The sequence below is a fragment of the Streptosporangium album genome (assembly GCF_014203795.1).
In the GTDB taxonomy this organism is placed as follows: domain Bacteria; phylum Actinomycetota; class Actinomycetes; order Streptosporangiales; family Streptosporangiaceae; genus Streptosporangium; species Streptosporangium album.
This window is the reverse complement of sequence record NZ_JACHJU010000007.1, coordinates 1-181,166: the sequence shown is the minus strand read 5'-3', so window position 1 is coordinate 181,166 and position 181,166 is coordinate 1. Positions and strand designations below refer to the sequence as shown.

At 69.0% G+C, this 181,166-nt stretch carries 176 protein-coding genes, 2 tRNA genes and 9 pseudogenes; 117 read left to right on the top strand and 70 right to left on the bottom strand.

The annotated features are described in order from the left end of the window. Positions 1–50: 50 nt before the first annotated feature. On the bottom strand, positions 51–1,868 hold the full coding sequence (locus FHR32_RS41610) for a bifunctional metallophosphatase/5'-nucleotidase (RefSeq protein ID WP_246466190.1): 1,818 nt from the start codon (positions 1,866–1,868) through the stop codon (positions 51–53). Positions 1,869–1,999: 131 nt separating this feature from the next. Here FHR32_RS41610 and mshD point away from each other — a divergent pair, with 131 nt between their 5' ends. Beyond that, on the top strand, positions 2,000–3,004 hold the full coding sequence (mshD, locus tag FHR32_RS41605) for a mycothiol synthase (RefSeq protein WP_184755304.1): 1,005 nt from the start codon (positions 2,000–2,002) through the stop codon (positions 3,002–3,004). A 91-nt stretch (positions 3,005–3,095) separates the two neighbouring features. Here the strand turns inward: mshD and FHR32_RS41600 are convergent, their stop codons facing one another. The 3 genes from FHR32_RS41600 to dcd all read right to left on the bottom strand — a co-directional run bounded on the left by FHR32_RS41600 (position 3,096) and on the right by dcd (position 5,684). Then, positions 3,096–4,100 (bottom strand): inorganic phosphate transporter, encoded by a 1,005-nt coding sequence (locus FHR32_RS41600; protein WP_184755303.1) that lies wholly within the window; start codon positions 4,098–4,100, stop codon positions 3,096–3,098. After that, a complete protein-coding gene (locus FHR32_RS41595) occupies positions 4,101–4,718 on the bottom strand; it encodes a DUF47 domain-containing protein (RefSeq protein ID WP_012887642.1) in 618 nt (205 codons plus the stop codon). It lies immediately after the preceding gene. Positions 4,719–5,108: 390 nt separating this feature from the next. After that, positions 5,109–5,684, bottom strand: a complete 576-nt coding sequence (gene dcd / locus FHR32_RS41590) for a dCTP deaminase (protein WP_184755302.1) — start codon at positions 5,682–5,684, stop codon at positions 5,109–5,111. A gap of 107 nt (positions 5,685–5,791) precedes the next feature. On the opposite strand from dcd, the gene FHR32_RS41585 reads away from it, so the two are divergent. Beyond that, positions 5,792–5,865, top strand: a tRNA-Gly gene (locus FHR32_RS41585). Positions 5,866–6,214: 349 nt separating this feature from the next. Here the strand turns inward: FHR32_RS41585 and FHR32_RS41580 are convergent. Further along, positions 6,215–7,072, bottom strand: a pseudogene (locus tag FHR32_RS41580) (IS701 family transposase); the annotation flags it as partial. 45 nt (positions 7,073–7,117) lie between these two features. Continuing rightward, positions 7,118–8,769, bottom strand: a pseudogene (locus tag FHR32_RS41575) (ISAzo13 family transposase). On the opposite strand from FHR32_RS41575, the gene FHR32_RS41570 reads away from it, so the two are divergent. Continuing rightward, on the top strand, positions 8,768–10,864 hold the full coding sequence (locus FHR32_RS41570) for a recombinase family protein (RefSeq protein ID WP_184755301.1): 2,097 nt from the start codon (positions 8,768–8,770) through the stop codon (positions 10,862–10,864). The pseudogene FHR32_RS41575 and the gene FHR32_RS41570 overlap by 2 nt on opposite strands. A gap of 80 nt (positions 10,865–10,944) precedes the next feature. On the opposite strand, the pseudogene FHR32_RS45615 reads toward FHR32_RS41570, so the two are convergent. After that, positions 10,945–11,424, bottom strand: a pseudogene (locus FHR32_RS45615) (ISAs1 family transposase); the annotation flags it as partial. Continuing rightward, a complete protein-coding gene (locus FHR32_RS41565) occupies positions 11,421–12,017 on the bottom strand; it encodes a transposase family protein (protein ID WP_184754538.1) in 597 nt (198 codons plus the stop codon). The gene FHR32_RS41565 and the pseudogene FHR32_RS45615, both read right to left, overlap by 4 nt. 150 nt (positions 12,018–12,167) lie before the next feature. Between FHR32_RS41565 and FHR32_RS41560 the strand changes: the two genes are divergently transcribed. The 3 genes from FHR32_RS41560 to FHR32_RS41550 all read left to right on the top strand — a co-directional run bounded on the left by FHR32_RS41560 (position 12,168) and on the right by FHR32_RS41550 (position 13,585). After that, the gene (locus FHR32_RS41560; protein ID WP_184755300.1) at positions 12,168–12,515 is read left to right on the top strand and encodes a hypothetical protein; all 348 of its coding nucleotides are present in this window, start codon (positions 12,168–12,170) and stop codon (positions 12,513–12,515) included. Between the two features lie 402 nt (positions 12,516–12,917). Continuing rightward, complete coding sequence (locus FHR32_RS41555) at positions 12,918–13,163, top strand: hypothetical protein (protein WP_184755299.1); 246 nt, start codon at positions 12,918–12,920, stop codon at positions 13,161–13,163. Next, positions 13,160–13,585 carry a type II toxin-antitoxin system VapC family toxin gene (locus FHR32_RS41550; protein ID WP_184755298.1) on the top strand — a complete coding sequence of 142 codons (426 nt, stop codon included), beginning with the start codon at positions 13,160–13,162 and terminating at the stop codon, positions 13,583–13,585. Before FHR32_RS41555 ends, FHR32_RS41550 begins: the two co-directional genes overlap by 4 nt. Positions 13,586–13,843: 258 nt before the next feature. On the opposite strand, the gene FHR32_RS41545 is transcribed toward FHR32_RS41550, so the two are convergent. Both FHR32_RS41545 and FHR32_RS41540 read right to left on the bottom strand, forming a co-directional pair. Further along, positions 13,844–14,092: a hypothetical protein gene (locus FHR32_RS41545; RefSeq protein WP_184755297.1), complete on the bottom strand. Its 249-nt coding sequence runs from the start codon at positions 14,090–14,092 to the stop codon at positions 13,844–13,846. A gap of 57 nt (positions 14,093–14,149) precedes the next feature. Then, positions 14,150–14,740 (bottom strand): HARBI1 family protein, encoded by a 591-nt coding sequence (locus FHR32_RS41540; RefSeq protein WP_312882942.1) that lies wholly within the window; start codon positions 14,738–14,740, stop codon positions 14,150–14,152. Between FHR32_RS41540 and FHR32_RS45610 the strand changes: the two genes are divergently transcribed. The 7 genes and pseudogenes from FHR32_RS45610 to FHR32_RS41505 all read left to right on the top strand — a co-directional run bounded on the left by FHR32_RS45610 (position 14,666) and on the right by FHR32_RS41505 (position 19,378). Next, on the top strand, positions 14,666–15,184 hold the full coding sequence (locus tag FHR32_RS45610) for a transposase family protein (protein WP_312882943.1): 519 nt from the start codon (positions 14,666–14,668) through the stop codon (positions 15,182–15,184). The genes FHR32_RS41540 and FHR32_RS45610 overlap by 75 nt on opposite strands. A 26-nt stretch (positions 15,185–15,210) precedes the next feature. Beyond that, on the top strand, positions 15,211–15,498 hold the full coding sequence (locus tag FHR32_RS41530; RefSeq protein WP_184757325.1) for a transposase: 288 nt from the start codon (positions 15,211–15,213) through the stop codon (positions 15,496–15,498). After that, positions 15,465–16,376 carry an IS3 family transposase gene (locus tag FHR32_RS41525; RefSeq protein WP_184760087.1) on the top strand — a complete coding sequence of 304 codons (912 nt, stop codon included), beginning with the start codon at positions 15,465–15,467 and terminating at the stop codon, positions 16,374–16,376. The genes FHR32_RS41530 and FHR32_RS41525 overlap by 34 nt, the downstream gene beginning before the upstream one ends. Before the next feature lie 44 nt (positions 16,377–16,420). Further along, positions 16,421–17,692, top strand: a pseudogene (locus FHR32_RS41520) (IS1634 family transposase); the annotation flags it as partial. A gap of 344 nt (positions 17,693–18,036) precedes the next feature. Further along, complete coding sequence (locus FHR32_RS41515; protein WP_184760086.1) at positions 18,037–18,249, top strand: hypothetical protein; 213 nt, start codon at positions 18,037–18,039, stop codon at positions 18,247–18,249. Further along, positions 18,228–18,566, top strand: coding sequence for a hypothetical protein (locus tag FHR32_RS41510; protein ID WP_184760085.1), 339 nt, complete (start codon positions 18,228–18,230; stop codon positions 18,564–18,566). Before FHR32_RS41515 ends, FHR32_RS41510 begins: the two co-directional genes overlap by 22 nt. Positions 18,567–18,688: 122 nt before the next feature. Continuing rightward, entirely contained in the window at positions 18,689–19,378 is a 690-nt protein-coding gene (locus FHR32_RS41505) for a TetR/AcrR family transcriptional regulator (protein WP_184760084.1), read from the top strand. A 183-nt stretch (positions 19,379–19,561) separates the two neighbouring features. On the opposite strand, the gene FHR32_RS41500 is transcribed toward FHR32_RS41505, so the two are convergent. Continuing rightward, positions 19,562–21,676, bottom strand: coding sequence for a (Fe-S)-binding protein (locus FHR32_RS41500; protein WP_184760083.1), 2,115 nt, complete (start codon positions 21,674–21,676; stop codon positions 19,562–19,564). 301 nt (positions 21,677–21,977) lie between these two features. Between FHR32_RS41500 and FHR32_RS46490 the strand changes: the two genes are divergently transcribed. The 18 genes from FHR32_RS46490 (at position 21,978) to FHR32_RS41410 (ending at position 39,396) form a co-directional block, all read left to right on the top strand. After that, the gene (locus FHR32_RS46490; protein WP_184760082.1) at positions 21,978–23,027 is read left to right on the top strand and encodes an acyl-CoA dehydrogenase family protein; all 1,050 of its coding nucleotides are present in this window, start codon (positions 21,978–21,980) and stop codon (positions 23,025–23,027) included. A 3-nt stretch (positions 23,028–23,030) separates the two neighbouring features. Then, on the top strand, positions 23,031–24,158 hold the full coding sequence (locus tag FHR32_RS41490; protein ID WP_184760081.1) for an acyl-CoA dehydrogenase family protein: 1,128 nt from the start codon (positions 23,031–23,033) through the stop codon (positions 24,156–24,158). 216 nt (positions 24,159–24,374) lie between these two features. After that, positions 24,375–25,616, top strand: a complete 1,242-nt coding sequence (locus FHR32_RS41485; RefSeq protein WP_184760080.1) for an ABC transporter substrate-binding protein — start codon at positions 24,375–24,377, stop codon at positions 25,614–25,616. A gap of 7 nt (positions 25,617–25,623) precedes the next feature. After that, positions 25,624–26,490 (top strand): branched-chain amino acid ABC transporter permease, encoded by an 867-nt coding sequence (locus FHR32_RS41480; RefSeq protein ID WP_184760079.1) that lies wholly within the window; start codon positions 25,624–25,626, stop codon positions 26,488–26,490. Positions 26,491–26,492: 2 nt separating this feature from the next. Continuing rightward, positions 26,493–28,382, top strand: a complete 1,890-nt coding sequence (locus FHR32_RS41475) for a branched-chain amino acid ABC transporter ATP-binding protein/permease (RefSeq protein WP_184760078.1) — start codon at positions 26,493–26,495, stop codon at positions 28,380–28,382. Next, positions 28,382–29,131, top strand: a complete 750-nt coding sequence (locus tag FHR32_RS41470; RefSeq protein ID WP_184760077.1) for an ABC transporter ATP-binding protein — start codon at positions 28,382–28,384, stop codon at positions 29,129–29,131. The genes FHR32_RS41475 and FHR32_RS41470 overlap by 1 nt, the downstream gene beginning before the upstream one ends. Positions 29,132–29,144: 13 nt before the next feature. Next, entirely contained in the window at positions 29,145–29,891 is a 747-nt protein-coding gene (locus FHR32_RS41465; protein ID WP_184760076.1) for an SDR family NAD(P)-dependent oxidoreductase, read from the top strand. Positions 29,892–29,893: 2 nt separating this feature from the next. After that, positions 29,894–30,298, top strand: coding sequence for a CoA transferase (locus FHR32_RS41460; RefSeq protein WP_184760075.1), 405 nt, complete (start codon positions 29,894–29,896; stop codon positions 30,296–30,298). Further along, complete coding sequence (locus tag FHR32_RS41455) at positions 30,295–32,403, top strand: acetate--CoA ligase family protein (RefSeq protein ID WP_184760074.1); 2,109 nt, start codon at positions 30,295–30,297, stop codon at positions 32,401–32,403. Before FHR32_RS41460 ends, FHR32_RS41455 begins: the two co-directional genes overlap by 4 nt. After that, positions 32,396–32,842: an FAS1-like dehydratase domain-containing protein gene (locus FHR32_RS41450; RefSeq protein ID WP_184760073.1), complete on the top strand. Its 447-nt coding sequence runs from the start codon at positions 32,396–32,398 to the stop codon at positions 32,840–32,842. The genes FHR32_RS41455 and FHR32_RS41450 overlap by 8 nt, the downstream gene beginning before the upstream one ends. Next, the gene (locus FHR32_RS41445; RefSeq protein ID WP_184760072.1) at positions 32,839–33,321 is read left to right on the top strand and encodes a MaoC/PaaZ C-terminal domain-containing protein; all 483 of its coding nucleotides are present in this window, start codon (positions 32,839–32,841) and stop codon (positions 33,319–33,321) included. Before FHR32_RS41450 ends, FHR32_RS41445 begins: the two co-directional genes overlap by 4 nt. Continuing rightward, a complete protein-coding gene (locus FHR32_RS41440; protein ID WP_184760071.1) occupies positions 33,318–33,704 on the top strand; it encodes a Zn-ribbon domain-containing OB-fold protein in 387 nt (128 codons plus the stop codon). The genes FHR32_RS41445 and FHR32_RS41440 overlap by 4 nt, the downstream gene beginning before the upstream one ends. Continuing rightward, a complete protein-coding gene (locus tag FHR32_RS41435; protein WP_184760070.1) occupies positions 33,701–34,867 on the top strand; it encodes an acetyl-CoA acetyltransferase in 1,167 nt (388 codons plus the stop codon). The genes FHR32_RS41440 and FHR32_RS41435 overlap by 4 nt, the downstream gene beginning before the upstream one ends. Next, the gene (locus tag FHR32_RS41430; RefSeq protein ID WP_184760069.1) at positions 34,864–35,634 is read left to right on the top strand and encodes an enoyl-CoA hydratase/isomerase family protein; all 771 of its coding nucleotides are present in this window, start codon (positions 34,864–34,866) and stop codon (positions 35,632–35,634) included. The genes FHR32_RS41435 and FHR32_RS41430 overlap by 4 nt, the downstream gene beginning before the upstream one ends. After that, complete coding sequence (locus FHR32_RS41425; protein ID WP_184760068.1) at positions 35,631–36,434, top strand: enoyl-CoA hydratase/isomerase family protein; 804 nt, start codon at positions 35,631–35,633, stop codon at positions 36,432–36,434. The genes FHR32_RS41430 and FHR32_RS41425 overlap by 4 nt, the downstream gene beginning before the upstream one ends. Positions 36,435–36,437: 3 nt before the next feature. After that, a complete protein-coding gene (locus FHR32_RS41420; protein WP_184760067.1) occupies positions 36,438–37,214 on the top strand; it encodes an electron transfer flavoprotein subunit beta/FixA family protein in 777 nt (258 codons plus the stop codon). A gap of 13 nt (positions 37,215–37,227) precedes the next feature. Beyond that, a complete protein-coding gene (locus FHR32_RS41415) occupies positions 37,228–38,187 on the top strand; it encodes an electron transfer flavoprotein subunit alpha/FixB family protein (protein ID WP_184760066.1) in 960 nt (319 codons plus the stop codon). Next, a complete protein-coding gene (locus FHR32_RS41410) occupies positions 38,188–39,396 on the top strand; it encodes an MFS transporter (RefSeq protein WP_184760065.1) in 1,209 nt (402 codons plus the stop codon). It abuts the gene before it with no gap. Here the strand turns inward: FHR32_RS41410 and FHR32_RS41405 are convergent. The 3 genes from FHR32_RS41405 to FHR32_RS41395 form a co-directional block, all read right to left on the bottom strand. Continuing rightward, positions 39,280–39,705 carry an MBL fold metallo-hydrolase gene (locus tag FHR32_RS41405; RefSeq protein WP_184760064.1) on the bottom strand — a complete coding sequence of 142 codons (426 nt, stop codon included), beginning with the start codon at positions 39,703–39,705 and terminating at the stop codon, positions 39,280–39,282. The genes FHR32_RS41410 and FHR32_RS41405 overlap by 117 nt on opposite strands. A 161-nt stretch (positions 39,706–39,866) precedes the next feature. Beyond that, complete coding sequence (locus FHR32_RS41400; RefSeq protein ID WP_184760098.1) at positions 39,867–40,379, bottom strand: DoxX family protein; 513 nt, start codon at positions 40,377–40,379, stop codon at positions 39,867–39,869. A 17-nt stretch (positions 40,380–40,396) separates the two neighbouring features. Continuing rightward, positions 40,397–41,617 carry an amidohydrolase family protein gene (locus FHR32_RS41395; protein WP_184760063.1) on the bottom strand — a complete coding sequence of 407 codons (1,221 nt, stop codon included), beginning with the start codon at positions 41,615–41,617 and terminating at the stop codon, positions 40,397–40,399. A 283-nt stretch (positions 41,618–41,900) separates the two neighbouring features. Between FHR32_RS41395 and FHR32_RS41390 the strand changes: the two genes are divergently transcribed. From FHR32_RS41390 to FHR32_RS41310, 17 genes and pseudogenes are all read left to right on the top strand, one after another. Continuing rightward, positions 41,901–43,082: an amidohydrolase family protein gene (locus FHR32_RS41390; RefSeq protein WP_184760062.1), complete on the top strand. Its 1,182-nt coding sequence runs from the start codon at positions 41,901–41,903 to the stop codon at positions 43,080–43,082. Continuing rightward, positions 43,079–43,936, top strand: a complete 858-nt coding sequence (locus tag FHR32_RS41385; protein ID WP_184760061.1) for an acyl-CoA thioesterase — start codon at positions 43,079–43,081, stop codon at positions 43,934–43,936. Before FHR32_RS41390 ends, FHR32_RS41385 begins: the two co-directional genes overlap by 4 nt. A gap of 8 nt (positions 43,937–43,944) precedes the next feature. After that, positions 43,945–45,114 carry an acyl-CoA dehydrogenase family protein gene (locus tag FHR32_RS41380; protein ID WP_184760060.1) on the top strand — a complete coding sequence of 390 codons (1,170 nt, stop codon included), beginning with the start codon at positions 43,945–43,947 and terminating at the stop codon, positions 45,112–45,114. A gap of 9 nt (positions 45,115–45,123) precedes the next feature. After that, a complete protein-coding gene (locus tag FHR32_RS41375) occupies positions 45,124–46,227 on the top strand; it encodes an acyl-CoA dehydrogenase family protein (protein ID WP_184760059.1) in 1,104 nt (367 codons plus the stop codon). Positions 46,228–46,412: 185 nt separating this feature from the next. Next, positions 46,413–47,570 carry an ABC transporter substrate-binding protein gene (locus FHR32_RS41370; protein ID WP_184760058.1) on the top strand — a complete coding sequence of 386 codons (1,158 nt, stop codon included), beginning with the start codon at positions 46,413–46,415 and terminating at the stop codon, positions 47,568–47,570. Between the two features lies 1 nt (position 47,571). Beyond that, entirely contained in the window at positions 47,572–48,441 is an 870-nt protein-coding gene (locus FHR32_RS41365) for a branched-chain amino acid ABC transporter permease (RefSeq protein WP_184760057.1), read from the top strand. A gap of 62 nt (positions 48,442–48,503) precedes the next feature. Further along, positions 48,504–49,553, top strand: coding sequence for a branched-chain amino acid ABC transporter permease (locus FHR32_RS41360; protein ID WP_184760056.1), 1,050 nt, complete (start codon positions 48,504–48,506; stop codon positions 49,551–49,553). Further along, on the top strand, positions 49,550–50,320 hold the full coding sequence (locus FHR32_RS41355; RefSeq protein ID WP_184760055.1) for an ABC transporter ATP-binding protein: 771 nt from the start codon (positions 49,550–49,552) through the stop codon (positions 50,318–50,320). Before FHR32_RS41360 ends, FHR32_RS41355 begins: the two co-directional genes overlap by 4 nt. Continuing rightward, positions 50,307–51,029, top strand: a complete 723-nt coding sequence (locus FHR32_RS41350) for an ABC transporter ATP-binding protein (RefSeq protein WP_184760054.1) — start codon at positions 50,307–50,309, stop codon at positions 51,027–51,029. The genes FHR32_RS41355 and FHR32_RS41350 overlap by 14 nt, the downstream gene beginning before the upstream one ends. A gap of 22 nt (positions 51,030–51,051) precedes the next feature. Beyond that, the gene (locus FHR32_RS41345) at positions 51,052–52,701 is read left to right on the top strand and encodes an AMP-binding protein (RefSeq protein ID WP_184760053.1); all 1,650 of its coding nucleotides are present in this window, start codon (positions 51,052–51,054) and stop codon (positions 52,699–52,701) included. A gap of 60 nt (positions 52,702–52,761) precedes the next feature. Then, positions 52,762–53,961 carry a CaiB/BaiF CoA transferase family protein gene (locus tag FHR32_RS41340; RefSeq protein ID WP_221466918.1) on the top strand — a complete coding sequence of 400 codons (1,200 nt, stop codon included), beginning with the start codon at positions 52,762–52,764 and terminating at the stop codon, positions 53,959–53,961. Next, positions 53,958–54,752 carry an SDR family oxidoreductase gene (locus tag FHR32_RS41335; protein WP_184760051.1) on the top strand — a complete coding sequence of 265 codons (795 nt, stop codon included), beginning with the start codon at positions 53,958–53,960 and terminating at the stop codon, positions 54,750–54,752. Before FHR32_RS41340 ends, FHR32_RS41335 begins: the two co-directional genes overlap by 4 nt. A gap of 54 nt (positions 54,753–54,806) precedes the next feature. After that, complete coding sequence (locus FHR32_RS45595) at positions 54,807–55,481, top strand: TetR/AcrR family transcriptional regulator (RefSeq protein WP_184760050.1); 675 nt, start codon at positions 54,807–54,809, stop codon at positions 55,479–55,481. A gap of 32 nt (positions 55,482–55,513) precedes the next feature. Continuing rightward, positions 55,514–55,777, top strand: a pseudogene (locus FHR32_RS47610) (alcohol dehydrogenase catalytic domain-containing protein); the annotation flags it as partial. A 23-nt stretch (positions 55,778–55,800) separates the two neighbouring features. Beyond that, complete coding sequence (locus FHR32_RS41320) at positions 55,801–56,601, top strand: zinc-binding dehydrogenase (protein WP_312882941.1); 801 nt, start codon at positions 55,801–55,803, stop codon at positions 56,599–56,601. Next, positions 56,598–57,533 (top strand): SMP-30/gluconolactonase/LRE family protein, encoded by a 936-nt coding sequence (locus tag FHR32_RS41315; protein WP_221466917.1) that lies wholly within the window; start codon positions 56,598–56,600, stop codon positions 57,531–57,533. Before FHR32_RS41320 ends, FHR32_RS41315 begins: the two co-directional genes overlap by 4 nt. 20 nt (positions 57,534–57,553) lie before the next feature. After that, on the top strand, positions 57,554–58,711 hold the full coding sequence (locus FHR32_RS41310) for an epoxide hydrolase family protein (RefSeq protein ID WP_184760047.1): 1,158 nt from the start codon (positions 57,554–57,556) through the stop codon (positions 58,709–58,711). 59 nt (positions 58,712–58,770) lie between these two features. On the opposite strand, the gene FHR32_RS41305 is transcribed toward FHR32_RS41310, so the two are convergent. After that, complete coding sequence (locus FHR32_RS41305) at positions 58,771–59,184, bottom strand: Rieske (2Fe-2S) protein (RefSeq protein WP_184760046.1); 414 nt, start codon at positions 59,182–59,184, stop codon at positions 58,771–58,773. Continuing rightward, the gene (locus FHR32_RS41300) at positions 59,181–60,092 is read right to left on the bottom strand and encodes a VOC family protein (protein ID WP_184760045.1); all 912 of its coding nucleotides are present in this window, start codon (positions 60,090–60,092) and stop codon (positions 59,181–59,183) included. The genes FHR32_RS41305 and FHR32_RS41300 overlap by 4 nt, the downstream gene beginning before the upstream one ends. A gap of 203 nt (positions 60,093–60,295) precedes the next feature. Here FHR32_RS41300 and FHR32_RS43730 point away from each other — a divergent pair, with 203 nt between their 5' ends. Genes FHR32_RS43730 through FHR32_RS41285 form a run of 3 tightly spaced genes read left to right on the top strand, consistent with a single transcriptional unit; the run spans position 60,296 to position 62,924 of the window. Then, a complete protein-coding gene (locus FHR32_RS43730) occupies positions 60,296–60,487 on the top strand; it encodes a hypothetical protein (protein ID WP_221466916.1) in 192 nt (63 codons plus the stop codon). A gap of 17 nt (positions 60,488–60,504) precedes the next feature. After that, entirely contained in the window at positions 60,505–62,013 is a 1,509-nt protein-coding gene (locus tag FHR32_RS41290) for a class I adenylate-forming enzyme family protein (protein WP_184760043.1), read from the top strand. Next, complete coding sequence (locus tag FHR32_RS41285; protein WP_184760042.1) at positions 62,010–62,924, top strand: enoyl-CoA hydratase; 915 nt, start codon at positions 62,010–62,012, stop codon at positions 62,922–62,924. Before FHR32_RS41290 ends, FHR32_RS41285 begins: the two co-directional genes overlap by 4 nt. 142 nt (positions 62,925–63,066) lie before the next feature. On the opposite strand, the gene FHR32_RS41280 is transcribed toward FHR32_RS41285, so the two are convergent. Beyond that, positions 63,067–63,585 (bottom strand): Zn-ribbon domain-containing OB-fold protein, encoded by a 519-nt coding sequence (locus FHR32_RS41280; protein WP_184760041.1) that lies wholly within the window; start codon positions 63,583–63,585, stop codon positions 63,067–63,069. A 5-nt stretch (positions 63,586–63,590) separates the two neighbouring features. Further along, complete coding sequence (locus tag FHR32_RS41275) at positions 63,591–64,820, bottom strand: thiolase C-terminal domain-containing protein (RefSeq protein WP_184760040.1); 1,230 nt, start codon at positions 64,818–64,820, stop codon at positions 63,591–63,593. An 85-nt stretch (positions 64,821–64,905) separates the two neighbouring features. Between FHR32_RS41275 and FHR32_RS41270 the strand changes: the two genes are divergently transcribed. Both FHR32_RS41270 and FHR32_RS41265 read left to right on the top strand, forming a co-directional pair. Then, entirely contained in the window at positions 64,906–66,465 is a 1,560-nt protein-coding gene (locus FHR32_RS41270; RefSeq protein WP_184760039.1) for an Ldh family oxidoreductase, read from the top strand. Between the two features lie 119 nt (positions 66,466–66,584). Then, a complete protein-coding gene (locus FHR32_RS41265) occupies positions 66,585–66,914 on the top strand; it encodes a DUF6907 domain-containing protein (protein WP_376773460.1) in 330 nt (109 codons plus the stop codon). A 78-nt stretch (positions 66,915–66,992) separates the two neighbouring features. On the opposite strand, the gene FHR32_RS47055 is transcribed toward FHR32_RS41265, so the two are convergent. Continuing rightward, on the bottom strand, positions 66,993–68,051 hold the full coding sequence (locus FHR32_RS47055; RefSeq protein WP_221466915.1) for an enoyl-CoA hydratase/isomerase family protein: 1,059 nt from the start codon (positions 68,049–68,051) through the stop codon (positions 66,993–66,995). A gap of 203 nt (positions 68,052–68,254) precedes the next feature. On the opposite strand from FHR32_RS47055, the gene FHR32_RS41255 reads away from it, so the two are divergent. The 7 genes from FHR32_RS41255 to FHR32_RS41225 all read left to right on the top strand — a co-directional run bounded on the left by FHR32_RS41255 (position 68,255) and on the right by FHR32_RS41225 (position 76,289). Then, positions 68,255–69,502: a CoA transferase gene (locus FHR32_RS41255; RefSeq protein WP_184760037.1), complete on the top strand. Its 1,248-nt coding sequence runs from the start codon at positions 68,255–68,257 to the stop codon at positions 69,500–69,502. Continuing rightward, entirely contained in the window at positions 69,499–70,977 is a 1,479-nt protein-coding gene (locus FHR32_RS41250) for an amidohydrolase family protein (RefSeq protein ID WP_184760036.1), read from the top strand. The genes FHR32_RS41255 and FHR32_RS41250 overlap by 4 nt, the downstream gene beginning before the upstream one ends. Positions 70,978–71,184: 207 nt before the next feature. Beyond that, complete coding sequence (locus tag FHR32_RS41245; RefSeq protein WP_184760035.1) at positions 71,185–72,219, top strand: acyl-CoA dehydrogenase family protein; 1,035 nt, start codon at positions 71,185–71,187, stop codon at positions 72,217–72,219. A gap of 2 nt (positions 72,220–72,221) precedes the next feature. Continuing rightward, entirely contained in the window at positions 72,222–73,394 is a 1,173-nt protein-coding gene (locus tag FHR32_RS41240) for an acyl-CoA dehydrogenase family protein (protein ID WP_184760034.1), read from the top strand. Then, a complete protein-coding gene (locus FHR32_RS41235; protein WP_184760033.1) occupies positions 73,394–74,533 on the top strand; it encodes a serine hydrolase domain-containing protein in 1,140 nt (379 codons plus the stop codon). Before FHR32_RS41240 ends, FHR32_RS41235 begins: the two co-directional genes overlap by 1 nt. A gap of 18 nt (positions 74,534–74,551) precedes the next feature. Further along, positions 74,552–75,673: an LLM class flavin-dependent oxidoreductase gene (locus tag FHR32_RS41230; RefSeq protein ID WP_184760032.1), complete on the top strand. Its 1,122-nt coding sequence runs from the start codon at positions 74,552–74,554 to the stop codon at positions 75,671–75,673. Position 75,674: 1 nt separating this feature from the next. Beyond that, entirely contained in the window at positions 75,675–76,289 is a 615-nt protein-coding gene (locus FHR32_RS41225) for an NADPH-dependent FMN reductase (protein WP_184760031.1), read from the top strand. A 304-nt stretch (positions 76,290–76,593) separates the two neighbouring features. Here the strand turns inward: FHR32_RS41225 and FHR32_RS43725 are convergent, their stop codons facing one another. The 7 genes from FHR32_RS43725 to FHR32_RS41195 all read right to left on the bottom strand — a co-directional run bounded on the left by FHR32_RS43725 (position 76,594) and on the right by FHR32_RS41195 (position 84,529). Then, the gene (locus FHR32_RS43725) at positions 76,594–76,854 is read right to left on the bottom strand and encodes a hypothetical protein (protein ID WP_221466914.1); all 261 of its coding nucleotides are present in this window, start codon (positions 76,852–76,854) and stop codon (positions 76,594–76,596) included. Between the two features lie 206 nt (positions 76,855–77,060). Further along, the gene (locus FHR32_RS43720) at positions 77,061–77,309 is read right to left on the bottom strand and encodes a hypothetical protein (RefSeq protein WP_221466913.1); all 249 of its coding nucleotides are present in this window, start codon (positions 77,307–77,309) and stop codon (positions 77,061–77,063) included. Positions 77,310–77,502: 193 nt separating this feature from the next. Continuing rightward, the gene (locus FHR32_RS41215) at positions 77,503–80,505 is read right to left on the bottom strand and encodes a family 20 glycosylhydrolase (protein ID WP_184760030.1); all 3,003 of its coding nucleotides are present in this window, start codon (positions 80,503–80,505) and stop codon (positions 77,503–77,505) included. Between the two features lie 573 nt (positions 80,506–81,078). After that, on the bottom strand, positions 81,079–81,774 hold the full coding sequence (locus FHR32_RS41210) for an aromatic-ring-hydroxylating dioxygenase subunit beta (RefSeq protein ID WP_184760029.1): 696 nt from the start codon (positions 81,772–81,774) through the stop codon (positions 81,079–81,081). Further along, positions 81,704–82,603 carry an IS701 family transposase gene (locus FHR32_RS41205; protein WP_184760028.1) on the bottom strand — a complete coding sequence of 300 codons (900 nt, stop codon included), beginning with the start codon at positions 82,601–82,603 and terminating at the stop codon, positions 81,704–81,706. Before FHR32_RS41205 ends, FHR32_RS41210 begins: the two co-directional genes overlap by 71 nt. Positions 82,604–82,739: 136 nt before the next feature. Next, the gene (locus FHR32_RS41200; protein WP_184760027.1) at positions 82,740–83,429 is read right to left on the bottom strand and encodes an ABC transporter ATP-binding protein; all 690 of its coding nucleotides are present in this window, start codon (positions 83,427–83,429) and stop codon (positions 82,740–82,742) included. After that, positions 83,426–84,529 (bottom strand): FtsX-like permease family protein, encoded by a 1,104-nt coding sequence (locus FHR32_RS41195; protein ID WP_184760026.1) that lies wholly within the window; start codon positions 84,527–84,529, stop codon positions 83,426–83,428. Before FHR32_RS41195 ends, FHR32_RS41200 begins: the two co-directional genes overlap by 4 nt. Positions 84,530–84,702: 173 nt before the next feature. On the opposite strand from FHR32_RS41195, the gene FHR32_RS41190 reads away from it, so the two are divergent. Both FHR32_RS41190 and FHR32_RS41185 read left to right on the top strand, forming a co-directional pair. Next, positions 84,703–85,911 (top strand): sensor histidine kinase, encoded by a 1,209-nt coding sequence (locus FHR32_RS41190; protein WP_184760025.1) that lies wholly within the window; start codon positions 84,703–84,705, stop codon positions 85,909–85,911. After that, positions 85,908–86,540, top strand: coding sequence for a response regulator (locus FHR32_RS41185; protein ID WP_184760024.1), 633 nt, complete (start codon positions 85,908–85,910; stop codon positions 86,538–86,540). Before FHR32_RS41190 ends, FHR32_RS41185 begins: the two co-directional genes overlap by 4 nt. Before the next feature lie 53 nt (positions 86,541–86,593). Here FHR32_RS41185 and FHR32_RS41180 read toward each other — a convergent pair whose 3' ends face one another. From FHR32_RS41180 to FHR32_RS41160, 4 genes are all read right to left on the bottom strand, one after another. Beyond that, positions 86,594–87,361 carry an MmgE/PrpD family protein gene (locus tag FHR32_RS41180; protein ID WP_281391227.1) on the bottom strand — a complete coding sequence of 256 codons (768 nt, stop codon included), beginning with the start codon at positions 87,359–87,361 and terminating at the stop codon, positions 86,594–86,596. A 99-nt stretch (positions 87,362–87,460) separates the two neighbouring features. Continuing rightward, the gene (locus FHR32_RS47605; RefSeq protein WP_221466912.1) at positions 87,461–88,477 is read right to left on the bottom strand and encodes a cyclase family protein; all 1,017 of its coding nucleotides are present in this window, start codon (positions 88,475–88,477) and stop codon (positions 87,461–87,463) included. A 116-nt stretch (positions 88,478–88,593) separates the two neighbouring features. After that, positions 88,594–89,928 carry a sensor histidine kinase gene (locus FHR32_RS41165; protein WP_184760023.1) on the bottom strand — a complete coding sequence of 445 codons (1,335 nt, stop codon included), beginning with the start codon at positions 89,926–89,928 and terminating at the stop codon, positions 88,594–88,596. 29 nt (positions 89,929–89,957) lie between these two features. Next, positions 89,958–90,275 carry a response regulator transcription factor gene (locus FHR32_RS41160; RefSeq protein ID WP_184760022.1) on the bottom strand — a complete coding sequence of 106 codons (318 nt, stop codon included), beginning with the start codon at positions 90,273–90,275 and terminating at the stop codon, positions 89,958–89,960. 149 nt (positions 90,276–90,424) lie between these two features. Here FHR32_RS41160 and FHR32_RS41155 point away from each other — a divergent pair, with 149 nt between their 5' ends. From FHR32_RS41155 to FHR32_RS41145, 3 genes are all read left to right on the top strand, one after another. Then, positions 90,425–90,790, top strand: coding sequence for a hypothetical protein (locus FHR32_RS41155; protein WP_184760021.1), 366 nt, complete (start codon positions 90,425–90,427; stop codon positions 90,788–90,790). Between the two features lie 211 nt (positions 90,791–91,001). After that, the gene (locus tag FHR32_RS41150) at positions 91,002–91,535 is read left to right on the top strand and encodes a hypothetical protein (RefSeq protein ID WP_184760020.1); all 534 of its coding nucleotides are present in this window, start codon (positions 91,002–91,004) and stop codon (positions 91,533–91,535) included. A gap of 44 nt (positions 91,536–91,579) precedes the next feature. Then, positions 91,580–92,596, top strand: coding sequence for a hypothetical protein (locus tag FHR32_RS41145; protein WP_184758946.1), 1,017 nt, complete (start codon positions 91,580–91,582; stop codon positions 92,594–92,596). Positions 92,597–93,072: 476 nt separating this feature from the next. Here the strand turns inward: FHR32_RS41145 and FHR32_RS41140 are convergent, their stop codons facing one another. Next, complete coding sequence (locus tag FHR32_RS41140) at positions 93,073–93,531, bottom strand: hypothetical protein (protein ID WP_184760019.1); 459 nt, start codon at positions 93,529–93,531, stop codon at positions 93,073–93,075. A 570-nt stretch (positions 93,532–94,101) separates the two neighbouring features. Between FHR32_RS41140 and FHR32_RS41135 the strand changes: the two genes are divergently transcribed. Together FHR32_RS41135 and FHR32_RS41130 are read left to right on the top strand one after the other, a co-directional pair. Further along, a complete protein-coding gene (locus FHR32_RS41135) occupies positions 94,102–94,407 on the top strand; it encodes a hypothetical protein (RefSeq protein ID WP_184760018.1) in 306 nt (101 codons plus the stop codon). Positions 94,408–94,884: 477 nt separating this feature from the next. Further along, complete coding sequence (locus tag FHR32_RS41130; RefSeq protein WP_184760017.1) at positions 94,885–95,736, top strand: alpha/beta fold hydrolase; 852 nt, start codon at positions 94,885–94,887, stop codon at positions 95,734–95,736. 270 nt (positions 95,737–96,006) lie between these two features. Here the strand turns inward: FHR32_RS41130 and FHR32_RS41125 are convergent, their stop codons facing one another. Beyond that, a complete protein-coding gene (locus FHR32_RS41125; protein ID WP_184760100.1) occupies positions 96,007–96,324 on the bottom strand; it encodes a hypothetical protein in 318 nt (105 codons plus the stop codon). 154 nt (positions 96,325–96,478) lie between these two features. Between FHR32_RS41125 and FHR32_RS41120 the strand changes: the two genes are divergently transcribed. The 3 genes from FHR32_RS41120 (at position 96,479) to FHR32_RS41110 (ending at position 98,810) form a co-directional block, all read left to right on the top strand. After that, complete coding sequence (locus tag FHR32_RS41120) at positions 96,479–97,132, top strand: class I SAM-dependent methyltransferase (protein ID WP_184760016.1); 654 nt, start codon at positions 96,479–96,481, stop codon at positions 97,130–97,132. 64 nt (positions 97,133–97,196) lie between these two features. Beyond that, on the top strand, positions 97,197–98,078 hold the full coding sequence (locus FHR32_RS41115; protein WP_246468616.1) for a Ppx/GppA family phosphatase: 882 nt from the start codon (positions 97,197–97,199) through the stop codon (positions 98,076–98,078). 291 nt (positions 98,079–98,369) lie between these two features. Next, on the top strand, positions 98,370–98,810 hold the full coding sequence (locus tag FHR32_RS41110) for an ATP-binding protein (RefSeq protein WP_184760014.1): 441 nt from the start codon (positions 98,370–98,372) through the stop codon (positions 98,808–98,810). Between the two features lie 32 nt (positions 98,811–98,842). Here the strand turns inward: FHR32_RS41110 and FHR32_RS41105 are convergent, their stop codons facing one another. Next, positions 98,843–99,820, bottom strand: a complete 978-nt coding sequence (locus FHR32_RS41105) for a LuxR C-terminal-related transcriptional regulator (protein ID WP_184760013.1) — start codon at positions 99,818–99,820, stop codon at positions 98,843–98,845. A gap of 166 nt (positions 99,821–99,986) precedes the next feature. Here FHR32_RS41105 and FHR32_RS41100 point away from each other — a divergent pair, with 166 nt between their 5' ends. The 3 genes from FHR32_RS41100 to FHR32_RS41090 all read left to right on the top strand — a co-directional run bounded on the left by FHR32_RS41100 (position 99,987) and on the right by FHR32_RS41090 (position 103,424). Next, on the top strand, positions 99,987–101,552 hold the full coding sequence (locus FHR32_RS41100; RefSeq protein ID WP_184760012.1) for a peptide ABC transporter substrate-binding protein: 1,566 nt from the start codon (positions 99,987–99,989) through the stop codon (positions 101,550–101,552). Between the two features lie 65 nt (positions 101,553–101,617). Further along, a complete protein-coding gene (locus FHR32_RS41095) occupies positions 101,618–102,541 on the top strand; it encodes an ABC transporter permease (protein ID WP_184760011.1) in 924 nt (307 codons plus the stop codon). After that, entirely contained in the window at positions 102,534–103,424 is an 891-nt protein-coding gene (locus tag FHR32_RS41090) for an ABC transporter permease (RefSeq protein WP_184760010.1), read from the top strand. Before FHR32_RS41095 ends, FHR32_RS41090 begins: the two co-directional genes overlap by 8 nt. A gap of 90 nt (positions 103,425–103,514) precedes the next feature. Here FHR32_RS41090 and FHR32_RS41085 read toward each other — a convergent pair whose 3' ends face one another. From FHR32_RS41085 to FHR32_RS41065, 5 genes are all read right to left on the bottom strand, one after another. Then, entirely contained in the window at positions 103,515–105,302 is a 1,788-nt protein-coding gene (locus tag FHR32_RS41085) for a DUF2264 domain-containing protein (protein WP_312882940.1), read from the bottom strand. A 66-nt stretch (positions 105,303–105,368) separates the two neighbouring features. After that, positions 105,369–107,429, bottom strand: a complete 2,061-nt coding sequence (locus tag FHR32_RS41080; protein ID WP_184760009.1) for a beta-galactosidase — start codon at positions 107,427–107,429, stop codon at positions 105,369–105,371. A gap of 37 nt (positions 107,430–107,466) precedes the next feature. Further along, positions 107,467–108,315, bottom strand: a complete 849-nt coding sequence (locus FHR32_RS46475) for a carbohydrate ABC transporter permease (protein ID WP_184760008.1) — start codon at positions 108,313–108,315, stop codon at positions 107,467–107,469. Continuing rightward, on the bottom strand, positions 108,312–109,160 hold the full coding sequence (locus tag FHR32_RS41070) for a carbohydrate ABC transporter permease (RefSeq protein ID WP_184760007.1): 849 nt from the start codon (positions 109,158–109,160) through the stop codon (positions 108,312–108,314). Before FHR32_RS41070 ends, FHR32_RS46475 begins: the two co-directional genes overlap by 4 nt. Positions 109,161–109,298: 138 nt before the next feature. Further along, positions 109,299–110,516, bottom strand: a complete 1,218-nt coding sequence (locus FHR32_RS41065; protein WP_184760006.1) for a sugar ABC transporter substrate-binding protein — start codon at positions 110,514–110,516, stop codon at positions 109,299–109,301. Positions 110,517–110,716: 200 nt separating this feature from the next. On the opposite strand from FHR32_RS41065, the gene FHR32_RS41060 reads away from it, so the two are divergent. Next, entirely contained in the window at positions 110,717–111,904 is a 1,188-nt protein-coding gene (locus tag FHR32_RS41060; protein ID WP_184760005.1) for an ROK family transcriptional regulator, read from the top strand. 167 nt (positions 111,905–112,071) lie between these two features. Here the strand turns inward: FHR32_RS41060 and FHR32_RS41055 are convergent, their stop codons facing one another. The 3 genes from FHR32_RS41055 to FHR32_RS41045 form a co-directional block, all read right to left on the bottom strand. After that, positions 112,072–112,497, bottom strand: a complete 426-nt coding sequence (locus FHR32_RS41055) for a type II toxin-antitoxin system VapC family toxin (RefSeq protein WP_184760004.1) — start codon at positions 112,495–112,497, stop codon at positions 112,072–112,074. After that, positions 112,494–112,814: a type II toxin-antitoxin system Phd/YefM family antitoxin gene (locus FHR32_RS41050; protein WP_221466911.1), complete on the bottom strand. Its 321-nt coding sequence runs from the start codon at positions 112,812–112,814 to the stop codon at positions 112,494–112,496. Before FHR32_RS41050 ends, FHR32_RS41055 begins: the two co-directional genes overlap by 4 nt. Positions 112,815–113,081: 267 nt before the next feature. After that, the gene (locus FHR32_RS41045) at positions 113,082–114,290 is read right to left on the bottom strand and encodes an MFS transporter (RefSeq protein ID WP_246468615.1); all 1,209 of its coding nucleotides are present in this window, start codon (positions 114,288–114,290) and stop codon (positions 113,082–113,084) included. A gap of 77 nt (positions 114,291–114,367) precedes the next feature. On the opposite strand from FHR32_RS41045, the gene FHR32_RS41040 reads away from it, so the two are divergent. Then, the gene (locus FHR32_RS41040; protein ID WP_184760002.1) at positions 114,368–115,372 is read left to right on the top strand and encodes an ArsR/SmtB family transcription factor; all 1,005 of its coding nucleotides are present in this window, start codon (positions 114,368–114,370) and stop codon (positions 115,370–115,372) included. A gap of 135 nt (positions 115,373–115,507) precedes the next feature. Here the strand turns inward: FHR32_RS41040 and FHR32_RS41035 are convergent, their stop codons facing one another. Genes FHR32_RS41035 through FHR32_RS41025 form a run of 3 tightly spaced genes read right to left on the bottom strand, consistent with a single transcriptional unit; the run spans position 115,508 to position 119,821 of the window. Then, entirely contained in the window at positions 115,508–116,773 is a 1,266-nt protein-coding gene (locus tag FHR32_RS41035; RefSeq protein WP_184760001.1) for a M20/M25/M40 family metallo-hydrolase, read from the bottom strand. A gap of 27 nt (positions 116,774–116,800) precedes the next feature. Beyond that, positions 116,801–118,702, bottom strand: a complete 1,902-nt coding sequence (locus FHR32_RS41030; RefSeq protein WP_184760000.1) for a dipeptidyl-peptidase 5 — start codon at positions 118,700–118,702, stop codon at positions 116,801–116,803. Between the two features lie 3 nt (positions 118,703–118,705). Next, complete coding sequence (locus FHR32_RS41025; RefSeq protein ID WP_312882939.1) at positions 118,706–119,821, bottom strand: C39 family peptidase; 1,116 nt, start codon at positions 119,819–119,821, stop codon at positions 118,706–118,708. 59 nt (positions 119,822–119,880) lie between these two features. Between FHR32_RS41025 and FHR32_RS41020 the strand changes: the two genes are divergently transcribed. Beyond that, positions 119,881–120,048 (top strand): hypothetical protein, encoded by a 168-nt coding sequence (locus FHR32_RS41020; protein WP_184759999.1) that lies wholly within the window; start codon positions 119,881–119,883, stop codon positions 120,046–120,048. 66 nt (positions 120,049–120,114) lie between these two features. On the opposite strand, the gene FHR32_RS41015 is transcribed toward FHR32_RS41020, so the two are convergent. Both FHR32_RS41015 and FHR32_RS41010 read right to left on the bottom strand, forming a co-directional pair. Then, positions 120,115–121,530, bottom strand: a complete 1,416-nt coding sequence (locus FHR32_RS41015) for a WD40 repeat domain-containing serine/threonine protein kinase (protein ID WP_184759998.1) — start codon at positions 121,528–121,530, stop codon at positions 120,115–120,117. Positions 121,531–121,702: 172 nt separating this feature from the next. After that, entirely contained in the window at positions 121,703–122,641 is a 939-nt protein-coding gene (locus FHR32_RS41010; protein WP_184759997.1) for an ABC transporter ATP-binding protein, read from the bottom strand. A gap of 74 nt (positions 122,642–122,715) precedes the next feature. Between FHR32_RS41010 and FHR32_RS41005 the strand changes: the two genes are divergently transcribed. From FHR32_RS41005 to FHR32_RS40995, 3 genes and pseudogenes are all read left to right on the top strand, one after another. Beyond that, positions 122,716–123,369 (top strand): TetR/AcrR family transcriptional regulator, encoded by a 654-nt coding sequence (locus FHR32_RS41005; protein ID WP_184759996.1) that lies wholly within the window; start codon positions 122,716–122,718, stop codon positions 123,367–123,369. Next, positions 123,357–123,653 carry a DUF6204 family protein gene (locus tag FHR32_RS41000; RefSeq protein WP_184759995.1) on the top strand — a complete coding sequence of 99 codons (297 nt, stop codon included), beginning with the start codon at positions 123,357–123,359 and terminating at the stop codon, positions 123,651–123,653. The genes FHR32_RS41005 and FHR32_RS41000 overlap by 13 nt, the downstream gene beginning before the upstream one ends. 10 nt (positions 123,654–123,663) lie before the next feature. After that, positions 123,664–123,822, top strand: a pseudogene (locus FHR32_RS40995) (DUF4158 domain-containing protein); the annotation flags it as partial. A gap of 170 nt (positions 123,823–123,992) precedes the next feature. Here FHR32_RS40995 and FHR32_RS40990 read toward each other — a convergent pair. Beyond that, positions 123,993–125,486, bottom strand: coding sequence for an MFS transporter (locus FHR32_RS40990; protein ID WP_184759994.1), 1,494 nt, complete (start codon positions 125,484–125,486; stop codon positions 123,993–123,995). Positions 125,487–125,641: 155 nt separating this feature from the next. Here FHR32_RS40990 and FHR32_RS40985 point away from each other — a divergent pair, with 155 nt between their 5' ends. Next, positions 125,642–125,989, top strand: coding sequence for a hypothetical protein (locus tag FHR32_RS40985; RefSeq protein WP_184760099.1), 348 nt, complete (start codon positions 125,642–125,644; stop codon positions 125,987–125,989). A 122-nt stretch (positions 125,990–126,111) separates the two neighbouring features. Here FHR32_RS40985 and FHR32_RS40980 read toward each other — a convergent pair whose 3' ends face one another. The 3 genes from FHR32_RS40980 to FHR32_RS40970 are packed head-to-tail and all read right to left on the bottom strand — an operon-like array spanning position 126,112 to position 128,058. After that, the gene (locus tag FHR32_RS40980) at positions 126,112–127,356 is read right to left on the bottom strand and encodes an RNA polymerase sigma factor (RefSeq protein WP_184759993.1); all 1,245 of its coding nucleotides are present in this window, start codon (positions 127,354–127,356) and stop codon (positions 126,112–126,114) included. Further along, complete coding sequence (locus tag FHR32_RS40975) at positions 127,353–127,691, bottom strand: YciI family protein (RefSeq protein WP_184759992.1); 339 nt, start codon at positions 127,689–127,691, stop codon at positions 127,353–127,355. The genes FHR32_RS40980 and FHR32_RS40975 overlap by 4 nt, the downstream gene beginning before the upstream one ends. Positions 127,692–127,698: 7 nt before the next feature. Continuing rightward, positions 127,699–128,058, bottom strand: a complete 360-nt coding sequence (locus FHR32_RS40970; protein WP_246468645.1) for a YciI family protein — start codon at positions 128,056–128,058, stop codon at positions 127,699–127,701. Positions 128,059–128,208: 150 nt separating this feature from the next. Here FHR32_RS40970 and FHR32_RS40965 point away from each other — a divergent pair, with 150 nt between their 5' ends. The 3 genes from FHR32_RS40965 to FHR32_RS40960 all read left to right on the top strand — a co-directional run bounded on the left by FHR32_RS40965 (position 128,209) and on the right by FHR32_RS40960 (position 131,426). After that, entirely contained in the window at positions 128,209–128,613 is a 405-nt protein-coding gene (locus FHR32_RS40965) for a hypothetical protein (protein WP_184759990.1), read from the top strand. Positions 128,614–128,738: 125 nt separating this feature from the next. Then, positions 128,739–129,026 carry a DUF4158 domain-containing protein gene (locus FHR32_RS43710; RefSeq protein WP_221466909.1) on the top strand — a complete coding sequence of 96 codons (288 nt, stop codon included), beginning with the start codon at positions 128,739–128,741 and terminating at the stop codon, positions 129,024–129,026. Between the two features lie 9 nt (positions 129,027–129,035). Further along, positions 129,036–131,426 carry a Tn3 family transposase gene (locus tag FHR32_RS40960; RefSeq protein WP_221466908.1) on the top strand — a complete coding sequence of 797 codons (2,391 nt, stop codon included), beginning with the start codon at positions 129,036–129,038 and terminating at the stop codon, positions 131,424–131,426. 97 nt (positions 131,427–131,523) lie between these two features. Here the strand turns inward: FHR32_RS40960 and FHR32_RS40955 are convergent, their stop codons facing one another. The 3 genes from FHR32_RS40955 to FHR32_RS40945 are packed head-to-tail and all read right to left on the bottom strand — an operon-like array spanning position 131,524 to position 133,741. Then, the gene (locus tag FHR32_RS40955) at positions 131,524–132,759 is read right to left on the bottom strand and encodes an RNA polymerase sigma factor (protein WP_184759989.1); all 1,236 of its coding nucleotides are present in this window, start codon (positions 132,757–132,759) and stop codon (positions 131,524–131,526) included. Beyond that, positions 132,756–133,079 (bottom strand): YciI family protein, encoded by a 324-nt coding sequence (locus FHR32_RS40950; protein ID WP_184759988.1) that lies wholly within the window; start codon positions 133,077–133,079, stop codon positions 132,756–132,758. The genes FHR32_RS40955 and FHR32_RS40950 overlap by 4 nt, the downstream gene beginning before the upstream one ends. 53 nt (positions 133,080–133,132) lie before the next feature. Next, positions 133,133–133,741 carry a dihydrofolate reductase family protein gene (locus FHR32_RS40945; protein WP_184759987.1) on the bottom strand — a complete coding sequence of 203 codons (609 nt, stop codon included), beginning with the start codon at positions 133,739–133,741 and terminating at the stop codon, positions 133,133–133,135. Positions 133,742–134,266: 525 nt separating this feature from the next. Between FHR32_RS40945 and FHR32_RS40940 the strand changes: the two genes are divergently transcribed. The 3 genes from FHR32_RS40940 to FHR32_RS40930 are packed head-to-tail and all read left to right on the top strand — an operon-like array spanning position 134,267 to position 135,740. Next, positions 134,267–134,614 (top strand): ArsR/SmtB family transcription factor, encoded by a 348-nt coding sequence (locus FHR32_RS40940; protein ID WP_184759986.1) that lies wholly within the window; start codon positions 134,267–134,269, stop codon positions 134,612–134,614. Next, on the top strand, positions 134,614–135,120 hold the full coding sequence (locus FHR32_RS40935; protein WP_184759985.1) for an SRPBCC family protein: 507 nt from the start codon (positions 134,614–134,616) through the stop codon (positions 135,118–135,120). The genes FHR32_RS40940 and FHR32_RS40935 overlap by 1 nt, the downstream gene beginning before the upstream one ends. Then, complete coding sequence (locus tag FHR32_RS40930; RefSeq protein ID WP_184759984.1) at positions 135,120–135,740, top strand: dihydrofolate reductase family protein; 621 nt, start codon at positions 135,120–135,122, stop codon at positions 135,738–135,740. Before FHR32_RS40935 ends, FHR32_RS40930 begins: the two co-directional genes overlap by 1 nt. Before the next feature lie 121 nt (positions 135,741–135,861). On the opposite strand, the gene FHR32_RS43705 is transcribed toward FHR32_RS40930, so the two are convergent. After that, positions 135,862–136,458: a hypothetical protein gene (locus FHR32_RS43705; RefSeq protein WP_246468614.1), complete on the bottom strand. Its 597-nt coding sequence runs from the start codon at positions 136,456–136,458 to the stop codon at positions 135,862–135,864. A gap of 378 nt (positions 136,459–136,836) precedes the next feature. Here FHR32_RS43705 and FHR32_RS40920 point away from each other — a divergent pair, with 378 nt between their 5' ends. The 3 genes from FHR32_RS40920 to FHR32_RS40910 are packed head-to-tail and all read left to right on the top strand — an operon-like array spanning position 136,837 to position 138,197. Further along, positions 136,837–137,520 carry a recombinase family protein gene (locus tag FHR32_RS40920; RefSeq protein ID WP_184759983.1) on the top strand — a complete coding sequence of 228 codons (684 nt, stop codon included), beginning with the start codon at positions 136,837–136,839 and terminating at the stop codon, positions 137,518–137,520. 45 nt (positions 137,521–137,565) lie between these two features. After that, a complete protein-coding gene (locus FHR32_RS40915) occupies positions 137,566–137,811 on the top strand; it encodes a PadR family transcriptional regulator (RefSeq protein ID WP_184759982.1) in 246 nt (81 codons plus the stop codon). Then, positions 137,808–138,197, top strand: a complete 390-nt coding sequence (locus tag FHR32_RS40910; protein ID WP_184759981.1) for a hypothetical protein — start codon at positions 137,808–137,810, stop codon at positions 138,195–138,197. The genes FHR32_RS40915 and FHR32_RS40910 overlap by 4 nt, the downstream gene beginning before the upstream one ends. Positions 138,198–138,303: 106 nt before the next feature. Here FHR32_RS40910 and FHR32_RS40905 read toward each other — a convergent pair whose 3' ends face one another. Beyond that, positions 138,304–138,537 (bottom strand): DUF397 domain-containing protein, encoded by a 234-nt coding sequence (locus FHR32_RS40905; protein WP_184759980.1) that lies wholly within the window; start codon positions 138,535–138,537, stop codon positions 138,304–138,306. A gap of 73 nt (positions 138,538–138,610) precedes the next feature. Continuing rightward, positions 138,611–138,757, bottom strand: a pseudogene (locus tag FHR32_RS47600) (Scr1 family TA system antitoxin-like transcriptional regulator); the annotation flags it as partial. Positions 138,758–138,864: 107 nt separating this feature from the next. Between FHR32_RS47600 and FHR32_RS40900 the strand changes: the two are divergent. Continuing rightward, on the top strand, positions 138,865–139,167 hold the full coding sequence (locus FHR32_RS40900) for an ATP-binding protein (protein WP_184759979.1): 303 nt from the start codon (positions 138,865–138,867) through the stop codon (positions 139,165–139,167). Positions 139,168–139,174: 7 nt separating this feature from the next. Here FHR32_RS40900 and FHR32_RS46470 read toward each other — a convergent pair whose 3' ends face one another. Next, the gene (locus FHR32_RS46470) at positions 139,175–139,306 is read right to left on the bottom strand and encodes a hypothetical protein (RefSeq protein WP_281391221.1); all 132 of its coding nucleotides are present in this window, start codon (positions 139,304–139,306) and stop codon (positions 139,175–139,177) included. A gap of 32 nt (positions 139,307–139,338) precedes the next feature. On the opposite strand from FHR32_RS46470, the gene FHR32_RS40895 reads away from it, so the two are divergent. After that, positions 139,339–139,944 carry a class I SAM-dependent methyltransferase gene (locus FHR32_RS40895; protein WP_184759978.1) on the top strand — a complete coding sequence of 202 codons (606 nt, stop codon included), beginning with the start codon at positions 139,339–139,341 and terminating at the stop codon, positions 139,942–139,944. On the opposite strand, the gene FHR32_RS40890 is transcribed toward FHR32_RS40895, so the two are convergent. After that, on the bottom strand, positions 139,911–140,435 hold the full coding sequence (locus FHR32_RS40890; protein ID WP_184759977.1) for a DedA family protein: 525 nt from the start codon (positions 140,433–140,435) through the stop codon (positions 139,911–139,913). The two genes, FHR32_RS40895 and FHR32_RS40890, sit on opposite strands and share 34 nt — an antisense overlap. Between FHR32_RS40890 and FHR32_RS40885 the strand changes: the two genes are divergently transcribed. The 4 genes from FHR32_RS40885 to FHR32_RS40870 are packed head-to-tail and all read left to right on the top strand — an operon-like array spanning position 140,434 to position 145,039. Then, entirely contained in the window at positions 140,434–140,610 is a 177-nt protein-coding gene (locus FHR32_RS40885; protein ID WP_221466907.1) for an ATP-binding protein, read from the top strand. The genes FHR32_RS40890 and FHR32_RS40885 overlap by 2 nt on opposite strands. A 49-nt stretch (positions 140,611–140,659) precedes the next feature. After that, positions 140,660–142,036 carry an SWIM zinc finger family protein gene (locus tag FHR32_RS40880; RefSeq protein ID WP_184759976.1) on the top strand — a complete coding sequence of 459 codons (1,377 nt, stop codon included), beginning with the start codon at positions 140,660–140,662 and terminating at the stop codon, positions 142,034–142,036. Continuing rightward, on the top strand, positions 142,033–144,465 hold the full coding sequence (locus FHR32_RS40875; RefSeq protein ID WP_184759975.1) for a DUF6493 family protein: 2,433 nt from the start codon (positions 142,033–142,035) through the stop codon (positions 144,463–144,465). The genes FHR32_RS40880 and FHR32_RS40875 overlap by 4 nt, the downstream gene beginning before the upstream one ends. Continuing rightward, the gene (locus FHR32_RS40870) at positions 144,428–145,039 is read left to right on the top strand and encodes a hypothetical protein (RefSeq protein ID WP_184759974.1); all 612 of its coding nucleotides are present in this window, start codon (positions 144,428–144,430) and stop codon (positions 145,037–145,039) included. Before FHR32_RS40875 ends, FHR32_RS40870 begins: the two co-directional genes overlap by 38 nt. 160 nt (positions 145,040–145,199) lie before the next feature. On the opposite strand, the gene FHR32_RS47595 is transcribed toward FHR32_RS40870, so the two are convergent. After that, a complete protein-coding gene (locus FHR32_RS47595; protein ID WP_184759973.1) occupies positions 145,200–145,655 on the bottom strand; it encodes an LLM class flavin-dependent oxidoreductase in 456 nt (151 codons plus the stop codon). A gap of 242 nt (positions 145,656–145,897) precedes the next feature. Here FHR32_RS47595 and FHR32_RS40860 point away from each other — a divergent pair, with 242 nt between their 5' ends. Both FHR32_RS40860 and FHR32_RS40855 read left to right on the top strand, forming a co-directional pair. After that, positions 145,898–146,446 (top strand): hypothetical protein, encoded by a 549-nt coding sequence (locus FHR32_RS40860; RefSeq protein ID WP_184753076.1) that lies wholly within the window; start codon positions 145,898–145,900, stop codon positions 146,444–146,446. 188 nt (positions 146,447–146,634) lie between these two features. After that, positions 146,635–147,414 (top strand): transposase family protein, encoded by a 780-nt coding sequence (locus tag FHR32_RS40855; RefSeq protein ID WP_184753144.1) that lies wholly within the window; start codon positions 146,635–146,637, stop codon positions 147,412–147,414. Between the two features lie 467 nt (positions 147,415–147,881). On the opposite strand, the gene FHR32_RS40850 is transcribed toward FHR32_RS40855, so the two are convergent. Beyond that, the gene (locus FHR32_RS40850) at positions 147,882–148,289 is read right to left on the bottom strand and encodes a VOC family protein (protein WP_184759972.1); all 408 of its coding nucleotides are present in this window, start codon (positions 148,287–148,289) and stop codon (positions 147,882–147,884) included. A gap of 113 nt (positions 148,290–148,402) precedes the next feature. Here FHR32_RS40850 and FHR32_RS40845 point away from each other — a divergent pair, with 113 nt between their 5' ends. After that, the gene (locus FHR32_RS40845) at positions 148,403–149,380 is read left to right on the top strand and encodes a helix-turn-helix transcriptional regulator (RefSeq protein WP_184759971.1); all 978 of its coding nucleotides are present in this window, start codon (positions 148,403–148,405) and stop codon (positions 149,378–149,380) included. Between the two features lie 132 nt (positions 149,381–149,512). Here FHR32_RS40845 and FHR32_RS40840 read toward each other — a convergent pair whose 3' ends face one another. The 3 genes from FHR32_RS40840 to FHR32_RS40830 all read right to left on the bottom strand — a co-directional run bounded on the left by FHR32_RS40840 (position 149,513) and on the right by FHR32_RS40830 (position 152,125). Beyond that, positions 149,513–150,139: a DUF4232 domain-containing protein gene (locus tag FHR32_RS40840; protein WP_184759970.1), complete on the bottom strand. Its 627-nt coding sequence runs from the start codon at positions 150,137–150,139 to the stop codon at positions 149,513–149,515. Positions 150,140–150,244: 105 nt separating this feature from the next. Next, positions 150,245–151,372, bottom strand: coding sequence for a DUF5925 domain-containing protein (locus FHR32_RS40835; protein WP_184759969.1), 1,128 nt, complete (start codon positions 151,370–151,372; stop codon positions 150,245–150,247). A 63-nt stretch (positions 151,373–151,435) separates the two neighbouring features. After that, positions 151,436–152,125, bottom strand: coding sequence for a GntR family transcriptional regulator (locus FHR32_RS40830; RefSeq protein WP_184759968.1), 690 nt, complete (start codon positions 152,123–152,125; stop codon positions 151,436–151,438). A gap of 181 nt (positions 152,126–152,306) precedes the next feature. Here FHR32_RS40830 and FHR32_RS40825 point away from each other — a divergent pair, with 181 nt between their 5' ends. Continuing rightward, complete coding sequence (locus FHR32_RS40825) at positions 152,307–153,509, top strand: amidohydrolase (protein ID WP_184759967.1); 1,203 nt, start codon at positions 152,307–152,309, stop codon at positions 153,507–153,509. Between the two features lie 29 nt (positions 153,510–153,538). Here the strand turns inward: FHR32_RS40825 and FHR32_RS40820 are convergent, their stop codons facing one another. Beyond that, the gene (locus tag FHR32_RS40820) at positions 153,539–154,195 is read right to left on the bottom strand and encodes a response regulator (protein WP_184759966.1); all 657 of its coding nucleotides are present in this window, start codon (positions 154,193–154,195) and stop codon (positions 153,539–153,541) included. Beyond that, entirely contained in the window at positions 154,192–155,421 is a 1,230-nt protein-coding gene (locus FHR32_RS40815; RefSeq protein ID WP_184759965.1) for a sensor histidine kinase, read from the bottom strand. The genes FHR32_RS40820 and FHR32_RS40815 overlap by 4 nt, the downstream gene beginning before the upstream one ends. Positions 155,422–155,554: 133 nt before the next feature. On the opposite strand from FHR32_RS40815, the gene FHR32_RS40810 reads away from it, so the two are divergent. Continuing rightward, the gene (locus tag FHR32_RS40810; protein ID WP_312882937.1) at positions 155,555–156,517 is read left to right on the top strand and encodes an alpha/beta hydrolase; all 963 of its coding nucleotides are present in this window, start codon (positions 155,555–155,557) and stop codon (positions 156,515–156,517) included. Then, positions 156,507–157,571: pseudogene (locus FHR32_RS46465) on the top strand (acyltransferase family protein); the annotation flags it as partial. The gene FHR32_RS40810 and the pseudogene FHR32_RS46465, both read left to right, overlap by 11 nt. 108 nt (positions 157,572–157,679) lie before the next feature. Here the strand turns inward: FHR32_RS46465 and FHR32_RS46460 are convergent. After that, positions 157,680–159,161: a serine/threonine-protein kinase gene (locus FHR32_RS46460; RefSeq protein WP_281391220.1), complete on the bottom strand. Its 1,482-nt coding sequence runs from the start codon at positions 159,159–159,161 to the stop codon at positions 157,680–157,682. Positions 159,162–159,533: 372 nt separating this feature from the next. On the opposite strand from FHR32_RS46460, the gene FHR32_RS47050 reads away from it, so the two are divergent. The 16 genes from FHR32_RS47050 to FHR32_RS40725 all read left to right on the top strand — a co-directional run bounded on the left by FHR32_RS47050 (position 159,534) and on the right by FHR32_RS40725 (position 177,722). Next, the gene (locus tag FHR32_RS47050) at positions 159,534–160,304 is read left to right on the top strand and encodes a peptidoglycan recognition protein family protein (protein ID WP_184759962.1); all 771 of its coding nucleotides are present in this window, start codon (positions 159,534–159,536) and stop codon (positions 160,302–160,304) included. Positions 160,305–160,377: 73 nt separating this feature from the next. Continuing rightward, positions 160,378–162,228: a methylmalonyl-CoA mutase family protein gene (locus FHR32_RS40795; protein ID WP_184759961.1), complete on the top strand. Its 1,851-nt coding sequence runs from the start codon at positions 160,378–160,380 to the stop codon at positions 162,226–162,228. After that, positions 162,225–164,402, top strand: coding sequence for a methylmalonyl-CoA mutase (gene scpA / locus FHR32_RS40790; RefSeq protein ID WP_184759960.1), 2,178 nt, complete (start codon positions 162,225–162,227; stop codon positions 164,400–164,402). Before FHR32_RS40795 ends, scpA begins: the two co-directional genes overlap by 4 nt. After that, on the top strand, positions 164,386–165,354 hold the full coding sequence (gene meaB / locus FHR32_RS40785) for a methylmalonyl Co-A mutase-associated GTPase MeaB (RefSeq protein ID WP_184759959.1): 969 nt from the start codon (positions 164,386–164,388) through the stop codon (positions 165,352–165,354). The genes scpA and meaB overlap by 17 nt, the downstream gene beginning before the upstream one ends. 455 nt (positions 165,355–165,809) lie before the next feature. Next, the gene (locus FHR32_RS40780; RefSeq protein ID WP_184760091.1) at positions 165,810–167,192 is read left to right on the top strand and encodes a cytochrome P450; all 1,383 of its coding nucleotides are present in this window, start codon (positions 165,810–165,812) and stop codon (positions 167,190–167,192) included. Positions 167,193–167,305: 113 nt separating this feature from the next. Continuing rightward, on the top strand, positions 167,306–168,073 hold the full coding sequence (locus FHR32_RS40775; RefSeq protein ID WP_246468613.1) for a terpene synthase family protein: 768 nt from the start codon (positions 167,306–167,308) through the stop codon (positions 168,071–168,073). Next, a complete protein-coding gene (locus FHR32_RS40770; RefSeq protein WP_312882936.1) occupies positions 168,070–169,695 on the top strand; it encodes a prenyltransferase/squalene oxidase repeat-containing protein in 1,626 nt (541 codons plus the stop codon). The genes FHR32_RS40775 and FHR32_RS40770 overlap by 4 nt, the downstream gene beginning before the upstream one ends. A 203-nt stretch (positions 169,696–169,898) precedes the next feature. Further along, positions 169,899–172,403 (top strand): sensor histidine kinase, encoded by a 2,505-nt coding sequence (locus FHR32_RS40765; RefSeq protein WP_312882935.1) that lies wholly within the window; start codon positions 169,899–169,901, stop codon positions 172,401–172,403. A gap of 105 nt (positions 172,404–172,508) precedes the next feature. Continuing rightward, positions 172,509–172,937, top strand: coding sequence for a roadblock/LC7 domain-containing protein (locus FHR32_RS40760; protein WP_184759956.1), 429 nt, complete (start codon positions 172,509–172,511; stop codon positions 172,935–172,937). Further along, positions 172,934–173,320: a DUF742 domain-containing protein gene (locus FHR32_RS40755; protein ID WP_184759955.1), complete on the top strand. Its 387-nt coding sequence runs from the start codon at positions 172,934–172,936 to the stop codon at positions 173,318–173,320. The genes FHR32_RS40760 and FHR32_RS40755 overlap by 4 nt, the downstream gene beginning before the upstream one ends. Beyond that, entirely contained in the window at positions 173,301–173,903 is a 603-nt protein-coding gene (locus tag FHR32_RS40750) for a GTP-binding protein (protein WP_184759954.1), read from the top strand. The genes FHR32_RS40755 and FHR32_RS40750 overlap by 20 nt, the downstream gene beginning before the upstream one ends. Before the next feature lie 177 nt (positions 173,904–174,080). Then, positions 174,081–176,099, top strand: coding sequence for a CehA/McbA family metallohydrolase (locus FHR32_RS40745; RefSeq protein ID WP_184759953.1), 2,019 nt, complete (start codon positions 174,081–174,083; stop codon positions 176,097–176,099). A gap of 126 nt (positions 176,100–176,225) precedes the next feature. Then, the gene (locus FHR32_RS40740) at positions 176,226–176,795 is read left to right on the top strand and encodes a maleylpyruvate isomerase N-terminal domain-containing protein (protein WP_312882934.1); all 570 of its coding nucleotides are present in this window, start codon (positions 176,226–176,228) and stop codon (positions 176,793–176,795) included. Positions 176,796–176,830: 35 nt separating this feature from the next. Continuing rightward, positions 176,831–177,259, top strand: a complete 429-nt coding sequence (locus tag FHR32_RS40735; RefSeq protein ID WP_312882933.1) for a protease inhibitor I42 family protein — start codon at positions 176,831–176,833, stop codon at positions 177,257–177,259. Next, a tRNA-Ser gene (locus FHR32_RS40730) sits at positions 177,259–177,322 on the top strand. Before FHR32_RS40735 ends, FHR32_RS40730 begins: the two co-directional genes overlap by 1 nt. Before the next feature lie 154 nt (positions 177,323–177,476). After that, complete coding sequence (locus FHR32_RS40725) at positions 177,477–177,722, top strand: 2-C-methyl-D-erythritol 2,4-cyclodiphosphate synthase (RefSeq protein WP_184759950.1); 246 nt, start codon at positions 177,477–177,479, stop codon at positions 177,720–177,722. 84 nt (positions 177,723–177,806) lie between these two features. Here FHR32_RS40725 and FHR32_RS40720 read toward each other — a convergent pair whose 3' ends face one another. The 4 genes and pseudogenes from FHR32_RS40720 to FHR32_RS40705 form a co-directional block, all read right to left on the bottom strand. After that, a complete protein-coding gene (locus FHR32_RS40720; RefSeq protein WP_246468612.1) occupies positions 177,807–178,160 on the bottom strand; it encodes a tyrosine-type recombinase/integrase in 354 nt (117 codons plus the stop codon). A 96-nt stretch (positions 178,161–178,256) separates the two neighbouring features. Then, positions 178,257–179,753 (bottom strand): phosphotransferase, encoded by a 1,497-nt coding sequence (locus FHR32_RS47045; protein WP_312882932.1) that lies wholly within the window; start codon positions 179,751–179,753, stop codon positions 178,257–178,259. A gap of 25 nt (positions 179,754–179,778) precedes the next feature. After that, positions 179,779–180,717, bottom strand: a complete 939-nt coding sequence (locus tag FHR32_RS40710; protein ID WP_184759949.1) for a threonine ammonia-lyase — start codon at positions 180,715–180,717, stop codon at positions 179,779–179,781. Continuing rightward, positions 180,714–181,166, bottom strand: a pseudogene (locus FHR32_RS40705) (hypothetical protein); the annotation flags it as partial. The gene FHR32_RS40710 and the pseudogene FHR32_RS40705, both read right to left, overlap by 4 nt.

The following is a 181,166-nucleotide window of genomic DNA, read 5'->3' as shown; positions in this document are numbered from 1 at the left end:
CCCACCGGACGAGTCCGGTGGGCCTTTCCCGTGGCCCCAGAGAGGTGGGGCTACGGGGTGACGGTGATGTGGGTGGGGGCCGGGGGCGTGATCGACGGGTTCGCGGCGAAGTAGGCGGCGAAGGCGTCGATGTCGAGCGGGCCGCTCCACAGGTCCGTGCCGTCCTTGAACCCCAGGAAGGCGTCACCGCCGCCGACGAGGAAGTTGTTGGCGGCGACCCGGATGGTCTGGGTGTCCGTGACGTCGGCACCGTCGATCTTCAGGTTGGAGACCTTCGAACCCCACGCCGCACCTGTGCTGTAGGTGTAGGTCAGGTTCGACGACGGCTGGAGGATCTTGGTGAAGGCCTGGTTGTTGGGCCCGCCGGTGAACTGCTGCTCCAGAACGGTCTTGAGCTGCGCGCCGGTGAGCGTGACGACCTGCACGAGGTTGTTGAACGGCTGCACCGTGAAGGCCTCGCCGTAGGTCACCACGCCGTCGCCCTCCTTGGCGGGCGAACCCGGGTAGGTGAGGGGGGCGCGCACGCCGCCCGGGTTCATCAGGGCGACCTGGGCGTTTCCGCCGGTCCTGGTGGCGGCGAGCTGGCCGTCGGCGATGAGGTTGCCCAGAGGGGACTCACCGGAGGCGGACGCGGCGTTGGTGATCTCGGCGGTGATCCTGCCGATCGGCTTGTCGGCCACCGAAGCGACATCCTTCTGCCGCTCCACGACGAAGTCCGAGATCTCCTTGTCGGGGGTGACCGTCCGGGTCACGATCTGGTTGTCGGCCACGACCGAGGAGCGCACGACGTCGCGGGTCCTGACGTCCACCTGGAAGTCGACCTTGGTGATCACCCGGCCGAACGAGCCGCCCTGGCTGTACAGGCGCGTGCCGCCCTTGGGGTCGGACACCTTGCACAGGTAGGCCTGGTGGGAGTGGCCGCTGAGGATCATGTCGATCTCGGCGTCCACCTGGGTGGCGATCCGGTTGCCCGCGCCCGGCTGGGTGGCGCAGGCGTCGGGCGACTGGCCCGCGGTGACCTGGTCGCCCTCGTGCACCAGCACGACCTGGGCCTTGACACCGACCAGCTTGAGCAGCTTGGAGGCGACGTTGGCGGCCTTGACCTCGTCGATGAACTCCAGGTCCTTGATGCCCTCGGCGGTGACGATGTTGGGGGTGGTCTGGGTGACCAGGCCGATGAAGCCGATCGGCACGCCGTTCATCCAGCGGATGGCGACCGGGGGCAGCGCGGGGATGCCATAGTTCTTCAGCAGGCCGCGCAACGCGGCCGTGTTCTGGCCGCCGAGCGCGGCGAGCGTCTCCTTCTCCGCCTGCGCGGAGGCCGCGCCCGGCCGCTTGAAGATCACGTTGGCGCCGAGGTAGCTGTAGTCCGCGCCCTTCCACTCACCTGCGGGCGAGCAGCCGTCCACCGGGTGGCAGCCGCCGTGCATGATGCGCCTGAGCTCGGAGTAGCCCTCGTCGAACTCATGGTTGCCCACGGCGGAGGCGGTGATGCCGATCTTGCCGAGGAACTCGACGGACGGCTCGTCGTGGTAGGCCGCGGAGAGCAGGGGGCTGGCGCCGATCAGGTCGCCCTGGGCGACCTTGAGCGTGTTCTTGTCGGAGAGCTGCTTGAGGTGCGTGGCGATGTAGGCGGCTCCACCGGCGTCCACCGTGGCACCGTTCTCGTCGACCATGCGGCCGGACGAGCCGGTCGGCGGCTCCAGGTTGCCGTGGAAGTCGTTCAGGGAGAGAAGACGGACCGGAACGGTCTTGGCGACAGGTTCGGCGGGCTTGCCGCCGGCCTCGGCCGGGACCGTCGCGAGCGCGAGACCGACGCCGGCGAGGGCACCGGCAAGGACCAGCCTCTGGAGGGAACGAGACATCATGGAACACGACATTAGGGCGACAATCTATGCAGGGAATGTCCGAGAGGTAACGATTCACCTGACGAGAAGATGGCGCTTTTTGCCAGCACCCGACGATCCGGTGACGTCCGGGTCCGCCTAGAGTCCAGAACATGAACGCGCACGTGGAACACCGAGGACGACTGGACGAGCGGGAGGTGGCCGCCGTTCTCGCGGTGGTCGAGGCCGCCACGGAGGCCGACGGCGTCAGGCCGCTCAACGAACACGTGATGCTGCACCTGCGCTACGGCGGCGACGACCGGGCGGGAGCCGTGCTCCTGTACGTCGGAGACGACCTGGCCGGCTACGCCCACGTGGATCCGACCGATCCGGTCGAAGGACCCAGCGGGGAGTTGGTGGTCCACCCCGCGTTCCGCGGGCAGGGCCACGGACGGCACCTGCTGCAGGCCGTACTGGAGCAGACAGGGGGGCGGCTGCGCCTGTGGGCGCACGGCGGGCACCCGGGAGCCGAGGCCCTCGCCTTGTCGACGGGGTTCACCAAGATCAGGTCACTCTGGCAGATGCGCCGCTCGCTGTTCGCGGCGATCCCCGCCTTCGAACTGCCCGAGGGCGTACGGCTGCGCGCCTTCGTGCCCGGGTCCTCCGACGAGGAGGCCTGGGTGGCGCTCAACGCCAAGGCCTTCGCCCACCACCCCGAGCAGGGCGCGTGGACGCTGGACGACCTGAAACGACGCGAGCAGGAGCCGTGGTTCGACCCGGCGGGTTTCTTCCTGGCGGAGCGGCCGGGCGGGAGCGGAGACGGCGGCGGCGACACGGAGGCGGAGAGCGGCGGTGACGGCACGGCGGGCGGCGGCACGGCGGATGGGGACGGCACGGCGGGCGGCGGGCGGCTGGTCGGCTTCCACTGGACCAAGGTGCACGGCGACGGCGGCCATGGGCACGAGCCGATCGGCGAGGTCTACGTGGTCGGCGTGGATCCCGCCGAGCAGGGTGGCGGGCTGGGCAGATCGCTGACCCTGGCGGGCCTGTCCCATCTCAGGTCACGGGGCCTGGCCCAGGTCATGCTGTACGTGGACGAGAGCAACCCCGCGGCGATCCATCTCTACGAGAAGCTGGGTTTCACCCGGTGGGACGTCGACGTCATGTACCGGAGATAACACCGGAGGCGACCCCCTACGGCGGAGCGGTCGTGCGCCGGAACGGGAGAACGCCGGCCGGGAACCCCCGGCCGGCGTTCGGTGATGATGGCTACTCGACCATCCAGTGGAGCGCGTAGTAGGTCAGCGCGGCGACCAGCGCGGCGGCCGGGATCGTCAGAATCCAGCCGGTCACGATGTTGCCCGCGACGCCCCAGCGCACCGCGGACAGCCGTTTGGTCGCCCCCACGCCCATGATCGCACTGGTGATCGTGTGCGTCGTGGAGATGGGTGCGCCGAAACCGATGGCGGCGGTGTAGAGGACGGTGGCGGCGGCCGCCTCGGCTGCGAATCCCTGCGGAGGGGTGAGCGCGATGATCCGGCGGCCGAGCGTCCGCATGATCCGCCAGCCACCCGCGTAGGTGCCCAGGGAGATGGCCGTCGCGGCGGACAGGATGACCCACTGGGGGATCGGGTCGCCGTCGTTCTGGTATCCCCCGACCACGAGTGCCAGGAAGATCACACCCATGGTCTTCTGCGCGTCCTGCAGGCCGTGGCCGAGAGCCATGGCAGCGGCCGAGATGGTCTGCGCGTGGCGGAAGCCCCGATTGGTCTTCGCCGGCTGGGAGTGACGGAAGCCCCACAGGATGGCGATCATGATGATCGCGGCCAGGAGGAAGCCGAGCACCGGGGAGAGGATCATCGGAATGACGACCTTGTCCACCACCCCGTCCCAGTGGACGTTGCTGGACGAGGCGAGCGCCGAGCCGACCAGACCACCGATCAGGGCGTGGCTGCTGGAGGACGGCAGGCCGAAGTACCAGGTGATGAGGTTCCAGGTGATCGCGCCGACCAGGGCGGCCCCCACGATCACCAGACCGTGGCTGCCCTGTGGGGCGTCGATGATGCCCTTACCGACGGTCGCCGCCACCTGAGTGCCCAGATGGGCACCCAGGAAGTTCATCGCCGCGGCCATGAACAAGGCGGCCCTCGGCGTCAGCGCACGCGTCGAGACCGAGGTGGCGATCGCGTTGGCTGCGTCGTGGAAGCCGTTGGTGTAGTCGAACGCCAACGCCACGACCACCACGCCGATGACGAGTGCGAGCGTGAGGTCCACTCAGCTTTCCTTGACCGCGATCGACTCGATCGTGTTGGCCACGTGCTCGAAGGCGTCGGCGGCCATCTCAAGCTGATCGATGACCTCCTTCATCTTGAGGACGGTCAACGCGTCGTACTCCCCGCCGAAGAGCTTGGCGAGAAGGCGCCGGTAAACCTGGTCAGCCTGGTTCTCCAGCCGGTTGATCTCGATCCAGTACTCGTTCAGGTTTCTCATCGAGCGCAGCCGGGGCATGGCCTCGGCGGTCAGTTCGGCGGCGCGCTCCAGGACCTCGACCTGACGGACGACCTCCTTGGGGAGGTGGTCGATCTGGTACAGGACGATGAGGTCGGCAGCGGCCTCCATGTAGTCCATCACGTCGTCGAGGTTCGACGCGAGGCGGTAGATGTCCTCCCGGTCGAAAGGGGTGATGAAGCTTTCGTTCAGCCGGTTCATGATCGCATGGGTGCGTTCGTCACCGGCGTGCTCGCAGGCGCGCATCTTCTCGGCCAGGGCTTCCCTGTCCGATCCGTCGCTGATGATCTCTACCAACAGACGGGACGCTGTGACGAGGTTGTTCGCCGAGTCGGCGAACAAGTCGTAGTAGCTGTCCTCACTAGGCGTGAGACGCAGGCGCACGTCGTTCTCCAGATGTGCGGGGATAGTCCGCAGAGAAGGGTACGGGTTACCAGCGGAAATACGAACTTCGCCCGCTAGACGCCTACTCTTCCAGCTGTCGCTACCCGACGTATACCTGGCGACACCCGGCTTGAGGCAGCGTTGGCGGCATCTTTCCGATGACCGTTTTGCTGGTTTTGGGCCATGTTATGCGGAAACTGAGCATAGACGTGGTTCTTCCCCGGAGGGATGACCGGCCTGCCATCCTCTGCACCGCCGCCCCGTCACGGCCGGTTTCGCGGGGCTCCGGAGCGCCGGGAACCTCATGCGGCCCGGGAACGCCGCAGGCGCAGTGATTTCGGTCACGGCAGTCCCATGAGCCGCCGTCGTGATCGTCCGCCTCCGCACCTCTCAGACGCGGGTCCGGTGGAAGTTCAGATAGGAACGGCTCGGCGTCGGCCCCCGCTGCCCCTGGTACCGCGAGCCGTACTTCTGCGAGCCGTAGGGGTGTTCGGCGGGCGAACTGAGCCGGAACATGCACAACTGGCCGATCTTCATCCCAGGCCAGAGCTTGATGGGCAGCGTCGCGACGTTGGAGAGCTCAAGGGTCACGTGCCCGTTGAAGCCGGGGTCGATGAAACCCGCGGTGGAGTGGGTGAGCAGGCCGAGCCTCCCCAGCGAGCTCTTCCCCTCCAGCCGCGAGGCGATGTCGTCCGGAAGGCTGATGACCTCGTAGGTGCTGGCCAGCACGAACTCACCGGGATGCAGGATGAACGGCTCGTCTCCATCGGGCTCGACCATCCGCGTGAGGTCGGGCTGCTCGACCGCCGGGTCGATGTGCGGATACCGGTGGTTCTCGAAGACCCTGAAGTAACGGTCCAGACGCACGTCGACACTGGACGGCTGGATCATCTCCGGCTGGAAAGGGTCAAGCTTGACCCTGCCGGACTCGATCTCGGCGGCGATGTCACGATCGGAAAGCAGCACGTGAGGCAACCTACCAACGCCGCGTCCCGGGCAGACCAAGAAACCCTGCCGGCGGACTGCGAGAGTTGCCCGAAGTTCCGCTACAGTAGTGGGCGCGGCAGACCGCTGCGGGTGTAGTTCAATGGCAGAACATCAGCTTCCCAAGCTGACAGCGCGGGTTCGATTCCCGTCACCCGCTCCACGATTTCTCAGACAAGCACATCTGGCAACAGTCTGAACGCCGACACATGCCGAGGCCGGATCAGCGTGAAGTCACGGCGGTCGATCGTGGCAATCTGCGTGACGCCTAGACGCTCCGCGATGGCAACCACGGACACATCAGCCGGGTCGAGACGAGTACTACATCCGTAGATTTTGAGGGAGTGGATCTCCTCGTCGGCGGTAGTGGTTGACCAGGGCACGGGTCTGATGGGCCTGCCGGAAGAAAGACCAGGCCAGGACATGGCCGATGGCATTGGCTGCGGGGATGAGGATCCGGGCCAGGACGCGGCGGATCTCGGCGACAGAGGGCCGGATCAGCCGGATCGGCATCAGCTCGGACGCTCCCGGAGACGATGGCCTTTTCCCTGCTCAGACCCGGCGCCGATGACAGGGAACGCCTGCTCGGGGCAGGACCGGTGGTCATCGAGGTGGGCATGGCTGACGGCGAGGAAGGCCAAGGCGAGCATGACGGTGCTGACGTGCCGGTGCCAGCCATCCCATTTACGGACCTGATACTGGGTCAGACCGAGCAAGTCCTTGCCGGTCTCGTTGTTCTCTTCGATCTTCCACCGCGCTCCGGCGACGCCGATGAGTTCGGTGACGGGGGTGCCGGTGGGGGCATGGGCCAGGAAGAACTCGACCTCGGCCGGGTCGCTGATGCTGCGACGGATCACGATCGTGTGGGCGTGGCCGTCAGCGGGCCGCTGCTCGGCCAACGTCGCGGACACGGCCGTCCAGTCGTAGGCGCGCACCCCCTTGGTGCCGTTGCCGCACGAGCGGCGCTCCCACCGGCCCGGGTTCGCCTGGGCCAGGAGCCGGTCCAGTACATGACCGACCGGTTCGGTGCCGCCTCGCAGCTTCAGGACGGGCAGGTCGACGGGAACGGCCATCACGTAGGCGATCTGCCGGGTATGGCAGAACGCGCGCAAGCCCGGGTCGCGGCCGTAACCGGAGTCGGCGGCGAAGTAGCGGAACGGGGTGCCGGCGGCCATCTCCTCGGTGAGCATGTCGATCACCTGCTGCGGTTTGGTGGCGAAGACGACCTGCTCGGGGACGCCTGCCACCGCACGCCGGGCACCGTCACCGGCCCAGCTTCGGGGAAGGTACAGCCGCCGGTTGACGAAGGCGTGTCCGGCTGAGGAGGCGTAGGTGAGCATCGGCATCACCTGGCAGTTCTCGATCTGGCCGGGGGCTTGTTCGTGAATAACTGTCAGAGTTGATCTGCGGGGCAGTCATCGGCGGACGTAATACGATCTTGCAGTTGCTCGAGCGTACGTGCGGGCGATCCGGGGATCGGCGTGACGGAGATTTTGTGCAGGTCGAGGATCCGGTGGCCATCTTGGAACTGGTTGGACAGGTTGGTGCGGGTGACGCCCAGCAGGCGGGCTAGGAGGGTGCTGGTCGCGGCCTTGCGGCGACGGAGTAAAGCGGTCAGGAGCCGGTGGAAGTGATCTAGGCTGCTGGTCTGCGGATGGAGGTAGCGGCGCGGGCGGTGGAAACGGCGTTGAAAGGCCGCCTCTGCCAGCGCGTCCCAGTAGGGCTCCGAGATCTGCACCAGGCGGGCGAAGTCCGAGCGCGGCATGCCGGTCAGGGCCGGATCGGTGAGCATCCAGGTCACGTCCGGATCGATCGGTTGGTTGGTCTCGGCTTCTTCGGAAAGTCTGGGAGGGGTGGGGGCCAGGGTGTAGTTCCAGTCGCCGTGGAATGCATCGGGTGTGATCGGCAGGGCATGGAACTCGGCGGGCGTGACGGCGGTGCCCAGTGGGTAGTTGCCGGTGTCCAGTTCGGCGCTGACTCTCAGTCCGGCCTCTGTTGTCGTCGCGGCGATCGTCTCGATGACGACCTGGTAGCTGGTCAGCGGGCGGCCACGCCAGTTGGCGGTGATGTGGCAGAACATCCGGTGCTCGATCTTGTTCCACTTCGAAGTGCCGGGAGGAAAGTGGCAGACCGTGATCTCAAGGCCGCTCTCGCGGGCGAAGTCGTGTAGTTGCTTCTTCCATGTCCAGTAGCGGGGGTTGTTGGAGCCACCGGCGTCCGCGGTGATCAACAGCCGGGTGGCGTGCGGGTGGTCGAGACAACCGCGGCGTCGCCACCAGCGGCGGACGGACTCCACCGCGAACTCGGCGGTGTCGTGATCGGTTCCGACGTTGACCCAGCCGCTGTTGGTGGCGAGGTCGTAGATTCCGTAGGGGATGGCCACTGGCTGGTCGCTGGTGACGAGGGTGTGGCTGTCCACCTTGATCGGGTTCTTTCCCGGTTGCCAGGTACGTCCAGGCCGGTCGCGGTTGCCGAGCCACTCTTTGGCTTTGGTGTCGATGCTGATCACCGGCTGGTCGTCGTCGAGGAAGGCGGCGGCGGTGGCGTTGAGATGGGCAAACTGGGCGTCGCGATCCGGATGCCGGGTGCCTTCGGTGGTCTTGGCCGTGCCCTGCAGGCTGTAGCCCAGGCCGTGCAGCAGGTGGCCGACGGTTGTGGCACCGATCGGATGCTTCTGCGCGGAAAGGGCATGGGCCAGGCTGCGCAGCGACAGCGTGGTCCAGCGCAGTGGGGAGACGGGGTCGCCGCGAGTGTGCGGCTCGATCAGTGACTCAAGGGCCGGTAGCAGGCCGGGGTCGGTGACTGTCAGCGGTTTGCGCCCGGCGCCCGAGGCCCGGATGCGGCGGGTCGGCGCGGGGTGCGTCTCCAGCTCGATGATGCCACGCGCGATGGTGGCGGTACTGATGCCGGAGGCTGCGGCCACCAGGGCAATCCCGCCATGGCCGAGCACGGCGGCCTCGCTGGCCAGGTAGAGGCGACGGCACCGCTCGTCAAGGTGCGGCAGGATCTGCTCGAACTTGGCCCGCAGCTCGGCTGCGGGTACATCTTCCTTCGAAGAGGCGGTCATGCTCCAGCGTCTCACCGTCGACCCGGTCCCGCAGATCAACTCTGACAGTTATTCACGAACAAGCCCCCTGGTAGATCGGGCGGTCGCACTCGGGTGGGCGGCCTGCCGGGTGATGGTGATCGACGACGATCTGGGCAAGTCCGGGACAAGCGCGGTGGATCGTGTGGGGTTTCAGCAGCTGGTAGCCGAGATTAGCTTGGGCCATGTCGGGCTGGTGCTGGGCATCGATATGTCGCGCCTGGCGCGATCAGGGAGAGACTGGTATCAGCTGCTGGAATTGTGCGCGTTGTCGGGTGCGTTGCTGGCCGATACCGACGGGGTGTACGACCCGGCGGACTACAACGATCGGCTGCTGCTGGGGCTGAAAGGGACGATGTCGGAGGCTGAACTTCACCTGATCAAACAGCGGATGCAGGCCGGGCGGGTCAACAAGGCCCGCCGTGGGGAGTTGGCCATCGCGCTGCCGCTGGGGTATTGGCGCCGCCCGTCTGGTGAGGTGGTCTTGGACCCCGACGAGCAGGTGCAGGCCGTCGTACGGTTGATCTTCGCTATGTTCGACCGGATCGGCACGATTCAAGGCGTGACCCGCTACCTCGTCGAGCACGGCATCGAGATCGGCATGCGGGCACGCTCAGGGCTGGACAAGGGCGAGGTCGTCTGGCGTCGTCCGGCCCGCGCCACGCTGACCTGCCTGCTCAACAGCCCGATCTACGCTGGAATCTACGTCTACGGCCGCCGCCGGGTCGACTCTTTCCGGCAGGTCCCCGGCCGGCCCAAGAGCGGCCGGACCGTCCAAAAGCCGGATCAGTGGCTGGCGATGATCGAAGGAGCGCTGCCGGCCTACATCAGCGTCGAGCACTACCACCGTAATCTGGAACGGCTGGCGGCCAACCGGCCTCAGCCCGCGGCTCCAGGCCCAGCCCGTGAGGGTCCTGCTCTGTTGGCCGGGCTGGTGCGCTGTGGCCGGTGCCGGCGGCGGATGACGGTGGCCTACCACGTCAACCGCGTCGGCGGCGGCTCGACGCCGCGGGCGAACTACGACTGCGCCGGCGCGCGAGCCGAGTGGGGCGGCCCGCTGTGCCAGCATCTGCGCGGCAGATGCCTGGACGACTTCGTCGCCGGTGAGGTCCTGGCCGCGCTGGCCCCGGCCGCCCTCCAGGTCTCGTTGCGGGCCGCCGAGCAGATCGTCGCCAACCGGGCCGCGCTGGAGCGGATCTGGCGTCAACGCCTGGAACGCGCCGAGATCAACGTGCAGCGCGCTCGGCGCTGCTACCGCCTGGCCGAACCCGAAAAACGCCTGGTAGTGCGCCAGCTGGAGAAGGAGTGGGAGCAGGCGCTGGCGGCCCGGCAGCAACTGAGCGAGGACTACCACCGGTTCGCCCAGAGCACTCCGGCCGTTCTCACCCCGGCCGAACAGGCCACCATCACCGCTCTGGCCGCCGATCTGCCGGCGCTGTGGCGAGCTGCGACGACCACCGACGCCGACCGCAAGGAGATCATTCGCGCGGTCGTCGAGGAGGTCACCGTCGAGGTGCGCGGCCGCAGCGAACTGGTCGATGTCACCCTCACCTGGGCCGGTGGGCGCACCACCCAGGCCGTTATCCGTCGCCCGATCCGCCGGTTCGACGATCTGAGCTACTACCCTCAACTCGCCGCTCGTGTCCGTGAACTGGCCGATTGCGGCCTGCACCCCGCCACCATCGCCGAAACGCTCAACGCCGAGGGGTTTCACCCGGCCAAGGATCACGGCCGGATTGGCCACATCACTGTGATGGAGATTCTCCGGCGCAGCGGCCACCCGATCGCCTACCGCCGCGAGCCCCGGCCCGTCCACCCCGACGACGCCCCGCGCGAGTATGAATGGTGGTTGCCCGACCTGGCCGCCGAGCTGAGCATGGCCCACAGCACGCTGCGCCGTTGGATCACCCTCGGCCACATCACCGGCCGTCAGGAGACCCGGCCGCCCCACCGCTGGATCGTCCACGCCGACCCCGCCACCCTCGCACAACTACGTGACCGGTTCGACCGAGCCTGCGGCCGGACCACCCGCGTCCACCCACGATTCGCCGACAACCCGAAGTTCCACCTTCCGTAGGCGCAGACTGCTTGACATATCTCCACTCCCCAGTGCGCGCGTTCGTAATGGTTGAGCTGGGCGGGCCCGGCCAGCGTGGTGGGCATGCCGGTGATGCCGTACACGATCTCCTTGCTGGTCCAGACGCCGTCCAGGTCGCCGACGTCGCGGCGGAGCCGGAAGGCTTGGCGGAGCCGGAAGGCTTGGCGGGCACCGGGGAACAGGGCGTCGTCTGCTTCGGCGGTGCGGATGGTACGGCGTTCGGTGCGGTTGTGCCCATGGTCGTCGTCAGTGGCGGTGGTCGCGGTCCAGTCGGTGTCCGGGCCGGTCAACAGGGCTTGGGCGGCGGCGCGGGCCAGCGGCTGATTGCCCTTCAAAATGAGGATGTAGTGGGCGTCCAGATGCTGGGTGATCAGGCGGGCGGTGGCCTTGGTGGTGTGCAGCGCGTCCAGGGTCAGCACCATCCCGGCCGCGTCCAGCCGGGCCAGCAGGGCACGGGCGGCGGGTCCCTCCCCACGTTTGTCGGCGACCTGGCATTGGCCCAGGATTACGCCGTGCTCGTGGCTGATCGCCCCGATCAGGAAGACCCGCCCGCCCTGCTCGGTCCGGGCGCCGCGACAGGCCTTGCCATCGAGGGCGGCGCCGGGCAGTAGCCCGGCCGGGGCGGGATGGGTGTCCTGTCGCTGGGCTGCGCGCCGCTGCTCGCGCTCGACCGGCCCGGGGTGTCGGGAATCGGCGGCACCGGCGCCACTTGACGGACCACCTCGGCCACATAACCGCTGATCGCCGTGTCCAGCGCGTCGGCGTCCAGGTCGGCGAGGACCCGACGGAAGGTCCGCTCGCTGGGCACGATGAACAGGCCGGTGAACGGATCGTGGTAGGCGCCCAGCCGCTCCAGCACTGCTTGCGAGGTCCTGGCGGCCCACTGCCGGATCGCCGCGACGCTGTCGCCGCCGACCACGAGCGTTGCGCACGCCGTCAACGTCAAGATGACCACCAGCGGATGCCGCAGCCCGCAGGCTGAGCGCCGCTCAGGTACGGCCGCCAACCGGCGCATCAACGCTGATTCCACCACGACCGGATCAGCCGTCAGTTCGGATTCCCACAATGCCAGGTCGGTGAGCTGGTCAAGAGTAGCGGCGGGAGGAGAGCTGGTCAGGGAAGATGGGGACACGAGCGCGACTCCTGCGGTGATCTTCGGATTTGAGACCTGAAAGATCAGCAGAAGTCGCGCTCTTTCGTCTTCCACCTGGCCAAACGCTCAACGTCGCCATACCGCATCAGAACCCGGGAACGCCGGGGCCCTGGTCTCCATACGGGTGTCGTGGACTTCACGGTGGCCGTTGCGGACCGTGATCCAATAGCAGATCTTGAGGGTTACGAGGATGTGGCGGAGATCAGTTTTGAGTCCTTGACCGGCCGGTTCTCGCTGGTGGAGTGGGGAGATGAGGCGACCTATCATCTCCCGCCGCTGCCTGCCGGTCCCGGAACGTACCGCCTGAGATACCACGGACGAGGGATGGATGAGGCGTACGAGGCGGACACCTCGGACGTAGCGGTCGATCACTATCTCCTGCAGATCTGGCCTGCGCCACCGCACGACTCCGCCGTGCTCAAAGCCACGAGCTCAACCCTTCGGAACTGGTTGAGCTGGGCTTCAGGTCAGTCGTGAGTGCGATGATCCGCCCTTCGCTGGGGCCAAGATCAACTGATCTGACGCGCGAGCGAGAGCAGGCTCAGAAAAGATCAAGGCCCGAGTGGCGAGTCTCTTCCTGTGGGTCTTGAAGCATGGAGCGGGTGACGGGAATCGAACCCGCGCTATCAGCTTGGGAATCATCTACTGACTTGGTGCTCTGAGCTGGGAAAACGGGGGTGCAGGCCAAGGCGGGTCGGTTGACCGTGAGTCCCCGTGAGTGACCGTGGTTCCCCGCCTGTTCTAGCACGCATCTGGCGCGAAGTCTCGACGTCGAGAGATCTCCTGGCGATTCGGAGGACAGCGGGTCGGCCCGTACCAGGCCGTTGGGTGTAGCGGTGTCGCTGTCGCAAGCGGAACCGCTTGCGTAGACTCGTGGTCATGAGCGCCGGACATGCGCATGAGGAGCTTCATCACCTGGTGGACCGGCTTTCGCCGGACCAGGCGCGTCGTCTCCTGCGCTTGGTGAAGACAGATCCAGAACTGGCTGAGACGGCGGACGAAGAACTGTCTGAGCCGGTTCGACGTCGTCGTCTGTCGATCGCTGGAATTGGCGCATCCGGCGAAGGCGATCTGTCGGAACGGGTCGAAGATCTGCTGGCGGAGCGGTTCAATCGGTCAGTATGACCGCCACGCTCCTGGACACCGGCCCCCTGATAGCTGTCGTCGATCGAGATGACAAGCACCATGCCTCATGTGTGCGGCTCCTGGAGGAGCTGGAGGGACCACTCCTCCTGCCCTCGACGGTCTTGATTGAAGCTGGTTGGACGATCAACAGGCACATGGGGCCTGCCGTACATGCACAGTTTCTTGATCTCGTGACCGAAGAGTTCGAGTTGGTCGATCTGCTTGCTGCCGATGTACGGCGCATGGCTGAACTCGTCCGGCTTTACAAGGACGCTCGTCTCGACCCGGCTGATGTGTCCGTGGTTGCCATCGCGGAGCGTCTAGGCGTCACGCAGATTGCCACGATCGACCGCCGTGACTTCACGCTGATCCGGCCTCGGCATGTGTCGGCGTTCAGACTGTTGCCAGATGTGCTTGTCTGAGAAATCGTGGAGCGGGTGACGGGAATCGAACCCGCGCTGTCAGCTTGGGAAGTCTCTGGCGAGGCTGGGTGTTGAGCTGGGGGAACGCTGACCTGCGGGGGAGCGCTTCGAATACCCGTCATTCCCCGTGAGTCCCCCTTGATCGCCTTCCTGACGGGCACGCAACGGGCACGACGCCAGTACGCCTACCCGAACTGCATCAGCAGTTCCGGGCATGGCCGCTCTGATCAGTCGCACATGGACCAACGCGCCTACGCTCTAGGCAGGGGCCTGTGAAACGTGAAGCCCCCGGACGACCGCGTCGAGCGCGTCCTTCGCCGACTCGGACGTGGTGACCCTGAGCACCAATCCGTGATCCGCCACCCACATCATGTCTGTGCGATCCCCGGAGACCACTGGATCGGTGGCCTTCTTGGGCTCGACGGGATGCCGCATGACATTCAGGGCAAGGATGTCCAGAGCATCGCTCATCTTGTGCTGTGGGCGGTAGACGGACACCTGCACCATTCGACCACCGTCGCCTCGCCAGCGAAGCGCCGTTCCGCTCAGGTCAGTGAGTCATTGTCAGCAACCGGCGTTCACGCTGGGTGACAGCTGCTTGTGAGCTTGCTCCCGGTGGAAGAGGACGAGCGCCGCGGCGACGATACCGCCGATCTTCCAAGGGCACTTGCTGACGTTCCGCAGTGCCTTGAACCGCATCTTGAGCTGGGCGTTCGCTCGTTCGGCGAGGGCTCGGAGCGCACCGTGGACCTTGTTGTACTGGATCTGATCGTCGGTGAGTGTGCCACCCCGAGACCTCTTGTACGGCAGGCGAAACCCCATACCCGCATCGACGTAGCCGAGGTCGGCCAACGTGATCAGCCCGTCCTCGGCGGCCTTGGCCAGCGGGTCGAGGAGGCCGTGCAGGCGGGCACAGGTGAGATCGTGTTCACGACCGGGCCGTACCTCAGAAGTCCACAGCGGGTCGCCGCCGGGGCTGGACAGGACCTGAATGTTGCCGCCGTGCTGCTTGTGTTTTCCACTCCACCACAGGTCGGCGCCGTTCGGGCCCAGGGCGCGGCAGCGGTCGGTTTCGATCAGATCGAAACCGACCGCTGCCGCGCCCTGGGCCCGAACGGCGCCGACCTGTGGTGGAGTGGAAAACACAAGCAGCACGGCGGCAACATTCAGGTCCTGTCCAGCCCCGGCGGCGACCCGCTGTGGACTTCTGAGGTACGGCCCGGTCGTGAAACACGATCTCACCTGTGCCCGCCTGCACGGCCTCCTCGACCCGCTGGCCAAGGCCGCCGAGGACGGGCTGATCACGTTGGCCGACCTCGGCTACGTCGATGCGGGTATGGGGTTTCGCCTGCCGTACAAGAGGTCTCGGGTGGCACACTCACCGACGATCAGATCCAGTACAACAAGGTCCACGGTGCGCTCCGAGCCCTCGCCGAACGAGCGAACGCCCAGCTCAAGATGCGGTTCAAGGCACTGCGGAACGTCAGCAAGTGCCCTTGGAAGATCGGCGGTATCGTCGCCGCGGCGCTCGTCCTCTTCCACCGGGAGCAAGCTCACAAGCAGCTGTCACCCAGCGTGAACGCCGGTTGCGGACAATGACTCACTGATCTGGAAGGAACGGGTACGTGGCAGGAAAGAACTACGCCCAGGAGTTTAAGGACGAAGTCGTCAAAGCTGTCTTGGACGATCAGGTGACGATCGGACAGGCCGCGAAGGATTTCGGGGTTTCACGGGAGACCGTACGGAACTGGGTGAGCAAGGAAAAGCGTCGCCGGTCGGGGAACACCGAGCAGGCGCGGGACGCCGCGGAGCGAGCGCGGATCCGTGAGATGGAACGCCGGATCGCCGAGCTCGAACAAGAAAACGCCTTCCTAAAAAAATGTGCCGCCTTCTTCGCGAAAGAGCAGCGGTAAGCGAGCGGTACACGCTCGTCCGTGCGGAGGAGGCCGACTTTCCCGTGGCCATGATGTGCCGTCTTCTCCATGTGTCGACCTCGGGATACTACGAATGGAAGGATCGCCCGCCGTCGGTCACCGAACAACGCCGACACGAGCTCGCGGAAAGAATTCAGGAAATCTTCGACGAATCGGGCCGTACCTACGGCTACCGGCGGGTGCACGCCGAGCTGCTGCGCTCGGGCCAGGTGGTCGACGACGAGCTGGTACGCCGGCTCATGCGGCAGATGGGGCTGGTTCCGGTGCAGGTCAAGCGGCGTCGGGGGCTCACCGTGGCCGACGCGCAGGCCGATCCGATCGCTGACCTGGTCGGGCGGGACTTCACCGCGTCGGCGCCCGGCGCCAAAATGGTCGGCGACATCACACAGATCGACACCGGCGAGGGGCCGCTGTTCTTGGCCACGGTCGTCGATTGTTTCTCCAAGTCGGTTATCGGGTGGTCGATCGATATGCGCTATCCGGCGAGTTTGGTGTGCGCGGCGATCGAGATGGCCGCGCAGCGCATTCCCCTTCCGGTGGATGCGATATTCCATTCTGATAGGGGAAGCCAGTACACCTCGGCTGAGTTCGGACAGGTACTCGAAAGGCGCGGGATTCGGAGATCGGTGGGGAGAACCGGGATATGTTTCGACAACGCGATGGCTGAATCGTTCTTTGGAAAGCTGAAGACCGAGCTGGTGCACCATCGGTCGTTCGCCACCCGCGCGGAAGCGCGTCGTGCCGTCATTCGGTACATCGAGGGCTTCTACAACTCCAGGAGGCTGCACTCCGCGTTGGGATACAGACCTCCCGTCGAAGTGCTCGATGAATGGCTGACGAATAGCACGGCGGCGTGATATGATTCATTTACTCCGGTGTCCGGAAAATGCGGGGCTCGTCAACCAGCGACGACGCCTGCTACCGGGCCATGGACTGGCTACACGACGTCCGCGAACGACTGGAGGCCGAGATCTACAACCAGGTCGCCAACCAGCTCAATCTGGAGGTGGACCTGCTGTTCTTCGACACCACCAGCACCTACTTCGAACTCGACGAGGCCGACGAGCCGATCGCTCGCGACGAGCACGGACTGCCGGTCTCCCCACCCGCATCCGCATCCGCATCCGCATCCGACGGCGACGGCGACGGCGAGCAGGACAGGGCCGGATTTCGCACCTACGGCAAGTCCAAGGACTCCCGCGACGACCTGCCGCAGATCGTCATCGGCATGGCCGTCACCCGCTCCGGCATCCCGGTCCGGGTATGGTCCTGGCCGGGCAACGCCTCCGATTCAGCGTTGATCCGGCAGGTCAAGGACGACATGCGGGACTGGACCCTGTCCAAGATCGTGTGGGTGGCCGACCGCGGGTTCGCCTCCGCGGCCAACCGCCGCTACCTGCGCAGGGGCGATCATCACTACATCATCGGCGAGAAGCTGCGCTCCGACAGCCCCGAGATCACCACCGCGCTGTCGCGGCAGGGCCGCTACGCCGACATCACCGCGAACATGCGCATCAAAGAGGTCAAGGTCAGCGAGCACGAACGGTTCGTGATCTGCCACAACCCCGAGGCGGCCGCCCGCGACGCCCACGTCCGCGAGCAACTCATCACCCAACTGCGCGAGCTGATCGACGGCTCCGACACGCTGAGCGTGATCAAACGGGCCGAGCTACGCGGGAAGATCAGCGCCAGGCCCGCGCTGAACCGCTATCTGCGCACCACCCCCGGCGGGCGCTTACGGATCAACGCCCGCGCGATCAACGCTGAGGCCAACCTGGACGGCAAATACCTGCTGCGCTGCTCGGACCCGCATCTACCGGCCGCCGACATCGCCGTCGGCTACAAGCAGCTTTTGCAGGTCGAGCGCGGCTGGCGCGACATGAAGTCGATCATCGATCTGCGGCCCGTCTACCACCGCCGCGAGGAACGTATCCGCGCCCATGTCATCTTGTGCTGGCTGGCCCTGCTGCTGGTCCGCATCATCGAAAACACCGTCGGCGACACCTGGGTGAGCATTCGCCGTCACCTCAACCGTCTGCAGATCGGTACCTTCCATGGCCCCGCGGGCCGCTTCCGTCAGCGCACCGAGCCCACCAAGGTCCACCGCGACCTGCTGACCAAACTCGGTATCGCTGCGCCCCAGCAGATCATCGAGCTCGCTGCTCTCTCCTGATCCTTCCTAAGCTCGGACCTGTGCGCGGACTAGAGAAACGCCCATCCGGTGTGTCTCCACGCGTTTCCCCAGGTCAAGCACCGGTTTCGAGCTCTAGCCGCTCCGAATTACGCGGAACGCAGGCACGACGGCTACCGCGAGATGGTCAGGGAGTTCGTAGCCGGCGCACCAGAAGAGCTCGGTGGTAGCGGTCAACTCGACTTCCGGTATTGCCTTGTCGTGACCGATGAGCCAGGGTCGGTGCCACTGCGCTCAACTCGAACTTCGCGCTGCAAGGCGACATCGTCCTGCCCTCCCCAGCCGACCTCGGTGCGCCCGAGCAGAAGAAGCACCTACTGTCTGGGATGGCGACAGGCGAACTGATCGAAGCGATCGCCATGACCGAGCCCGATGCGTCGCTCTCGGACGGGAGGGACAGGCGGCGCTACGGCCGCCAGATGCCACGGCGGCGGCCGGTCGAATGGAGCACCGACCGCATGCTGGACCGCAAAGGGCTCCCGGAGGAACCCAAGCCGGGCTGCGTGTCCGACGTACCGTGGCCGATCTCACCCGGGTGACGGCTCAGCTGGCTGCGGCGGCGGAATGGCTAGCCGTCCGCATCGGCGAGGTGAACAGGCCGGAGGTCCTCGACGATCTCGCCGCTCGGACCCAGCCGCCAAAGGCGACCAACGAGCGGGAGTACGCACACCGCCGCGCATGGGGACACCGCCGCATCCTGTACTACCCCTGCGTAGAGGAGATGCTTGCCGTCGCCCCAGCCGCGACCGCTTACAAGATCAGGCCGGGCTTTCACAAGGCGCAGCAAGCAGAGCGGGCAAAGATCACGATCCTGGAGAGTTCCGGGTCATCGATCCACGTGAGTGTCATAGACTGAATCCCATTCAGACCTTCCGGTGTAAGTAGATCGGTTCGACCTGGATCGGAGAGCATATGGTGAAGGCCGGTACGAAGCCCAGAAAGCAAGGGGCGCCGCCCCGAGCGGCTGAAGAGACCGAGGTGACCATCGATCTGGATGATGCGCGGTTGCAGACGGAGGCCGCCCGCAGGCTCGCGGACGCGGCCCGCGAGCTTTTCGTCAAAAAGGGCTTCTCTGCGACGAGTGTGAGTGACATCACCGAGCGCGCGGGCATGAGCGTGGGTTCTCTCTATTATCACTACGGCAGTAAGACCAACGTTTACATCGCGATTTGGCTGAAGTATCAGCGCAGCCAGGAGGCGCGCGCCCGGGAAACGGTCGTGGCCGTGCGGGCCGCTGGGGTCACTAACGGACTTCGGCTGTTCCTCGCCGGGACCCGGGCCTATCTGCTCGGCGCCTGGGAGCACCGTGACGTGGTACGAATCGTCGCGGACGGGGACACGCCCCCGGGGTTCGGGCTGCGAATGCGCCGCATCACCCAGGATTGGCTCCGGCAGAATTCCACCCTGTTGCGGGAGAGCGCGAATACGCTCGGACAGGATGACGCACTGGGCGTCCGCGCGATTGTCGCGATCGTCACCGAGGCCATAGGCGGGATCTGCCGTGAAGTAGCCGCCTGTGCCACCCGCGAGGAGGCCGAGGAATTGGTGGCCCGGGCTATCGACGTCTTCGCTCGGCTTGCGAATTCGCCTTCGGACAATCAATACCGGCCCGATAGCCGGGAGGCTCTCGGGGGCGGCGCGCCGTTTCGCGACGACGGCGGTTGGTGAACGTGAAGTAGGCGTCGGCCCCCGTACGGCCATTTCAAAGCCCCGGAGGTGTTCCAGATTACGAGATAATGTTCTGAATTCTGGTGACCGTCGAATCATGACAGCACGCTCAGGCATCCGGGTTTGAAATAGTCTCGTCGCCCGGCCAGAGGGCCGGGCCGATGATTCGCGAACACTTACACGTCAGCCGACGACCGGCTCGCCCTTGACGGACTTGATCAGGAGCTGCGCCACGTCGACGACCTCCAGCGTCTCCTTGGCCTCGCCGCTGGCCTTCTTCTCGTTGATGGCGTCGCCCAGCATGACGAGGCAGAACGGGCACGCGGTGGAGACGGTGTCCGGATCGGTGGTCAGCGCCTCGTCCACCCGTTCGGTGTTGATGCGCTTGCCGATCCGCTCCTCCATCCACATGCGCGCGCCTCCGGCGCCGCAGCAGAAGCCGCGGTCCTTGTGGCGGTGCATCTCCTGCGCCTGGACGCCGGGCACCTTCGCCATGATGTCGCGGGGCTGCGCGTACACCTTGTTGTGGCGGCCGAGGAAGCAGGGGTCGTGGTAGGTGATCTTCTCCTCGATCGGCGTGATCGGGGTGAGCCTGCCCTCCTCGACGAGGTGCGCCAGGAGCTGGGTGTGGTGGACGACCTCGTAGGCGCCGCCGAGCTGCGGGTACTCGTTGGCGAGCGTGTTGAAGCAGTGCGGGCAGGTCGCGACGATCTTCTTGACCCCGGCCTCGTTCAGCGTCTCGATGTTCTGCTGGGCGAGCATGTTGAACAGGAACTCCATGCCCAGACGGCGGGCCGGGTCACCCGTGCACGCCTCCATCGGGCCGAGCACGCCGAACTTCACGCCGGCGATGTGCAGCAGTTCGGCGACCGCCTTGGTGGTCTTCTTGGCCCGGTCCTCCAGGGCGCCGGCGCAGCCGACCCAGAAGAGGTACTCGACGTCCTCGGACATCTTCTCGTCGATGATCGGGACCTCGAAGTCGAGCTCCTCGATCCACTCGGCCCGCTTCATCTCGGACATGCCCCACGGGTTGCCCTTGTTCTCGAGGTTCTTGAGCATGACGCCCGCCTCGGACGGGAACGAGGACTCGATCATGACCTGGTAACGGCGCATGTCGAGGATGTGGTCGATGTGCTCGATGTCGACCGGGCACTGCTCGACGCAGGCGCCGCAGTTGGTGCAGGACCACAGCACATCCGGGTGGATGACGCCGTCCTCACCGACCAGCGGCTTCTCCAGCAGGGCGAGTACGTCCTGCGGGTGCGAGTCCTTCTGCTCCTCGCCCGCCAGGAGGTACGGAGCGACCTGGAAGGCGTAGTCACGCTGGTCGATGATCAGCATCTTCGGCGACAGCGGCTTGCCGGTGTTCCAGGCCGGGCACTGCGACTGGCAGCGACCGCACTCGGTGCAGGTGTAGAAGTCGAGGAAGCCCTTCCAAGAGGTGTCGGTGATCTTGCCCCGGCCGAAGACGTCGACCTCGGGGTCGGCCTCCTCGAAATCCAGCACCTTGCCGCCGCTGCGCATTTCCTGCGCCGCGCCCAGGCCGTCGGGACGGCGGGAGAACAGCACGTTCAGCGGGGCGGTGAAGATGTGCAGGTGCTTGGAGTTCACCACGATGATGAGGAACACCAGCATGACGCCGATGTGCAGCAGGAGGCCGATCTCCTCCAGCAGCTCGCTGGTCGGCAGGATCTTCGCGGTCAGCTCCGAGGCGAACGCGCCGGACGCGTACGGGAAGTTCCCCGTGTTCACGGCCGCGCCACGGAAGAGGAACATCGTCCAGATCACGTTGAAGATCATGAAGAGGACGAGCCAGGCGCCGCCCAGATGCGAGCCGGAGAACCGGGAATCGCGCCCCATCTTCTTCGGCGAGTTCTTGATCCGGATCGCGGAGAAGGCGATCAGTCCCACGAGCGCCGCGACCGCGATGAAGTCCTGCAGGAAGCCGAGGATCGCCCACGTCCCGATCAGCGGGATGTGGAAGTCGGGAGTGCCGGTGACGGCCCCCTGGATGAGCGCGCCGTACGCCTCGAGATAGACCGTCGCCAGGATGAAGAACGCCCACATCACGAAGAAGTGCGCGGTGCCCGACGGCGTCCATTTGAGCAGCTTCTTCTGCCCGAAGACCTCGACCAGCTGGGCCTTGATCTCCGCGCCGGCGTTCTCCTTGGCGTACTCGATCCGTTCGGGGGCGGGCTGGCCGCTTGTGGCGAGCTTGTAGAGGAACGCCACGCGGCGGCCCGCGAAGGCGAGCGCGACGCCCGTCATGACGAGCCCGATGATCGCAACCCAGAGCACGGGTCCTCCTCAGTCCGGCGCCATGGCCGGTGAAGCTCGATCTGAATGTCATTCATCGTCCCGAAGGGGCGGTGGCCGAGTGGGCGCAGGTTCGTCCCCGGCAGCCCCATAGAGCATTGCAGAAGCTAAACATGCTGCTAGAGGGATGGTCAACAGGGTGCGGTCGCGGATCGTCCTGTTGCGTCAATGTAACGCCTCTGTGTCCATTGACGCATTTCTCGCTGCCATGCTAGACATCATTCTGAATCAGATTCAGTCCTGTTCTGGCCTTTGGTTCGACAGAGGCGTGGGAGGTGCTGTTGTGCTCGCTCTACTCAGTGACGAGCAGCAAATGCTCAAAGAGGTGGCTGTCCAGATCGCCGGTTCCGCCGGTCCGGCGAACCCGAGTGATCTGCACACCCGGGACCGGGCCGCCGCCTGGCAGTCGCTGGCCCAGTCGGGCCTGCTGGCGCTGCGGACGCGAGACGACGAAGGGCGCCCGGTCGGTTCCGGAGTCGAGGTCGCGGTGGTCGCCGAGGCGCTGGGCGCGGGTCTGGTTCCGGTGCCCTATCTCGGCTCGGCCATTCTCGCCACGGAGCTACTCGCCCTGGCCGGCGCGCACGACGAGGCCGAGGCCCTGGCGCAGGGGGTGTCCCGGACAGGCGTCCTGCTCGACCGCGACCTGTCCGCCCTGGCCAGGGTGCCGGGCGACGGACCGACGTACGGCTGGGACGTCGACGGGGCGGCGGCCGCACTGGCGCTGACCGACTCGCCCGACGGACCCCAGGTGGTACGGGTGTCGCTGGAGACCGGGTTCGTTCCGGTGGCCGGCGCCGACCTCACCCGCACGCTGGTCCGCTCCGACGGTCCGATCGGCGCGGCCCATCTGACCCCGGTGGGACGGCCGTTGTCGCCCGAGGATCTCCAGCGGTGGGAGGCGCTCACGCTCACCGCGATCAGCGCCGACGCGGTCGGCGTCATGCGCGCCGCCGTGGCACGGGCGGTCGCCTATGCCAAGGAGCGCGTGCAGTATGGCGTGCTCATCGGCTCCTTCCAGGCGGTCCAGCACATGTGCGCGGAGGCGTACGTGAGCGCGGAGTCGGCGGCGAGCGCCACGAACTACGCGGCGTGGGCGGTCGACGAACTCGACCCGACGGAGGCGCTGATGGCCGCCCGTACGGCGAAGGCGCAGTGCGCGGCCGTCGCGCGTGACGTGACCGAGACGGTCATGCAGGTGTTCGGCGGCATCGGGCAGACCTACGAGCACATCGCCCACGTGCACACGCGCCGCGCGTTGACGGATCGCCAGGTCTTCGGTGACGAGGGCACCCAGCTGCTGCGCATCGCTGATGTCCGACTGACGGGAGAGTGACCCATGGACTACCGAGACACCCCTGAGGAAGCGGAGTTCCGCGCGGTCCTGCGCCAGTGGCTGAGCGCCACCATCCCGGCCGGTTGGGACAAGATCGACGATGAGGAGGAGGCGGTCGAGCTCCGCAAGGAGTGGCACCGCACCCTCTACCGGGCCGGGTACGTCGGGATGAGCTGGCCGGTGGAGTACGGCGGACGCGGGCTGAGCCCGGTCTACGACGCGATCCTCAACGAGGAGTCGGGCAACATGAACGCCCCCTCCCTGCCCTCGGTCGGCTACATCGGCCGGGCCATCTTCACCTATGCCTCGGAGGAGCAGAAGAGGCGCTTCCTGCCGCCGCTGCTCTCCGGCGAGGTGAGCTGGTGCCAGGGCTTCAGCGAGCCGGAAGCGGGGTCGGACCTCGCTTCGTTGCGCACCACGGCGCGGCTCGAAGGGGACCACTACGTGGTGAACGGGCAGAAGATGTGGACCAGCGGCGGCCAGTACGCCGACTGGTGCCTGTTGCTGGCCCGGACCGACCCCGACGTCCCCAAGCACAAGGGCATCTCGGCCTTCCTGGTCGCGCTGAACGAGCCCGGGGTCACCGTACGGCCCATCGTGATCGCCAGTGGCGAGGCGGAGACCGCCGAGGTCTTCTGGGATGACGTGCGGATCCCGGAGGAACAGCGGCTCGGTGCGCCCGGCGAGGGCTGGCGGATCGCGATGACCACCGTCGCCTACGAGCGCGGCCCGGCGGACATCGGCTTCATCGCCGCCTACCGGCGTACGCTGCGCAAGGTCGAGCGGCTCGCGACCGAGCGCGGGCTGCTCGAACAGCCCGAGACGCGCAAGGCACTGGCCCGCGCGTACGTACGCGGGGAGGTGCTCCGTCTCAACTGCATGGAGCAGTTGTCGCTCCGCGTCTCCGGGCGGGCGCCGGGCTCCGAGGGTTCGGTCGCCAAGCTGCTCTGGGCCGAGGCGGAGCAGTCCCTGCAGCACCTGGCCATGGACATCCTCGGCGCCGACGAGCTGACCGGTGTCGCCGACGGCTGGCTCAGCTCCTACTTCACGTCCCGCCCGGTAAGCGTCTACGGCGGGTCGGCGCAGATTCAGAAGAACATCATCGCGCGGATGCTCGACATGCCGCGCTGATCTGGGGATACATAGCCTCACCCGGTCCTGGACGGTCCGGGTGACGGTGCCCCACGCCCCGGCGATGTCGGCGCGCCCATCCTGTGATCTTCAGGGGATTTCGCCCGCGCGAGATCACCCTGTCCACATCCCCCAGACATACGTGCCCTTTTCGCGGACACGCGTGTCCCACCTCCTGAACAGCATTCAGTCGCATCGTTCGACTGAGGAGGCGCTATGAGATCACGCCACATCCGTCTCTCCATGGTTTCGATCAGCGCGCTGCTCGCGCTCTCCCTGGCCGCGTGCGGCGCCTCCGGGAGCGACAGCGCGGGTGGCGACGCCGCGGACAAGCCATTCATCGTCTACTTCACCGGGGACTACTCCGGGGCGGTCTCGACCAACAATGCGAGCCTGGACGCGGGCATCAAGATCGCCGCGGAGGAGTTCAACGCCTCCGGAGGCATCAACGGCCGGAAGATCATCGTTGAGACGGCCAACGATCAGAACGACCCGACCAAGGCGGTCAGCCTGCTCCAGCAGCGTCTGTCTTCGGGGTCCAAGCCGGACCTGGTGTACCCCGGCAGTTCGAGCGCGGTCTCCCTGTCGCTGCTGCCCATCCTGACCCGGCAGAAGATCCTGTCCGTCGGTGGCACGGTGAGCACCCTGCTGAACGACCCGGCCAAGTATCCGTACCACTTCGGTGTCTCCTCGCCGGGCAAGGACTACGCGCCCGCGTTGATCTCGGCCGCGCAGGCCAAGGGCTACAAGAAGATCGCCATGCTGTACTCCAACGACGCCACCGGCCAGAGTTCGGCCGAGATCTACAAGGCGGCCGTCGAGGGCGCGGGGATGGAGTTCGTCGAGGCACGCTACGAGGCGACCGCGCTGGACATGACCTCGCAGCTCAACCAGCTGCGCGCGCAGAACCCGGACGCCCTGGTCCTCAACGGGTACGGCGCCGCCGCGCTCTACGTGATGCGCAGCCGCGCCCAGATCGGCTGGGACATCCCCTCCTACTGCGACCAGCTCGCGTCAAGCTTCCCGTACCTGAAGAACCTGGGCGCGGAGCAGCTGAAGAACGTCAACGTGGTCGTCTCCACGGTGACCCTGTCGACGAGTGAGCGTCACTCGGGGCTGGCCGGCTTCATCGAGAAGATCAAGGCGAGCCCCGCGGCCGCCGGGATGTCCAGCACCGGCTGGGGTCTCTACTCCACGGGGCACGACGCGCTCGCTCTCGTCGCGTACGCGGCGCAGCAGGCCAAGTCCACCGACTCCGAGAGGATCAAGGCGTCGCTGGAGGACCTACCGCAGCCGACCGGAGCGCCCCTGTGGTACGCCGCCGGACCCACCGGGCAGTACGTAAAATTCAGCTTCTCACCGTCGGACCACTTCCCGACGGCGGGCGCCGAGACATTCCAGTACGTCTCGCCCGGCGTCTACAACGGTGACGGCTTCTACACGCCCGGCAAGGCGTGAGGCCGCGATGACGACAGTATGGGCGGGGCTGGCGACCGGTGCGATCTACTCACTGATCGCGATCGGGTACAACGTGGTGTTGCTCGCCTCCGGGACGTTCAACTTCGCGCACGCGCAGCTGCTGATGGTCGGCACCTTCCTCGCCTACACCGGGGCGGTCACCTTCGAGCTCCCGGTCGTGCCGACCGTGCTTCTCGCCACCGCCGGGGTGGCGGCCATCGCGCTCCTGGAGGAGCGGGTCGCGATCCGGCCGCTGCTGGGCCGTACGGACAGCCACGGCACGCTGATCACCACGGTCGGCGCCGCGACCATCCTGGACGGCCTGGCCGCGGCGATCTGGGGCCGGCAGCCGCTGACCGTGCCGTCGGTCCTTCCCGACCACCCGCTGACCCTGCTCGGCGGCACGGTACGGCCGATCGACCTGGCGCTGATCGGTTTCACGCTGGTGGTGGGCGTCGGGGTGCACCTGTGGTCTCGGCACACCCTGACCGGCCTCGCCTCCCTGGCCTCCGCGGAGGACCGGCAGGCGGCCTCGGCGCGCGGCATCAACGTGCGACTCCTCGGCGTCGGCGCCTTCGCCCTCGCCGGGGCGATCGCCGGAGCGTTCGGACTGCTGGTCGGGGCGCGCACGTACGCGGCCTTCGACCTGGGGCACTCCCTCGCCCTCTTCGGCTTCGTGGCGATCGCGATCGGCGGCTCGGGCAGCCAGCTCGGCGGGCTGATCGGCGGCTTCGCCACCGGACTCGTCTACGCGTTCGCCGCCCGGTACATCGGTGCGGCGTACCCGCAGCTCGTGGTCTTCGGGGTGTTCCTCCTGATCCTGTTCCTGCGACCGCGCGGCCTCTTCGGCGCCGCGCTCGAACGGCGGGTGTAGCCATGAACGCACTCATCCACCGGTCCCGCCCGCTAGGCGCCGTGCTCCTCATGGTCCTGCTCCTGATCGCCCCCACCGCGGGCCTGATCAACGGGTACTGGGCGCGTACGGTGATGCTGATCGCGATCCTGAGCCTGCTGGTCAGCGGCCTGAACGTCGTCCTCGGCTACGCCGGGGAGCTGGCCATGGGGCAGGTCGCGCTCTACGCGGTGGGCGCCTACGTCGCCGGCTATCTGGGAGTCCGGTTCGGCGTGACGAACGTGCTGGTCGCGCTCGCGGCGGCAACCGTCGCCGCGATCGTGGTCGGGCTGGTGACCGGCATACCCGGGCTCCGCCTGGGCGGCTGGTCGTTGGCGATGGTGACCTTCTTCCTGGTCACGCTGGTGCCGAACCTGGTTGACGTCTTCGCCGACTTCACCGGGGGCACGCTCGGCATGGGCACGGCCGTACCGACCCTGTTCGGCATGGAGATCGTCGGTGACCGGCTTTACTGGTTGATTCTCGTGGTCGTCGTGGGCTGGTTCGCGATCGCCCGCAACCTGCTGCTCTCCCGGCACGGGAACATGTTCCTGGTCCTGCGGCAGAGCCCGATCCTCGCCTCGGTGCTGGGCGTCTCGGTGTACCGGTTGAAACTGCTCGTGTACGTCGTCGGTGCGATTCCGGCGGCCCTGGCGGGCGCGCTCTTCTCGATGCTCGACGGGTTCATCGCACCCGACACCTTCACCTTCGCACTGGCGCTCAGCGTGCTCGCGGCCTCGGTCGTGGGCGGCGCGACGTCCGTGTACGGCGCCGTCGCGGGCGCGGCGGTGATGCAGATCGGGCAGCAGACCTTCACCCAGTTCCAGACCTGGCAGCTGGTCATCTACGGCGCGTTCCTGCTGGTGGCCGGGATCGCCTTCAACCGCGGGCTCGCCGGTCTCGCCCAGGACGGCCTGGCCGCCGCGCGCCGTCGGGGCTGGCTCCCCGCACCGGCCACGGCCCCCGCTCCGGCCAAACCCGCCGGCGGTGACACGGGCGGCCACGCGGACGCGCAGCTCGACCGGTTGCACGGCGTGCCGCTGCGCACCGAGGGGCTGAGCAAGTCCTTCGGCGGCAACAGGGCGCTGGACGACATCTCCATTGAGGCCCGCCCGGGCGAGGTGACCGCGCTGATCGGCCCCAACGGCTCGGGCAAGACCACCCTCCTCAACCTGATCTGCGGTCTCTACAAGCCGTCGGGCGGGCGGCTGCTGCTCGGCGACGAGCAGATCGGCGGGCAGCCGCCGTACCGGATCGCCAGGCACGGGGTGGCGCGCACCTTCCAGACTCCGCTGATCCCCAAGCACATGACCACGCTCGCCTTCGTCGCGACCGGCAGGTACGTGACCCACCGCGTCGGAATCCTCTCGGCCGTGCTGCGGCTGCCGAAGTTCCGCAGCGGGTACGCGGCGGACAACGCGGAGGCGCGGGCGCTGTTGCGGCTGGTGGGCATCGCGGACGTCGCCGACCAGCAGGTCGACTCCCTCGCGCTGGGCACCCGGCGACTGGTCGAGGTGGCCCGCTCGCTCGCCTCCGGGGCGCGGGTCTTCCTCTTCGACGAGGTCGGCTCCGGGCTGGACGAGAGCGACCTGGCGGTACTCGAACGGGCGATCGGGATGATCCGCGAAGCCGGCGGCACCGTGATCCTCGTCGAGCACAACTTCCCCCTGGTGCTCAAGCTGGCCGACCGGATCCACGTCCTTAGCCAGGGCAAGCTGCTCGCCTCCGGCACTCCGGAGGAGATCCAGGCCGACCGCAGGGTGCTCGCCGAATACACCGGCGCGGCCGACGGCGGGGCCGGACCCGAGGAATCCGATTCGGTAACGGACCTGCAGGCGGCCGAGGGACCGGCCGTGTCGAAGGGAGTCCAGTGATGTTGTCCGTCGTCGGAGTCACCGGTGGGTACGGCGATCTGCGCGTGCTCTGGGACGTGGACGTGGCAGTGCGCTCCGGGCGGATCACCGTCGTGCTCGGGCGCAACGGCGCCGGGAAGACCTCGCTGCTCTCCGCCATCGCGGGACTGCTCCCGACCGTGAGCCAGGGCTGGATCGAGCTGGACGGGCAGGGCCTCAGCGGCGCACCCGCCCACCGCCGGGTGCGCGCGGGCCTCGCCCTGGTACAGGAGAACAAGCGGGTCTTCCACGCCCGCACCGTCGAGGAGAACCTGCTCCTCGGTGGATACACGCTCGGCGGATACGGGCTACGCCGCGGAGCCCGCCGGGAGGCGCTGGAGAAGGCCTACGAGCGCTTCCCCGTACTCCTGAAGAGACGTCGCGCGCTGGCGGGCAGCCTCTCCGGCGGCCAGCAGCAGATGCTCGCCATCGGCCAGGCGCTGATGCCCGGCCCCAGGCTGCTGATGCTCGACGAGCCCTCCGCCGGCCTGGCGCCCGCCATCGTCAACGAGGTCCTCGCGATGGTGGCGGCGCTTCGGGAGGAAGGGCTGTCGATTCTCCTGGTCGAGCAGCGGATCGAGCACGCGCTGGAGATCGCCGACGACGTCGCGGTCATGGAGAACGGGCGCATCATCACCACCGGTCCCAAATCCGCCTTCGACGACGGCGCGGTCATCCGCGAGGTGTATCTGGGCCGGTCGGGCGAACAACTGACCACTGGTAACCACTGAGAGGAATGGGCGTATGCGTTTGAAGGACAAGGTCGCCGTGGTGACCGGCGCCGCGCAGGGCATCGGCCGCTCGATCGCCGAGCTGTACGCGCGTGAGGGCGCCCGGGTCGCGGTGGTCGACGTGCGGGGGGACGCCGCGGAGAAGGTGGCCGCGGGCATCCGCGAGGCGGGCGGCGACGCACTCGCCGTGACCTGCGACGTGTCGAGTCGGTCGGCGGTGAACCACGCGGCCGGGGCCGTCAAGGCGGCATACGGGCCGATCGACATCCTGGTGAACAACGCCGGCGTCACCCGCCCGGCGATGTTGCACAAGATGACCGATGAGGAGTGGGAGCTGGTCCTCGCGGTCCACCTCTATGGCTCGTTCTACTGGCTGCAGGCCGTGGTCCACGACATGATCGAGCGGGAGCAGGGGCGGATCATCTTCTCCTCCTCCTCGACGGCGCAGAACGGCTCCATCGGGCAGATCAACTACGCCGCCGCGAAGTCGGGAATGCTCGGCATGGTCCGCACCGCCGCACGCGAGCTCGGCCGCTACAACGTCCTCGTCAACGCGGTGGCCCCTGCGGCAGCGACCGAGATGACGCTCAAGGTGCGCACCGATCCGCGCTTCGCCGACGGCATCAAGCGCCTGCCGCTACGCCGCTACGCCGACCCCGACGAGATCGCGCCGACCTTCGTGTACCTCGCCTCCGACGCGGCCAGCTATGTCACCGGTCAGGTGATCTCGGTGGACGGCGGCGGGATGATGGTGCGTTGACGGTGACGGCGAGCCTGAGGCGGCGCCCGCTCGACGGAGTACGGGTGGTCACCTTCGCGCAGCTGTACCAGGGCCCGTACGCGACGATGCTGCTCGCCGTCCGGCTGTCCCGGGCGCTGGCCACCCGTACGTACACGCAGTGGCAGGAGACATTCGACCGGATCGGGGTGCCCGCCGGCCCGGTCCACCGGCTGGACGAGGTCCCGCACGACCCGCACGTGCTGGCACGCCAGGCGATCCGGTCCCTGGACGGCCGCCCACGGCGGCGGTACGTGCGCCAGCCACTGCGGCTGAGCGGGTACTCCGCGCATGACCCCGCCCCGGCTCCCCGCCTGGGGGAACACACCGCTTCGCTCCTTCGCGAGCTGGACACATCACCGCATCCCGAGGAGGTAACCGAGCCATGACCGCGACCACAAGACGACCAGCACTCGACCGGCTGCTCTCGCCACGCTCGATCGCGATGGTGGGCGCATCGAACAGCCCGACCCGCATCGGAGGTACCGTCTTCGCCAATCTGCTCCGCGCCTTCCCCGGAGACGTTTACCCCATCAATCCCAAGGACGAGGTGGTCCAGAACCGCCCGGCGTTCCGTACCGTCAGCGAGCTGCCGGAGGCCGTCGACATGGCGGTGATCGCGGTGCCCGCTCCGGCCGTGGTCGGCGTGGTCGCCGAGTGCGCCGCCCGGGGCATCGGTGGTGCGACGGTCATCACCTCGGGCTTCGCCGAGGCCGGTCCTGAAGGACGCGCCCTTCAGGACCGGCTCACCGAGGTGTCGCGCGAGACCGGCATCCGCGTTGTCGGCCCGAACTGCATCGGCTACATGAACGCGCACGAGGGGGTGATGGCGAACTTCATGATGACCGTGGACCAGCCGTTGCCGCAGCCGGGACCGGTGGCGCTCGTCTCGCAGAGCGGCGGCTTCGGTTCGTACATCACCAACAAGGCGGTCCTGGCCGGGCTGCGGCTGGGCTGGTTCGTCTCGACCGGCAACGAGGCCGACGTGAACGTGGCGAACGTGCTGCGCCACCTTGTGGAGCGACCCGAGGTGGGGGTGCTCCTCTCGTTCGTCGAAACTCTGCGCGACCCCGAGGTCTTCGTCGAGACCGCCTGCCGCGCCGCCGAACTGGACAAGCCGCTGGTGCTGCTCAAGGCCGGCCGTTCCGAGGAGGCGGCGCGGGCGGCGATGAGCCACACCGCCTCGATCGTGGGCTCGGCCCAGGTCCTGGACGCGGTCTGCCGGCAATACGGCGTCTTCGTCGCCTCCACCATGGAGGAGCTGCTCGACTTCGGCACCATCTTCCAGGACGGTCGACGCGCCCGCGGTAACCGGGTGATCGTGATGACCTCGTCGGGAGGCGCCGGGGTGCTGCTCGCCGACGAGGCGGGGCAGGCAGGGCTGTCAGTGCCGGAACTGCCCAAGGAGGAGCAGACGGCGCTGGCCGCCGACATGCCCCTGCCCTTCTACGGCAGTACGGTCAACCCGGTGGACACCACCGCGCAGACCACCGCGATGCCCGACGCCTACCGCAAGGTGCTCAACAGGGTCGCCGCCAGCCCGTCCGCCGACATGGTGGCCGCGGTCACCTGGGCGGGGCCCGGGCCGGGCAACGACGCGATCGTCGAGATGTACCAGAACACCGACAAGCCGGTGGCGATCCTCTCCACGGCCTGGAGCGAGCAGTTCCAGCAGGCCGGCGTGCCCACCTATACCGACCCACGCCGGGCGATGGCCGCACTGGCCGCGCTCGCCAGGCAGTCGGCCCGCCGCCCGCTACCGCCCGACCCGGCTCGGTTCACCGCCGACGCCGACCGGGTGCGACGGGTACGCGAGCTGATCGCCGGGACGGGCGGGGAGACGACGCTGCTGGAGTCGACCGGCAAGAGCATCCTGGCGATGTACGGCGTCCCGGTGACCCGCGAGGAACTGGTGACCGACGTGGACGGCGCGGTCGAGGCGGCCGAGCGCGTCGGCGGACCGGTGGCGATCAAGGTGATGTCGTACCAGCTTCCACACAAGTCCGACGTGGGAGCGATCAGGCTCGGATTACGCGGCCCCGACGCGGTCCGCGCCGGATACCGGGAGATGCTCGCCGAGGTCGCCCGCCGGGCGCCGGACGCGGTCGTCGAGGGTGTGCTCGTCCAACAGATGGCGCCCGCCCGGCTTGAGCTGACCTGTGGATTGCAGCGTGACCCGGTCTTCGGGCCCATGGTCGCGCTCGGGCTCGGCGGGGTCCTGGTGGAGGTGCTGAGCGAGGCCGTGCTGCTCCGCCCGCCGTTCGACGCGGACACCGCGCGGGCGGCGCTGGGCGAGCTGCTCGGCGGACGCCTGGTGACCGGGCGGCGCGGCCTGTCCGAGGCGGAGCAGCAGGCGGCGGCCCAGGTCATGGCCGGCCTCGGCGTCCTCGCACTGGAGCTGGACGAGGTGACCGAGGTCGACGTCAACCCGCTGCGCGTCGCCGACGGCGTGGTGCTCGCGGCCGACGCGCTGATCGTGGTGGACCATGGCTGACCGCCGCGACCTCATCGGCCACGCGTACACGCCGTACACCTTCCCGGTGGAGCACGGCAAGGTGCGCGAGTTCGCCCTCGCCGTCAAGGACGACGACCCGGTGTACCGCGACGTCGGCGTGGCGCGATCCGTCGGATACCGGCACCTGCCGATGCCACCGACCTTCTCCGCGGTGACCTCCCACTGGGCTGTCCGGGACGAGGACGTGCTCCGGCTGGACCTGCGGAGGGTGCTGGCGGGCGGCGCGGAATGGGAGTACCTGGGCGACGTCGTCGCCGGTGACGTGCTGACCGTACGGGCGCACATCGCCGACGTGCAGGAGAAGACCGGGAGCCGCGGCCCGATGACGCTGCTGATCACCGAGTACGACTTCGTCAACCAACACGAGGAGACCGTGATGCGGGTCCGCAGCACGGTGATCGAAATGGGGGAGCAGTGACCGAATCGGACACCGTGCCGTTCGGCCTGGTGGTGGACGCCCCGGACCACCGGGTCGGTCCGCTGACGCGCACCGACTTCGTCCGGTACGCCGGAGCCGGAGGGGACTTCAACCCGATCCACCACGACGAGACATTCGCTCGCGCCGCCGGATATCCGTCGGTGTTCGGGCACGGGCTGCTCACCGCCGGGATCCTCGGCGGCTACGCCGCCTCCTGGCTCGGCCGCCGGAACCTGCGCCGGTTCACGGTCCGGTACATGGGACAGGTCTGGCCTGGCGACACGCTGGTGCTCAGCGGTGAAGTGCTCCGCACCAGGACCGGCCCGGACGGTGTCACCGAGGTCGAGGTGGGGCTCGCGGTGCACAGCGAAGCCGAAGCGGGCGAGCCGAGGCTCGTGCTCCGCGGTGGCGCGACCGCCGTCTACCCCTCCTCGGACGAAGCCGTTCACCCCTCCCAGCCGGAAGGGGGACGGTCATGACCGGATTCGCGCCGCATCGCGAGTACACCGACCGGCTCGGCACCGGGAGCGTGCCGTACCAGACCTGCGACGGATGCCTGTCCGCCGTGTTTCCTCCCCGGGTGATCTGCCCGAGGTGCGGGGCCACCGAGCTGCGCTGGAGTGAGAGCGCCGGGCTCGGCACGGTCTACTCGATCAGCGTCATCTCCCCGCGCGACGCCCTGCCGTACCCCGTCGTGCTGGTCGACCTGGACGAGGGGTTCCGGATGATGAGCACGGTGGTGGAGATCCCCGCCGAGGACGTGCGGATCGGGGCGCGAGTGCGCGCCCGTGTCGACCAGGACGGGCCGTCCGGGCCCCGGGTCGTGTTCGCGGCCGAGGGCCGATCGGAAGGAGAGTCATGAGCTTGCCTGATCTGCGGGGCGCCACCGCGATCGTGGGAGTCGCCGAGTCAGACCTGGGTGAGGTGGGACCTGACAGATACGCCATCGAACTGGCGGCTCAGGCCGCAGGCGCCGCGCTCGCCGAGGCGGGCCTGAATACCCGGGACGTGGACGGGCTGTTCTGCGCCATCGCCGGGCGGGGGATGGCACCGCTCGACGTGGCCGAATACCTGGGCGTCCGGCCCCGGTACACCGACGGCACGATGGTCGGCGGCAGCTCGTTCATCTCGCATCTGCACCATGCCGCGCTGGCCATCACGACCGGAGCGTGCGACGTCGCACTGATCGTCTACGGCAGCACCGCCCGCTCGGACAGCGGGCGCGGCCGGCTCCCCTCCGGCCCACCGGAACTGCCCTCCTACGAGGCCGCGTACCGGCCGCGCATGCCGATCACCGGGTACGCGCTGGCCGCCGCCCGGCACATGCACCAGTACGGCACCACCCGCACCCACCTGGCCGAGGTGGCGGTCGCCGCCCGGCGATGGGCGGCGCTCAACCCCAAGGCGTTCGTCCGTGACCCGCTGACCATCGACGAGGTCCTGGCCAGCCGGATCGTCTCCAGCCCGCTGTCGTCACTGGACTGCTGCCTGGTCACCGACGGCGGCGGGGCGGTCGTGGTGACCAGCGCCGAGCGGGCCCGGGACCTGCCCCGCCCGCCGGTGTACCTGCTCGGCGCGGGAGAGGCGCACTGGCATCGCACCATCTCCCAGATGCCCGACCTGACCGTCACCGCCGCGACCGAGTCCTCGACCCGCGCGTACGCGATGGCGGGGGTCGGGCCGCGGGACGTCGACGGCGTGCAGCTCTACGACGCGTTCACCATCAACACCATCCTGTTCCTCGAAGACCTGGGCTTCTGCGCCAAGGGAGAGGGCGGCGACTTCGTCTCCGGCGGGCGGATCGCGCCGGGCGGCGCGCTGCCGGTCAACACCAACGGCGGCGGGCTGTCCTACTGCCACCCGGGGATGTATGGCATCTTCCCCCTCATCGAAGCGACACGTCAGATCCGGGGCGAGGCGGGCGAGCGGCAGCAACCCGGCGTTTCGATCGCCCTCACGCACGGCAATGGCGGTCAGCTGTCCAGCCAGGTGACCGCAATTCTCGGAGGGCAGGAGACCTTGTGAGCACTGTCCTTACCCATCGCGATGGCTCCGTGCTGACCGTGACGCTCAACCGTCCCGAGTCGCTCAACGCGCTGGACGCCGAGACCCTGTACGCGCTTGCGGATGCCTGGCACGAGGCGGCAGACCCGGAGATCCGGGCGGTCGTCGTCACCGGAAGCGGCCGGGGTTTCTGCGCGGGCGCCGACCTGCGCTCGCCAAGGGACTCCTCCCGGCCGGGCAGCAGCGGGCTGCGGCACACCTATCACCCGCATGTGCTGGCGATGGCCGCGCTGGAGAAGCCCGTGATCGCCGCCGTGAACGGGCCCGCCGCCGGGGCGGGGTTGTCCCTGGCCGCCGCCGCCGACGTGCGGATCGCCGCCGAAACGGCCAAGTTCGTCCCGGCCTTCACGGCGGTCGGCCTGGTGCCCGACGCCGGTGGAGCGTATTTCCTGCCGCGCCTGCTCGGATACGCCCGCGCGTACGAATGGCTGGCCACCGGCCGGCCGGTGGGCGCCGAAGAGGCCCTCGGGTGGGGGCTCGTCTCCGAGGTGGTCCCCAACGACGAGCTGCTTCCCCGCGCCACCCGGCTCGCCCACCAGATGGCCGGTATGCCGGGGGTCGCGGTGGGACTCACCAAGCGGCTGCTCGACTACGGCCTGACTCGCGGGCTGGCCGAACTACTGGACGAAGAAGCCCGCGCGCAGGCGATCGCCCTCGCCGATCCCGCGCGGCAGCGGGCCCGCGCCGAGATGGTCAGCCGCCTTTCCGCTACCAAGGAGGACCGATGAGCGACTACAAGACGTTGCTGGTGACCGTGGACGATGGGCTCGCCACCATCGCGTTGAACCGGCCCGAGCGGTTGAACGCGATCGGAGGTGGACTGGAGCAGGAGCTGGCCAGGGCGCTGGCGGACGTCGCCGGGGACCCGGCGGTGCGGGCCGTGCTGGTACGGGGCGAAGGGCGGGCGTTCTGCGTCGGCGGCGACGTCAAGGAGATGGCCGGACGCGCCGAGGACGAGGTCGGGCCGAGCCCAGGCCAGCAGGTCTACCAACTCCTGCACGGCCGCCGCATCCTTGACGCCATCCTGTCGGTGCCGCAGCCGATCGTCGCGGCCGTGCACGGGTACGCGATGGGGCTGGGCGCGACGATCGCGCTGTTCTGCGACGTCGTGATCGCCGCCGAGGACGCGCAATTCGCCGACACCCATGTCGCGGTCGGGCTCGTCGCCGGCGACGGAGGAGCCGTGGCGTGGCCGCTGGCGATGCCGCTCGGCGCGGCCAGGTACTACCTGATGACCGGGGACCGGCTCGACGGGGTCGAGGCGGCCCGGCTGGGCCTCGCCCTGCGCGCCGTGCCGGCCGGTGAGCTGCTCGACGAGGCGACGGCGATCGCACGCCGGTTGGCCGCCGCCGCACCCCTGGCGGTCCAGGGGACCAAGGCGACGGTCAACAAGATCGTGCGGGAGCGGATGAATCTGCTGCTCGACCTGGGGCTGGTCCTGGAGGGCGGCACCTTCGTCAGCGACGACCACAAGGAGGCGGCCGCCGCGTTCGTGGAGAAGCGCGCGCCCGTCTTCCGGGGGCGGTGACCCATGAAGATCGTGGTCTGTGTGAAGTACGTCCCCGACATGAGCTCCCAGCCCAGGTTCACCGCTGAACACAGGGTCGACCGTGCGGGCGGTCAGCTCTCCGAACTGGATGAGTACGCCGTCGAGCAGGCGCTCCGCGTCGTGGACGCCGTGCCGGGCACGCATGTCACCCACCTGACCGTCGGGCCGCCCGCCGCGGCGGAGGCGCTGCGCAAGGCGCTCGCGATGGGAGGGGACGCGGCGGTGCACGTCAGCGACGAGGCGATCGCCGGTTCCGACGCGCCCGCCACCGCGCTGATCCTCGCCGCCGCGTTGCGCCGCCTTGAGCCGGATCTCGTGCTGTGCGCGATGGCGTCCACCGACAGTGGCACCTCGCTGGTGCCGGCGATGCTCGCCGAGCACCTGGAGCTGCCCCAGCTCACATTCGCAGGCGAGGTGACCTTCGAACCGACCGGGGGAACCGTACGCGTCCGACGTGACACCGCTCAGGAGGTGCGGCACCTGGAGGCGGCGCTGCCCGCCGTGGTGTCGGTGACCGACCGCATCGGCGAGCCGCGATACCCGTCGTTCAAGGGGATCATGGCGGCGAAGAAGAAGTCGCTGGAGACCTGGACCCTCGCGGACCTCGGGGTACCCGCCGATCAGGTGGGCGCCGCGGCCCGGACGGTGGTCGACGAGATCACGGCCCGCCCCGCCCGTGCCGCCGGGACGATCGTGCCCGACGACGGCGAGGGCGGACGGCTGCTCGCCGATTTCCTGTCCACGCAGAAGTTCATCTGAGGAAGGGATAGCTGTGTCAGGGGTTCTGGTGCTCGTCGGGCACATCGCGGGACAGGTCAGCAGGTCCAGTCTGGAACTGCTCACCCTGGCCCGCAGGCTCGGCAATCCGATCGCCGTCTGCGCCGGTACGGCGGATGACGAGGTCGTCAAGACACTCGGCCGGTACGGCGCCGAGCGGGTCCACCTGATCGAGTCGGACGAACTGGAGGAGTACCCGGTGGCCTGGGTGCGGGCCGTCGCCGACCTCGCCGCCGACGTGCAGCCGCAGGCCGTGCTGACGGAGTCCACCCCCGACGGACGAGAGATCGCGGCACGCCTGGCAGTACGGCTGGGCGGCGGCGTGCTCACCGACGCCGTGGACGTCCAGGCTGGTCCGCTCGGCCCGGTCGTCACCCAGTGGGCCTTCGCGGCGGGCTACACGGTCACCTCCAGGGTGGTACGCGGCATCCCGATCATCGCCGTCAAGTCCAACGCCGTCGTGCCCGCGGAGGCGCCGGTCACGCCGTCGATCACCCGGAGCGGCCTCCAACTCGACGAGGCGGCCCGGCGGACCCGGGTCCTGTCGCGTACGGTCCGGGAGAGCACCGGCCGGCCGCAGCTGACCGAGGCCGACATCGTGGTGTCCGGTGGCCGCGGCCTGGGCGGAGCCGAGCAGTTCGAACTCATCGAGAACCTCGCCGACGCCCTGGGCGGCGCAGTCGGCGCCTCCCGGGCGGCGGTCGACTCGGGCTGGTACGCGCATGCGCATCAGGTGGGACAGACTGGTGTCACCGTCTCACCGCAGCTCTACATCGCCGTCGGCATCTCCGGCGCGATCCAGCACCGCGCCGGAATGCAGACCAGCAAGACGATCGTGGCGGTGAACAAGGATCCAGACGCGCCCATCTTCGAGCTGGCCGACTACGGCGTCGTCGGCGACCTGTTCCAGGTGATGCCCCAGCTGGTGGACGAGATCGCACGGCGGCGGGCCTAGATGACCGGCTTTCGGGGGCTATCACGCGAAGTCAAGATCCTGACCGCCGTCGCGTTCACCGTCGCGGTCGGCTTTGGCATCCAGTCGCCGGCCATCCCGGTCTTCGCCAGTCAATTCGGGGTGGGCAGCACGGCGGTCGGCGCGCTGGTGTCGGCCTTCGCGTTCATGCGCCTGGCCACCGGGCTGCCCGGCGGGCTGCTGGTCAACCGGTTCGGCGAACGCACGGTACTCACCACCGGGATGGCGATGCTCGCGGTGACCAGTGTGCTCGCCGGGCTGTCCTGGAACTTCCCGCTGCTGCTCATCTTCCGGGGCATCTGCGGGATCGGCTCGGCGATGTACACGGTCTCGGCGATGAGCCTGCTGCTGCGGGTGACGCCGGCGTCGCGCCTGGGCCGGGCCACCGGGCTTTTCCAGGGCGGCTACTACCTCGGTACGGTGGCCGGTCCGGCCCTGGGCGGCGGACTGCTCGGCATTTCGCCTCGGCTGCCGTTCTTCGTGTACGGCATAGCGGTCGCGATCGCCGGGGGCATCGCGACGTTTACGCTGGCACGGGCCGCGCGGGCCAGGGATTCCGGACAGACGACCGGCGCCCGGTGGCAACGGATATCGGTCGCTCACGCACTGGGGTACCAGTCCTATCGGGCCGCGCTGACCACGAACTTCGGGCTCGGATGGGCGGTGTTCGGGGTACGTGTCTCGGTGCTGCCGCTCTTTCTCCTCCACGTGCTGCAGGCCGACCCAGGCTGGATCGGAGTGGGCTTGGCGGTCGGTGCGGTACTACAGGCGGTCACCCTGCCGCTCGCCGGCAGGGTAGCCGACGTGTGGGGGCGCCGGGTGTCGCTGATCGCGGGGGAAGGCCTGATCTTCGGCAGCCTCATCATGGTCACGGCCTGGCAGGCATTGCCGGGGTACCTGGCAACCTTCGCGCTGATGGGCTTCGGTACCGCCTTCTGCACCACCGGCGGCGCGGCCGCCGTCGGCGACGTCACCCAGGGCCGTGGCGGCACCGCGGTGGCCACCTATCAGATGGCCGCCGATCTCGGCATGGTCGTCGGTCCGCTGGTGGCTGGGCAGATCGCTTCGGCCTACTCATACCAGACCGCCTTCGTCGCTACGGCTGTCGTGGTGCTGGTCGGGCTGGTGATGGCGGTGGCGATTCCCCGGCTGCTGGGCCCGAACATGAGAGCCGAACCGGCCGAGGGGTGACGCTATTGACCCGGACCGGATGGACCGAGTTCTACCGCTGTCGTGGGCTTGTCCCGGCATCCTGTTGGCCAGGCCGTAGTGGTCGGGGTGGATGTGGGTGACGAGGACGGCCCGCACGTCGCCTATTGGGTGGCCGGCCTGATCGAGGCCGTGGAGAAGCGCGTTCCATGCCTCGTCGGTGTCCCACCCCGCGTCGATGAGGGCAATCCCGTCAGTGAGCTCCAGCGCGTACACCGGGGGTCGGCCAGAACGCTCCCGGCATTGCGGACTCCACGGACCGGGTGGGGGAGCAGTGGAAGCCGCAGTCATTATGAGTGTTGATCGACTGCTCGCACCGAAGTCGTCGCCCGGTCGTGTGCTGGTGCCGGAGGCGCCCGGCCACGCGGGCCAGGTGGCTGCGCAACACGACCTGACGGTGACTGGTCCGTGATCTCGCATGGTCTGCGAGATCACGGACCAGGGTGTCGTTTTCAGCGGGGCGCCTCGGTGGCTTCGTGGGGCACCGGCGGGCGATAGAACCCGGCGAGCATGGCGCTGCCGCCGGCGAGCCCTCCGGCGACCGATATGAGCAGCCCCCACCCGCCGCCCAGCCGCAGCCCTATCGCGTGGTCGAGCGACCACTGCCCGGGCCCGATGGTCGCTATGCCCACTGCGGTCGCCGCGAGGATCAGGTTGTATTCCCAGCCGTTGTTCGCGCTGAAGAAGCCGTTGGCGCGATGAACCGTCCATGCCGCGACCAGCATGAGTCCGACGAAGCCGGCTGCGGCCAGCGGTGTGAGCAGGCCCACCGCAAGCAGCAGGCCCGCGCCGATCTCGGCGCCGGCTGCGGACACCGCGTGCAGTCGGCCCGGTCGCATGCCGAGGCCCTCGAACCAGCGCGCCGTCCCGGCGATCCGGCCGCCGCGGAAGAACTTGTAGTAGCCGTGGGCCGCGAGTGTCAGGCCGGCGATGACACGCACGAGCAAGGTACCGAGGGCGATCATGTCCACGGCCGGGTCACCTACCGGGTCACCGACGGAGGGGCCGCGGGAGTGAAGCGGAATACGCGCTCGGCGTTACCGCGCAGGATCTTGTACTGGACCTCAGGAGCGAGGCCGGCGAGTCGCTCGCGGGCCAGCTTCATGCAATCGGGCCAGGTTGAGTCGGAGTGCGGGTAGTCCGTCTCGATCATGACGTTGTCCTCGCCGATCACGTCCAGGTTCCTGAGTCCGTGGATGTCATCGATGAAGCAGCCGAAGACGTGGTCGAGGTAGGTCTGGCGAATATCGAAGGTCGCCAGGTCCAGAGACCCGGACTCATGCGCGCCCTCCAGGGACCCGCCGAACGACTCGCCGCGCAGGACCCAGCCGCGCTGGTTCTCGATGACCTGCTCGGCGCGCTCCAGGAAGTACGGGATCCAGCCGATGCTTCCCTCGGAGAGGGCGATCTTGAGGCCCGGGAAGCGACTGAACACGCCGCTGAACAGCCACTCCAGCATGGCGCCCGACGTTCGTGTCGCTCCCCAGGCCATGTTGGCCATGAAGGGCGAGATCGGGCTGATCTTCGGCATCGTCGAGGACGAACCGACATGCATACAGACGACGAGCTCCGCCTCCTGCGCTGCGGCGAACAGCGGATCCCAGTATCGCTGGGGGTCGTGGATCGTCGGCAGGCCGAGCGGGGCGGGGTTCTCCGAAAAGGCCACGGCACGGGCACCTTTGGCGGCGGTCCGCTCCACCTCCTTGGCGGCCGCTCGCGGGTCCCACAATGGGACGATGACGAGGGGGATGTAACGGCCGGGAGCCGAGCCGCACCACTCGTCGATCATGAAGTCGTTGTACGCCTGGACGCAGAGGAGAGCGAGTTCCTTGTCCTGTGCCTCCCAGAACAGCTGTCCGCAGAAGCGCGGGACAGAGGGGAAGCACATCGAGGCGAGGATGCCGGATCGGTTCATGTCTTCGAGACGGGCGACGGAGTCATAGCAGCCGGCCCGCATCTCCGAGTAGGGAATCGGGTTGGGGGTGAACTCTTCCTTCCTGCGTCCCGCCGACGCCGCGAGACCGGTTGACGGTACCCGGCGGTTTTCGTAGACCCACGCCTCACCCTCGTTGTCTTTGATGAGCCGAGGCGCGACGTCCTTGTACTTGGCGGGAACTCTGTCCGTCCACACGTGCCCCGGTTCGATGACGTGATCGTCAACGGAGATCAGCCAATCGAGGTTCAGTGTCTGCGGGCTTGTCATGATCACACCAGCCTCTCGCGTGGTCTTCATGGGGCTAGACAGCCTGGCGCATCGCTTCGGCGTTCTATGCCTCATCGATGCCGACACTAGGCCGGGGACAGGGGAAAGGCAAGGTTCTATCAACCGGTCGGCTGGTAGTTATTGAAGGTCATAATCAAACGATCGACTGGTAGACAAGCCGTTGAAGGCGTGCCTACCATGACGGCGTTGAACGGAGCTGGATACCGCGTCCGTCGACGTCTGGTGGTCCACTCTGACCCTTGTGCCAAGGAGGTGGCCGTAGATGCAGCAGCTCGGGTACGGCATGTGGGATGCCGACAACCACTTGTACGAGTCCAGGGACGCGTTCACCCGGCATCTGCCGGATCACCGCAAGCGTGATCTGTTCTGGGTGACCGACGAGCGTGGCCACGAGCACATCATCGTGAACGGGAAGCTGTGGGACTACATCCCCAACCCGACCTTCGACCCGATCTCGCTCGCGGGATCCCTGACCGACATGTTCTCCGGGGAGAAATCCAAGGCCCAGGTACACATGGACGGCTTCAAGGTCGTGGAGCCGCTCTCGCTGCGGCCGGAGTACCAGAACCGCGACAAGAGAATCGAACGGCTCGACCAGCAGGGAATCGAGGCGTGCATCCTCTTCCCGACCGCCGTGTCGGGCCTGGAGGAGTGGACCCGCGACGACGTGAAGCTGACCTTCGACCTGCTCTGGGCCTTCAACCGGTGGCTGGAGGAGGAGTGGGGCTTCGCCTACCGCGGCAGGATGCACGCGACCCCGGTGATCTCGCTGGCCGACCCGGACGAAGCCGTCAGGATGCTGGATTGGGTGCTTGAGCGCGGCGCACGAGCCATCGACCTGCGGTCGGCTCCTGTCCCGACAGCGAAGGGTTACCGCTCACCGGGCGACCCCATCTTCGATGCGTTCTGGGCGCGGGCCGCGGAGTCGGGCATTCTGGTCTGCGTGCACGCCGGCGAGAGCGGGTACTACCGCTACTCCGGCGACTACACCGGCCGGTACGAGTTCAAACCGTTCCGCACGACCGCGTTCGAGCATATCTATCACCATGGCCGGCCGATCATGGACTTCTTCGCCGCGATGGTGTGTCACGGTGCGATCACCCGGCATCCGAGCCTGCGGTTGGTGTCGGTGGAGAACGGCTCCGACTGGGTGGCCTGGCTGGTCAACCTGTTCAAGCTCTACTACCAGCGTTACCCGGGCTCCTTCCCCGAGGACCCGGTGACGGCGTTCGAGCGGTGCGTCTGGATCAGCCCCTTCTGGGAGGAGGATCTCACCAGCCTGACCGAGTACGTGCCGGTGGAACGGCTCCTGGCCGGCTCGGACTACCCGCACGCCGAGGGGTTGTCGGAGCCGACGGACTTCATCAAGGGCCTCACGGCCTTCAGTGAAGGGGACGCCCGCGCCATCATGCGGGACAACCTCAAGTCCATTTTGGCCGGATGATGGCTGTCGCCGCCGACCTGGTGAGCGCGCTCGACCTCAAGGAGGTCGCGGAGAACCGCTACCGCGGGGACAGCGTCGACAGCCCGGAACGGGATGTGGTCTTCGGCGGGCAGCTCATCGCACAACTCGCGATCGCCGCCGCCAAGGCCGGGGGCGGCAAGGTCGTGAGGTCCGTCCACGCGCTGTTCGCCAGGACGGCCGTCAAGAGCAAGCCTCTCGAATTCGAAGTAGATCTCCTGCACTCGGGGCGGTCCGTGTCGAGCGCCACGACGACGGTCCGCCAGGGTGATCGCCTTTGCGCTCGCGCGCTGGTGCTGCTCGCCGCGCATGACCGCGATCTCATCCGGCACAGTGTGGCGATGCCCCGCGTGGATCCCCCCGAGACCCTGGAATCCGTGATCGACCCCTTCAGCGGACGCGACATCCGCATCGCCGGAGGCGCCGACATCATGGATCCCGACACGGTCGGTCCCGCTGAGCTGTCGGTCTGGACCCGGCTGCCTGGTGCGCCCGACGACCTGGCGATCGGGCAGGGCATTCTCGCGCACGCCAGTGCGAGCTTCCTCATCGGTACGGCCATGCGGCTGCATCGCGGTTTCGGACAGGCCGCGGCCCACGACCGGTTCTCCACGGGGATCCTCGGCCACGGCATCACCTTCCATGAGGAGTTCCGCGCAGGCGAGTGGATCCTGCTCGTGCAGGAGAGTCCTTACGCGGGGAACGGCTGCTCGTACGGCCGCGGGCAGGCGTTCACGCGGGACGGCCGACTCATCGCGTCGTTCAGCGAGGACAGCATGATCCGTCACTTCCCTGGGGGCCAGTCCATGGATGGGAAGAAGGCCACCATTCTCTAAGGAGCCAAATGGACTTCACCTTCACCTCCGCCGAGGAAGCGTGGCGCGAGGAGGTCAGAGACTTCTTAGATAAAGAACTGCCTCCGGACAAGGGCTTCAATCACGAGTTCACCGAGGATGAGGAGCTGTGGGAGTTCGCCCTGCAGTTCACCAGGAAGGTCGGGGAGAAGGGCTGGATCGGGCTCACCTGGCCGAAGGAGTACGGCGGGCTCGGCAGATCACTCACCGAACGGCTGATCATGGCCGAGGAGTTCGCGTTGCGCGACGCCCCGATGGTCAACATGATCGGGTACGGCCTGGCCGCGGGCACGCTGCTCGTCGGCGGTACGGAGGAGCAGAAGAAGAGGTTCCTTCCTGAGATCGCGCGTTTCGACAGGTTCTGGGCAGAGGGACTGTCCGAGCCCGGGGCGGGATCGGACCTCGCCTCGCTCACCACGCGGGCGGTCCACAGGGGAAGTGATTGGGTGGTCAACGGCCAGAAGACCTACACCACCTGGGGCCACCGTGCCGATGTGATGTATCTGGCCGCACGCACCGACCCGGACGCGCCGCGACATCAGGCGATCAGCATCTTCTGCGTGGACTTGAAGTCGCCTGGGGTCTCCTTCTCACGGCTGGACAACCTCGGCGGTGGCCGGCAGAACCACACGTACTTCGACAACGTGCGGATCCCCGGCGACATGCTCCTGGGAGAGGTGGGCAAGGGCTGGTCGTACATCATGAACGCCTTCTACCAGGCGGCCGCGATCTCAGCGCGGTACTGCGAGCTGCAGCGCATGCTGGACCTGGTGGTGGACCGCTGCCGGACCGCGACCCGCGGTGGCCGGCCTGCGCTCAAGGACCCCATCGTGCGATCGAAGCTCGCAGAGCTGGCGCTGATGGTCGACACCGAGCGGCTACTCGCCTACGAGGCGCTCGGCGATGCGCGCAATCACCGACAGCCCGCCTACGCCGGAGCCCTCGGCATCGTGGTCCACAAGGAGCACCAGCCGCGGTTCGCGCAGCTGATCAACCAGATCGTCGGGCCGCTCTGCCAGTTGACGACGGGTACGCGGTGGGCGCCGATCAACGGTGACCCCGAGGCGTGGTACCGGGCTTCGTATGCCAACCACGCGGGTGGAACCTCGCAAGTGAAGCGCATGGTGTTGGCAACCAGGGGCCTCGGCCTCCCCCGATAGGAGTGTGGAATGGACGTCGCGCTTGACGAGCGTCACATCGCGCTGGGGAAGGTCGCCCGCGCGCTGTTCGAGACCCGGTGTCCGCTGGACATCGTGCGCCAGTTGGAGGTGCATGAGCTGGGGTACCTGCCCGAGCTGTGGCGCGAGATGGCGAATCTGGACTGGCTCGGCATGAGCTACCCGGAGTCGGCAGGCGGCGCCGGCGCGGGGATCACCGACCTGGCCGTGCTGTACATCGAGATGGGCCGGGCGCTCATCCCCAGCCCTCATTTGTCGTCCGCGGTGATCTGCGGACACATCCTGGTCGCGGACGCCTCTCGTGGTGACCTGGTGGCGGAGATGATCGCAGGAGAGGCGATCCTGGCTCCCGCACTCGTTGAGGAGTCCGGCGAGTTCGGGCCGCACGCGATCACGTTGCCGGCGACACCGTCGGGCGCCGGCTACCGCCTTTCCGGTACGAAGCTGCTGGTCCCGTACGCCCACGTGGCCCGACATCTGCTGGTCTCCGCTCGCACACCCGACGGTGTCACGCTATTCCTGGTCGATCCGGCCGCTGCGGTCCTGGAGCAGCTGCCGAACATCGCCGGATATCCGCTGTTCGCCGTGACCTTCGACGGCGTCGAGGTCGGGCCGGATGCGATCGTCGGCACCGTGGGACGTGGGCACGATCTGCTCGGTCCCGCACTGGATCGGGCCACCGTGCTCCGCTGCGCCGAGATCGCGGGCGCGGGGGAGGCGCTGCTGGACATGACGGTGACCTATGCCAAGCAGCGTGAGCAGTTCGGTCAGCCCATCGGCCGCTTCCAGGCCGTCCAGTACCTCTGCAGCGACATCGCCATCGACTCCCATCTGACGACCCTGTTGTCACGGCGGGCAGCATGGACGCTCGACCAGGGTCACCCCGGGCGGGCCGAGGTGGCGGCGGCGAAGGCGTACGCGAGCCGGGCCGCGCAGCATATCGTGCACTGCGCCCACGAGATCTATGCGGGGATGGCCTTCATGCTGGAGGCCGATGTCCAGCTGTTCACCCGTCGCGCCAAGCACTGGGAGTTCGATCTCGGAGACGCCGACTACCACGACGACGTCCTAGCCGGGCTGCTTGAGACCGGCTAGCTAGCGCGTGTGCCCCCACGGTCCACTGGAACGTCCACGCGGGCTGGGGCTGCCTTACCTGGACAGCGGACTTCAAGGGCGCGGCGCCCCATCATCTTCCAGCGCGAGCACTTCGCGCGGACGCTACGAGATTTCACCACTGACCCGGGGATCACCATCGTCCGTCCTGAGGGAGAGCAAATCTCATGAGACTCCATCTGATTCCGCTGGTCGCTGGACTGGTCGCCGCCACGGCTGCGTGCGGGGGCGGTAGCCGTGCGGCATCCACCGGCGACACCATCAAGATCGCCGCGCTGGTCAACCAGACCGGCCCTCTGGCCCAGAAGGGCGTCACGAACAACCTGCAGATGGCTGTCGACGAGATCAACGCGGCCGGCGGGGCGAGCGGGCGCAAGGTCGAGCTGAAGTTCTACGATCTCGGCGGAATCACGCCGCAGCAGGGAAGGGCGGCGGCGCAGAAGGCCCTTGCGGACACGCCGAACGCGCTCATCGGACCAACGGTGTCGGCGCAGACCAACGCCTTCCTCGATCTGCTCCCGGCGGTGAAGGTGCCGCTGATCAACGCATCGGCCCAGCGCGAGAGCGACCCCGGACAGCCCAAGGGCAATGAGTGGACCTTCCGTATCTACCACCGCACGGACCGGATGGCCGAGGCCATCTCCCGCGCGACCGCGGAGACGCTGAAGGCCAAGAACGTGGTCGTGACCCATTCCACGGACGACACCTCCACACACGTGAAGGACTTCGTCGTCAAGGACCTTGAGGCGAAGGGGGTCACCGTTCGCGACGTGGTCTCCTACGCTCCTGATGCCACCGATCTCACAAACTCGGCACTGGCGACCCGCGGCGCGGACGCAGTGGTGGCTCTGGGCTATCCGCAGCCGCTGGCCCTGCTGGTGAAGCAGATGCGGGCCAACGGGATCATGGTTCCGATAGTGTTCGACCAGGGGGCCGAAGCAATCGTTCGAGGACGCCTGGTCTCCGGCCAGGACCTCACCAACACCAGCGTCCTGATGGCGTGCGCTCCGACCGTGACACAGAACGTCGACCCGGTCGCCAAGGCCTTCGTCGACAAGTTCACCGCCACGTACCCCGGGTCGTCCATCAACGGCTACTACTACGACGCGGTGAAGCTCATCGCCGAGGGTGTCAAGAACGCCGGCAGCCTCGATCCGGACAAGCTCCGAGCGGGGCTGGGCGCGATCAAGGGGTACAAGGGTGTGTGCGGCGAGGCGTCCGCCGACCCCGACCAGAACTACATCCACGAATACAAGATCGTTAAGCTGGACGGCGGCGAGGAGACCTTCGGCGGCGTCATCTCCGGTCTCACAGGCGCGTACTGAGATGGAACGCTTCCTCGCCCTCCTCCTGGCCGGGTTGTCCAGCGGCGCCGTCTACGCGCTCGTGGCCTCCGGCATCGTTCTGGTCCACAAGGCGTCGGGGGCCGTCAACTTCGCACAGGGTGATCTGCTCACCCTCGGCGCCTATGTGTATCTCGTGCTCACGGCGTACGTCGCGCCGTTGGTGGCCGTGATCCTCGCGATCGTCGTCCTGTTCCTGGTCGGTGGGGCGATCGAACGCATTGTGTTCGTGCCATTGCGGAACAAGCCCCGGCTCACTGTGGCGGTCGCGACCTTCGGAATCGCGCTCGCGATCGAGGCCGGTCTCACCGTGTGGCGGGGCTCCGACCCGCAGTCGGTGCCGTCGGCGTTCGGGAGTGGGTCCGTGAGCGTCTTCGGCGCGCTCTTGCCCGTGCTGTCGCTGTGGACGATCGCCATCACCGCACTGGTCTTCGGCGTGCTCTATGCCATCTTCCAGTACACCCAGATCGGCCGGATGGTACGGGCCTTGGCGGCGGACCGGGAGGTCGCGGTCATGTACGGGGTGTCGGCCACCGTGCTGAACTTCCTCACATTCGGACTCTCCGGAGCACTGGCCGCACTCGGCGGCGTGCTGCTGGCGCCCGCCCTCGCGCTGAGCCCGTTCCTCGGGTTCAGCATCGTGCTGTACGTGTTCGCCGCCGTCACCATCGGCGGGTTCGACAGCATGGGCGGTGTCGCCGTCGCGGCAGTCGTGCTCGGCGTGGCCCAGCAGCTGCTGACCGGCTACGTATCGAGTTCGCTGACCAACGCCTATCCCTATCTGATCATGCTCGTGCTCCTGCTGATCCGCCCGACCGGGCTGGCGCGGCCGACCATGGCCGAACGGTACTGAAGCCGGATGGCGCATGATCGAACGCAAGCCGCACAACGCCCCAGAAAGGAGGCGGATCGGTGATGGCCACGACCAAGGCCGGCCGGCCCGTGATCAGTGACGAGCCGGGCCGGGGCCGGCGCAAGACGCCCTGGCTGCCGTGGACGGGAAGCGGCACGGGACACGGGCTCGCTCCCGGCATCGTTCTTTATCTGCTGCTCGGCATCCTCATCGCATACGGCGGCGACGGATATGTCGTGAGCATCGCATCACTCGGTGCGATCAACGTCGTGCTCGCTGTCGGCTTCGCCATCGTGTACTCCCAGTGTGGCCAGTTCAGCTTCGCCACATTCGGTTTCTACGCGGTCGGCGGCTTCACCTACGCGTGGTTCGCCGGCCGAATGCCCGCCGAACTCGCGATGGTGGCAGCGGTGGCGGTGACCGCCCTGCTCGGCTACGTCGTGCGTCTTGCGACGGTACGGCTCAACCGTCTCTACTTCGCGATCGCGTCCCTGGCGATCGGAGCGCTCCTGACGATCGTCCTGGTGAACTGGCCGGCACTGTCCGGGGGTGCGTCCGGCATCGGCCCGGTGCCTGTGCTCACCTTCGGACTGGTCGACGAGACCGACTACGCCGGGGTCTTCCTGGTGGCCTGGGTTCTGTCGGCGGTGGCGGTGACGGTTGGCGGACTGCTGTATCGCTCGGCCTGGGCACGCGATCTGCTCATGGTGCGTGACCTGCGGCAGATCGCACAGAACGACGGCATCGCAGTACGCCGGCTGGAGCTGGAGTCCTATACCGTCCACGCGGCCTTCACCGGGCTGGCGGGTGTCCTGCTCGCCGACACCAACAAGTTCATCTCCGTCGCGTCGTTCGACGTCTCGGTCGCGCTTCAGGTGCTGATCATGGTCGTCCTCGGTGGAGCGGGCCGCGTCATCGGCCCCGTGATCGGTGCGGCCGTGATCACCCTTCTCCCTGAGCTCCTGCGCGGGGCCAGCACGTGGTCGGGTGTGGTGTACGGCCTGCTGATGCTTGTCGTCCTGGTGGCATTGCCCGAGGGAGTCCTCGGGCTGTGGGATCGGCTCAAGGCGTGGCTGCGACCACGCTTCGGTGGTGGGGAGGTGGCTCGATGAGTGGTCTCCAGGTGCGCGACCTCAGTGTCCACTTCGGCGGGGTCTACGCGCTGAAGGGCGTCGCGTTGAACGTTCCTTCCGGGGTGTGCGTGGGTCTGACCGGTCCGAACGGATCCGGCAAGTCCACCCTGGTGAACGCGGTGACCGGGGTCGTCGATGCGAGGGGGGATGTGCGTGTCGACGACCGGCCGCTGCCGTTGTCCCGGCCTGGCCGCGCAGCCCGTCTCGGGCTCCGCCGTACCTACCAGACACCCCGCGTGCACGATGAGCTCACCGGGCTGGAAAACGCCTGCGCCGGCCATCACGTCATGACAGGGCGTATGGTTACCGGCGCTCTCCTGAGCAGATTCAGGTCGGCGAGGGCCGAGCGGGATCGGCGGCGGGACGCGATGGCCGCCCTGGGCCGGGTCGGTGGCGATTCCGCGGCGCCCGTGCGCGGGTCGGCGATGCCGTACGGACAGCGAAGGCTCGTAGAGCTGGCCCGTGTGCTTGTCGGCGAGCCTCGGGTGTTGCTGCTGGACGAGCCGAGCGCAGGGCTGAACGACGTCGAGACGGAGGCTCTGTGCCGCCTTATCCGCGAACTCACCGACACGGGTGTCGCGGTGTTGCTGATCGAACACCGGATCGGGCTGCTCAACGAGGTCTGTGACCAGCTGGTGGTTCTGGAGGAGGGCGTCACGATTCATCAGGGTGCTCCCCGTGATGTCTGGCGTCATGATCGTGTACGCGCGGCTTACATCGGAGACCTGAGCGATGCTGGAGCTTGAGAAACTTTCGGTGTCCTACGGCCCGGTCCGGGCCGTCAACGAGCTGAGCCTGAGAGTGCCGTCGGCGGGTGCCGTCGCGATCCTGGGCCCGAACGGTGCGGGAAAGACCTCGACGCTGCGGGCGATTTCGGGGCTCGTCCCGCATGGAGGCGCGGTGCTGCTCAACGGCCGGAAACTCTCCGGCCGGTCGCCCAGGGAGATCGCCCGCACCGGGGTCATCCAGGTGCCCGAGGGGCGGCGGGTCTTCGGCAGCCTCAGCGTCGAGGAGAACCTGCACGTCGGCATGGTGGCCGGACGGGGCCGCGAGCGGCGATTCTCCATCTCCGATGTCTATGACCTGCTTCCGGCGCTCGCCAGGATGCGGGGCCGAGCCGCCTGGGCGCTGTCAGGCGGCGAACAGCAGATGCTGGCGGTCGGGCGAGCCCTGGTGGCGTCCCCAGAGGTCCTGTTGCTCGATGAGCCGTCGCTGGGCCTCGCGCCGGCCGTCGCCGATCGCATCTATGACACATTTCGACAGCTCAAGGGTTCGGTGGGGCTCGTGATCGTGGAGCAGATGGCCGCACGAGCCCTCGCCGTCGTCGACGAGGTCTTCGTCCTGCGTGAAGGGGAGACCGCCGGAGCGGGCGCGGCGACGGAGTTCGCCGACCCGGTCAGGCTGGCCCGCCTGATGATCGGTGTCCACGAGGACGACGCTCACCCGGCGTCGTGAGGATCTGCTCTGGGAGGCTTCGATGGGATCGTTCGAATTCGCGCCGGCGCCGGAACAAGGGAAGCTCACGTCCTTCTACGACCGGAACGGGTATCAGTCACCGGCGCTGATCGCCCCGTTGATGCGGCGGAACAAGCGCGAGTTCGGTGCCTTGCCCGCAGTATTCGACGGTGAGGTCACCTTGACGTGGCGGGAACTGATCGATGCCGCGGCTCGCTTCGCGGGGTTCCTGTCGTCACGAGGCGTCGGGCCCGGTGACGTCGTGACCTGGCAGGTCCCGAACTGGTGGGAATCGCTCGTGGTCGCGTATGGGATATGGGCGGCGGGGGCGATCAGCAGCCCCGTCGTGCCTATCTATCGGGAGCACGAGTTACGGGCAGTGCTCGCCGCGGTGCGCCCGGCTTGTGTAGTGGCGCCGGAGGAGTTTCGGGGGCGTCGGCACACCGAGATGATAGAGGAGGCCTGCCGAGCGTCCGGGTGGCAGCCGGCTGTGCGGGTGGTACTCCGCGGCAGGGCCACCGGCTGGACGCCGTTCGGTGATGCGATGGCGGGCAGAGGCCACCTTGCGGACGGACGGGATCCGGACGAGCCCGCCCTGGTGGGGTTCACCTCGGGAACCACCTCGGGGGCCAAGGGGGTCGTGCACAGCGTGCGTAGTTTCATCGCCTCGCCGCTGCGGTCGTCGCGCATGATGCCGACCGGCTGGACCGATCGCTCGTACATGCCCGCCCCGGTGGCACACGCCACCGGCATGCTGTCGGCGATCGCTGTTCCTTTGTTCACCGGGTCCTCCATCGTGCTGCGCGATCGCTGGGACGCCGAGCAGGCCATCGATGACATCGCCAGGTACGCGGTGACGTCGTCGGCGGGCGCCGCGGTGTTCATCCAGGAGCTCCTCGACGCGCTCGACGGCCGGGGAATGGACCGGCTCGCGTTGCCAGGCGGCTACCCCTGTGGCGGCTCCTCGATCCCTACCTCGCTCGCTGAGGCGGCGGAGGCTCGAGGGTTGATTCCCGCCCGATCGTTCGGGATGACGGAGTGCCCCGGGGTTACGGGAAGCAGTCCGCGGCTGGATCCTCCGGAGATCAGGCTGGCGACGGATGGCTGGGTCGCCGCCGGATGTGAGGTACGCGTCGTCGGAATGTCAGGAGAGGACGTCGCCGTCGGCGAGGCGGGGGAGTTCTGGATCCGGGGTCCGCAGATGGCGCTCGGATACATCGACCCAGAACATACCCGCGAGGGATTCGACGAGGCGGGCTGGTTCCGGACGGGAGACCTGGGCCGTCTCCAACGCCATGACGTAGGGGACGGCGAGGTCCGCTACTCCGCCACAGTGACGGGACGGGTGAAGGAGATCATCAACCGAGGTGGCGAGAAGATCTCCGCCAGGGAGATCGAGGACGTGCTCGTGCGGCACCCGGCGGTGGCGGAGGCGGCGGTGGTCTCGGCGCCACATGACCGGCTGGGCGAACAGCCGGCGGCGTTCGTGCTTTTCCGGCCGGAGATCGAGGTCGGCTTCGAGGATCTGGCGGCCTTTCTGAAGTCCACGGGGCTTGCACCGCAAAAGATCCCGCAAGTCTGGCGGCACGTGCACGAGATGCCCAGAACCGCGTCAGGAAAAGTCATGAAGCACGTTCTGCAGTCGCAGTTTGCCAAACCACCGGTTGGTTGAGAAAGTTGGCAGCGACACCTCGCTGACCAGGGCTCTACCTTGATGTGCAAGGGAGTGGAGATGTTCAACGGGCTTCGCGTGCTGGAAGTGGCGACCTGGACACTCGTTCCGGCGGCAGCTGCCGTGCTCGCGGACTTCGGCGCCGACGTGATCAAGATCGAGCATCCGGTCCGCGGTGACCCCCAGCGTGGGTTGGCCACCGGCGGAGTGGCGCCGAGCCTCAACGGAGTCAGCGTCACGATGGAACAGACCAACCGCGGAAAACGCAGTGTCGGCCTGGATATATCCACTCCCGAAGGCCTCGCCCTGCTCTACCGGCTGGCCGAACAGTCTGATGTCTTCATGACGAGCTTTCTGCCTGACAACCGGGCCAAACTCGGCATCGACGTGGGTCACATCCGAGAGGTGAACCCCGACATCATCTACGTACGAGCGGACGCCGTGGGGCGTAGCGGGCCGGATGCCGGAAAGCCGGGATACGACATGAGCGCCTTCTGGGCGCGTGGCGGCATCGCCCACGCTCTCACCGACCCGGCATGGGATCACCCGGTACGGCAGCGGCCCGGCTTCGGCGACAAGACCGGTGCCATGAACATCGCCTTCGGTGTGGCCGCGGCGCTGTACCGCCGGGAGCGCACGGGCACTCCTACCGTGGTCGACGTGTCCCTCCTCGGCACCGCCCTGTGGGTGAACTCCAGCGATGTCGTGTATTCCAAGGCGATCGGCGGGGACTTCAGCCGCAAAGAGATCAAAGTCACCAATCCCATCGGGCATTACTACCGAACCGCCGACGGCCGCTGGATCGCCCTCCTCATGCTGGAGTCCGACCGGTGGTGGGCACCGTTGTGCCGGCACATCGGGCGGGAGGACCTGCTGTCCGATTCCCGATTCGGGGACGCGGCCGGCCGTACGGCCCACGCGGCCGAATGCGTGCGGGAGCTCGCTGTCACCTTCGCCTCGGCCACGCTGGCGGAATGGCGGGAACGACTCGCGCCGCTGAAGGGGCCGTGGGAGGCGATGCTCACGCTGCCCGAGGTGCTGGAAGATCCGCAGGTGGTGGCGAACGGCTACATCGCCGACGTCAAGCATCCGTCCGGGCAGGACGTGACGCTCGTGCGTGCGCCGGTCCAGTTCGACGGTGAGCTGCCGGATCTGCGGAGCGCTCCCGAGGCGGCGGCGCACACGGAGGAGGTGCTGATCGAGCTGGGCTACTCCTGGGAGGAGATCGGTCAGTACAAGGAGTGCGGGGCGATCGCGTGAGCGCGACGAGCCTGCTGACCGGCAAGACCGTCCTCGTCTCGGGCGTGGGGCCGGGCCTCGGGAGACAAATCGCGGGTGCGGCATGCGCGGCGGGCGCATCGGTGATGCTCGGCGCCCGATCACGCGATTACCTGGAGGAGGCGACCGCGGAGTTGCGCACGGCCTCCGGTAAAGCCTCTTTCCGGGTTTGCGACGTGACCTCCGACGAGCAGTGCCATGCCGTCGTCCAGGCGGTCGAAGAGGAGTTCGGCGGGCTCGACTGTGTGGTAAACAATGCCTTTGCCGTGGCTCCGCACGGGCTAACCCTTGAAAATGAGGATCTCGACGAGTGGCGTCAGTCGTTCGAGGTAAACTTTTTCGGGGCACTCGGGCTGACCAAGGCGGCCATTCCCGCGCTCCGGCGCAGCGGCGGCGGGACGGTGGTCTTCATCGGCTCGCAAATCGTCCGCCGGGTTTTCGCCGGTCGCGGTCCCTACGCCAGTTCAAAGGCGGCGTTGCTCACGGCCTCGCGCGTTCTGGCGAAGGAGGTGGGACCCTATGGAATACGAGTCAACACGGTCGTCCCCGGGCGGATGTGGGGGCCGTCTCTGCGGAAATATCTGGATCGCCTGGCGGTGGAACGGGGCACGTCTGCTGAGACGGAGCGCCAACGCATGGTAGCCGATGTCGCGTTGCCCAGCCTGGTCACTGATGAGCAGTGTGCGGGCACGGTCGTCTTCCTCGCCTCCGATCTGTCCGCGGGGATTACCGGCCAGACCATCGATGTGAACGCGGGTGAGACGTTGAACTGACGGTCCCCACGTGAAATCCAAAACGTCAACAATGCAAGGAAAGCTGGTTATCAAGTGACGCAACGGCGAACGTCTGGTGTCGCCACCAAGCCGCGTGCCAACGGCGAGGAGCGCTGGGAAGAGATTGTCACGGCAGCCGCCAAGATATTTTCTCAGAAAGGGTACGCTGCGACCAGTCTTCAGGATATCGCGTCGGCTGTCGGTATCCTGAAGGGAAGCATGTACCACTACATCAAGAACAAAGAGGATCTGCTCTTTGAATTGGTGCGGCGTGCTCTCGATGTGCAGATGCCGGTCCTGGTCGAGGAGGCCAGTGCCGGGGCGAGAAGTGCCCCCGAGCGCCTGCGCAGCTTCATTCGGCGTTGGATGGGATTCAGCAGAGCTCAGAGGCTCTGGTCCAGAGTCGCGGAGAACGAGTTCTCCCAGCTCAGCGGAAAGCGCTACAAGGAGGTCGTCGCCGAACGCGACAAATTCAGTGACTTCGTGAAGGGGATCATCGAACAGGGGATCAGGGAGGGCGCCTTCGACCCCGCGACGAACCCGAGTGTGGTCACCAGTTCGTTGTTCGAACTGATGAACTCGACTCCCAAGTGGTTCAAGCCATCTGGTGACCTCTCCTACGGGGAGCTTGCCGAATGGTACGCGACATTCGTGATCCGGGGAATCGGCGGACCCGATTTCCGGGACCGTAACGGCGCGTCCCTCGCCGAACCGAACGCGGAATTATAGGTAAAAACCTCACCGTCTCGAGGGGAATTCTCATGACAACCGCGAGATTTGTCGTGCAGACCGCGCCCGAGCGATATGAACTCCGGGAGGCTCCGCTTCCGCGCATAGGAGAGGACGACGCGCTCCTGGAGGTGGAGGCGTGCGGCGTCTGCGGCACCGATGTCGAGGTGTTCGGGGGCGAGTCCGGGGCCGGCCTGCCACTCGTCCCCGGTCATGAGCCCCTCGGTCGCGTCATGGCCATCGGGCGGGCGGCCAAGGCGCGGTGGGGGGTGTCGGAGGGCGACCGCGTCGCGGTTCACTCCACGCTGACCTGTGGCCGGTGCCGGGCCTGCCGCTCCGGGCTTCGGGGGTGCTCGGCTCCGGAGTTCGCCGACAGCACGATCTACGGCTTCGCAGTCCCGACGTGGCCCCGGGCCTGTGGGGTGGCTTCTCCACCCACCTCTACCTCGCGCCCGAGGCGATTGTCGTTCCGATGTCCTCCACGGTGAGCGTGGCTGCCGCATCCCTCTTCAACGTCATGGCGAACGGCGTGGACTGGGCCCTTGACCTGGGTGGCGCTCGCTACGGAATGTCCGTCGCCATCCTCGGCCCCGGACCGCGGGGCCTCGCATCGGTCATCGCCGCGGGCGCTGCCGGCGCGGGCCCGATCGCCGTAACAGGACTCGCCTCCGACCGCGAGCGTCTCGACCTGGCGTTGCGACTCGGTGCGGACCATGCGCTGGACGTGTCGGACAGGCCGGTGACCGAGGCGGTCGTGGAAGCGCTGGGTCAGCCCCCGGACATCGTGATCGACTGCACCCCGGGGTCGCTGTCCTCGGTCACCGACGCGATACGCCTGGCTGCCAGGAAGGGCACGGTCGTCCTGGCCGGTCTGAAGGGCTCGAAGGGATTGGCGCCGGTTCCCGTCGACCTGATCTGCGCCAAGCAGTTGACCATCAGGGGTGCGGTGTCCCGGAGCCTGCGGTCCATGGAGCAGGCCATCGCCTTGATCGAGTCGGGACGCTGGCCGTTCGAGGACTTCGCCAGCCACTCCTATCCGTTGGCGGACGCCGACCGCGCGGTGCGCGCGCTCATGAGCGCCGACAAGCCGGTGCACGCACGTATCGAGCCCACAGCATGACCGCCTGCCATCCGCGTGTCGCCACCCGATCCGTCGAGATCACGGTACGGGAACTGTCCGGTGTCAGCGTGCTCGCGGAAGGGCTTGAGTTTCCGGAGGGCCCGATCGTTCTGGACGACGGAAGCGTGCTGGTGACCGAGATAGCCGGCGGGCGCCTGACCCGGGTCCGGCAGGACGGGGCCAAAGAAGTCGTGGCCAGCCCGGGCGGCGGTCCCAACGGGGCTGCCATCGGCCCTGACGGCTGGGTCTACCTGTGCAACAACGGTGGTCGCTGGCCCGACGTCTACCAGGGCGGCCGGGTCGAACGCGTCAATCTCACCACCGGAAAGACCGAAGTTCTCTACACCCAGTGTGATGGCCACCCGTTGTCGGGGCCCAACGACATTGTGTTCGACTCCGCCGGAGGCTTCTGGTTCACCGACACCGGGAAGTTCAAGGGCCGACTACGGGATCTCGGATCTGTGTACTACGTCTCGGCAGACGGTCAGATCAACGAGGTGATCCATCCTGCCGAGTCTCCGAACGGGATCGGGCTGGCCCCCGGTGGAGGGCGTCTGTACTACGCCGAGACCGTGACCGCGCGACTGCTCGCCCGCACTGTGACCGGCCCGGGACGCCTCGACGACGTGCCGCCCCGGGACCCGTCCAACGTGATCTTCGGGCTGCCGGGGATGGCGGGCTTCGACTCGCTCGCTGTCGACGGAGCGGGCAACATCTGCGTTGCCACCCTGGTTCAGGGGTGCATCACCGTGGTCTCCCCTGACGGGTCGGTTGTGACCCAGTTCCGGATGCCTTCGGGGCTGGAGGACCGCCTGGTGACCAACCTCTGCTTCGGTGGTCCGGACGACTCGACCGCGTACATCACGCTCGCCGAGACCGGCAGGCTCATCTCCTGTCCCTGGCCGGAGCGCGGCCTGGCGCTCAACTTCTGACCCCTGCCTCGGGAGTGATCATGGAAGTACGCCCGTTCAGGATCGACGTCGCTCACGATGTCCTCGACGACCTGCGGTGGCGGCTCGAGCGGGCGCGACCGGCCGCGGAGTTGCCCGGCGCCGGATGGGACTACGGAACCAACGGCGAGTACCTCGCGGAGTTGGTCACCTACTGGCGGACACGCTTCGACTGGCGGAAGGTCGAACGGCGGCTGAACGAGTTGCCCAACGTCCGGGTGGAGGTGGACGGGCTCGACGTCCACCTGGTTGTCCAGCGTGGCGAGGGGCCGGACCCGCTGCCGATCGTGCTCGTGCACGGCTGGCCGAGCGGCTACCTGGAGATGACCCGGCTGATCCCGCTCCTGGCCGACCCGGGGGCGCATGGCGCCGACCAGGCGGACGCCTTCCATGTGGTCGTGCCCTCCCTGCCGGGGTTCGGCTTCTCCGACGCCCCCCGCTCGCGCGGGTACGGCTACGCTCGCATGGCCGCGACGGTCCGGCGGGTGGTCACCGAGGGTCTCGGATATCGCCGGTACGGTCTGCATGGGACGGGGCTCGGTGCGTACGTGAACGGCAGGATCGCGCTGGCCGACCCCGAGGCCGTGGTCGGGTTGCATACCCACGACCCGGCGCTGACTCTGCCCTTGTCCGCCGGTTCACCGCGTACCGAGGCAGAGGAGGCGTTTCTCGCGTACGCGCGGGAGTGGAACGCGGAGGAGGGAGCCTACGGGGCGCTGCACCGCACCAAGCCGCAGAGTCTGGCGCACGCGCTGAACGACTCGCCCGTCGGCTTGCTGTCCTGGCTCGTGGAGAAGTACCGATCCTGGAGCGACTGCGACGAGGATGTCGAGCGTCGTTACAGCAAAGACGACCTGTTGACGAGCGCCACTCTGTACTGGGTCACGGGCAGCATCGGCTCGTCGATACGCGTGTATTACGAGCGGGTGCGGGCCGATCCGCCTATCCCGCCGGGGACCCGGCTGCGGGTGCCCACGGGGGTGGCCATGCCGCGCGCGATTCCCGGCAATCCTCCGCGCAGAGCGACCCGCGAGATGATCGGGCGAACCCATGACATCCACCATTGGGTGGATTTGTCATCTGGCGGGCATTTCGCGTCATGGGAGGAGCCCGAGTTGGTGGCGGCGAGCATTCGCGATTTCTTCCGGCCGTTACGGTGACGGCATCGGGACCACGTCGCATGGTGCGGGCGGCGCTCGTGGAATAGAGGCGTCGAACGTCAGGCGGGTTCGTCGTGTACCAGGACGCGGTCTCCGACCACACGGACGGCGAAGGTGCGCAAAGGCGGGCAGCGCAGCCTGCTCGACGGACGCGGAAGGGACACGCCGGTACGAAGGTCGAAGCGACACCAGTGCGAGGGACAGGTAATGGTGGAACGCTTCACGATCGCGTTGGTCAGGGGGGCGCCAAGGTGCGGGCAGCGGGCGTCCACGGCGAAAACCTCTCCTCGGCGGTTCACCACGACCAGCACTCCGGTGCGTACCTCGACGATGGCCGGGGTTCCGTTCGCCGTCAGGGCCGGGAGGTCACCGATGTCCGCGAGGAGGTCGCCGGAGGGGGCGGCTGCCGGCAGGGCCCGGCTTCGCCGGCCGGGTCGGATCCCCAGACGACTCAGGAGTCTGCCGATGATCATGGGCGTGGTCGGTCTGTCTCGCCCGGCGTCTGCCCCTGGGTGAGGCGGAGTACCGCCCCGAAGCAGTCGTCGGGATGGAGGACGACATCGTCGCCCTGGCGTTCGGCGATGCGTACGCCGTTGGCCGCGAGGTGCTGCTCGGCGGCCGCGAGATCGCGGACCTTGAAGGTCACGGAGTGCATGATCTCTCCGTTCTCGGCGAGGTCTCGGCCGGCCAGGCTGTCGTCGGAGTGCGGCCGGGCCAGTTCGATGATCGAGTCCTCGCCCACGGCGACGTAGACGCTGCGCGTTCCGGCAGGGGTGCGGTCGCTGTGTCCGACCACGTCACCGTCGAGTGTGCCGGCGTAGAACGAGGTCGCACGGTGCAGATCCCGTACGACCACGGTCATGTGGGAGACCCGTTCGATGCCGAGGGGATGTTCGTCACGCCAGTACGCAGGGGAGTATGCCGGGTCCAACCGAGGGTCCCTGAGGGCGCCGTTCAGCGATGCCATGTCCACGAACTCGATGAGGGAGTGGCTGTCTCTGGGGTGGGTGTAGAGCGATCCGGGGAAATCGCCTGTCTCCATGTCGGTGCCGCCGGGTCCCGTCACGCGGATGCCGGCGGAGCGGAGCCGTTCGTACAGGCTGGGCAGATCGGTGACGTACCAGGCGAGCGAGTGAAGACGCTGACCGAAGCGGGAGTAGAAACGCCCGACCGGAGTCCGCTCGGCTCCCGGCACCCGGCTCGACATCATGGGCTCCACGCAGAAGTCCGCGATGACGAGAAGTGACGCGTCCCGCTTCTCGACGGGCAGGTGCCCTCTGTAGAACCGCCTTCCTCCGAAGATCTGGTCATACCAGATGTCGGCACGGTCGAGGTCGGCGACGACATGGATCGCGTGGAAGAACTTGCCGATCTTGAACAATTGCCTGCTCCCGCTCTGGCGGATTCGGTTGCCCGAACCTACTGTATCTAACAGTCGGTTGGTTGTTGAGAGGAGAGGAGGATGCGGTGAATCCGAAGATCGGAGCACGCTTCAGGAGCGTTGTCTGCGACACCGAGGTCATCGTTGTCCGCCCCATCGCCGAAGACGTCGATCTCAGGTGTGGGGGCCATCCAATGATCGGAATGGACGATGCCCCATCGCTCGGCGCGGCTCTGGATCCGGAGTTCGCGGGTGGGACCGCGCTCGGCAAACGGTACGTCGACCTGACATGCGGGCTTGAGCTGCTCTGCACGAAACCGGGCAAGGGCACACTTTCCGTCTCCACGGAACCGCTGACCGTGAAGGACGCCAAGCCCCTGCCCTCGTCTGACTGAGCGATGAAGGTTGAGCGATGAACCTTGCGCTGATCCTCCAGATGGCCGCCGACGGTCTCCACGGCCGAGCGGCGGTCGGACCGAAGCACAATGCGCTCTCGTACACGCAGCTGTACGAAAAGGCCCAGCGGGTGAGCGCCTGGCTCGCAGCACGCGGAGCGAGGCGGGCCGACCTGGTGGGAGTGAACTCCGAGGCCGTTCCCCTCCTGCTGTTCGGCGCGGCGCTCGCCGGAGTGCCGTTCGTTCCCCTCAACTATCGGCTGGCCGATGACAGGCTGCGGGCGCTCGCCGGCCGTACCATCCCGGCCGTGGCGGTCACCGACACGTCAGCTGTCGACAGGCTGAGCGGCATCCCGGGGGTCGAGGTCGTCCCACGTGCGGAGTTCCTGGCGGTGGCGGGCGACGAGAGCGTGTCGGCGACCCGCGACTGGGGCGGTGATCCTGACGACGTCGCGGTGCTGCTCTTCACCAGCGGCACCACCGGCGAACCCAAGGCCGCGGTGCTGCGGCATCGGCATCTCGTGTCCTACGTGGTCTCCACCGTGGAGTTCATGGGGGCGGACTCGGACGAGGCGACTCTGGTCAGCGTCCCGCCCTACCACATCGCGGGCATCACGGCCTTGCTGAGCTCGGTGTACGCGGGACGGCGAGTCGTGCAACTGCCCGCGTTCGACGCGCGGGAGTGGGTTCGCGTGGCTCGTGCCGAGCAGGTCACCCACGCCATGGTCGTCCCCACCATGCTGGGACGGATCTTGGATGAGCTGGGACGGGACACCCTTCCCGCCCTGCGTTCGCTGTCCTACGGCGGAGGGCGGATGCCCGCGCCGGTGATCGAACGTGCGATGGAACTGCTGCCGCACGTGGACTTCGTCAACGCGTACGGGCTGACCGAGACGAGCTCCACCATCGCCATGCTCGGACCGGATGACCACCGAACGGCCTGGGCGAGCGAGGACCCCGCCGTACGGCGGCGTCTGGGTTCCGTGGGGCGGCCCGTCCCATCGGTGGAGCTGGAGATCTGTGACGCCGCCGGGAAGCCGCTCCCAGCGGGCGCCCGCGGGGAGATCTGGGTGCGCGGCCCACAGGTCGCGGGTGAGTATCTCGACCGGCGGGCGGTGCGTGACCACGGCTGGTTTCCGACCAAGGATGAGGGCTGCCTTGACGAGGCCGGCTACCTGTTCGTAGAAGGACGGCTGGACGACGTGATCGTCCGTGGTGGCGAGAACATGTCGCCGGGCGAGATCGAGGACACACTGCGCGCACATCCGGCGGTCCTGGACGCGGCCGTGGTGGGGCTGCCGGACACCGAATGGGGCGAACGCGTCGTGGCGGCTGTCGTCTTGCGCGCGGGAACGGGCGCCACCGAGGAGGAACTCCGACTGTGGGTGCGTGAGCGGCTGCGCTCGTCCCGCACTCCTGAGCACGTGACATTCCGTACGGCCCTGCCGTACACGGACACAGGCAAGCTGCTCCGGCGTGAGCTGCGCGCGGAGTTGGTGCACGAGCAGGAAACGAGGTTCGCGTGACAGAGCACAGGTTCGTCAAGTACGAAGAGCTGGACGGCGGAACGATAGTCCGGATCATGCTCAACCGGCCGGACACCCGGAACGCGCAGAGTCGCGGGCTGCTGGTCGAGCTGAACGACGCGTTCCTGCGGGCCGAGGCGGATGACAACGTGCGCGTCGTCATCCTCGGCGGCGTGGGTCCGCTGTTCTCGTCGGGACACGACATCGGTTCGGCGGAGGCACGCGCGGAGTACGAGGTCGGCGGTCCCCAGCAGCATCCGAGCACGAAGGTCAACGGCGGCACGCGAGATGGGGTCGAGAGGGTGATGCTGCAGGAGTGGCATCACTTCTTCGAGAACACCCGGAGATGGCGGAACCTGCGCAAGATCACCATTGCGCAGGTTCAGGGTACGGTCTTCGCCGCCGGGCTGATGCTGATGTGGTCCTGCGACCTGATCGTCGCCGCCGACAACGTCCGCTTCGCCGATGTGGTGGGTACCCGGCTCGGCATGTGCGGAGTGGAGTACTTCGCCCATCCTTGGGAGTTCGGGCCGCGGAAAGCCAAGGAGCTCATGCTGACCGGTGACTCGATCGACGTGCACGAGGCACATCAGCTCGGCATGGTGAGCAAGGTCTTCCCCGTCGACGAGCTCGACGACAGTGCGCTGGCTTTCGCTCGGCGCATCGCCAAGCTGCCGACGATGACCGCCTTACTGATCAAGGAATCGGTCAACCAGACGGTCGACACCATGGGCTTCTACAACGCGCTGAACTCCTGCTTCGCCCTGCACGAGCTGAATCACGCGCATTGGCTCGTCATGACGCAAGGGGAGAGCCTCCTGGCGACGCCCGAGTTCGGCGTCCCGGACTGGCGCTCGGCGCCACCCGTGAAGCCTCTCGTCAAAGACGCCGCGGAGGCGGCCACACCCTGACGGCGCCACCGGCCCCTTGCTTCGCCGCCCCGGGCTAGGGGCCGTCCGGAGATCGGCGACATGTCGCCGCGACGTCGGAGGCCGAGGCGAGCTGATCAGGAACAGCCACTGGCTGTTCCTGATCAGCGATCCCAGGGACCGGTCAGTCGGCTCGCCACGGGGAGTGCTCCGGTGGTTCGCCCGTGAGCCGGAACTGCGGCAGCGCCATGTCATCGTCGAGATCGACGAAACAGACCTCCACGCGCATGCCGATGGCGACGTTCTTCTCGTCCTCGGGCTGGGTGACGTCGTCCGCCCGGACCAGGTTGGCGATCTTCCGCACCGAGACGAGCTCTCCCTCCGCTCCGTCGCGCCACGGCACCGCGCGTTGCTCGTCGAGTTCGACGAGCACGAGCGGGTACGGCACAGCGTCACGGAAAGCGGGGTGGACAGCCTGGGCCACGATCGCGTAGCTGTAGATCACACCTTTTCCGCTGACCTGCTCCCATTCCCATGCGAGGGCCGAGCAGTACGGACAAGCCGCCCCGATCGTCCCCCGCAGCAATCCGCAGCCCCGACAGCGCTGGACGACGAGCTTGTGCTGCCTGGCGGCCTCGAAGTAGCCGTGGTGCTCGGAGTCGGTCGGCCCCACCATCAGGTCGAGCCCCCTGTAAATCGCCACCGTCCCTACCTCCTGAGGATGAGCGCGCTCGAGACCGCGGGAGTGCCCCAGCCCATGTTCATCGCGATTTCCACGTCCTTCACCTGGCGGCATCCCCCTTCGGCGTAGTCGTGGGTGTGAACGCCTTCACGCCAGCCCGGGCAGAAGTCGTCGGCCTGATGCCGGAGCTGTCGGACGTTCTCGATCACCAGGTTCATGCCGTGGGTGTAGCCCTCACAGAGCTGGCCGCCACTCGTGTTGTTCGGCCGTGCTCCGCTGAGCTCGATGATGCCGCTGGAAACGTATTCGCCCCCTTCGCCCTCCTTACAGAAGCCGTACCCCTCGAACAGGAGCACGGGGGTGAAGGTGAACGCGTCGTAGCAGCCGGTCAGCTGGATGTCCGAGGGCTCGACTCCAGCGTTGCGGAAGGCGACCCGGCCGGCGTAGTAGCCGGCCTGGCGGGTGATCGGGTCGCACTGGTAGTGCGCCAGGGGGTCCTGGAACGGCTTGTTGACCCGTCCGGCAACCGACATCACGTGAACCGGGCGCTGCCGAAGGTTCCTGGCCCGGTCCGCCGAGGTGACGATGACGCACGTCGCGTTGTCGGTCTCGATGCAGCAGTCCAGCAGGTGACAGGCGGGCTTGACGACCCAGCGTGAGTTCATCACGTCGTCGACCGTGACCCGCTTCCTGTAGTACGCCCGCGGATTGTTGGAAGCGTGCTTGCTGTGCACCGCCTTCACGTTGGCCAGTTGCTCGCTCGTCGTGCCGTAGGTGTACATGTGCCGGGCGAAGGTGAACTGGAAACGCTGGGCAGGGCTGCTGACCCCGTAAGGGGCGCTGTCGAGGTCGCTTCCGTTCACCTTGGCGGGGGGCGGATTGCCGGACGCGGGAGCCCCTCCCATTCGCAGCGCGGAGTATCCGTTCATCGAGCGGAAGACGGCGACCGTGTGGCACATCCCGGCTTCTATCGCGCCGATCGCGAGACCGATGATGGTCTCTGTGCTGGAACCCCCGCCATAGGTATCGGTGTAGAAGTTCAGTCGGATTCCGAGGTCGGTGGCGAGCGTCTGAGAAAGCGTCGAATCACCGACCTGGTAGCAGAGCATTCCGTCGACGTCCTCGGCGCCCAGCCCGGCGTCGGTCATCGCGTTGCGTATGGCCTCCACCCCCATGCTGCGAGTGCTGCGCCCGGACCCACGGGTGTAGGCGGTCTCGCCCACCCCGACTATGCAGTACTTGTCCCGCAGAGACACCTCATCTCCCTCCCTGCACGCTTTCCTTCCGCGCCCCTTTATCTAACAGTCGGTTGGTTGACTACGCCAGTCTTGGAATGCGATCGTGAAGAAGCTCGTGGAAGGAGCCGAGATGAGACTCGCCAGTGTTCGGTATCGCGGCCACGACACACTCGCCATCGCGGTCGACGGCACATCGGACCAGGTCGCTGTGGTGCCCGCGGATTCAGGGCTGCCCACATCGATGACCGCGCTCGCCGCGCTCGGGGCGGGCGGGCTCGCACGGCTCGCCGCGCAGCTGCCGGACCTGCCGAAGGCCGAGACCGCGGATCTGCAGATGCTGGCTCCGGTGCCGGCGCCGGGAAAGATCGTGGCGATCGGACTCAACTATGCCGACCACGCGGCGGAAGGTGGCCACGCGATCCCCGAGTCGCCGACCGTGTTCGCCAAGTTCCCGACCGCGGTGCTGCCGCACGGCGGCGCCATCACATGGGACCGCGCGGTGACGACAGAGGTCGACTACGAGGCCGAGCTGGCCGTGGTGATCGGTACGGCGACCCGGCACGTCAGCGAGGAGCGAGCGCTGGACCACGTCTTCGGATACACCTGCATGAACGATGTCTCGGCCCGGGACCTCCAGCGGAAGGACGGCCAATGGGTGCGAGCCAAGTCGCTGGACACGTTCTGCCCTGCGGGGCCCTGGTTGGTGACCGCCGACGAACGCGGCGTCGAAACCCATGGCCTCATGCGACTGAGGTCCTATGTCGAACGGATCGAGGCCGGCGGGACGGCAGCCGATCCGACGATCGTCATTTGTCGGGAGTCTGCGACGACGGCGCTGATGGACGGCGGCAACGCACTCGGTGCGGTCGCCGACACCGCGGCGATGGAGCTCGCCATCGGCAAGGCAGCCGACTCCGGGGTGGGTCTCGTCGTCGTGCGCAATATCAACCACTATGGCGCAGCCGCCTACTACTCGATGATGGCCGCCGAAAAGGGCATGATCGGGCTTTCCATGACCAATGTGCTCGCATTGATGGCGCCCACCGGGGGAGCCCAGCCCCTCATCGGGAACAACCCGCTTTCGCTCGCCTTCCCGGGCACGTCGGACCCGATCGTCTGGGACTCCGCCATGAGCAAATCGACATGGGGGCGGGCGCTGCTGGCCGCGCAGCGAGACGAACCTCTGCCCTCGGACGCGTTCCTGGACCAGGAAGGCCGGCCGACTACCGACCCGAAGGCGGTGTTCGCGGGCGGTTCCTTGCTTCCGATCGCGGGATACAAGGGCTACGGCCTGGCGCTGTGTGTGGCACTGCTTACCGGTGTGCTCGGCGGCTGGCGTTTCGACGCCCAGATTTCCGGACGGCAGCCGCACGAGCCGGGGGACAACTCCGCGCTCATGGGCGCGATCAGGGTGAGCGACTTCCTGGACGGCGACACCTTCGCCCGGCAGGTCGTTGAGATCGCGCGTACCCTACGCACGGCTCCGAAACAGCCCGGCGTGGACCGTATCTGGCTGCCGGGTGAGAAGGAGGCCGAGCTCGCCCGTGACCGGCGCATGAACGGGGTCCCCGTGCAGGCCGCCGCACGTGACGACATCGCCGCGCTGGCTGATCGCCTGGGTGTCACGATCGACGATCGACTCAGAAGGAGTCTTCAGCAATGACAACACGGCACGCCGCCCAGCCGCAGGGCTCCTGCATCTCCGGCCGCTTTGCGGCGCGGCCCCTTCGATCATGCCCGGCGGCTGATCGCGGATCTGTCATATGAGGAGGTGAGCGTCATATGTCGCTGGCGTGGGAGGACTCAGACAAGGCGGTCGTTCGATGCCCTCACTGGTGCATGCTGGATCATTCTACGGACAACGCGATCCTGCTCCACGAGGGCGAGACGCACACGCTACGGGTCTCCCGTCGATACGAGCCGAGAATGCCCGAGTCGGTCGACGTCCGCGTGGTGCAGTACCTGGCGGAGGAGGCCTGCCCGGTATGGCATCCGTTCGTCGAGATCGCCCATCACGTCGGCGGGCGATACCGCATCATCAACCTGACCCCGCAGGAAGCTCGCCGCCTCGCTGCGACACTCCTCGCCTGCGCGGATCAAGCAGAGGCTTGAAGCTTCCGTCGCCTCAGGGCTTCATGCGTCATCGCGATGACCGCTGCGTGTTCGCGCGGATCGCCGCGCTCCCAACGCTCATTCGCGCGGTAGCAACCCGTCGATCAGTCCCCAGGCCATGGCGGTTGCCGCATCGATGGCCTTGCCGGACAGCGCCAGGTCGAGGGTGCGCCAGCGACCTATGCGCCGGGGGAGGCTGACGGTGCCGCCCGCTCCCGGTATCAGGCCCATGCTCACTTCGGGCAGACGGAAGGTGGTCCCAGGGTCGGCGATCACGGCTCCGGCGAAGGCGGGAAGCTCGATCCCGGCACCGACGCAGCTGCCGTGAACCCGCACCTCGATCCGGGCGGCGAGCTCGTGGACGAGCCTGCCGGCACCGGCGCGGGTGCGCACCAGATGAGCCGTGACAAGGTCGGGGGTGGTGCCGAACTCGTCGAGGTCGCCGCCGGAGCAGAAGGACGGCCCGGCACCGTTGAGCACCACCATGGTTATGGTGTCGTCGAACACGGCGAGACGGAGGGCTTCGACCAGAGCATCGCGGACGTCTCTGCCGTAGGCGTTGCGTCGCTCAGGACGGTTGAGCGTGATCAGCAGGCGGTCTTCTTCCCGCTTGACCGTGATGGGATCGTCAGCTGCAGGAGGAACGGGTCGCTGACGGCGGGCGCTGAGCCAGCGGTGGAACTCGGGCCCGCCGAGCAAGGCAGAGTAGGCGAAGGACTCCAGGTCCAGCGCGGCACTCACCGGCAGCGCTTCCCCCGTCCTGAGCACGCTGCCCAAGACCACGGAGGCGTGCGGATTGCGTACCACGGCCGCATACAGGAGACCCAGCCGCGTCTGCGGATCGGGAACGGTGACACAATCGCGCCTGGCCTGAGTGTCCGGACCTGTGAGGGTCAGATCCAGCACGCTCACCAACTCCCCGGTCTGCGGTGGCAGCGGCCCGTCGACGACTCCGACCAACAGTCGATCGCAGCTTCGCGCACGTTTCACAGCCCGGTCCAGTGTCACCGGGTCGACAGCGTCATCCAGTTGTACAGCCACGAACGGATCGCGCACTGCTCCAGCCTGATCGAGCAACGGGCCGTGGGCGGAACCGTCCGCCACGTCGGCGATGGACAGATGCGGCACGTCACTCACGGGCACCCACCGTCCGGACGACGTGTCATCACGTCACCTCCCGGGATCGACGAGCACCGGGCCCGGTTCGCTTGGCGTACCGGGCGATCGTCCGCCTGTGCGCGCGACGTTCGGGCTACAGGAATGATCATTGCTGCGAGTGTATCGTCGGAGCGTGTCATCGCATGTCCCTCATGTCGGGCATTGTCTGAGTCGGCGCCGTGATGGCCGATGATTCCATCAGGGACTGGGCCCGCAGCGGCGCTGTCACCCTGACCGGCCGCGCAGATGGCCCTCCTTTGGTACCGCCGGGCCGCGCCGCCACCACAGCTCGGGAACTGTCGGAGCGGTTCGCCGAACTCACCTCGGTCCGGCTGGACGGCGCCAGACTGCTCTCGGAACGTGCGGCCTACACGGGCCACCGGCGACGCGGAGCGGTGTCCGCAGGCGGTTCCTGCCGCCTACTGCCGACCGCCGACGGCTGGGCCGCGGTCTCCTGCGCCCGCCCCGATGATCCCGCGCTGCTCGGTGCCCTGACCCGCACCGAGGTCGGGGACGACCCTTGGCCCGCAGTCACCCGCTGGTTGCGGGAACACACGGGCGCCGAGTTCGCCGAGTATGCCGGACTGCTGGGTATCGCCGGTGGACCGGTGCGGCAGCACCGCAATCCCTGCCCCTTGCCGAAGCCCATGGCCCCACGTCCGCCGGCAGGCCTGCTGGTCGTCGACTTCAGCGCTCTGTGGGCCGGTCCGCTGTGCGCGCACCTGCTCAGCCTGGCGGGCGCAAGGGTCGTCAAGGTCGAAACACCGGAGCGGCCGGACGGTGCCCGCCGTGGGAACGCGGAGTTCTACCGGCTGCTGCACGCGGGCCACCGTTCGGTCGTCCTCGACCCCGGCGATCCTCGTGGACGGCACGCGCTGGCCCGTTTGGTCGACGCGGCCGACATCGTCATCGAGGCTTCCCGTCCGCGTGCGCTGGCCGGCTTCGGGCTCGACGCCGATGCCGCCGTGGCCGCCGGCGCCACCTGGGTCTCGATCACCGCGTACGGGCGGGCGAGGGACCGGGTCGGCTTCGGTGACGACATCGCCGCCGCAAGCGGCCTGGTCGCCTGGGACACCGACGGTACCCCGCTGTTCTGCGGCGATGCGATCGCCGACCCACTCACCGGGCTGACAGCGGCGGTCCTCGCCGCGACTGCCCCTGCCGATGGCTCAGGGATGCTCTGGGACGTTTCGATGTCCGATGTCGTCGCCTCGGCGCTGGAGCCCGGTGTCGGGCCGGCGGCCGGCACGCCGGGGACGCGCTCCCTGGCGGCCCGCCGAAGAAATGGCGCGTGGAGCGTGGAGACCCCCGCCGGCCTGGTTCCCGTCGCCTCTCCCCGGCAACGCGAAGTCTCCGACTCCGGACGAGTGGCCAGGAGCGGGGAGCATACGGCGGAGGTCTTGCGAGAGCTGGGGATCGCGGTGCCGTGACCGGGCTGCTGCTGCGCGATGTGGAGCTCGACGGCCGTATCCGTGCCGATGTGCGTGTGGTCGGGAACCGGATCACCGAGGTCGGTGCCGCCCTCGTCCGCCGTCCCGGAGAGCAGGAGCACGCATGCCGCGGCGGAGCGCTGCTTCCCGGGCTCTGCGATCACCACGTCCACCTGCACGCCCTCGCCGCGACGGGCCGCTCCGTCAACTGCGGGCCGCCCGAGGTGACCGACCGCGACGGCCTCGCCGAGGCACTCGCCGCCGCCACTCCCGACGAGCACGGGTGGATCCGCGGTGTCGGATACATCGAGACCGTTGCCGGAGACCTCGACGCCGCCGCTCTTGACCGCATGCACCCACACCGCCCGGTCCGGGTCCAGCATCGCAGCGGCGCCCTCTGGATGCTCAACACCGCCGCCGTAGCCGCGGCCGGCATCGGCTCCGGCGACCACCCTGGCGTCGAGCGCGATCTCAGCGGCACCCCCACCGGGCGCCTGTGGCGGGCGGACAACTGGCTGCGAGCCCGGCTGCCGCCGGCTGAGCCGCCGGATCTCGCCCCCGTCGGCGCCGCTCTCGCCCAGCACGGCATCACCACTGTCACCGACGCCACTCCCGATCTCAGCGCCGACACCATCGCGGCGATCGCCACGGCCATGCGCAGCGGAGCGCTCCCCCAGCGCGTACACCTGCTGGGGGCGCCTCTGGGTGGCTTCCCTGATGACTCACAGGTCCGATCGAGGGGCGAGAAGGTCATGAACAGGGGGGACCGGGCACACAACCCTGCCAGGTCTGATGGCGGCTCACGACTGACCGTCGGACCGTACAAGATCGTCCTCGCCGACTCGGGGCTCCCGTCGCCCGATGAGCTCGCCGGCAGGATCCGTGCCGTGCACGCGACCGGACGCGCGATCGCCGCACACTGTGTGAGCCGGGAGGCGCTGGTCATCCTGCTCGCAGCGCTCGACGAGGCCGGGGTCCTCCCCGGCGACCGCATCGAACATGCCGCTCTCGTTCCGGCCGAGCTCATCCCGGTGCTCGCACACCACCGCATCCGTGTGGTCAGCCAGCCTGGGTTCATTGCGCATCGCGGCGACGACTACCTCCGCGATCTCCCTCCACACGATCGCGCCGACGTCTACCGCTGTGCCGGCCTCACCCGGGCCGGGATTCCACTCGCCCTGTCCAGCGACGCCCCCTACGGCCCCCTCGACCCATGGGCGATCATCGCCGCCGCCGTGCAGCGCCGTACCCCGGCGGGGCGAGTGGTGGGTCCGGGCGAGCGCCTCACCGCGGCCCATGCCCTCGATGCCTATCTCGCACCGCCCGACGATCCCGGCGGTCCGGCCAGGAGGATCGGGCCCGGCGCCGTCGCCGACCTCGTGGTGCTGCACGTATCGCTTGAGCAGGCTCTGGCATATCCGGCGCCCGGCCTCGTCCGATTCACGATCATCAACGGAAAGATCGCGGAGTGGTGAACTCCGCGACGGTGTCCTGTCCGTCGGCGACAGCGACGAGCAGGACGATTCCGGCGGCGTGAACCACTAGGCAGACTACCAACCGACTGGTAGATTCCATGGCAGATTCCACTTGAGGTGCCATGTAGTTCGCGATCACCTGAGGTGCACGATCACCGCGCGACGCGACCTCAAGTTGATCCTGCTCGCAGCCTAGAAGGAGGATTCGTGGCCGAGGTCAGACGCAACGATTACTCCCTGAGTGACGATCAACGTGCGGTCCGGGACAGCTTCACCGAGTTCTTCGTCCGCGAATGCCCGAGCTCCCGCGTGCGGGACGCTGAGCCGCACGGCTTTGACGAGAAGCTGTGGCGATCCATGGCCCAGACCGGAGCTGTCACCATGGGGCTCCCCATGGAACTGGGTGGCGGCGACGCCGACCTGGTCGATCTCGTTCTCGTCGCCGAGCAGTACGGACGCCACCTCGCGCCCGTCCCGCTGATCGAGGCCACCGTGGCGCTCCGGCTGCTGGGCAGGAGCGCCCCCGAGCAGGCGGGCGCCTGGATCGAGGGCGCAGCGGCCGGCGGTCTATTCCCCACCCTGGCTCTGCGGCCGATGGCGACGGACAGACAGCTGATCCCCGCCGGCTCCGTCGCCGCAGCGGTGCTGGGTCTGAACGGCGACGACCTGGTGCTGGCGGCCACCGAGAAGCCGCTGCCCCAGGTCCGTAACCAGGGCAGCGCACCGCTGGCATGGTGGGAAGCGTCGCCGGGCACCGTACTCGCCACCGGACCACGCGCCCGCGAGCTGTACGGCCAGGCCGTACGCGAATGGAAGCTGCTCACTGCGGCCGCGCTCGTGGGCATCGGCGACGGCGCCCTGCAGCTTGGACTCGCCTTCGTGAAGGACCGCAAGGCCTTCGATACCCCGATCGGGGCATTCCAGGCGATATCGCACGCACTAGCCGACACCTACACGGCGGTGATCGGCGCGCGCCATCTGACGTGGAAGGCGGCCTGGTTCACGGAGAACGAGCCGGGCCGAAGACGCGAGCTCATTCCGATGGCGTTCGCCTACGCCGCGCAGACGGCCATGAAAGCCGCCACGGTCGGAACGCACGTCCAAGGAGGCTTCGGCTTCACCGTGGAATCGGACCTGCAGCTCTATTTCCGCCGGGCGAAGGGCTGGAGCGTACTCGCCGGGGACCCACGGGCGGAGCTCTCCGCGATCGGCCGGCTGTTGGCAGACCAGGTGAGGAGCTGACGATGGACTTCAGCGTGCTGGATCTTTCTGAGGATGTACGGGATTTCCTCAGAGAGGTCGAACAGTTCCTCGACGAGCACCTGACCCCCGCGGTCATCGACGAGGAGTGGGAGACCGGCGCCGGCCACAACAGATCCTTCCACCGCGCGCTCGGCGCGAAGGGCTGGATCTTCCCCGGCTGGCCGGTTGCGGACGGTGGCGCGGGGCTGGATCCTGTGCGCTGCCGCCTCCTTGAAAGCGAGCTCCGACGGCGCCACGCGCCCAGCATCACCAAAGGGACGACGTCGCTGTCCATCGCGGCCGTGCGGGCGTACGCCGACGACGAGCTGAGGGCCGATATCGTGCCGCGCGTCGCGCGGGGGGAGGTCTGCATCTGTCTCGGCTACACGGAGCCGGACGCCGGATCCGACCTCGCGGGCGTAAGGACCAAGGCGACCCGCGACGGTGTCCGCTGGATCATCAGCGGCTCCAAGATGTTCACCACCGGAGCACAGAACTGCCAGTACAGCTTTCTCGTGGCGCGTACCGATCCCGACGCCCCCAAGCACCACGGCCTGACGGTGTTCCTGGTGCCGTTGGACTCGCCGGGCGTCGAGGTCCGCCCGATCCACACGCTCGGCGGAGAGCGGACCAATGTCGTCTACTACGGCGACGTCCGGGTTTCCGACCACTACCGGATCGGCCCGGTCAACGGGGGCTGGTCGGTGCTGTCCGGCCCGTTGAGCGCCGAGCACGGAATCGGTCGTGATGACGATCACGGGCTGGCCGAGATCAATCCCGCGGGCGTCACCTACTACGAGACGCTTGAGCGGCTGCTGGAGCACACCCTTCGCTGGGCCGCCTCCAACCAGGTAATCGATGATCCGGTTGTACGGGTCCGGCTCGCCCAGGTGGCGCTCGACATCGAAGCCGCCCGCAACACTCCTTCTCCCATGGGACGGGTACTGGCGTCCGAGCTGCTCATCCGGGACTCGGCCGACATGATCGACCTCGTCGGGCCGGAGGCCCTCATCACCCGTGGTGAGGACGGCGCTCTGGAGGATGGGATCATCGAGTGGGCGCACCGCTTCGCCCAGGGCACCGCGATCTACGCGGGGACGACGGAGATCCATCGCAACATCATCGCCGAGCGGATCCTTGGCCTGCCTCGCCACGCGCGGTTCCGGAGCGGTTGATGGCAACAGAGCCTGTCGTGAGAGCCGAGCCCGGGTACGGCGCCGTCGCTGATGCGTTCCTCACGAACTTCACCGAACACGGCGAAGTCGGGGCCGCGTTCTGCCTCTACCGGGACGGCCGTCCGGTCGTCGACGCCTGGGGCGGAATCGCCGATCCCGTCTCAGGACGGACATGGCAGGAGAACACGCTGGCACTGATGTTCTCGGCCACCAAGGGGCCGACCGCGCTCGCCGTACATCTCCTTGCTGAGCGAGGCGTGCTCGATCTGGACACGCCGGTAGCCAAGTATTGGCCGGAGTTCGGTGCCGCCGGCAAGGAACACATCCCGGTGCGCTGGGTGATGTCGCACCGGGCCGGGATCGCGGCCGTGGACGCCGACCTCACCTTGCACGAGGTGTTCGCCTGGGACCCCGTGATCGAGGCGATCGCCGCGCAGGCACCCCAATGGGAGCCGGGCACGGCCGTCGGATATCACGCCCGCACCTTCGGCTGGATCCTCGGAGAGGTCGTGCGCCGGATCACCGGCCAACGATTCGGCGGCTTCTTCGCACGTGAGATCGCCGCCCCTCTCGGGCTCGACTTCTGGATCGGCCTCCCCGAAGAAGAGGAGGAACGGGTCGCCGTCGTGCTGCCCGACCAGATGCCGGGGAGGGACTTCTTCACAGGGGAATCCCTCATGGTTCGCGTGATGTCGGGCCCATCCGGGCTGTTCGCCTACAACGACATGTGGAACCGGCGGGATCTGCACGCCGCTGAGATGCCCTCATCGAACGGGATAGGTGATGCACGGTCGTTGGCACGTGTCTACGCCGCCACGATCGGCGACGTCGACGGCATGCGCCTGCTGCGTCCCGAGACGGTGGAACGAGCGGCAGCCCTTGAGGCGGAGGAGACGGACCTCGTCATCGGGGTGCCCACCCGAGTCGGGACCGGGCTGCACCTTGGGGCAGGGCTCGGCCCTGGCGTCGGGCCGCGGTCGTTCGGCCATCCCGGAGCGGGCGGATCCACAGCGTGGGCGGACCCCGAGGCCGGGATCGCCTTCGCTTACGTCGCCAACAAGATGCGGATGAACCCTGCAGGGGAGGGCGATCCCCGGACGGTTGGCCTCACTCGTGCCGTGTACGCGGCGATCGGATGACAGGAAAGAGGTAGTCGAATGCGTGTCGGCATCGGGATGCACTTCTCCAACTCCGGCGACTGGGACCGTTTCGAGGCACGTGAGCGCGGTGAGAACGTCCCCGGCCTGCCGGAGATCCCCGACTCGAAGATCCTGCAGGACGATCTGCGGATCGCCGAACTCACCGAGGAACTCGGCTACGACGCTCTTTGGTCGGTCGAGCACCACGTCACGCCCTACCAGATGGCGCCCAATCCGCTGCAATTCCTCACCTACATGGCCGGCCGTACCTCCCGCATCGACCTCGGCACCATGGTCACCGTGTTGCCCTGGCACCAGCCGGTCCGGCTGGCCGAGCAGATCGCGTTCCTGCAGGAGGTGATGGGGGAGGAGCGCTCGTTGCGGCTCGGCGTCGGGCGCGGGATCGGCCGTCGGGAGTACCAGGCGTACGGGGTCGACATGGAGGAATCGCGGCCGCGCTTCCAAGAGGCACTCGACATCGTACGGCTCGCGCTGACGAAGGATCGGTTCTCCTACGATGGCCAGATCTTCAAGATCCCGGAGACCGAGCTTCGCCCACACCCGCAGAACGGGCAGCGCATCGTCGACAACATGTGTTGTGCCTGGGGGAGTCCGCAGTCCGTGGCGGTCGCGGCCGCGAACGGGCTCAAGGCTCTCGTCATCCCGAACAAGCCGGTAGACGAGTATGCGACGGAGCTCACCGAGTACGCCAAGATCCGAGCAGAGAACGGTTTCGCGCCCACCCGGCCGACGCTTGTGCTCTGGGCGTATTGCGACGAGAACCAGCAGCGGGCCAGCGAAGTCGCCGACCGCTACATGCGGCGGTACGTGGACTCGGCGTACCGGCACTACGAGTTCTTCGGCACCCATTTCGACAAGCTGGCGAGCTACTCCCATTACGCCGAGCGAGCCGCCCGCGTGCGGGGGTCCCAGACCACGGAGGAGGCCAACTATCTGGTGAGCGATCATATCTGGGGAACACCGGACCAGTGCGTGGCGAAGGTCCGTGACATGGTCGGCCGTACCAACTGCGACGAAATCATCCTGCACGTGTCCTACGGCGGGATGCCACTCGACGACGCCGAGCGCAGTATGCGGCTCATCGCCAAGGAAGTCCTCCCTACGCTCAAGGAGCTGTGACATGGGCAGCGACGGCCGCCCGTTTGTGGTCGGCCTCGGAGGCACCACCCGTCCGGGATCGTCAACGGAGTGGGCGGTGCGCCGGGCGCTGGCACAGGCAGCCGCGTACGGGGCGCGAACTGCGCTCTTCGCCGCACGCGATCTTGAGTTGCCGCTCTACGCGCCAGAGCGCCAGGAGCGGACAGCCGCCGCGCTGGCCCTCGTCGACGCACTCCGTCGGGCCGATGGGATCATCATCGGCTCGCCGGGATATCACGGAGGCGTTTCTGGGATGGTGAAGAACGCCCTCGATTACGTCGAAGACCTCCGCAACGACGAGCGACCCTACTTCGACGGACGTGCTGTCGGCTGCATCGTCTGCGCGAACGGCTGGCAGGGCACGACGACCACGCTAGTGGCGCTCAGATCCATCGTGCACGCCTTGCGTGGGTGGCTCACCCCGCTCGGCGTCGCGATCAACTCAGGCGATCGGGTGTTCGCCGCAGACGGCGAGGTCACGGACACTGACGTGGCGCGCAAACTGGATCTCGTCGGCCTCCAAGTGGCCGAATTCGCATGGCAGCGAAGCCGAGCCGCGCACCCGGTGGCCCAGGGTAGCTCCTCGCTTGATCTTTAACCTGCATCGCCTCCCAGGCCACCCAGGTTAAAGATCAAGCGAGCGGTCTTTGGGAACTGGATTCTCGGATTTTGTGTCGCGCTTTCACGCGGCTCGCGGCAATCAGGCACGAGCCGCGTGATCGGCGGCGCGGATCGAGGCAAGGCGATGATCGTGCTCAACCCTGTACCGCTTCAAAACCCATCACATGCGGCTTGAGCTGGGAGTCCTCCGGAGCGGCTACGCGGCTCGGTGATACTCGTTGATCAGCCCGCCGAGTACCTTACGACGCTTGATCCGCCCCTCCAGCGGAACGGCGGTCCGCTCATCGTGATCGGTTGGCATCCCGGTCCCGAAGGAGGAAGCGGAACAAGTCGGCCCGCTCCCCCAGATCCATGAGCAGGTTACGGGCCTGCTGAACCGCCCACGCTCCGGTCGGATTCGCGGTCACCCCCAGGATGCGCACGCGCCTGGTCGCCACCTCCATCACGAACAGGATGTACAGGCGTTTCAAGGAGATCGTGTCGACGTGAAAGAAGTCGCAGGCCAGCAGCTCTTTCGCCTGGTACGCAGGAACGTTCGCCACGAGGTGTCGATGTTTCGGGAAGCCGGACCTGGCTGGCCGGCTCGCAGGATTCGCCGCACTGTCGCTTCACTGACCTGGTAGCCGAGCCGGACGAGTTCGCCCTATACCTGTCGATATCCCCATGCCGGGTTCTCCCGCGCCAGACGTACCACCAGATCCCGGATCTCCTTGCTCGTCCGAGGACGACCGGGCCGGTTCGGATACGTTCACCGGCGTCGGACCAAGCGACGGTGCCACGCCAGCAGCGTGTCCGGCGTAACCAGCCGATGAGCACGCAGGGCGGGCGACAAGAACCGCGCTAGCGCGGCCAGCACCGCCCGATCGGCCCAGTCCGGCTTCGGCCGAGCGACCTGACGCAGCAGCACCGCCACCTCATGACGGAGCATCATGATCTCGACATTCTTGATCGCTTCGCTCCGGCCCAGCAGCGCCAGCCAGCCGAACAACCGCATCATGAGCAAGTAGAGGAGACGGAGAGACATAAGAACCGATCTTGCCCGCACTGCCACCTCAGGTCGACCTGCAGGTCAAGCACCCGGCGACGACTTTTGAAGCGGTACAGGCCCTCCCATCTCACGAATGCGGGAGGGCCGCCGTGACCAGCGTTCACCTACCGGGCTTAACGCCTTTGCCGGTCATTTCGTCCGTCTACAGCCCGGCGCACTGCCCCGACTTCGGGCCGGACACGGTATTGGGCTGGCCGGCGTTGCTCGGCGCAGGGGAGTTCCCCGCGCACGACAGTGGCCCGCCAATGTGGTTACCAGCGACAATCGTCGCCGCCGTGTTGTTCTGCAGGACGAGCGGGCCACTAACCGTCGAGCCGTCGATCGTCACCTGACCCGTCATGCCGGTGACCGTCACCGGGCCCTTGATCGTCGCCGGCGCGCAGTTCCCCTTGTGGTTGCCGAGCCAGACCCGCGCCCCACCGGTCAGGGTGGCCGGCCCGGACACTGTGGTACCGCACAGCAGAACGTCGACGGCCCCGGACGTCGTCAGCGGGCCGCGCACTTCGGACCCGGACGCGTAAAGCCCGGCACCTGTACGCACGGTCACGGGTCCGGTGATCGTCGCGTCATCGAGGCACGTGACACCCGAGGAGACGGTCAATGGGCCAGAGTGGGGCCCGATGATCGTCTTCGTGCAGGACGGGACGCCGGTCGCTGTGAACGGCACGACCCAGGTCTGGTCCTGATAACTGTAGGTGACGGTTCCGTGGTACACCTGGTCCGCCGGATAGGTGTGGCTCCCGCTGACCGACATCAGGCTTCTACCCTGCCGTTGGCTTGCCACGTAATCGCGCCCCGCGATGCCGGCCGGCTCCGTCGGGGATCCGTCGCCCCAATCGATCACGGCCGCGACATTACCGGGCGGAATCGAGCCGGCGGTCATACGCGCCAGGGGCGCATTGCTCAGGGTCTTGTCCACGCCGAAACGGGCGACCGTCCCCATCGCCGCCGTGCTCCAGGTGACCTGGGATATGGTGCCGTAGTTCACGTTCGCGAACGCCCACCGGGGTCCGGCTACGCTGAGCCGCTGCCGATACGCGTCGTAGTCCTGGGTGAGCGCTTTGGGGGACCAGGCCTTTTCGAGGATTCCGGCTAGCCGCGGGAAGACCATGTACTCGTTCGTGGCCAGCCCACGCATCTGCTCGCCCCAGATGGGCGCCTCGATACCGAGGACGTCCTCCGCCTTCGGCCCGCCGTAGGCGGGTTGAGCCCAGACCGACCGGTACTTTTCGTACACCCATTCCGGGTCCCACGAGTAGGACTGGAGAAGTTCCGTCCGCGGCGTCCTGCCGGGGGACCCGTCATACCCGAAGTCGAGATAGGCGTTGTATTCCGGGGTCACGATGACGTCCCGGCCTTGGTTGAACCACTCAGGCTTGATGAGAGCGGGCCCACCGCCGGTGTAGTCGGACCAGTAATGGTTGATGGAGGTGGAATTCGGTGCGTATCCTTCCAGCGCTGGGTTCCAGCCCATCATCCGCTTGCCGTTGTCGTTGACGATGATCTCCATCTGCCGGATCCACCACTTGTAGTCCTCGTGGGGCATCCCGATGGCCTCGTCCCCGCCGATGTGGATGACGGGTGCGGGAGAGATCGCGGCAAGCTGCGCGATCGCGTCTCTCCAGAACGCGAGGGCCCGCGCACTGGCCGGGTCATTCGGATTGGTGCAAAACCGGTCGGTCTGGGTCTGGCCTTGGCAACCCATGACCGCGCGGCCGCCCAGGGCTGTGACTGCCGCCGTGGCATGGGCCGGGCCCTCCAGTTCGGGGACGATCTCGATGAACCGATCGGCCGCGTACTTGACCAAGTCCTTGAAGTCCTCTTGCGTGTAGAAACCCGCCAGGCAGCCCGCCCCGTTGCACCCGGTGCCGTCCAGTGCCGGGTAGCCCTTGATCTCAAGGCGCCAGGACTGGCTGTCGCTCAGGTGCAGGTGCAGTCGGTCGCCCTTCAACGCTGCCAGTTGGTCGATCATGGACCTTACTTCGGCCACCGTCAGGAAGTTACGGGCAGGGTCGAGTTGGAGACCTCGATGCGCATAACGTGGGTAGTCCACGACCGTTATGGGCTGTGCCGTCCATGGCCCCACGCCGATAGAAGGCGAGTGGCTCGCCGCCGGCAACAACTGCCGAAGGGTCTGAAAGCCGTTGAACAGGCCGTGCGCGTTCGGGGCCACGACGTTTACGCCCGCACTTGACACCGTGAGGGAGTAGCCTTCGGCCGCGGCGACCTCGTTGCCCTGTGGAAGGCCGGGTACTGGCGCGAGGGTGAGGGCGATATCGGCGGCGGTGGCAGAACCTGTCGCCACGGGGAGTTCGTACCCGGTAGCCGGCCGCAGGTAGCCCGCAAGAACCTCAGCCGTGGCAGCGAGGCCACTGTCGGAGACCACGATCCGGGATTTAGCCGTGAGCTCCCACGGCTGACCGGTGCCGGGCGTCTGCTGCACCGGCACGGGAATGATTTGACCCACGACTGGCGCCGGCTTGGGGCCGGACCATACCTCGAACTCGTTGATCGTGTATCCGGTCTTGGAATTCGTGGCCAGGGCCTGCATCCGGACGCAGGAGATCGGGTCCTTGCGATCGATCACCTGGGAATCCTTGTCGCTCGGATTCACCACGTGGGCGACCGTCGACCACGTCTGACAGCCGGCGTCCGTGGCGACCTGTAGGTCGTACTCCGTCGGCTTGGCCGGCGACGTCCAGAGGCTGAACACCTCGTAGACCGGGGCGGGCTTGGCCAGCTTGACCTGGAACCAGTCCTGGGTCGGGTCATAGCCATCCCCGACCGACGCATAGTTCGAGGTCCAACCGTTGTGGACGAAGACGTCGATGGCGTTGGCGGGCACGTACGTCGCATCGGGCCAGGTCATACGTTGAGACTTGGCGGAGGCGACCACACCCGGCAGGAGGGCGAGATTGACGCTCTCGGCCGTGGTGCTCATCGAAACCGGGAGGGGGAAAATCTGGGGTGATGCTGGCGAGGTCGACACCGTGCCGGCCAGTGCGGCGTTCGCCATGACACCGGTGAGGGATGTGGCGAGGAGCGCACCGATTGTCAAAGCAGAGACCGCGCGGGCCCGAGGCCGTCGACTTGCGCCACGGTCCCTTCTCTGCTCGCGCTTCGCCGATAGGAACGAGATCTTCACGTCACTCCTTAAATCGGGGTACCGCATACCTCCAGCACGGGCCGCGTTCGGGCATTTATTGGACATGTCCGGCGAACCCGCTCGACGCTGCAGCGTCCGTGCAGCTTCCTGATGTGGTGGTAGGGGAGTTCACGCGGCCAGGAGACCGACCGTCCCGGCGATCTTCTTGCTCATCTCGATTACCGCCTTGCTATTGGGGGTGGCTGGTCTATACCGGTCTATACCGGTTGGCGGCCTTGGGCGGCGGATAGATCCCTTATGTAGGGGTCTCAGGCTGTCAGGGTAAGCAAAAGTTAAAGTTTTGGTCTATACCGCCATGTATCGGATTCGCAACAACGGTGGCTGTTGCCACAGCCGGTCTATACCGGGGCGGGCGACGTCGACGGCATCTCGGGAGTGAGTCGGAACTCGATGGGCGGGGGCCGTCGACCGGGAGATCAGACGCGGCAAACCCGATGGACACCATCGGTTCAGGTCGGTCCGGACAAGGAGAACGGCCGCCTTGCCGACCATCGCCGGTTCCCTGAGTGGCCGCCTGCTGCGATGGCCGCGCGAGATCGCGCCACGAAGCGATCACTCAGTCGCTCGTTCACTTGCTGTAGTGGGCCCGCCTGAGGACACTCCTTGGAAGCCGGCACGTTCGCCCGAGCCGGCGACGTCGAGTCCTTGCCGCAGCAGCCGCGGCGGCAATCTCTGTCCCGTTGATAGTGGGACAGGCATTCGCCGACACGCCCACGACGTCCGCCGATCCCTCAGCTTCCCGGCACGGGGCCGCATGATCCCGCCACCGGCGAGGTCGTCGGCGACACCATCACCGAGTAGACACAACAGGTGCTGCGCAACCTCAGCGCCTTGCTCGCCGCCCGCGGCCTCGACTTCTCCGACGTCGTCAAGGTGACGGCGCATCTTCAGTCGCGTCTGGTAGAGGAGGAAGTTCGACTCGACGGTGAGCCCGGCCGCGTCGTCCTCGACGATCCGGACGTTGGTGATCAGGTGCCGCGTCCGCGACGGCGGGTCCTCAGCCCAGGCGGTCCCGGTCCTCAGCTTCAGCACCCGGCCGGTGAGCATGTCCTTGTCGTCGTCGAAGAAGGCCATCTCCCCCGGCTTGGTGAATTCCTTGTGCAGCTCGCGCCGGGGCACGGTGCGGCGGATCGGCATGAAGTAGTGGGTGTCATCGGTGAAGAGCCCGAGCCATTCCTCATAGCGATGATGGTCCAGAAGCGCCGCCTCGGCGGTGTAGAACCGCTCGACCTTGTACTGGAGCAGCATCTGGGCGAGGGTGGCTTCGCCCATCGACGACAGACAGCGGAGTATCCGCGGGCAGGTCGGTGATCCAGGCACGAAACGGTTCAGTGTCGTGCCTGCGTCGCCATTGGACCAGCAGCGTGCGCTCGGGTAGCAGGCGCTGCTCGGTGGTGGCGATGTGTCCTCGTTCGATGATCCCCGCGATGTGGACGGGGATCGCGGTGAACCACCCGCAGCGGGCAGAATGATCCGCCGTCTTCGGGCGGTAGACGAATCGACGGGCCCGGCCCTGGCTGGCTCGGGCCGGCTCACCGACCCCGATGGCCGGCCGCCGTTTGGCCCAGGCCGTGATCGGCGCTCCCGTGACCGGGAGGACTGTCGTGTCGCCGTTGACCGCAACCAGCCAGCGGATCCCGCGCTCAGTGAGCCCGTTGCGGAACGCGACGTTGGTGCCGTAGTCGCTATCGGCGACGACCACGGGCGGCCTCAGCCCCCACTCGGCGATCTCGTCCAGTAACTCCAGCGCGATCTGCTGCTTGGTCCGATGCGTGAGTGGGGGTGGGATCCCTGCCTTCGTGCGGCGTTCAGGATCGTCGGCCCATACCTGTGGGATGAACAACCGCCAGTGCAGCGGGGTGGAACCGGTCTCGGACACCGCATGGACCGAGACCGCGACCTGGCACAGGTGCTGCTCGCGTTCCCCGCAGTGCTGCACGATCGCTCCCGCGGTGCAGTGACCGTAACGGACGAAGGGATGATCGTCGATCAACCATGCCGCCGGGTTGATCACCGATACCGCTCGCGCGGCGACACGCCGCATCACTTCGGTGTATTCCCAGGTGGCCCAGTCCACCTGGGAATACCCAGCCGACAGGCCATCGGAGGGTTGATAAACGAGTACAGGAGAGCGGCCTAGGGATCTTGTGAAACACCAGGTTGGAGCCGGTGCGTGAGTTTAGGCACGGCACAAGGCGCCATCTGCCAGGCGCTCAGCCCACGGAGGTGACGGCTCCGGCGGTGAGCTTGCCGTCGGCCATCGTCAGCACGCTGTCCACCATCGCGAGCGTGGCCAGGTCATGCGTGACCATGACGGTGGCCAGGCCGTGCTCCCTGGTCAGGTCGGCCAGCAGGGACACGATCTGCTCGCCGCGGCGGTGGTCGAGCGCGCTGGTGGGCTCGTCGATCAGGAGCACCTCTGGCCGGTTCATCAGGGCGCGGGCGATGTTGACGCGCTGCCGCTCGCCGCCGGACAGCTGGTGAGGGCGCTTGTCCTCCTTGGACGCCAGGTCCATGGCCAGCAGCAGCTCACGCGCTCGCACCGCCGCCTCGCGGGTGGAGCGGCCCGACAGGTCGGCCATGACCAGCAGCTGGTCCAGGGTGGTGAGCGAGGCCAGCAGGTTGGACTGCTGGAAGACGATGCCGATGTGGTCGCGGCGGATGCGGGTCCTGGCCACTTGGCTGGCGTTCGTCACGTCGTGCCCGGCCACCGAGACCGTGCCGGAGGCGGGGGTGATGAGGGTGGCGGCGATGGCGAGCAGGCTGGACTTGCCGGAGCCGGACGGGCCGACGACGGCGGTGAACTCGCCGGGGGCGACGGCGAGCTCGACGTGGTCGAGCGCGGTCAGCGTGCGGTCACCGTCGGGGTAGGTCAGGACGATGTCGGTGAGCTTGAGGGTCATCGGGAGGCTCCAAGCGCGGTGAGCGGGTCGACAGAGGTGATCTTGCGGATGGCCAGCGCGGCTCCGAGGGCGCCGAGCAGGATCATTACGGTGACGGGCACGATGGTGGTGGCGGCGGACAGGACGAACGGGACGGTGCCCTCGGCCAGCGCGCCGACCCCCGCGCCGATCGCGCCGCCGATCCCGGCGCCGAGCAGGAGCACGATGACGGCCTGGGCGAGCGCGTCGCGCAGCAGGTAGGCGGTGCTGGCTCCGAGTGCCTTCAGTACGGCGACGTCGCCCCGTCGCTGGATGGTCCACACCGTGAAGAAGGCGCCGATGACCAGCGCGGAGATGGCGAACAGGAAGGCGCGCATGAGCTGCAGCGAGCCGTTCTCCGACGAGAAGGAGCCGATGGCGGCCGGGGCGTCGGCGATGGCCACGGTGGTAGTGCGCAGGCGCTCGTCGGCGGCGGAGAAGTCGGGGTCCGCAGCTGTGCGCAGCGCGAGGACCGTCGCCACGGTGTCGGCGCCGCCCTGGCGGCCCATCCACTCCCAGTCGCCGATGCTGATCCAGGCGACGGGCGTGTGGCTGTAGGAGGCGGCGCCCCCGGAGCCCGCGACGGTGAAGTCGCGGCCGAAGATCTGCACTTTGGCCCCGGTGGTCAGCCCGCTTTTCTTGGCGAGGCCGGAGGAGAGCACCACCTTGCCGGTGTCGACGACGCCGCCGGATCCCTTGGCCAGCTCACCCCCGGGCTGGACGCCGAACACCGCGGCCGCCGTGCTGCTCTCGTCATCGGTGCCGGAGGTGAGCCGTCCCATCGTGATGCCGAGCCGCTCGGCGGACGGGACGCCGTCCACTTTCTGCCACTCCTGCCAGGTCTTGTCGGTGATGCGGCTGTCGGAGAAGGAGGGCTTGGCGAGATCGCCGTTCGTGCCTTTGCCGGCGGAGAAAACGATCCGGTCGGCCGGCAGCTGGCCGATGGCCGAGATGTTGTCCTGTGCCAGTCCTGCGGTCAGGCCGGACAGCATGGTCACCAGGAGTGTGATGAGAAGGACGACGGCGCCCATGAGGGCAAACCGTCCTTTGGCGAAACGCAGGTCTCTGATCGCCACGAACACGGCGCATCCCCTGTTGATATGGAGTGGGTTGGTCTGGACGCTTTCCAGCCTGCGGCAGCGGGCCTTCCTCGCACATCGTGAAGACGATCCGTCCGGGTTGGCTCTTTCGGACAGCCGCAATACATCTTTTGCACGATGCGCCGCATTAGGTCATCACCTACTCTTAGTGAGAAATGATGAACTTTCCGTTTCCGCCGGCGCTCAAGCTGCTCAGGTGGGCCATCCACGGGACCTTCGCGGTCCTCCTGGTGATCGCTGTCGCCGGGGTCGCGCACGAGGGCCGCACGGCCCTCGTGACCTGGGGCGTCCTGCTCGGTGTGCTGTATGCGGCGGGGATCGTCATCGAGGGGCGGCTGCCGCACTTCGGCGGCCCCACGCATCTGCTGCTGGGACGCATCTGGCTGGTGGCGGTGACGCTGGGCTGGGCGGCGCTGGCGCTGAGCTCACCGCGGTTCGTCTGGCTGGCCTTCCCGCTGTTCTTCGCCTACCTGCACCTGCTGCCGCTGCTGGTCGCGCTGCCCGGTGTCATCGTGCTCACCGCTGCGGCTGTCGCCGCGGCCAGCTGGCACGCGGGCGGTCTGACCGCCCCGCAGGTGATCGGGCCGACCATCGGCGCGGTGGTGGCGACCCTCATGGGGCTGGTCTACAAGGCCCTCTATTCCGAGAGTGAGCAGCGCCGCCTGCTCATCGAAGACCTGGTCGCCACCCGCGGCAAGCTGGTGCGGGTGGAGAGCGAATCGGCGCGTCTGGCCGAGCGCGAGCGGCTGGCCAGGGAGATCCACGACACCCTCGCCCAGGGCATGTCCAGCATCATCCTGCTGCTGCGCGCCGCCCGTCGCGACCTCGCCGACCGGCCCGACGAGGCCGGGTGGCGTATCACCGAGGCCGAGCGCGCCGCCCAGGAGAACCTGGAGGAGGCGCGCAACTTCGTCCGCGCGCTGGCTCCGCCCGCCCTGCAGCACTCCTCCTTGACCGCCGCGTTGCGCAGGATCAGTGACTCGGCCGCCGCGGGTACCGCTACCCGGGTGCGGTTTGAGGTGTCGGGCACGCCGGTGCCGCTGTCGGCCGACTACGACCTCGCGCTGCTGCGTATCGCTCAGGGCGCGCTGGGTAACGTCAGCCGCCACTCCGAGGCCGAGCACGCCAGCGTGACCCTGACCTATCTGGAAGACATGATCGTGCTGGATGTCTACGACGACGGCCGCGGCTTCGACCCGGCACGGACCCCGGCCCGTACGGCGGGCACCGGGTACGGCCTGCGCGCCATGCGTGACCGGGTGGCCGCGCTGGGAGGGAGCCTCACCGTCGAGTCCACGCCGGGGGAGGGCACGGCGATCGCGGCCATGCTCCCCCTGCCAGTCGTCGAGGGAGCCGGCCGATGACGGGACCGATCAGGCTCCTCCTCGTGGACGACCACCCCGTGGTGCGCTCGGGGATCCGCGCGATGCTCGCCGGGCAGCCCGACTTCGAGCTGGTCGGTGAGGCCGCCACCGGAGAGGAGGGCGTCGAGGCGGCGCGCGAGCTCGCCCCCGATGTCGTCCTGATGGACCTCCAGCTCGGCGCGGGCATCCATGGCAGTGAGGCGACCAGGCAGATCGTCGCGCTCGGCGGTCCCAGGGTGCTGGTGCTCACCACCTTCGACACCGACGCCGACATCTTGGCCGCCATCGAGGCCGGCGCGACCGGCTACCTGCTCAAGGACGCCCCCTCCGACGATCTGCACGCCGCCATCCGCTCGGCCGCCACCGGCGCCAGCGCGCTGGCGCCCAGCGTCGCATCACGGTTGCTTGGCCGGGTGCGCACCCCGGATGCCGTGCTCAGCCCGAGGGAACTGGAGGTGCTCGGCCACGTCGCCGCGGGCCTGTCCAACCGGCAGATCGGCAAGCAGATGTTCCTGAGCGAAACCACCGTCAAGACCCACCTCGTGCACATCTACGCCAAACTCGGCGTCGACTCACGCACCGCCGCCGTCGCCACCGCCACGAGAAAGGGGCTCATCCGCCCCTCGTGATCTCCCCGCGGCCGGCCCGACGAGACACGGGTCCAGCCGCATCCGGACGATCCCTACGTGACGGGCGAGATCAGCGCGATGTGACGCGCGTCCTGCGCCTCGGCCGGCCCGGCGATACGGCGATCGAGGGCGGTGACGGCCTCCTCCGGCAGGGCCCGGCTGGCGTTGAGCCGGAACTTCAACGCCAACTCCTCAGACGACAGAGGGTTGCCGGGCCCACCTCTGGAGGAGTCCACCCGATGGGTGAGCGTAGTTCCGCCTCTGGTACGAATCCGCAGGACAGCGCCGAAACTCAGCGGGAACAGACCCGAGGCCCGGTCGTCGGCCACGCACCTGACCCGTCCGGCCAGGGCCAACCGTGCCGGGACGCCCAGCTCGATCTCCTCGATGTCGCCCGGATCGAGATCGCCGGCGCGCAGGGCGAACGCGCAGTCGATGGCCGGATGGGTGAAGTGGTTGGCCGGGTAGGGTTTGTAGACCGCCCGGGTGACCTCCCAGCGCTTCCCCAGTCCGGCCAGCAGGGCGTCGGCGTCGCCGCGGCCGTCGAGGTAGGCGGCGAAGAACCCGAAGCGGCCCTCCAGCACGGTCGGCGGCCCGGTCAGCCCCTCGCGGGCCAGCGCCGCGGCCGTCACCCCCGCGTGTGCGGCCCACCCGCAATGCACCCGTTTCACCGTCCCGTCGGCGCGGTTGGCCTCCAGCAGCCCGGCTCCCATGCTGGCCGCGATCCCGATCGCCGGCGCGACCCCTTCCCCGTCGAGCCCGTACGCACCCGGTCGACGGCGTCGGCGGCGACCTCGGCCGGCAGTCCGTCGTCCCGGCAGCCGGTGGCGAAGCGCGCCAGGCGGGCGGCGAACGTCGTCATCGGGTCACCGCCAGCGGCCTGACCGGGGCGCCCGTCGCGCCGACCACGGGGAGCGGGCTCACGATGAGCAGAAACTCGCGGACGCCGGAGTCGAGGAGCTCGGCCAGGCGCATGGTATCGATGATGTTGATCCCTTCCTCGACGAGGAGGATCCGGTGTACGGGAGTGCGGCGTGACCGTGTCCTGCGGCGATGTGCTCGAAGGCGATGGTCTCCGCACCTACCAGGCGCGGGCGGTGGTCGGCCAGCCGGCGTCCGGCCACCGCGCCGGGACCTGGGGCGCCACCGGATTGACCTGTGAAGAGGTCGGGTTCGGCCCAGTGGCGTGACCAGCCGGTGCCGATCAGGACGGCCTCACCGGGTCCGATGTCCAACCCGTCCGCCGCCTCGTCCAGGTCCTCGGTCGTGATCTCGTAGCCGGGCGGCAGCGCGGCGACGCCGCGTACAGCCGCTATGTCGAGCAGCACGGCACGGCCCACGTAGGGGACGAAGGCGTCGATGCCCAGGGCGGCGAAGCCTTTGGGCTGGGCCAGATCGAACACGCGGGCGCCGGCCACCGCCTCCCACGGTTCGTGCATCAGATGACCCCCTTCGCGTGCAGCTCGTCGAACTCCCCGGCGGACAGGCCGAGTCGATCCAGGTGCGCAGGCCGTAGAGGCGCACGATCTCGGCCAGGTCGGCGGCCGGGAAAGACGAGGCGGCAGCGCGCGGAACCGCCGCACGACCGTGGTCCAGGCGCCCGGTGCTTGGGGACCTCTCCAGGCAAGCTCGCGGGCGGCGTCGATCGGCGTGTGCGCCTCATTCATCGGGGCCCAGGAGCCCTGGTGCGGCTTGGTGCGAAACGCCGGATCGCTGCGGCCGCGAGGCAACCGGCCCGCAGGGGTATAGGGCAGCGCGTGCAGCGGATAGTAGACCCGCTCGTCGGCCCACAGGGTGGTCACCGCCACGATCCCGTTCTCGATCTTCCCGACCGAACCCAGGTACTGATGGGCGGTGTGCGCGGTGGCGGTGCCGTCCTTGCGGTCCCCGGTGTCGTCGACCACCGGCACCCCGCCCGCGTGCGGCGCGGTCGCCATCACGACCACCCCCGAACAGCATCGACCATCCCTATCCACCGGCTTACTGCGACATCAACCCCATGTCAGCAAACCACCGACTAGTCAGGTCGGTGCGGCTCGTCACCGTGCCCGGGTCAGGCGGGCGGGGCCAAGGCCACCGCGGCGCCGGGCTGTGGCACCGCGTCGAGCCGCACCACGAAACAGGCGCCGGCACCTCGGTCGGCGATGGACACGCTTCCGCCGTGCAGCACGGCGATCTCCCACACGATCGCCAGCCCGAGACCCGATCCGCCCGAGTCTCGGGCCCGCGCCCAGTCGAGCCGCGTGAAGCGGTCGAACACCGCCTCGCGATGCTCGGGAGGGACACCCGGCCCGTCGTCGCGTACTTCGAGCATGGCCACGCCGCCCTCGTTCGCGACGCGCACCTCGACGGCTGCGCGCGCGTGCCGTACGGCGTTGTCGACCAGGTTGGTGATCAGCCGGGCCAGGTGGGAGCGGGAGCCGTCGACCACCACGTCGGGTTGCACGGCCAGGCGGACCCGGACATCCGGGCGGGGCCGCGGGCGCAGGGCTTCCTCCGCGGCCACCTGCCCGAGGTCGACCTCCTCGCGCCGGGGCGGTTCTCCCGCGTCCAACCGGGCCAGCAGGAGCAGGTCGGCCGTGAGCGACTGCAACCGCTCCACGTCGGTGAGTGCCTCACGGGCCGCGTCCTCGTGGGCGGCCAGCTCCAGGCGGGTGCGCAGCGCCGCGATCGGGCTGCGCAGTTCGTGGGCCGCGTCCGCGACGAACCGCTTGTGCTGCTCGACGGCGTTCTCCAGCCGATCCAGGGTGGCGTTGACCGTACGGGCGAGCGAGGCGATCTCGTCCCGCGCGCTCGGCACCGGGACCCGCAGATGCAGGTCGCGGGCCGTGATGTCGGCCAGCTTCGCCCGGATCGCGGACACCGGAACCAGCGCCTTGCCCACGAAGAACCACGTCAGCCCCGCGACGAGCAGGAGCAGCGTGGGGACCCCGAAGACGAGCAGGCGGCGCAGGACCCGCAGGGCGTTCCGCGCCGGTTCCAACGAGCTGCGCGCGGTGACCGTCACGACGTCGGTGCCGTCCTCGACGGCTGTGCTGGCCACCATGTACCCGGCGGTGTCCCAGTCTGTTCGCGGTGGTTCGTCGAGGCGGCTGATCTGGAGGTCGGGGTCCTGGACGGTCGGCGTGCCAGGCCGCACCGTCTCTGCGGGGCGCACCGTCTCTGCGGGGCGCACCGTCTCGGCGATCGCCGGAGAGGATGTGGACAGGGCCTCGGACACCGCCGCGGCCCGCCGCGCGGCGTCCTTCGTCGCGCTCTCCTCGAGGTTGTCTCGCAGCACCGTCGTCAGTACAGCCGACGCTCCGCCGAGCGCGACGGCCACGATGAGGGTGGCCGCGATCGTGGCGCGCAGCCGTACCGACCAGCGCGCGGGCGGGTGAAGCCGCATCCGAGCCGCCCACCCCTGGCGTCCGCGCATCAGAGCAGCCCGTCCAGCCGGTAGCCGGCGCCGCGCACGGTCACCAGGGACGAGCGGCCGAAGGGGGCGTCGATCTTCCGGTGGAGGGCGCTGATATAGACCTCGACGATGCTGGGATCGCCCGCGTAGGCGAAGTCCCACGCCTGTTCGAGAAGCTCCGCCTTGGACACCACCTCGCCGGGACGCCGGGCCAGGCTGTGCAGCACGGCGAACTCCTTGGGCGTGAGCGCGATGTCGACGGCGAAGCCCTCGCCCGCGAGACCACTCTTCACGAGCTCGGCCAGCCGCCGCTCGTCCTCCACCAACAGCACACGCATCCCTACAGTTTGCATGAATCGACCTAAAGCGAACCCGAAGATCTTCTCGGCCGGCTTCAGCTTCGCTTCAGGTAGCGCGTGGCACTCTCTTTCCGTTCGATACGAAAAGACGTCGATTCAGACGGGTCGACGATCAGAAGGAGATGCGAATGCTCAGCAAGCGCGTACGGCTGGCGCTTTCCGCGGGTGTGCTCGGCCTGGCGCTCACCGCCACGCTCACCGCCGCCGCCAACGCCGACGGGGCCCAGAGCGGAGCGCGGGTCGTTCCGGCGTGCGAGAGCGCCGCCGTCAAGGTGACCGAGAAGGACGGCAAGCTCATCGCCACCGTGAACGGCAAGGAACATGAGGTCGCGCGCGCCGCCGAGGTCAAGCCCGCCGACTCGGTGCCCGCCGTCGCGGCCGAGTCCGGCGCTTCCGGCAGCGGAACCGACTCGGGCTCCGCCCAGGCCGTCGCGGCGAGTGAGCTCACTCCCGCCGCCACGGTGCCCTGCGGCTCCGAGGCTGCCGCCGAGTAGCCGCCGGGCGGATTCAAGCGGCCACCGCGCGATCGTCGCCGAGACGCGACGACCGCGCGGTGGCCGCGGCCATGACGGCCGGCGGCGATCGCCGGGACGTAAAAGACGATCACCTAAAATACCGACAAATGCTGTGATACCGATGTGGTGATCCGGTCGTATTCGTCCCATAGTGTGAGGTTCTTCCTTGCCAGATGACGGAGGAACCGGAATGGAAATCAGGCCACAGGCAGTTGTCATCCCCAAGGAGACCGACCAGCTCGAGCAGGGGAAATACGGCCCTGTCTTTCCGAGGACCCCGGCGTGTTACGGGTTCACCATCATCGCGAAAGTAAAGCCCGGCCGGGCCGAGGCGATACGCGACTACGGTCACACACTCGCCAAGGCGTTGGAAGGCGACCCGTATCTTCTCGCGCCGCTCAAGCTGCACTATCTACGCTGGGTGCTCTTCGACGACGACACCCGTTTCATGTACCAGGCCATCTTCGACACCGACTTCGACAAGTACACCGAAGACGCCATCGCGCTGTTCAGCAAAGCAGGCGTGAGCACGGCTTTCGAGAATCTCGAGGGATTCCCCGAAGACTGGAAAACCAATCCCGAGGCGTTCGCCCTGTTCGTCCGCGAGCACCACTGCCCGAGCTTCATCGAGTACGGAGAATATCCGTACTTCACCGCCGACGAAATCAAAAAGGCTCTGCGGATAAAGAGCGCCCTGTCGGAGATGCTCGACCAGCTGCAGTGATCTTCGGTCCAGCCGCCCACGTATCCCTGTAGATCGGAGATGGAATGAACGAGTCCAGGACCGCGCGCACGTACAACCAGAACCACGTGCCGCGCGAGTACACCCCTGGCCGGCGACGGGTGAGCATCTACGTCGCATGGAGCTATCCGGCCGAGGCCGGCAGGAACCCGGCGGAGCTCGACAACCGGTTCTCCACGATGACAGAGGTCCGGCGCGTCGCCTGGCCCGCCTACGAGGATCCGAAGTGGTCCGACCCGATGCGCTTCCAGCAGGGCATCGCGGGGACGCTGGAGTTGTTCTTCTGGGCCTGGGTGCCGTTCCAGCAGTTCGTCGCGGAGACCACGGGACACACCGTGCCCGTGTACCAACGCGTCGATCAAGCCGGTTTCCGCACTCCGCTCGACGAGCGGGTGCTGGCGGACACCGACACCTTGTTCGTGTTCGGACTGGACCACATGATCACCGGGCAGGACGCCGCTCCTGAGGAGATCGAGGCGCTGCGGCAGTTCCTCAGCCGGGAGGGAACCTGCCTGGTCCTGGGGCCGCATCACGACGTCGGGGCGGCGGACGACCTGGAGGTGCGAAACGTCGAGTACCACCATCACGGCGACCTCCTGGTTCCCCGCCAGCAACGGTTCGGCAGGTACACCCGGTCGTTGATGGAAGGGCTCGGAGTGCCTGTCGAGAACCGCTACGGGCTGCGTCCCGCGGTGCGGGAGCCGAACAGGATCGCCCCCCTGTCGATCGCCAGAGACCTGGACACCAAGGGATGGCTGGAAGGGGTGACCACCTTCAACTTCCACTTGCACCTGCCGCACTACGCGGTGACGACCGACGAGCCGGATGTCATCCACGTGCTGGGCAGGCAGCCGATCGACATGTCCAGGCCGCATCCGTTCGCCGAGGCCGGGAACACCGAGTTCAACATGTTCCTGTGGATGCCCCCGAGCGGTGAGCGGGCCGGCGACGTGCTCATGGCGGACTCCACGATCTTCAGCTCGTTGTTCGGCGGCGACGAGAGCCTGCGCAACTTCTGGAGAAACATCGTCTCGGTGAAGTAGTGCCGCAAGAAGGGAGGTATCCGTGACCGAGCGAACGCACGTCACACTCGAACTCGACGACATCCAGCGCGGGGTTCTCAGCCCTCGGCCGACCCCGTACGCGGCGACGTACTCCGACGAGTTCCGCCGAGTACACCGTCCATTGCAACGCACATCGCCCCCACCAGGCCCTGAACCAGCGGCATCCAGACGCAGACCCGACGAAGCCCACGCCCATCGTCGACCTGACCGACCGGCGGATCAAACGAAGACCTGTACTCGGCGGCCTCATCAACGAGTACGAGGCCGCATAGGTCAACCGACAAACTCCCAGGTCATGGACCCGACCCTAATTTCGAGCGGCACAGGTTCGAGATCATCGCGGTGATGGCCGCCGAAGGGCTGTCCGCCGAAGCCCTCAACGATCACCTACTCTCACTCCAATAAGAACGCCCAGCTGGGGGGCACCGGGTGTGGCCCTGGCGATCGAGGTCCCGCTACCCGCAGTTGCCGAAGGTCTTGCGGCCACCGGTCGCCTCGGCGAAGTCCAGCCGGGTGTCCCGGGTGCTGCCCCAGTACGAGACGCACTTGCCGCGGGCCTGCACCTTGACCGGCCCGGCGTAGTACTTGAACCTGCCCGCGTCGGTCTTCGGCTTGCTGCCCTTCACCGTCAGGGTGGCGGTGGTGTAGGTGGCGGTCCGGTAGAAAGCGGTCTTGATGCTGACCACGCAGTTGTAACCGGTGCTGCTGTTGTACATGAGGTAGACGTAGCCGAAGGTGTCACGTCCGGACTTGAGGGGGCGGGAGCCGTCCTTCACCCGGGTGAACCCCGCTCCGCAGACGCCCTCGGGAGTGTAGGGGGAGGAGGCCGCGTACGCCGTGTATGCCGGGTTGGCCGCGAGAACGCCGGCGGCCAGGGCCGTCACGGCGACGACCTTCGTAACAGACCTGATCACTTGTCTCCCCTTCGACGGTGGGCCGCGGCGCATGCCACAGCGGATCAACCCATCGATCTTGGCTTATCCCTCTGCTTCCCGGCAATGGGCACCGGGATAAGGCCTGGCCGAAGGCCGGTGTCCCAGATCGCGGCGAGAGTCAGGCGGCCTCGCGCATCAGCTCAGTACCTGCGGGCCAGTCAGGAGTGTTTCACCTGCCTGTCCGTCATCGGTCAGCACACGTACCACCATGGTCGCGATGTCCCAGAGGCATCGCCGAGCTTCCCACCCTCGCCCCGGCGCCTACCAGGCTGCCCCTGGTCACCCTCACCGTCACCCGGCCTGCCCGGCCCCCAAGATCTGAGAAGGCGTGGTGGTCGGTGAAGCGGCCGGTGGACGCTTCCTCCGACATGCTGATCTTGGTCGCATCCTGGTGCGGGCCGGCTGGGCGAGCACAGTGGGATGACGCTTCCCGGCCACCAGCGGCGACACGCACTTGGCCGTTGACACAGAGCAGAAACGAAGGTTTCGCGAGGCAGACGCCCGTGACCCATAGACCTTGCGAACACTCCCACCCTCCAGACATCGAAGATGAGCATTCCTGCGGTGTGGAAGGCCGCACCAGGTGTCGAAACTTCTGCAGATCGCCTCCCACAGGAGCCAGACGTCTTCGACGTGGCGGTGTTCGGCGACCAGCAAGGCTGCGATCTCGATGCTGTGGCCGAACCCCCAGGAATGCCCGTGCCGCTGCGTTTCCTGCATCAGCAGGAAGCGTGCGAAGTCGGCATCGGTGTGATCAGGGGTGCGGATCAGGGCGTGAAGGACCTGCTGCCGGTCCTTCCACCACAGATCAACGGGCAGACCCTCCTCGTCATGTCGTCCTTCGAAACGCAGTAGCTGCCAGCGTTCGGGATCTTCCTGCCACCAGACCGGGTCGAAGACGGCATGGGCGGGATGGTCCCGTTCTCGGTTGTTCACGCTGACGCTCCGGTTCCAGCTCCTGGCCGACGATGGTGGTGAGGCAGCGGGGCAACGAGGTCTTGGGGATCCCGGTCTTGGTGGCGCTATCGGGAAACGCCTCGCTCGCTACCCCCAGTTCTACAGCTGTGTCGGCTTTGTCCACCACTACCGGACCTGTCGGCCGGCGAGATCCTGTCCGCACGCCAGCGTGCGCGGACAGGCGGCTGCTGCGGAATGTCCCCATGAGTGGAGTGCCGCCCACAACTCGATCCTGGAGATCAGCTTTGAGGTGCGCGGCGGCCTGCTCATGCGGCAACTGCACCATGGTTCCTCTTCCGGGTGACCATCGTCGGTGCGGTGATTAGGTGAGGAGGAGAATCACCCGTGGGGAGGCTTACCGCTGGAGGAGGGTTGATGCCGACAACCTCGAAGGTGGACGGGTTCCAGCTCCACTACGACGTCATGGGCGACGGGCCGCCCACCGTGCTGTTGCACGGATGGCCCGGGGACCGGACCGACTACCGGCGGGTGGCCCGCCTGCTCGCGCCCACGCACCGCGTCGTCGTACCCGATCTGCGCGGGTTCGGCGAGTCCGGCAAACACGCCGCCGATCCCCGGGAGCAGTACGGCGCCGCCGGACAGGCGCGCAGCGTCATCGGCCTCATCGAGGAGCTCCGGCTCGACCGGCCGGTGCTGGGTGGGTACGACATCGGAAGCCGGATCGCCCAGAAGGTCGCTCAGGTCCGTCCCGACCTCGTCGGCGGCCTGGTCCTGTCTCCGCCTCTGCCGGGCATCGCCGAACGGGTGTTCGGTGAACGGGCTCAGCGAGAGTTCTGGTACCAGGCGTTCCACCAGTTGCCGCTGGCCGAGCGCCTGATCGACGGCAGACCTGAGGCCGTGCGTGACTACCTGCTGCATTTCTGGTCGCACTGGTCCGGGCCGGGTTTCGAGCCCAGCATCGACCACCTGATCCCCGGTTACGCGGAGCCGGGGGCGTTCACCGCTTCCATCGCCTGGTACCGCGCCGGTGCCGGAACCGTCGCCGCATCGGCCGCCGAGCGGCAGCCCGACCCGGCGCATCGCATCTCCACGCCGGCCATCGTGCTGTGGCCCGAGCATGATCCGCTCTTCCCTCGGGACTGGTCCGACCGGCTGGCGGCCTTCTTCCGTGATTTCGAGCTCCGGCCGGTTGACGGGGTCGGTCACTTCACCCCCCTGGAATGCCCCGGAGACTTCGCCGACGCCGTGGCGGCGGCCGGTTCCTAGCTGTGATCCGTCGCGCCGTCACCGCCATTCCTCACACAGGAGCACCGTGCACAACCCCCGCCCCCGGACCGCCATCGCCATGACTCCCGCGGTCGCCGATCAGGTCCTCACCCCCGGCATACGTCAGCGGCTGTCGCGGAGCGCGACCGTTTCCAGGGCATGCCGTACGACCCCGCCGACGGCAACTACCGCAGGACCGTCGGGATCCTGTCGGCCTCGCTCATCGGCCGCCGCGTGATCGAACTCCTGCGCCCGGGGCGATCCCGGAGATCACGCGCGCGGGCGGGGTGGGCATCGGCGCGGATCCCACCCCCGGCCGCCCCGTCCGAGGTCAGGCGGTGACGGGCTCCCGTCCCGTCGCGATGCGGAGCCAGGCGCAGGTGTCCGGCGGCCCGCGCCCTGCGCAGCCCGAGGTCCGTCGGGGCGCAGGTAGCGGGCGAACCGGGCGGGGGTGGGCAGCCACACCTCTCCGACGAAGACGCGCTCGCCGTAGGCGCCGTAGACCTTGCCGCCGGCGTCGGAGAAGACCTTCATCAGCCCGGGCTTGTAGTCCCTGGTCACCGTCCCGCCGGGTGCGGCGACGCCCACCCGGAGGTGATGGATCCACGCCCCCGGCGATCATCGAGGCCGCAGGAGAGACCGAGGCCGGCGCCCGGGAGAGCGGCTCATGTCAATGACATGCGTCGGCGGGCGGCGCGACAAACGTGAAGGTGGCGTTCGGGAAAGGTGCGATCCTGGAGCGATGGAGCCGAAGAGCCGCTGGGCGGAGATCACGGGTGAGGGCGCGGGGGAACGCTATGCGGCGCGGTTCGCCGAGCTGGCCGCCTCCGGGACGGACGTGCACGGGGAGGCGCGGCTGTGCGCCGCCCTGCTGCCCGCCGGAGCGCGGGTGCTGGACGCCGGATGCGGCACGGGCCGGGTGGCCATCCGGCTGGCGGAGCTCGGCTACGACTGCGCGGGCGTCGATCTGGACGGATCGATGCTGGCCGTGGCAAGGCGGACGGCGCCGGAGCTGAGCTGGATCCTGGCCGATCTGAGCGCCCTCGACCTGGCCGGGACCGCCCCCTTCGATCTGGTCGTCGCCGCGGGAAACGTCGTGCCGCTGCTCGCCCCGGGCACCGAGGCCCGGACCGTCGCGAGGCTCGCGGCGGGGCTGCGGCCCGGCGGGCTGCTGGTGGCAGGGTTCGGGCTGGACGCCCGGCACCTTCCGCTCTCCTCGGCCACGGTCACCCTGGCCGACTACGACGGGTGGTGCGAGGCGTCCGGGCTGAACCTCGAGCGGCGGCTGGCGACATGGGACGGCGCCGCTTACGACGGAGGCGGGTACGCCGTCAGTGTCCACCGCCTGGCCGATGGGCCCGGGGCGGACGGTGGCCGATCAGTGCCGGAACAGTAGTAACTTCAACCCCATGCGACTGGGCGTTCTTGACATTGGGTCCAATACGGTGCACCTCCTGGTGATGGACGCTCACAGGGGGGCCCGGCCGCTGCCCGCGTACTCCCACAAGGAGGAGCTGAGGCTCTTCGAGCACATGGAGGAGGGCAACCGGCTCTCCGAGCGGGGGGCCACGCGGTTGCGGGAGTTCGTCGAGGAGGCCCAGCGGCTCGCCGAGGACAAGGGCGTCGAGGACCTGATGGCCTTCGCCACCTCGGCCGTCAGAGAGGCCGTGAACGGCGTGGAGGTGCTCGGCCGGATCAGGGCCGAGACCGGTGTGAACATCGAGGTGCTGTCCGGCCAGGACGAGGCGAGACTGACGTTCCTGGCCGTGCGGCGGTGGTTCGGATGGTCCTCGGGGCGGCTGCTGGTGCTCGACATCGGCGGAGGATCGCTGGAGATCGCGTCGGGGATCGACGAGCAGCCGGACGTGGCGGTGTCGCTGCCGCTGGGGGCCGGGCGGCTCACCCGTAACTGGTTCACCGCCGACCCGCCCCCGGCCGACCAGGCGCGAGCCCTGCGCAGGCACGTGCGGGCGGAGATCGCCCGCACGGTGGGCGAGGTGACCCGGTACGGCCAGGCCACCCACGCGGTGGCGACGTCCAAGACCTTCCGGCAGCTCGCGAGGATCGCCGGTGCGGCGCCCTCGAACGAGGGCCCGAACGTCCGCCGGGTGCTCAGCCACGCCGATCTGATCGAGTGGACGGACCGGCTGGTCAAAATGGACGCGCGAGGGCGCGCAGGGCTCCCCGGGGTTTCGGCGGGGCGGGCGTCGCAGTTGCCGGCCGGGGCCATCGTCGCGGACGCCACGATGGATCTGTTCGGCGTGGGGGAGCTCGAGGTGTGCCCGTGGGCGCTGCGCGAGGGCATCATCCTGCGGCGGCTGGACGCGATGCCGGAGAGCTGAGGTTTGCCGCGCCTCTACCCGGTAAGAGCGCAACACCATGAACAGCGCTCAGCCGGGGTCGTCGCCATCGGGCTGCTGCCGTTCGCGGTCTACTGTTTCTTCGAGGCGCGCCGGCACCGGCTGTGACGGGTGGGCGCGCATGGGACGGCAGGGACGGGCACGCAGGTGAAGGCCCTTCTGGCAAGCCCGAGCTGTCTATCCGGTAAGCGATCCCATTAGCACTTTTCCGAGACATCTACCTTCTTGAGCTCCGCGTCCTTCCAAGGGCGCGGACAGCATCGGAGGGGCCAGATGGACTCATCGGAGTATGACGGCAGCGAATGGGTTCTCCGCCTGGCGGGCTCTCCCGACCAGGTGGCACGGGCCCGCCGGCTGGTCTCCACGACCTTGGGCCGTGATCATCCCCTCCACGACGACTGCGTGTTACTGACCAGCGAGATCGCCACGAACGCGGTGCTCCACTCCCGGTCGGGGGACGGCGGGCTCTTCACCGTCACGGTGGTCTACTCGGCGGAGACCGTCCGGGTCTGCGTCCAGGACGAGGGCTCCTCGAGCGCCCCCTGCGTGTGCCGCGCCTCGGCGGACGCCACGGGAGGCAGGGGCCTTCCCCTGCTGGAGGCGCTGGCGCACCGCTGGGGCCTGGTCCGGCAGGCGGGGGCCAACAAGGTCTGGTTCGAGCTCGTGCTGACCCCGGCCACGATGCCGATGAGCCGGCTGGCCGGCGTCAGGTGAGGCCCGGCGCCGATCGGGCGTGGGCTCCGGCGTCAGAGGGACAGCCGGCACAGGCCCTCGGCGAGGGCCCTGGTGGTGAGCCGGGTCCGGCTCTCGCAGCCGAGTTTGGCGAAGATGTGCTCAAGATGGGTGGTGACCGTGCGGACGCTCAGCACCAGGGCCGCCGCGATCTGCGGGTTGGAGTCGCCGAGCGCGACCCGGGTGATCACCTCGATCTCCCGGCCGGTCAGCTCGTACGGCAGGGCGCACGGGCGTTCGGCGATCACTGCGCCCTGGATGGCGCCGTGCGGCCCGACACCGGCGCGTAGCAGCCGCACCTCCCGCCACTGCCCGGTCCCGTCCAGCCAGAGCCCGCGCCGGTTCAGCTCGCGGGAGTCGATGAACTCCCTGGCCAGCTCGGCCATGCCGGGCTCGGCGGCGACGGCCGCGGAAGCCGGGGTGCCGGTGACGTCCCTGCGGGTGCCGGCGCGGTCGAAGGCCGCCGCGTGGAAGCCCGGCGGCGTGCCGACGGAATCGACCACGCAGCGGCTCAGGTCGGTGACGTGCGCCAGCGTGGGGGAGACGGCCCTGATCAGGGTGCTGGCCTGGGCGGAGAAGGCACCGGGATCGCGGGAGTTCAGGTGGAGCAGACCGGTGTAGCGGCCCTCGGCGAGGAAGAGGGGGGTGGTCAGCCCGGCCTGCCAGCCGTACGGCTCCAGGTGGCGCCGGAAGTAGCGCTCGGTGCCCGGGGCGCCCATGACCAGGGGCATCCGGGAGTCCATGGCCCGGCGGTAGGGGTCGAGCCTGACGTACTCCTCGGCGGCGTCGCCGTCCACCCGCGTGTAGCCGTCGGAGACCAGGCTGCGGTGCTGTTCCGTCACCGGGTCGTAGGCGACGAACTCGTAGGCCTCCAGCGCGATGACCTCGCGCAGGGCGCGCATCGCACCGGGGATGCCGCTGCGCCCGGCGACCTGGAAGCCCACCTCGGCGAAGGCATGGAGGTGGCGCGGGCTCAGGGTGATCTGGTCCAAGGTTTCCTCCGTGCACAGAGTGCCCCAAGGTACCAAAGATAGGGAATACGTAAATTGTCCGATGCCCCCGGTCTGTAACCGTCTTTACCCTCTCCCGCAATACCCCCTGGGAGGAACAGTGACGGTCTTGACGAGGACACGAGGCTCTGCCGTCCTCCTGGCGACGATGCTCGCCGTGAGTGCGTGCGGCGGATCGCCGGCGCCGGCCACCGGAGGACAGCAGGCCACGAAGGAGTTCTCCGTCGGGCTGACGGAGCCGGACCACCTGACCCCTGGCAACACCTCCAGCAGCTACTCGGTCACCGTGCTGCAGGCGCTGTTCGACACCCTGGTCGTCATCGACCCGAAGGGGCAGCCGCAGATGCGCGCCGCCGAGTCGGTGACCAGCGACGACCAGAAGGTCTGGACGATCAAGATCAAGCCGGGGCAGAAGTTCCACAACGGCGAGCCGGTGACCGCCGCGAGCTTCGCCGACGCGTGGAACGCCGCGGCCTACGGTCCCAACGCGTGGACCAACAACTACTACTTCGAGAACGTCGAGGGCTACGACAAGCTGAACCCCGAGGCCCCGGAGGGCTCGGACACCGCGCCCAAGCCCGAGACCGACAAGCTGAGCGGGTTGAAGGTCATCGACGACACCACCCTCAAGGTGGCCCTGACCGCGCCGTTCAGCCAGTTCCCGATCACGCTGGCCTACACCGGGTTCGCCCCGATGCCGAAGGCGGCATTCACCGATCTGGCGGCCTACGACGTCAAGCCGATCGGCAACGGCCCCTTCGCCCTGGACGGCGAGTGGGTGCGCAACCGGCAGATCAAGGTGAAGAAGTTCGACGGCTACGCCGGGCCCCGCCCCGCCAAGTCCGCCTCGGTCAACTTCAAGATCTACGAGAGCCGTGACACCGCCTACGTGGACCTGCGGGCCGGCAAGGTGGACCTGATCCAGACGATCCCGCCGGCGAGCGCCGGAGAGGCGAAGCGGCTGCTCGCCGACCGGTTCGTGGCCACCCCGAGCGGGACCATGGACTATCTGGGCTTCCCGGTCTTCGACAAGCGCTTCCAGAACGCCGACCTGCGCAAGGCCATCTCGATGGCCATCGACCGGCAGGCGATCGTGGACGCGGTCTTCAACGGCACCTTCAAGCCGATGGGCTCGCTGGTGGCGCCGCTCGTGCCGGGCTACCGGGAGAACGCCTGCGGCGAGGCGTGCGTCTTCGACAAGGCGAAGGCCAAGGCGCTGTTCGACAAGGCCGGCGGCTTCAGCGGCACGATGAACCTCTACTTCTCCAACGCCGACCCCAGCTACGAGCAGTGGATGACCGCGGTGGCCAACCAGCTCAAGGACAACCTCGGGATCACCGACATCCAGTTCCGCAAGATCCCGGCGGCCGACTACCTGTCCACGCTCCGCGCGCACAAGCAGGACGGGCCGTACCGCAACAACTGGGTGATGGACTACCCGAGCCCGCAGAACTACCTGCAGTCGATGTGGGGCGAGGGCAACCGGATGGGCTGGGAGAACAAGGAGTTCAACGACCTGCTCACCCAGGCCAACTCGGCCGCCAGCATGGATGCCAGCATCCCGCTCTACCAGAAGGCCGAGGACCTCGCGCTCAGCGAGATGCCGATGGTCCCGCTGTGGAACTGGCAGGACCAGGCCGGATACTCCAGCAAGATCAGCGGTGTCCAGATCGACGCCTACAGCCCGAACCTCGACACGATCACGGTGAAGTAGGTGATCCACGAGGCACACGTGACCCCGGAGCGCGCCGCTCCGGGGTCTCCCCGTGAGGGGGGGACGTGAGGTACGCGCTCCACCGGCTGCTCCAGGCGGTCCCGGTCTTCTTCGCCACCACGTTCCTGATCTACGCGATGGTCTTCGCCCTGCCCGGCGACCCGATCCTGGCCCTGGCGGGTGACAAGCCCCTGCCCGACGAGGTCCTGCACACGCTCCGGGAGCGCTACCACCTCAACGACCCGCTGATCGTCCAGTACGGCCTCTACATGCTGCACGCCGTCCAGGGCGACCTGGGGCAGACCTTCACCGGACAGCCGGTCAGCGAGCTGCTCCAGGGGCGCTGGGCCGTCACCGCCCAGCTCGCCGTCACCGCCTGGATCTTCGAGCTCGTGGTCGGCATCGGCCTCGGCGTGATCGCGGGACTGCGCCGCGGCGGGATCGCCGACACGGCGGTGCTGGCCGGGACCACCTTCGTCATCGCGGTCCCGGTCTTCGTCGTCGGTTACACCGCGCAGATCATGCTGGGCCTGAACCTCTCGCTGTTCCCCACCGCGGGCGTGGACGAGGGATGGCCGGTCAGCTACCTGCTGCCCGGCATGGTGCTCGGCTCGTTCGGCCTGGCGTACGTGGCCCGGCTGACCCGCACCAGCCTCATCGAGAACATGCGGGCCGACTACGTCCGTACGGCGCGCGCCAAGGGTCTGCGCCGGAGACGGGTGATCGGCCGGCACGCGCTGCGCAACTCGCTGATCCCGGTGGTCACCTTCCTCGGCGTGGACTTCGGCAACCTCATGGCCGGCGCGGTCGTCACCGAGGGCATCTTCAACCTGCCGGGCATCGGCCAGCAGGTCTTCCAGTCCATCCAGCTCCAGGAGGGGCCCGTCGTCGTGGGCATCGTCACCATGCTCGTGATGATCTTCATCGTGGTCAACCTGCTCGTCGACCTCCTGTACGGCGTGCTCGACCCGAGGATCAGCCGTGGTTGAGACGCAGACCGTGGAGGCCGAGGCGGTCTCGGCCCGGCCCGGGTCCCTGTGGCACGACGCCTGGCTGGAGCTCCGTCACCGGGTGATCTTCTGGGTCTCGATGGTGATCCTCGTGGTCGCCCTCGCGATGGCCCTGCTGCCCGGGCTGTTCGCCGGGCTGGGCCCGAACGAGGGCTGCAACCTGCGGATGTCGAAGAAGGGGCCGGGCGACGGCGCGGCGTTCGGCTACGACCTGCAGGGCTGCGAATACTGGTCGCAGATCGTGCACGGCACCCGGGCCTCCGTCATGATCGGCATCGCGGTGACGGTCTTCGCCCTGCTCATCTCGGTCGTGCTCGGCCTGCTCGCCGGCTACTACGGCGGCTGGCTGGACGCGGTCGTCTCCCGCCTCACGGACGTGTTCTTCGGCATCCCGTTCGTCCTGGGCGCGACCGTGATCCTGGTCGCCTTCCCCGACCACGGCGTCTGGGCGATGACCCTGGTGCTGGTCATGCTGGGCTGGACCACGATGACCCGTCTCATGCGCGCCCAGGTGATCGCGGTCCGCGACATGGACTTCGTGGCCGCCGCCCGGATGCTCGGGGCGGGCGATCTGCGGATCATGTTCAAGCACATCCTGCCCAACGCGATCGCGCCGGTCTTCGTGGTGGCCATGCTCAACGTGGGCAACGTCATCGGCGGCGAGGCCACCCTCGACTACCTGGGCGTCGGCCTGCAGTATCCGGAGGTCTCCTGGGGCCGGCAGCTCAACGACGCCCAGACGTACTTCGCCGAGTATCCCCACCTGCTCGTCTTCCCGGCGTTCTTCCTCACCGCGACGGTGCTCAGCTTCCTGCTCCTGGGCGACGTCGTCCGCGACGCCCTGGACCCCAAGCTGCGCTGAACCGGCCCGCCCCGGCAGCCGGGAGCGGGGGACCTCCGGGATTTCCGGCATCGCGGCCGGGGCGGTGGCCACCCGCCCCGGCCGCGCCCATCACTCGCGAAGGCCGCAGGTGTGGCCGCCGGGCAGGAGCTCCGAGACGGTCCCCCAGCCGGGCGGCTCCGGCCACTCCGCGTCCGGCGGGGATTCCGTCAGGCCCAGCACCGCGCAGGCCAGCCAGTGCTCGCCCGGTCCGTGCTCGCCGGTCAGCGTGGGGATCACCGTGCGCGGGGCGAGCACGTTGGTGCCGGGCAGGGCGTGCACGAGCCGCCCGGCCCGCACGCCGGTGAGGTCCTCGATCACGCACAGCCCCGAGGGGGAGTCGAGGCGGGCGTGGCCCGGCCCCTCGGCGGAGCGGCGCGGGGGCGTATCGCGGTTCACCGCGAAGGCGCCCTCGGCGGAGAAGAACCCGCGTTCCGCGCGGACGCGGTGCACCCGCACGTGCCACGGAGGCCGGGCGACCAGCCAGGTCTCGATCTCCACGTCCGGCCACGGCGCCCAGTGGCTGTGGAGCAGGCCGTCGTGCGCCGTGGAGTCCCGCGGCACCTCGCACGGCCGCCAGTGCACGCCGTCGTCGCTCACCGCGAGGGTGCTGTCGAACGCGCCCTGGTCGAGCCCCCGGGAGCCGCTCGGCACGCTGAACCCGAAGAAGGTGGAGTAGGCGAACTTGGTGTACTTCGCCGCGCCGTGGCGTGCCCAGGTGTTGTACTGCTGCGCGCTCAGCATGACCACCTGCCTGCCCTCCTCGCACCGCATCAGCGCGACGCCCGCCTCCGGCTGGGTGGCGACCGCCGGCAGGTCCGGTGCGGCCTCCTCCTCCGCGGTCCAGAGGGGGTGTTCGGCGGGCAGCGCCAGCGGCAGGAAGGCCTTCAGCGCCCAGTAGGGGGAGCCGGGGGCGTTGTACTGCTCGGTGAGCAGGGGCTGGTTGTAGCCGTAGCCCAGCGTGAGCAGCCCGGCGGAGTCGCGGATCGGCCGCCCCCGCCACCAGCGCAGGTGCCGCATCAGGTGGCCCTTGACCGTCCCCCAGGGCAGGGCCTCGACGTCGGCGAAGGCGAGCGCGCCCCAGAACGCCCCCTGGGCGAAGCGGTAGGTCAGGCTCCGGCCGAAGGGCACGGCGGCCCCGTCCGAGGCGAACCAGTGCTGGAAGTCGAGGGCGAAGGCCGCCGCCCGCTCGCGGAGACGTTCGGCGCGGCCGGGATCGCGGTCTCCGGCCAGGGCGGCGTAGATCAGGCCGTAGTAGTGCATCGCGAACGGGATGTAGTAGTCGCGCTGGGCGGTGGGGCCGTCGCCGTACCAGCCCCCGCCGAGCGCGAAGGATTCCAGGCGCTCCAGCCGGGCGGCGTTGGGCGCGGGGTCGAAGCCGACGCCGACGCGCTCCAGGCCGAGCCCCACCATGACGGGGAAGAAGTGCCAGTTGCTGTCGACGGCCTCGACGGTGAGTGCGTGGAGCAGCCAGGCCGCGAGGTTGTCCCGCTCCCGGCCGCTCAACGGGTCCCATACGACCTCGGGCGCGAGGGCGAGCGCCAGGCCGATCGCGGCGGTCTCCACCAGCCGCTGGTCGAAGTCGGTCACCGCCCCCCAGAACTCCTCATGTCCGGGATCGGTGCCGGACGCCAGCCCCCGGCGCCACAGCTCCCAGTGCTCGAACGTCCCGCCGCCCGCCGCCAGCGGTCCCAGCCCCCACAGCGGACGGGCGAACGCCTCAAGCTCGGCGGCCGCGTCGGGGTAGTGGGCGGCGTTGGTCCCGAGCCGCAGGCGCGCGCGCCCGGGACTGAGGTGGGCGACCAGCGGCCCGGTCAGCTCGCGCACAAGTCGGCCCATGTCCTCGCGGTCGTACGGCACAGGCCGATTCCCCCTTCTTGTAAATAGTTACTTTTACCGCCAAAAAAAACCGGAGGAGGCCCAGCCTCACCCGAGCAGGCGCACCTTCCCGTCGACGCGGGCCAGGTCGGCGGGGCGGTCCGCCCGTAGCTCCCGGCCGCCGAAGGTGATCCACGCGGGTACGGCCGAGTCGAGAAAACCGTTGAGCCCCTTGACGACGGCGTCGTCCAGGGCGCCGTCGGCCAGCCGCGCCACGGCCGCCCCGCCCCGCGCGCCGTCCGTCTCGAAGACGCCGTACGGGGTCTCCACCCTGACGGGCCCGTCGTTCTCGCTCTGCACGAGGATCGTCAGATACTGGACGTCGCGTCCGGGATGGACCCGCAGGAACGCGTCCGCCGCGCCGCGCGTCACCCGGACCGGACCGGCGTCCGGGACGGCCGCCGGGGACGCGGTACGGCCGGCGGCGCGGCCGAGGGCCCGGGCGAGCACGTCGCACGGGCGCAGGTCCTCGTCGAGGCCGGGCGCGGGGCCGTCCAGCACGATCCGGCCACCGGCCGCGAGATGTCCGGCCAGCAGGTCCTGGACGTGGCGGTGCATGAACGGCCCGCCGGGGACGGTCAGCGTCTCGTGGGCGGCCAGCCCGTCGGGCGTGGCGCTCTCCAGTTCGACGACGGCGTAGTCACGGCCCGCCCGACGCATCCGGTCGTGGAAGGCGCGCAGGGCGGTGCCGCACCGGGGCGCCCCGGACTCCTCCGCGCCGGACCAGGCGGCGATCCCGGCATAGGGCAGATACAGCCCGAAGGCCTCGCTCCTGACGGGTGCGCACTCCAGGAACTCCACGCCGTGCAGGGCGAAGAAGTCCGCCAGCACGCGGACGACGGGGGCCTTCGCGCCGGCGGAGCCGTCGGCGGCGATGGGCGCGCTGTCCGGGTAGGGCATGGTGTAGGCCGCGTCCAGGTCGGGTGACCAGCCGGAGGTGGCGGCCCCGGTGTAGACGTTGAACCCGGTGGCTCCGGCGGCGAGGGCGAGCAGGGTCTGGTGGTAGCTGGTGGTCGCGTCGGCGTAGGCGCGGTCGTAGAGCTCCGAGAAGCCCCAGTTCTCCTCCAGGTTGGGGCCGGGGGCCCGTTTGGCGGCGATCACGTATCGGGCCTGGGCGTCGGGGTCCGCCGAGACCACGCCCATCCAGTTGGTGAAACCGTAGGAGATGTCCCCCCACTTCTCGGGGCGCACCCGGGCCAGCCAGTCGTCCAGCTCCTCGACCGTCGGCGGGTTCAGGTTGACCACCACGGGGACCCGGCAGTCCACGGCCGCGCTCCAGCGGAGGTAGACCTCGGCGAGGTAGTCGGCGTGGAACCGGCCCCAGTCGGCGTGGCCCTGCATCTCCTCCGGCCGCACGGCCCCCGTCCAGGCGCGGGGCGGCTCGACCTCGTCCCATCGCCGGTGGTCCGTCGCGTGGGTGCGGTTGTACTCCTCGATCGAGCCGTACCACGCCAGGAGGCGCTCGCGGAAGAACGCCAGCCCCGAGGGGCTGTAGTCGTAGGCCGACAGCGACCGCGCGCCGTTGGTGTAGATGCCCTCGTTGGCGATCTGCATCATGATCACCGGGCCGTCCGGATGGGCCGCCGCGTCCAGCACCTCCTTGCCGACGGCGGACAGCCACCGGGTGACCTTGGACAGGAACGCCGCCCCCAGCGGGGCGGGGAGCGGCCTGCCCGGCAGGTGTGTGGCCGAGTCCGCCCAGCGCGAGGGCTCGCCCGCCGCGTCGAGCAGCGGCTCGATCTCCCCGTCCGCGGAGGGGCAGACCCAGTCGGGCAGGCCGCCGTAGGTCGTCTCCGCGTGGATGAACGGGCCGGGCTTGGCGATGACCTTCAGCCCGAGCCCGTGACACAGGTCGAGGAAGCCGACGACGTCCCTGCCGGGGTGGCCGCTGCCGGTGAAGTCCGGCGCCGTCGCGGCGTCGGGCTGGTGGTGCCGCCACGGGATGTAGCTGCTGATCACCTCGACACCCAGCTCGTCGCGCATCGCCCGGAGCCGGTCGGCCCAGACTCCCGGGTCGTCCCGGTAATAGGGGTAGTCGGCGCTGACGAGCACCCGGGGCTCGCCGTCGACGACGGTGACTCCGTTGCGGACCTCGATGGTCACGCTCACACTTCCAATCGTCAGTTACGGCTCGCGCCGTAGGGGGTCAGCTCTTGAGACCGGTGAAGGCGATGCCCTGCATGATGCGGCGCTGGAAGATCAGCAGAACCACGATCACGGGCACGACCGCCAGGGCGGCGCCCGCCATGATGTAGTAGGCACGCCCGGATTCGCTGCTGGCCAGCTGCTGCAGGGCGAGCGGCAGCGTGTAGAGCTCGGGGTCGTTGAGGACCACCAGCGGCCAGACCAGGTCGTTCCAGTGGAAGATGAAGCTGGTGATCGTGACGACCGCGAGCACCGGTTTGGACAGCGGCAGGATGATCCGCCAGAAGATCTGCATCCGCCCGGCGCCGTCGATCCGCGCCGCCTCCTCCAGCTCGCCCGGCAGCGAGAGGAAGAACTGCCGGAGCAGGAAGATGTCCAGGACGGAGGCCACGTTGGGAATGATCAGGCCCCACCCGGAGTCGAACATGCCGAGCTGCTGGGTGACGTGGATGCGCGGCACCAGCAGGGTGATGGTCGGCACCATCATGCCGGCGAGCATCAGGACGAACAGCTTGTCGCGCCCCGGGAAGGGGATGCGGGCGAAGGAGTAGGCGGCCAGCGCGTCGATCAGGAGCTTGGCCGGCACCAGGACCAGGCAGACCCAGACGCTGTTGAGGAACGCCTGGCCGAGCCCGCCGACCTGCAGGACGTGGTCGTAGTTCTCCAGGGTCGGCGACCAGTCGCCGGTCTTGCGGTCCAGCGGCAGCAGGCTGGGCACCTTGGTGTAGACGTCGGAGCCGTGCTTGAACGAGGTGGCCAGCATCCAGACGAACGGGACGACCGAGACCGCCGCCAGCAGCACCAGGGCGACGTAGATGGGCGTGAGCCGTACCTTCTTCGATGTCCTCACGACGCCTCCTGCTTGACGAACTTGAACTGGAGGGCAGTGATGATCATGATGAAGACGAACAGGATGAACGACATCGCGCAGGCCGCGCCCATCGCGTCGTAGCGGAAGGCGAACAGGTAGAGGTGCAGGACGTAGGTCAGGCCTGACTGCTCCGGTCCGCCGGTGACGCTCTTGCCGCCGCCGCCGGAGAAGATCACGTAGACCAGGCCGAACACCTGCAGCGCCGCGATCACACCGGTGACCAGCAGGTAGAAGGTGGTGGGCCGCAGCATCGGGAACACGACCCTCCAGAACCGCTGGACCGGGGTGGCACCGTCGATGATCGCCGCCTCGCGGATCGAGTCGGGGATGCCCTTCAGCCCCGCCAGATAGATGATCATGGAGATGCCGCACTGCCAGGCGGCGATGAACGCCAGCGCCGGGATGACCAGCTCGGGAGTGTTGAGCCAGTTCTGCCCGGGGATGCCGAACAGGCCGAGGAAGCTGTTGACCAGCCCGTACTGCGGGTCGTAGAGCCACCGCCAGATGGCGCCGACGGCCGCCTCGGCGGTGACCACGGGCAGGAACAGCAGCAGCCGGAACACGTTGGAGCCCCGGCGGATCGCGTTGAGGAGCAGGGCCTGGGCCAGCGCGGTCCCCAGGGTCAGCGGCACCGCGATCAGGGTGTACTGGAGGGTGACCTGCACCGACTTCCAGAAGTGCGGGTATTTGACGTCGTCGAAGATCAGGTCGGCGTAGTTGGCCAGCCCCACCCAGGCGGCGTCGGTGCGCAGGTCCCAGTCGGTGAAGCTGTAGTAGAGCGCCGACAGCGCCGGATAGAGCAGGAAGATGATGAAGTACGCCATCGCGGGAGCGATCAAGAGCCACCCGATGACGTGGTCGCGCCCCCCGAGGCCCGGAAGGCGGCGCCGCCTCCCGGGCTCGGGCGTCGCGGTGGGCCTGTCGGCCGGCACCGGAGATGCCACGTCCGCCTCGCCTCCGCGTCAGCCGGTCCAGCCGAGCAGGGCGCGGGTCTTGGCCGCCGCGTCGCTCAGCGCCTGCTGTGAGGTGACCTTGCCGCTCAGCGCCGACTCGATGGCGGGAGCGATGATCTCGTCGTTGATCTGGATCCACTGCGGCAGGGCCGGCCGGGCCTGGGCGACCTTGAGCTGCTCCAGGAACGCGGCCTGGTCGGGCCCGAAGGTCGCGGCGTCCCTCTCGGCCGCCGCGATGTTGGTCGGGAAGCCGCCGAGGGCCTGGGACAGCTTGGTGTTGTTGTCGGAGTTGGTCAGGTAGGCGAGCCACTTCCAGGCCAGGTCGGCGTTCTTGCCCTTGGTGAAGACCACCGCGTTCTCGCCGCCGATGTTGCCGGCCGGCTGGGTCTTGTACGGCAGGGGCGCGGTGCCGAACTGCAGGTCGGGGAACTGGTCCTTGATGTTGGCGACGTCCCACGGGCCGGAGATCATCATGCCGGCCAGGCCGTTCTCGAATGCCTTGTCCGAGTCGGTGATCGCCCTGGGCGAGGAGGGGAGCAGGTCCACCCAGAGCTGCAGCGCGTCGACCCCGGGCTGCTGGTCGAAGAGGATCTTCTTGTCCTTCTCGTCCACGAGGGAGCCGCCGGCGCCCGCGACGATGCCCGGCCACATCCAGGCGCCGTAGCCGTCGCCCTTGGGCACCACCATGCCGGCGGTCTTCGGATCGTCCTGATGGATCTTCGCGGTCATCTGCTTGAGCTCGTCCCAGGTCTTGGGCGGTGCCGGGACGAACTTCTTGTTGTAGAACAGGGCGACCGCGGTGTGGTCCACGGGCAGGCCGTAGAGCTTGTCGTTCACCCGGTTGGTGTTCAGCGCCCCCTCGTAGTAGGCCTTCTCGTCCACGGTGCCCGCGGGCATCTCCTTGATCGTGCCGTCCAGCGCGTACCGGGACACGAGCGGCTGGTCGAGGATGCCGACGTCCGGGACGCTCCCGCTGGCGATGGCGCTGCCGAGCTTGGTGTTGTAGTCGTCCTTGGGGATCTTGACGATCTTCACCGTGACGCCGTTGGCCTTCTCGAAGTCGGTGCGGAGCTTCTCGACGACCTCTCCGGCCTGCGGTGTGCGGTCCTGGAACATCCAGTAAGTCAGCGTCTTGGCCTCCGCGGCCTTATCGGAGCCGCCGCCGCACGCGGCAAGTCCGATGAGCAGCGCCACGCCGGCCGCCGTCCCTGTGACTCTCCTGATCATTTCCTGACTCCTCATAGGGGGTTGAACGGACGATAATGTAAGACGCGAAAAAAGTTCAGCCCTCGGAGGAAACGCTTTGGTAACGCAGCCGTCGTGGTGGCGCGACCATCGGCCGGTAGCGGGTTACCGGCACTCCGTGCGATGGATTGATGAATTCAAGGTTTGAACTAACATTGTCGTGAAAGTAGGGGAGATTGATCATGGCGAGGCCTGAGCGCAGGACGGTCCGGGATGTCCGGAAGGGCAACCAGTCCATGCTGCTACGTACGCTGTACTTCAACGGGCCCGCCAGCCGGAACGAGCTGACCAGGCTCACCGGGCTGAGCGCCGCGACGGTCAGCAGCATGACCGGTGACCTGCTCGCCGACAACGTCGTCGTCGAGGCCGGCCACGTCGAGTCCGACGGCGGACGCCCCCGCGTGATCCTCCGGGTCAACCCCTTCTACGGTTACGCGATCGGCGTCGACGTGGCCGACACACACGTGCGCGTCGAGCTGTTCGACCTGGCGATGAACGAGAAGGCCAAGGTCGAGTACGCCCTCCGCCCGGCCAGGCACGACATCGAGTTGGTGGTCCGGCACATCCTCGCGGGCATCGACGTCGTGCTCGCCGACGGCGGGGTGTCCGCCGCGCAGGTGCTCGGCGTGGGAGTCGGCGTCCCCGGCATCGTGGAGCGCGGCGGCGACGTGCTCGTCCACGCCAAGACCTTCGGCTGGGACGGCGTCCCCCTCGGTGCCCTGATGCGCGCCGGCACCGCGTTCCCGGTGTTCGTCGACAACGGCGCCAAGACGATGGGCCAGGCCGAGCTCTGGTTCGGCGCGGGGCGCGGTGCCGGTGACGCGGTCATCGTGCTCATCGGCTCGGGGGTCGGGGCCACCGTCGTCACCGACGGGACGACCTTCCGGGGCGTGAGCAGCAGCGCCGGCGAGTGGGGACACACCAAGATCGTCGTGAACGGCCGGGCCTGCCGGTGCGGCGGGCGCGGCTGCCTGGAGGCCTACGTCGGCGCCGAGGCCATCCTCGACCGTGCCGGGATCGCCACGCAGACGGCCGACTGGCAGGCCGAGCTGGCCCGACTGCTCGAATCCGGGTCACCGGTGCTTGAGGAGACCGCCACCTACCTGGGCGTCGGCCTGTCCAACCTGATCAACCTGATCAATCCCGAGCGGATCGTCATCGGCGGCTGGGCCGGTCTTCTCCTCGGCGGGCACCTGCTCGCCGACATCCGCGCCGCCTCGGCGGACAACTCCCTGGCACAGCCGTACGCCGCCACCTCCATCGTGCTGGGTCACCTCGGTCCCGACGCCGTCGCGCTGGGGGCCGCCACCCTCGTCCTGGAGAGGTTCCTGAGCTCCCGTCCCACCGCGCAGATCCCCGCCACCGGCTGAACCCTGCCGACGGGCCGCGTCGTCGAGCCGCCCGGTCTTCCTTCGGGGGAGAGACCCGAAAGCCGCTCGACCTCGCGCTCAAGCAGAAGCCGTGACGATCGGAACGGGACCCCCGCCGATGAGGTGAAGGGCGCCGCGTCAGTCCACCACGGAGTGGCACATCGCCGTCACGGTGAAGGTCCGAGCATGGGACGGGTCACCGGGACCACGGTGAGGAGGTGATCGAGGCCCTTGAAGTCTGCAGGGTTGCAGGTGTAAAGAGGCAGCCGGTTCGCCATGGCAACGCAGGCGATCATCAGATCCGCGGTCCGTGGGCGAGGCTTGCGTCCCGCCGCGATGACGGAGACCCAGAGTTGGCCGTACTCACGCGCGGCGCTCTCGTCGAAGGGCAACGGGTCGAACTCGGCTTCGACGCCTTGCAAGATCTTCATACGCTGGGCGAGTTCCTGGGGGCCGGTTGCCACCAGCACTCCGACCGACAGTTCCGCGGTCGTGATCGCGCTGATCATCATTTCGTCCGGGAGTTCGTCCGGGTCGATATCCGCCCGCAAGATCAAGATGTTGGTGTCGAGCAGTCCCTGCGGATGGGTCACGGCTGGTTCTCGGCAAACTCGCCTCTGCCGTAGGCACGGTCGTAGGGGTCATAGAGGTCGTCGTTGGCGTACCGGTCCAGGTCGGCACGGAACTTCCGGTCGTCCAACTGGGGCATGCCGCGGGACATGGCCGCGAACTCCGCGCGGGAGACAGCGCGCCGCCGCCGGCGGATGGGCACCAGGTCGCCGATGTGGTGGCCGTTACGCGTGACTTCGAATCGTTCGCCCCGTTCGAGGGCGTCCATGATCTCCGCTGACCGATTGCGCAGATCGCGTTGGGAGATCTGCTCCGGAGAGCAGGGTTCCGGCATGCTCATGGATCAACTCTAACGCTGATTGTGCTTCCTGGTGCTACCTAGTAGCACAATCAGCTCAGCTGGCAAGGCCTAGACGTCTCACTTGGCGTGGGTCCATAAGCGCTTGTGCCGGTTTCTCGGGAGTTCTCTTCGGTACGGGGAGTTCCGGCCTGGTTACGTGCCCCGTCCGGCCGGAGGTCCTGTCGGGTCTTCCGGCCGGACGGGTGGGGTAGGACGGTCAGGCGGCCAGGAGGCGGGATCTTTACTTCAACGAGCCAGCGGGCGCGATCATCGGTCACGCATGGCACGGATCAGTACGGGCATCGCGACCAGCAAGACGATTCCTCGCAGCACACCCGCGACAGGGTAGGGCGCACGCAACCCGAACGCGTGCGCCACCAGTCCGCCGGTCAGTGCTCCGAGCGGGATCAGTCCCCAGCCCAACATTTTGTAGACGCTGTTCACCCGGCCGAGCATCTCGGACGGCACGATCTGCTGCCGGAGGCTGACGGTCACGATGCTCCAGAGCGTTATGACGAAGCCGTTGACGGCCAGCAGAGCGCCGAGCACGATCGCGTTCGGGCTCAGCCCGATCCCGACGAAGACGACGACGTTCGTGGCGAGCGCGGTGAGGAGAGCGGGAAGTGCGCCGACTCTGTTGACGACGCGCGCACTGACCAGGCCGCCGAGCAGGCTGCCGATCGCGGCGCCGGCGAGCAGCAGGCCGTAACCGCGCGCGTCGAGGTGCAGCGTCCGGGTTGCCAGCAGGACGAGTGTGACGTTACCGAGTTGGCCGCAGAAGGTGTTGACACCGAGCAGGACCGCGAGGGTGCGCAGCAGTCGGTGACGGGCCAGCCAGCGCAGGCCGTCCGCGATCGCCATGCGCATCGGCGGGTGCTCGATCCGCCGGCGCCTACGCCTGGGCAGTGTCGCCAGCAGCGCGGCGGACAGGGCGAACGAGCCGGCGTCCATCCCGAACGGCAGCGCCACGGCGACCGCGAAGAGCAGGCTGCCGATCGGTGGTCCCAGGAACTGGTAGCCGATCGCTGTGATCGTCTGCTGGTGGCCGTTCGCCCTGTGCAGCAGGGGGTCGGCGACGATATCCGGCAAGATCGCCTGCGCTGCGTTGGCGAAAACGATCTCGCACGCCCCCAGCCCGAAGGCCATGATCGCGAGCACCGGGATGCCGATGTGACCGAACGCGGCAAGGACCGCGATGACGCTGACGATCACTGCCTGGATCGCCTGCGAGCGCCACATGAGGCCGACGCGGTCGTACCGGTCGACGAGCGCACCGGCGGGGAGCGACAGCAGCAACCACGGCAGGTACGTCGCTGCGGATACGACCGATACGAGCCGCGGGTCGCGCGTGATCGTGACGGCCAGCAGTGGAACGGCCGCGGCGAACGCCCCGTCACCGACGGTGTTGATACCCGTCGCCCACCACAACCGCCAGTAGACCGGAGACAAGCGTGGCTCGGCGTCGGTCTGCGTCATGTCCTGCCTCATGCCGGGATCTTCGGGTGCCGGGCGCTGTCACGACATCATTTAGGCCATTGCTACATAGTGAATCCATGGCCTTGACGATCGATCTCGGCGTGGCCGAGCTGGCGGCGACGCGATTCGCGATCTCACCGCTGTCTGAGACAGTGGCCGGCCTGCAGCAGCTGGGTGATATCGATCGGCACCCGCTCAACCTGCGGTGGCTGCGGTGGGCGGCGGACGAACTCGCCAGACAGCCACTCGACCTCTCACATACCTTGCCGCTGCTCATGAGCGACCGACCGAGCTGGCCGGAGTTCCTCGTACCCGCTCCTCTCGGCGCAGGGGCATCCATCGAGGACGACCTGGCAGCCTTGCAGAGGACGACTGCTCTTCAGGTGCGGGCCAGCCTCCGGCGCGTGTTCGGCGAAGACCCTCCTGACGCCGTCGCCGCGCTCGCCGCGCAGCCGGTGGCAGGCCTGCGGGCGATCGCCGCGGAACTGCGTGCGGCACATGACCGGCTCATCGCGCCGCACTGGTCACGGATCCGGGCCGTACTCGATGCGGACGTCATCTATCGCGCCAAGCAGTTGGCCGCGGGCGGTGCGATGAGGTTGTTCACCGACCTGCACCCGGACCTGCGCTGGTGCGATGGTCGGCTGATGCTGGGGGGAGCGCGCTGGCAGGCCGAGCGCGTCGTGAACCGCGGTCCGGGTGGGCTGGTCCTCATCCCCGTCGTTCTAGGCTCGCCCTACGTGCTGATCAAGCAGAGCACCTCCACGCAGACCACGGTGCGATATCCGGCACGGGGCGTCGGGGCGCTGTGGACCGCGGGGACGCAGGCGCCTGCGGGTAGCGCGGTCCGGTTGCTCGGTCGGGCGCGGGCCGAACTGCTGGAGGCACTACGGTCCCCGGCGACGACGACGGACCTGGCTCGTGCGCTCGGTGTCACGCCCAGCGCGGTGTCACAACACCTCGGCGTGCTGCGTGAGAGCGGACTGGTCGCACGCGAGCGATCCGGGCGCAACGTCCTGTATGTGACGACTGCTCTTGGGGCGTCCCTGAGCGGGACACCTACCCGGCCGCGAGTGGATTGATGAGTGTGCGCGGACTTCTTCGGGAGCTTTCTTCGGCACGGGGTTTCGGTTCGGGGGAGTCCTGGCCGGGTGACGTGCCGCATCCGGCCGGAGGTGCTGTCGGGTCTTCCGGCCGGATGCGGTGGGGTGGGGTGGTCAGGCGGTCAGGAGGCGGTCCAGGACGCGGACGCCGAACTCCAGGCCCTCGACCGGGACGCGCTCGTCCACGCCGTGGAACATGCCGTAGTAGTCCAGGTCGGGGCTGAGCATCAGGGGGGCGAAGCCGTAGCCCTTGATGCCGAGGTCGGCGAAGGACTTGGCGTCGGTGCCGCCGGACATCACGTACGGCACCGGCCGCGCGGCCGGGTCCTCGGCGATGAGCGCGTCGCAGAGCCGGCCGAAGAACGGCGCGTCCAGTGGCGCGGAGGGGGCGTCCTCGATGTTGACGAACTCGCGGGTGACCTTCGGGCCGAGCAGGCGGTCGATGGTCTCCAGGAACTCCTCCCGGTAGCCCGGCAGGAAGCGGCCGTCCACATGGGCGGTGGCGGTGCCGGGGACCACGTTGACCTTGTAGCCGGCCTCCAGCATCGTCGGGTTCGCCGAGTTGCGGATCTGCGCCTTGAACAGCGCGCCCACCGAACCCAGCCGGTCGGCCTCCTCCTCCAGGCGGTCGAGGTCGATCGGCTCGCCGAGGATGTCCCCGAGGCCGGTGATCAGCGCCGCCACTCCGGGCGTCAGCCGTACCGGCCACTGGTAGGAGGCGATCCTGGACAGGGCGTGGCACAGCTCGGCCACGGCGTTGTCCTTCGGCGGGCGGGAGCCGTGGCCCGCGACGCCGGTCGCGGTGAGCTTCATCCAGGCGGTTCCCCGCTCGCCCACCGCGACCGGGTAGATCCGCGCGTCCGAGCTCTGCACGCTGTAGCCGCCGGACTCGCTGATCGCCTCGGTGCAGCCGTCGAACAGCTCCCGGTGCCGCTGCGCCGCGTACCGCGAGCCGTACTCGCCGGTCGCCTCCTCGTCCGCGAGGAAGGCCAGCACGATGTCCCGCTTCGGGCGCACGCCGCGCCGTGCCCAGTCGCGGACCAGGGCGAGCGTCATCGACACGGTGCCCTTCATGTCCACCGCGCCCCGGCCCCAGACACAGCCGTCGGCGATCTCTCCGGAGAACGGATGGACCTGCCAGTCGGCGGGCTGGGCGGGCACCACGTCCAGGTGGCCGTGGATCAGCAGAGCCTCGGGCGAGTCGCCCGGGATCCGGGCGACCACGCTGGTGCGGCGTGCCGCCGACTCGAAGACCACCGGCTCGATCCCGGCGTCGGACAGCAGTTCGGCGACGTGTTCGGCCGCCGGGCGCTCGCCCGAGCCGGGATTGGTGGTGTCGAACCTGATCAGGTCAGAGCAGATCTGCGCGACCTCGTTCATGGAAAAGGACTCCCCGAAAATATGGATTTACTGGTGCTTACCCTTGAGGACCAGGGGCGGCACCTCTGGCGTCGGAAACCCGAAGATCAGACCGTAGAAGGCGAGCTCGGCCTCCAGCGCGGCGACGATGGTCTCCTCACGGCGCCAGCCGTGCTGCTCGCCGGGGAAGGTCAGGTAGGCCCACGGTGTGCCCTCGCGCTCCAGCGCCGCGACGAACCGCTCCGCCTGGACCGGGTCGACGATCGCGTCCTCCAGGCCGTGCATGAGCAGGGCCGGACCGGACGCGTCCGCGGCGTGCATGGTGGGCGAACGGTCCAGGTAGCGCTGCCGGGTCTCCGGAAGCGGGCCGATCAGACCGTCCAGGTAGCGTGACTCGAAGTCGTGCGTCTCCGCGGCCCAGCCCTCCGGGTCGGTGATCGCGTAGTTGGCCACCGCGCCGCGGAACACCGTGCTGTGCACCAGCGCGGCCACCGACGTCCAGCCACCCGCGCTGCCGCCGCGGATCGCGACCTTCGAGGCGTCCGCCTTCCCCGAGGCGATCAGGCCGCGCGCCACGGTCTCGGAGTCGCGCACGTCGACCACGCCCCACTGGTGGCGCAGCCGCTCCCGGTAGGCGCGGCCGTACCCGGTGGAACCGCCGTAGTTCACGTCGGCCACGCCGATGCCCCGGCTGGTGAAGTAGGCGATCTCCACGTCGAGGACCATCGTGCTCGCGCTGGTCGGCCCGCCGTGGACGAAGATCACGTAAGGGGCGGGGCCGGTGACGCCGCGCGGGGGGTAGAGATGCGCGTGCACGCCGTCGAAGGTCACCGCCTCCGGGACGGGCAGCGCGTCTCGGTCGGGCAGATCCTTCTCCGCCGACAGGACGGCGTGCGCGCCGGTGCGCAGGTCCACCGTGACGACCTCGAACGGCGTGTACGGCGAGGCGCCCACGCCCGCCACCAGGTCCCCGCCGACCGAGACCGTCGGGTTCCAGTAGGTGGGCGGGGCGTCGAGATCGGTGATCTCGCCGGTGGCCGGGTCCAGCAGGCCGAGGCGGCGGCGGGCCGGGGTGCCGTGCACCATGACGATCTTGTCGCCCGCGAGCGCGAACCAGGTGTTGCCGAGCCGCCAGATCGCGTCGCCGCACTCCTCCCGCAGCGGGGCCAGGTTGCGGGCGGGCGAGCCGTCGAGGGGGACCAGGTGCAGGTTCCACCAGCCGTCCGGGTCGGTGAGCGCGTAGAGCGCGCCGTCGTCGCGCCACTCGGCCTGGATCACCGACTCCTCGGGGCCACCGGCGACGACCCGGTACTGCCCGGCCGACCCGGCCGCGTCCAGGGAGGCCACGCACAGCTCGGTGCCGTCCCACGGCATGGCCGGGTGGTTCCAGCCGATCCAGGCGACGTGCGTCCCGTCGGGGGAGAGGCGGGGGTTGGTCAGGAAGTGCTGGGCCGCGGTGATGACCCGCACCGCCCCGCCGTCCAGCGGGACCGCGACCAGGTCCCGGCGGGGGTCGATCCGCGCACCGGGTGCGCCGGGCTGCGGCTCCGCGAGGTGGATCTCGCGGACGGCCCAGACCTCGTCGCGCCCCGGCGGCAGGTAGAGGTCGCCGTAGCGGGCACCGTCGTCCGGGGTGAGGGGGACGGGCTCCGCGTGCCCGTCGTACCGGTAGATCCGCTGGTCGGACCAGTTGGTGAACACGACCCCGCCGCCGGGCAGCGGTCGCCAGGAGCGCCCGCCGTACTCGATGAGGCGGTTACGGGAGTTCCAGCCCGGGGGAAGCGCGTCACGGGGCACGCCGTCCGGCCCGCGCCGGACCACACACCTGCGTCCGCCCTCGTGCGGACGAGGTTCGTCCCACCACACCTCCTCCCCGCAGATCTCCACCCAGAGCGGACGGTCGTCCACCCTGGCAACGTCGACGGGGCGGATGGGAGAGTCGTTCAGCATGGATCACCAGTTGCCGTCGGAAGGGGGCAGGACAAAGCCGGGCGGGTGGACGATGTGCACGATCCCCCCGCTGCCGGACCTTCGGAGCCATACGTTCTCGAACGCGGTCCGAGGATAGACCCGCCGCACCGTGTCGTCGTCCGGCGCGGCGGGGTCGTTGGCGATGACATCACCATCCGCGGTGAAGCCGATGACGACCATGATGTGGCCGCCGGTGGAGTATCCCGAACCGGGCAGCTCGTGGTCACGGAACGACTGCGAGGTGGCCACCGGGATTCCGGCGTGGACCAGGCGCTCCAGCTCGGTGAGCGAGCGCAGCCGGGTGACGAATCCCTCCAGGCCGTACCGGCCGACGTAGGCCACGCCGAACGGCCAGTTCCCGGTGCCCTGGTAGCTGTGGTCGTACATGTCCCGGGCGGCGTGGTCCACGGCCGGGCACGGGTCTCCCGGCGTGACCCAGGACAGGTCGTCCGGCTGAGGGCCGCGCCCCCAGTAGGCGAGCACCATGCTCATCGAGGCAGGAGCGCACCAGTTCTCCCCGCCGCCGTCCCACTCGGGGAAGTGTCCCGCGTGGACCTTCTGCGACCGCCGCGGCACGTCCAGCTCGATGCCCCGGGCCTCTCCGGGTGGACTCACCGGCACCGCCGGCAGCGAGGGCACCGCCGAGGCCATCACCCCGGCCCGGTGGACCCGCGCGCCCGTGCCGTACAGCGTGAACCTGAGCCGGTAGGCGACGACCGGCGTGGTGGCCACGTAGGTGTCCACCGCGACGTCGCCGTCCTCGTCGCCCTGACCGGGCAGCGAGGTCCGGTGGACGTCGTGGTCGCTCTCGGCCCAGCGGCCCATCACGTACCACTTGGTGAGGTCGCCGGAGACGGTGCGGGCCTGCAGCGCGACCTCCAGCCAGGTCCCCGGCGGGGTGCTCGCCGTCCATGACGGCACGAGCTCGGTCGCGGAGAACCCGATGGCCCTCTCCTCGCCGGTCCAGCGGGCGTACTCCCAGGTCCTGGCAGTGCCGAACGGATCGTGGTAGTCGGCCAGCCCGCTCTCGCTCGGGTTCAGGTCCGTCCACCGGTGGAGGACGACGAGGCTCGGATCGGCAGGCGTCGGGGTGACCACCTGCTTGATTGTGGTTTCAGACTAGAAGTGGCACATCGGACGGTTTACGTATCCGAAATATGGGATCACGCAGCTCCGGTGGCGGCCCCCTGCCGTCGACGCACGGCAGGGGAAGCGGGGCGGTGATCCACGTGTCCTCCGTGGTGACGACGGGCCCGCCTGCCGCGATGACCGACGGCACCCCGTGCGTGTACATCGGCATGCGCGCCACACCCAAGACCGCCTGAACTCCGGCGTTGACATCACCCCGGCCCTTCCGGATTCGCCACGGCGGGGGCCGGGGCGAATGACGGTCATCCGGTCCGCCACAGCCGTACGACCTTGTCCTCGCCGCCGCTGGCCAGGGTCGTCCCGTCCGGGCTGAAGGCCACCGCGTGAACACCCGCGGTATGGCCGGTCAGGGTGACGAGCGGCTTCCGGGCGGTCACGTCCCACAACCGCAGCGTCCCCTCACGGTCGCTGCTGGCCAGGGTCGTCCCGTCCGGGCTGAACGCCACCGCTTCGACATCCCAGGTGTGACCGGTCAGGGTGGCGGCCAGGGTCCACTGCCCGGGGCGGGACAGGGAGGACTCCGGGCCGCGGGTGAGAGCGACGGCGGCCGGGACACCGGCGGCGGCCATGGCGCCGAGTCCGGCCAGAAGCAGGACCCGGCGCCGGGACAGGGAGCGGATCCCCCGGGCGGCGGCAGGTTGCGCGGACGCGGGGGCATCTCCGTTCCGCCCCTGGCCGGGACCCTCTGGCGGGCTGAAGCGGTGCCGGCGGGTGGCCGTGTCCAGATCACCGAGCTGCCCGTCATGTGGCCGCTCGGACGCGGGCCATGCCGACGCCTTCGAGGCCGAAGGCGGGGCCCAGGGCCGGGAGGGGGCCGTATGAAGGGGCGGTTGCCCGTCCTGAGCCGCGGTGACGGCGGCCAGCGCCAGGGAGGCCTGCTCGGTGTCCAGGCGCTCGGCGGGATCCTTGCGCAGCAACCCGGTCAGGATCGGGGCCAGCGACCCGGCGTGGACGGGCGGGTCGGGCTCGCGGGCGATCATGGCGGCCAGCACCGCCATGAGGTTGGTTCCGGTGTACGGCGGGCGCCCCTCGACCGCGGCGTACAGGGTGGCCCCCAGCGACCACAGGTCGCCGGCGGCGGTGACCGGCAGGTTGTCAACCTGCTCGGGGGCCATGAACGCCGGGGTGCCGATCAGCACTCCCGAGGCGGTCAACGCGACGTCCCCGGCCAGGCTGGCGATCCCGAAGTCGGTGATGATCACCCGGTTGCCCGTCAGCAGCACGTTGGCGGGTTTCAGGTCGCGGTGCACGATCCCGGCCGCGTGCGCCTCGCCCAGCGCCTCCAGCATCATGGCGCCGATCCGCGCCACCTCGGCCGGCGCCAGGCGTTCCTCCCGTTCGATCACCTGCGCCAGGGAGGAGCCGTCGATGAACTCCATCACGATGATCGGAGCGTCGTCGCAGGTGATGACGTCGTGGACGGTCACGATCCCGGGGTGGTTCAGCCGGGCCGCCGAGCGGGCCTCGCGCATCGCCCGCTGCCCCAGCACCTTCCGTTCGGAGAGGGGCATGCTGTGCGGGAACAGGATCTCCTTGACCGCGACGTCGCGGTCGAGCAGCTCGTCACGGCCTCGCCAGACCTTGCCCATGCCGCCGATGCCGATCGGCTCGATGAGCCGGTATCGCCCGTTGAATAGCTTCCCGCCCGCCTCGGTCATGGTTCAGCACGGTAATCTACCTAGATCACGAAACGCACGCCGGGTCCGACCTCGAACCTCGGGCCCGTGAGGTGAGCGGCCACCGCCCGTTTCCCGGGGACAGGAGGGCGAGGGCCGCGGGGACGGGAGGATCGAGGCCGAGGGGAGGGCTGGGGCCGCTCACCCGGCGGCCTCAGGCTCTCGCGCGGTTGAAGAGGCGTGCGCCGCCGAGCAGGCAGAGGGCCGCCAGGGCTAGGGTGACGGCGGCACCGACGGCGACGGTGCCGTTGGCGTAGTGGCCCTGGAACACCTGGCGCACGGCGTCGACCGTGTAGCGGAACGGGATGACTCGGGAGGCGCCGTCCAGCCAGCCGGGGGCGAGGCTCATCGGCAGCAGCAGGCCGGACAGCAGCATGAGCGGCATCCCCGCCGTGTTGGCGATGGCGGCGAACTCCGGTGGCGTCGCGACGTTCATGGCCAGCCCATAGGAAAGGGCGGACAGCGCCGCGGCGAGCGCGTCGGCCTCGTCCAGATAGTGGGTGGTGAGGAAGACCGTGGTGCCGTGCTCGGTGCGGATGCGCCGGACCAGGTCCCACAGCTCGGCGCGGCTCCCGGGGTCCAGCCCGGTGGTCGGCTCGTCGAGGAAGAGCACCTCGGGCCGGTTGACCATGCCGAGCGCGATCTCAAGCCGGCGGCGCTGGCCGCCGGAGAGCGCGGCGGTGGGGCGGTCCATCAGATCCAGCAGTCCGAGGTCGGTGGCGAGTTCCTCGGCACGTTCCCGCGCCGCCGTCGTGGGCAGCCGGTGCAGCCGGCCCTGGGTGATCAGCTCTTCGCGTACGGCACAGGCGGGGTCCAGGCCGCCTGGCTGGGCCACGTATCCGATCCTGCGCCGCACGCCCACCGGGTCGTGGAGCAGGTCGTGTCCGGCGATCTCGGCCTGGCCTCCGCTGGGCGGCAGGAGGGTGACGAGCATGTGCAGAGTCGTGGTCTTGCCCGCGCCGTTGGGGCCCAGGAAGCCGAGGATCTCGCCGCGGTCGACGGTCAGGTCGATCCCGCGGACGGCGTGCACGGGACCGTTCTTGAGCTGGAACGTCCGGGTGAGGCCCCGGGTGCGGATGGCTGGTGAAGACATGCCCCAGATAAAAACACAGTGCACTGCAAAATTGCAATCGACTTAACTTTTGGAGTGTGGTTAAACTTCTTCCCATGACCGAGGGGCTACGGGAACGCAAGAAGCGGCAGACACGGCAGCGCATCTCCGAGGTGGCCATCGGCCTGTTCGTGCAGCGGGGCTTCGAGCACGTCACGATCGCCGAGGTCGCCGCGGCGGCGGAGGTGTCCGTGAACACCATCTACAACTACTTCCAGGCCAAGGAGGACCTCGTCCTGCCGCCGGACGAGGCGTCCCCGCAGCGGCTCGCCGACATCGTGCGGCACCGTCCGGTCGGCGAGTCCGCCGCACGGGCGGTGCTGACCCGGCTGCGCGAGGAGGTGCGCCATCGCGACCGCAAGCTGGGGCTGACCGCAGGGTTCGGCCGCGTCTTCGAGATGATGCGGGCCGCCCCCACGCTCACCGCCCGGTTGGGAGACCTCGGCAGTCAGATGACCGAGGCGCTCGCCGTCGTGCTCGCCGAGGAGACCGGGGCCGCGCCCGACGACCTGCTGCCCGGGGTGGTGGCCTACCAGCTCGGCTGCCTCCACTCGCTGGTCTTCGCCGAGATCGGCAAGCGCACCGCGGCGGGGGAGAGGCCCGACGCCATCGCCGAGGCCGTGCTGGATCTCCTGGACGTCATCGAAGACCTGCTCGGCGAACGCATTCTCACCTACGCCACAAGGAAGGACCGACCATGTTCAGAGTGATCGTCTCCGGCACGTTCGACGGGCTGAGCGAGGCCGGCGCCGCCGCCGTCCTGGCGGCGGGCGGCGCCGCCTTCACCGAGGCGGGAACCTTCACCCACGACGGGAGCCTTTCGGCGTTCACCTTCCGCTGTCAGGTGCCCGCGGGCCCGGACGACGGCGAGAACGAGGCCACCCGGGGGGCGATCGCGGCACTGGACGCGCACGGCCACCCGTACCGGGTTCTCCGCGTCGCGGTGACGGACATGCGCCACATCAAGATCCGCCGGAAGGGCCGGCGGGGATGAACCACCGGACCGGCTGCGGGTGGTGTACGAGCCGGCCAGGGTCCGTCAGATCGCTGAGGATGCGATCCGCAAGGCGGTTCAGGCCAAGGACAATCCCGCCGACTTGATCAATGTGGCATTGGAAGAGCTTGTGCGCGCCCGTTGTGAGCTGCCCGGCTACACCACGCTGGCGGGGTCGGCGGCATAGCCGACCGGAGCCTGGGCCGCGTCGTACTGGTCGACGGCCCAGGGCAGTCCGACACAGGACAGTTAGGTGCCGGCCATGATCGTCATGCGTGGAGGTGACGATGGAGTGCCGCGTTCGGATATGACGACCATGACGTCGGCCTCGGCAGGGTTCTACGAGCGAGTCGCCTCGTAGTCGGGGAGTGCGGCCGGGGTGGTCCGGGTCGCCGGGCGCATGGTCAGGATCAGTACGGCCAGCCCGGCGAAGATGACCGCAGCGACGACGCCGGTCACGTGCAGGCCGGCGGTGAACGCCTCCCGCGCGGCGCGCAGCAGTTCCGCGCCCTGGCCGGCGGGAAGGTGCCGGCTGGCGGCGACCGCACCGGCCAGCGAGTCGGACGTGCCGTCCATCCGGCCGCGGTAGACCACCGCGGCCACCACGCCGAGCAGCGCGAAGCCGAGCGAGCCGCCGAAGTAGTTGCCGGTCTCCGACATCGACGCCGCCGAGCCGGCGCGCTCCGGCGGCACGGACCCGACGACCAGCCCGGTGCCCAGCGCGAACAGCGGGCCGGTGCCCAGCGCCAGTACGGTGATGCCGACCATCACCAGCGGCAGGGCGTACGCACCGCCGACGCCGGCCAGCAGCAGACCGCCCAGCGCCGACCCCGCCAGCCCGCCGGCGATCGCGGTCGCCGGCTTCATCCACCGGGTCAGCACCGGCGCGGCCATGGTGCCGGCCGCCACGCCCAGGCCCATGGGTGCGAACAGCACCGCCGACGCGAACGGCGAGAAGCCCAGCACGTTCTGCAGGTACTGGGTCACCATCAGGCCCGTGCCGGCCATGGCGACACCGGCGAAGACCAGACCGACGATCACGGCCGTGAACGGGCGGTCGCGGAGCAGCCGCAGGTCCAGCAGCGGCGTCTCCAGCCGCAGCTGCCGGCGGACGAACAGGAACCCGACGGCCGCGCCGGCGACGAGGGCCACCGCCGGCACGACCGGCGTGCTCTCGACGGTCAGCTGCTTGACGCCGTAGACCATCGAGAGCACCGCCACGAGTGACAGCCCGACACTGGCCAGGTCCAGCCGGCCGACCTGGTCGCTGCGGAACTCCGGCAGCAGGAACGGCCCGGCGAGCAGCAGCAACGCCATCGCCGGCACCGCGACGAGGAACACCGATCCCCACCAGAAGTGCTGGAGCAGGAACCCGGCGAGTACGGGCCCCAGCGCGCCGCCGGTGAACTGGCAGGTCGCCCAGATCGCGATGGCCCGCCCGCGCTGCCGTTCGTCGCGGAACATGTTGGTGATCAGGGCGAGTGTGGACGGCGCCAGGGTCGCGCCGGCGACGCCCAGCAGCGCACGCGCGACGATCAGCATCAGCGGGCTGACCGCGAAGGCGGCCACGACCGACAGCACCGCGAACGCCGCTCCGCCGATCATCAGCAGCCGCCGGCGGCCGATCCGGTCGCCGAGCGTCCCCGTCGTGATGACCAGGCCGGCCACCATGAATCCGTAGCCGTCACTGATCCACAGCTGCTGGACGCCGGTGGCACCCAGGTCGGCGCTCAGCTGTGGGAGCGCGAGGAGCAACGCCGTCGTGTCTATCGCGACGAGCAATGTCGGCAGCATGAGGACGACCAGTCCCAGCCATGCCCGGTTGACTCGCATATCCGAAACTCCTTGTTCTCTCGACGTTTCACCGGTTGGTCGGAGCGGTCGAGAGCTTCTTGACATCGGTACGGACGGACATCTCTCGCATCTGCCACGGTGGGGCGTCACCAAATGACGACCTCGCGGTCCGGGCGATGCGACGGCGAGAACTCATGCGAACGTTCGGGCGGGGGGATGTCAAGACGACGACGGCGGCGCCGACCAACGGTCGAAGAGCCCCGCCGGGGCTCGCGAACCACGAGGAGTACGAGATGCGGTTCCTGATCAGCCTGCACATCAACCCGGCCGTGCTGGACGCGCTGACCGACGAGGAGAAGGAACTGGTCAGCGGGTCCGGCGTGGCGGGCCGAGATGGGTGGCGGCGCTGTGCCGGAGCTGGTGGAGATCGAGTCCTGTGTACTGGTCGAACAGGACGCGCGCGCGGTCGTAGCCGAGTCGCGCACCGGCCGAGGCCGGGGATCGCCTGGTCGCAGAAGATCGCCACCTGCTCATGTACGTGATAACAGGCCCTTATCACGTACATGTCCTGGTCTTCGTAGAGGCTTGCTGCGGTGGCCAGCCGCTCGCGATGTGGGGCGAGAGGGGCGCTGCCGGCAGCCACCAGGCGCGTTCTCGCCGGTTGCTATCGCTCTAGCTTGCCTGCCCTGTCCCGCAGGTGGCGCTGTTCGGGGAGGCTCGTGGTACGCCGGGCCGCTAGCCGGTAGTTCTCTCGTGCGGCGGCGTACTCGCCCGCCAGCTCTTGAAGGTGGGCGCGGACGGCGTAGAGGCGGTGGTGACGGGCGATCCGGGGGTCGCTGTCCAGGCTTTCCAGCAGTTCGAGTCCGGCCTGGGGCCCGCGGGTCATCGCGACCGCGACGGCGTGATTGAGCGTGACCATCGGGTTCGGCGCGATCCGGCCGAGGACTGCGTACAGGATGCGGATCTGTTCCCAGTCGGTGTCCTCAGCACGCGGTGCCTGGACGTGCAGCGCGGCGGTCGCCGCCTGGAGTTGGTAAGGGCCGAGGGGTGAGGAGGACATGGCGCCGGTGACCAGTGCGGTGCCCTCTTCGATCATGGCGGCGTCCCACCGGTTCCGGTCCTGCTCGGCCAGCGGTATGAGGACGCCGTCCGGGCCGGTGCGAGCCGCATGGCGGGCGTCGGTCAACAGCATCAGTGCCAGAAGCCCGGCGACTTCACCGTCATCCGGCAAGGACCGGTGCACCATACGGGTGAGCCGGATCGCCTCTGTGGTGAGATCGCCGCGGTGCAGGTCGGGTCCGGAACTGGCGGTGTAGCCCTCGTTGAAGATCAGGTAGAGCACATGCAGGAGGGCGTCCAGCCGTTTGGCCCGCTCCTGGACGCTCGGCATCTCAAACGACGCACCGACGGCTTTTATCCGCTGCTTGGCACGGCTGATCCGCGGCGCCATGGTGGCCTCCGGCACGAGGAATGCCCGCGCCACCTCGGCGGTAGTGAGCCCGCCGACGGCGCGCAGCGTGAGCGCCACCTGAGAGGCGGGCGTCAGCGCCGGATGACAGCACAGGAACAGCAGCGCGAGCGTGTCGTCCTGGTCGCCCGGGCTTTCCCCGCCGGGCGCCGGCGCGACGGCGGCGTCCGGCGCCTCCCGCACCGCCGCGGTGACCTCCCGGCGGCGGCGCGCCTGCTCGCTGCGTACCTGGTCGACCAGGCGGCGGGAGGCAACGGTGATCAGCCAGGCACGCGGGCTGTCCGGAACCCCGTCGGCGGGCCACTGCGTCGCCGCGGCGAGCAGCGCCTCCTGGACCGCGTCCTCGCACTCCTCGAATCCGCCATAGCGGCGCAGGAGCAGGCCGAGGACCTGCGGCGCGAGTTCGCGCAGCAGGTCCCCGAGGCGTTCGGTCGTGCTCACATCTCCATCCCGGCCGAGTCCATCAGCGGCCGCACCTCCACGCCGCTGATCTGACCGCTCGGTATCAGGGCGGCTAGTTCCACGGCGCGTTCCCGGCTTTCGCAGTCGACCACGTACTGGCCGGCGACATGATCCGGGGTCTGCAGGTACGGGCCCTCGGTCACAGTTACCACGCCGTCCCGAGCCCATACGACGGCGCTGATGGACGGATCGGCGAACACGTGAGCGCTGATCAGCTCCCCTGCTTGCCCGGCCGTGGCCAGGAACTCCTCATGGTCGAGCCCTCCCCAGGGTAGGGCCGCGGCGCTCAGGTAGAGACTCAGCAGGAACTTCACCGCGTGCTCAGCCGTCGGCCGTGCCCGCGAAGAGCACCGGCCGCACCTCAATGCCGAGGCCCTCGACGCCGGCGTCCGGGATGAGCGCGGCCAGCTCCAGGGCGCGCTCCCGGCTGTCGCATTCCACCAGGTAGTAGCCGCCGAGGTACTCCTTGGCCTCAAGGTAGGGCCCGTCCGTCACCGCCGGGACGCCGCCCCGGACCCTGACCACGGCGCTCTGCGACGGGTCGGCCAGCGCGGTGGTGCTGATTATCTCCCCGGACTTCTTGATGGTCTCCATGAACGGGCCGTGGCCGCTCATCACCTCGTTGCGCTCCTCCGCGGTCAGCGCGTCCCAGATCTGCGGGTTGTTGTGCATGATCAACATGAACTTCAACGTCGTCTCCTTCAATGGTCGGGCGGCGCCCCCCAAAAAGCGCCGTTCACCATGGAGTCGGAGCAGGTGCCGCATTCTTGCGGTACCGGACCACAAGAATTTCCCGCTCGCTCCGACTATGTCGCGAAGGGGCGCCTGACCTTGGCGTTCCGTGCCCAACAGCTATCACTGGAGTATAGGGACGAACCTTCCACGCATCGGCGTCAGCCTGCCGCACGTCGGCCCGACCCCGACCCCAACCCCGACCCCGACCCCGACCCCGACGCCGTCGTGGCCCAGGCGACCGAACGGCTCGGATTCCACGCCGTGTCCGCCGGCGAACGGCTGCTGATCCCCACCGGACCGCACTGGAGCAACGACGCGGGCCTGCCGGAGTCCCACGCCTGGGACTCGCTGACGAACTCACCCACGCCCTCGCTATCGCCTGACTCCGGGCAGCGCCGCCGGCGCTGGCCCCACACCGCCAACCCGCATCTGTTGGTCAGCCGGCAAACGGCCGCCATGGGCACGGCCCGTGACCGACAACCGACCGGCCAACGGCGGTAGCGAGCAGAGGCGGGCGGAGTTACCTCCACGGCTCGGATGTGGGTCGGTGCGACGAGGAGTCTGTCCTTGTAACGGTTCGGCTGCTCTGGGTTGGTTACCGGTGGGTCCGCCCTACCTTGCGGCCCATGCCGGTGGATTTCCCGACAGAGGATGAGGAAGCGGCCTATGGCCGGTACGCGGGGGCGCCGTCGCAGGCGGACTTGGAGCGGGTGTTCCTCCTTGATAAGGGGTTCGCGGCGGTCGAGGCGGAGTTGCGGGCGTGGGTGGCGGCCCGGTCGTGGACGTCGGGAGACGGCCCGAAGGCGATCTTCATCGACGCGGTGGGGTGGCTACGGGAGCGGGATGTGCTGCTGCCCGGGGTGACGACGCTGGCGCGGCTGGTCGTCCAGGTACGCGACGACACGACCCGCTGACTGTGGGGCGTGCTGGAAGGCCTGTTGACGGTGGGCCAGCGGTATGTGCTGGACCAGCTATTGGAGGTACCACCGGGGTCGCGGATCTCCGATCTGGAACGGTGGCGCAAGGGCCCGGCGCCGCGGGGATCGGGCCCGACGATGATCAAGGCGTTGGATCAGGTCGCCGAGGTGATGGGGCTGGGCATGGCCGACCTGGGTGCCGAGAGTGTGGTGCCGGCGCGCCGGTTGGCGGAGCTGGCCAAGTACGGGATGCGCGCGGACGCCTCACTGATCCGCCGTCATGGCGACGGCCGGCGTTTGGCGACGCTGCTGGCTACGGTCCGGTTCTTGGAGGCCAAGTCGGTCGACGACGCCCTGGAATTGTTGGATCTGCTGATGGCCACCGAGCTGTTGAACAAGGCGCAGACGGCGGCGAACAAGGAGACGGTCCGCAAGCACCCCAGGCTGGCCAAGGCGTCGGCGCGGCTGGCGGTGGCGGTGGAGGCGTTGTTCGAGTCCGACGGCTGGGGCGGCCCGGATGAGGAGCCGCGGGTGGCGGAGGTGTGGGAGGCGATCGAGGCGGTCGTGTCCCGCGCCGAGTTGCGCGCCGCGCTGGTGCTGGTTAACGACAACGTGCCGCCGCCCGACGCCGCCGCCCCTGACGACTGGCGGACCGAGCTGGTCGGCCGGTACACCACCGTCTCGGGGTTCTTGAAGATGCTGCCGAACGTCATCGCGTTCGGCGCGAACGCCGAGGGCGCCGCGGTCCTTCAGGCGATGCAGATGCTGCCGGACGTCCTGGCCTACCGGAGCCGGCTGCCCGCGCCGCTGATCCCGGCCAAGCTGATCGACCCCGCCGTGGTGAACGGTGCATGGAAGCGCCTGGTGTTCGGCCATCCCACCCATGCCGATGGCGCGGTGAACAGGCACGCTTACACCTTCTGTGTCTTGGAGCAGTTCTATCGCCATCTGAAGCGGCGGGAGATCTACGCCGATGCCTCCAGCCGGTGGCGCAACCCCCAGGCCCAGCTGCTGGACGGAGACCAGTGGGCGCAGGTGAGGCCCGAGGTGCTGACCGCGCTCGGCCTGCCGGAGAACCCGGACGCGCTGCTGGCCGATCACACCCGCACCTTGGACGCCGCCTACCGCCAGGTGGGCGGCCGCCTGGCGGTCAACACCGAGGTCCGCATCGATGACGACGGCAAGATCCACCTGACCGGGGTGAAGGCGATCGAGGAACCGCCGTCACTGGTCGACCTGCGCAAGCGGACCGCGGCGATGCTGCCGCGCGTCGACCTGCCTGAGGTGATCTTGGAAGTGATGTCGTGGGAGCCCTCCCTGATCGACGCGTTCACCGCGGTGTCGGGCGGCCGGTCCCGGCTGGAGGACCTGCCGGTCTCGATCGCCGCGTGCCTGGCCGCGCACTCCATGAACGTCGGGTACCGGCCGATCGCCAAGACCGGCGTGCCTGCGCTGGAGCGGTCGCGGCTTTCGCACGTGTTCCAGAACTACTTCCGGCCCGAGACCCTCGCCCCGGCCAACGCGCCGCTGGTCGCCCGGCAGACCGGGCTGGCCTTGGCGCAAGCGTGGGGCGGCGGCATGGTCGCCGCGGTCGACGGGATGCGGTTCGTGGTCCCGGTCCCGGCCGCGTTCGCCCGCCCCAACCGCAAGTTCTTTGGATCGAAACGCGGTATGACCTGGCTCAACGCAATAAATGATCAAGGAATGGGGCGGGGTGCGAAGATCGTGTCTGGGACGATCCGCGATTCCCTGCACATGGTCGACGTCATCTTTGGCCTGGACGGCGGCGAACTCCCGGAGATCGTCGTTTCGGACACCGGATCGTACAGCGACCTGGTCTTCGGGCTGCTGGAACTGCTGGGCATCTCCTATCGGCCCGCGCTGGCCGACCTGCCCGACCAGAAGGGCTGGCGGATCAGCGGCGACGCCGACTACGGGCCGCTGAACACCTTCGCCCGTGGGAAGATCGATCTACGGAGGGTGCGCAAGCACTGGGGCGACATCCTTCGGGTGGTCGCCTCGATCTACACCGGCACCGTCCGTGCCTACGACGTGGTCACCATGCTGCAGCGCGACGGCCACCCGACCGCGCTCGGCGAGGCGATCGCCGCCTACGGCCGGATCTTCAAGTCCCTGCACATCCTGGCGTTCATCGACACCGACGAGACCTATCGGCGGGACATCAAGCACATCCGTAACCTGCAGGAGGGGCGCCACGACCTGGCCCGCAAAATCTGCCACGGGAAGAAGGGCGAGCTGTACCACCGCTACGAACGCGGCCTGGAGAACCAGCTGGGCGTGCACGGCGCCTACAACTTCCTGCTGCCCGACCTGGCCCCCGGCGCGATCCGGGCCCTGCGCGACCCCGACGCAGCCGACGACGAAGACGAGAGCTGACGAACCCGCCTGCCCCGAAGGAAACCTGATCGTGGCTGCTCCGCCCCCGCTGGCCGACGCCAGCGCCCTCGCAAAGCGCGCTCTTCAAGCGCGGGCGCTACTGCAGTTGGTCGCGGCGGCGGGTGAGGTAGGCGGTCTCGCCGGTGTTGCCGGCCAGGTCGATGGCCCGGTCGTAGGCCGCGCGTGACTGCTGACTTTGGCCCAGCCGGCGCAGCAGGTCGGCGCGGGTGGCGTGGTAGGCGTGATAGCCGGCCAACGCCTCGGCGAGGCGGTCAACGATGGCCAGTGCCGCCTCCGGCCCGTCGAGCTCGGCCACGGCAATGGCCCGGTTGAGGGCGATGATCGGGGAGGTGTCGAGGCGGATGAGCTGGTCGTAGAGGGCGAGGACCTGTGACCAGTCGGTGTCGCGGATGTCGCGGGCGGAGGTGTGCACGGCGTTGATCGCGGCGAGGATCTGGTAGCGGCCTAGAGCGACCCCGGCGGCGGCAGCGGCGAGGCGCTCGCGTACCAGCCGATGCCCCTCGGCGATCAGGCCTGTGTCCCAGGCCCCACGGTCCTGCTCGTCGAGCGCGACCAGTTCGCCGCTGACCGAGATCCGGGCGGGGCGGCGGGCCTCGGTGAGCAGCATCAGCGCCAGCAGCCCGGCCACTTCTCCGTCCTGCGGCAGGAGCGCGCGGATCAGGCGGGTGAGCCGGATCGCCTCGGCGGTCAGGTCCTGACGTACGGGATCGGTGTCGGGGCCGGTCGCGAGGTAGCCCTCGTTGAAGGCGAGGTACAGGACGGCGAGTACGCCGGTGAGGCGTGCCGGGAGATCCTCGGCGGCCGGCACGCGATAGGGGATGCGAGCCGCCTTGATCTTGGCCTTCGCGCGGGTGATCCGCTGCCCCATGGCACTCTCGGCCACCAGGAACGCGCGGGCGATCTCGGGCACGGTCAGACCGCCGACCATGCGCAGCGTCAGCGCCACGCGGGTCTCCATCGCCAGCGCCGGGTGACAGCAGGTGAAGATCAGCCGGAGCCGGTCGTCGTCGATGGCGCCGACAGGCTCGGGCGGGTCGGCCTCGTACACCATCTGAGCCTCCTTGTGCTTGTCGTCGCGCTTGTTCTCGCGCCGGATCCGGTCGATGGCCTTGCGGTTGGCGGTGGTGGTCAGCCAGGCGCCGGGGTTGGGCGGTACGCCGTCGGCCGGCCACCGCTCGACGGCGGTCGCGAACGCCTCGGCGGCCGCCTCCTCGGCGATGTCGAGGTCACCGAAACGCCTGGTCACGGCGGCGACCACCCGGGCCCACTCCTCGTGGTGGGCCCGGGTGATCGCCTCCTCGACGTCGCTCACCGGAACGGCCGCACCTCGACCTTCCGATCGCAGACCTTCGACGCCTCGGCGGCGAGCTTGAGCGCCACATCCAGATCGGGGGCCTCCCACACCCAGACGCCGGCGAGGTACTCCTTCGACTCCACGAAAGGCCCGTCGCTGAACACCGCCTGCTCGCCCCGGTTGTCGATGACCGTGGCCGCGTCGGTGTCCGCGAGTCCGCCCGCGAAAACCCAGTAGCCCTCGGCGATAAGTCTTTCGTTGAACGCGCTGATGGCAGGCCGCCTGTCCGTGCTGCCGGGATTGCTCTTGTCATCGATCACGGAAACCAGGTACTGCATCTGAAGATCATCTCCTGTGGTGTCAAGACAGCGTGGTTCGGTGGTCAGGGACTTCAAACCGTTGCATACCGCGGGCGCCCGGCCGGCCGGTAGACCTGGATCGTCACGCCCTTCGAGTCGACCCGCGACTCGACCAGGTCGAGCGCAAGATCCGGACCGGACTCCGGGAACAGGCGCGCGCCCTGGCCGACGATCACCGGGATCACGATCAGAGTCATCTCGTCGACCAGATCGTTCTCCAGCAGCCACCGGATGAGGGCGCCACTGCCGTGCACCTGCAGCTCACCGCCGGGCTTGGCCTTCAGGTCACTGATGGCCGCCGCGAGGTCACCGCGGAGAACGGTCGTGTCCTCCCAATCCGGCGCGGTGAGCGTGGTCGAGGCGACGTACTTGGGGGCCTCGTTCAAGGCCACGCCGATGGGATGTGCGCGCATCTGGTCGATTGATCCCCAGGAGCCGGCGAACAGCTCGTAGGTGCGCCGGCCGAACAGGAACGCCTCCGCGCGCTGGTAGGTCTGCGCGATGAACGCCCTGGTCCCGTCGTCGCCCTTCCCCAGGGCCCATCCGCCGCGCTCGAACCCCGTCGGGTGGTCGTCCGTCGGGGCGCCGTTGTTCTGCATCACTCCATCGACGGAGATCTGGGTCATGGTCGTCAGCTTCATGATCGCGGTTCCTTTGCCTTGGCGCCGCCCCCTGTGGGCGGCCTCACCCCTGCTACGAACACCACCACCCCGATCCGACACCCCCTCCCGGACTTCTTTGAAGAACTTTCCGGGACGCCGGTCGTCATCGATCCGACAACACGACAGCGTCGCGGCGACTGCGCTCCGCCTCCTCAAGGCCCTCCGCTCCCGAGAATGTCCTCTGCCGCCAGGTAGCGGGGTGAGAGATCACGATTGCGGTTCGTGATCGTTCCGGAGCGGTGAATGTGGCTGGTTGGGCGGTCACGGCCCGACATCGGGTTGGCGATGACGCCGACCGTGGCGTCGGCCACCAGCCGGTGGCGGCTCACCCGCCAGCCGTTGGCGTGCTGCTCGCCTATCGCCTTCCCTGCCTGCCGCCGTCGCGCGTGCCGTCTCCGGGATACGCGTTTCCGCAGCCGCTGACAAGGGTCACGATCGTCATCTGACAAGACCGCCTGATTCCCCCGGATTGACGCATGCCGATATCGGCATATGATGGCGCCCGTGGCACGAGCAGCGACGACGTCGGACGTCTTCAACGCGATCGCCGAGCCGCAGCGCCGGGAGATCCTGGCGCTGCTGCGGGCGGGTGAGCGGTCGGTGACCGAGTTGGCCCAGGAGCTGGGGATGACCCAGCCGGGGGCGTCCAAGCACCTGCGGGTGCTCCGGGAGGTGGGGCTGGTGCGGGACCGCAAGGCAGGCAAGCAGCGCCTGTACGGCCTGGACGCCCGCGGGCTGCGACCGGTCCACGAGTGGACCGGCGGGTTCGAGCGGTTCTGGAACGAGAGCTTCGACCGGCTGGACGCGTACGTGCAGGACCTCAAGCAGGCAGGACAGGAAGGAAGTAACTGATGAGCGAGACGGGACAAGGAGCGCCGGCGCAGTCCGCGACGGCCGACCGCGAGGTTGTGATCTCCCGGGTCATCGACGCCCCACGGGAGCTGGTGTTCGAGGCGTTCACCGAGGTGCGGCACCTGTCGCGGTGGTGGGGTCCGGAGGGGTTCACCACCACCACGCGGTCCTTCGAGTTCCGCGTCGGCGGGGAGTGGGACTTCGTGATGCACGGACCGGACAGGACGGACTACCAGGAGTGGATCACCTGGACCGAGATCGTCCCGCCGGAGCGGATCGCGCTGCTGCACGGCGAATACCGCGGCGACCCGAACGCCTTCGAGTCGGTCCTCGCGTTCGCGCCCGACGGGGCGGCGACCCGGATCGAGATGCGCACGGTATTCCCCACCAAGGAGCTGCGCGACGAAGCGGTCGAGAAGTACCACGCGATCGAGGGCGGCCGGCAGACCCTGAGCAACCTGGCTGCCTACGTCACCGAGATCATTCGGAAGGGAGCTGAGGGCTGATGGCCGGGAAGGTGTTCTTCAGCGTGTCGATGTCGCTGGACGGTTTCATCGCACCCGAGTCCTCCGAGGATTTGATGGGGCGGCAGTGGATGGAACTGCAGCAGTGGATATTCCCGCAGCGGTTCTTCCGGGAGAACCTGAAGCTCGGCAAGGGCGGCAAGGAAGGGCGCGACAACGACATCGTGCGGGAGACGTTCGAGCGCACCGGCGCGAGCGTGATGGGCAAGCGCATGTTCGACGCCGGCGAGCAGATGTGGCCGGAGGAGGCGCCGTTCCACACGCCGGTGTTCGTCGTGACGCACGAGAAGCGTGACCCCTGGGAGCGGCCCGGCGGGACCACCTTCCACTTCGTCAACGACGGCATCGAGACCGCGCTCGACCAAGCCCGCGAGGCCGCCGGCGACCGAGACGTCCGCATCGCGGGCGGCGGCGCGACGATCCTGGAGTACGTGAACGCGGGCCTGATCGACGAGTTCTCGATCGCGCTCTCACCCGTGCTGTTCGGCTCCGGAATCCGCCTGTTCGAGGGCGTGGACGCGGGCCGCATGGCCCTGGAGCCGGTCCGCGCGGAGCCGACGCAGCAGGTGACCCACCTGACCTACGCAGTCCGGGAGCGGTAACTGTCTCGACCTCAGCGCTTCCCCGCCGAGGTCAGCAGCGCGGTGAGATCCTCGACGCTCTGAGCGTCAGGGCCCTCCCCGCTCCCGAACATGTCCCAGCCGCCAGGTAGCTCCCCCGTGACTACGCGGGCTCGCCGTATTCGGCGACGTATGCCGCGTAGTTCTCCGCGAGGATGGCCCGGCCGGCCTCTGCGGTGAGGTGGTCCACCGAGGAGACGGCCGGCACCTGTCGGCTGTCGATGGTGGACGTGATCTGTTCGATCCGGCGGGCCAGTTCGGCGACGACGCTGGGAGCCGACTCGACCAGCAGCTTCCCGTCCCGCCATGCGTACCGTGGCGCACGGCCGATGCCGGTGTTGCGGATGTTCCACGCCAGGGACGCCACGTGGCTGTGCGGCAGCTCCGGGTTCTCCGTCAGCAGCAGGTAAACCCGTTCGGTGTCACCGCCGTAGCCGATCGGACCCGTGCACGGCTTGATCGGTCCGTCGGTGTCGCGGGCCACCACCTCGTAGACCCTGCACTCCGTGCAGCGGAACAGGTCGGTCACCTGTTCGTACTCGAACTCGTGGCCGCCGAAGCGGTCGTCCTCGCTGGCGGTGGCTGTCGTGCCCGCGGCGGGGTGGTAGCCCGCGCCGTTGCGGAGGGCCTGGGTGTACTTGGTGCCCTGGCGCGCGGCCTCGCGGGCGCGCTGGGCGGTGGTGTTCTGCTTCTTCGGCACGGTCGACTCCAGCCTGGCGGTATCCCACGCCTCCCGCCGGCGAGGACAGGGCCGGACGAAAGGTCTTCTGTGCTGCTGCGCGGGCCCCGGAGGACCTTGGCCGACTGTGCCCCGGGCGGCGTGGGCGCTCGGAGCGGCGGCGAACGGCGGTACGCGTCTGGCCGTGGTGTGGTTCCACGGTAGAGCACGCCGGTGACAGAGTGGGTCTTCACTGAGGTGTCGGGATTAGACGGTTTCCCGACAGGCCGCAGACCGGCCCCCAGAAAACCGGACAGCGAGGTATGAAATACCACGCTCGGCGGCCAATATCGAGCGCTGATTGACGACAGGATTTTCCGACAGATAGAACGGGGCTCCGTCCTCCCCCCCGGAGCGCCAGTGCGGATCGTCTACTCCCGCTCGTCCACCGCGACCCAGTCCCTGCTCCGGCAACGGCGCATCCTCACCGAGGCCGGGCTGCTGGTCCGAACCGAAGGCGTCGCCGAGGGCTTCCACCCGGCCGAAGGAGTGCTGCTGTTCGAGGATCCGGCCACCACCTCCAAGACCCCCGCGCTGGAGCGGCCCGCGTTCGGTCGCATCGCCGCCGCCGCCGCGCACCCCGGCGACACCCTCACGGTGTCGGAACTGTTCCGGCTCTGCCGTGACCTGATCGACATCCATGCCGTCCGCGACTGGTGCCGGGCCCGCGGCGTAGTACTGCGGGTCCTGTCGGGACCGCTGTCCAACTTCCACAACCTGGCCGCCAACGACGCGACAACCGCTCTGATCATCAACGTGATCACCGCCGTGGGGCAGTTCCAGCGCGACCTGCAGAACGAACTGACCGCCGAAGGGATCGCCGCGGCAGAAGCCGAAGGACGCTACCGCGGCCGGCCACCCGCGCTGGCTGTCGCCGTTGGCCGGTCGGTTGTTGGTCACGGGCCGGCACTCTGCCGCCGATCTCCGGCATGGTCATCACCGGCATCTTCCGGCCGCTGGGGCTCAGCCCGTCCAAGCTCCGCCAGGACCGCATCCTCGACGAGGCCCGCCACACCGCCGACCCGGTGCACCTCATGCGCGTAATCGGCGTCTCCGCCGCGACCGCGATGAAGTACGTCTACGCCGCTCATGAGGCTGTCGGGCGAACGGGTGCGGCTGAAGATCGGCACGCTGTACGGCGTGCTGGACCGGCTGGCCGCCGACGAGTTGGTGGTGCTGGACCGCGAGGAGGCGCAGCAGGGACGGCTGCGCCGCTATTACCGGCTCACCGAGTCTGGGGCGCGCGCCCTGGGGGCGGAGGCCGTACGGCTGGCCGGCAATGTCGAAAACGCCCGCCGGCGGCTGCGCGCCCGGTACGCGGGGGGCATGGCGTGAGCCTTCTGGAGGAGCGCTACCGCCGCGTGCTGCGCCTGCTGCCCGCCACCTACCGGGCCGCACGGGAGGAGGAGATGCTCTGCGCTCTGCTGGAGGGAGCCGGAGACCTCCGTGGTCAGCCCACCCCCCGGCCGCGCTGGCCGGAGATCGCCGGCATCGCCGCCCTGTCGGTGCGCGTGCGCCTGGGAGGCATCGGCGCGGCGCCCAGATACCTCGCCTGGGGCCAGACCGTCCGCCTGGTCGCCGTGCTGGGATTGTTCTTCCACGCGATGATGAGCTGTTTTTGGTTCGCGGACTTCCTCCGGCCTGACGGAGGCTTCCACAGCTTCCACCCCGGCGCCGAAGCCATCGCTGAGGTCACCAGCCACCTCGCTCCGCCGCGGTGACGCCACTAACCAGCGGCAACTTACTGCCATGGCCCCGTAGGCGGAGATCCCCGGCGGAGTCTCGGGTCCTCGCTCCCGCGCGCTGAGGACCCGGAGCCCGGACGGGTTATCTCTGGTCGAATTCGGAGGCTTTGGCGCCGTCGAGGAAGGCGGCCCACTCGCTGTCGTTGAAGAAGAGAACGGGGCCGGAGGGGTCTTTGCTGTCACGCAGGGCGACGGTGGCGTCCTGTTTGTGGGCGGGTCTCTGCGAGGCGTTTTCGAGCGCGGCGGCCTCGATGCAGTCGCCGCCGTTGTTTCCGCTGAGGCTCGACTTCCGCCATTTGAGTGTGCTCAGGTCCATTGCTCTTCCGCCGTTCTTCTGATGAGGTCAATCGACATGCTCTGCGGCAACGCCTCGGTGCGGAATCTGTCAGGGACACCAGCTTTTCCAGCTGGTCATGCATGGCCTTTCTTCCGCCGACCGGCCGGTGCGGGACCGCCTCGTCGATCAGGCGGCGCAGGGTCGGGGGCGGCGAGTCCTCGCGGGTGAGGACGTCCTGCCGTTTCATCCGCGCGGCCACGGCCGTCTGCTCCTTCTCGTGCCAGGTGCCGAACCACTCGGGGAACACCTGGCTCTTGCGCCAGTCGTGGTGATGCTCGGGGAGAAAGTGATTCCCTGCAGGCCGGAATGCGTCGCGACCGCTCGGAGATTCGTGCGGACATCGCCCGGGACTGGGAGGTGTCCGAGGAGCTCTGCGAGGTGGTGGAACTGCTCACCTCGGAAATGGTGACGAACGCGCTCGTCCATGGGCGCGGTTACCGCGTCGAGGTCTACGACAACAACAGAGACGTCCCGGTCGTGCCGGCCTCGTTCGACGGTGAGGAGTCCGGGCGGGGCATGGCCCTGGTCGGCAGGCTGGCCAGGAGCTGGGGCTATCGCGACACCCGACTCGGCAAGGCCGTCGTCTTCGAGCTGCTCGCCTGGCCGTAGGACTCCTTCAGCCGTCTCCGAGGCCGAGCCCGGCACCGAGCTGGGCGATCGAGCGGGCCGGGCTCATCGGCAGAGCCGGGTGCCGGTGCCGGAACCGCCTGTGGCGCCGGTGGTTCACCGCCAGGGCGTCAACGCGCACGGGTCCCCGGACCCGTGCGAAGATCGTGTGCCATGACGGCGGAGAACGAGCGGTGGAACCACAACATCCACTACCACCCGGTGATCCTGCGGGCGGTGCCGGACGGGTGCGGACGGGCGCTCGACGTCGGCTGCGGCGAGGGAATGCTGACCCGTGAGCTGCGCCGGGTCGCCGGGCACGTCTCCGCCATCGATCTCGACGGGCCGAGCATCGATCTCGCCCGCCGGCACGTCGACGCCTCCGGCATCGACTATCTCCTCGGCGACTTCCTCACCCATCCCTTCGAGTCGGCCTCGTTCGACGCCGTCGTCTCGGTCGCGACGCTCCACCACATGGACGCGGCCACGGCACTCGACCGGATGCGGGAGCTTCTCCGGCCCGGGGGGACGCTCGCCGTCGTCGGACTCGCCTACAGCCGGATCCCCGCCGATCTTCCCTGGGAGCTCGCCGCGGCCGTCGGCACCCGGCTGTACAAGCTGAAGCGGACCTACTGGGAACACTCGGCCCCGATGGTCTGGCCGCCGCCGGAGAGCTACGCCGGAATGCGGCACATCGCCGAGGAGACGCTTCCTGGGGTGCGCTACCGGCGTCACCTGCTCTGGCGCTACTCCCTCACCTGGACGAAACCCGCACCCTGAACGGCGCCCGCCCCGGAGTCACGCCGGGCGTCAACCGGCCACGCCCTGAGTGCCGCGCGGGCGCCGTCGCGGATCATGAAGGCCGGCGCGCGCCGGGCGGAGGCCGTCGAAGACGACGGCGAGGGTGCGGCGCTGGAGGTCGCGATGATGCCGTTGGCCTGGCGCAGTCCTTCGACGAAACGGGCGACGGTGACGACTTTGCCACCGTGGCGGGCGAAGAACCTCTCGGCTCTGTGGAAGCGTTGCGGGGGCAGCAGGATGTAGCGGCCCCACCGGTGGATGAACGCACGGCCGCCGGTGCGGCCGATCAGGTAGCCGAGGTTGTCCCCGGCGACGGCGGCCGCCACCGCGACCGCTACGACGACGATGTTCAGTTGCCCGGCACCGGCGTAGACCGCAGCGGCGATCAAGATTGTTTCCCCGGGGGTCGGGACGCCGAAGTCCTCGACGAACAGCAGCGCACCGACCGCCAGATAGCCGTTGTCGCTCATGATCTGCCTGGCCGACGGGCCGCAACGTTTCCGCACCGGCAGAGCCGAACGCGGCCAGGGTCACGGTCTGGGCCTGACCATCGCGCTCGGTCAGGCCCACGTGATCGGCGCCGAGCCCGTCTTCGCCAACGCCCCGGACGGTGGCGCGATCAGCACGCTCGCCCTCCCGGGCTGATACACACCCGACACGCATTTTGTCGGTGGTGATCTCTACTGTCCGGCGCATGACGAACGCGACGCAGGCGTACTCCTACGCCGGACCCTCCACGCTTTCGGAAGGCCACCTGGGACTGTCGACGTCCGGAGGCCGGACGGCCACGGGCTTCACCGACCACCCCCGGTTCTTCAGTGGCCTCCTCACCCAGGCCGCGCCGGCCGCGGCGGGCCTGCTGGCGGTCGCCGACGTGGCGCTGGCGCGCTACCACCGGCCGCAGCCGGGGTTCACCCGCGACCCGGTGGTGACCTGCGGCGGCGACCGCCTCCGGTTCGAGTCGTTCTCCGCCTGCGGCGGCGTCTACTCCCGGCTGGACGTGCTGGGCCCCGCCCTCGACGGCGAGGTGTTCGACCGGGGCACCACCAACGTGGACGTGAACAACCCGCTACGCGAGGCGCTGGCCAGGGTCGGCGGCCGCGACCCGCTGCACGTGGGGGTCGGTCCCGACGAGGTGACGGTGACCACGCTCGACGGCGCGGTGGTGGAGAAGAAGGTGCCGCTGCCCGCCCGGTGGCTGCGCGGCTTCGCCGAGGTCCAGGTGATCGCAGCCGGGTTCGACCTGCGGGCCGAGCTGTCCGGTCCGCAGGCCGTACGGTTCCTGCGCGGACTGCCCAGGAGGGCGTCGGCCGAGGTGTGGGCGGTGCCGGCCGGCGGGGACCTGCGGGTGTCGGACCGGGAGGTGCCAGGCGGGGTCCACCTGGCCGGGGTCGGGCGGCTGGCCACCATGATGCCGCTGCTCAGGTTCGTCAAGGCCCTGCGCGTGTACGGCCCGGCGGACGGTTCCGGGGCCGGCGCGGTGGAGCTGGAGCTGCCCGGCATGCGCTACACCCTCGCACTGTCCCCGCAGACCTGGCGGGGCTTCTCCGGGGAGGGCGCGGTCCTCGACGACCTCTCCGGCGACCAGGTGGCCGGAGACGCCGACCTCGTCGGCGTCCTGCTCAACTTCGAGCCCACCCTGGAGCTCGGCGTGCTCGCCGCGCGTTCCGGCCTCACCCCCCAGCGGGTGCGGGCCGCCCTCACCCAGCTCGGCACGGCCGGCCGGGTCGGCTACGACCTCGCCGAGGCCTCACACTTCCACCGCGAACTGCCCTACGACCGCGACCACGTCGCCGCGCTGAACCCCCGGCTCACCTCCGCCCGCAGACTGGTCGAGCAGGGAGCCGTCCGGCTGACCGGTCCCGACTCCGCCGAGGTGACCACCGGCGGCGGCGTCCGCGCCGTCCGGCTGGAGTCCGGATCGTGCACCTGCCCGTGGTGGTACGACCACCACGGCTCGCGCGGCCCCTGCAAGCACGTGCTCGCCGCCCGCATCGCCGCCCGGGACCTCCCCGGCGGGGAGACCTCCCCCACGGCGCGGGACCTCCCCGTCCAGGAGACCTCCCGATGACCGTCTGGGACGAGGTCCGCGACCTCGTCGACGCCGGTGACCTCGACAAGCTGACGGCCCGACTCGCCGGACTCGACGACGCGGGCAGGCAGGAGGTCGCCCACGAGCTGCCCGGACACCTCAAGTCTGTGCGCCGCAGGCTGGATCCCTGGGAGGACCTGGGCGACTGGGCCGAACCGATGCGCGTGGCGGGCGCGGGCTCGCTCGGCGGTGCGGCCGCGGTCGCCACCTGGCTCAACCGGCGCGACTTCGCGATCTCCGAATGGGAGACGCCCGGCGACACCGACGCGCTCATCGAAGTGATCTCCGCGCGGGAGCCGCAGTGGCAGGCCGACCTGGTCACCCGGCTCGCGCTACGGCTCCGAAACCGGCGCTCTCCGGGCGCGCCACTGGTCCTGACCCTGCTCCGCCGTACCGGAGCGCCGCCGCCCGAGCACGATCCGCTCGTGGTCGCCTGGGTCTCCGACCGGCCCAGTGCGGGCAGGCTCCGCACGGACCCGCTGCTCCACACCCTGCTGCCGAGGATCTTCGAGGCGCAGGGCGTGGGCCGCGCCCTGCGCGAGGAGCGGAGCAGCCCGCTGAGTGCCGACTCCTGGCTCGGCGCGCTCGCCGTGCTCAGCAGCGAGGGCACGGTCCGGCGCGAGACGCTGCTGGACGGCTGCGTCAGCCGCTTCCTGCGCGGGGGAGACACCCAGGACCTGAGGTTCTTCGCCCGGCTCCACGAGGTGCTCGACCCCACCTACACCGAGGTGGAGTCCCGCGCCCGCGACTACCTGCGCCTGCTGCCGGCCGCGCCCGGCCCGGTCGCCGAGCTGTCACTCAGGCACCTGCGCCGCCTGGACCACCTCGACCCGGACGACGTGACCGAGGCCATGGAAGGCCTGCTGTTCAGAGCCGAGGGCGGCCTGGTGCGGGCCGGGCTCACCTGGCTGGACCAGTTCGTACGGCAGGCGCCGGAAAGGGCCGACGGACTGGCCCCGGCTCTGGCGTCGGCGCTCGGCAACGAGGCGTACGCCGTACAGGAACGGGCCGTACGGCTGGCCGTCAGACACGCCCGGCACCTGACCCCGCTGGGGGCCGAGACCCTGCGTGACAGGCTCGCCACGCTCCCTGCGGACCTGGGTGCGCGACTGGCCGCAGCGGTCGGCGGAGAGGCCGGTCCGGAGGAGGAGCCCGAGGCGTTCACCCCGGCCGTGCTCGCCGTACCGGAGCCGGCGGAGCCCCTTCCCGAGCCGCCCGGCACGGTCGCGGAATTCGCGAACACGCGGTGGAACGGCGACTGGCAGTCGAAGGAGAGCCGGCTGGCGGCCTTCGTCAGGCTCGCGACCGAGGACCGCGAAGGGCTGCGCACGGCGGTCGCCCCGCTCGTCCGCCGTGCCTCCGAGCTCTACGGCCGCGAGGACTGGTACTCCACCCAGGACTGGTTCGCCGCGATGGCGGCGGAGCTGGTCTCCCCGGGCGCCGATCCCGGACCACCGGTCGAGGAGCCTCCGGCCTTCGATCCCGATGCCTTCCGGCGCAGCGTCGCGGACGGCATCGGCATCAGCGGCCCGAACGGCGAGCGGTTGTCCTTCGAGGAGCTTCCCGCCGGGATGCAGGACAGCATCATCCGGAGCATCATGGGCTCCGGAGAGGACGAGGCCGGCCCGGAGCAACCGGAGCGGGCCGATGCCGAGCCCGGTGCGGACGGGCCCGAGAAGGACCAGGGCCCTGGAAACCTCAGCTCCGACATGGCGGCGGAGGAGGGGGACGGCGCTGGGGCCGACGGGGAGGATCCGGGGGAGGACGGGACCGAATACCTGATCAGCTTCGGCTGGTTCGGCCGTAACCCGTTCGGATCGCGTCGCAGGACCCGGGAGGCCCGGTCCGACCGGCTGCCCCTGAAGCGTTCGGTCTCGCCGCCGCACCGTTTCCTGCTGCGACGGTACGCCGAGGTGCTCGCCGCGCTCAAGGCCGATGCCCTTCCGCCCCTCCTGCTCGCCACCCCGACCTGCCCCACCGGCCATCTCGATCCGGCCGAGCTCCTGACCCGGCTGGAGGCCGTCGAAGCCGCCGGGATCGAGCCGCTGCCCGCCGACTTCCAGCAGGCACTGCTCCGGCTGCCGGGAGACGCGGCCCCCGAGGTCGTCGCCAGGGCCGGCAGGCTCACCTCGGAGGCCGGGCGCCGGGCGGCGCGCTGGCTGGAGGACGGCCCGGTCGAGCCGGAGACCGGTGTCCGCTGGAAGTACACCGAGGGCACGTACGAGTACGACGCGGGCGAGCGGAGACCACGTGCCGCCTCCCACGTGAGACCAACCCCGCACCTGCGGGCGGAGCCGACCGGTCTGGAGTTCGTCGACGAGCTGTTCGGTGAGGTCCCGGACCGTAACTGGGGGGGAGCACGGAGGCCAGATGGCGTGGTGGCCCGCCGTCCTGCCGGCCAACCGTGACGTGGTCGCCGCCCACTACCTCCCTCACCTGTTCACCTCGTGGGACCGGCCGGAGGTCCGGCCGTTCTATGTCGAGACGCTCGCGGCGGCCGGCGGACCGGCGGGTGAGCCGATGGCTCTGCTGCTGGCCTCCTTCCTGACCCGGCAGACCCCGGACTACCGGGGACGGCAGGATCCGGAAGAGGGCGTACGGCTGTTGCTGCTGATGGCGGCCAGGGGCGATCTGCCCGAGGCCGCGCTCGGCAGGCAGATCGCCCTGCTGACCAGATGCACCGAGCTGAAACTGTCCCAGGCCACGGTCCGGCTGCAGGCGGCGGCCAGGCTGGGCGCCCACCGGGAGGTCTGGGCGGTGATCCGGGCGGCGCTCCCCCACCTGCTGCCCGGGGCGGGGGAGAGACCGGCGGGCGGCGTGGCCGATCTCGTCGCCCTGGGCGTCACGGTCGCCCGCTGGGCCGGGGCGAGGGGGGAGATCCCCGCGCTGACCCCGTTGGCGGGCCGCAGGTCCTCCAGCGCCTTCGCCCGCGAGTGCCGCCGCCTGCACGGGCTGCTGACCTCAGCGGAGACCGGGGGGTGACCGCAGACGTTTTACGCGGATGCCGTGCATCGGGCTGCCGTCAACCAACGCCTCACCAGTCCCGGACGGCTGTGGCTGCGGGCCCGATTGAACCGATCAAGCGGGATTGACGTCTCAGCGTCATGAAACTTGTCCGTCGGGTCGGCATCGCCCCGCCGGGCTAGGTGCGGGAAGCCGGCCTGCCGATTGCGTGCACCTCGCGTCCTCCCGGAGGAAGATCAACACCTCTGTCACGGAGAGGACGCCTGCCGGAAGCTTGCTTACCACGGTCCTCGCGGGGCGATTCCCCGATGCCGATCCGGCGCCCTCGTCCCGGCGGGGTTGGGATGGGTGCCCTCTGGTCGGGGAAGTCCGAGGCCGCGGAGGGGGCGCGGCGCAGGGCGCGGGCGGTCCACGGATCGGTGCCCGGGGCGCGTCCCACGCCCAGGTCGATACGGCCCGGATGCAGCGTGGCCAGGGTGCCGAACTGCTCGGCCACCACCACCAGCGGCGGGTGGTTGGGCAGCATGATGCCGCCCGATCCGATGTGCACCCGGGAGGTGACCGCGGCGACCTGTCCCACCGGCACCGCGGTGGCGGAACTCGCCACCGCGGGCATGTTGTGGTGCTCGGCCATCCAGTAACGGCTCTAACCCCACTGAGCTAGTTCCATCCTGTCCTCGCAGGTCGGAGGGGGTGGCCTGGCGGTGTTGAGTGTGCTCTCTCCTGGTAGACGGCTGGGATCATGGGTCTCGATCGTCCGCCGGGGGCAAATGTGGATCTTCCGGCTTTCGTCTGCGCTGCCCGGCCTGGGGTCGTTATCGTCCGTGTCCTGGTGATCTCGCCAGGTAATCGTTGTCTTGTCGGCCGGGGGAAGCCATGTCGTCGCCGCTGCTGGAGCGCATCACCATGCGCCTGGTCGCGCTGGGCACGCACGCCGATCGGTTGCGCGAGCAACTGGCCGAGACCGAAGACGAGATGGACCGGCTGCGTGTGGCCGAGCAGGTGGTCAAGGAACTCCTCGCCGACGATCCCGCCGAGCAGCTCAACGCACCCGGCGAGCCCGGCGGTGAGCCGACGCCGTTCTACCAGGTGATGCTCACCCCAGCCCAGGCAGCAGAGCAGGCCTCCCAGGGGATAGAGCTGCGCCCCATACCCGTACCCGTACCCGCGTCCGTGCCCGTGCCCGGCGGTTTGCTGATCCCGCACCGTCACCACGCTGCCGGCACTGATGAGCTGCCCGCCGACTACCAGGCGCTACTGGCCGCGGTACGCGCCGCCGACGGCCCCCTCATCTGCAAGGCGATCTGCGCCCAGCTCAGCCTTTCCACCGAATCGGGGCAGGTCGAAGGCGTGCGGGCCAAGCTGAACCGGCTGGCCGAGCGGGGCTGGCTGCGCAAGACCCCCAGCGGCGCGTTCGCCCCCTGACCTCGGGCGGCCCACTGCGCCCACTGCCGCTTCCCGCAGCCCCTGGCCAGGCCCTGCCCGGGTGAAACATCCCGAGCGTGTCCCCGGCGGGGGCCTGGCGGCGTGTGACCACAACCAAAACCACGACATCGACAACGTCGAAGGCTTCGACGTCCGCCGAAGACACGCCCTCGCCTGTCTACTCCTGCATGCTGCCGCTGTCCACCCAAACCCTCACCTTCCTGGCCGACCTGCTGCGCGCTCATCTCAAGACCATCGGCTCGCGCTGGCGGAAACTGCCCGCCGGGAAGATCGCCACCATCGTGCTGGCCGTCTTACGCCATGACCAGCGCCTGGCCGACATGGCCGGCGCCAACAACGTCTCGGCCTCCACCGTGCGACGCTGGATGCTGGAGACCGTCGAACTGCTCGCCGCCCGCGCACCCCGCCTGGACCGCGCCCTGAAGAAGATCGCCAAAGCCGGTGGTGAGGTCGTCCTGCTGGATGGCACCCTGATCCGCACCCGCCGCCGCACCGGAGCCGACAACCGCAGGAACTACTCGGGCAAGCACAAGGCCCACGGGCTGCTCGTGGTGGCGCTCACCGACACCCGCGGCAACCTGCTGTGGGTCTCCGCCGTCCGGCCTGGTCGCGCATCGGAGATCACCACCGCCCGGCACAACCGCCTCACCGCCCGCCTGCGCAAGGCCGGGCTGGGCGCTATCGCCGACCTCGGCTTCGTCGGCCTGGACGACGATGACGACAATCCGGTCATCATCACCGGCCGCAAAGCCACCCGCGGCAGGCCCCTCACCCCCGCGCAAAAGCAGGTCAACCGGCTCATCAGCGCCGAACGCGCCCCCGTCGAGCACGGCTTCGCCACGTTGAAGGCCTGGCGCATCCTCACCAAGCTCCGCCTGGACGCCATCCACGTCACCAAGCTGCTCCGCGCGCTGATGGTCCTGGCCATCACCGAACACACCCGCTGACCGATGATCACCCACCATGATCAGTACCCACCACCAGCCAGAGCATGCCCTCAACGGATCACACCAGGCCCCTGACCAGCAACTTCAAGTTGGAACGATCTCACTCGTCCGCCCTGCGGGCGAGGTCGATGGTGTGGTGCAGTGCGTCGGCCGGGGTCTCTCCCTTGGGAATGGGGGCCAGGTCGAGGATGGAAAGGGGGACGTCCCTGGGGTGGCTCATCTTCGACACCCCCGGTGATCACGGCCCCTCCGCTTCGGTCCCTGCGAAAGGTCCGGTACGAGTGAGGCGGGTGGGCGCCGGCCGCCGCCGGGACGCTGTGACAACCCCGGAAAACGAAGAGGCACAGTGCCGATCCGTGAAGTGGTGGAGACCGGCGGCGGACGCGATCGCGGCGAAATATGGCGCAATGTTCACTTATCGACCACAGTACTCCGCAGGTCGGAGCGGGCGGCGTCCGCGAAGTGCATCATCGGCCCAGGATCTCCAGGTAGTGCCGGTTGTACATGATGCCCAGCACGTTGCCGAACGGGTCGGCCACCGCGGCGGTGACGAAACCGGGGCCGCGCTCGGTGAGCGGCATGTACGGCGTGGCCCCCATGGACAGCAGCCGGTCCAGGGTGGCCTGCACGTCGTCGACGTGCCAATGGATGACCGCGCCTCCGGGGGTGGCGGGCGCGCCCGGCGGGGCGTAACGCCGGTCGACGAGGCCGAGTTCGGCCTGGTAGTCGCCGATCCTGAACTCGTAGTAGGCGGCCGGCTGCCCGTTGCCAGGGCGCTCGAAGTACGGCTCGACGCCCAGCAGTTCGGCGTACCACTTCTTGGCCGCCTCCAGGTCGTCGGCCCAGAAGTTGGTGGTGGCCGGTCCTCGCAACATGTGGTGCTCCCTTCGCCGCCGGAGATCCGGCGGCTTCCGTTCCGGTCGATGTCTCCAACCGTAAGAGGCCAATAGGTCGGTGAGCGTCCTATTAGTGATGGCATGATGAACTCATGCGTGATCCATCTGGCCGACTGCTGCAACTGCTGTCCTTGCTCCAGACTCCGCGTGAGTGGCCGGGCGTCGAGCTCGCCGGCCGTCTCGGCGTCACCCCTCGTACCATCCGCCGCGATGTCGACCGGCTGCGTGAACTCGGCTATCCGGTCCACGCCACCCAGGGCAACACCGGCGGCTACCGGCTGACCGCCGGGGCGGCCATGCCACCGCTGCTGCTCGACGACGACGAGGCGATCGCCATCGCCATCGGCCTGCGCACCGCGGCCACCGCGGCCATCACCGGCATCGAGGACACCTCGCTACGCGCCCTGGCCAAACTGGAACAGGTCCTCCCCGTACGGCTGCGCCACCGGGTGACAGCGCTGTCGGACGCGGCCGTCGTCCTGCCGCCACGGGACGGCCCGGCCGCCGACGCCGACACCCTGGCCGCGTTCGCCGCCGCCTGCGCGACCCACGAAAAGGTCCGCTTCGCCTACACCAAGGCACACGGCGAGATGGCACGGCGGCTGGTGGAGCCGCATCAGCTGGTGGCCTCGGGCCACCTCTGGTACCTGGTGGCCTACGACGAGGACCGGGCCGCGTGGCGCTCCTTCCGCGTGGACCGGATCAGCGAGGTCCACCGCACCGGCGTCCGCGTTCCCGGCCGCGAACTGCCCGGCGGTGTCGACACCAGGACCTGGGTGACCCAGGCGATGCCGTCCCGCAACGTCCGGGCCCGATTGCTGCTGCACGTGCCCATCGAACAGGCCGTCGAAAACGTCCCCGCCTGGCAGGGGACCCTGGAGCCGGTCGACCACCGCTCGTGCCGGCTGCACACCCACCCCGACTCCCCGCGGTACCTGGCCTACCGCATCACGCTCCTGTCCGTCGACTACACCCTCCTCGACCCTCCGGAGCTGGCCGGGCACCTCCGCGCGATCGCCGAACGGGCGGGCCGCGCCATCCGCGCGTTCACCGACACAAGCCAGGAGTGAGGCCTCGTTCCCGGTGCCCTCCGGGAAAGCCCGTGCCCTACGGCGTCACCCCGTACATCATCGCTGTCAGCCGAGTCCGTGCCCGACGGTGGTGTCGACGTGGTCGGGAATCGCCTGGCGCCGCCCGCCGTCTCAGAGGCGTGTCCCCGGTGACAGCGGGGTGAGGTCGAGGCGCCCGTCGTCGCAGACCGTGGCCGTGAAGGGGATCTCCAGGTGGGCGACCTCGTCAGGCGGGACGACCATCAGCCGTGCGGAGACCGGGCACCTGGTCTCGTCGCCGGTGGGCACCTGAGTCCAGTGGATCCTGGCGTGGGCGCCGGCTCCCGGACGCAGGGTCACCCGGTGCGGCTGGACCTTCTCCCTGCGTGTCCTGGTGCGCAGGGCGTCGCCGTTGCGGTCGATCATGATCAGACCGGCGAAGCCGTACACCCAGCAGGTCTGGGCGGACCTGTTGGTGATCACCAGCGGTGCGTACCGCTGTCCCGCACCCGCGTCCATCGGGCCCATGCGGGCCGCGAGGGCTCCGGTCAGGCAGCGGCCGACCGCGGTGGCCTCCGTGGAGGAACCGGTGCCCCCGGCTGCCGAGGCGGCGCTCACGAACCGGATGTTCCCGCTCGCGACCGGTGAGCCCGCGGCCCCGGCCGGAGGGGTGTTCTGCCTGGAGGGCACTGAGGAGGCGCACACGACCGACGCCGTCAGCACACCTGCCATCACCGCGGAGAGTGCCGGGAGGCGCCCGGCGCCGTTGAGTCGTTTCATACTCCGTTGGACGCGTGCCGGGCGGGTTATGTTCGCGGGCACGGTTCCGTGACCCGACGGGTGCGGCATCAGGACGGACCCGGGAGCGGGAAGGCGGTCCCTTGTTCACAGGTAGAGGCCGACGGTCTCCTGCGCGGTGGCCGGGCGGTCGGCCGTGCCGTCGCGCAGCGCGAACAGCTCGGCGAGGGTGGCGCCCGAAGAGGGGACGCCCTCGGTGGTGCCGAGCCAGCGGGCCGCCTCGTCGTGGGGGAGGGCTCCCACCTCGATCTGGGCCAGGCAGCGGCCAGGGCGGACCACGGCCGGGTGGAGACGGGTCAGGTCCTCGTTGGTGGTGATGGCGACCAGCACGTCACGGCCCTGACCGAGCAGGCCGTCGGTCAGGTTGAGCAGCCGGGACAGGCCCTGGCCCACCGCCTCCTTGGCCCCGGACCTGATCAGTTCGTCGCAGTCCTCCAGGACGAGGAGCCGCCACCTCCCGCCGCCCTCGTTCTCGTCGTCGGAGTCCGTGTCGGACCCGACCGCCACCTCCATCAGGTAACCGGGGGAGCCGAAGAGCTGCTCCGGGTCGAGCACGCAGTCGACCTGGCACCACGACCGCCATTCCCGGGCGAGCGTGCGCAGAAGCGTGGTCTTGCCGGTGCCGGGCGGGCCGTGCAGCAGGACCAGGCGGCCGTGCACCTCGGCGGGCGCGACGGACATGAGCTTGGACAGCCGCCCGTGCAGTGAGCCGGCGTAGTTGCCGCCGATGTCCGCCCACGGGGCGGCGGTGATCGGCTTGCTCGAACGGCGGGCGCCGCGGGGGCCCTGCCACCAGAAACCCATCTCGACGTGATCGTTCTCAGGAGCGGGGTCCACCGCGTCCTTGGTGATCTCCTCGATCACCGAGCGGGCGAGTTCCTCGCTGACCGCGCTCACGCTGACCGTGGCGGCCCGGTTGCGGAACCGGACCACGCGCAGTGTCCAGCCCTCCCCGCACACCAGCCGGGAGTCGCGACCGTCCTCCTCCACCGCGGCCCGCGCGAGGGTTCCCGCCGACGGCATCAGCGAGGCCTCGGGGCGGACACGCTCCAGCTCCCTGGTCCGCGACCAGGGCTGCGCGCCCGTCACGAACGGCGACAGCGCGAGGGCGTCGATCGCGTCGACGGCCACGTCGCCGTCGTCGAGATGGACCTGCATCGCCAGTTCGGCCGGACGTGGCTCCGGTGTGAAATGGACCCCCTTGAGTACGGACATGCCAGTAATGATCCCTTTTGCGGCCCAGAAGGGCGACAGGTTTTGGAACGCCCCGGGGCGGGCTCAGGCGAGGGGCCTGCGGCGGCGGGTACGGGTCACCTCGATCGGGTCGATGTCGGCGGTCCACCGTTCGGCGAGCGCCAGGGTCGGCTCGCGGCCGTCGGCGACGTGACGGAGCGCGCAGGCGGCCGCCCGGTCCGCGTCGCCGTCCGCGATCGCCGCGTAAAGCTCCTCGTGTTCGGCGCACTGCCGGCCGGGATCGCGGTCGGAGGTGAGGTGGAACAACCGTCTGAGCTGGGCGTCGAGCGGGCGCATCAGTGTGCCGAGCAGCGCGTTGCCGGACAGTCTCACGATCTCGGAGTGGAATCCGGCGTTGGCCGTCACGATGTCCCGCCGGTCGTCCCGCCGTACGGCGTCGCGGGCGCGGACGATGCACTCTCGCAGCCGTGCGAGGCCGTCGGCGTCGGCCTGTCCGGCGGCGAGTCGCGCGGCGAGCACCTCCAGACTCTCGCGCACGTCGAACAGGTCGCGGATGTCGGCCGGGGTGAACGGGCTGACCAGTGCGCCCCTGTTGGGCACGATCACCACCAGACCCTCGGCGGACAGCAGGCGCAGCGCCTCGCGGAGCGGGATGCGGGAGACGTCGAGTTCGGCGGCGAGGTCGCGCTCCACCAGTCGCTGGCCCGGACGCAGTTCCACCTCGACGATGCGCCACTTGAGCGTCTCGTAGACCCGGTCGCGCAGCGCGCTCACCGCTCACCTCTCTTTCGACCTCCTCCCGGCTCTCGTGGAGCCGGGATCTCCACGTCGCCGGCGTACCACCCCATGGGACGCGTACGGCTCCACGGAGTGGACCAGAGCTCAGCCTAACTTGCCCAGTTAGTGGTATACCACTAACTTTGGCGGCGTCATCGTGGATGAGGAGGACAAGACCGTGACCGAACTGCTGCTGCGCGACGCTCGGATCTGGGGCCGTGAGGGCTCCGTCGACCTGCTGGTCCGGGACGGGCGGATCGCCGAGCTCCGCGAGCTCCGCGAGCTCCGCGAGCCCGGCCGGGGGGACACCGGCGGCCATGTGGAGGAGCTGGGCGGCAAGCTCGTGCTTCCCGGATTCGTCGACGGCCACGCGCACCTGGACAAGACGCTCTGGGGCGGACCCTGGGTGCCGCACGACGCGGCTCCCGGCCTGATGGGCAAGATCCGCAACGGTCAGGAGCGGCGGCCGGAGTTCGGCGTCCCCAGCGCCGACTACGTGACAGCGCTGCTGGAGAACATGATCGTCTGCGGCACCACGCACGTCCGCTCCCACGTGGACGTCGACCCGCTGGTCGGTCTGGGCTCGGTCGAGGCGGTCCGCGACGCCGTAGCGCGGCACGGTGGCCGGATCTCCGCGGAGCTCGTCGCCTTCCCGCAGGCCGGAATGCTGATCAGTCCCGGCACCGAGGCACTGCTGGAGGAGGCGCTGAAGGCCGGGGTCGAGTCGATCGGCGGCCTCGATCCGGCAGGGGTGGACCGGGACCCGGTCAGGCACCTGGACGCCGTCTTCGCCCTGGCCGAGCGGTACGGGGCGGGAGTCGACATCCACCTGCACGACGGCGGCACGCTCGGCGCCTGGCAGTTCGAGCTCATCATCGAGCGGACCAGGGCCCTGGGCCTCAACGGCAAGGTCACCATCAGCCACGGCTTCGCTCTCGGCGACGCCGACCCCGCCACCCGGGACAGGCTGATCGCCGGCCTGGCCGAGGCCGGGGTCGCTCTGGCCTCGGTCGCTCCGAGCAGGGGCGTCCTGCCGCTACGGCTGCTCCGTGAGGCGGGGGTCCCGATGACGCTCGGCAACGACGGCGTCCGCGACCTGTGGAGCCCGTTCGGCACCGGCGACATGCTGGAGCGGGCACTGTTCCAGGCCAAGGGCACCGGCCCGCGCGACGAGGACGTCGAGCTCGCCCTGGACGCCGCGACCTACGGCGGCGCCCGCGCTCTCGCGCTGCGGGACTACGGCCTGGCCGTGGGCGACCACGCCGACCTCGTGGTGGTCGACGCCCGCAACGCGGCCGAGGCCGTGTGCGTGCGTCCGCGCCGGTCCCTGGTCGTCAAGTCCGGCCGGATCGTCGCCCGTGAGGGTGATCTGGTCCGTTGACCCGGCCTCCGCGACGCCGCTCGCCTCGATCACCGAGACGGTGACGCCAAGCCTGCCTCGTAGGCGATGATGACGAGCTGGACCCGGTCCCGGGCGTCAAGCTTGGCGAGCAGCCGTGTCACATACGCCTTGACGGTGGCGACGCTGATGACCAGGTCGGCGGCGATCTCGGTGTTGGACATACCGCGTCCGATGAGGGTCAGCACCTCGCGTTCGCGTGCGGTGACGCCGTCGAGCCTACGGCGGTGCGGGACGGGGGCGGCCCGTCCCGCGAACTCCTCGATCAGGCGGCGGGTGACACTCGGCGCGATCAGGGCGTCGCCGGCGGCGACCACGCGGACCGCCGCGAGGATGTCGTCCAGAGCCATGTCCTTGACGAGGAATCCGGACGCGCCGGCGCGCAGCGCGCCGTAGACGTGGTCGTCGTCATCGAACGTGGTCAGGACAATGACGCGCGCCGTGCCGGGACCCGCGGTGATCAGCCGGGTGGCCTCGATGCCGTCCATGCCGGGCATGCGGATGTCCATCACCACAACGTCGGGGTGGAGGTCCTCGGTGAGCTGGACCGCTTCCGCGCCGGTTCCGGCCTCCCCGACGAGTTCGAGGCCGGGGGCGTCGGCGATGACCATCTGCAGAGCGGCGCGGATCAGCGGCTGGTCATCGGCCAGTACGACGCGGACGGTCATCGGACTCCTGCCGGTACGGGCAGGCGGGCCGCTACTCGGAAGCCGCCTTCGGGACACGGTTCGGCGGAGAAGGTTCCGTGCAGCAGGCCGACCCGCTCGCGCATCCCGACCAGGCCGTATCCGCTCCCCCCGGCGCGGCCGTATCCGCTCCCCCCGGCGCGGCCGCGGCCGGGCCCGCTGTCGAGGATCTCGATGGACAGCTCCTCATCCCGGTAGCCGATGGACACCCGGCAGGAGGGGGCGCCGGCGTGGCGCACCACGTTGGTGACCGCCTCCTGAATGATGCGGTAGGCCGACATGTCGATGTCCGGGGGCAGCGGACGCCGCTCGCCCCGCCACCGCACGTCGACGCGGACGCCGGCCTCTGCCGTCGTCGCGGCCAGCCGGTCGACGTCGGCCAGGCCGAGCTCCGGATCGAGCGGCGCCGCCTGTGGTGCCTGTCCCGGTCCGGCCTGGCGGAGTGCGCCGAGCACCCGGCGCAGCCCTGACAACGTCTCCCGGCCGGCCGTCTCGATCTCGCCCAGCGCGTCGCGCGCCCGTATCGGCTGCGTGTCGATGACCCGCCGTGCCGCACCGGCCTGCAGGGCGATGATGCCGATGCTGTGCGCGACCATGTCGTGCAGCTCGCGCGCGATCCGGAGCCGTTCGTCGGTGATCGCCTGGGCCGCGGCCTGGGCGCTCAGTCTCTGGGCGTACTCGTGGGCCTGGTGCACCGAATTGCCGATCAGCCAGGCGATGACGGCCGTCATGGCCACGGCCAGTTCCGCCGAGGTTCCGACGTTCCAGCCGAACAGCAGCCGGGTGGTGAGGTAGCCGGCGAGCACGGCGAGCGCCAGGGCGACGGCGATGATCCCGGTCCGGTGCGGCCGGGTGGCCGCGATGAAGTACAGCGCGACGTCGACCGCCAGGAACTGAGCCAGGGGGATCTCCCCCACACCCAGGGGGAGCGACGCGATGGCCGAGGCGGCGAGCAACAGGGCCAGAGCCGGCAGCGGCCGACGGCGCAGCAGAGCGCTGCCGGCCAGCACCAGGGCAGTGGCCACCGCCAGGAACGCCAAACCGTCCCACTGGTGGAGAAAGAGCCCGGCACGCTCGGTGGGCTGCCACTCACCGGGCAGCCGGACACGCATGAGGAACGTGAACGCCAGGCCCGCACACCAGGCCAGGGCCGTCCAGACGCCGGGCGGCACACGCTTCAGCAGCGGTAGCGGTGGTGTGACGTGCATGTTCAGAGCGTAGCGGCGTGCTCTTCGCCCGAGCATCGGACCACGGGTGTACACCCACGGTCTACCGGCGCTCCGGCGAATGCCACCAGCGGTCCGATGCGGCGTGGGTGCGGCCTGCGGCACCTTCGGTCGGGTGATTGAAGTCAACGAACCCCGCCTGCGCCGCACCCTGCTCGCCGCGCTCATCGCCGCTTCGGTGGTGGTGCCGGTGACGGGTGCGGCCCGCCCTGCGGCCGTCCCAGCGCCTGTCCCCGCCACCCCGGCCCCGCTGCGGGTCGCGACCCCCGCGGCTCTGGCCGAGCGGTACGCCGCCAGCCGGGAGGGCATGGGGGCGGCTGAGCGGATGGCCGCGGGTCATGGTGATCGGTGGCGGGCCGCGATGCTGCGCGCCATGGCGGACCCGGCACGCACCTTCCTGTCCTTCGACGGCCGCGACGGCGGCCGCGCCGCCGAGGTCTTCGGCGACCTGTCGGCGGCCGAGCGGATCGCCGTGCTGGTCCCCGGCGCCGACACCGACCTCGACAGGTACGGCCTCCTGCGAGGTGGCTCGATGAGGCTGCGGCAGGAACTCGGCGACCGGTCCGCCGTCATCGCCTGGCTCGGCTACCGGGCACCCAGAACCGTGAGCCTCCAGGCGCTGACACCCGGCCGCGCCGACGAGGCCGCCCCCCGCCTGCGCACGTTCGTGCGGGAGCTGGGCGCGGTCAAGCCCGCGGCCCGGATCTCCGTCATGTGCCACTCCTACGGGAGCGTGGTCTGCGGGCGGGCCGCGCCCGGGCTGGACGTCTCCGACATCATCCTGTACGCCAGTGCCGGCACCGGCGTCGACACCGCCGCGCAACTGCACACCCGGGCCACCGTCTGGGCCGGCCGGGGCGCCGGCGATTGGATCGCCGACGTGCCGCACGCGCAGCTCCGCCTCCCCTTCGCCGCCGTCGGGTTCGGGACCGATCCGGTCTCGCCGGAGTTCGGCGCCCGAGTCTTCGCGGCAGGCGACGGCGGCCACAGCGACTATTTGAGGCCCGGCGTGGCCCTGGAGAACATCGCCCGGATCGTCTCCGGACAGGCGCCTTCCACGGTGGGCCGTGGTGCGTGACCTCATCCGGCGTATCGATGTGGCGACTCCGGCCGGCCGCGACCGTGCCGTCGACGCGTTGCGCGCCATGGCCATCCTGGGTGTGGTGCTCGGCCACTGGCTGGTGACGGCCCTGGTCGCCGACAGCGGCACGGTGCGCGTCGCCAGCCCCCTCCGACACATGCCCCAGCTCGCCCCCGTTTCCTGGCTGTTGCAGACGATGGCGGTCTTCTTCCTGGTGGGCGGGCAGATGGCGGCCAGCGGTCACACCAACGCCCGCGATCGGGGCCAGACTTACCTGCGGTGGCTCGCCACCCGCATGGCCCGGCTGTTTCGGCCGGTCACCGTCGTGCTGGCAGTGTGGAGCGCGGTGGCGGCCGCGCTGCTCGCGTCCGGGGCCGACCTGGACACCGTGCGCGCCCTGGTCAAACTGGTGCTGTCGCCGATGTGGTTCCTGCTGGTCTTCGCGGTGCTGACGGCGGCGACCCCGCTGGCCGCCAAACTGCACCCGCTGTGGCCACTCGTCACCGTCGCGCTCGTCGACCTGGTCCGCTACGGCCTTGGCGGGCCCGCCTGGCTCGGCTGGACCAACCTGGCGGCCGGCTGGCTGGTCCCGTACTGCCTGGGCGCGGCCTGGGCCCGCGGCGACCTGCGCAGCCGTACGACCGGGTGGGCGCTGCTGCTCGGCGGCGCCGCCGCCACCGCCGCACTCGTCCTGTGGGCCGGCTACCCGGCCGCCATGGTCGGAGTGCCCGGCGCCCCGATCTCCAACCAATCCCCGCCCACCCTCGCAGCCGTCGCCTTCGGCCTCACCCAGTGCGGGGCGGCCCTGCTCCTGCTCGGCCCGCTGCGCCGGGTGCTGCGCCGCCCCGCCGCCTGGGCTGTCGTGGCGCTGGTCAACCTCTCCGCGATGACGATCTTCCTCTGGCACCAGACCGCCCTGATCGCGGTCACCGCGATCGGCCTGCTCGCCGATGGCCCGCTGACCGGCCTGCACACCGTCCCCGACGACCCCGGCTGGCTGCTCGCCCGCCTGGCGTGGCTGCCGGCGTTCGCGCTGGCACTGCTGGTGTGCTGGGCCGCGTTCCGCGCTTATGAGCGGAGACGGCCCGGAAAGCGTGGCCGCGCCAGGATCGGCGGAGGTCGTCGTGGCGGGCCGGGAACGGCCGCAGTCGCCTGCGGATCAGCTCTTGGCCAGGTCGCCGTCGTAGGAGGTGCCGAAGCCGAGGCCGTCGACCCAGTGATAGGCGAGGGCGTCCCCTCTGCGGGTGAGGGTCAGCGTGCCGGGGACGCAGTCGTCGGGCCTGTCCGGCCTCAGGTCGAAGGTGAGCGCCGTCCCGGTGGCCCCGGTGAGATCGAGGACGGCGGCGCAGCCCGAGGTCGGCTCCTCCCAGGTCCCGGAGCCCTTGCCGGCGACAAGGCCGATCGTCACATCGTGCTCCTCGAGGCCGAACGCGATGCTGGGCTTGATGTGCCCCGTCCAGGTTCCGGCGAAGGCGGCGGGGATCTTCGAGCCCCCCGCGGCGGGCGGCCGGGGGGTGCCGGTCTCGGCGGGCGGCCGGACGGTTCCGGTCTCGACCGGTTCCGGGCTGGTGGAGGGGGTGCCGGGAGAGCCGGTGACCTGGGCTGATGTCGGCGTGGCCGTGCTCTGGGCGACCATGGCCGGGCGGTCGCCGAGGAAGATCCAGGCGGCGACTCCGGCGGCGATCACAAGTGACGCCCCCGCGAGACCCGTGCCGACGACGATCCCGCGACGGCGTCGCGCGGAGGCCTGCGTGGTCAGGCTGGACCGGCCGGGGCCGGTGAGCCCCGGATCGGCGGCGATCCGGCTGCCGGCCCTGGCAAGCTCCCCGGTGGAGGGCGGGCTCTGGCCTCCCGGATCCACGAGGCTGACCATCAGGGCGCGGGCCGTGGGGCGGCCGGCTGGGTCCTTGTTCAGGCAGGCGGCGACGAGCGGGACGAACCTGGCGGGCAGCGCGGACAGGTCCGGCTGGTGGTTGAGGATCCGATGCAGCACGGCGGGCAGGGTGTCGGCCCCGAACGGCGACAGGCCGCTGGCGGCGCACACCATGGTGGCCGCCCAGGCGAACACGTCGGAGGCCGGCGAGGCCGGGGAGCCGGCGATCTGCTCGGGGGAGAGGTAGGCGGGGGTGCCGATCAGGCCGGAGGTCATCGTGGCCGCGCCCTCCGCCCTGGCGATGCCGAAGTCGACCACCCTCGGCCCGTCCGGGCCCAGCAGCACGTTGGCGGGCTTGAAGTCGCGGTGCACGACCCCGGCCGCGTGGATCGCCGCCAACGCGGTGGCCGTGCCGACCAGCAGCCGCTCCAACTCCCCGCCGTGCAACGGCCCGCGCTCCCGGATCCGCTCCTGCAGGGAGGGGCCGTCCACGAACTCGCTCACCACGTAGGGCTGGGGCCCGTCCACCGACGCGTCCAGCACGCGCGCCGTACAGAAAGGCGCGACGCTCTCCAGCGCCGACAGCTCGCGCGACAGCCGCGTCCGCCACTCGGGGTCCGCCCGGAACAGGGCCTTGACCGCGACGGGTTCACCGCTGGGCGTGTGTGCGAGGTAGACGACGCCCTGGCCGCCCTCGCCGAGCCTTCCGGCCAGCCGGAAGGCGCCGAGCCGGAGCGGATCGTCGGGCGTCAGGGGGGTCGCGACCATGAGGCAAGGCTATCCACGCCTGACCCGCATGGGCGGTTTTCGGAGCATGGGAGCGGTCTGCCGGATAGGCGCGGTCCGTTGCGTCCGCGGTGTCGCCGGACCTGGCAAGGTGCGCCGGCCGGGTCCTCCCGGCCGGCCTGGGCCGGCCTCATGGACAGGCGCGCCTCGGGGCCGAGACCTTGACGATGCTTCGTGATGGTTTGGATGCTTATTTCATGGAAAGTTGACGGCATGTTTTCCCGCTCGACCACTGCCTGAAGCCGGACCACGCAATGATTTGTTAACAGATCAGTTGGCAAAGTGCTCCATGTAGCGATGTGTCACCCATTACGCTCCGGTAGGCCCCTGTCACCCGAACCGTGGAGAAGCACCGTGGCCATCGATCTTGTTACCCGTCAGGAGTGGGGAGCTCGCCAGCCGCGGGGTTCCTACAGCCGGCTCAGCTCCACCAAGGGTGTGAAGGTCCACTACACCGGAGGTCAGGTCAGCCCCGGCATCGTCAACGACCACGCCAGATGCGTGGCCCTGGTCAGATCCATCCAGAGCCAGCACATGGACGGCAACGGCTGGATGGACATCGGCTATTCAATGGTCGCGTGTCCGCACCAGAAGGTGTTCGAGGGCCGCGGGCCCGGCCACCTTCCCGCCGCGAACGGCTCCGGGCTCAACAGCGGCCACTACGCCGTGCTCGGCCTGGTCGGCTCGTCCGGCCTCACCCAGCCGACCGACAAGATTCTGGACGCCATCCTCGACGCGGTCGAATACCTCCGGGACAAGGGGGGCGCGGGCCGTGAGATCAAGGGCCACCGGGACGGCTACGCCACCGACTGCCCCGGCGGGCCGCTGTACGCCTGGGTGAAACGGGGCGCGCCCCGGCCCGGCGGAGGCCCCGCCGACCCGCCCGAGCCGCACCCCTCCTTCCCCGGCCGCGTCCTCAAGTATCCGCCGGTCATGATCGGTGAGGACGTCCGCACCTGGCAGCGGCAGATGAGTGACCGCGGCTGGAGCATCGACGTCGACGGCATGTACGGCGAGGCGTCCCGGGATGTCTGCCGCGCCTTCCAACGGGAGAAGGGACTGGCCGCCACCGGCGCCGTCGACCGCGTCACCTGGCAGGCCGCCTGGGAGGAACCCGTCACCTGACCGGTCTGCGAGGCCGCGCCGTCGGGGCACCCCGCAGGGACGTTCCCCGACGACACCGCTTACTATCCGGTGCATGACGGTGCCGCCTGAGGAACTTCGACCGGCCGCCGACTTCCCGCCGACCACGCGGGAACGGTGGCGTGAGCTGGCGCTCGGCGTCCTGCGGAAGTCCGGAGTCGAGACCGGCTCCCCCGAGGAGGCCCTGGCCTCGACCACCTACGACGGTGTGACCATCGCACCGCTCTACGACGCCTCGGACCTCCCGGGTGATCCCGGCCTGCCGGGAGCGGCTCCCTACATCCGCGGCTCCCGCCCGGAGAGCGGTGGCTGGGACGTGCGGCAGCGGCACGAGGTGGCCGACCCCGAGGCGGTCATCGCCGACCTGGAGAACGGCGTCACCTCGCTCTGGCTCGCCCTGGAGCCCGAGGACCTGCCCCGGGTCCTGGAACGGGTCCACCTCGAGCTGATCTCGATCACCCTGGACGCGGGAGAGCGGACCCGCGAGGCGGCTGAGGCACTGTTCGCGGTGGCTGAGGAGAAGGCGACCGGCGGGGATGCGGGCGTCGCGTTCTCCGGTCACCCCGGCACCGACCCGCCGCCCGCCCCCGAGATCGCTCCCCGGCTCGCCGGCAACCTGGGCGCGGATCCGCTCCGCGACCCGGAGACCGCGATCGAGCTGGCCCGGCGCTGCGCCCGGGAGTTCCCCGGGCTGCGGGCGATCGTGGTGGACGGCACGCCGTACCACGACGCGGGCGGCAGCGACGCCGAGGAACTCGGCTGCTCCATCGCGGCCGGGGTCGCGGCCCTGCGGACCCTGACCGGCGCCGGTCTCACCGTGGAGGAGGCGTTCGGGCAGCTGGAGTTCCGCTACGCGGCCACCGCCGACCAGTTCCTCACCATCGCCAAGCTCCGCGCCGCGCGCAGGCTCTGGGCGCGCGTCGCCGAGGTGTGCGGGGCCGGTGCGCCCGGGGCGGGGCAGCGGCAGCACGCGGTGACCAGCTCGGCCATGATGACCGCCCGCGACCCGTGGGTGAACATGCTCCGCACCACGCTCGCCTGCTTCGCCGCCGGCACCGGCGGCGCCGACGCGGTGACCGTGCAGCCGTTCGACGTCCGGCTCGGCCTGCCGGACGCCTTCGCCCGCCGCATCGCGCGCAACACCCACGCCCTGCTCGTCGAGGAGGCCGGCGTGGCGCGGGTGACCGACCCGGCGGGTGGCTCCTGGTACGTGGAGCGGCTCACCGAGGACCTGGCGACCAAGTCCTGGGAGTGGTTCCAGGAGATCGAGCGCGCGGGTGGCATGGCCACGGCTCTGGAGACGGGGCTCGTCGCCGGCCGGACCGCCGCCACCTGGGAGCGGCGGGCGGCCAACATCGCCCACCGCCGTGATCCCCTCACCGGGGTCAGCGAGTTCCCCAACCTCGGCGAGAGACCTCCCACCCGCCCGCCGCACCCCCGGGACGTCCAGGGGAGGCACTACGCCGAGGAGTTCGAGGCGCTGCGCGACCTGGCCGACGCCCAGGAGAGCAGGCCGGGCGTGTTCCTGGCGACCATCGGCCCGGCGGCCGCCTACACGGCCAGGGCGTCGTTCGCCGCCAACCTGTTCCAGGCGGGGGGCATCGCCGCCGTGACCGCCGGATCCGGCGTGGACCCCGGTGGGGCCGCCGGATCCGGCGTGGACCCGGCCCGGATCGCCGCCGCGTTCACCGCGAGCGGCGCGCGGGTCGCGTGCCTGTGCTCCAGCGACCGGCTGTACGGCGAGCACGCCGGAGCCGTGGCCGCCGCGTTGAGAGACGCGGGGGCGAGAAAGATCTGGCTCGCGGGGAAGGGAGAGTTCGCGGGCGTGGACGGCAACCTCTACACCGGGTGCGACGCGCTCGGCGTGCTCCGCACGACCTTCGACGACCTGGAGGTGGCTCGATGATTCCCGACTTCTCCGGAATCGGTCTCACGGGCGAGCCGGCGACTCCGGACCCGGCCGGATGGGCGCGCGCCGTACGGGAGGCCACCGGGAAGGACCCGGCGGAACTCGTCTGGGAGACTCCCGAGGGGATCGGGGTCAAGCCGCTCTACACGGCCGACGACCTGGACGGGCTGGACTTCCTGGACACCTACCCGGGTGCCGCCCCCTACCTGCGCGGGCCGTACCCGACCATGTACGTCAACCAGCCGTGGACCATCCGGCAGTACGCCGGGTTCTCCACCGCCGAGGAGTCCAACGCCTTTTACCGGCGCAACCTGGCCGCCGGGCAGAAGGGCCTGTCGGTCGCCTTCGACCTGGCCACGCACCGTGGCTACGACTCCGACCACCCGCGCGTGGCCGGGGACGTCGGTATGGCCGGGGTGGCGATCGACTCCATCTACGACATGCGGCAGCTCTTCGACGGGATCCCCCTCGACCGGATGAGCGTGTCGATGACCATGAACGGCGCGGTGCTCCCGGTGCTCGCGCTCTACATCGTGGCCGCCGAGGAGCAGGGGGTGGCGCCCGAGCAACTCGCGGGGACCATCCAGAACGACATCCTCAAGGAGTTCATGGTCCGCAACACCTACATCTACCCGCCCGGCCCGTCGATGCGGATCATCTCCGACATCTTCTCCTACACCAGCGAGCGGATGCCGAAGTTCAACTCGATCTCGATCTCCGGCTACCACATCCAGGAGGCCGGGGCCACGTGTGACCTGGAGCTGGCCTACACCCTCGCCGACGGGGTGGAGTATCTGCGGGCGGGAGTCGAGGCGGGCCTGGACATCGACGCCTTCGCGCCCCGGCTGTCGTTCTTCTGGTGCATCGGCATGAACTTCTTCATGGAGGTCGCCAAGCTGCGGGCCGCCCGGCTGCTCTGGGCGCGGCTGGTGTCCGGGGCCGGGGCGAAGAACCCCAAGTCGCTGTCGCTGCGCACCCACTCGCAGACCTCCGGCTGGTCGCTGACGGCACAGGACGTGTTCAACAACGTCGTGCGCACCTGCGTCGAGGCGATGGCCGCCACCCAGGGCCACACCCAGTCGCTGCACACCAACGCCCTCGACGAGGCTCTGGCGCTGCCCACCGACTTCTCCGCCCGGATCGCCCGCAACACCCAGCTCCTGCTCCAGCAGGAGTCCGGCACCTGCCGGGTGATCGACCCCTGGGGCGGCTCGTACTACGTCGAGCGGCTCACCCACGAGCTGGCCCGCCGGGCGTGGGGGCACATCGAGGAGGTCGAGGCGGCGGGAGGCATGGCCAGGGCGATCGGCCAGGGCCTGCCCAAGCTCCGCATCGAGGAGGCCGCCGCCCGCACCCAGGCGCGCATCGACACGGGGACCCAGCCGGTCATCGGCGTCAACAAGTACCGGACCGACGCCGACGAGGTCATCGACGTGCTCAAGGTCGACAACTCCTCCGTCCGCGCCCAGCAGCTCGACAAGCTCCGCCGCCTGCGTGCCGAACGTGACGCCGACCAGGTGGCCCGGGCGCTGGAGGCGCTGACCAAGGGGGCGGCGGGCGACGGCAACCTGCTCGCGCTGTCCATCGAGGCGGCCCGGGCCAAGGCCACGGTCGGGGAGATCTCCGACGCCCTGGAGCAGGTGTTCGGGCGGCACGCCGGCCAGGTCCGTACGATCTCCGGGGTGTACCGCGAGGAGGTGGGATCCGGCGTGGACGAGGTCCGTACGGCGTGCGCCGCGTTCGAGCGACTGGAGGGCCGACGGCCGCGGATCCTGGTCGCCAAGATGGGGCAGGACGGGCACGACCGGGGCCAGAAGGTGATCGCCACCGCCTTCGCCGACCTCGGCTTCGACGTCGACGTCGGCGCGCTGTTCCAGACGCCCGAGGAGGTCGCCCGCCAGGCGGTCGAGGCCGACGTGCACGTGGTGGGGGTCTCCTCGCTGGCCGCCGGGCACCTGACGCTGGTGCCCGCCCTCCGCGAGGCGCTCGCGGAGCTGGGCGCCGGCGACGTCATGATCGTGGTGGGCGGCGTCATCCCGCCGGGCGACTTCGAGGAGCTGCGCGCCGCCGGAGCAGCCGCCATCTTCCCGCCCGGCACCGTCATCGCCGACGCCGCCCGGGAGCTGCTCGGCGATCTGCTCACCCGGCTGGGCCATGACGCGGACGCTTGAGGACTACGTCGGCGGGGTGAAGGAGGGCTCCCGGACGTGGATCGCGCGGGCGATCACGCTGGTGGAGTCCTCCAGGGCCGACCACCGGGAGCTGGCCCAGCGGATGCTGGCCGAGCTGACCCCGCTCACCGGGAGGGCGCGCCGGGTCGGCATCACCGGCGTGCCCGGCGTCGGCAAGTCCACCTTCATCGACACCCTCGGCACGCGCCTGACCGGGCAGGGCCACCGGGTGGCGGTGCTCGCCGTCGACCCGTCGTCCACCAGGACGGGCGGCAGCATCCTCGGTGACAAGACCAGGATGTCCCGCCTGGCCGCCGACCCGGCCGCCTTCATCCGCCCCTCGCCCACCTCGGGCACCCTGGGCGGGGTCGCCAGGGCGACCCGCGAGGCCATGGTCGTGGTGGAGGCGGCGGGATACGACATCGTGCTGGTGGAGACCGTCGGTGTCGGCCAGTCGGAGACCACCGTCGCCGACATGGTGGACACCTTCCTGCTGCTCGCCCTGGCCAGGACCGGTGACCAGCTTCAGGGCATCAAGAAGGGTGTGCTGGAGCTGGCCGACGTGATCGCGGTCAACAAGGCCGACGGCCCGCACGAGGTGGACGCCCGGAAGGCGGCCAGGGAGCTGGCGGGGGCACTCCGCCTGCTCCGCTCCGAGCGGACGGTGCCGGTGCTGACCTGCAGCGGCCAGGAGGGAACCGGTCTGGAGGAGCTCTGGGGGCAGATCGTCACCCACCAGGACCGCATGGTCGTCTCCGGCGAGCTGGCCGCCCGCCGCCGCCGCCAGCAGGTCGGCTGGACGTGGGCGCTGGTGACCGAGCGGCTGCTGGCCGGCCTGCGCGAGCATCCCGGGGTCGCGGCGATCGCCGCCGACGTCGAGCGGGACGTCCAGGCCGGGGTCCTGCCCCCCTCTCTGGCCGCCGAGCGGATCCTGGCGGCTTTCACCGTCTGATTTCCAGGCTCAACGAAAATGGCCGGATCCGGCCAAACGGGATACGCTAACGATTGCTATGACTACATAGCGTGATTTTTTATCAAGTATTGATACATGTGTTTGGTTTTTATCGCACGGAACCCCCGAATGGCGTGATGGATTCGCGCGCCGACAAAAACATTGCTCTGCTACGAGCTTGATCGCCGAGAGTCGATCATGGGATACTGCGCCCTAAGTGTTACGAATAGGGCAATAAGTACTTTTTAGCTCCGCGAAGTGCGAGAAGGCGCATGACGAGGCGTGGAAAGGTCGCGAAAGGGCTGCCAGTCGACCGGCCCTGACCTCTTTTCCGCGTGGGGACCACCACAACGGAGTGGCCACGGACCCTGGATTGTGCCCGTACGGCCCACATGCCGCCGTGGGCTGTGATCACGCTGCGCGGGTTCATATCGTACAGGTGGGAGAGCGTGACAATGTCGACCCATGTGGCCGCCCGGCCCGTCCAGCGGGTGAAGTCCGTCCCTATACATCGGGCTCTGCCAAGGCTGGCACGCGAACCCGCTCACGCGCTGGCGGAGTTCGCGCGGGAGGCGGACGGAGAGATCGTCCGGCTGGGACTGGGGCCGTTCCGTCCCTACCTGGTCTCCCATCCCGACCACGTGCAGCAGGTGTTGCGCGGCGACTGGACGAACTATCGGCGTGAAGGCATGTTCTGGCGGCCGCTGCAACGGCTTCTTGGCACCGGTCTGCTCGGAGAAGATGAGAGCTGGGAGGCGAGCAGGAAGGTCCTGCAGCCCTTGTTCACCGCGCGATACATCGCCGCGCTCGGTGAGGTGGCGGCGAAGACGATCGCCGCGCGCATCGAGGAACTGGACGAATATGCTCAGGTGGGGCGATCCATCGACGCCGCCGATGAGATGAAGACGATCTTCAATCGGGTTACCGTCCAGATGCTCTTCGGCGACAGGATCACACATGAAGAGGTTGGACGTCTCGCGACCGCTTTCGACACGGCCTTCGCCTCGATCAACTTCCGGTTGCTCATGCCGTTCATGCCTTACTCCATCCGGATACCCGGCGACCGGGCCTTCATGAAGGCCGTCAAGACGGTGGACGAGGCGGTATTGCCGGTGATACGGAAGGAGCGGGTCAACCCCGGAGACGGCTTCGAGATCGTCTCCGAGCTCTGCAGGGCCCGCAGGCACGACGGCGCCGAGGCCGGCGAGAAGCAGATTCGTGATGACCTGGTCAGCATCTACGTCGCGGCGGCGGAGTCTAGCGCGACGACTCTGACCTGGCTGTGGCCGTTGCTGGACGCACACCCAGAGGTGGCGGCCAGGCTCCATGACGAGATCGGCCGCGTGGTCGGCGCCGGCCCGGCCGTACCGGCGCATGTGCCCAAGCTGCGCTACACCCGCATGATCCTTCAAGAACTGCTGCGGCTGTATCCGCCGGGCTGGGTCGCCCCGCGGATGGCCACCAAGCCCGTGGAACTCGACGGAGTGCGGGTCAAGGCGGGCACCCAGGTATTGCTCAGCCCCTACGCCACGCATCGGCTGGAGGAGTTCTGGGACCGTCCGCTGGAGTTCGACCCCGAACGATTCGCGCCCGAGAACCAGGAGCGCCGGCACAGGTACGCCTACTTTCCCTTCGGCGCCGGCCCGCACCAGTGCATGGGCCGGCATCTGTTCTACCTCCTGGCCTCGCTCATGGTCGCGACGGTTCTCAGCCGGTTCCGCCCGTCGCTCCGTACTCCCGGGCCGTTCACCCAGGCTCCAGCAGCCTCGCTGCGTCCCCAGCAGAAGATCGAGCTGGACCTCGTGCGTGTCGAGCGTGTCAGGGGTGATGCCCGATGACCGACTCGGTCGAGTTTGATGGCCGCTTGGCTGTCATGGAGTCCGGGGCGGCCTGCGCCGTTGCCGGGCAGTCCCAGCGGCAGATGCGTGCGTGGGCAGGCGAATATCCTGGGTTGTTCTCCGCGAAGCCTTTCGACGCCGCCCTCTACAGCACCCTGTCGCTGGCCATGGCGTTCAGTGGTCCATGGTTCACCGCCGAGCAACTGCAGATGGCCAACAAGGTCTGCCTGTGGGCGTTCGGCCTGGACTGGCTGGTCGACTACGTCGCCACGTCCCCCTCGGAGGTGGACGAGATCGCGCGACGGTGCCTGGCGACGGCCGCGGGCGCTCCGCCGACCGTTGATGACGACCTCACCCGACTGCTGGCCGACATCCGCGACGAGCTCGCGGCCTCACCCGCGTTCGCGGTGCTCGGGCCCGTCTGGCGAGACGAGCTCCAGCGGATGCTGCAGGCGATGCTGAAAGAGTGGCGCTGGAAAAGCGCGAAGACCGCGCCGACGTTCGACGAGTATCTTGGCAATGCCGACAACCTCGGCTTCTCCTTCGCGTTCGCCGCCCACTGGTTGCACACCACGGGTCCGGACATCCCCGCTGACCTGGGTCAGGTCCGGGAGGCCAGCTGGGCGGTGCAGCGGGTGATCCGTCTTCTCAACGACCTTGGCACCTACGAGCGCGATGTGAGCTGGGGCGATCTCAACGCCCTGCTGCTCGGTACCAGCCGCGCCGAGGTTGAGCGGCGGATCGCCGAGCTCGCCGCGCGGAGCCGGGAGCTGATCGCCCCGCTTCGGCCTGCCCATCCTGAGCTGGCCGGTTACCTCGAACGGCAGATGGATTTCTCCGCTGGTTTCTACCAGGTGGCCGACTACTGGGGCACGCTGTGAGCGTTGACGATCTCGTCGTCGTGGGTGCGGCGCGGCAGCCGGGTTTCGGGGAGATCGATGTGGCCGCCGCGGCACGTGAACTGGTCGCAGGACTCGTGGCCGAGCCGTGGGGCCAGGCATCGGCCTCGATCTACGAGACCGGACGGCTGGTAAGCCTGGCTCCATGGCTGAGCGGCCATGCCGCGCGTGTCAGATTCCTGCTCGCCGCCCAGCGGCCTGACGGCGGCTGGGGCGCTCCCGATGGCTACGCCTTGGTCCCCACGCTCAGCGTGACTGAGGCGCTCGCCGCCGAGCTGCGGCGCGAAGCCCCTGGGTTCGAGCGCGACAGCTTGGCCGGGGTCGTTGACCGGGGGTTGGGGCTGCTACGGAGCTGGCTGAACGATGAGCGACTGCCGTCCCTGCCCGACATGCCCGCTGTCGAGCTCATCGCGCCGGCCCTGATTTCCATGATCAACGGATATCTGGGGGAGAACGGCGAGTGGCTGAACCTTCCGGCAGGTATGGACGGGGCCAAGCTGTCGGCCGTCCGGGCGCGACTGGCGTCGGGCGCGGCGGTTCCGCAGAAGCTGGTCCACGCGCTTGAGGTGGCGGGAGAGGCGGCGGTCGCCGCCCCCGGGGTGAGCCCCAGTCCGATCGGGACGGCAGGGAGCCTCTCCTCCGCGACCGCGACGATCGGAGCCTCTCCCGCGGCCGGAGCTGCGTGGCTGGGCGCTGGGGAAGCGCCCGAGCCCGGCGCCCCCGTGCGGCGCTACTTGGAGGCGGTCGTGGACAGCTATGGGGGTGCGGTGCCGTGCGCCCTGCCGATAACCGTATTCGAACGGGGATGGGCGCTGAGCTGGTTGCGGCGCGCCGGTATCCCCGTGGCCGTGCCGTCGGGACTCATCGAGGACCTGTGTGACGCGCTTGGCCCAGAGGGCAGCCCGGCGGGACCAGGACTGCCGTCGGACGCCGACACCACGTCCGTGGCGTTGTACGCGCTGGCGCTGCTGGGAGCAGTTCGTGAGCCCGACTGCCTGTGGCTGTACGAAACGGGTACGCATTTCTGTACCTGGCGTGGAGAAGAGGGGGAGTCGCCGACGGTCAACGCGCACGTGCTTGACGCCTTCGGCGAGTATCTGCGCCACGTTCCCGGACCGGCACCCCGCTATGAGGCCGCCGTGGACAGGCTGACGGCCTGGCTGCGAGACCACCAGCGGGTGGAGGGGAGCTGGCAGGATCGTTGGCACGCCTCGCCGTACTACGCGACGGCCTGCTGCACGCTCGCGCTGGAGGACTTCGGCGGGAAAGACTCGGCGGATGCCGTGGACAGGGCCGTGCGCTGGGTGCTCGCCACCCAGCGGGAGGACGGCTCCTGGGGGCGGTGGGAGGGGACCGCGGAGGAGACCGCATATGCGTTGCACATCCTGCTGCTGACCACCGCGGCGAGCGGCGAACGACCCATGGAGGCTGTGAAGCGCGGATATCACTACCTTCGGAGTTCCGTCAGCGACCAAGGTGTTCCGGTTGTCATGCCGCCGCTCTGGCATGACAAGGATCTCTATCTGCCGGTGGCGCCCGTTCGCGCCACGATCCTGGGAGCGTTGTATCTGGCGCAGGGTGCCCTTCCCCTCAGGGGTGAGTGACCCAAACCCACCAGTGGCCCTTCACCCATATTCGATAGAAGAAGTCAGAGTCCACAAAAGGGACATATGACCATATATCGTCAATGTTAACTTGAGGGTATTTGACGGAATTGCTAGGGTTCACCGGGTGTAACGCGAGCCGTGTCGATAATCCAGGTGATTTGGCAATGGTTGACTCGGCCGGCTCCTCGCGTGTAATTAACATGGCCGGTACGTGGCTTTCTCGTACTATCACCAGGATAGGTGCTATGCGCTTGCGTAATGCGCGTTTGCGGACCAAGGTCACGGCACTGCTGGTGTCACTCGCCGCGCTCTGGGCGTTCACGGCATGGGTTACCGTACGCGATGGCTTGAATATGTTGGGCGTGTCCAATATGGACGCGGGTGTCGCCCAACCGAACCTGCGGCTCATGGCCGAGTTGCAGAGTGAGAGACGGCTTACCGCGGCCCTGTCCGGTGGCCGCTTCATTGATCGCCAACATCGAGAGGCGTTGAACGCTCAGCGTAAGCGCACTGACACGGCCTATGCCGAGTTGCGGAAGCTCTCTACCGACGGCGGTACGCAACTGTTCCTGAGCGACGCACTCGACCGGCGCCTGAAAGAAGAGTTTCAGCGGCTGGATGGTCTCTCCGCCGCTCGTAAGGCGATCGATGGCGGGCGGACGGACCGAATCCGGACGGTGGCGGCGTTCACCGACATCATCGACTCCATATATCGCACCTATGACTCTGTCGCGACGTTGGACGATGAGGCGATCGCCAAGGACACCCGCACGCTCATCGAGCTGAGCCGGGCCCATGAGCTGATCGCACAGGAAGACGCGCTGGTGGCGAGCGCTCTGACCACGGGTCGTCTCACCGACGCCGAACGGGCGCTCTTCGCGCAGTTCGTCGGTGCCCAGCGCTTTCTCAGCAGCCGGGCCGCGAACGAACTGCCCGCTGCGGATCACGCCGCCTATCAAAGACTGACGGAGAGTGAGGTCTTCACCCGGCTGCGCGTCATGGAGGATCAGCTCATTCGGGGCGGTCCGGTGAGCCTGCCTGAGCCCGTCGATGCCGGTCAATGGTCCTCTGCCGCCCAGACCGTGGTGTCGAAGCTGGGGGAGTTCGTGGTCGTGGCCGGTGCCTCGGTCGTCGAGCGGGCCGTCCCCATCGCGGTCGGCGTCGTCGTACGGCTCGCGCTCGCCGGCGGCCTGGGGCTGCTGGCGGTCATCGCCTCCGTCGTCCTGTCCATCACCACCGCGCGGGCCCTGATCCAGCAGTTGGAGAAGCTGCGGATCGCCGCCTGGGAGCTCGCCAACGAGCGGCTGCCGTCGGTGGTGGAGCGGATCGGCCACGGGCAGGAGGTGAACATCGCTGCCGAGGCGCCGCCGCTGGAGTTCGGCGACGACCAGATCGGCCACGTCGGCCAGGCGTTCAACGCCGTGCAGAAGACCGCGATCAAGGTCGCGGCCGAGCAGGCCCAGCTCCGGCGCGACATTGCCGACATCCTGCGCAACCTCGCCCGCCGTACCCAGTCGCTCGTCCACCGCCAGCTCAGCGTGCTCGACGTGATGGAGCGGCGGGAGAACGACCCGCAGGACCTGCGGGATCTTTTCCGGCTCGACCACCTGGCCACCCGCATGCGCCGCTACGCCGAGAACCTCCTCGTCCTGTCCGGCGCGGCTCCCGGCCGCGCGTGGCGCGACGCGGTCCCGATGATCGACGTGGTCCGCGGCTCGCTGGCCGAGATCGAGGACTACACCCGGGTGGACGTGCTTCCCCTGGGAGACGCGGCGCTGGACGGGCGTGCCGTGAGCGACGTCATCCACCTGGTCGCCGAACTGGTCGAGAACGCCGCCTCCTTCTCCCCGCCCTACACGACCGTGCAGGTCAGCGGGAGCATCGTGGCCCACGGGTACGCGCTGGAGATCGAGGACCGGGGCCTGGGCATGACCCTGGAGGACATCACCCGCGCCAACGAGCGGATCGCCAACCCTCCCGAGCTCAAACTGTCGGGCAACGCCCGCCTCGGGCTGTACGTCGTCAGCCGGCTGGCCGAACGGCACGAGATCCGGGTGACGTTCAAGATCTCGCCGTACGGCGGCACGACGGTCGTCGTCCTCATCCCGCAGGACCTGGTCACCGAGCAGACGGGGCCCGAGGTCGCGCTCAGCGTCCCGCAGGCCCGTACCGCGAGCGCGGACGCCCTGCCCGCGGGCCACAGGCAGGGCGCCGGACCGTTGGAGATCACCGGTGACGCCGCCCCGGCCTGGACCCTGGCCGGAAACTCCGGCGGTGAGCCGTTCGACAGGCCGTTCGACAGGGGGGACACCTCCGTCGAGGACGACCTTCACGGGACGCCGCTCCAGACCCGGAGCCCGGCCCCGCGGGACAAGGCGGCCAGGCCGGTCACGGACCGTTCCGCGTCCGCGGAGGCCTCCGGCGCCCTCGCCTTCCCGTCTCCCACGCTCATGCCTCCCCCCGACACCAGTCACACGCCCGGGGGCCTGCCGCGGCGCGTCCCCCAGACCCACCTCGCCGCCCCGCTGCAGGACGACGAGCCGCCGGCGGCGCCCGCACCCGAGGACGACGACGAGCGCTCGCCGGAGGCGATCCGCGCGGCCATGGCGTCCTTCCAGAGCGGCACGCGCCGCGGCCGGTCCGACGCGGCGCATCTGCTCGAACGGGACGGTGATCCCGCGAGCGACGGAGAGCCCCACATGTGACACCAGTGATGATCTCGATTCGCGCGGGCCGCCCGGTGCCGACGAGCCGCCGGACGCCGGCGACCCAACACCCGTCGGCGGGAAGTCGGCAGAAAGAGGACAAGAGTGGTGCAGGGAACAGGATCTTTCGCCGACCTGGCCTGGTTGCTGGACGACTTGGTCGTGCGCGTGGGGGAGGCCGAGCACGCGATCGTCTTCTCCTCCGACGGTCTGCTGCTGGCGGCGTCGGAGGGGTTCGGCCAGGCCGACGCCGAGCACCTGGCCGCCGTGGGATCGGCGATCCAGAGTCTGGGGCGGGGGGTCAGCGACCGGGTCGACGGCGGCGCGGTGCGGCAGACCATCATCGAGATGCGGTCGGCCTACCTGGTCGTGAGCGCGGCCGGTCAGGGCGCCTGCCTGGCGGTGCTCTGCACACACGAGGCCGAGGTCGGCCTGGTCGCCTACGAGATGGCCATGCTCGTCACCCGGGTCGGCCAGTACCTCACCTCGCCCGCGCGGACGGCGCAGGGCGCCATGGACGACGCCCCGCGATGAACCCCTTCGAAGAGCATCCCGACACGCAGTGGGTGGGTGAGGAGGCCGGGCCGATCGTCCGGCCCTACGTCCTCACCCGGGGCAGGACCGAACCAACCCAGGGCAGGTTCGACCTCATCACCCTCGCGGTGAGCGTCCGCTCCGCCGTCCCGAGGGAGAGCGGGCTCGACCCGGAGTGCCTGGCCATCGTGCGGTTCTGCCTGCAGCCCCAGTCGGTCGCGGAGATCGCCGCACACATGAACCTTCCGGCAGGCACCATCCGTGTCCTGCTCAGCGACCTGCTCGACCAGGGATTCATCGCCCTGCAAGAACCCCATTCGGAGACGGACATGCACGACGAGAGGCTGTACAGGGCGGTGCTCAATGGACTCCGCGCACTCTAGCCGTGACGCCGGGCAGGTCAGGCTGCCCAAGGCGCTCAAGATCCTGGTGGCCGGAGGCTTCGGGGCCGGTAAGACCACCCTGGTCGGCGCGGTCTCCGAGATCGAGCCGCTGCGCACCGAGGAGACGCTGACCAGCCGGGGTCTCGGGATCGACGACCTGTCCGGGGTGGAGGCCAAGCAGACCACCACGGTCGCGATGGACTTCGGCCGCATCACCATCGGTGACGACTACCGGCTCTACCTGTTCGGCACCCCGGGGCAGGAACGGTTCTGGTTCCTCTGGGACGAGCTGGCGCTCGGCGCGCTGGGCGCGGTCGTCCTGGCCGACACCCGCAGGCTGGCCGACTGCTTCCCCTCCCTCGACTACTTCGAGCGCCGCGAGACGCCCTTCGTCGTCGCGGTCAACTGCTTCGACGGAGCCCACCGCTACGACCTCGACGAGGTCCGGCTCGGCCTGACCCTCCATCCCGACATCCCCGTCGTGCTGTGCGACGCCCGTAGCAGGGAGTCCGGCAAGCAGGTGCTGATCGCTCTCGTGGAGCACGCGATGAGGATGCGTCTCGGCACGGCGTCGGTGACCTGACCTCCGTTCCCCCGGGCACTTCGCGGGCCTCGGGGGCGGAAAACATCCTCCGGGGAGGATTTACGACCACCAGATAGGCATAAATCATTGTTTTAGCTCCTCCGCACCACTAGCGGACTGTGTTCGTCATGTCACGATTGCGGTGATCGCTGGGAGTACCACCACGGGGAGAGGCCCATGTGTGACGATCCGACCATGCCGCCCGCCGTGGCGCGGGCGACCGAGGAGTATCGGGCGCTGCTCGCCGAGCACGGGGTCACCTGGGGAGAAGACCCCATCTTCTACGTGAGGTCCATGGCCACCAACGCCTACCTGATGGGCACCACGACCTTCTGGGACGTCTGCTACGGCATGCTCGCCGTACGCCACCCGGGAGCGTCTCCGGAGGAGCTGAAGGAGCACTTCCCGGAGCTGGACATGGACGAGGTCGTCCGCAACGTCCTCGCCGGGAGGGTGCTCGACAACCTCGCCGCGCTCCGGCTCACCGAGGACGGCGTCACGGTCGAGGCGCGCGCGCAGGCCGTACTGGACGCGGAGCCCCTGCACACGACCCTGCTGGTCGACTCCGTCCGGGAGAAGCCGGTCACCGTGCTGGTGGACGGCCGGGCGCACGAGATCGGCCCGCGCGGCGCACGGCTCATCAAGATCAACAGTGGGAGCGAGGTGGTCGCCGACGGCGGCCGCGTGGACCTCGCGGCCCTGACCCGTCCCGCCCCCGCTGCCCGCCTCCGGCTGCGCGCCGGCTTCCCGTGCAAGTGGAGCGTGTACGGCGAGCACGGGCAGGGCTGGTACCCCGAGGGAGCCCCGGACAGGCGCGACTACCACCTCATGCCCTACTTCCACGGCGACGACGTCGTGCTGGACGTCCCGGCCGAGCCGCTGACCGTACGGGTGTCCCGGGGGATGGAGTACGGCTCCGCCGAGGTCGAGATCACCCCCGTGCCGGGTGAGGAGACTCTGCTGGAGCTGTCCCCGGAGCGGCTCTACGACGCGGCGGCGCGGGGCTGGTACGGCGGGGACATGCACGTCCACCTCAACTGGGCCGGCGACATGGTCGGCACGCCGGCGCTCGCGGCGGCCATGCAGCACGGCGAGGACCTGCATGTGCTCAACCTGGTCGCCGGGAACGTCTCCTCGGCGCGCGTCTACGACTCCGAGGCGCTGGCGCACTGGGCCGGCCAGGACCTGCCGTGGTCGGACGCCACCCACCTGGCCAGGCTCGGCGTCGAATACCGCAACGACCTGCTCGGCCACTTCTACGCCTTCGGCCTCTCCGCGCCCCCCTCCCGCTTCCACACCGGCTTCCTGGGCACCGTGGACTGGCCGCCCAACAGCGTCGCCTGCGAGGAGCTGCGCGGCCTCGGCGCGCTCATGGGCTACAGCCACCCCTTCCACAACCCGATCTCCGACACCGAGGGCCCCGCCCACCTGCTGTGGCAGGGGCGCAACTGCTCCTCCAGGGAGATCGTCGCCGATGCCGCGCTCGGACTGGTGGACAGCCTCGACGTGCTCACCCACTCCTCGATCGCCGCGACCGCCGTCGTCTACCGGCACCTGATCGGCGCGGGCAACCGGATCGCGGTCACCGCCGGGACCGACGCGATGGTCTCCTTCGCCCGGCGCGGCAACCAGTCCAACCCGCCCGGCTGGGCCCGCGTCTACGCCCGGGTGGACGGCCCGCTCACCGCCGGATCGTTCGCCGAGGCCGTCAGGCGGGGCCGTACGTTCGGCACCACCGGTCCCTGGCTGGAGCTGTCGGTCGACGGGCACGGCCCCGGCGCCACCCTGGACCTCTCGCCGGGAGAGCGGGTCACGATCACCGTGAGATCGGCCGGCCCCGAGGTGGAGAGGCTGGAGATCCGCACCGCCGACGGTGTCCTGGCCGAGGGACCGCCCGGCGAGCTGACCGCCGAACTGGTCGTCACCGACCCCACCTACGTCGTAGCCCTGGCCACCGGCGGACCGCACGAACGCACGTTCACCCGCGGCGCCTACGCCCACACCAGCCCGGTCTACCTCGACGCCGGAGGCCGTCACGTGGCCAGGGAGCAGGACGTCCGCTGGTGCCTGGAGTGGCTGGACGGGATGGAGGAGGTGCTCCGCCAGGAGGGCACGTTCGAGACCGCCGAGCAGCTCGGCGACCACCTGGAGCTGATCGAGCGGGCCAGGGAGGTCTACCGGGCGCGCCTGGACTGACGGCCTGCGGGCCGCCCGACGCGTGGCGGTCGGAGGCATGCCTCCGGACGGGAGGCGATGCCGCCGTCACTCCGGCCGCCCCGCCTCTGAAAAGATCACCAGATGGATGCGAACACAGTTCTCCGCGTGGCGACCGAATGCCAGACCTTTCTCGAAACGGGGCTCGACCGTGACTGGGGCAGGAGAATCCCCGGGATGGAATGGACCGTCGCCCAGGCGGTCGCGCACATCTCCGACACCCTGCTCTGGTACGCCACGGATTTCGCCGCGGGGCGGCGCGAGCTCAGCACGATGGATCTGAGAGTGCGGCCGGAGACCCCTCCGGCGGACCTGGCCGTCACGGTAGGGGTGTTCGCCACGGTCGTGGCCAGGGTCGTACAGGGCAGCGGGCCCGGGGCGCGCGGCTGGCATCCGTACGGCATGGCCGACGCCTCCGGGTTCGCGGGCATGTCGTGCGACGAGATGCTGATGCACACCTACGACGCCTCTCTGGGCCTGGGGCTGCCGTTCACCCCGTCCGAAGAGCTGGGCGGGGCCACCCTGCGCCGCCTGTTCCCCTGGGCGCCGCACGACACCGACCCGTGGCAGACGCTGCTGTGGGCGAACGGCCGGGCGGAGCTTCCCGGGCGCCCCCGCCAGACCGGCTGGCGCTGGCACTGCGCCCCGCTGGAGGAATGGGACGGCGTGACCTCGTGAAACCGGGGCGGTCCGCAGTCGCTAATGTGAGTCGCGTGATTCACCGAACGACGATGGTCGTCCTTCTGCTGGTGGCGCTCGTCGCGGGATGCGGCAACGGGGCCGCGGTCCAGTCCCTGGGGGTGATGGTTCACGGGAAGGTCGGCGCCACCGTGGACGTCCGGCTCACCCCCGGCCAGCGGTTCTCGCTCGGCGTGGACGAGAACGCCTCCGCGGGGGACAGCTGGCGGATGGCCGACCTGCCGGACGTCAAGGTGGCCTCGTTCATCAGCGAGGAATACCGGCCCGGCTCCGAGGCGAAAGACGCGGGCGGGGTCCGCTACTTCGTCTTCAACGCCAAGCGGCCCGGTACGGCCACCGTCACGATCTCCAACTGCCGGAGCTGTCCGGCCAACGGGGTGTCCGCCGACGAGCAGAGCAGGCGCGCGTCGGGTGACGCCACCTTCCGCATCACCGTCACCTGAGCCGTCAGCTGGACCGTCCGACTGGAAAACGGAAGGTCGGCGGTTCGACCCCGCCCCTGACCACCTCATCTGAACAGCACAAACGCCCCGAGCCGATCACGGCCGGGGCGTTCTTGGTTGTGTTTGACGACAACGCTGACGACAACGTGTCCATGGACACTGTGCGACTGATCTCTTTGCCGGTATCAACCGGTAGCGTCCTTCGTACACTCATTCGGTGCTGGACATCTTCGAGGTCCTCGGCGAGGGCGAAGAGCCTGAGGTCTGCGCAGCCAGGCCGCTTACCCCGGAGGAGATAACCAGGTTGTTCGGCACATCGCAGCCGACGCGTGTCGACTTCGAGAGAGCGCATGATGAGGTGGACAGCGTGATTGAGGAGCGTGGCCACGCTTGTTACACCGTCTTGTATGACGAGCAGCGGCGACCGAGCGAGATCGTGTTCTGGGGGGTTACCGGGGACTGACCGAGCGGGAAAACGGAACGCCTCGGAGCATCACGCCCGAGGCGTTCCGATCGAGATCTCTATCAGCAGAGAGCGTCCCCGAGCTTACCGAGGGCTGCTCGCTTGTCGCCGGGGGAGGCGTGTGCGTAGATCGTGAAAGCGCATGTCGCCTAGGCCGGCGGTCTTGCGGATGGCTCCCCAGCTTCGCCGGAGGTTGTCCGGCTCCATGGGCGTTCCGCGCCGGGACGGAAAGACCAGGCCGTGTTCCTCCCAGTCGTTCCAGCGGTCGGAGCGTTCGGCGAACTGCTGCTTGCGGTGTGCGCGGAGCGCTTCGACGCAGATGGAGGGGAGCGGGACGGTCCGCTCGGAGTCGTTGGCCTTGGGCACGAAGGCGGCGTAGCCGTACCGGCCATCCTTGCGAGGCCAGATGCTCCCCTCACCGTTCGAGCGCTTCCGCATACGGCGCTTGCTCTGCCGCTTCGGCTCTTCCTCGGGCGTGCCGAGCGTTGTCCTGCTTTTTGGCAACCGCGCCCGGCGCGTCGTCCCTGATCTCCCCTATGCGGAGGTCCCGAGGATCTCCCGGATGACGTGCCGGGCGTTGGCTGAAATGATCGGATTGGTCGTCCGGTAGTACGGCAGCTGGATGACCGCCATGGACAGGGCCCAGCCCCGGCTGCGGGCCCAGGTCGCGTCGTCCACATCCACCGCCTCGCGGTACACCCGCCGCGCCGAGGCGGGCAGCAGGTTCCAGGCCGGGATGAGGTCGGTGGCCGGTTCACCCATGCCCACGGTGCCGAAGTCGATGATTGCCGAGACGCGGTCGCCGGCGAGCAGCAGATTGCTCGGCATGAGGTCGGAGTGCGTCCAGCAGGCCGGGCCCGTCCACAGTGGTGCCGCGAGCGCCTCCTCCCAGGCCGCGGTGATCTCGTCGGCGTCGAAGGGTTCGTCGGTGCGGCGCAGCGCCTCGATCGCCGCCCGCATCCCCTGATCTTCGGCGATCAGCGGCTCGCCCCGGTGCGCGGGCGGACCGCCGGGGAGATCGATCTTGCGGATGGCGACCGCGAACTCCGCGAGGTCACGGGCCACGAGCTCGGGCTCGGCCAGGTCACCCTCGACCGGGTTGCGGCCCTCGATCCACCGGTGCACCGCCCAGGCCAGGGTGTACCCCTCACCCGGAGCGCCGGTCGCCACCACATCCGGGATCGGCAGCGGCAGCAGCGGCGCCAGCCGGGGGAGCAGCCGTGCCTCCATCGCGATGGCCTCGGCGCCGCCGGGGCGCAGCGGCAGCCGGACGGTCAGGTCCTCGCCGAGCCGGTAGATCGCGTTGACCGTGCCTCCGGAGGCGAGCCGGGTGATCGGCAGGTCCGCCCACCGGGGGAACTGAGCGCGCAGCAGTCGCCGGACCAGGTCGGCGTCGGTCTCCGCTTCGTCCGCGTGCATCTTGCCCATGTACCCACCAGATCTCTCGGTTCCTGCCAGGATCGTCGCATAGTCAGACCATGACCCAGAGTTCATATCCGCCAGCCGCGTTGCCGGAGCAGTATCAGTGGTGGAAGCTCTGCGCGGCCTGCCCCGGCCGGGCGGCGGCCTCACACTGCGCCTGCGAGGGATCGTGCTGTCGTACACGTACGGCTCACCGATCGTTGCCGACGTGACCGCCGGGTATCCGAGGTACAGGGCGAGGGCGATCGCCTCCGCCGAGGGGTGGAAGTAGCGCCGTACGTTCTCCGGCTTCTTGTGCCGCGACTTCGCCATGAGCATCGGCAGGCTGGCCCCGGCCTCGCCGAGGTGGGTGAGGCCGGAGTGCCGGTATTCGTGCAGGTCCCAGCCCGTGCCCGGCATCCCGCCGACGGCCGTGTGCGCATCGAGCAGGGCGCGGGCCTGCCCGTACGACAGCCGGGCCAGCCCGGTGCCCGGGCAGATGCCACGCGGGCAGGGGGACGCCGCGCATGAGCGAGCCGGGGGTCTGCGCGGCGACCCCGCCGCACGGGAGGGAACTGCCGTCTTCCACGACCTGCTGCGCGTGGCGCTGGACGGCGCCTGGCCGGTCACAAATCCCGAATGAGTGAGCGTTCCCTTATATCGTCATATCGTCGGCATTGGGACGGACCGCCACGTTGCCGCCGGACAGGATGGCCATCACGGGCCCGGCCGGCAGCGTGGCCCGGTGGGTGAGGTAGGCCGCGGTAGCCACCGCGCCGCTGGGCTCGGCGCGTTCCCCCAGCTCCTGCCACAGGAGGTCGACGGCGGCCTCGATGCTGTCCTCGCTCACGGTCACCATGTCGTCCACGTACCGGTGGATGTGCTCCCAGGCCAGGGCACCCAAGACCGGAGCGCGCAGGCCGTCGGCCACGGTGCGGTAGGTCTGCTGCACCGGCCACGCGGTGCGCCGGCCGGAGCGGAAGCTGGCCACACCGTCGGCGGCCAGTTCGGGCTCGACACCGATCACCCTGATCGCCGGGTCGACGGCCTTGGCCGCGACCGCGACCCCGGCCAGCAGGCCGCCGTTGCAGACCGGCACCAGGATCGTGCCGGCGCGGGACAGATCCCGGCCGATCTCGGTCCCGGCGCTGCCGTGCCCGGCGATGGTGTCGAAATCGTCGGAGCTGACCACTGTGGCCGCGAGCCGGTCGGCCAGGGCCAGACAGGTGACCTCCCGCAGGGCCGGCGGTGCGATCACCACCTCGGCGCCGAGCTTGCGGGCGGCCATCACCTTCAGCTCCGGCGCGGTGTCGGGCAGGACCACGGTCGCCCGCAGACCGTGCCTGCCGGCGGCGTACGCGATGGCCTGGGCGTGGTTGCCGGAGGACTGGGCGATGACGTGCCCGACGCCCCGTTCGGCCAGCCGTCCCACGGCGTTCAACGCGCCCCGGACTTTGAACGAGCGGGTGGGTTGCCGGTTCTCTGGTTTGACCCAGAGCCGTTCGCCGGGCAGATGCAGCAGCGGTGTGCGCCGCACGAACGGCGCGATCCTGGTCGTGGCGGCGGCCACGTCGGCCGCCGTTACCAGGCTCATCTGCTCAGTACCCCGTCCTGGATGGCGTCCAGGTCGGCCTCGGCCTCTGGTGGCGGCGCGGCGTCGGGGACCAGGTCCTCCAGGTGGCGCAGTGGGCGGTAGCGCAGCCCGAGCAGGCCCCAGACCACCAGGAACACGCCGCTGACCAGCAGCACCGCCGCCGCACCCCGGCCAGGACCTGAGGTGTACGGCTGAGCCCAGTCGGCCAGCGGGCCGGCAGTCAGGAAGCCCAGCGGCTGCATGGCCGTGGCCAGCATGACGTTGACGGCCAGAACCCGGCCCTGCAGTTCCGGCCCCACCTTCACCTGGATGATGGACAGCCAGTGCGCGTTGCCGATGCTCATGCAGGCCAGCCGGAGGAACAGGCCGGCCGCGACCAGCCACAGCGCCGGCCACACGCCCATCAGCACCACGCCAAGCCCGGACCCGACCACGAAGCCGACCATGCC

Bases quoted from the DNA above. Each gene is read 5' to 3' on its own strand.
- FHR32_RS41610 (WP_246466190.1), bottom strand. From the start codon at position 1,868: ATGATGTCTCGTTCCCTCCAGAGGCTGGTCCTTGCCGGTGCCCTCGCC.
- mshD (WP_184755304.1), top strand. From the start codon at position 2,000: ATGAACGCGCACGTGGAACACCGAGGACGACTGGACGAGCGGGAGGTG.
- FHR32_RS41570 (WP_184755301.1), top strand. From the start codon at position 8,768: ATGCTCCAGCGTCTCACCGTCGACCCGGTCCCGCAGATCAACTCTGAC.
- FHR32_RS41555 (WP_184755299.1), top strand. From the start codon at position 12,918: ATGAGCGCCGGACATGCGCATGAGGAGCTTCATCACCTGGTGGACCGG.
- FHR32_RS41550 (WP_184755298.1), top strand. From the start codon at position 13,160: ATGACCGCCACGCTCCTGGACACCGGCCCCCTGATAGCTGTCGTCGAT.
- FHR32_RS41545 (WP_184755297.1), bottom strand. From the start codon at position 14,092: ATGGTGCAGGTGTCCGTCTACCGCCCACAGCACAAGATGAGCGATGCT.
- FHR32_RS41525 (WP_184760087.1), top strand. From the start codon at position 15,465: ATGTGCCGCCTTCTTCGCGAAAGAGCAGCGGTAAGCGAGCGGTACACG.
- FHR32_RS41515 (WP_184760086.1), top strand. From the start codon at position 18,037: ATGGCGACAGGCGAACTGATCGAAGCGATCGCCATGACCGAGCCCGAT.
- FHR32_RS41490 (WP_184760081.1), top strand. From the start codon at position 23,031: ATGGACTACCGAGACACCCCTGAGGAAGCGGAGTTCCGCGCGGTCCTG.
- FHR32_RS41485 (WP_184760080.1), top strand. From the start codon at position 24,375: ATGAGATCACGCCACATCCGTCTCTCCATGGTTTCGATCAGCGCGCTG.
- FHR32_RS41480 (WP_184760079.1), top strand. From the start codon at position 25,624: ATGACGACAGTATGGGCGGGGCTGGCGACCGGTGCGATCTACTCACTG.
- FHR32_RS41475 (WP_184760078.1), top strand. From the start codon at position 26,493: ATGAACGCACTCATCCACCGGTCCCGCCCGCTAGGCGCCGTGCTCCTC.
- FHR32_RS41470 (WP_184760077.1), top strand. From the start codon at position 28,382: ATGTTGTCCGTCGTCGGAGTCACCGGTGGGTACGGCGATCTGCGCGTG.
- FHR32_RS41465 (WP_184760076.1), top strand. From the start codon at position 29,145: ATGCGTTTGAAGGACAAGGTCGCCGTGGTGACCGGCGCCGCGCAGGGC.
- FHR32_RS41455 (WP_184760074.1), top strand. From the start codon at position 30,295: ATGACCGCGACCACAAGACGACCAGCACTCGACCGGCTGCTCTCGCCA.
- FHR32_RS41450 (WP_184760073.1), top strand. From the start codon at position 32,396: ATGGCTGACCGCCGCGACCTCATCGGCCACGCGTACACGCCGTACACC.
- FHR32_RS41440 (WP_184760071.1), top strand. From the start codon at position 33,318: ATGACCGGATTCGCGCCGCATCGCGAGTACACCGACCGGCTCGGCACC.
- FHR32_RS41435 (WP_184760070.1), top strand. From the start codon at position 33,701: ATGAGCTTGCCTGATCTGCGGGGCGCCACCGCGATCGTGGGAGTCGCC.
- FHR32_RS41425 (WP_184760068.1), top strand. From the start codon at position 35,631: ATGAGCGACTACAAGACGTTGCTGGTGACCGTGGACGATGGGCTCGCC.
- FHR32_RS41420 (WP_184760067.1), top strand. From the start codon at position 36,438: ATGAAGATCGTGGTCTGTGTGAAGTACGTCCCCGACATGAGCTCCCAG.
- FHR32_RS41410 (WP_184760065.1), top strand. From the start codon at position 38,188: ATGACCGGCTTTCGGGGGCTATCACGCGAAGTCAAGATCCTGACCGCC.
- FHR32_RS41405 (WP_184760064.1), bottom strand. From the start codon at position 39,705: ATGACTGCGGCTTCCACTGCTCCCCCACCCGGTCCGTGGAGTCCGCAA.
- FHR32_RS41400 (WP_184760098.1), bottom strand. From the start codon at position 40,379: ATGATCGCCCTCGGTACCTTGCTCGTGCGTGTCATCGCCGGCCTGACA.
- FHR32_RS41395 (WP_184760063.1), bottom strand. From the start codon at position 41,617: ATGACAAGCCCGCAGACACTGAACCTCGATTGGCTGATCTCCGTTGAC.
- FHR32_RS41390 (WP_184760062.1), top strand. From the start codon at position 41,901: ATGCAGCAGCTCGGGTACGGCATGTGGGATGCCGACAACCACTTGTAC.
- FHR32_RS41385 (WP_184760061.1), top strand. From the start codon at position 43,079: ATGATGGCTGTCGCCGCCGACCTGGTGAGCGCGCTCGACCTCAAGGAG.
- FHR32_RS41380 (WP_184760060.1), top strand. From the start codon at position 43,945: ATGGACTTCACCTTCACCTCCGCCGAGGAAGCGTGGCGCGAGGAGGTC.
- FHR32_RS41375 (WP_184760059.1), top strand. From the start codon at position 45,124: ATGGACGTCGCGCTTGACGAGCGTCACATCGCGCTGGGGAAGGTCGCC.
- FHR32_RS41370 (WP_184760058.1), top strand. From the start codon at position 46,413: ATGAGACTCCATCTGATTCCGCTGGTCGCTGGACTGGTCGCCGCCACG.
- FHR32_RS41365 (WP_184760057.1), top strand. From the start codon at position 47,572: ATGGAACGCTTCCTCGCCCTCCTCCTGGCCGGGTTGTCCAGCGGCGCC.
- FHR32_RS41360 (WP_184760056.1), top strand. From the start codon at position 48,504: ATGGCCACGACCAAGGCCGGCCGGCCCGTGATCAGTGACGAGCCGGGC.
- FHR32_RS41355 (WP_184760055.1), top strand. From the start codon at position 49,550: ATGAGTGGTCTCCAGGTGCGCGACCTCAGTGTCCACTTCGGCGGGGTC.
- FHR32_RS41350 (WP_184760054.1), top strand. From the start codon at position 50,307: ATGCTGGAGCTTGAGAAACTTTCGGTGTCCTACGGCCCGGTCCGGGCC.
- FHR32_RS41345 (WP_184760053.1), top strand. From the start codon at position 51,052: ATGGGATCGTTCGAATTCGCGCCGGCGCCGGAACAAGGGAAGCTCACG.
- FHR32_RS41340 (WP_221466918.1), top strand. From the start codon at position 52,762: ATGTTCAACGGGCTTCGCGTGCTGGAAGTGGCGACCTGGACACTCGTT.
- FHR32_RS41315 (WP_221466917.1), top strand. From the start codon at position 56,598: ATGACCGCCTGCCATCCGCGTGTCGCCACCCGATCCGTCGAGATCACG.
- FHR32_RS41310 (WP_184760047.1), top strand. From the start codon at position 57,554: ATGGAAGTACGCCCGTTCAGGATCGACGTCGCTCACGATGTCCTCGAC.
- FHR32_RS41305 (WP_184760046.1), bottom strand. From the start codon at position 59,184: ATGATCATCGGCAGACTCCTGAGTCGTCTGGGGATCCGACCCGGCCGG.
- FHR32_RS43730 (WP_221466916.1), top strand. From the start codon at position 60,296: ATGGACGATGCCCCATCGCTCGGCGCGGCTCTGGATCCGGAGTTCGCG.
- FHR32_RS41290 (WP_184760043.1), top strand. From the start codon at position 60,505: ATGAACCTTGCGCTGATCCTCCAGATGGCCGCCGACGGTCTCCACGGC.
- FHR32_RS41265 (WP_376773460.1), top strand. From the start codon at position 66,585: ATGTCGCTGGCGTGGGAGGACTCAGACAAGGCGGTCGTTCGATGCCCT.
- FHR32_RS41255 (WP_184760037.1), top strand. From the start codon at position 68,255: ATGGCCGATGATTCCATCAGGGACTGGGCCCGCAGCGGCGCTGTCACC.
- FHR32_RS41240 (WP_184760034.1), top strand. From the start codon at position 72,222: ATGGACTTCAGCGTGCTGGATCTTTCTGAGGATGTACGGGATTTCCTC.
- FHR32_RS41235 (WP_184760033.1), top strand. From the start codon at position 73,394: ATGGCAACAGAGCCTGTCGTGAGAGCCGAGCCCGGGTACGGCGCCGTC.
- FHR32_RS41230 (WP_184760032.1), top strand. From the start codon at position 74,552: ATGCGTGTCGGCATCGGGATGCACTTCTCCAACTCCGGCGACTGGGAC.
- FHR32_RS41225 (WP_184760031.1), top strand. From the start codon at position 75,675: ATGGGCAGCGACGGCCGCCCGTTTGTGGTCGGCCTCGGAGGCACCACC.
- FHR32_RS43720 (WP_221466913.1), bottom strand. From the start codon at position 77,309: ATGATGCGGTTGTTCGGCTGGCTGGCGCTGCTGGGCCGGAGCGAAGCG.
- FHR32_RS41210 (WP_184760029.1), bottom strand. From the start codon at position 81,774: ATGCTGCTCCAGTACAAGGTCGAGCGGTTCTACACCGCCGAGGCGGCG.
- FHR32_RS41200 (WP_184760027.1), bottom strand. From the start codon at position 83,429: ATGACCCTCAAGCTCACCGACATCGTCCTGACCTACCCCGACGGTGAC.
- FHR32_RS41190 (WP_184760025.1), top strand. From the start codon at position 84,703: ATGATGAACTTTCCGTTTCCGCCGGCGCTCAAGCTGCTCAGGTGGGCC.
- FHR32_RS41185 (WP_184760024.1), top strand. From the start codon at position 85,908: ATGACGGGACCGATCAGGCTCCTCCTCGTGGACGACCACCCCGTGGTG.
- FHR32_RS47605 (WP_221466912.1), bottom strand. From the start codon at position 88,477: ATGGCGACCGCGCCGCACGCGGGCGGGGTGCCGGTGGTCGACGACACC.
- FHR32_RS41165 (WP_184760023.1), bottom strand. From the start codon at position 89,928: ATGCGGCTTCACCCGCCCGCGCGCTGGTCGGTACGGCTGCGCGCCACG.
- FHR32_RS41160 (WP_184760022.1), bottom strand. From the start codon at position 90,275: ATGCGTGTGCTGTTGGTGGAGGACGAGCGGCGGCTGGCCGAGCTCGTG.
- FHR32_RS41155 (WP_184760021.1), top strand. From the start codon at position 90,425: ATGCTCAGCAAGCGCGTACGGCTGGCGCTTTCCGCGGGTGTGCTCGGC.
- FHR32_RS41150 (WP_184760020.1), top strand. From the start codon at position 91,002: ATGGAAATCAGGCCACAGGCAGTTGTCATCCCCAAGGAGACCGACCAG.
- FHR32_RS41145 (WP_184758946.1), top strand. From the start codon at position 91,580: ATGAACGAGTCCAGGACCGCGCGCACGTACAACCAGAACCACGTGCCG.
- FHR32_RS41135 (WP_184760018.1), top strand. From the start codon at position 94,102: ATGAGCATTCCTGCGGTGTGGAAGGCCGCACCAGGTGTCGAAACTTCT.
- FHR32_RS41130 (WP_184760017.1), top strand. From the start codon at position 94,885: ATGCCGACAACCTCGAAGGTGGACGGGTTCCAGCTCCACTACGACGTC.
- FHR32_RS41120 (WP_184760016.1), top strand. From the start codon at position 96,479: ATGGAGCCGAAGAGCCGCTGGGCGGAGATCACGGGTGAGGGCGCGGGG.
- FHR32_RS41115 (WP_246468616.1), top strand. From the start codon at position 97,197: ATGGACGCTCACAGGGGGGCCCGGCCGCTGCCCGCGTACTCCCACAAG.
- FHR32_RS41110 (WP_184760014.1), top strand. From the start codon at position 98,370: ATGGACTCATCGGAGTATGACGGCAGCGAATGGGTTCTCCGCCTGGCG.
- FHR32_RS41100 (WP_184760012.1), top strand. From the start codon at position 99,987: ATGCTCGCCGTGAGTGCGTGCGGCGGATCGCCGGCGCCGGCCACCGGA.
- FHR32_RS41070 (WP_184760007.1), bottom strand. From the start codon at position 109,160: ATGGCGTACTTCATCATCTTCCTGCTCTATCCGGCGCTGTCGGCGCTC.
- FHR32_RS41065 (WP_184760006.1), bottom strand. From the start codon at position 110,516: ATGATCAGGAGAGTCACAGGGACGGCGGCCGGCGTGGCGCTGCTCATC.
- FHR32_RS41060 (WP_184760005.1), top strand. From the start codon at position 110,717: ATGGCGAGGCCTGAGCGCAGGACGGTCCGGGATGTCCGGAAGGGCAAC.
- FHR32_RS41050 (WP_221466911.1), bottom strand. From the start codon at position 112,814: ATGAGCATGCCGGAACCCTGCTCTCCGGAGCAGATCTCCCAACGCGAT.
- FHR32_RS41045 (WP_246468615.1), bottom strand. From the start codon at position 114,290: ATGACGCAGACCGACGCCGAGCCACGCTTGTCTCCGGTCTACTGGCGG.
- FHR32_RS41040 (WP_184760002.1), top strand. From the start codon at position 114,368: ATGGCCTTGACGATCGATCTCGGCGTGGCCGAGCTGGCGGCGACGCGA.
- FHR32_RS41035 (WP_184760001.1), bottom strand. From the start codon at position 116,773: ATGAACGAGGTCGCGCAGATCTGCTCTGACCTGATCAGGTTCGACACC.
- FHR32_RS41030 (WP_184760000.1), bottom strand. From the start codon at position 118,702: ATGCTGAACGACTCTCCCATCCGCCCCGTCGACGTTGCCAGGGTGGAC.
- FHR32_RS41020 (WP_184759999.1), top strand. From the start codon at position 119,881: ATGGGATCACGCAGCTCCGGTGGCGGCCCCCTGCCGTCGACGCACGGC.
- FHR32_RS41015 (WP_184759998.1), bottom strand. From the start codon at position 121,530: ATGACCGAGGCGGGCGGGAAGCTATTCAACGGGCGATACCGGCTCATC.
- FHR32_RS41010 (WP_184759997.1), bottom strand. From the start codon at position 122,641: ATGTCTTCACCAGCCATCCGCACCCGGGGCCTCACCCGGACGTTCCAG.
- FHR32_RS41005 (WP_184759996.1), top strand. From the start codon at position 122,716: ATGACCGAGGGGCTACGGGAACGCAAGAAGCGGCAGACACGGCAGCGC.
- FHR32_RS41000 (WP_184759995.1), top strand. From the start codon at position 123,357: ATGTTCAGAGTGATCGTCTCCGGCACGTTCGACGGGCTGAGCGAGGCC.
- FHR32_RS40990 (WP_184759994.1), bottom strand. From the start codon at position 125,486: ATGCGAGTCAACCGGGCATGGCTGGGACTGGTCGTCCTCATGCTGCCG.
- FHR32_RS40985 (WP_184760099.1), top strand. From the start codon at position 125,642: ATGCGAACGTTCGGGCGGGGGGATGTCAAGACGACGACGGCGGCGCCG.
- FHR32_RS40970 (WP_246468645.1), bottom strand. From the start codon at position 128,058: ATGTTGATCATGCACAACAACCCGCAGATCTGGGACGCGCTGACCGCG.
- FHR32_RS43710 (WP_221466909.1), top strand. From the start codon at position 128,739: ATGCCGGTGGATTTCCCGACAGAGGATGAGGAAGCGGCCTATGGCCGG.
- FHR32_RS40950 (WP_184759988.1), bottom strand. From the start codon at position 133,079: ATGCAGTACCTGGTTTCCGTGATCGATGACAAGAGCAATCCCGGCAGC.
- FHR32_RS40945 (WP_184759987.1), bottom strand. From the start codon at position 133,741: ATGAAGCTGACGACCATGACCCAGATCTCCGTCGATGGAGTGATGCAG.
- FHR32_RS40935 (WP_184759985.1), top strand. From the start codon at position 134,614: ATGAGCGAGACGGGACAAGGAGCGCCGGCGCAGTCCGCGACGGCCGAC.
- FHR32_RS40930 (WP_184759984.1), top strand. From the start codon at position 135,120: ATGGCCGGGAAGGTGTTCTTCAGCGTGTCGATGTCGCTGGACGGTTTC.
- FHR32_RS40915 (WP_184759982.1), top strand. From the start codon at position 137,566: ATGAGGCTGTCGGGCGAACGGGTGCGGCTGAAGATCGGCACGCTGTAC.
- FHR32_RS40905 (WP_184759980.1), bottom strand. From the start codon at position 138,537: ATGGACCTGAGCACACTCAAATGGCGGAAGTCGAGCCTCAGCGGAAAC.
- FHR32_RS40900 (WP_184759979.1), top strand. From the start codon at position 138,865: ATGCGTCGCGACCGCTCGGAGATTCGTGCGGACATCGCCCGGGACTGG.
- FHR32_RS40895 (WP_184759978.1), top strand. From the start codon at position 139,339: ATGACGGCGGAGAACGAGCGGTGGAACCACAACATCCACTACCACCCG.
- FHR32_RS40885 (WP_221466907.1), top strand. From the start codon at position 140,434: ATGATCTGCCTGGCCGACGGGCCGCAACGTTTCCGCACCGGCAGAGCC.
- FHR32_RS40890 (WP_184759977.1), bottom strand. From the start codon at position 140,435: ATGAGCGACAACGGCTATCTGGCGGTCGGTGCGCTGCTGTTCGTCGAG.
- FHR32_RS40880 (WP_184759976.1), top strand. From the start codon at position 140,660: ATGACGAACGCGACGCAGGCGTACTCCTACGCCGGACCCTCCACGCTT.
- FHR32_RS40875 (WP_184759975.1), top strand. From the start codon at position 142,033: ATGACCGTCTGGGACGAGGTCCGCGACCTCGTCGACGCCGGTGACCTC.
- FHR32_RS40870 (WP_184759974.1), top strand. From the start codon at position 144,428: ATGGCGTGGTGGCCCGCCGTCCTGCCGGCCAACCGTGACGTGGTCGCC.
- FHR32_RS47595 (WP_184759973.1), bottom strand. From the start codon at position 145,655: ATGGCCGAGCACCACAACATGCCCGCGGTGGCGAGTTCCGCCACCGCG.
- FHR32_RS40860 (WP_184753076.1), top strand. From the start codon at position 145,898: ATGTCGTCGCCGCTGCTGGAGCGCATCACCATGCGCCTGGTCGCGCTG.
- FHR32_RS40855 (WP_184753144.1), top strand. From the start codon at position 146,635: ATGCTGCCGCTGTCCACCCAAACCCTCACCTTCCTGGCCGACCTGCTG.
- FHR32_RS40850 (WP_184759972.1), bottom strand. From the start codon at position 148,289: ATGTTGCGAGGACCGGCCACCACCAACTTCTGGGCCGACGACCTGGAG.
- FHR32_RS40845 (WP_184759971.1), top strand. From the start codon at position 148,403: ATGCGTGATCCATCTGGCCGACTGCTGCAACTGCTGTCCTTGCTCCAG.
- FHR32_RS40840 (WP_184759970.1), bottom strand. From the start codon at position 150,139: ATGAAACGACTCAACGGCGCCGGGCGCCTCCCGGCACTCTCCGCGGTG.
- FHR32_RS40835 (WP_184759969.1), bottom strand. From the start codon at position 151,372: ATGTCCGTACTCAAGGGGGTCCATTTCACACCGGAGCCACGTCCGGCC.
- FHR32_RS40820 (WP_184759966.1), bottom strand. From the start codon at position 154,195: ATGACCGTCCGCGTCGTACTGGCCGATGACCAGCCGCTGATCCGCGCC.
- FHR32_RS40815 (WP_184759965.1), bottom strand. From the start codon at position 155,421: ATGCACGTCACACCACCGCTACCGCTGCTGAAGCGTGTGCCGCCCGGC.
- FHR32_RS46460 (WP_281391220.1), bottom strand. From the start codon at position 159,161: ATGGTCGCGACCCCCCTGACGCCCGACGATCCGCTCCGGCTCGGCGCC.
- FHR32_RS40795 (WP_184759961.1), top strand. From the start codon at position 160,378: ATGACGGTGCCGCCTGAGGAACTTCGACCGGCCGCCGACTTCCCGCCG.
- scpA (WP_184759960.1), top strand. From the start codon at position 162,225: ATGATTCCCGACTTCTCCGGAATCGGTCTCACGGGCGAGCCGGCGACT.
- meaB (WP_184759959.1), top strand. From the start codon at position 164,386: ATGACGCGGACGCTTGAGGACTACGTCGGCGGGGTGAAGGAGGGCTCC.
- FHR32_RS40780 (WP_184760091.1), top strand. From the start codon at position 165,810: ATGTCGACCCATGTGGCCGCCCGGCCCGTCCAGCGGGTGAAGTCCGTC.
- FHR32_RS40765 (WP_312882935.1), top strand. From the start codon at position 169,899: ATGGCCGGTACGTGGCTTTCTCGTACTATCACCAGGATAGGTGCTATG.
- FHR32_RS40755 (WP_184759955.1), top strand. From the start codon at position 172,934: ATGAACCCCTTCGAAGAGCATCCCGACACGCAGTGGGTGGGTGAGGAG.
- FHR32_RS40750 (WP_184759954.1), top strand. From the start codon at position 173,301: ATGGACTCCGCGCACTCTAGCCGTGACGCCGGGCAGGTCAGGCTGCCC.
- FHR32_RS40745 (WP_184759953.1), top strand. From the start codon at position 174,081: ATGTGTGACGATCCGACCATGCCGCCCGCCGTGGCGCGGGCGACCGAG.
- FHR32_RS40720 (WP_246468612.1), bottom strand. From the start codon at position 178,160: ATGCGGAAGCGCTCGAACGGTGAGGGGAGCATCTGGCCTCGCAAGGAT.
- FHR32_RS40710 (WP_184759949.1), bottom strand. From the start codon at position 180,717: ATGAGCCTGGTAACGGCGGCCGACGTGGCCGCCGCCACGACCAGGATC.